233 protein-coding genes, 1 tRNA gene, 3 pseudogenes and 1 riboswitch (2 of these 238 running past the window's edge) are annotated in these 230,686 nt (G+C 37.7%); of the genes and pseudogenes, 160 read left to right on the top strand and 77 right to left on the bottom strand.

Annotated elements, in window-relative coordinates; translation table 11 throughout:
- The 39 genes from NBC122_RS05850 to rplQ all read left to right on the top strand — a co-directional run.
- Nucleotides 1-765 carry the 3' portion of a DMT family transporter gene (locus NBC122_RS05850; RefSeq protein WP_133439481.1) on the top strand. The gene continues 102 nt to the left of window position 1, outside the view, so the window shows 765 of its 867 coding nt (coding positions 103-867); the start codon falls outside the window, past its left edge; its stop codon occupies nt 763-765.
- 116 nt (nt 766-881) lie between these two features.
- Entirely contained in the window at nt 882-2,075 is a 1,194-nt protein-coding gene (gene sucC / locus NBC122_RS05855; RefSeq protein WP_133439482.1) for an ADP-forming succinate--CoA ligase subunit beta, read from the top strand.
- A 412-nt stretch (nt 2,076-2,487) separates the two neighbouring features.
- A complete protein-coding gene (gene rpsL, locus NBC122_RS05860) occupies nt 2,488-2,901 on the top strand; it encodes a 30S ribosomal protein S12 (RefSeq protein WP_034718671.1) in 414 nt (137 codons plus the stop codon).
- A 25-nt stretch (nt 2,902-2,926) separates the two neighbouring features.
- On the top strand, nt 2,927-3,403 hold the full coding sequence (gene rpsG, locus NBC122_RS05865) for a 30S ribosomal protein S7 (RefSeq protein ID WP_133439483.1): 477 nt from the start codon (nt 2,927-2,929) through the stop codon (nt 3,401-3,403).
- 6 nt (nt 3,404-3,409) lie between these two features.
- Nucleotides 3,410-5,527, top strand: coding sequence for an elongation factor G (gene fusA / locus NBC122_RS05870; protein ID WP_133439484.1), 2,118 nt, complete (start codon nt 3,410-3,412; stop codon nt 5,525-5,527).
- 19 nt (nt 5,528-5,546) lie between these two features.
- Nucleotides 5,547-5,852 carry a 30S ribosomal protein S10 gene (gene rpsJ / locus NBC122_RS05875; RefSeq protein WP_056035238.1) on the top strand — a complete coding sequence of 102 codons (306 nt, stop codon included), beginning with the start codon at nt 5,547-5,549 and terminating at the stop codon, nt 5,850-5,852.
- Nucleotides 5,853-6,187: 335 nt separating this feature from the next.
- Nucleotides 6,188-6,499 (top strand): hypothetical protein, encoded by a 312-nt coding sequence (locus tag NBC122_RS05880; RefSeq protein ID WP_133439485.1) that lies wholly within the window; start codon nt 6,188-6,190, stop codon nt 6,497-6,499.
- A 48-nt stretch (nt 6,500-6,547) separates the two neighbouring features.
- On the top strand, nt 6,548-7,300 hold the full coding sequence (locus NBC122_RS05885) for a GLPGLI family protein (RefSeq protein WP_133439486.1): 753 nt from the start codon (nt 6,548-6,550) through the stop codon (nt 7,298-7,300).
- Nucleotides 7,284-8,111, top strand: coding sequence for a GLPGLI family protein (locus tag NBC122_RS05890; RefSeq protein WP_133439487.1), 828 nt, complete (start codon nt 7,284-7,286; stop codon nt 8,109-8,111). Before NBC122_RS05885 ends, NBC122_RS05890 begins: the two co-directional genes overlap by 17 nt.
- Nucleotides 8,112-8,190: 79 nt before the next feature.
- Complete coding sequence (locus tag NBC122_RS05895) at nt 8,191-8,463, top strand: DUF1294 domain-containing protein (RefSeq protein WP_133439488.1); 273 nt, start codon at nt 8,191-8,193, stop codon at nt 8,461-8,463.
- The gene (locus tag NBC122_RS05900) at nt 8,460-9,254 is read left to right on the top strand and encodes a GLPGLI family protein (RefSeq protein ID WP_133439489.1); all 795 of its coding nucleotides are present in this window, start codon (nt 8,460-8,462) and stop codon (nt 9,252-9,254) included. Before NBC122_RS05895 ends, NBC122_RS05900 begins: the two co-directional genes overlap by 4 nt.
- 452 nt (nt 9,255-9,706) lie before the next feature.
- Entirely contained in the window at nt 9,707-10,333 is a 627-nt protein-coding gene (gene rplC / locus NBC122_RS05905; RefSeq protein ID WP_133439491.1) for a 50S ribosomal protein L3, read from the top strand.
- Nucleotides 10,324-10,953, top strand: coding sequence for a 50S ribosomal protein L4 (gene rplD, locus NBC122_RS05910; protein WP_133439492.1), 630 nt, complete (start codon nt 10,324-10,326; stop codon nt 10,951-10,953). Before rplC ends, rplD begins: the two co-directional genes overlap by 10 nt.
- Before the next feature lie 3 nt (nt 10,954-10,956).
- Nucleotides 10,957-11,247, top strand: a complete 291-nt coding sequence (gene rplW / locus NBC122_RS05915) for a 50S ribosomal protein L23 (protein ID WP_133439493.1) — start codon at nt 10,957-10,959, stop codon at nt 11,245-11,247.
- 60 nt (nt 11,248-11,307) lie between these two features.
- Nucleotides 11,308-12,129: a 50S ribosomal protein L2 gene (gene rplB / locus NBC122_RS05920; RefSeq protein ID WP_133439495.1), complete on the top strand. Its 822-nt coding sequence runs from the start codon at nt 11,308-11,310 to the stop codon at nt 12,127-12,129.
- 2 nt (nt 12,130-12,131) lie between these two features.
- Nucleotides 12,132-12,410 carry a 30S ribosomal protein S19 gene (gene rpsS / locus NBC122_RS05925; protein WP_039341565.1) on the top strand — a complete coding sequence of 93 codons (279 nt, stop codon included), beginning with the start codon at nt 12,132-12,134 and terminating at the stop codon, nt 12,408-12,410.
- Between the two features lie 2 nt (nt 12,411-12,412).
- Nucleotides 12,413-12,814 carry a 50S ribosomal protein L22 gene (rplV, locus tag NBC122_RS05930; RefSeq protein ID WP_125024494.1) on the top strand — a complete coding sequence of 134 codons (402 nt, stop codon included), beginning with the start codon at nt 12,413-12,415 and terminating at the stop codon, nt 12,812-12,814.
- A 7-nt stretch (nt 12,815-12,821) separates the two neighbouring features.
- Entirely contained in the window at nt 12,822-13,565 is a 744-nt protein-coding gene (gene rpsC, locus NBC122_RS05935) for a 30S ribosomal protein S3 (protein WP_133439496.1), read from the top strand.
- Nucleotides 13,566-13,648: 83 nt separating this feature from the next.
- A complete protein-coding gene (gene rplP / locus NBC122_RS05940) occupies nt 13,649-14,074 on the top strand; it encodes a 50S ribosomal protein L16 (RefSeq protein ID WP_133439497.1) in 426 nt (141 codons plus the stop codon).
- An 11-nt stretch (nt 14,075-14,085) separates the two neighbouring features.
- The gene (gene rpmC / locus NBC122_RS05945; protein ID WP_133439498.1) at nt 14,086-14,277 is read left to right on the top strand and encodes a 50S ribosomal protein L29; all 192 of its coding nucleotides are present in this window, start codon (nt 14,086-14,088) and stop codon (nt 14,275-14,277) included.
- Between the two features lie 10 nt (nt 14,278-14,287).
- Nucleotides 14,288-14,545 carry a 30S ribosomal protein S17 gene (gene rpsQ, locus NBC122_RS05950; protein WP_088263399.1) on the top strand — a complete coding sequence of 86 codons (258 nt, stop codon included), beginning with the start codon at nt 14,288-14,290 and terminating at the stop codon, nt 14,543-14,545.
- Nucleotides 14,545-14,913 carry a 50S ribosomal protein L14 gene (rplN, locus tag NBC122_RS05955; protein WP_133439499.1) on the top strand — a complete coding sequence of 123 codons (369 nt, stop codon included), beginning with the start codon at nt 14,545-14,547 and terminating at the stop codon, nt 14,911-14,913. Before rpsQ ends, rplN begins: the two co-directional genes overlap by 1 nt.
- A gap of 18 nt (nt 14,914-14,931) precedes the next feature.
- Complete coding sequence (gene rplX, locus NBC122_RS05960) at nt 14,932-15,258, top strand: 50S ribosomal protein L24 (RefSeq protein WP_133439500.1); 327 nt, start codon at nt 14,932-14,934, stop codon at nt 15,256-15,258.
- Between the two features lie 10 nt (nt 15,259-15,268).
- The gene (gene rplE / locus NBC122_RS05965) at nt 15,269-15,820 is read left to right on the top strand and encodes a 50S ribosomal protein L5 (protein ID WP_133439501.1); all 552 of its coding nucleotides are present in this window, start codon (nt 15,269-15,271) and stop codon (nt 15,818-15,820) included.
- A 1-nt stretch (nt 15,821) separates the two neighbouring features.
- Nucleotides 15,822-16,091, top strand: coding sequence for a 30S ribosomal protein S14 (gene rpsN / locus NBC122_RS05970; protein ID WP_133439502.1), 270 nt, complete (start codon nt 15,822-15,824; stop codon nt 16,089-16,091).
- Between the two features lie 149 nt (nt 16,092-16,240).
- The gene (gene rpsH, locus NBC122_RS05975; protein ID WP_133439503.1) at nt 16,241-16,639 is read left to right on the top strand and encodes a 30S ribosomal protein S8; all 399 of its coding nucleotides are present in this window, start codon (nt 16,241-16,243) and stop codon (nt 16,637-16,639) included.
- A 17-nt stretch (nt 16,640-16,656) separates the two neighbouring features.
- Nucleotides 16,657-17,202, top strand: a complete 546-nt coding sequence (rplF, locus tag NBC122_RS05980) for a 50S ribosomal protein L6 (protein WP_133439504.1) — start codon at nt 16,657-16,659, stop codon at nt 17,200-17,202.
- Nucleotides 17,203-17,219: 17 nt separating this feature from the next.
- Complete coding sequence (rplR, locus tag NBC122_RS05985; RefSeq protein WP_133439505.1) at nt 17,220-17,567, top strand: 50S ribosomal protein L18; 348 nt, start codon at nt 17,220-17,222, stop codon at nt 17,565-17,567.
- 18 nt (nt 17,568-17,585) lie between these two features.
- Nucleotides 17,586-18,107: a 30S ribosomal protein S5 gene (rpsE, locus tag NBC122_RS05990; protein ID WP_133439506.1), complete on the top strand. Its 522-nt coding sequence runs from the start codon at nt 17,586-17,588 to the stop codon at nt 18,105-18,107.
- 11 nt (nt 18,108-18,118) lie between these two features.
- On the top strand, nt 18,119-18,295 hold the full coding sequence (gene rpmD / locus NBC122_RS05995; RefSeq protein ID WP_133439507.1) for a 50S ribosomal protein L30: 177 nt from the start codon (nt 18,119-18,121) through the stop codon (nt 18,293-18,295).
- 77 nt (nt 18,296-18,372) lie between these two features.
- A complete protein-coding gene (rplO, locus tag NBC122_RS06000; protein ID WP_133439509.1) occupies nt 18,373-18,819 on the top strand; it encodes a 50S ribosomal protein L15 in 447 nt (148 codons plus the stop codon).
- 8 nt (nt 18,820-18,827) lie between these two features.
- Complete coding sequence (secY, locus tag NBC122_RS06005; RefSeq protein ID WP_133439511.1) at nt 18,828-20,210, top strand: preprotein translocase subunit SecY; 1,383 nt, start codon at nt 18,828-18,830, stop codon at nt 20,208-20,210.
- Between the two features lie 8 nt (nt 20,211-20,218).
- A complete protein-coding gene (infA, locus tag NBC122_RS06010; protein WP_031503426.1) occupies nt 20,219-20,434 on the top strand; it encodes a translation initiation factor IF-1 in 216 nt (71 codons plus the stop codon).
- Between the two features lie 137 nt (nt 20,435-20,571).
- Nucleotides 20,572-20,688 carry a 50S ribosomal protein L36 gene (rpmJ, locus tag NBC122_RS06015; RefSeq protein WP_007839480.1) on the top strand — a complete coding sequence of 39 codons (117 nt, stop codon included), beginning with the start codon at nt 20,572-20,574 and terminating at the stop codon, nt 20,686-20,688.
- 9 nt (nt 20,689-20,697) lie between these two features.
- On the top strand, nt 20,698-21,075 hold the full coding sequence (gene rpsM, locus NBC122_RS06020) for a 30S ribosomal protein S13 (RefSeq protein ID WP_133439512.1): 378 nt from the start codon (nt 20,698-20,700) through the stop codon (nt 21,073-21,075).
- A 12-nt stretch (nt 21,076-21,087) separates the two neighbouring features.
- Nucleotides 21,088-21,477 carry a 30S ribosomal protein S11 gene (gene rpsK, locus NBC122_RS06025; protein ID WP_027376638.1) on the top strand — a complete coding sequence of 130 codons (390 nt, stop codon included), beginning with the start codon at nt 21,088-21,090 and terminating at the stop codon, nt 21,475-21,477.
- An 89-nt stretch (nt 21,478-21,566) separates the two neighbouring features.
- A complete protein-coding gene (gene rpsD / locus NBC122_RS06030; RefSeq protein WP_133439514.1) occupies nt 21,567-22,175 on the top strand; it encodes a 30S ribosomal protein S4 in 609 nt (202 codons plus the stop codon).
- Between the two features lie 34 nt (nt 22,176-22,209).
- Nucleotides 22,210-23,205 (top strand): DNA-directed RNA polymerase subunit alpha, encoded by a 996-nt coding sequence (locus NBC122_RS06035; protein ID WP_133439516.1) that lies wholly within the window; start codon nt 22,210-22,212, stop codon nt 23,203-23,205.
- 6 nt (nt 23,206-23,211) lie between these two features.
- Nucleotides 23,212-23,742: a 50S ribosomal protein L17 gene (gene rplQ / locus NBC122_RS06040; protein WP_133439518.1), complete on the top strand. Its 531-nt coding sequence runs from the start codon at nt 23,212-23,214 to the stop codon at nt 23,740-23,742.
- A gap of 166 nt (nt 23,743-23,908) precedes the next feature.
- On the opposite strand, the gene NBC122_RS06045 is transcribed toward rplQ, so the two are convergent.
- A complete protein-coding gene (locus NBC122_RS06045) occupies nt 23,909-24,331 on the bottom strand; it encodes a hypothetical protein (protein WP_133439520.1) in 423 nt (140 codons plus the stop codon).
- Nucleotides 24,332-24,508: 177 nt separating this feature from the next.
- Here NBC122_RS06045 and eno point away from each other — a divergent pair, with 177 nt between their 5' ends.
- The 7 genes from eno to NBC122_RS06080 all read left to right on the top strand — a co-directional run bounded on the left by eno (nt 24,509) and on the right by NBC122_RS06080 (nt 32,221).
- A complete protein-coding gene (gene eno / locus NBC122_RS06050; RefSeq protein WP_133439522.1) occupies nt 24,509-25,801 on the top strand; it encodes a phosphopyruvate hydratase in 1,293 nt (430 codons plus the stop codon).
- Nucleotides 25,802-25,883: 82 nt separating this feature from the next.
- On the top strand, nt 25,884-27,170 hold the full coding sequence (locus NBC122_RS06055) for a citrate synthase (RefSeq protein WP_133439524.1): 1,287 nt from the start codon (nt 25,884-25,886) through the stop codon (nt 27,168-27,170).
- Nucleotides 27,171-27,524: 354 nt separating this feature from the next.
- Nucleotides 27,525-27,809 (top strand): hypothetical protein, encoded by a 285-nt coding sequence (locus NBC122_RS06060; RefSeq protein ID WP_133439526.1) that lies wholly within the window; start codon nt 27,525-27,527, stop codon nt 27,807-27,809.
- Nucleotides 27,806-30,301 (top strand): phenylacetic acid degradation bifunctional protein PaaZ, encoded by a 2,496-nt coding sequence (gene paaZ / locus NBC122_RS06065; protein WP_133439529.1) that lies wholly within the window; start codon nt 27,806-27,808, stop codon nt 30,299-30,301. The genes NBC122_RS06060 and paaZ overlap by 4 nt, the downstream gene beginning before the upstream one ends.
- Before the next feature lie 115 nt (nt 30,302-30,416).
- A complete protein-coding gene (locus NBC122_RS14540) occupies nt 30,417-30,620 on the top strand; it encodes a DUF6150 family protein (protein WP_246012467.1) in 204 nt (67 codons plus the stop codon).
- 144 nt (nt 30,621-30,764) lie between these two features.
- On the top strand, nt 30,765-31,454 hold the full coding sequence (locus NBC122_RS06075; RefSeq protein ID WP_133439530.1) for an SMUG2 DNA glycosylase family protein: 690 nt from the start codon (nt 30,765-30,767) through the stop codon (nt 31,452-31,454).
- Entirely contained in the window at nt 31,454-32,221 is a 768-nt protein-coding gene (locus NBC122_RS06080) for an enoyl-CoA hydratase/isomerase family protein (protein WP_133439531.1), read from the top strand. Before NBC122_RS06075 ends, NBC122_RS06080 begins: the two co-directional genes overlap by 1 nt.
- A 148-nt stretch (nt 32,222-32,369) precedes the next feature.
- Here NBC122_RS06080 and NBC122_RS14545 read toward each other — a convergent pair whose 3' ends face one another.
- The 3 genes and pseudogenes from NBC122_RS14545 to aspS all read right to left on the bottom strand — a co-directional run bounded on the left by NBC122_RS14545 (nt 32,370) and on the right by aspS (nt 36,448).
- Nucleotides 32,370-32,660: a helix-turn-helix domain-containing protein gene (locus NBC122_RS14545; protein ID WP_246012478.1), complete on the bottom strand. Its 291-nt coding sequence runs from the start codon at nt 32,658-32,660 to the stop codon at nt 32,370-32,372.
- A gap of 180 nt (nt 32,661-32,840) precedes the next feature.
- Nucleotides 32,841-34,568: pseudogene (recQ, locus tag NBC122_RS14550) on the bottom strand (DNA helicase RecQ); the annotation flags it as partial.
- Between the two features lie 125 nt (nt 34,569-34,693).
- Nucleotides 34,694-36,448, bottom strand: coding sequence for an aspartate--tRNA ligase (aspS, locus tag NBC122_RS06090; protein WP_133439532.1), 1,755 nt, complete (start codon nt 36,446-36,448; stop codon nt 34,694-34,696).
- Between the two features lie 298 nt (nt 36,449-36,746).
- Between aspS and NBC122_RS06095 the strand changes: the two genes are divergently transcribed.
- Nucleotides 36,747-36,917 (top strand): 30S ribosomal protein THX, encoded by a 171-nt coding sequence (locus tag NBC122_RS06095; protein WP_133439533.1) that lies wholly within the window; start codon nt 36,747-36,749, stop codon nt 36,915-36,917.
- Nucleotides 36,918-37,007: 90 nt separating this feature from the next.
- On the opposite strand, the gene NBC122_RS06100 is transcribed toward NBC122_RS06095, so the two are convergent.
- Nucleotides 37,008-37,670 (bottom strand): DUF937 domain-containing protein, encoded by a 663-nt coding sequence (locus tag NBC122_RS06100; protein WP_133439534.1) that lies wholly within the window; start codon nt 37,668-37,670, stop codon nt 37,008-37,010.
- Between the two features lie 87 nt (nt 37,671-37,757).
- Nucleotides 37,758-38,258: a DUF2480 family protein gene (locus NBC122_RS06105; RefSeq protein ID WP_133441069.1), complete on the bottom strand. Its 501-nt coding sequence runs from the start codon at nt 38,256-38,258 to the stop codon at nt 37,758-37,760.
- A 155-nt stretch (nt 38,259-38,413) separates the two neighbouring features.
- Here NBC122_RS06105 and NBC122_RS14350 point away from each other — a divergent pair, with 155 nt between their 5' ends.
- The 16 genes from NBC122_RS14350 (at nt 38,414) to NBC122_RS06180 (ending at nt 58,688) form a co-directional block, all read left to right on the top strand.
- Nucleotides 38,414-38,554: a hypothetical protein gene (locus NBC122_RS14350; RefSeq protein ID WP_165983197.1), complete on the top strand. Its 141-nt coding sequence runs from the start codon at nt 38,414-38,416 to the stop codon at nt 38,552-38,554.
- A gap of 305 nt (nt 38,555-38,859) precedes the next feature.
- Nucleotides 38,860-39,966 carry a lipid-A-disaccharide synthase gene (gene lpxB, locus NBC122_RS06110; protein ID WP_133439535.1) on the top strand — a complete coding sequence of 369 codons (1,107 nt, stop codon included), beginning with the start codon at nt 38,860-38,862 and terminating at the stop codon, nt 39,964-39,966.
- Nucleotides 39,967-40,143: 177 nt separating this feature from the next.
- Entirely contained in the window at nt 40,144-41,793 is a 1,650-nt protein-coding gene (locus tag NBC122_RS06115; protein ID WP_246012480.1) for a ComEC/Rec2 family competence protein, read from the top strand.
- A 124-nt stretch (nt 41,794-41,917) separates the two neighbouring features.
- The gene (locus NBC122_RS06120) at nt 41,918-42,580 is read left to right on the top strand and encodes a succinate dehydrogenase cytochrome b subunit (RefSeq protein WP_133439537.1); all 663 of its coding nucleotides are present in this window, start codon (nt 41,918-41,920) and stop codon (nt 42,578-42,580) included.
- 57 nt (nt 42,581-42,637) lie between these two features.
- A complete protein-coding gene (locus NBC122_RS06125) occupies nt 42,638-44,650 on the top strand; it encodes a fumarate reductase/succinate dehydrogenase flavoprotein subunit (protein WP_133439538.1) in 2,013 nt (670 codons plus the stop codon).
- Between the two features lie 20 nt (nt 44,651-44,670).
- The gene (locus NBC122_RS06130; RefSeq protein ID WP_133439539.1) at nt 44,671-45,438 is read left to right on the top strand and encodes a succinate dehydrogenase/fumarate reductase iron-sulfur subunit; all 768 of its coding nucleotides are present in this window, start codon (nt 44,671-44,673) and stop codon (nt 45,436-45,438) included.
- 183 nt (nt 45,439-45,621) lie between these two features.
- Nucleotides 45,622-47,118 (top strand): TlpA family protein disulfide reductase, encoded by a 1,497-nt coding sequence (locus tag NBC122_RS06135; RefSeq protein ID WP_133439540.1) that lies wholly within the window; start codon nt 45,622-45,624, stop codon nt 47,116-47,118.
- Nucleotides 47,119-47,193: 75 nt separating this feature from the next.
- A complete protein-coding gene (locus NBC122_RS06140) occupies nt 47,194-47,499 on the top strand; it encodes a hypothetical protein (protein WP_133439541.1) in 306 nt (101 codons plus the stop codon).
- Nucleotides 47,500-47,598: 99 nt separating this feature from the next.
- Nucleotides 47,599-49,008 (top strand): 23S rRNA (uracil(1939)-C(5))-methyltransferase RlmD, encoded by a 1,410-nt coding sequence (gene rlmD, locus NBC122_RS06145; protein WP_133439542.1) that lies wholly within the window; start codon nt 47,599-47,601, stop codon nt 49,006-49,008.
- Between the two features lie 30 nt (nt 49,009-49,038).
- A complete protein-coding gene (locus tag NBC122_RS06150; RefSeq protein ID WP_133439543.1) occupies nt 49,039-51,543 on the top strand; it encodes a zinc-dependent metalloprotease in 2,505 nt (834 codons plus the stop codon).
- A complete protein-coding gene (locus NBC122_RS06155; protein ID WP_133439544.1) occupies nt 51,543-52,019 on the top strand; it encodes a DUF6452 family protein in 477 nt (158 codons plus the stop codon). Before NBC122_RS06150 ends, NBC122_RS06155 begins: the two co-directional genes overlap by 1 nt.
- Nucleotides 51,985-52,644, top strand: a complete 660-nt coding sequence (locus NBC122_RS06160; RefSeq protein WP_133439545.1) for a DUF6048 family protein — start codon at nt 51,985-51,987, stop codon at nt 52,642-52,644. Before NBC122_RS06155 ends, NBC122_RS06160 begins: the two co-directional genes overlap by 35 nt.
- Before the next feature lie 252 nt (nt 52,645-52,896).
- Nucleotides 52,897-55,812 carry a reprolysin-like metallopeptidase gene (locus NBC122_RS06165; RefSeq protein ID WP_133439546.1) on the top strand — a complete coding sequence of 972 codons (2,916 nt, stop codon included), beginning with the start codon at nt 52,897-52,899 and terminating at the stop codon, nt 55,810-55,812.
- Between the two features lie 254 nt (nt 55,813-56,066).
- Nucleotides 56,067-56,783 carry a hypothetical protein gene (locus tag NBC122_RS06170; protein ID WP_307422798.1) on the top strand — a complete coding sequence of 239 codons (717 nt, stop codon included), beginning with the start codon at nt 56,067-56,069 and terminating at the stop codon, nt 56,781-56,783.
- A 519-nt stretch (nt 56,784-57,302) separates the two neighbouring features.
- Nucleotides 57,303-57,980: a tRNA (guanosine(46)-N7)-methyltransferase TrmB gene (gene trmB / locus NBC122_RS06175; protein ID WP_133439548.1), complete on the top strand. Its 678-nt coding sequence runs from the start codon at nt 57,303-57,305 to the stop codon at nt 57,978-57,980.
- A 15-nt stretch (nt 57,981-57,995) separates the two neighbouring features.
- Nucleotides 57,996-58,688 (top strand): DUF6759 domain-containing protein, encoded by a 693-nt coding sequence (locus NBC122_RS06180; protein WP_133439549.1) that lies wholly within the window; start codon nt 57,996-57,998, stop codon nt 58,686-58,688.
- A gap of 90 nt (nt 58,689-58,778) precedes the next feature.
- On the opposite strand, the gene rpsB is transcribed toward NBC122_RS06180, so the two are convergent.
- From rpsB to rplM, 3 genes are all read right to left on the bottom strand, one after another.
- Nucleotides 58,779-59,549, bottom strand: a complete 771-nt coding sequence (rpsB, locus tag NBC122_RS06185; RefSeq protein ID WP_133439550.1) for a 30S ribosomal protein S2 — start codon at nt 59,547-59,549, stop codon at nt 58,779-58,781.
- Between the two features lie 176 nt (nt 59,550-59,725).
- Nucleotides 59,726-60,112 (bottom strand): 30S ribosomal protein S9, encoded by a 387-nt coding sequence (gene rpsI / locus NBC122_RS06190; RefSeq protein WP_133439551.1) that lies wholly within the window; start codon nt 60,110-60,112, stop codon nt 59,726-59,728.
- Between the two features lie 5 nt (nt 60,113-60,117).
- Nucleotides 60,118-60,573, bottom strand: coding sequence for a 50S ribosomal protein L13 (rplM, locus tag NBC122_RS06195; protein ID WP_034721149.1), 456 nt, complete (start codon nt 60,571-60,573; stop codon nt 60,118-60,120).
- Nucleotides 60,574-60,907: 334 nt separating this feature from the next.
- Here rplM and NBC122_RS06200 point away from each other — a divergent pair, with 334 nt between their 5' ends.
- Entirely contained in the window at nt 60,908-62,359 is a 1,452-nt protein-coding gene (locus tag NBC122_RS06200) for a fibronectin type III domain-containing protein (RefSeq protein WP_133439552.1), read from the top strand.
- A gap of 22 nt (nt 62,360-62,381) precedes the next feature.
- On the opposite strand, the gene NBC122_RS06205 is transcribed toward NBC122_RS06200, so the two are convergent.
- Complete coding sequence (locus NBC122_RS06205) at nt 62,382-62,714, bottom strand: hypothetical protein (RefSeq protein ID WP_133439553.1); 333 nt, start codon at nt 62,712-62,714, stop codon at nt 62,382-62,384.
- 269 nt (nt 62,715-62,983) lie between these two features.
- On the opposite strand from NBC122_RS06205, the gene NBC122_RS06210 reads away from it, so the two are divergent.
- From NBC122_RS06210 to ruvC, 5 genes are all read left to right on the top strand, one after another.
- Nucleotides 62,984-66,364 (top strand): methylmalonyl-CoA mutase family protein, encoded by a 3,381-nt coding sequence (locus NBC122_RS06210; protein ID WP_133441070.1) that lies wholly within the window; start codon nt 62,984-62,986, stop codon nt 66,362-66,364.
- Between the two features lie 515 nt (nt 66,365-66,879).
- Complete coding sequence (locus NBC122_RS06215; RefSeq protein WP_133439554.1) at nt 66,880-68,025, top strand: serine hydrolase domain-containing protein; 1,146 nt, start codon at nt 66,880-66,882, stop codon at nt 68,023-68,025.
- A gap of 97 nt (nt 68,026-68,122) precedes the next feature.
- The gene (locus NBC122_RS06220) at nt 68,123-68,854 is read left to right on the top strand and encodes a pirin family protein (RefSeq protein WP_133439555.1); all 732 of its coding nucleotides are present in this window, start codon (nt 68,123-68,125) and stop codon (nt 68,852-68,854) included.
- A gap of 274 nt (nt 68,855-69,128) precedes the next feature.
- Entirely contained in the window at nt 69,129-70,190 is a 1,062-nt protein-coding gene (locus tag NBC122_RS06225; protein WP_133439556.1) for a fatty acid desaturase, read from the top strand.
- Between the two features lie 33 nt (nt 70,191-70,223).
- Entirely contained in the window at nt 70,224-70,778 is a 555-nt protein-coding gene (ruvC, locus tag NBC122_RS06230; protein ID WP_133439557.1) for a crossover junction endodeoxyribonuclease RuvC, read from the top strand.
- On the opposite strand, the gene NBC122_RS06235 is transcribed toward ruvC, so the two are convergent.
- Both NBC122_RS06235 and NBC122_RS06240 read right to left on the bottom strand, forming a co-directional pair.
- Entirely contained in the window at nt 70,691-71,254 is a 564-nt protein-coding gene (locus tag NBC122_RS06235) for a lipocalin family protein (protein WP_133439558.1), read from the bottom strand. The genes ruvC and NBC122_RS06235 overlap by 88 nt on opposite strands.
- A gap of 56 nt (nt 71,255-71,310) precedes the next feature.
- Nucleotides 71,311-73,134, bottom strand: coding sequence for a GEVED domain-containing protein (locus NBC122_RS06240; RefSeq protein ID WP_133439559.1), 1,824 nt, complete (start codon nt 73,132-73,134; stop codon nt 71,311-71,313).
- A 201-nt stretch (nt 73,135-73,335) separates the two neighbouring features.
- Between NBC122_RS06240 and NBC122_RS06245 the strand changes: the two genes are divergently transcribed.
- Both NBC122_RS06245 and NBC122_RS06250 read left to right on the top strand, forming a co-directional pair.
- Nucleotides 73,336-74,409 carry a DUF4407 domain-containing protein gene (locus NBC122_RS06245; protein WP_133439560.1) on the top strand — a complete coding sequence of 358 codons (1,074 nt, stop codon included), beginning with the start codon at nt 73,336-73,338 and terminating at the stop codon, nt 74,407-74,409.
- A gap of 23 nt (nt 74,410-74,432) precedes the next feature.
- Nucleotides 74,433-75,053, top strand: a complete 621-nt coding sequence (locus NBC122_RS06250; RefSeq protein WP_133439561.1) for a tetratricopeptide repeat protein — start codon at nt 74,433-74,435, stop codon at nt 75,051-75,053.
- A 69-nt stretch (nt 75,054-75,122) separates the two neighbouring features.
- Here NBC122_RS06250 and NBC122_RS06255 read toward each other — a convergent pair whose 3' ends face one another.
- The 8 genes and pseudogenes from NBC122_RS06255 to ruvB form a co-directional block, all read right to left on the bottom strand.
- On the bottom strand, nt 75,123-75,698 hold the full coding sequence (locus NBC122_RS06255; RefSeq protein WP_133439562.1) for an SCO family protein: 576 nt from the start codon (nt 75,696-75,698) through the stop codon (nt 75,123-75,125).
- Nucleotides 75,698-76,546 carry a formylglycine-generating enzyme family protein gene (locus tag NBC122_RS06260; protein WP_133439563.1) on the bottom strand — a complete coding sequence of 283 codons (849 nt, stop codon included), beginning with the start codon at nt 76,544-76,546 and terminating at the stop codon, nt 75,698-75,700. The genes NBC122_RS06255 and NBC122_RS06260 overlap by 1 nt, the downstream gene beginning before the upstream one ends.
- Nucleotides 76,547-76,584: 38 nt before the next feature.
- Nucleotides 76,585-77,616 (bottom strand): annotated as a pseudogene (nirK, locus tag NBC122_RS06265) (copper-containing nitrite reductase); the annotation flags it as partial.
- A 199-nt stretch (nt 77,617-77,815) separates the two neighbouring features.
- Nucleotides 77,816-78,436: a dephospho-CoA kinase gene (coaE, locus tag NBC122_RS06270; RefSeq protein WP_133439565.1), complete on the bottom strand. Its 621-nt coding sequence runs from the start codon at nt 78,434-78,436 to the stop codon at nt 77,816-77,818.
- A gap of 26 nt (nt 78,437-78,462) precedes the next feature.
- Entirely contained in the window at nt 78,463-79,329 is an 867-nt protein-coding gene (locus tag NBC122_RS06275; RefSeq protein WP_133439566.1) for an MBL fold metallo-hydrolase, read from the bottom strand.
- Nucleotides 79,330-79,446: 117 nt separating this feature from the next.
- Nucleotides 79,447-79,512 carry a hypothetical protein gene (locus tag NBC122_RS14685; RefSeq protein ID WP_317127526.1) on the bottom strand — a complete coding sequence of 22 codons (66 nt, stop codon included), beginning with the start codon at nt 79,510-79,512 and terminating at the stop codon, nt 79,447-79,449.
- A 32-nt stretch (nt 79,513-79,544) separates the two neighbouring features.
- Nucleotides 79,545-79,772 carry a GxxExxY protein gene (locus tag NBC122_RS06280; protein WP_317127524.1) on the bottom strand — a complete coding sequence of 76 codons (228 nt, stop codon included), beginning with the start codon at nt 79,770-79,772 and terminating at the stop codon, nt 79,545-79,547.
- Nucleotides 79,773-79,916: 144 nt separating this feature from the next.
- Nucleotides 79,917-80,939 carry a Holliday junction branch migration DNA helicase RuvB gene (gene ruvB / locus NBC122_RS06285; RefSeq protein ID WP_133439567.1) on the bottom strand — a complete coding sequence of 341 codons (1,023 nt, stop codon included), beginning with the start codon at nt 80,937-80,939 and terminating at the stop codon, nt 79,917-79,919.
- A gap of 160 nt (nt 80,940-81,099) precedes the next feature.
- Between ruvB and NBC122_RS06290 the strand changes: the two genes are divergently transcribed.
- From NBC122_RS06290 to guaB, 15 genes are all read left to right on the top strand, one after another.
- The gene (locus NBC122_RS06290) at nt 81,100-82,245 is read left to right on the top strand and encodes an MFS transporter (protein WP_133439568.1); all 1,146 of its coding nucleotides are present in this window, start codon (nt 81,100-81,102) and stop codon (nt 82,243-82,245) included.
- 276 nt (nt 82,246-82,521) lie between these two features.
- Nucleotides 82,522-83,751: an imidazolonepropionase gene (hutI, locus tag NBC122_RS06295; protein ID WP_133439569.1), complete on the top strand. Its 1,230-nt coding sequence runs from the start codon at nt 82,522-82,524 to the stop codon at nt 83,749-83,751.
- Nucleotides 83,748-84,821, top strand: a complete 1,074-nt coding sequence (locus NBC122_RS06300) for a DUF695 domain-containing protein (RefSeq protein WP_133439570.1) — start codon at nt 83,748-83,750, stop codon at nt 84,819-84,821. The genes hutI and NBC122_RS06300 overlap by 4 nt, the downstream gene beginning before the upstream one ends.
- 34 nt (nt 84,822-84,855) lie before the next feature.
- On the top strand, nt 84,856-85,137 hold the full coding sequence (gene paaB / locus NBC122_RS06305; RefSeq protein WP_125024240.1) for a 1,2-phenylacetyl-CoA epoxidase subunit PaaB: 282 nt from the start codon (nt 84,856-84,858) through the stop codon (nt 85,135-85,137).
- 82 nt (nt 85,138-85,219) lie between these two features.
- A complete protein-coding gene (paaC, locus tag NBC122_RS06310) occupies nt 85,220-85,969 on the top strand; it encodes a 1,2-phenylacetyl-CoA epoxidase subunit PaaC (protein WP_133439571.1) in 750 nt (249 codons plus the stop codon).
- Between the two features lie 119 nt (nt 85,970-86,088).
- Nucleotides 86,089-86,562 (top strand): 1,2-phenylacetyl-CoA epoxidase subunit PaaD, encoded by a 474-nt coding sequence (paaD, locus tag NBC122_RS06315; RefSeq protein ID WP_133439572.1) that lies wholly within the window; start codon nt 86,089-86,091, stop codon nt 86,560-86,562.
- A gap of 138 nt (nt 86,563-86,700) precedes the next feature.
- Complete coding sequence (locus NBC122_RS06320) at nt 86,701-87,498, top strand: enoyl-CoA hydratase-related protein (protein WP_133439573.1); 798 nt, start codon at nt 86,701-86,703, stop codon at nt 87,496-87,498.
- Nucleotides 87,499-87,564: 66 nt separating this feature from the next.
- Nucleotides 87,565-88,704: a 3-hydroxyacyl-CoA dehydrogenase NAD-binding domain-containing protein gene (locus tag NBC122_RS06325; RefSeq protein ID WP_133439574.1), complete on the top strand. Its 1,140-nt coding sequence runs from the start codon at nt 87,565-87,567 to the stop codon at nt 88,702-88,704.
- Between the two features lie 74 nt (nt 88,705-88,778).
- Nucleotides 88,779-89,192: a PaaI family thioesterase gene (locus tag NBC122_RS06330; RefSeq protein WP_133439575.1), complete on the top strand. Its 414-nt coding sequence runs from the start codon at nt 88,779-88,781 to the stop codon at nt 89,190-89,192.
- Nucleotides 89,193-89,299: 107 nt separating this feature from the next.
- A complete protein-coding gene (locus tag NBC122_RS06335; RefSeq protein WP_133439576.1) occupies nt 89,300-89,812 on the top strand; it encodes an RNA polymerase sigma factor in 513 nt (170 codons plus the stop codon).
- Between the two features lie 11 nt (nt 89,813-89,823).
- On the top strand, nt 89,824-90,480 hold the full coding sequence (locus NBC122_RS06340; RefSeq protein ID WP_133439577.1) for a hypothetical protein: 657 nt from the start codon (nt 89,824-89,826) through the stop codon (nt 90,478-90,480).
- 12 nt (nt 90,481-90,492) lie between these two features.
- Nucleotides 90,493-91,773, top strand: a complete 1,281-nt coding sequence (locus NBC122_RS14355) for a DUF4252 domain-containing protein (RefSeq protein ID WP_165983199.1) — start codon at nt 90,493-90,495, stop codon at nt 91,771-91,773.
- A gap of 4 nt (nt 91,774-91,777) precedes the next feature.
- On the top strand, nt 91,778-92,302 hold the full coding sequence (locus NBC122_RS06350; protein WP_133439578.1) for a DUF4252 domain-containing protein: 525 nt from the start codon (nt 91,778-91,780) through the stop codon (nt 92,300-92,302).
- Between the two features lie 51 nt (nt 92,303-92,353).
- On the top strand, nt 92,354-94,894 hold the full coding sequence (locus NBC122_RS06355; protein WP_165983200.1) for a T9SS type B sorting domain-containing protein: 2,541 nt from the start codon (nt 92,354-92,356) through the stop codon (nt 94,892-94,894).
- Nucleotides 94,895-94,964: 70 nt separating this feature from the next.
- On the top strand, nt 94,965-96,425 hold the full coding sequence (guaB, locus tag NBC122_RS06360; protein ID WP_133439579.1) for an IMP dehydrogenase: 1,461 nt from the start codon (nt 94,965-94,967) through the stop codon (nt 96,423-96,425).
- Between the two features lie 108 nt (nt 96,426-96,533).
- Here guaB and NBC122_RS06365 read toward each other — a convergent pair whose 3' ends face one another.
- Nucleotides 96,534-99,944, bottom strand: coding sequence for a T9SS type B sorting domain-containing protein (locus NBC122_RS06365; RefSeq protein ID WP_133439580.1), 3,411 nt, complete (start codon nt 99,942-99,944; stop codon nt 96,534-96,536).
- A gap of 189 nt (nt 99,945-100,133) precedes the next feature.
- On the opposite strand from NBC122_RS06365, the gene NBC122_RS06370 reads away from it, so the two are divergent.
- A complete protein-coding gene (locus NBC122_RS06370; protein WP_133439581.1) occupies nt 100,134-101,402 on the top strand; it encodes an alkaline phosphatase family protein in 1,269 nt (422 codons plus the stop codon).
- Nucleotides 101,403-101,453: 51 nt separating this feature from the next.
- Here the strand turns inward: NBC122_RS06370 and NBC122_RS06375 are convergent, their stop codons facing one another.
- The 10 genes from NBC122_RS06375 to dinB all read right to left on the bottom strand — a co-directional run bounded on the left by NBC122_RS06375 (nt 101,454) and on the right by dinB (nt 113,641).
- Nucleotides 101,454-102,515 (bottom strand): NAD(P)-dependent alcohol dehydrogenase, encoded by a 1,062-nt coding sequence (locus NBC122_RS06375; RefSeq protein ID WP_133439582.1) that lies wholly within the window; start codon nt 102,513-102,515, stop codon nt 101,454-101,456.
- 272 nt (nt 102,516-102,787) lie between these two features.
- The gene (locus NBC122_RS06380) at nt 102,788-104,263 is read right to left on the bottom strand and encodes an alpha-amylase (RefSeq protein ID WP_133439583.1); all 1,476 of its coding nucleotides are present in this window, start codon (nt 104,261-104,263) and stop codon (nt 102,788-102,790) included.
- A 335-nt stretch (nt 104,264-104,598) separates the two neighbouring features.
- Nucleotides 104,599-105,273 (bottom strand): YceI family protein, encoded by a 675-nt coding sequence (locus NBC122_RS06385; protein ID WP_133439584.1) that lies wholly within the window; start codon nt 105,271-105,273, stop codon nt 104,599-104,601.
- A 199-nt stretch (nt 105,274-105,472) separates the two neighbouring features.
- Nucleotides 105,473-108,199 (bottom strand): hypothetical protein, encoded by a 2,727-nt coding sequence (locus NBC122_RS06390; protein WP_246012470.1) that lies wholly within the window; start codon nt 108,197-108,199, stop codon nt 105,473-105,475.
- A gap of 78 nt (nt 108,200-108,277) precedes the next feature.
- Complete coding sequence (locus tag NBC122_RS06395; protein ID WP_133439586.1) at nt 108,278-109,294, bottom strand: hypothetical protein; 1,017 nt, start codon at nt 109,292-109,294, stop codon at nt 108,278-108,280.
- Entirely contained in the window at nt 109,287-110,081 is a 795-nt protein-coding gene (locus tag NBC122_RS06400; RefSeq protein WP_133439587.1) for a fimbrial biogenesis chaperone, read from the bottom strand. Before NBC122_RS06400 ends, NBC122_RS06395 begins: the two co-directional genes overlap by 8 nt.
- A 61-nt stretch (nt 110,082-110,142) precedes the next feature.
- Nucleotides 110,143-110,685 (bottom strand): hypothetical protein, encoded by a 543-nt coding sequence (locus NBC122_RS06405; RefSeq protein ID WP_133439588.1) that lies wholly within the window; start codon nt 110,683-110,685, stop codon nt 110,143-110,145.
- Between the two features lie 366 nt (nt 110,686-111,051).
- On the bottom strand, nt 111,052-111,597 hold the full coding sequence (locus tag NBC122_RS06410) for a hypothetical protein (RefSeq protein WP_133439589.1): 546 nt from the start codon (nt 111,595-111,597) through the stop codon (nt 111,052-111,054).
- A 21-nt stretch (nt 111,598-111,618) separates the two neighbouring features.
- Nucleotides 111,619-112,464, bottom strand: coding sequence for a helix-turn-helix domain-containing protein (locus tag NBC122_RS06415; protein ID WP_133439590.1), 846 nt, complete (start codon nt 112,462-112,464; stop codon nt 111,619-111,621).
- A gap of 91 nt (nt 112,465-112,555) precedes the next feature.
- A complete protein-coding gene (dinB, locus tag NBC122_RS06420) occupies nt 112,556-113,641 on the bottom strand; it encodes a DNA polymerase IV (RefSeq protein WP_133439591.1) in 1,086 nt (361 codons plus the stop codon).
- A gap of 119 nt (nt 113,642-113,760) precedes the next feature.
- On the opposite strand from dinB, the gene NBC122_RS06425 reads away from it, so the two are divergent.
- Entirely contained in the window at nt 113,761-114,516 is a 756-nt protein-coding gene (locus NBC122_RS06425; RefSeq protein ID WP_133439592.1) for an NYN domain-containing protein, read from the top strand.
- Nucleotides 114,517-114,932: 416 nt separating this feature from the next.
- Here NBC122_RS06425 and NBC122_RS06430 read toward each other — a convergent pair whose 3' ends face one another.
- Nucleotides 114,933-115,751, bottom strand: a complete 819-nt coding sequence (locus tag NBC122_RS06430) for a purine-nucleoside phosphorylase (RefSeq protein ID WP_133439593.1) — start codon at nt 115,749-115,751, stop codon at nt 114,933-114,935.
- A complete protein-coding gene (lpxK, locus tag NBC122_RS06435; RefSeq protein ID WP_133439594.1) occupies nt 115,735-116,760 on the bottom strand; it encodes a tetraacyldisaccharide 4'-kinase in 1,026 nt (341 codons plus the stop codon). Before lpxK ends, NBC122_RS06430 begins: the two co-directional genes overlap by 17 nt.
- Nucleotides 116,761-116,911: 151 nt before the next feature.
- Between lpxK and NBC122_RS06440 the strand changes: the two genes are divergently transcribed.
- From NBC122_RS06440 to NBC122_RS06450, 3 genes are all read left to right on the top strand, one after another.
- On the top strand, nt 116,912-117,898 hold the full coding sequence (locus NBC122_RS06440) for a D-alanine--D-alanine ligase (RefSeq protein WP_133439595.1): 987 nt from the start codon (nt 116,912-116,914) through the stop codon (nt 117,896-117,898).
- 73 nt (nt 117,899-117,971) lie between these two features.
- Nucleotides 117,972-118,442, top strand: a complete 471-nt coding sequence (gene coaD / locus NBC122_RS06445; RefSeq protein ID WP_133439596.1) for a pantetheine-phosphate adenylyltransferase — start codon at nt 117,972-117,974, stop codon at nt 118,440-118,442.
- A 169-nt stretch (nt 118,443-118,611) separates the two neighbouring features.
- Nucleotides 118,612-119,247 (top strand): trimeric intracellular cation channel family protein, encoded by a 636-nt coding sequence (locus NBC122_RS06450; RefSeq protein WP_133439597.1) that lies wholly within the window; start codon nt 118,612-118,614, stop codon nt 119,245-119,247.
- 298 nt (nt 119,248-119,545) lie between these two features.
- Here NBC122_RS06450 and NBC122_RS06455 read toward each other — a convergent pair whose 3' ends face one another.
- Complete coding sequence (locus NBC122_RS06455) at nt 119,546-120,112, bottom strand: DUF2892 domain-containing protein (protein ID WP_133439598.1); 567 nt, start codon at nt 120,110-120,112, stop codon at nt 119,546-119,548.
- Between the two features lie 70 nt (nt 120,113-120,182).
- Entirely contained in the window at nt 120,183-120,680 is a 498-nt protein-coding gene (locus tag NBC122_RS06460) for a dihydrofolate reductase (RefSeq protein ID WP_133439599.1), read from the bottom strand.
- A gap of 77 nt (nt 120,681-120,757) precedes the next feature.
- On the opposite strand from NBC122_RS06460, the gene NBC122_RS06465 reads away from it, so the two are divergent.
- The 3 genes from NBC122_RS06465 to NBC122_RS06475 are packed head-to-tail and all read left to right on the top strand — an operon-like array spanning nt 120,758 to nt 122,582.
- The gene (locus tag NBC122_RS06465) at nt 120,758-121,366 is read left to right on the top strand and encodes a LemA family protein (protein WP_133439600.1); all 609 of its coding nucleotides are present in this window, start codon (nt 120,758-120,760) and stop codon (nt 121,364-121,366) included.
- Nucleotides 121,367-121,795, top strand: coding sequence for a TPM domain-containing protein (locus NBC122_RS06470; RefSeq protein WP_133439601.1), 429 nt, complete (start codon nt 121,367-121,369; stop codon nt 121,793-121,795). It abuts the gene before it with no gap.
- Nucleotides 121,776-122,582 (top strand): TPM domain-containing protein, encoded by an 807-nt coding sequence (locus NBC122_RS06475; protein ID WP_133439602.1) that lies wholly within the window; start codon nt 121,776-121,778, stop codon nt 122,580-122,582. The genes NBC122_RS06470 and NBC122_RS06475 overlap by 20 nt, the downstream gene beginning before the upstream one ends.
- A 186-nt stretch (nt 122,583-122,768) precedes the next feature.
- Here the strand turns inward: NBC122_RS06475 and NBC122_RS06480 are convergent, their stop codons facing one another.
- Both NBC122_RS06480 and NBC122_RS06485 read right to left on the bottom strand, forming a co-directional pair.
- Nucleotides 122,769-123,617 (bottom strand): pepsin/retropepsin-like aspartic protease family protein, encoded by an 849-nt coding sequence (locus NBC122_RS06480; protein WP_133439603.1) that lies wholly within the window; start codon nt 123,615-123,617, stop codon nt 122,769-122,771.
- 120 nt (nt 123,618-123,737) lie between these two features.
- The gene (locus NBC122_RS06485) at nt 123,738-124,535 is read right to left on the bottom strand and encodes a head GIN domain-containing protein (protein ID WP_133439604.1); all 798 of its coding nucleotides are present in this window, start codon (nt 124,533-124,535) and stop codon (nt 123,738-123,740) included.
- 80 nt (nt 124,536-124,615) lie between these two features.
- On the opposite strand from NBC122_RS06485, the gene NBC122_RS06490 reads away from it, so the two are divergent.
- The 9 genes from NBC122_RS06490 (at nt 124,616) to NBC122_RS06530 (ending at nt 132,215) form a co-directional block, all read left to right on the top strand.
- On the top strand, nt 124,616-126,757 hold the full coding sequence (locus NBC122_RS06490) for a M3 family metallopeptidase (RefSeq protein WP_133439605.1): 2,142 nt from the start codon (nt 124,616-124,618) through the stop codon (nt 126,755-126,757).
- Between the two features lie 270 nt (nt 126,758-127,027).
- On the top strand, nt 127,028-128,233 hold the full coding sequence (locus NBC122_RS06495) for a pyridoxal phosphate-dependent aminotransferase (RefSeq protein WP_133439606.1): 1,206 nt from the start codon (nt 127,028-127,030) through the stop codon (nt 128,231-128,233).
- 221 nt (nt 128,234-128,454) lie between these two features.
- Entirely contained in the window at nt 128,455-128,973 is a 519-nt protein-coding gene (locus NBC122_RS06500; RefSeq protein WP_133439607.1) for a DUF2199 domain-containing protein, read from the top strand.
- 3 nt (nt 128,974-128,976) lie between these two features.
- A complete protein-coding gene (gene murB, locus NBC122_RS06505; protein WP_133439608.1) occupies nt 128,977-129,996 on the top strand; it encodes a UDP-N-acetylmuramate dehydrogenase in 1,020 nt (339 codons plus the stop codon).
- A gap of 147 nt (nt 129,997-130,143) precedes the next feature.
- Nucleotides 130,144-130,383: a 50S ribosomal protein L28 gene (rpmB, locus tag NBC122_RS06510; RefSeq protein ID WP_133439609.1), complete on the top strand. Its 240-nt coding sequence runs from the start codon at nt 130,144-130,146 to the stop codon at nt 130,381-130,383.
- Between the two features lie 6 nt (nt 130,384-130,389).
- A complete protein-coding gene (rpmG, locus tag NBC122_RS06515) occupies nt 130,390-130,572 on the top strand; it encodes a 50S ribosomal protein L33 (protein ID WP_133439610.1) in 183 nt (60 codons plus the stop codon).
- Between the two features lie 19 nt (nt 130,573-130,591).
- Nucleotides 130,592-130,747 (top strand): DUF4295 family protein, encoded by a 156-nt coding sequence (locus tag NBC122_RS06520; RefSeq protein WP_133439611.1) that lies wholly within the window; start codon nt 130,592-130,594, stop codon nt 130,745-130,747.
- A 106-nt stretch (nt 130,748-130,853) separates the two neighbouring features.
- Complete coding sequence (ftsY, locus tag NBC122_RS06525) at nt 130,854-131,807, top strand: signal recognition particle-docking protein FtsY (protein ID WP_133439612.1); 954 nt, start codon at nt 130,854-130,856, stop codon at nt 131,805-131,807.
- 153 nt (nt 131,808-131,960) lie between these two features.
- Nucleotides 131,961-132,215: a GlsB/YeaQ/YmgE family stress response membrane protein gene (locus tag NBC122_RS06530; RefSeq protein ID WP_133439613.1), complete on the top strand. Its 255-nt coding sequence runs from the start codon at nt 131,961-131,963 to the stop codon at nt 132,213-132,215.
- 73 nt (nt 132,216-132,288) lie between these two features.
- Here NBC122_RS06530 and sppA read toward each other — a convergent pair whose 3' ends face one another.
- On the bottom strand, nt 132,289-134,046 hold the full coding sequence (gene sppA, locus NBC122_RS06535; RefSeq protein ID WP_133439614.1) for a signal peptide peptidase SppA: 1,758 nt from the start codon (nt 134,044-134,046) through the stop codon (nt 132,289-132,291).
- A 20-nt stretch (nt 134,047-134,066) separates the two neighbouring features.
- Between sppA and folK the strand changes: the two genes are divergently transcribed.
- The 5 genes from folK (at nt 134,067) to fmt (ending at nt 140,224) form a co-directional block, all read left to right on the top strand.
- On the top strand, nt 134,067-134,489 hold the full coding sequence (gene folK, locus NBC122_RS06540; RefSeq protein WP_133439615.1) for a 2-amino-4-hydroxy-6-hydroxymethyldihydropteridine diphosphokinase: 423 nt from the start codon (nt 134,067-134,069) through the stop codon (nt 134,487-134,489).
- Nucleotides 134,490-134,499: 10 nt separating this feature from the next.
- Nucleotides 134,500-135,600 carry an OmpA family protein gene (locus tag NBC122_RS06545; protein WP_133439616.1) on the top strand — a complete coding sequence of 367 codons (1,101 nt, stop codon included), beginning with the start codon at nt 134,500-134,502 and terminating at the stop codon, nt 135,598-135,600.
- A gap of 203 nt (nt 135,601-135,803) precedes the next feature.
- Nucleotides 135,804-137,237 (top strand): OmpA family protein, encoded by a 1,434-nt coding sequence (locus NBC122_RS06550; protein WP_133439617.1) that lies wholly within the window; start codon nt 135,804-135,806, stop codon nt 137,235-137,237.
- 89 nt (nt 137,238-137,326) lie between these two features.
- Entirely contained in the window at nt 137,327-139,234 is a 1,908-nt protein-coding gene (locus NBC122_RS06555) for a RecQ family ATP-dependent DNA helicase (protein ID WP_133439618.1), read from the top strand.
- Nucleotides 139,235-139,276: 42 nt separating this feature from the next.
- The gene (gene fmt, locus NBC122_RS06560) at nt 139,277-140,224 is read left to right on the top strand and encodes a methionyl-tRNA formyltransferase (protein WP_133439619.1); all 948 of its coding nucleotides are present in this window, start codon (nt 139,277-139,279) and stop codon (nt 140,222-140,224) included.
- Between the two features lies 1 nt (nt 140,225).
- Here fmt and NBC122_RS06565 read toward each other — a convergent pair whose 3' ends face one another.
- Nucleotides 140,226-142,274, bottom strand: coding sequence for a choice-of-anchor L domain-containing protein (locus tag NBC122_RS06565; protein ID WP_133439620.1), 2,049 nt, complete (start codon nt 142,272-142,274; stop codon nt 140,226-140,228).
- Between the two features lie 96 nt (nt 142,275-142,370).
- Nucleotides 142,371-143,195: a translation elongation factor Ts gene (gene tsf, locus NBC122_RS06570; protein ID WP_133439621.1), complete on the bottom strand. Its 825-nt coding sequence runs from the start codon at nt 143,193-143,195 to the stop codon at nt 142,371-142,373.
- A gap of 138 nt (nt 143,196-143,333) precedes the next feature.
- Between tsf and NBC122_RS06575 the strand changes: the two genes are divergently transcribed.
- Nucleotides 143,334-143,912: a DUF6759 domain-containing protein gene (locus NBC122_RS06575; RefSeq protein ID WP_133439622.1), complete on the top strand. Its 579-nt coding sequence runs from the start codon at nt 143,334-143,336 to the stop codon at nt 143,910-143,912.
- 4 nt (nt 143,913-143,916) lie between these two features.
- On the opposite strand, the gene NBC122_RS06580 is transcribed toward NBC122_RS06575, so the two are convergent.
- The 3 genes from NBC122_RS06580 to NBC122_RS06590 all read right to left on the bottom strand — a co-directional run bounded on the left by NBC122_RS06580 (nt 143,917) and on the right by NBC122_RS06590 (nt 146,740).
- Nucleotides 143,917-144,612: a tRNA1(Val) (adenine(37)-N6)-methyltransferase gene (locus NBC122_RS06580; protein ID WP_133439623.1), complete on the bottom strand. Its 696-nt coding sequence runs from the start codon at nt 144,610-144,612 to the stop codon at nt 143,917-143,919.
- 72 nt (nt 144,613-144,684) lie between these two features.
- Nucleotides 144,685-146,157, bottom strand: coding sequence for a sensor histidine kinase (locus tag NBC122_RS06585; RefSeq protein WP_133439624.1), 1,473 nt, complete (start codon nt 146,155-146,157; stop codon nt 144,685-144,687).
- Nucleotides 146,144-146,740 carry a riboflavin synthase gene (locus tag NBC122_RS06590; RefSeq protein WP_133439625.1) on the bottom strand — a complete coding sequence of 199 codons (597 nt, stop codon included), beginning with the start codon at nt 146,738-146,740 and terminating at the stop codon, nt 146,144-146,146. Before NBC122_RS06590 ends, NBC122_RS06585 begins: the two co-directional genes overlap by 14 nt.
- A gap of 131 nt (nt 146,741-146,871) precedes the next feature.
- On the opposite strand from NBC122_RS06590, the gene pdxA reads away from it, so the two are divergent.
- The 16 genes from pdxA to NBC122_RS06670 all read left to right on the top strand — a co-directional run bounded on the left by pdxA (nt 146,872) and on the right by NBC122_RS06670 (nt 160,914).
- Nucleotides 146,872-147,960, top strand: coding sequence for a 4-hydroxythreonine-4-phosphate dehydrogenase PdxA (gene pdxA / locus NBC122_RS06595; protein ID WP_133439626.1), 1,089 nt, complete (start codon nt 146,872-146,874; stop codon nt 147,958-147,960).
- Between the two features lie 88 nt (nt 147,961-148,048).
- On the top strand, nt 148,049-148,564 hold the full coding sequence (locus NBC122_RS06600) for a YceD family protein (RefSeq protein WP_133439627.1): 516 nt from the start codon (nt 148,049-148,051) through the stop codon (nt 148,562-148,564).
- 75 nt (nt 148,565-148,639) lie between these two features.
- A complete protein-coding gene (gene rpmF, locus NBC122_RS06605; RefSeq protein WP_133439628.1) occupies nt 148,640-148,843 on the top strand; it encodes a 50S ribosomal protein L32 in 204 nt (67 codons plus the stop codon).
- A gap of 115 nt (nt 148,844-148,958) precedes the next feature.
- Complete coding sequence (accB, locus tag NBC122_RS06610; protein ID WP_133439629.1) at nt 148,959-149,435, top strand: acetyl-CoA carboxylase biotin carboxyl carrier protein; 477 nt, start codon at nt 148,959-148,961, stop codon at nt 149,433-149,435.
- Between the two features lie 91 nt (nt 149,436-149,526).
- Entirely contained in the window at nt 149,527-150,879 is a 1,353-nt protein-coding gene (gene accC, locus NBC122_RS06615; protein ID WP_133439630.1) for an acetyl-CoA carboxylase biotin carboxylase subunit, read from the top strand.
- A gap of 94 nt (nt 150,880-150,973) precedes the next feature.
- Entirely contained in the window at nt 150,974-152,224 is a 1,251-nt protein-coding gene (gene rocD, locus NBC122_RS06620) for an ornithine--oxo-acid transaminase (RefSeq protein WP_133439631.1), read from the top strand.
- On the top strand, nt 152,224-153,003 hold the full coding sequence (locus NBC122_RS06625; protein ID WP_133439632.1) for a glycosyltransferase family 2 protein: 780 nt from the start codon (nt 152,224-152,226) through the stop codon (nt 153,001-153,003). Before rocD ends, NBC122_RS06625 begins: the two co-directional genes overlap by 1 nt.
- A 98-nt stretch (nt 153,004-153,101) precedes the next feature.
- The gene (locus tag NBC122_RS06630; RefSeq protein WP_165983201.1) at nt 153,102-153,755 is read left to right on the top strand and encodes a polysaccharide deacetylase family protein; all 654 of its coding nucleotides are present in this window, start codon (nt 153,102-153,104) and stop codon (nt 153,753-153,755) included.
- A gap of 37 nt (nt 153,756-153,792) precedes the next feature.
- Nucleotides 153,793-154,557, top strand: coding sequence for a glycosyltransferase family 2 protein (locus NBC122_RS06635; RefSeq protein WP_133439634.1), 765 nt, complete (start codon nt 153,793-153,795; stop codon nt 154,555-154,557).
- A gap of 99 nt (nt 154,558-154,656) precedes the next feature.
- Nucleotides 154,657-155,610: a glycosyltransferase gene (locus NBC122_RS06640; protein ID WP_133439635.1), complete on the top strand. Its 954-nt coding sequence runs from the start codon at nt 154,657-154,659 to the stop codon at nt 155,608-155,610.
- Complete coding sequence (locus tag NBC122_RS06645) at nt 155,611-156,801, top strand: glycosyltransferase family 4 protein (protein WP_133439636.1); 1,191 nt, start codon at nt 155,611-155,613, stop codon at nt 156,799-156,801.
- Nucleotides 156,798-157,202, top strand: coding sequence for a sugar 3,4-ketoisomerase (locus NBC122_RS06650; RefSeq protein WP_133439637.1), 405 nt, complete (start codon nt 156,798-156,800; stop codon nt 157,200-157,202). The genes NBC122_RS06645 and NBC122_RS06650 overlap by 4 nt, the downstream gene beginning before the upstream one ends.
- A complete protein-coding gene (locus NBC122_RS06655; protein WP_133439638.1) occupies nt 157,199-158,395 on the top strand; it encodes a glycosyltransferase family 61 protein in 1,197 nt (398 codons plus the stop codon). Before NBC122_RS06650 ends, NBC122_RS06655 begins: the two co-directional genes overlap by 4 nt.
- Nucleotides 158,392-158,841, top strand: a complete 450-nt coding sequence (locus NBC122_RS06660; RefSeq protein ID WP_133439639.1) for an acyltransferase — start codon at nt 158,392-158,394, stop codon at nt 158,839-158,841. The genes NBC122_RS06655 and NBC122_RS06660 overlap by 4 nt, the downstream gene beginning before the upstream one ends.
- Before the next feature lie 65 nt (nt 158,842-158,906).
- Nucleotides 158,907-160,010, top strand: a complete 1,104-nt coding sequence (locus tag NBC122_RS06665; RefSeq protein ID WP_133439640.1) for a DegT/DnrJ/EryC1/StrS family aminotransferase — start codon at nt 158,907-158,909, stop codon at nt 160,008-160,010.
- A 1-nt stretch (nt 160,011) separates the two neighbouring features.
- Nucleotides 160,012-160,914, top strand: a complete 903-nt coding sequence (locus NBC122_RS06670; RefSeq protein ID WP_133439641.1) for a glycosyltransferase family 2 protein — start codon at nt 160,012-160,014, stop codon at nt 160,912-160,914.
- 13 nt (nt 160,915-160,927) lie between these two features.
- On the opposite strand, the gene NBC122_RS06675 is transcribed toward NBC122_RS06670, so the two are convergent.
- Nucleotides 160,928-161,275 (bottom strand): phosphomannose isomerase type II C-terminal cupin domain, encoded by a 348-nt coding sequence (locus NBC122_RS06675; protein WP_133439642.1) that lies wholly within the window; start codon nt 161,273-161,275, stop codon nt 160,928-160,930.
- Nucleotides 161,276-161,448: 173 nt separating this feature from the next.
- Here NBC122_RS06675 and gltX point away from each other — a divergent pair, with 173 nt between their 5' ends.
- Both gltX and NBC122_RS06685 read left to right on the top strand, forming a co-directional pair.
- Entirely contained in the window at nt 161,449-162,960 is a 1,512-nt protein-coding gene (gltX, locus tag NBC122_RS06680; protein ID WP_133439643.1) for a glutamate--tRNA ligase, read from the top strand.
- Between the two features lie 47 nt (nt 162,961-163,007).
- Entirely contained in the window at nt 163,008-163,964 is a 957-nt protein-coding gene (locus tag NBC122_RS06685) for an acetyl-CoA carboxylase carboxyltransferase subunit alpha (protein WP_133439644.1), read from the top strand.
- Nucleotides 163,965-164,146: 182 nt separating this feature from the next.
- On the opposite strand, the gene NBC122_RS06690 is transcribed toward NBC122_RS06685, so the two are convergent.
- Both NBC122_RS06690 and rpmH read right to left on the bottom strand, forming a co-directional pair.
- Complete coding sequence (locus NBC122_RS06690; protein ID WP_133439645.1) at nt 164,147-164,857, bottom strand: cell division ATP-binding protein FtsE; 711 nt, start codon at nt 164,855-164,857, stop codon at nt 164,147-164,149.
- A 158-nt stretch (nt 164,858-165,015) separates the two neighbouring features.
- Nucleotides 165,016-165,174 (bottom strand): 50S ribosomal protein L34, encoded by a 159-nt coding sequence (gene rpmH, locus NBC122_RS06695; RefSeq protein ID WP_074781389.1) that lies wholly within the window; start codon nt 165,172-165,174, stop codon nt 165,016-165,018.
- Between the two features lie 469 nt (nt 165,175-165,643).
- Here rpmH and NBC122_RS06700 point away from each other — a divergent pair, with 469 nt between their 5' ends.
- A complete protein-coding gene (locus NBC122_RS06700; RefSeq protein WP_133439646.1) occupies nt 165,644-166,651 on the top strand; it encodes a DHH family phosphoesterase in 1,008 nt (335 codons plus the stop codon).
- On the opposite strand, the gene NBC122_RS06705 is transcribed toward NBC122_RS06700, so the two are convergent.
- The 4 genes from NBC122_RS06705 to NBC122_RS06720 form a co-directional block, all read right to left on the bottom strand.
- A complete protein-coding gene (locus tag NBC122_RS06705; protein WP_133439647.1) occupies nt 166,648-167,430 on the bottom strand; it encodes an alpha/beta fold hydrolase in 783 nt (260 codons plus the stop codon). The genes NBC122_RS06700 and NBC122_RS06705 overlap by 4 nt on opposite strands.
- Nucleotides 167,431-167,442: 12 nt before the next feature.
- Nucleotides 167,443-167,949 carry a hypothetical protein gene (locus NBC122_RS06710; RefSeq protein ID WP_133439648.1) on the bottom strand — a complete coding sequence of 169 codons (507 nt, stop codon included), beginning with the start codon at nt 167,947-167,949 and terminating at the stop codon, nt 167,443-167,445.
- A 68-nt stretch (nt 167,950-168,017) separates the two neighbouring features.
- Nucleotides 168,018-168,467, bottom strand: a complete 450-nt coding sequence (gene dtd / locus NBC122_RS06715) for a D-aminoacyl-tRNA deacylase (protein ID WP_133439649.1) — start codon at nt 168,465-168,467, stop codon at nt 168,018-168,020.
- 28 nt (nt 168,468-168,495) lie between these two features.
- On the bottom strand, nt 168,496-168,945 hold the full coding sequence (locus NBC122_RS06720; protein ID WP_133439650.1) for a hypothetical protein: 450 nt from the start codon (nt 168,943-168,945) through the stop codon (nt 168,496-168,498).
- A gap of 96 nt (nt 168,946-169,041) precedes the next feature.
- Here NBC122_RS06720 and greA point away from each other — a divergent pair, with 96 nt between their 5' ends.
- The 7 genes from greA (at nt 169,042) to NBC122_RS06755 (ending at nt 175,097) form a co-directional block, all read left to right on the top strand.
- Nucleotides 169,042-169,515 carry a transcription elongation factor GreA gene (gene greA / locus NBC122_RS06725; protein WP_133439651.1) on the top strand — a complete coding sequence of 158 codons (474 nt, stop codon included), beginning with the start codon at nt 169,042-169,044 and terminating at the stop codon, nt 169,513-169,515.
- A 137-nt stretch (nt 169,516-169,652) separates the two neighbouring features.
- Nucleotides 169,653-170,042 (top strand): HIT family protein, encoded by a 390-nt coding sequence (locus tag NBC122_RS06730; protein ID WP_133439652.1) that lies wholly within the window; start codon nt 169,653-169,655, stop codon nt 170,040-170,042.
- Between the two features lie 72 nt (nt 170,043-170,114).
- Nucleotides 170,115-171,296, top strand: a complete 1,182-nt coding sequence (gene clpX / locus NBC122_RS06735; RefSeq protein WP_133439653.1) for an ATP-dependent Clp protease ATP-binding subunit ClpX — start codon at nt 170,115-170,117, stop codon at nt 171,294-171,296.
- Between the two features lie 126 nt (nt 171,297-171,422).
- On the top strand, nt 171,423-173,390 hold the full coding sequence (locus tag NBC122_RS06740) for a T9SS type A sorting domain-containing protein (RefSeq protein WP_165983202.1): 1,968 nt from the start codon (nt 171,423-171,425) through the stop codon (nt 173,388-173,390).
- A 20-nt stretch (nt 173,391-173,410) separates the two neighbouring features.
- The gene (locus NBC122_RS06745; RefSeq protein WP_246012472.1) at nt 173,411-173,632 is read left to right on the top strand and encodes a signal peptidase; all 222 of its coding nucleotides are present in this window, start codon (nt 173,411-173,413) and stop codon (nt 173,630-173,632) included.
- Between the two features lie 60 nt (nt 173,633-173,692).
- Entirely contained in the window at nt 173,693-174,976 is a 1,284-nt protein-coding gene (locus NBC122_RS06750; protein ID WP_133439655.1) for a TlpA family protein disulfide reductase, read from the top strand.
- Between the two features lie 47 nt (nt 174,977-175,023).
- Nucleotides 175,024-175,097, top strand: a tRNA-Met gene (locus NBC122_RS06755).
- Nucleotides 175,098-175,484: 387 nt separating this feature from the next.
- On the opposite strand, the gene NBC122_RS06760 is transcribed toward NBC122_RS06755, so the two are convergent.
- Genes NBC122_RS06760 through NBC122_RS06775 form a run of 4 tightly spaced genes read right to left on the bottom strand, consistent with a single transcriptional unit; the run spans nt 175,485 to nt 179,266 of the window.
- The gene (locus NBC122_RS06760; protein ID WP_133439656.1) at nt 175,485-176,537 is read right to left on the bottom strand and encodes a DUF3810 domain-containing protein; all 1,053 of its coding nucleotides are present in this window, start codon (nt 176,535-176,537) and stop codon (nt 175,485-175,487) included.
- Nucleotides 176,527-177,981: an MFS transporter gene (locus tag NBC122_RS06765; RefSeq protein ID WP_133439657.1), complete on the bottom strand. Its 1,455-nt coding sequence runs from the start codon at nt 177,979-177,981 to the stop codon at nt 176,527-176,529. Before NBC122_RS06765 ends, NBC122_RS06760 begins: the two co-directional genes overlap by 11 nt.
- Nucleotides 177,982-178,023: 42 nt before the next feature.
- Entirely contained in the window at nt 178,024-178,749 is a 726-nt protein-coding gene (locus tag NBC122_RS06770; protein WP_133439658.1) for a lysophospholipid acyltransferase family protein, read from the bottom strand.
- Nucleotides 178,750-178,807: 58 nt separating this feature from the next.
- A complete protein-coding gene (locus NBC122_RS06775) occupies nt 178,808-179,266 on the bottom strand; it encodes a GtrA family protein (RefSeq protein ID WP_133439659.1) in 459 nt (152 codons plus the stop codon).
- A 201-nt stretch (nt 179,267-179,467) separates the two neighbouring features.
- Between NBC122_RS06775 and NBC122_RS06780 the strand changes: the two genes are divergently transcribed.
- Nucleotides 179,468-179,719, top strand: a complete 252-nt coding sequence (locus NBC122_RS06780; RefSeq protein WP_133439660.1) for a hypothetical protein — start codon at nt 179,468-179,470, stop codon at nt 179,717-179,719.
- Between the two features lie 117 nt (nt 179,720-179,836).
- Nucleotides 179,837-181,258, top strand: coding sequence for a CCA tRNA nucleotidyltransferase (locus NBC122_RS06785; RefSeq protein WP_133439661.1), 1,422 nt, complete (start codon nt 179,837-179,839; stop codon nt 181,256-181,258).
- A gap of 76 nt (nt 181,259-181,334) precedes the next feature.
- Here the strand turns inward: NBC122_RS06785 and NBC122_RS06790 are convergent, their stop codons facing one another.
- Nucleotides 181,335-183,242, bottom strand: coding sequence for a TonB-dependent receptor plug domain-containing protein (locus tag NBC122_RS06790; RefSeq protein ID WP_133439662.1), 1,908 nt, complete (start codon nt 183,240-183,242; stop codon nt 181,335-181,337).
- 99 nt (nt 183,243-183,341) lie between these two features.
- Nucleotides 183,342-183,535: riboswitch (cobalamin riboswitch) on the bottom strand.
- A gap of 15 nt (nt 183,536-183,550) precedes the next feature.
- Nucleotides 183,551-185,623, bottom strand: a complete 2,073-nt coding sequence (ppk1, locus tag NBC122_RS06795; RefSeq protein WP_133439663.1) for a polyphosphate kinase 1 — start codon at nt 185,621-185,623, stop codon at nt 183,551-183,553.
- Nucleotides 185,624-185,754: 131 nt separating this feature from the next.
- Here ppk1 and NBC122_RS06800 point away from each other — a divergent pair, with 131 nt between their 5' ends.
- Together NBC122_RS06800 and NBC122_RS14445 are read left to right on the top strand one after the other, a co-directional pair.
- Complete coding sequence (locus tag NBC122_RS06800) at nt 185,755-186,357, top strand: Crp/Fnr family transcriptional regulator (RefSeq protein ID WP_133439664.1); 603 nt, start codon at nt 185,755-185,757, stop codon at nt 186,355-186,357.
- Between the two features lie 52 nt (nt 186,358-186,409).
- Nucleotides 186,410-187,621, top strand: a complete 1,212-nt coding sequence (locus NBC122_RS14445; RefSeq protein ID WP_185145780.1) for a hypothetical protein — start codon at nt 186,410-186,412, stop codon at nt 187,619-187,621.
- A 72-nt stretch (nt 187,622-187,693) separates the two neighbouring features.
- On the opposite strand, the gene NBC122_RS06810 is transcribed toward NBC122_RS14445, so the two are convergent.
- From NBC122_RS06810 to NBC122_RS06845, 8 genes are all read right to left on the bottom strand, one after another.
- Nucleotides 187,694-188,248, bottom strand: a complete 555-nt coding sequence (locus tag NBC122_RS06810; RefSeq protein ID WP_133439665.1) for a fasciclin domain-containing protein — start codon at nt 188,246-188,248, stop codon at nt 187,694-187,696.
- A 164-nt stretch (nt 188,249-188,412) separates the two neighbouring features.
- Complete coding sequence (locus NBC122_RS06815; protein ID WP_133439666.1) at nt 188,413-189,180, bottom strand: ABC transporter permease subunit; 768 nt, start codon at nt 189,178-189,180, stop codon at nt 188,413-188,415.
- Nucleotides 189,177-189,890 carry an ABC transporter ATP-binding protein gene (locus NBC122_RS06820; protein ID WP_133439667.1) on the bottom strand — a complete coding sequence of 238 codons (714 nt, stop codon included), beginning with the start codon at nt 189,888-189,890 and terminating at the stop codon, nt 189,177-189,179. Before NBC122_RS06820 ends, NBC122_RS06815 begins: the two co-directional genes overlap by 4 nt.
- A 72-nt stretch (nt 189,891-189,962) precedes the next feature.
- A complete protein-coding gene (locus tag NBC122_RS06825; RefSeq protein WP_133439668.1) occupies nt 189,963-191,213 on the bottom strand; it encodes a nitrous oxide reductase family maturation protein NosD in 1,251 nt (416 codons plus the stop codon).
- A gap of 47 nt (nt 191,214-191,260) precedes the next feature.
- The gene (locus tag NBC122_RS06830) at nt 191,261-191,671 is read right to left on the bottom strand and encodes a nitrous oxide reductase accessory protein NosL (RefSeq protein ID WP_133439669.1); all 411 of its coding nucleotides are present in this window, start codon (nt 191,669-191,671) and stop codon (nt 191,261-191,263) included.
- Nucleotides 191,672-191,719: 48 nt separating this feature from the next.
- A complete protein-coding gene (locus NBC122_RS06835) occupies nt 191,720-192,307 on the bottom strand; it encodes a hypothetical protein (protein WP_133439670.1) in 588 nt (195 codons plus the stop codon).
- A 131-nt stretch (nt 192,308-192,438) separates the two neighbouring features.
- A complete protein-coding gene (gene nosZ / locus NBC122_RS06840; RefSeq protein ID WP_133439671.1) occupies nt 192,439-194,433 on the bottom strand; it encodes a Sec-dependent nitrous-oxide reductase in 1,995 nt (664 codons plus the stop codon).
- Nucleotides 194,434-194,520: 87 nt separating this feature from the next.
- On the bottom strand, nt 194,521-195,021 hold the full coding sequence (locus NBC122_RS06845; RefSeq protein ID WP_133439672.1) for a c-type cytochrome: 501 nt from the start codon (nt 195,019-195,021) through the stop codon (nt 194,521-194,523).
- Nucleotides 195,022-195,158: 137 nt separating this feature from the next.
- Between NBC122_RS06845 and NBC122_RS06850 the strand changes: the two genes are divergently transcribed.
- The 4 genes from NBC122_RS06850 (at nt 195,159) to NBC122_RS06865 (ending at nt 201,110) form a co-directional block, all read left to right on the top strand.
- A complete protein-coding gene (locus tag NBC122_RS06850; RefSeq protein ID WP_133439673.1) occupies nt 195,159-195,545 on the top strand; it encodes a c-type cytochrome in 387 nt (128 codons plus the stop codon).
- Nucleotides 195,546-196,153: 608 nt separating this feature from the next.
- On the top strand, nt 196,154-198,052 hold the full coding sequence (gene dnaK / locus NBC122_RS06855; protein WP_133439674.1) for a molecular chaperone DnaK: 1,899 nt from the start codon (nt 196,154-196,156) through the stop codon (nt 198,050-198,052).
- Nucleotides 198,053-199,222: 1,170 nt separating this feature from the next.
- Nucleotides 199,223-200,497 (top strand): RidA family protein, encoded by a 1,275-nt coding sequence (locus tag NBC122_RS06860; protein WP_133439675.1) that lies wholly within the window; start codon nt 199,223-199,225, stop codon nt 200,495-200,497.
- A gap of 175 nt (nt 200,498-200,672) precedes the next feature.
- Nucleotides 200,673-201,110 (top strand): UPF0158 family protein, encoded by a 438-nt coding sequence (locus tag NBC122_RS06865; RefSeq protein WP_133439676.1) that lies wholly within the window; start codon nt 200,673-200,675, stop codon nt 201,108-201,110.
- Nucleotides 201,111-202,074: 964 nt separating this feature from the next.
- Here NBC122_RS06865 and NBC122_RS06870 read toward each other — a convergent pair.
- From NBC122_RS06870 to NBC122_RS06880, 3 genes and pseudogenes are all read right to left on the bottom strand, one after another.
- Nucleotides 202,075-202,347: pseudogene (locus NBC122_RS06870) on the bottom strand (hypothetical protein); the annotation flags it as partial.
- A gap of 405 nt (nt 202,348-202,752) precedes the next feature.
- Nucleotides 202,753-203,847: a transposase gene (locus NBC122_RS06875; RefSeq protein ID WP_133439677.1), complete on the bottom strand. Its 1,095-nt coding sequence runs from the start codon at nt 203,845-203,847 to the stop codon at nt 202,753-202,755.
- A 1-nt stretch (nt 203,848) separates the two neighbouring features.
- Nucleotides 203,849-204,664: an RNA polymerase sigma factor gene (locus tag NBC122_RS06880; RefSeq protein ID WP_133439678.1), complete on the bottom strand. Its 816-nt coding sequence runs from the start codon at nt 204,662-204,664 to the stop codon at nt 203,849-203,851.
- Between the two features lie 376 nt (nt 204,665-205,040).
- Between NBC122_RS06880 and NBC122_RS06885 the strand changes: the two genes are divergently transcribed.
- The 9 genes from NBC122_RS06885 to arsB all read left to right on the top strand — a co-directional run bounded on the left by NBC122_RS06885 (nt 205,041) and on the right by arsB (nt 212,261).
- Nucleotides 205,041-205,274, top strand: a complete 234-nt coding sequence (locus NBC122_RS06885; RefSeq protein ID WP_133439679.1) for a helix-turn-helix domain-containing protein — start codon at nt 205,041-205,043, stop codon at nt 205,272-205,274.
- Nucleotides 205,275-205,990: 716 nt separating this feature from the next.
- Complete coding sequence (locus NBC122_RS06895) at nt 205,991-207,961, top strand: ATP-binding protein (RefSeq protein WP_133439680.1); 1,971 nt, start codon at nt 205,991-205,993, stop codon at nt 207,959-207,961.
- A 69-nt stretch (nt 207,962-208,030) separates the two neighbouring features.
- Nucleotides 208,031-208,297 (top strand): transposase, encoded by a 267-nt coding sequence (locus NBC122_RS06900; RefSeq protein ID WP_133439681.1) that lies wholly within the window; start codon nt 208,031-208,033, stop codon nt 208,295-208,297.
- Nucleotides 208,298-208,320: 23 nt separating this feature from the next.
- Nucleotides 208,321-209,217, top strand: a complete 897-nt coding sequence (locus tag NBC122_RS06905; protein WP_246012368.1) for an IS3 family transposase — start codon at nt 208,321-208,323, stop codon at nt 209,215-209,217.
- 127 nt (nt 209,218-209,344) lie between these two features.
- Nucleotides 209,345-209,677 (top strand): ArsR/SmtB family transcription factor, encoded by a 333-nt coding sequence (locus NBC122_RS06910; RefSeq protein ID WP_133439683.1) that lies wholly within the window; start codon nt 209,345-209,347, stop codon nt 209,675-209,677.
- 28 nt (nt 209,678-209,705) lie between these two features.
- Nucleotides 209,706-210,170 (top strand): DUF6428 family protein, encoded by a 465-nt coding sequence (locus NBC122_RS06915; protein ID WP_133439684.1) that lies wholly within the window; start codon nt 209,706-209,708, stop codon nt 210,168-210,170.
- A 51-nt stretch (nt 210,171-210,221) separates the two neighbouring features.
- Nucleotides 210,222-210,830, top strand: a complete 609-nt coding sequence (locus NBC122_RS06920; RefSeq protein ID WP_133439685.1) for an arsenate-mycothiol transferase ArsC — start codon at nt 210,222-210,224, stop codon at nt 210,828-210,830.
- 15 nt (nt 210,831-210,845) lie between these two features.
- On the top strand, nt 210,846-211,199 hold the full coding sequence (locus NBC122_RS06925) for a hypothetical protein (protein WP_133439686.1): 354 nt from the start codon (nt 210,846-210,848) through the stop codon (nt 211,197-211,199).
- A gap of 3 nt (nt 211,200-211,202) precedes the next feature.
- A complete protein-coding gene (gene arsB / locus NBC122_RS06930) occupies nt 211,203-212,261 on the top strand; it encodes an ACR3 family arsenite efflux transporter (protein WP_133439687.1) in 1,059 nt (352 codons plus the stop codon).
- Between the two features lie 160 nt (nt 212,262-212,421).
- Here the strand turns inward: arsB and ppsA are convergent, their stop codons facing one another.
- Together ppsA and NBC122_RS06940 are read right to left on the bottom strand one after the other, a co-directional pair.
- Nucleotides 212,422-214,887 carry a phosphoenolpyruvate synthase gene (gene ppsA, locus NBC122_RS06935; protein WP_133439688.1) on the bottom strand — a complete coding sequence of 822 codons (2,466 nt, stop codon included), beginning with the start codon at nt 214,885-214,887 and terminating at the stop codon, nt 212,422-212,424.
- Nucleotides 214,888-214,985: 98 nt separating this feature from the next.
- Nucleotides 214,986-215,825, bottom strand: coding sequence for a universal stress protein (locus NBC122_RS06940; protein ID WP_133439689.1), 840 nt, complete (start codon nt 215,823-215,825; stop codon nt 214,986-214,988).
- Between the two features lie 338 nt (nt 215,826-216,163).
- Here NBC122_RS06940 and NBC122_RS06945 point away from each other — a divergent pair, with 338 nt between their 5' ends.
- Together NBC122_RS06945 and NBC122_RS06950 are read left to right on the top strand one after the other, a co-directional pair.
- The gene (locus tag NBC122_RS06945) at nt 216,164-217,177 is read left to right on the top strand and encodes a nucleoid-associated protein (RefSeq protein ID WP_133439690.1); all 1,014 of its coding nucleotides are present in this window, start codon (nt 216,164-216,166) and stop codon (nt 217,175-217,177) included.
- Between the two features lie 39 nt (nt 217,178-217,216).
- Nucleotides 217,217-217,945 carry a hypothetical protein gene (locus NBC122_RS06950; protein WP_133439691.1) on the top strand — a complete coding sequence of 243 codons (729 nt, stop codon included), beginning with the start codon at nt 217,217-217,219 and terminating at the stop codon, nt 217,943-217,945.
- A gap of 285 nt (nt 217,946-218,230) precedes the next feature.
- On the opposite strand, the gene cysK is transcribed toward NBC122_RS06950, so the two are convergent.
- Nucleotides 218,231-219,163, bottom strand: a complete 933-nt coding sequence (gene cysK, locus NBC122_RS06955) for a cysteine synthase A (protein ID WP_133439692.1) — start codon at nt 219,161-219,163, stop codon at nt 218,231-218,233.
- 61 nt (nt 219,164-219,224) lie between these two features.
- Complete coding sequence (gene epsC / locus NBC122_RS06960; RefSeq protein WP_133439693.1) at nt 219,225-220,040, bottom strand: serine O-acetyltransferase EpsC; 816 nt, start codon at nt 220,038-220,040, stop codon at nt 219,225-219,227.
- A gap of 308 nt (nt 220,041-220,348) precedes the next feature.
- On the opposite strand from epsC, the gene NBC122_RS06965 reads away from it, so the two are divergent.
- Together NBC122_RS06965 and pafA are read left to right on the top strand one after the other, a co-directional pair.
- A complete protein-coding gene (locus NBC122_RS06965; protein ID WP_133439694.1) occupies nt 220,349-221,275 on the top strand; it encodes a malate dehydrogenase in 927 nt (308 codons plus the stop codon).
- A 256-nt stretch (nt 221,276-221,531) separates the two neighbouring features.
- On the top strand, nt 221,532-223,175 hold the full coding sequence (gene pafA, locus NBC122_RS06970; protein WP_133439695.1) for an alkaline phosphatase PafA: 1,644 nt from the start codon (nt 221,532-221,534) through the stop codon (nt 223,173-223,175).
- A gap of 379 nt (nt 223,176-223,554) precedes the next feature.
- On the opposite strand, the gene NBC122_RS06975 is transcribed toward pafA, so the two are convergent.
- Both NBC122_RS06975 and NBC122_RS06980 read right to left on the bottom strand, forming a co-directional pair.
- A complete protein-coding gene (locus tag NBC122_RS06975) occupies nt 223,555-224,088 on the bottom strand; it encodes a DUF4136 domain-containing protein (protein ID WP_133439696.1) in 534 nt (177 codons plus the stop codon).
- Between the two features lie 71 nt (nt 224,089-224,159).
- Nucleotides 224,160-224,360 (bottom strand): DUF5522 domain-containing protein, encoded by a 201-nt coding sequence (locus NBC122_RS06980; RefSeq protein ID WP_133439697.1) that lies wholly within the window; start codon nt 224,358-224,360, stop codon nt 224,160-224,162.
- A gap of 39 nt (nt 224,361-224,399) precedes the next feature.
- On the opposite strand from NBC122_RS06980, the gene NBC122_RS06985 reads away from it, so the two are divergent.
- Nucleotides 224,400-224,729, top strand: a complete 330-nt coding sequence (locus tag NBC122_RS06985) for a hypothetical protein (protein WP_133439698.1) — start codon at nt 224,400-224,402, stop codon at nt 224,727-224,729.
- An 82-nt stretch (nt 224,730-224,811) separates the two neighbouring features.
- On the opposite strand, the gene NBC122_RS06990 is transcribed toward NBC122_RS06985, so the two are convergent.
- Both NBC122_RS06990 and NBC122_RS06995 read right to left on the bottom strand, forming a co-directional pair.
- Complete coding sequence (locus NBC122_RS06990) at nt 224,812-225,228, bottom strand: type II toxin-antitoxin system VapC family toxin (RefSeq protein ID WP_133439699.1); 417 nt, start codon at nt 225,226-225,228, stop codon at nt 224,812-224,814.
- 1 nt (nt 225,229) lies between these two features.
- Complete coding sequence (locus NBC122_RS06995) at nt 225,230-225,484, bottom strand: DUF6364 family protein (RefSeq protein ID WP_133439700.1); 255 nt, start codon at nt 225,482-225,484, stop codon at nt 225,230-225,232.
- A gap of 113 nt (nt 225,485-225,597) precedes the next feature.
- On the opposite strand from NBC122_RS06995, the gene NBC122_RS07000 reads away from it, so the two are divergent.
- From NBC122_RS07000 to hemL, 3 genes are all read left to right on the top strand, one after another.
- Nucleotides 225,598-226,503, top strand: a complete 906-nt coding sequence (locus tag NBC122_RS07000) for a 1-aminocyclopropane-1-carboxylate deaminase/D-cysteine desulfhydrase (RefSeq protein WP_133439701.1) — start codon at nt 225,598-225,600, stop codon at nt 226,501-226,503.
- 145 nt (nt 226,504-226,648) lie between these two features.
- The gene (locus NBC122_RS07005) at nt 226,649-227,698 is read left to right on the top strand and encodes a glucosaminidase domain-containing protein (RefSeq protein WP_133439702.1); all 1,050 of its coding nucleotides are present in this window, start codon (nt 226,649-226,651) and stop codon (nt 227,696-227,698) included.
- Nucleotides 227,699-227,810: 112 nt separating this feature from the next.
- Entirely contained in the window at nt 227,811-229,094 is a 1,284-nt protein-coding gene (gene hemL / locus NBC122_RS07010) for a glutamate-1-semialdehyde 2,1-aminomutase (protein WP_133439703.1), read from the top strand.
- A gap of 108 nt (nt 229,095-229,202) precedes the next feature.
- Here the strand turns inward: hemL and namA are convergent, their stop codons facing one another.
- Together namA and NBC122_RS07020 are read right to left on the bottom strand one after the other, a co-directional pair.
- The gene (gene namA / locus NBC122_RS07015; RefSeq protein ID WP_133441073.1) at nt 229,203-230,249 is read right to left on the bottom strand and encodes an NADPH dehydrogenase NamA; all 1,047 of its coding nucleotides are present in this window, start codon (nt 230,247-230,249) and stop codon (nt 229,203-229,205) included.
- 147 nt (nt 230,250-230,396) lie between these two features.
- Nucleotides 230,397-230,686: the 3' portion of a YciE/YciF ferroxidase family protein gene (locus tag NBC122_RS07020; protein WP_133439704.1), read on the bottom strand. 268 nt of this gene lie beyond the right edge of the window; the window shows 290 of its 558 coding nt (coding positions 269-558); its start codon lies off the right edge, out of view; its stop codon occupies nt 230,397-230,399.

A 230,686-nucleotide genomic window follows, 5' to 3' on the forward strand; every position in this document is an offset into this window, starting at 1 on the left:
TATAGAATGGCAATTGCTACGGCGATTCTTTTGCCTTTTGCTCTTTATAAGAACAAACTTAAGTTAGAAAACTTCAAAATGCTTTTACCAATAATGGTTTGCGGCGTTTTGTTTGCTTCAGATATTGCCGTTTGGAATATTTCAATTCAGAATTCATCTGCCACGCAGGCAACTTTGCTGACTAATCTTTCGCCAATTTGGGTCGGCGTTTTTTCCTTTATCTTTTTAAGTTACCGACCGCGAAAAAGTTTTTGGCTCGGAACTTTAATCGCTTTAATAGGAATGACAGTTTTTGTAGGGATTGATGTGATTTTAGAATTGAAATTAGACGTCGCTTTCTTCCTGGGTATTCTTTCCGGATTACTGTATGCTTTGTATATTTTGGTGAGTAAAAGGCTGTTGGAGCAATTAGAAGTCATTACTTTTATCACTTACAGCATGATTTTCAGTACCATTTTTCTTTTCATTATTAATGTTGTTTTTGAGGAACAATTTTTTGGTTTTTCAAATAAGGCGTGGATTTCACTTATTACTCAGGGAGTTGTTTGTCAGTTAATCGCGTGGTTACTCATCAGTTATGCGACCCAGAATATGCGTGCGACCAGAGTTTCCTTAAGTCTTTTGAGTCAGGCGATTTTTGCCACTATTTTAGCGGCAGTTTTTGTGAACGAAAAAATCACGGTGGTTCAAATGGTTGGCAGTATTATTATATTAGCCGGGATTGCAACTACCTTTTATGAAAAGACAAAACCTGCAATCAAGTAATTTTAAGAACATTAAAACCGGTTTTGCCAAAAAATTCAATGGGTTCAACTGTTATCTTCTCAAATTTTCTTAAATTTGTCAATCTTTAAAAAAAATAAATATCTAATTAAAATATTATGAATCTTCACGAGTACCAATCCAAAGAGATTTTGGCAAAATACGGAGTTAACATCCAACGAGGTTTTATTGCAAACACTGTGGAAGAAGCAGAAGCAGCAGCGAAAAAACTGACTGAAATGAACGGTAACGAAGGCTGGGTCGTTAAAGCGCAGGTCCACGCAGGTGGACGTGGAAAAGGCGGCGGCGTAAAGTTTTCACCCAACATGGAAAAACTGAAAGAAAATGCCGGAAACATCATCGGAATGCAGTTGGTTACTCCACAAACTTCTGCCGAAGGGAAAAAAGTAAATTTCGTTTTGGTAGCTGAAGATGTATATTATCCGGGAGAAACAGAAACAAAAGAGTTTTATGTTTCTATCCTTTTGGATCGTGCACAAGGCAAAAACATGATCGTATATTCTACAGAAGGTGGTATGGATATCGAGCACGTTGCCGAAGTGACGCCACATTTAATTCATAATGAAGTCGTAGATCCTTGTGTTGGTTTACAAGGTTTTCAGGCGAGAAAAATCGCATTCAACTTAGGTTTGGAAGGAGCTGCGTTCAAGGATTTTGTTAAATTTATTACGAATTTATACAGTGCTTACGTTGGGATTGATGCTTCTCTTTTTGAAATCAACCCTGTATTGAAAACTTCTGACAATAAAATTATTGCGGTAGATGCAAAAGTTTCTTTGGATGATAATGCATTGTTCCGTCACAAAGATTTGGCTGAATTAAGAGATACAAGAGAAGAAGATCCTACAGATGTTGAAGCCGGTGAAGCTGGTTTGAACTTTGTGAAACTTGATGGTGACGTTGCCTGTATGGTAAACGGAGCTGGTTTGGCGATGGCGACCATGGATATCATTAAATTATCTGGCGGTAACCCGGCAAACTTCTTAGACGTTGGTGGTACAGCCGATGCAGAAAGAGTTCAGAAAGCTTTCGGAATTATTTTGAAAGATCCGAATGTTAAGGCTATTCTGATTAATATTTTTGGTGGAATCGTACGTTGCGACCGTGTTGCCCAAGGTGTTGTAGATGCTTACAAAGCGATGGGAAGCCTTCCGGTTCCGTTGATCGTGAGATTGCAAGGAACCAACGCTGTTGAAGCAAAAGAGTTAATCGATCATTCCGGTTTACCGGTTCATTCAGCAATCACGTTGGAAGAAGCTGCTAATAAAGTAAAAGAAGTTTTAGGTCACTAAAATTATATTTATAATTAATGAAAGCCGTTCAGTAATTGAGCGGCTTTTTTGTGTAATGAATTATTATTTTTAAATATATTTTACATTTACAGACAGGTTATTGCTTTATAGCTTATCGTGACAAAGATTTCGTTCCGCTGCATAATAAGAGGGCGGCAAAGAATTATTGTACAACTCCTTAATATATGTTGAGTGGCGTCGGCTTTATAATTTCTGAGATTTAGGATAGTTTTTCTACTTTAGAAGTAAAGTGCGAAACAGCCGGTGGAATAATTTCGAAGAATTCTCGGTAATGCCTTTGTAATCTCATAAAAAATAATTTCGCTGAAAGTAATTGTAAATTATTGTAATTCAGGGTTTGCTAATTCAAAATAATTTCCTATTTTTGCCCCCTAAAATAAAAAGCAATTTAATGCCTACTATTCAACAATTAGTAAGAAAAGGAAGAGTCTCGCTTGCCAAGAAGAGCAAATCGGCTGCCCTTGAATCTTGTCCACAAAGACGAGGTGTATGTACAAGAGTATATACCACCACTCCTAAGAAACCTAACTCTGCGCTTAGAAAAGTTGCAAGGGTAAGACTTTCAAACGGTAAAGAAGTTAACGCCTATATCCCGGGCGAAGGACATAATCTTCAAGAGCACTCGATAGTATTGGTTAGAGGCGGAAGGGTGAAAGACCTACCGGGAGTACGTTATCACATTGTTCGTGGAGCTTTGGATACCGCAGGAGTAGCTGGAAGAACTCAGAGAAGATCAAAGTACGGAGCGAAAAGACCAAAACCAGGTCAGGCAGCTGCGGCACCTGCAAAAGGTAAGAAAAAGTAATCATTAATTTTTAAGAAACGAAACAATGAGAAAGACAAAAGCGAAAAAAAGACCGTTGTTACCGGATCCAAAATTTAATGATCAACTGGTAACAAGATTTGTAAACAATTTGATGTTTGATGGTAAAAAGTCAATCGCATTCAAAATTTTCTATGACGCATTAGACATCGTAGAAAGTAAAAAAGGAGATAACGAAAAGCCGGCTCTGGAAATCTGGAAAGATGCTTTGACGAACGTTATGCCTCACGTAGAAGTACGATCTAGAAGAATCGGGGGCGCGAACTTCCAGATTCCAATGCCAATCAGAGCTGATAGAAAAATTTCTATGGCGATGAAATGGTTAATTAAATATTCTACAGCTAGAAATGATAAATCAATGGCTCAGAAATTAGCTACTGAAGTTATCGCTGCTGCAAAAGAAGAAGGTGCTGCGTACAAAAAGAAAACAGACACTCATAGAATGGCTGAAGCAAACAAAGCATTTTCACACTTTAAATTCTAATCTGAAATGGCAAGAGATCTTAAGTATACAAGAAACATTGGTATCGCTGCGCACATTGATGCAGGGAAGACCACCACTACAGAAAGGATTTTATTTTACACAGGTAAAGTTCACAAATTAGGGGAAACTCACCAGGGTTCATCACAAATGGACTGGATGGAGCAGGAAGCAGAAAGAGGTATTACCATTACTTCCGCTGCAACAACCTGTAAATGGGTGTTCCCAAGATCAGAGGGAAAGCCTACACCTGATTCTCACGAATACCACTTTAATATTATCGATACACCAGGACACGTAGATTTTACGGTAGAGGTAAATCGTTCTTTAAGAGTATTAGACGGTTTGGTATTTTTATTCTCAGCGGTTGACGGTGTTGAGCCTCAATCCGAAACCAACTGGAGATTGGCTGACAATTACAATGTTGCGAGAATGGGATTCGTAAACAAAATGGACAGACAAGGTGCTGACTTTCTTATGGTTGTAAACCAGGTGAAGGAAATGTTAGGATCCAATGCGGTTCCAATCGTTTTACCGATCGGTGCTGAAGAAACTTTCACAGGAGTAGTAGATTTGATTAAGAACCGTGCTATTATGTGGCATGATGATACTCAGGGAGCTACTTTCGACGTTATTCCAATTCCGGAAGATATGTTGGATGAAGTACACATGTACAGAGAAAAATTAGTTGAAGCAGTTGCTGATTATGATGACACTTTGATGGAGAAATTCTTCGAAGATCCGGATTCAATTTCAGAAGACGAAATCAACGCAGCTTTGAGAAAAGCGACCATCGATATGTCGATTATCCCAATGACTTGTGGTTCTTCATTTAAGAATAAAGGAGTACAGTTTATGTTGGATGCAGTATGTAAGTACTTGCCTTCACCAATGGATAAAGAAGCAATCTATGGTACCAATCCAAAAACTGATGAGGAAGTTGAAAGACATCCTACCGTTCAAGATCCATTTGCAGCATTGGCATTTAAGATTGCTACCGATCCTTTCGTAGGAAGACTGGCATTCTTTAGAGCCTATTCAGGAAGACTTGATGCAGGTTCTTATGTATTAAACACAAGATCTGGTAACAAAGAAAGAATCTCCAGAATCTATCAAATGCACGCGAACAAGCAAAATCCTGTAGAATATATTGAAGCAGGTGATATTGGTGCAGCGGTTGGATTTAAAGATATTAAAACTGGTGATACATTGTGTGATGAGAAATTCCCAATCGTTCTAGAATCGATGGTTTTCCCAGATCCAGTAATCGGTATCGCAGTAGAACCTAAGACAAAAGCAGATCAGGATAAAATGGGGAACGCTTTGGCAAAACTGTCAGAAGAAGATCCTACTTTCCAGGTGAAAACCGACGAAGCTTCCGGTCAGACGATTATTTCAGGAATGGGTGAACTTCACCTTGATATCTTGATCGACCGTATGAGAAGAGAGTTTAAGGTAGAGGTTAACCAAGGTGAACCACAAGTAGAATACAAAGAAAACTTAACACAAGTTGCTGCTCACAGAGAAGTTTACAAAAAACAATCCGGTGGACGTGGTAAATTTGCTGATATTCAGTTCGAATTAGGCCCAACCGATGACGGTAAAGCTGGATTAGTATTCGTAAATGAAATCAAAGGTGGTAACATTCCAAGAGAATTTATCCCATCGGTAGAAAAAGGTTTCAAAGAATCTATGAAAAACGGTCCTTTAGCAGGATTTGAAGTAGAAGGAATCAAAGTAACTTTGAAAGACGGATCTTTCCACGCAGTGGATTCAGATGCATTATCTTTCGAACTTGCAGCAAAAATGGGCTTCAGAGAAGCAGGTAAAAAAGCGAAACCGGTAATCATGGAACCAATCATGAAACTGGAAGTAGTAACTCCGGAAGAATACATGGGAGATATCGTAGGTGACCTTAACAGAAGAAGAGGAACTGTAAACGGTATGGATGACAGAAACAACGCGAAAGTAATCAAAGGATTCGTCCCACTTTCCGAGATGTTCGGTTATGTAACTTCACTGAGAACCCTGTCTTCAGGTAGAGCAACATCTTCTATGGAATTCGAAAAATACGAAGCAGCCCCACAAAGTGTCGCTGAAAAAGTAATCGAAAAAGCAAGAGGTTAATTATTTAAATTAGATCAAAATGTCACAAAGAATCAGAATAAAATTAAAATCTTACGATTACAGTTTAGTAGACAAATCTGCTGAGAAAATCGTAAAAACGGTAAAAGCTACCGGTGCTGTTGTAAACGGCCCGATTCCTTTGCCAACGAATAAGAGAATCTTCACCGTGTTGAGATCTCCTCACGTAAACAAAAAAGCAAGAGAACAGTTCCAACTATCTGCACACAAAAGATTGATGGATATCTATTCTTCTTCTTCTAAAACTGTAGATGCCCTAATGAAATTAGAGTTACCTTCAGGAGTTGACGTAGAAATTAAAGTGTGATAATTTGCACTTTGCTATGATAATAAAATCCCTTTTCGAAAGATTAGGGATTTTTTGTTTGATTAAAGTTTCAGTTGTTGATGAAATTTTTTTTTTTTGGAGCAACAGGAGTTTCGTCTATTACGATTCCTGGCGATCCCATTTTTACCAGCTTTTCAGTCTATGAAAGGTTGAGGATTTTAATTGTAAATCTCATTTTGGCATATAGAATTTTGTAATTTACATTCATTCTAAAATGTCACTTTCGCATTGTTTTAAGAAGAATAGCTTGCACAGGTTCAGTTTTAGTTTTAGCTTTATATTCGTGATACATTAACCAATAAAAAAGATGTATTATGAAAAAAGTATTATTATTATCTACGATGCTTGTCGTATGTGGAGGATTCGCAATTGCTGCCCCTGCTGAATTTAATAAGCCAGAAGTAACGGATTTAAAAGAGATCGTTCATTCTAAAAGTAATGATGGTGCTACTTTTAAAGAGGTTAAAATAGTTTCTGTTGGTGGCGTTGATAGCTGTTATGAAAGATATTGTACCATTACCTCTTCAACAGATTCTAATGGTGTTATAACAGAAAAGAAATCTTGTTCTGATTGGTACCAAGTTCCTTGTACTGATTTAGGTGAAAGTTTGCCAAGAGTGGTTTAGAAACAAAGTTATGGGCGGTACCAAACGCCCATTTTAATTTATATCTATATGATGAAGTTTAAGAAAATTTCTTTTCTCGTACTTTTTATATCTTCTTTATTCTTTTCGCAAAAAAATAAAGAAGGGGTAATTTCTTATGAACAAAATTATAAAGGTAAAACGTTAAATGCCATTTTACTTTTTGATTCAAATTATTCATTATATAAAATTTCAACTGCTAAAGAGCATACTTCAATTTATACTTCATCAGATGGTTCTTTAGTCTATCCTTCTAATACAATAGATAGTATTGCAAATAAAACACGGTTTATTTTATTTGATAATGCTAAAAATTATTTTTACAATAATAACATTAATGGTAATAAAGAACATTTAATCATTGATCAAAAGAAGTTTAACTGGAAGGTTTCTACTGAAGAAAAAAACATTCTAGGATATGAATGTTCAAAAGCAACTACCGTAATAGGTAACGTAGAATACATTGCTTGGTTTACAAACCAAATTCCCTTATCATACGGGCCGGTTAAAATTAATGGTTTAAATGGTATTATTTTGGAAATAAGTGATGTTAATGGAGATTTGAAAATTTTGGCAAAAAATATTACAATACAGAAGTCTAGCGCAGAAATTGAAAATTTTGCTGAAAATTACAATTTCAACTCATCTATTACTGAAGAAGAATACCAAAAGCTATTTAATAATCACCTTATTGATATTGAGAATAAAATTAATAAGCAAAGAGAATTCTATTCAAAAGAAAAAGTTATTTTAAAAAAAGAATGTAATGATTGCAATAAATAATGTTAAGTTTTTACCATATTTTTTTCTAATTCCTTTTTTATTTAATTCACAAACGAAAAGATTTTATTATAATTTAAATTTCAAACCTAGTGATGATTCCTCATTAATACAAAAAGAAATTCTAGTATTAGATATTAATGCAGATAAAAATTTGTTTTATAGTAATGAATATCTTCGAATTGATTCTTTAAATAACACAAACTCTACTTTTAAATTTGCTTATCCAAAATTTAAAAAGATTATTGCATGGGAGAACAAAAAGAATACTTTTAAAGTATATAATAATCTTTCCATGAATTATTATTTCTATTCAACTAGCCAAAAGATAGAGTGGATATTAACGGGTGAAAAGAAAAAAATAGGAGACTATTTAGTGCAAAAAGCAATTGGTTCTTATGGAAAAAGAATGTGGAATGTCTGGTTTACAAATGAAATAGCTTTACCTTATGGTCCATATTTTTTTAATGGTTTACCAGGGTTGGTTTTAGAAGCTTATGATGATGATTATAATTATCACTTTTCATTTATTCAAAATAAAAACTTTTCAACAATAACCGATTCAGAGAAAATTATTGAAAAATATTTAGGTGTTAGAAAATTTGAAATAAAGGAAGATGAATGGCCTAAAGTATTACTTAATTATTATAATAATCCTATTCCTGAATACAAACAAGGAAATGCCATTAGGTTGAAAAATGATGGAACTCAATTTTCAGATCAAGACTACAGAGAACTAGAGAGAAATTTGAAATTTTCTATAAAAAACAATAATAACCCTATTGATTTGAATGAAAGAATAAATTATCCGTAAAGTTGATTTTTAGTTTTAGGGGGCAGTAGTTAGTAATTATTCAGCTCTTTTGTAAATAATTTTTCAGTATTTTCGTAAAATGAATGAATTCTTTATCGCTTTTCTCACTACGGTTAATACCGGAAGTTTCATCTATTTTGGACTCGACAAACGCAAAGCCATAAAACAAGAAAACCGAGTTCCCGAAACCTCATTATTAATCATGACTACCTTTGGAGGAGCAATCGGGTCAGTATTAGGAATGCTCATCTTTAATCACAAAACCAACAAGAAAAGTTTCATATTCAAAATGTTGGCAGTAATTGTGATTCAAATTTTAATTGTATATTCGATTTACAATTATTACAAATGAAGTTGCTGTTATTTTTCTTGTTTTTAAGCATCAATTGTTACTCACAAAACATTAATGTGTATTATCAATACGTCGCATTATATGATATGGAGAACGATAAAAATGTTTTTCAAAGTGAACCGCTTGTTTTATCTATTGAGCCAGGAAATGGCAAATCTGTATTTAGAAGTTTGTATAAATCTCAAAGAGATTCAATTATAAATTCTGTAAAAGACAAAAGCTTTTCTGCGCTATCCGCATTGGCAATACAATTACCGAAGCCTTCCTATCAATTTGTATATTTCAAGAATCCGAACTCTATACTCATTCAAGATGATGTGAATACCAAAATATATATTTATCCGAGAAACTATCCGAAAAATGAATGGAGATTAGGAAAGGAATCTAAAATAATTGGAGGTTACAAATGTCAAAATGCCTTCTTAGATTTTGGAGGTAGAACATGGGAGGCATGGTATGCTTTAGATTTGCCACTAAATGATGGACCAATCAATTTCAGAGGACTTCCTGGTATTATTTTAGAAATGTATGATACTCAAAAACATCATGCATTCAAATTTTTAGGAATAGATTTTAGTAAGCAATTATATGTTGAACAAAATGCAGATGTCGTAAAACTTAATTCTATCGATCAGTTTAGAAAAATCAGGAAAAATGCAAAACATAATATGATTGCAGAATGGGAAGAATTAGGAGTAGTTTACTCTCCAGAAGCCAAAAAGAAAATTAATGATCAACAACGAACAGAAGAGAAAAATAGAAATCCTTTAGAACTTGTTCCAGAAGATTGAAAACTAGGTGATTTTCCATTTTATAAATACTCTTTTGAAGTTAATTTTTAACTAATACCAAAAAAGGAATCATTTCGATTCCTTTTTTGGTTTCCTTGTATGACCAAAAAGCGAATTCAAGATAATATGAAAAAGAACAATAATTATTTAGAGTAGTTTCTGTTGAAAAATTTGTAAATAATAAGATTCTCCACATTTGAGAATCTTTTTTTATTCGTGTCAAGAAAACGACAATGCGAAAAGAAAAAAGAAACGGAATATTTTCAGGTGATAAAATGATAAAAAATTGTAATATGTTAAAAATCAAAATATTTTACGGTCTTATATTGTCATTTAAAATATTCTTCATACATTTGCACACTCAATTTAAGGAAGAAGTGCGCCTATTTCAAAAATAGAAAACACTGCAACCTTGATTGACAAACGAGAACTTAATTAGATATATATAAACAATGTCAGGTATTATTGGTAAAAAGATCGGGATGACATCGCTGTTTGACGAAGCTGGGAAGAATATTCCTTGTACCGTTATTCAAGCAGGTCCATGCTCGGTTTTACAGGTCAGAACCGTTGAAAAGGATGGGTACAAAGCTGCTCAACTTGGTTTCGATGACAAGAGTGAAAAGAACGTTGGTAAAGCGTTAGCCGGCCACTTCAAAAAGGCAGGTTCAACTCCAAAAGCTAAATTGGTAGAATTCTATAATGAATTCGTAGAAAATTTAAGCGTTGGAGATGAAGTGAAAGTGAACTTATTTGCGCAAGGTGAATATGTTGATGTAACAGGAACTTCAAAAGGTAAAGGTTTCCAGGGGGTTGTGAAGAGACACAATTTCCGTGGGGTAATGCAAGCGACTCATGGACAGCACAACCGATTAAGAGCCCCAGGTTCTATTGGTGCAGGTTCTGATCCTTCCAGAGTATTCAAAGGAATGCGTATGGCAGGAAGAATGGGTGGTAAGCAGGTTACCGTACAAAACCTGGAAGTGTTAAGAGTAGATGAAGAACAAAATCTTTTAGTAGTAAAAGGGGCTGTTCCGGGAGCGAAAAATTCTTATGTAATTATCAGAAAATGGAACTAGTAGTATTAAATACATCAGGAAAAGAAACCGGAAGAAGTGTATCTCTTGACGAAGCTATCTTCGGAATTGAGCCAAACCAGCACGCGGTTTACTTAGAGGTTAAGCAATATCTTGCTGCACAAAGACAAGGTACGCACAAATCAAAAGAAAGAAACGAAATCTCAGGATCAACTAAGAAACTTAAGAAACAAAAGGGTTCTGGTTCTGCTAGATACGGTAGCATCAAATCGCCAACTTTCAAAGGTGGAGGTAGAGTTTTTGGTCCAAAACCAAGAGACTACAGATTCAAATTGAATAAGGCCTTGAAAAGATTAGCTAAAAAATCTGTTCTTTCGCAAAAAATGAGAGATAATTCAATCATAGTATTAGAAGCTTTCAATTTTGAAGCTCCTAAAACCAAAGAATTTATCAGCTTGAACAATGCGTTAGGATTTGAAGGTAAAAAAGCGCTTTATATCTTACCGGAAGCGAACAAAAACGTTTATCTGTCATCAAGAAACCTGGCGAAAACCAAAGTTTTGACTTATAACGAAATCAGTTCTTACGACTTAGTAAACGCTGGTGAGATCGTATTCTTAGAAGGTGCAATAGAAAAATTCCAAGAAAATTTAAGAAAATAAATCATGTCTATTATCATTAAACCAATCATCTCAGAAAAAGCAAACTATCTTACAGATTTGAGAGGACATTATTCTTTTTTAGTTAACCCTAAATCGAATAAAATCCAGATCAAAAAGGCGATAGAAGTTGCTTACGGTGTAAAAGTAGCAGACATTAGTACAATGATTTATGCGCCTAAAGTTTCTTCGAAACACACCAAAAAAGGATTACAAGTTGGGAAAACCAGCAAATTGAAAAAAGCAGTCGTTGCCCTTGCAGAAGGAGAAGTGATTGATATTTTTGCAACCAACTAAATTAGCATAAGGGATACCCTTATGACAACAATAAAATTTTATTAATTATAAATAATTGTAATGTCTGTTAGAAAATTAAAACCTATCACCCCGGGACAGAGATTCAGAGTTGTAAACAACTTTGATGAAATTACTACCAACAAACCAGAGAAATCTCTAACCGTTGGTATTAGTAAGTCAGGTGGTCGTAACAATACTGGTAAAATGACCATGCGTTACACCGGAGGTGGACACAAACAAAAATACAGAATTATCGACTTCAAAAGAAACAAGTTTGATGTTGAAGCTACGGTAAAATCTGTTGAGTACGATCCAAACAGAACTGCTTTCATCGCTCTATTGGAATATGCAGACGGAGAGAAGAGATATATCATCGCTCCAACCGGTATTAAAGTAGATCAGAAAGTAATCTCCTCAGAGACTGCAGAGCCAAATGTTGGTAATGCAATGAAATTGAAAAACATTCCTTTGGGAACTGTTATTTCTTGTATCGAATTGAAGCCTGGTCAAGGTGGAATTATGGCAAGAAGTGCGGGATCATCGGCACAGTTAACTTCAAGAGATAAGAAATACGTAATCATTAAATTACCTTCAGGAGAATCCAGAATGGTTCTTGGAGAATGTATGGCAATGATTGGTGCAGTATCTAACCACGATCACATGCTTACCGTTTCCGGTAAAGCAGGTAGAAGCAGATGGTTGGGTAGAAGACCTAGAACAAGACCAGTAGTAATGAACCCTGTAGATCACCCAATGGGAGGTGGTGAAGGTAAGTCTTCTGGAGGTCACCCAAGATCAAGAAATGGTATGCCTTCTAAAGGTTACAAAACCAGAAAGAAAAACAAAGCGTCTAACCGTCATATCATATCTAAACGAAAATAATTATGTCAAGATCACTTAAAAAAGGACCTTTCATTCATCACACTTTAGATAAGAAGGTTCAGACAAATATAGAGTCTGGTAAGAAAACAGTAATCAAAACTTGGTCTAGAGCATCAATGATCTCTCCAGACTTCGTAGGACAAACCATCGCAGTACACAACGGAAAATCTTTTATTCCGGTATATGTAACTGAAAATATGGTAGGTCATAAGTTAGGCGAATTTTCTCCGACAAGATCTTTTAGAGGTCACGGCGGTAACAAAAATAAAGGAGGTAGATAATCATGGGATCAAGAAAAAGAGAAAGTGCATTGGCACGTAAAATAGCAAACCAGGATGTAGCAAAAGCGTTACATAATGACTGCCCGTCTTCTCCTAGAAAAATGAGATTAGTAGCTGATATCATTAGAGGAGTAGAAGTAGATAAGGCATTGAGTATCCTTAAATATTCCAAAAAAGATGCTTCAAATAAATTAGAGAAAGTACTTCTTTCTGCGATGGCTAACTGGCAATCAAAGAACGAAGGTGCTGATATCGAAGAAGCAAACTTAATCGTAAAAGAAATTATGGTTGACAGTGCAAGACAATTGAAGAGACTAAGACCGGCACCACAAGGTAGAGGTCATAGAATCAGAAAAAGATCAAACCACATCACTTTAATTTTAGGAACTAAAGATAATAAATAATCAAGGTATGGGACAGAAGACAAATCCAATTGGTAACAGATTAGGTATCATCAGAGGATGGGATTCAAACTGGTATGGTGGTAAAGATTATGGAGACAGAATCGCAGAAGACTACAAGATCAGAAGATACCTTGAGGCAAGATTATCTAAAGGTGGAATTTCAAAAATCTACATCGAGAGAACATTGAAATTAGTAACCATTACAATTACGACTGCTAGACCGGGATTAATTATCGGTAAAGGAGGACAGGAAGTTGATAAATTGAAAGAAGAATTAAAAAAATTGACGGATAAAGACATCCAGATCAATATCTTCGAAATCAAAAGACCTGAACTTGATGCAGTTTTAGTTGCAGACAGTATCGCAAAGCAAATCGAAAATAGAATTTCTTACAGAAGAGCTGTGAAAATGTCAATTCAAAGCACCATGAGAATGGGAGCCGAAGGAATCAAAGTACAGATCTCTGGAAGATTAAACGGAGCTGAGATGGCAAGAAGCGAATCTTTCAAAGAAGGAAGAATCCCATTGTCAACTTTTAGAGCAGATATCGATTACCATATCGGTGAAGCACTTACTCAGTACGGGAAACTAGGAGTGAAAGTTTGGATTATGAAAGGGGAAGTGTACGGTAAAAGAGACCTTAGCCCATTAGTAGGACAACAGAAAAAAGCACCTGCAGGAAGAGGAGATCGTAACGATCGTAATGACAGAGGAGACAGAGGCGATAGAAGACCAAGAGATAGAAAATAATTAATGAAATTTTGGAGGATACTTTTTAAATGACCGTTACTTTTTTAAAATCTAAAATCTAAAATCTAAAATTCCTAGAAATTATGTTACAACCAAGAAGAACCAAATTCCGTAAAGTTCACAAGATGAAAATGAAGGGGATTGCTCAAAGAGGCAGTCAACTTGCATACGGAACTTTCGGGATCAAAGCTAATGAAGGAGCTTGGATCACTGCAAGACAAATTGAAGCAGCGCGTATTGCTGCAACAAGATATATGAAAAGAGAAGGTCAGTTATGGATCAAAATATTTCCAGACAAGCCTATTACTAAAAAACCAGCCGAAGTAAGGATGGGGAAAGGTAAAGGTGCCGTGGAATATTGGGTATCTGTAGTGAAACCTGGTAAAATTATGTTTGAAGTAGGTGGCGTACCTTATGAAGTTGCAAAAGAAGCACTTCGTCTTGCCGCTCAGAAACTTCCTGTTACTACAAGATTTGTAGTTGCTAACGATTTTGTTCAACCTCAATAATCTTAAAAGAAATGAAAAAAGCTGACATCAAAAATCTAAGCGCAGGAGACATTCAGAACAAACTAGTTGAAGTGAAAGCAGATTTCTATAAAATGAAATTATCGCACAGCATCAGCCCGATTGAAAATCCTATTCAAATCAAAGACTTGAGAAGAACAATCGCAAGACTGGAAACTGAATTAACACTAAAACAACAATCATAATTTTCCTTTTATCATGGATAGAAATTTAAGAAAAGAAAGAATCGGAATCGTTTCTAGCAATAAAATGGAAAAAACCATTGTTGTAAGTGAAACGACGAGAGTAAAACACCCGATGTACGGTAAATTCGTTCTGAAAACGAAAAAATATACCGCTCATGATGAGAACAACGAGTGTACTGAAGGCGATACAGTATTGATTACTGAAACAAGGCCTTTAAGTAAAAGTAAAAGATGGAGATTAGTAAGAATCATTGAAAAAGCTAAGTAATGTTACAAACCGAATCAAGATTAAAAGTTGCTGATAACACAGGTGCAAAAGAAGTACTGGTTATTAGAGTTCTAGGAGGAACTAGAAGAAGATATGCTTCAGTTGGTGATAAGATCGTAGTTACTATCAAAGATTCTACACCACAAGGAACTGCAAAAAAAGGAACTATTTCTAAAGCAGTAGTTGTAAGAACAAAAAAAGCAGTAAGACGAAAAGATGGTTCATACATCAAATTCGACGACAACGCTTGTGTTCTTTTAAATGCTACCGGTGAAATGAGAGGAACCAGAGTTTTCGGACCTGTGGCTCGTGAACTAAGAGACAAAGAATATATGAAAGTCATTTCATTAGCTCCTGAAGTACTTTAATTTTAAAATTTACAGAAAATGACAAAGTTAAAAATCAAAAGAGGAGATAACGTAATCATCACTACCGGAAAGAAAGAAATTAAAGGTAAAAAAGGTGAGGTTATTGAGGTGATCAGAAAAGAAGGCAAAGACGCCAGAGTAATCGTTGCAGGTTTAAATATTGTTAAAAAACATACCAAACCATCAGCAGGTAACCCACAAGGCGGAATTGTAGAAAAAGAAGCATCAATCCATATTTCAAATGTTATGTTGATCGACAAAAACGGTAAACCAACAAAAACAGGAAGTAAGGTAGAAGGTGATAAAAAAGTGAGAGTTGCTAAATCAACCGGTGAAACTTTATAATTAAACGACGATGGAATATATAGCAAGACCAAAACAAATATATAAAGAGAAAATTGTTCCTACAATGATGGAAGAATTTGGGTACAAATCTGTGATGCAGGTTCCTAAATTATTGAAAATCGTTGTGTCACAAGGTTTGGGTGCAGCAACAGCTGACAAGAAAATTGTTGATTACGGAATCGAAGAACTTACAGCAATCACTGGTCAAAAAGCAGTTGGAACTCTTTCTAAGAAAGATGAAGCAGCTTTCAAATTAAGAAAAGGAATGCCTGTAGGTGCTAGAGTTACTTTAAGATCAAATCAAATGTATGAGTTCTTAGACCGGTTAACTTCTTCAGCTTTGCCACGTATCCGTGATTTTAGCGGTATCAAAGCAGATGGTTTCGACGGTAGAGGAAATTACAACTTAGGGATTACTGAGCAAATCATCTTCCCGGAGATTGCAATTGACAAAGTGAAAAAAATCCAGGGGATGGACATTACTTTTGTAACTTCTGCGAAAACTGACAAAGAAGCTAAATCACTATTAACGCATTTCGGTATGCCTTTCAAAAAGAACTAAGATGGCTAAAGAATCAATGAAAGCGCGCGAGCGCAAAAGAGAAGCAACGGTAGCTAAGTATGCAGAGAAAAGAAAAGCTTTGAAAGAAGCTGGAGATTATCTGGGCTTACAAAAATTGCCAAAAGATGCTTCGCCAGTAAGACTACACAACAGATGTAAATTAACTGGAAGACCAAGAGGTTACATGAGAACATTCGGTCTTTCAAGAGTAACTTTCAGAGAAATGGCCAACAACGGTCTTATCCCGGGAGTGAAAAAAGCAAGTTGGTAATAATTTAGAACAATCAAGATGATCAAGTTGATTATTAGATAAAAGAAAAAAGAATAAAGAGAAAGGATTTCGATCTTGGCTCTTTGTTCTTGGCTCTTGGCTCTCTTTTCAAAACTGCTCATCACAAACCAATAATTTAAAATAGAAAAATGGTAACAGATCCAATTTCAGATTTCCTAACCAGAGTAAGGAACGCACAAAGCGCAGGCCACAAAGTGGTGGATATTCCTGCATCGAAAATCAAAAAGGAGATTACAAAAATTTTGTTTGATCAGGGGTATATTTTGAACTACAAGTTCGAAGATAACGCTGTTCAGGGAAACATCAAAATCGCTTTAAAGTACGACAAAACAACCAACAAACCTATCATCAAAAGCATCCAAAGAGCTTCAAGACCAGGTTTGAGACAATACAAAGGTTCAGGTGAACTTCCAAGAGTATTGAACGGTTTGGGAATTGCAATTATCTCAACTTCGAGAGGAGTAATGACCGATAAAAAAGCACGTCAGGAAAAAGTTGGTGGAGAAGTAATCTGCTATGTTTATTAATAAATAATCAAAGGAAAATGTCAAGAATTGGTAAATCAATTATAGAAATTCCCGCTAATGTTACCGTAACCGAAAAAGACGGATTGGTAACTGTGAAAGGACCGAAAGGCGAACTTACACAGCAGTTAGGCGAAGGAATCACTCTAAAGCAAGAAGACGGGATTCTAACTTTAGACCGTCCGTCGGAATCAAAACAACATAAAGCATTACACGGTCTTTACAGAGCGTTAATCAATAATATGGTTCAAGGAACTGCCGAAGGGTGGACCAAAAAACTGGAATTGGTAGGAGTAGGATACAGAGCATCTAATCAAGGAAACAGATTAGATTTAGCTTTAGGATTCTCACACGGGATCGTACTGGATCTTCCTAAAGAAATCGTGGTAGAAACCTTATCTGAAAAAGGTAAAAACCCTATCATTACTTTAACATCATTTGACAAACAATTATTAGGAATGGTTGCTGCAAAGATCAGATCTTTCAGAAAACCAGAACCATATAAAGGAAAAGGTGTTAGATTCGTTGGAGAAATTGTAAGACGTAAAGCTGGTAAATCTGCTTAATTTTAAAACTTAAGAACATGGCACTAAGCAAAGTACAAAAAAGAAATAGAATTAAAAGAAGAGTAAGAGGAAAAATCTCTGGCTCTGCTGAATTACCAAGATTATCAGTTTACAAAAGCAATAAAGAAATTTACGCGCAGTTGATCGACGATAAAGATGGTAAAACTTTAGCCTCAGCTTCATCTAGAACGTTGAATGCAAAAGGTAACAAAACAGAAATCTCTGCAGAAGTAGGTAAAGCAATCGCTGAAAAAGCTAAAGCTGTAGGAATTGAAAAAATAGTGTTCGACAGAAACGGATTCGTATATCATGGTAGAGTGAAAGCTCTGGCTGACGGTGCGAGAGAAGGCGGACTAAAATTCTAATCATTAAATTTCGGAAATATGTTAGGACTAGATAATATAGAAAAAATAAAACCGGGAGGATTAGAACTTAAAGATCGTCTCGTTTCAGTAAACAGAGTAACAAAAGTGACCAAAGGTGGTAGAGCTTTCGGATTTTCTGCAATCGTGGTTGTAGGAGACGAAGCAGGAACTGTTGGTTTCGGTTTAGGAAAATCTAAAGAAGTTGCTTCAGCTATTGCAAAAGCGGTAGAAGATGCAAAGAAAAATTTAGTGAAAGTTCCGGTAGTAAACCATACTATTCCTCACCAAACATCTGCAAGATACGGTGGAGCAGATATTTTCTTGAGACCTGCAACTCACGGTACCGGTGTAATCGCTGGTGGTACAGTTCGTATGGTTATTGAAGCTGCTGGTATTAAAGATATCCTTTCAAAATCTAAAGGTTCATCTAACCCGCATAATGTGGTGAAAGCAACTTTCAAAGCATTATTGGATATCAGAAGACCAGAGGAAATTGCAAGATTGAGAGGTATTTCATTAAATAAAGTGTTTAACGGTTAATAAGTAAAGCAATGGCAAAAATTCAAATCAAACAAGTAAGAAGCGCTATTGGTAGAACCAAAACTCAAAAGAGAACGCTTGAAGCATTAGGATTGAAAAAACTTCACCAAGTGGTAGAACATGACGATACTCCTGCAATTCTAGGAATGGTAGCGGCAGTAGGTCACTTATTAGAAGTACAAAAATAGAAAATTGACAAAGAGACCAAGAGACTTGATAATGATAGTCTCTTATCTCTAATCTTTAAATCTCAAATCTAAAAATAATGAATTTAAATAATATTAGACCTGCAGCAGGTTCTACTCACAGTACGAAAAGAATCGGTAGAGGACAAGGTAGTGGTAAAGGGGGTACAGCTGGGAAAGGTCACAATGGTCAGCAAGCAAGAGCTGGTTATTCTCAGAAAATTGGTTTCGAAGGTGGACAAATGCCTTTGCAAAGAAGATTACCGAAATTCGGTTTTACCAATATCAATAGAAAAGAGTATAGAGGAATTAATGTTGATACCCTTCAACTTTTGGCGGATACCAAAAATATCACCGAAATTACGCAAGAGGTATTAGTAGCAAATGGTTTAGCTAAAAAAAGCGAAATCGTGAAAATTATGGGTAGAGGAGAGTTGAAAGCTGGTATTTCAATTTCTGCACACAAATTCACTAAATCTGCAGAAGAAGCTATTGCTAAAGCTGGAGGTAAAGCAATTACTCTTTAATATTTACAATGAAAGAATTTATACAAACACTAAAAAACATTTGGAGTCTTAAGGAACTGAGAGAAAAGATACTTTTTACTCTTGGAATCGTCCTAGTGTATAGATTCGCATCTTATATTTCCTTACCGGCCATTAACATGGCAGAGGTAGGGAATCTTTTGGATATTTATAAAAACCAGGGAGGCAACAAGCAAGGAGCAGGACTTCTTGGCTTGCTTTCTTCGTTTACAGGTGGGGCATTTAGCCGGGCGTCCATTATGGCACTCGGAATTATGCCTTATATTTCTGCTTCCATTATTGTGCAGTTAATGGGTATGGCAATTCCGTACCTTCAGAAATTGCAGAAAGATGGAGAAAGTGGTAGAAATACCTTAAACCAAATTACAAGATGGTTAACTATTGCAGTTTGTTTGGTACAGGCACCTTCTTACCTTACTTCAATCACTCAGATGTTCTTGCCGCACGCACAGTTTGCTTCTGCTTACTATGTAAATCCGCAGTCCATTATGTTCTGGTTGCCTAGTATCGTAATTTTGGTCGCTGGTTCTGTATTCGCGATGTGGTTAGGAGAGAAGATTACCGATAAAGGAATCGGAAACGGGATATCCATCCTTATTATGGTGGGGATTCTTGCTGATTTTCCAGGTGCTTTCATTCAGGAAGTTGCAACTCAAACAGGTAAAGGTGGTTTTGGTACCATTATGATCCTTATTGAAGTGCTGTTTTGGATGTTGGTTGTTCTTTTGGCAATCGTTCTTTCGGTCGCAGTTCGCAAAATTCCTATTCAATATGTAAGTAGAGCGCAAGCAAGAGGTGGGGTAAATAAAAATTTAATGCAAGGTGCAAGACAATGGATTCCTTTAAAAGTAAATGCTTCTGGAGTTATGCCAATCATCTTCGCGCAGGCTTTAATGTTTGTTCCTGGATTATTAACGAAAGTTGATGAATCAAATACCTTTTTAGCAGGATTCAAAAATGTATTTAGTTGGCAGTACAATGTATTGTTTGCTTTATTAATTATCATCTTCTCATTTTTCTATACCGCAATTACGATTCCGGTGAATCAAATGGCTGATGATTTAAAGAGAAATGGTGGACTGATTCCTAAGGTAAGACCCGGGAAAGAAACCGCTGATTATCTGGATGATATTTTGTCAAAAATTACCTTGCCAGGTTCTATCTTTTTAGCTATCTTTGCAATCCTTCCGGCACTTGTGCATGGAGCGTTTGTTCAGACCGATCGTTTTGCCCTGTTTTTCGGGGGTACATCACTTTTGATTATGGTCGGGGTGATCTTAGATACTGTACAGCAAATCAATACGTATTTGTTGAATCATCATTACGATGGGTTAATGCAATCTAAATTGTCTAGAACAAACAATAATTTGTAATTAGATAAATGGCAAAACAAAAACATATTGAACAAGACGGCGTTATTACGGAAGCACTTTCGAACGCCCAATTCCGTGTCGAGCTAGAAAATGGGCATGTACTTATTGCACACATTTCTGGTAAGATGCGAATGCATTATATTAAACTTTTACCCGGAGACAAGGTAAAATTAGAGTTATCTCCTTATGACTTGTCAAAAGGAAGAATCACATTTAGATATTAATTTCAGAGCAATCTGGGAATTATTATAAACGGAAACAAAATGAAATCGCAGGATTCCATTTGTCATTTAAATATTTAAACAAAAGGGAATGTAATCACAGGATTCCATTTAACCGTTGGAAAATTAAACAAAATCAAATGAAAGTTAGAGCATCTATCAAAAAAAGAAGTGCTGATTGTAAAATCGTTCGCAGGAAAGGCGTTCTGTTTGTAATCAACAAGAAGAACCCAAAATTTAAACAAAGACAAGGCTAAAATTAAATTATGGCGAGAATTTCCGGTATTGATTTACCAAAAAACAAAAGAGGCGTTATCGGTTTAACTTATATCTATGGTGTCGGAAGAAGTACTTCTTCTGAAATCTTGAAAGCAGCCGGCATCAGCGAAGACAAGAAAGTCAACGAATGGAATGACGATGAATTGGCATTGATCAGAAACTACATCACTGAAAACATCAAAGTGGAAGGTGAATTGCGTTCTGAAACACAACTAAACATCAAGCGATTGATGGATATTGGTTGCCAACGAGGAATACGTCACAGACTGGGATTACCTTTAAGAGGACAAAGAACGAAGAATAATTCTAGAACCCGAAAAGGAAAGAGAAAAACTGTTGCTAACAAGAAAAAAGCAAGTAAATAATCGGTAAGAATTATGGCAAAACAGACAAAAGCAGTTAAGAAAAGAAAAGTAAAAGTTGAAGCAATTGGTGAAGCACATATCCAGGCGACTTTCAACAATATCATCATTTCTTTAACAAATAAAAGTGGAGAAGTAATCTCATGGGCATCTGCCGGAAAAATGGGATTCAGAGGTTCAAAGAAGAATACTCCTTTTGCGGCTCAAATGGCTGCGGAAAATTGCTCAACAGTAGCACACGACGCTGGACTACGAAGAGTAAAGGTTTACGTGAAAGGTCCTGGAGCAGGTAGAGAATCTGCAATCAGAACTATTCACAATTCAGGAATTGAAGTTAGTGAAATCGTTGATGTGACTCCAATGCCACACAATGGTTGTAGACCACCAAAAAGAAGAAGAGTATAATCTATTATTTTATGTTTTAGCTTTAAATAATAATGAGCAAACATTATTAATCTAAAATCTAAAATCTAGAATCTAAAATCTTAAAAAATATGGCAAGATATATTGGACCAAAAACAAAGATTGCAAGAAAGTTTGGAGTTGCAATCTACGGAGATGACAAAAACTTCGAGAAAAGAAAAAACCAACCGCCGGGACAACACGGTGTAAATAAAAGAAGAAACCAGAAGAAATCCGAGTATGCTGTTCAGTTGATGGAAAAGCAGAAAGCGAAATATACTTATGGTATTTTAGAAAAGCAATTTGCTAACCTATACCAAAAAGCGGTAAGAGCTAGAGGAGTTACAGGTGAAGTTCTTTTGCAGTTATGTGAATCGAGATTAGACAATGTAGTATACAGATTAGGGTTTGCGAAAACCAGAGCTGGAGCAAGACAATTGGTTTCTCACAGACACATCACAGTAAATGGAGAATTGGTAAACATCGCTTCATATTCAATGAAAGCAGGAGACGTAGTTGCAGTGAGAGAGAAATCAAAATCTCTTGAAGTAATTGCTGATTCATTGGCTTACAGATCTACTTATGAGTGGTTGCAATTTAACGACGAGAAAAAAGAAGGTACTTTCGTAGCTGCTCCGGAGAGAATCCAAATCCCGGAAGATTTGAAAGAACAATTGATCGTCGAACTTTACTCTAAATAATAATTTTTTCAAATTTTTGCTCAACCCAAATTATATGGCAATTTTAACATTTATTAAACCCGATAAAGTAATCCTCCTTAACTCCAATGAATTCAAAGGCCAATTTGAATTCAGACCATTAGAGCAAGGGTTTGGACTTACCATCGGTAATGCTTTGAGAAGAGTTTTACTTTCTTCTCTTGAAGGATATGCTATTTCATCTATCAAAATAGAAGGCGTAGAGCACGAATTTTCAACAATTCCAGGTGTAATTGAAGACGTTACAGAAATTATTCTGAACCTGAAACAATTAAGACTGAGAGCAAAATCTGAGACTGCAACTGCAGAAGAAGTGACTGCCAAAGTATCTGGGCAAACTACTGTAACAGCTGGCGACTTAGGAAAATCAATGCAAGATTTTGAAGTATTGAATCCTGACTTAGTTATCTGTTCAACAAACAAAGACGTGAAATTTGAAATCACGTTCAATATTGAGAAAGGTAGAGGTTATGTTCCTTCCGAACAAAACAAATCAAACAATGCTCCTATCGGAACTATTGCTATTGATTCCATCTATACTCCGATCAAAAAAGTACAGTACAGTGTTGAAAACTATCGTGTCGAGCAAAAAACAGACTACGAAAAACTCGTTTTGGATATTGAAACTGATGGTTCTATCAGTCCTCAAAATGCTTTAACTGAAGCTTCTAAGATATTAATTTATCATTTCATGCTGTTCTCCGATGAGAGAATTACGCTGGAAACTGAAGCGGTAAAAGCGTCGATCCAATACGATGAAGAAACCTTACATACCAGACAACTACTGAAATCGAAATTAGTAGATATGGATTTGTCGGTAAGAGCATTAAACTGCTTGAAAGCTGCTGAAGTGGAAACTTTAGGAGAACTGGTTTCTTACACCAAGTCTGATTTGATGAAATTCAGAAATTTCGGTAAAAAATCTTTAACAGAATTAGAAGAATTAGTGCATGCAAAAGGTCTAAACTTCGGTTTCGACGTTGCTAAATATAAATTAGACGCTGATAAATAACAAACAATGAGACACGGTAAAAAATTCAATCACTTATCTAGAACAGCTTCTCACAGAAGTGCTTTGCTTTCTAATATGGCTTGTTCTCTTATTGAGCATAAAAGAATCAACACAACTGTTGCTAAAGCGAAAGCTTTAAGAGTATATGTTGAGCCGATCCTTACAAAAGCGAAAGAAGATACAACACACAACAGAAGAACAGTTTTCTCTTACCTGCAAAGCAAAGAAGCAGTTACTGAATTATTCAGAACAATTGCTCCTAAAATCGCAGAAAGAAACGGTGGTTACACAAGAATCATCAAAACTGGATTCAGACAGGGCGATGCTGCCGATATGGCAATGATCGAACTTGTAGATTTCAACGAACTTTACAACCCGAACGCTGAAGAGAAAAAAGTAACAAGAAGAAGCAGAAGATCTACTCCTAAAGCAGCAGAAGCTGTTGCGGAAGTAAAAGAAACTCCTGCTAAAGAAGTTAAAACTGACGAGCCAGTTGCAGAAGCTGCTGACGCTACAGAAGAAAAAGCGGGAGAATAATATTCCCCGACTTTTTATACATAAAAATCCGTTCAATTTAATTTGAACGGATTTTTTATTTTAAGAATTAAGGTTTGTTTTTATCTGCCTTAACTTTTTATTTTGATCGTTGTAATTTACTTTTGAAATCAAACGTAAAATCTAAACATTTCTTACTTGGCTCTTCTTATTGTCCTCTCGCTTTCTTCAAATGAATCACATTTTTTTCCTGTGTAATAGTAACAGAGTCGTTTTTAGCCACAATCGTAATATCAAAATTTCCATAAACGCCTCCTTTTGGCCAAGCCTCTTTTTGTGGAGCGGAAATGGTCTTATTATTACTTCGGATGCTGATTGTTTTTTCTTTAGGCGTGTTTTTAAAAGTAACCAAAGCCGATGATCCATCATCTGCTACATAGCGTTCCGTGTATTCAGGTGCATCAGTGTTTACACCGGTTGTAATTGCGGGAGTAGTCATGCTGTCCTTGGGAAGATCTTCAGAATACCCGTTTTCCTGTTTGATAATGCTTTTATTTCCTTCGGTGTTTTTTTTACAGCTGAATGTGAGAAGAAGCAATGAACTTGCTGCGAGGATGAATATTTTTTTCATTGTTAAAGTTTTAGTGGTAAATCAAATTTAATGATAAGTTTTCTAATTATCAATATCCTGTTAAAATTAACTAAAATTTAACTCAAACCTATTTAAAATCATCGCATATAACCCTTACAATCATTCAATTTTCACTAAATTTGTACTTCATATTAAATAATACTAAAAAATCATACAATGAGTTATATTTCTTACATTGAAGCGAGGCAGATTTTAGATTCCAGAGGAAATCCTACCATCGAAGTTGATGTGTTCACAGAGAATGGTGCGATGGGTCGTGCTGCTGTTCCTTCCGGAGCATCTACCGGTGAGCATGAAGCCGTAGAATTACGTGATGGCGGCTCTGATTTCTTAGGAAAAGGTGTTTTAAAAGCAATCGAAAATGTAAGAGAAGTAATCGCGCCGGAATTAGTTGGACTTCCCGTGTGGGACCAAAACTTTATCGATCAGATTATGATCGACTTAGACGGTACCAAAAATAAAAGTAATCTCGGAGCCAATGCTATTTTAGGTGTTTCTTTGGCCGCCGCAAAAGCTGCAGCGACAGAATTGAGAATGCCTTTGTATAAATATGTTGGCGGAGTTAATGCCAATACACTTCCTGTTCCGATGATGAACGTAATTAATGGTGGTTCGCATTCTGATGCACCAATCGCATTTCAGGAATTCATGATCATGCCGGTCAAAGCTGAGTCTTTTTCTGATTCTCTAAGAAAAGGAACCGAAATTTTCCACAGTTTAAAATCAATTTTACACGACAGAGGTTTGTCAACTGCGGTTGGTGATGAAGGTGGTTTTGCACCGAAATTCAAAGGAACTGAAGACGCTTTAGATACGCTTTCACAAGCTGTTGAAAAAGCAGGTTACAAAGTAGGAGATGATATTATGTTTGCCTTAGATTGTGCTGCGTCAGAATTCTATAAAGACGGAATGTACGATTATAGAAAATTTGAGACTCCGGAATCTGCGCATTTTAACAGAAGCGAACAGGTGAATTACTTAGCAGACCTGGCAGCGAAATATCCGATTATTTCGATAGAAGACGGAATGCACGAAGACGATTGGGAAGGTTGGAAAATGTTAACTGAAAAAATCGGTGACCGGGTTCAATTGGTTGGTGACGATTTATTTGTAACTAATGTTGAAAGACTTTCAAGAGGAATCAACGAAGGAATCGCAAATTCAATTCTCGTTAAAGTAAACCAAATCGGAACATTATCAGAAACGATGGATGCTGTTCAAATGGCTCAGCACAACCGTTATACAACCGTGATGTCTCACAGATCTGGTGAAACGGAGGATTATACGATCGCAGATTTAGCCGTTGCAATGAACTGCGGACAGATCAAAACCGGTTCCGCTTCCCGTTCAGACAGAATGGCGAAATACAACCAGTTACTGCGTATTGAAGAAGCTTTGGGAGAAACTGCATATTTCCCGGGACTTGACGCATTCAAAATAACACGATAATAGAAAAAATTCATGGAAAGACTGCCAAAAACACTTGCGGTATTATTCCAATATTTATAAATTAGTAAAAAATTAAATTATAATGTCAGATAACAAAGTTATATTAAACTATGATGGTAAAGCATTTGAATATCCAATCGTAGAAAGCACTATCGGTGATAGAGGAATAGATATATCAAAACTAAGAGACCAAACCGGTTTGATTACTTTAGATTTAGGATATAAGAACACAGGAGCTACTTTAAGCGACATCACTTATCTTGACGGTGACAAGGGTGAACTGTATTACAGAGGATATCCAATCGAGCAAATTGCCGAAAAATCAAACTTTACAGAAGTAATGTATCTTTTGTTAAACGGTAATTTACCAACAACAGATCAGTTCGCAGGTTTCGAAAAAGGAATTAAAAAATACAATTTCGTGGCGGACGAAATGAAAAGACTGATCGATGTTTTCCCTCGTTCTGCCCATCCAATGGGAGTTTTATCTTCATTAACTTCTGCGCTTACTGCATTTAATCCAAAAGCGGTAGACGTACGGTCAAAAGAAGAAATGGACCACGCCGCAGAAATGTTGATCGCCAAATTCTCTCACCTTTGTGCGTGGACGTACCGTAAAAAAATGGGACTTCCGATCAATCACGGAGATGACAGTCTAAACTATGTGGAGAATTTCTACAAAATGTGTTTCCGTCGTCCAAACCAGGAATTTGAACTGGATCCTGTCGTTGTTGGAGCTTTAGATAAATTATTAATGCTTCACGCAGATCACGAACAAAACTGTTCTACATCAACGGTAAGAATGGTTGGTTCAGCTCACACAGGATTATTCGCGTCCGTTTCAGCAGGTATTTCTGCACTTTGGGGACCACTTCACGGTGGGGCAAACCAGGCAGTGATCGAAATGTTGGAAATGATTGAACAGGATGGAGGAAATGTTGCAAAATATGTGGAAAAAGCTAAAAATAAAGACGATGATTTCCGTCTAATGGGCTTCGGACACAGAGTTTACAAAAACTTCGATCCAAGAGCAACCATCATCAAAAAAGCAGCAGATGATATTTTGAATTCATTAGGAATTCAGGACAAAGCTTTAGATATTGCACGTCAGTTAGAAAGAGTAGCTTTGGAAGACGACTATTTCGTAAGCAGAAAATTATATCCAAATGTAGATTTCTATTCAGGAATTATTTACCGCGCTTTAGGAATCCCAACCGAAATGTTCACCGTAATGTTCGCGTTAGGGCGATTACCAGGCTGGATTTCTCAGTGGAAAGAAATGCGTTTGCACAACGATCCAATCGGACGTCCAAGACAGGTTTATCAGGGAGCGCCAAAACGTGATTACGTTGATATGAACGCAAGATAATCTTAAATGATATTACAAATTTCCCTTTCAATTTATTTTGAGAGGGATTTTTTTTGAAGTACTTGGGCGCACATTTCCGGCTGTCACTACTCGCTTTTTTCTTGCCCAAGCTTTATCCATGCCTAAGAAAAAGAGCTCAAACATACCGTTCCATCCGGGGCGCAGATTCGTAACTAAAACAAAATTTTAGCAAAATTGAAAATTTCTGTATCTTAACCCACGGAAAAGCATCTGTTTTTTAATTCAATAGGAACGGGCTTTAGCCCTCTTAATACCTTAATGTTTGAAAAAAATCATATCAAAAATCTTAATTTCGCAACTCCACTTCATCCCAAATAAATAGTAGTACTGATAATGAATCCCAAAAATAAAAAAATAATAATTGCCGCATTTTTAATTCTAATTGCTTTGAATGCGGTTGCATTTTACGTTATTCAGGAAGGAATCGGGATCGCAAAAGCAATCAAAAATACCGAAAATAAAGAAGTCTTAAAGTCATTAGAGCAAAAACAAATTTTCAGTGATGTTTTTCCATCACTTGTTTTTACCATCGATATTGCATTGATATTCTTTGTATGTTATCTCCTAATTAAAATGCTCTTCAAAAGTTTAAAAAAATCCACACCTACTCAAAAATGAAATTAAAAAATTACATCAACGGACAATGGATCGAAGGATCAGGAAATGAAATACCATTATATAACGCCGTAAATGGCGAATTGGTCGCGATTTCAGATACCGAAGGAATCAATTTTGAACAAGCCTTAGATTACGGAAGAACTGTAGGTTACCAAAATCTTTCTTCCATGACCTTCTACGATCGAGGTGAAATGTTGAAGAAAGTGGCTCTTTATTTATTAGAAAGAAAGAAAAAATATTACGATTTATCTTATAAAACTGGTGCAACTCACGCCGATTCCTGGGTGGATATCGAAGGAGGTTTCGGAACATTCTTCACTTATTCAGGACTTGCAAAAAGAATGTTACCCAACACTCCATTTTGGGTTGATGGCGATACGCAGAAACTTTCTGCTAACGGAACTTTTATTGGGACGCATATTTTGACGCCAAGCGAAGGCGTTTCCGTTCAGATTAATGCGTACAACTTCCCTGTTTGGGGAATGTTAGAAAAACTATCAACTTCTCTATTAGCGGGAGTTCCAAGTATTGTAAAACCTGCAACACCAGGTTCCTATTTAACCAACGCGGTTTTTCAGGATATGATCGAAAGCGGTTTCCTTCCCGAAGGTGCAATTCAGTTAGTTTGTGGAGAACCGGGAAACATTCTTGATTATGTTCAGGATGGCGATTCTGTGCTTTTTACAGGTTCAGCTTCGACCGGAAAAAAATTAAAATCTTTACCATCCATTTCTAGAAATGCGGTCCGTTTCAATATGGAAGCAGATTCTTTAAACTGTTCAATCCTCGGTCTCGATGCAAAACCCGGAACACCGGAATTTGATCTGTTCATCAAAGAAGTTCGGACAGAAATGACGACCAAAGCAGGACAGAAATGTACGGCAATCCGAAGAATTATTGTCCCCGAAAATTTAGTGGGTGATGTTCAGAATGCTCTGTCCAAAGCTTTAGATCAAACCAAAATTGGAAATCCTTTAAGCCGTGAAACCAGAATGGGTTCCATCGTTGGTAAAAAAGAAATGGCCGTTTTGGAAGAAAAAATAGAACTGCTTAAAGCCGAAACAGAATTGATTTACGATGGGAAACAGGAATTGATAGATGCAGATTATGAAAAAGGTGCCTTTGTGACTCCTAAAGTATTCTACAATGACAAGCCTTTTCAAAAGAATTCTTCCCACGAAGTAGAAGCTTTCGGTCCGGTTTCAACGATTATGCCGTACAAAGATGCAGAAGAAGCCGCCGCTTTGGCAAAACGGGGAAAAGGAAGTTTGGTAGGTTCCATTATTTCTCACGATGAAAAATTCGTTGCAGAAACCTCCTGGAAAATGGCTTCCTCTCATGGAAGAATTTTCGTGTTAAACAGAGATAATGCCAAAGAATCGACCGGTCACGGTTCGCCTTTGCCAACCTTAATGCACGGCGGTCCCGGAAGAGCAGGCGGTGGAGAAGAAATGGGCGGATTGAACGGCCTTCATTTCTTTCTTCAGAAAACAGCGATTCAGGGTTCTCCGGATATTTTGACGGCAATTACCAAAATTTATCAGCAAGGGGCAACTCAACATTTTTCAGACAAACATCCATTCAGAAAATATTTCGAAGAAGTAGAAGTTGGTGATTCATTGGAAACAGCCGGAAGAACTGTAACGGAAGCCGATATCGTTAATTTTTCCAATGTTTCTTGGGATCATTTCTATGCTCACACCGATTCAACTTCTCTGAACGGAACCATTTTCGATCAAACGGTTGCGCATGGATATTTTATTCTTTCCGCGGCAGCAGGATTATTTGTTTCAGGGAAAAAAGGTCCGGTCATTGCCAATTATGGTTTAGAAAATGCAAATTTCTTTAAACCCGTTTACGCCGGAGACACAATCACAGTTTATTTAACGGCAAAAGAGAAAATCAACAAAGGCGTGAAAGGAAGAAATATTCCGAGTGGCGTTGTAAAGTGGTTGGTGGAAGTGGTTAATCAGCGCGAAGAAACTGTTTGCGTCGCCACAATCTTGACTTTGGTAGCAAAAAAATCTCCTTTCATAAAAATTGACTATAAAGATTTTGCGAAAAGATTAAACAATTTAAATGAGCAATCTGCGCCGATTTGGGGAAAAATGAATGCACAACAAATGTTGGAACATTTAGAAACCACCATGAAATACAGCACTGGAGAATTGGAAACTTCGGAATGTAAAACACCGGAAGAACATTTAGAAAAATATCAGGATTCACTTTATAATTTCAGAAAAATGCCGAAAGATTTTCCCGCCCCTTTTTTAGAAGAGGGAAAACTACCCGAATTAAAATATAAAAACCTGGATGAAGCCAAAACTCATTTTATAGAATCGGTAAAGAATTATCAGATTTATTACCGTGAAAATCCGGAAGCTGAACATTTACATTTTGTTTTCGGAAAATTAAATAAAGAGATGATGGAATTATTTCATCAAAAGCATGTGACCCATCACTTTGAACAATTTGGACTTTTTACCAGTTAATTGCCATAAGAAAATCTTTAGCCTTCTTTTTTGGTGTCTTTTTTGCCTTGCAGTTTTCTGCGCAGAAAGTTTTCTATGTTGAGTATCAAAGTCAAGCCGATGTGAAGTTTTTGTGGTGAAATATGAAAGCCAGGCAGATTTGAATGTTTATAAAGTAGATTATCAAAGTCAAGCAGACGGAAATGAAGGGAAATGGTTCTTTGTTAAATATTCGGGTCAGGCAGATAAGAAGATTTATTTCGTTGATTATGAAAGTCAGGCAGATTTGAAAATATTTTTTGTGAGGCTGGCTGGAATAAGAAAGAAAAGAAGCAGTTGATGTATTGAAGGGATGATTTAAAACACATTTATTAATGGTGTAAATGTTCCAAAGGAATATTATCTCTGTAGCATTGAATTAAAAATAATGAATTTGCGTTCCGGAGGAACGCTATCTAATGACCATTAAACTAAAGGTACTATTTTGAAAAAAACCATCGGAGAACAAGTTGTGGCATTCAACAGGCAGTTGCATTATTCAGGCGATCTTCCTGAAGGCTTCCACGTGCTCAATCCGTTCTTCGATAATCCCGAAACTTTAACGGTGATGACCGAATTTTATCAGAAATTTTACAATGACCATAACCAGAGGAAATTCATAATCGGAATAAATCCCAGCCGCCACGGAGCAGGAGTTACCGGCGTTCCATTTACCGACACCAAAAGATTGGAAACCGTTTGCGGAATCGAAATGAAATCGGCTCATACGCATGAGATTTCCTCTGTTTTCCTATATGACGTGATCGGACAGTTTGGAGGTCCGGAACAGTTTTATAAAGAGTTTTATATCAACTCGCCTTTCCCTTTAGCGATTGTCAGAAATACGGTTAGAGGTAATTTAAACGCCAATTATTACGACGACAAAAATCTATTCAAAGCTGTAAAACCTTTTATGATTCAAAGTTTAAAGGATCATATCAGTCTGGGTTTAGACACTTCAGAGGTCTTTATTTTAGGAAAAAAGAATGCTACTTTTATTGATAAAATCAACAGTCAGGAACATTTTTTTGATAAAATGACGGTGCTGGAACATCCCAGATATATTCAGCAATACAAAAGCAAAGAGAAACAATTATACATCGATAAATATTTAATCGCCTTAAATAAAGCATAATGAACAACGGATTTGTAACCCAGGAAATAAAAAACAACATCGCCGAAATCACCTTCGGTACACCAAAAAGCAATTCTTTGCCGGGAGAGATTTTAGAAAAACTCGCAAAAACGATTTTAGAAAGCGGCAAAGATCAAAATGTAAAAGCAATCCTTTTAAAATCGAAAGGTGAAAAAGCCTTTTGTGCCGGAGCAAGTTTCGATGAATTACTGGAAATTGAAGAACTGGAAAAATCAAAAATATTTTTCGGTGGATTTGCTAAAGTTTTGAATGCCATGCGAAATTGCGGAAAATTAGTCATCGTAAGAGTTCAGGGAAAAACTACCGGAGGCGGCGTGGGAATCGCCTGTGCCGCAGATTATTGTTTCGCTACCAAAGATTCTGCAATGGCTTTAACGGAATTGAATTTGGGAATTGGACCGTTTGTGATCGGGCCTTTCGTAGAAAGAAAAATTGGAAAATCAGCCTATTCAGCGATGTCGGTTGATGCAGATTTCCGAAGCGCCGACTGGTGTGAAAAGCACGATGTTTATCATTCGGTATCAGAAAATATTGAGAAAATGGATGAGAAAATTAATGCGTTCATGGAAAAATTATCTTCAAGAAGTTCAGATGCTTTGGCTTTAATTAAAAAAGTTTCGTGGGAAGGAACCGAACATTTTGACCAATTAATGCCGGAAAGAATATTGATGAGTGCTTCTTTGATTTTAGAAGATTCTGCCAAAGAAAATATTGGGAAAATTAAAGAAAGGCTTCGTGCGAAATAGTGATGAAGACAAATATTTATAGAAAAAGTTCTGATTTTATGCGCTAATTTTGATAGTGCAAAACATATTATCAAAGAAGCAGAAATTAATTTTTCCGCTTCTTTTATTTTCACTAAAATATATTTTCGGTTTCGGTTATTAGACCTGATTACTTTTGATTTGTGCTGTTTTCTTTTTCCTTCCTTTTATAAAAAGCAAGTGCTACATGAATTTCAAAATAAGAAAACTCTTCGCCCAGTTCTTCTTTTATTGCTTTTAAAGATGGAATAGTCTGCGTTTTAGCAAAAGAAATAATCGGATCTATTTTATTGATATCCATCAGTTCGCTAGCTTTAATGGTGCCCACCTCCACAAAATTGGCTAGGTGATTTTGAATCGTATTCAAAGACAAATTTCTGTTTTTTGCAATATCTTCTATACTGTTGGCCGCTTTGTACATCTGAAAAGTTGTGGTATAAGTTCCGGCTTGGTATTGATTTTCTTTTTTCGGCGTACTTTGTTTCTTCGGCTTTTTTTCGGAGATCTTACTGGTCAGATTATTTTTGCTGCAGTATTCTGAGATTAAATCTAAAAATATTTCCCCGTATTTTTCAATTTTAAAGGCTCCGAAACCACTGATCTGGCTAAGTTCTTCTTTGGTATGGGGAAGATAACTTGCTAATTCGAGCAGCGTGGCATCAGAAAAGATAACATAAGGAGGTACATTTTCTTGCTCGGCTTGCTGTCTTCTTAAAACTCTTAATTCATTAAATAATTCCGGATGTTCTTCTACTTCATTTTTCGGATATGAGATTTCTGTTTCTGCTACAGTCACTGCTTTGGCGAACGCTCTTACTTTTTGAAGGTTGACTTTTTTCCGGTTAAATAAAACTTCTTTACTTTTTTCTGTCAGTTTTAAAACAGGGAATTCTTCGTTCGATTCCTGTAAAAAACCATTGAGCAGTAATTGTTTTGTTAATTGTTGCCAATATGTTTTTTCAGTGTTTCTGCCGATTCCATAAGTTGGTAAACCACGCATGTAATCCGTAATTTTCGCTCCTTTTGATCCGCGGAGAAAATCAATAATTAAATTTTTTCCGTAACGTTCTTTCAAACGGAAAATGGCACTCAGTAATTTTTGGGCATCAATAGTGGCGTCCCAATTTTCAAAATCGCTGAGACAATAGTCGCAGGAATTACAGTTTCCGGGATGTGATTCTCCAAAATATTCCATCAGATATTGTCGTCTGCATCTTTGCATCTCGGCAAAGTCGGTCATTTGTTGCAATTTTTTCAACATCAAAGTAGATTGCTCCTCGTTACCTTCGATCATTGCAAATTTCTTCAGCTTCATTACATCCGCATTGGAGTAAAATAAAATCGCTTCACTCGGCAATCCATCTCTTCCGGCTCTTCCCGTTTCCTGGTAGTAACTTTCTATATTTTTGGGAAGATCTGCATGCATTACAAAACGGACATTACTCTTATCGATTCCCATTCCAAACGCAATGGTAGCAACCATTACTCTGATTTTATCCTTGATGAAATCATCCTGAACCTGCGCGCGTTCTGAGGAAGAAATTCCTGCGTGATAAAACGCTGCATTGATGCCATTTTCTTTGAGGTTATTTGCCATGTCTTCCGTTCCTTTCCGGGACAAACAGTAGATAATTCCCGAATCATTCGGATGTTCATTAAGATATTGAACAATGTGATTGAGAACGGACTGTTTCGGCTGCACAAAATATTTAATATTGGCTCTGTCAAAAGATGAAATCAAAACAGCCGGTTCTCAGAGATTAAGCTGTTTAATAATGTCCTGCCTCGTAATTTCATCGGCACTTGCCGTTAATGCAATAATTGGTGTTTGTGGAAACTGCCTTTTTAATCCATTTAAAAATAAATAATCCGGACGGAAATCATGTCCCCAATGTGAAACACAATGCGCTTCATCTACCGCAAATAAGGAAATGTGGAGGTCCGACAGCAAGTTTAAAAACGAACCGTTATCTGCACTCAGTTTTTCGGGCGCAACATACAGAAGTTTGAGTTTTCCTTCTTTTAATTGATGAAAAGTTTGATTCTGCTCCAAAGGATTCATCGAAGAATTGAGGAAAGCTGCAGGGATTCCATTCGTACGCAAAGTATCAACCTGGTCTTTCATCAAAGCGATTAAGGGCGAAATTACAATTGCTGTTCCGTCCAAAACCAGCGCTGGAACTTGGTAGCACAAAGATTTTCCACCGCCAGTCGGCATCAAGACAAATGTATCTTTTTTTGCAATTACGTTTTCAACTGCACTTGCTTGTTCGAGTCGGAAATTGTCGTAGCCAAAATATTGTTGAAGTATTTGTAAAGCTTTTTCCATAAATCAAAATTTGTGTTATGGTAAAAATAGTAAATTAACGGAGAACTTCATAGCGTTGCATTCATTAAAAAAAATCTCACCGTTTATGAAAACAATGAGACTTTTTATATTGATTTTGAGAATCTTTATGCTTTTAAATTCAATTTCAATTCCAACTCATCCAACTGCTCATCCGCAATCGCACTCGGCGCATCAATCATCACATCACGTCCCGAGTTATTTTTCGGGAAGGCGATATAATCCCGGATCACTTCATTTCCGTCGAGAATCGCAACCAAACGGTCGAAACCTAATGCCAGACCAGCATGTGGCGGTGCACCATATTGGAAAGCGTTCATCAGAAACCCGAACTGTGTTTCTGCATCTTCTTTTGTGAAACCTAAAAGATTAAACATTTTCGCCTGTAAATCTTTATCGAAAATTCTCACAGAACCACCGCCGATTTCATTTCCATTAAGAATTAAATCGTAAGCATTCGCTCTGGCTTTTCCCGGATCGGTTTCCAATAAATGTACATCTTCCGGTTTCGGTGAAGTGAAAGGATGGTGCATTGCGTGATATCTTCCGCTTTCTTCGTCCCATTCCAAAAGTGGGAAATCGATCACCCAAAGTGGGGCAAATTCTTTCGGATTTCTTAATCCCAATCTGTTCCCCAATTCCATTCTGAGGGCGGACAGTTGGGTTCTTACTTTATTTTCGTTTCCGGACATCAGGAAAATTAAATCTCCCGCTTTTGCCCCGAATTTTTCTGTGATTTTCTTTAAATCCTCTTCGTTGTAAAATTTATTTACAGAAGAAGTGACAACACCATCATTTTGAAATTTAATCCAAATCATGCCGTTTGCGCCAATTTGCGGGCGTTTTACCCAATCGATCAGTTCATCGATTTGTTTTCTGGTGTAATCTGCGCAACCTTCAACATTGATTCCGACAACCAATTCTGCGTCGTCAAAAATTTTGAAATCTTTTCCTTTTACCAATTCGTGCACTTCGACGAATTCCATTCCGAAACGGATGTCCGGCTTGTCGTTTCCGTATTTTTGCATCGCATCTGCGAAAGTCATTCTCGGGAATTTACCGAATTCTTTTCCGGCGATATCTTTCAGTAAAGTTGCGGTCATTCCTTCGAAAATTTCCAGCACATCTTCCTGTTCTACAAATGCCATTTCACAATCGATTTGGGTGAATTCCGGTTGTCTGTCGGCTCTTAAATCTTCATCGCGGAAACATTTTACAATTTGGAAATAACGGTCCATTCCACCAATCATCAATAATTGTTTGAACGTTTGTGGCGATTGTGGTAATGCATAAAACTGTCCCGGATTCATTCTGCTTGGAACCACGAAATCTCTTGCCCCTTCAGGAGTTGATTTAATGAGAACTGGCGTTTCAACTTCAATAAAATCCTGTTCTGAAAGATAATTTCTTACTTTCTGCGCCATTTTGTGACGGAAAATCAATTTGTCTTTCACCGGATTTCTGCGGATATCCAAATATCTGTATTTCATGCGAAGTTCTTCGCCGCCATCCGTTTGGTCTTCGATAGTGAAAGGTGGCGTTTCTGATTCATTTAAGATCGTTAATCTCTCAACTAAAATTTCGATTTCTCCCGTTGGGATTTTCGGGTTTTTACTGATTCTTTCGATTACTTTTCCTTCGATTTGAATCACGAATTCCCGGCCGAGTTGATGAGCGTTTTCTAATAATTCTGCGGAAGAACGGTCTGCATCAAATACCAACTGCGTAATTCCGTAACGGTCGCGTAAATCAATCCACATCATAAAACCTTTGTCACGAATGGTTTGAACCCATCCGGATAGGGTGACGTTTTGATCAAGATTTTGTAAAGTTAATTCTCCGTTGGTGTGCGTTCGAAACATAGTTTTTCAGATATTAGAAGTTAAAATTGAAATGTAGATTTAGTCTAAAATTTCAGTGGCAAAGATAAGTTTTTTGGACGATTGTAAGAAGTGATTGTTTATTGTTGTTGCTGCAGTAATAATGCTCTTAGGATTTGTACACAGACAATTCGTAATAAAAAGATGACGTCTGTTGCTGAATTCGGTTTAAGCACAGGTAAGAAGTAAACACCGGAAACTTTATGATTTTTTAAGAATTAGTTTATTTAAATATTACTTAACTTTGTGAATATCAACATTAAAAAACAAATTATTTATTATGGGAAAAGGAGATCAAAAATCGAAAAGAGGAAAAATTGTAGCGGGCAGTTATGGTAAAAAAAGACCTCGAAAAGAATCAAAGCCAATGCTCGCAACGGTGGATCAGGTTGAGAAACCGGAAAAGGAAGTGAAGCCAAAAGCTGCAGCAAAACCTAAAGCAGAAAAATAAGAGGTTAAGTTAAAAAGAACAACAAACCAAATTGAATATAAAAAAACCGAAGAACATTCTTCGGTTTTTTATATTGTAATGTTGGTAATATTATTTTCTGTCAAATAAACTTCCTAAAAGTCCACCTAATCCGCCTTCTGATTGTTGATCATCGCCAAGAACACTTCGCAAAATATCACCGAGGCCACCACCGGAACCTTGATTTGCACCGCCAAGAACACTGCCTAGAATTTCAGTTAAAGGACTGGAGTTTCCTTGAGCTTGTTGTTGCTGAACCTGACTGGTCGCGCTGCCTAAAATTCCACCCAGCAGATCTCCTAGACCGCCGCCCGAATTTATGCCGGTTTCTTGCTTTTCTTTGCCGATAAATCCCATAATTACAGGCGCCAGCATTGCTAAAATTGGTCCGATTTTATCCACTGAAATTCCTGTTTTCTGAGAAAGTTGGTTTTCAACATCTGCCTTTTGGCTGCCGAAAACGTGGTCGAGAATTGAATCTCCTTCCTGTTGTCGTGCTGCTGCCTGAGAAGGATCGTTTAAAATACTTCCGTCATGATCTTTGTCCAGTGCATTATTCAGTTCTTCTGCTTCCTGCGGACTGTCCTGAGATTTTTTTCTCAGATAAGAAATTACCAGTGGTGCAGCGACTGCTAATAAAGCGATAATTTGGTTTTTGCTGATTCCAAATTTGTTTTCAGCATCTGCCGCAACCTGATTTCCTGCGTTTCCTGTGATAAGGTCAATTAAACTCATATTCGTGTGGTTTTAGAAATTATTAATAATTAAAGGTATCAAAAATTAGTCCCTATTATTTTTCTAAAACTTAAGAAATATTAAAGTTTAATTTTTAAAAATAGGAACGTTCGAGCAGGCTTCGCCAAACATTAAAGATTTTACAAGAGGTTTTAGTTGTTCAACCAATTCGATATAGGCATTTTCTGGAATCGACTGATCACTGCAACCTTTTACCAAAACTCTTTTACCGGTCAGTTCAGTAAAGTCATAAGTTTGAATGGCATTGTGCATTAATAAAACTTCCAGATCTTCTCTGTTTCCGAAAACGATTTTCTTTGCGGTTTCTGTTAATTTTGCCGTGAGCAGAAAATAAGCCCACAGCGGGACAATCGCATCTGCAGAATTATAAATATAGATGTAGCAATCTTTATATTCTTCGACGTTAATGTTTGCTATTTTTTCACGGAAATCTTTTTCTTTTAAAATCAATTCCTGGAAAAGATAATCCTTCAGATCGATGCCGATCCGTTTGCCTTTGGGTACCAGTTGCGAGAGATCGAAGTTGACCAGTCCGCTTTCTGCAATTTTGTTTTTTATTTCATCCATCATTGATAGGCATAAATTTTATTATCTTTGAAGGAACAAATTTAGGTTAAAAATTTTTAAAACTTAAAAATGATGACAATACTTGAACGCAAAAAAATCATTAAAAAAAGATCGATTTTTCTGATAAAACAACTTTAGAAAAGATTGAAAAACTTTTGGAGGAAGATGTTTATGTTTTTTCTGAAGAGCAGCTATTGAAGATAAAGGGAGCAAGAGAACAATACGAAAGAGGGGAATACTTTACCGCAGAAGAAGCCAGGAAAGAAATGATGAAATGGTTCAAAGAACAAGAGTAGTTATTTGGTCAACAGAATCTTTGGCAGATAAGAAAGCTGTTTTTTCTTATTGGAATAACAGGAATAAATCAACGTTATACACTAAAAAGCTGAATATATTGTTGGATGAAAAAGCGAAACTCAAAATCCTTTTATCGGAAGAAAAACTTCAGTAAAAAATATACGGACTTCTGTGGTGAGATATTGCTTATTAATTTACGAGATTCACCAAGATGTTATTTTGATTTTAGGAGTTTGGGAAGCGCATCAGAATCCTGAAAATCTGATTTTTTAAAATGACATCTATCAACCATCTTTAAACATTTATGAAATATTATATCATCGCTGGCGAAGCATCCGGAGATTTGCATGCTTCCAATTTAATGAAATCGATTCTTAAAAAAGATTCCCAAGCGGAATTTCGTTTTTGGGGCGGCGATTTGATGGCCAACGTCGCAGGGTTTTCGCCCATAAAACACTACAAAGATCTGGCATTTATGGGTTTCTTGGAAGTTGCCAAAAATTTGCGGACGATTCTGAAAAACATTAAAATCTGCAAAGAAGATATTAACCAGTTTCAACCTGATGTTTTGATTTTGGTTGATTATCCTGGTTTTAATTTAAGAATTGCCGAATTCGCAAAAAAATCTGGAATACAAGTTATTTATTATATTTCTCCGCAGCTTTGGGCTTGGAAAGAAGGCCGTGTAGAAAAAATCAAAAAGTTCGTGGACGAAATGTTGGTTATTCTTCCGTTTGAAAAAGAATTCTATAAAAAACATAATATTGATGCACATTTCGTTGGACATCCTTTATTGGATGCGATTTCCGATTTGCCGAAAATCAATGTCAGCCAATTTAAAAAAGACAATCATTTAAACGAAAAAGAAATCATCGCACTTTTGCCAGGTTCACGTGAGCAGGAAGTTACCAAAATGCTTGAATTAATGCTTTCTGTACGGCCGCATTTTAAGGATTATCAGTTTGTAATTGCCGGAGCGCCAAGTTTACCAAAATCATTTTACCAGAAATATGTTGATGAAAATGTTCATTTCGTTTCCAACAAAACTTACGATCTTTTAAGATGTTCAAAAGCGGCTTTGGTGACATCGGGAACGGCAACTTTAGAAACGGCTTTGCTCAATATTCCGGAAGTGGTTTGTTACCGCAGCAGTACTGTTTCTTATGAGATCGGAAAACGCGTGGTTAAAAATATCAAATATATTTCTCTGGTCAATTTAATTATGGATAAGGAAATTGTTACGGAACTTATTCAAAGTGGATTAAACACGAAGAATTTAGTTAAAGAACTATCCGCGATATTGAATGGAGAACAGAGAGAAAAAATCTTAAACAATTACCAGCAGCTTAGGGAAAAGTTGGGAGGGAAAGGTGCAAGTGATGAGGCTGCGGATATTATTGTAAAAGGGTGATTTTACCCGTGATATTATCATCGGAAGTTGATAATTTTACAAAAAAATAAATTGCATAAAGAACCTTTATTTATTCTCTTTGTCTGTTTTGTACTTGGGATCTTTTTTCAGGATTATTTTTTGTTATCTGATGTTTCGATTTATATTTTGCTGATTTCGAGTGCTTTAAGTGTTTCTTTGGTTGCGGTTAAAAATTTCTACTTCTATAAAATTCGTCCCGTACTGTTTGGTTTTTTGGCATTTACAATTGGCATTTTTATGCATTTTCACCATTCCCAAAAGCCTGAACTTCCGGTATTGAAAAGTAAGGAAACCATTACTTTTAAAATCATCAAGAAACTCAATTCCAATGAGAAAAACCGTCGTTACGAAATTGATGCCTGGAAAGATGAAGCTCATTTTAAAAGTGTCCTGTCCTTCCCAAAAACCGAAAAAGATTTAGATTTTAAACATTATTATAAAGGAGAGGTTTACATCAATCAAATCGAAAAACCGTACAATGATTTTCAGTTCGATTATGGGAAATACCTTTCCCGAAAAGGAATTTACTTTCAAAGTTATCTGCCTAATTCCTTCAAGTTTGCACAACGGGAAGATCTTTTGTTTGCTGAGAAAATTAAACAGCGGCGGCTAGAAACTTTAGCAAAAATTGATCAGACAGCTATAAAGAAACGCAGCCGTGAATTTGCCAAAGGAATAATTCTGGCTGACCGTACAGAAATGGATCAGGAAACTGTTCGTGATTTCAGGGATTCGGGAACGATGCATATTCTGGCGATTTCGGGAACGCACATGGCGATTATTTTTGGAGTGATTCTGCTCATTTTGAATTTTATTTTTCCACCGAAATATCGGAGACCTAAAATTTTGCTTGCGCTAATTTTAATTTGGTCGTTTGCCATTTTTATTGATTTCGGGAATTCTGTGGTCAGAAGTTGCGTGATGATTTCTGTTTATTACACCTTTATATTATTGCAACGGAAAACCGATTTGCTGCATTCGATGGCGCTTGCGGGGTTTGTGATTTTATTGCTGAATTCCAATCAACTTTTTGAAGTCGGTTTTCAACTGAGTTTCGCAGCTGTTTTCGGGATTTATTGGTTTAATCAGCCTATTTTGAAATATTTACCGAAGGCCAGAAATAAGTTTCAGAATTTTATGTTAAATATTTTGTCCATCAGTTTGTCTGCCCAGCTTGGGACAGTTCCGCTGGTGATTTATTATTTTCATCAATATTCTGCGGTTTCAATTGTTGCGAACCTGGTAATTATTCCGTTTGCGGAAATTGTGATTGTCTTTTCATTATTAATGGTTATTCTGATTTCCTTATCTATTGATTTCAGTTGGCTCAATTCTATGTATGATGAATTGATTACATTTACTTTAAAGGGGATTCACTTTTTTGGCGATGCGGATTCTTTGATGCACAGGATGATTCCTTTAACTTTGTTGGAAGTGTTGCTTTTATACTTGCTCTTTTATTTCCTGCGCTTTTCTATTCAAAAGTTGACCATTAAAAATGTTTCGATGGTTATTTATTTTGCATTGGTTTTTGTTTCCCTTCGTGCAATGCTGAATTACAAAGCTGAGAAATCAGATGAGGTTTTGGTTCATCAGTTTTTTAAAGAAAAAGTTATATCGGTAAAAGAACGGAATTCAGTGGTTTTTTACAGTTCAGAAAATGCTGATCAGGAAAAAATCAAGCAATATATTATCGAACCTTATTTAACTTCCAGAAGGACAAAGAATTATTCGGTAGTTTTTATACCGAGAAATATTTCATCAGCTGAATTTCAAAAACAAAAGCACGAAGTCGCCCGGCAGTGATTTTAAAGTGCGGATAGATCATCTTATTTAGAAAGATTACAAACTAAAATTTTCTGACATTTCTCACGTGAAATACACTCAGCATTTTTCTAACTTTGTAAGAATTCAAATTTAAACATTAATTATGGCAGGATTAACTAGTTCTTCTATTGGAAGAAAGTACGCAATGGCATTATCTGCAATGTTTTTGCTCATTTTCCTAATTATGCATCTCTCGGTCAATTTACTATCCGTTATTAGTAAAGATGCATTCAATTCCGCATCGGAATTTATGGGTTACAACCCTTTTATTCAGTTTTTGATGCAACCAATTCTTGGTTTCGCAGTAATTTTTCACTTTGCAATGGGCTTTATTCTTGAAATTAAAAACAATAATTCAAGACCAATAAAGTACAGAATGAACAATCGTTCTTCTAATTCTACCTGGATGTCTCGCAACATGCTGCTTTCCGGAGTTGTGGTTTTGGCGTTTTTAGGATTACACATGTATGATTTTTGGTGGCATGAAATGGACTACAAATATGTTGTAGGAAGTGTTAGAGATGAAGCAAGGTATTGGCCGGAACTGCATGCACAGTTTGGGAATGTCGGAAGAGTAATTTTCTATGTTGTTGCTTTTGTATTATTAGGACTGCATTTAGCACACGGATTCCAATCGTCTTTCCAGTCGATCGGTGCAAGACATCCGAAATATACACCGATGATTAAGGCGGTAGGAACCTGGTATTCTATCCTTATTCCTGCTGGTTTTATTTTAGTGGCCGTTTTTCATTACGTAACTCAATAAATTTTAAATTTTATATCGACATTAAAATTTAAAATCTAAAATTTAAAATTTCTAAAAATGAGCAAATTAGATTCAAAAATTCCGGCAGGTCCACTAGCGGACAAATGGAAAAATCATAAAGATCATATGAACTTGGTTTCGCCAAACAACCGTGATAAAATTGATATCATCGTTGTAGGAACAGGTTTGGCAGGTGGTTCGGCCGCAGCTACATTAGCAGAACAGGGATATAACGTAAAAGCATTTTGCTATCAGGATTCGCCAAGAAGAGCACATTCAATTGCTGCGCAAGGAGGTATCAATGCTGCGAAAAATTATCAAGGTGACGGGGACTCTACTTACAGATTGTTTTACGATACTATTAAAGGAGGTGATTACCGTTCAAGAGAAGCAAACGTTTACAGACTTGCAGAAGTTTCTGCAAGCATCATCGACCAGTGTGTTGCACAAGGTGTTCCTTTCGGAAGAGAATATGGCGGTCAGCTAGACAACCGTTCTTTCGGTGGAGTTCAGGTAAAAAGAACGTTTTATGCTAAAGGGCAAACCGGACAGCAGTTATTATTAGGAGCATATTCAGCCGTGAGCCGACAAATCGGTAAAGGAAGAATCAAAATGTATAACCGTCACGAAATGCTTGATTTAGTAATCGTTGATGGAAAAGCAAGAGGAATTATCGCCAGAAATTTAGTGACCGGAGAAATAGAAAGACATTCTGCTCATGCAGTAGTAATCGCTTCCGGTGGTTATGGCAACGTATATTTCCTTTCTACCAACGCGATGGGATCTAATGTTTCTGCCGCCTGGAAAATTCATAAAAAAGGAGCGTATTTCGCCAATCCTTGTTATGTACAGATTCACCCAACCTGTATTCCGGTACATGGAACGGCGCAGTCTAAACTGACTTTAATGTCAGAATCATTAAGAAACTCCGGAAGAATCTGGGTTCCGAAAAATATAGAAGATGCCGTAGCAATCCGTGAGGGTAAACTAAGACCGGAAAATATTGCTCAGGAAAACCGTGATTATTATTTAGAAAGAAGATATCCTGCTTTTGGAAATTTAGTTCCGAGAGATGTTGCATCCAGAGCAGCGAAAGAAAGATGTGACGCCGGTTACGGAATTGAAAATAATGACACGCATGAAGGAGTATATTTAGATTTTTCTACTGAAATTCAGAAGAAAGGTAAAGAAGCTGCTATCGAAAAAAATATTCATAATCCTACCGATCAGCAGATTTATGATTTAGGAAAAGCATGGATTGAAGAGAAATATGGTAACCTTTTCGTGATGTACGAAAAGATTACCGCAGACAATCCTTATGTAACTCCGATGAAGATTTATCCGGCAGTTCACTATACAATGGGTGGTGTTTGGGTAGATTACAATTTACAGTCTACAATCCCGGGATGTTTCGTAATCGGTGAGGCCAACTTCTCTGATCACGGTGCAAACAGACTTGGGGCTTCCGCTTTGATGCAAGGTTTGGCAGACGGTTATTTCGTTCTTCCATATACGATTGCAGATTATCTTTCTGCAGATATCAGAACCGGAGAGATTCCAACAAACAGTCCGGCTTTTGATGCTGCTGAAAAAGAGATTAAAGATAAAGTGAACTTCTTTATGACCAATAACGGTAAACACAGTGTAGATTATTTCCATAAAAAACTAGGCCACATCATGTGGAATAAAGTTGGAATGGGAAGAACTCCTGAAGGTTTACAGGAAGCGATTAAAGAAATCGAGGAAGTAAGAAAGGAATTCTGGGCAGATGTAAGAGTTCCGGGTGATGCAAACGGAATGAACATGGAACTTGAAAAAGCTTTCAGAGTTGCAGATTTCCTGGAGTTGGGTCAGTTAATGGCGAAAGATGCTTTGGCAAGAGAAGAATCTTGTGGCGGACATTTCCGTTGGGATCATGCAACACCGGAAGGTGAGGCCGAGAGAGATGATGAAAACTTCAAATATGTGGCGGCATGGGAATATCAGGGAGACGATATCAATCAGGAAACCATGCATAAGGAGGATCTGATTTATGAAAATATCGAAGTTAAAACAAGAAGTTATAAATAATCTCCAAAAAAGTTAAGAATATGAGTGCACAAAAAGGATTAAACCTGACTCTGAAAATTTGGAGACAGAAAAATAATAAAACAAAAGGACAGTTTGAGACTTATAAGATTTCCGACGTTTCTACGGATTCGTCATTTCTGGAAATGTTGGATATGCTCAACGAAAACCTAATCAACGAAGGGCAAGAGGCAATCGCATTTGACCACGACTGTAGAGAAGGGATCTGCGGAATGTGTTCATTGTACATCAATGGCCGTCCACACGGACCGGATACGGGAATTACCACATGCCAGCTGCACATGAGAATGTTCAAAGACGGCGAAACAATTCATATCGAACCGTGGAGAAGTGCCGCTTTCCCAATTATTAAAGATTTGGTAGTAGACAGAAGTGCTTTTGATAGGGTGATGGCAGCGGGAGGTTTTATTTCTGTAAACACTTCCGGAAACACACTTGATGCAAACGCTATTTTGGTACCGAAAGAAGATGCAGATAATGCGATGGATGCAGCAGCCTGTATCGGTTGTGGAGCTTGTGTTGCAACTTGTAAAAATGGTGCCGCGTCACTGTTTGTGGGAGCTAAGGTTTCTCAGTTCGCTTTACTGCCGCAAGGTAGAGTAGAGGCCAAAAGAAGAGTGCTGAATATGGTGAAAGCCATGGATGAAGAAGGGTTCGGAAACTGTTCAAATACAGGCGCTTGTGAAGTAGAATGTCCGAAAGGAATTTCTTTAGAAGTAATCGCCAGAATGAACAGAGAATATTTTAGCGCAAGTCTAGATCAAGGTTAAAATTATTTTACAATTATAAAAAAACTGCTTTCAGAAATGAAAGCAGTTTTTCTTTGTTAAACTTTCACAAATCTTAAAAATAAATTTTTAATAACTCGGTGAAAACCCTATTTTTGCTCAGATTTAAAAACAAGGGTAGTTTGGTTGAATCAATTTTAATTAAATAAAAGAAAAACAATAAAGATGAGTAAGTATTTTTTAATGCTATTGGTTGCATTCGCTGCAATGTCATGTTCAAAAAAAGTGGAGGTTTCCGGTAATTTTGCCGGTGGATCACCATTAGAAAGAATTGAATTTATAGAAGCATCTGGCGTAGCGACACTTCCGTTGATTAATATTGGAGTAGACAGCAAAGGAAGCTTTTCCGGAAGCTTCGAGGCTCCGAAAGACGGTATGTATATTATGACTTATGCAGGTAAACAGGCGATGGTTTATCTTAAAGGAGGTCAGAAGGTAAATATCTCAGGACAGGCAGACGCTTTCCCCGCGAAATTTACAGTGACCGGCGATGCGAAGAAAAATAATGACTTCATCCAGGAATCATTAGCTTCTATCCAGGAATATGCAGGAAAAATAAATGTTGGTGAATTGGTAACTAAAGACGAAGCTGCATTTTTAAAAGAAGTTGAAAAAATAAGAACCGATTTAGAAAGCAGAATTGATGCTGCCGCTAAAAAAACATCAGCCGACAGTGAAGCTGTTCAGTGGAAAAAAGACGAATTGAATGCAAGTATTCTTGGACTGATGACTCAGTACGAAATGAATCACGCACAGGCAACCGGAAAAGCAGACTATAAAGTTTCCAAAAACTTTACCGATGCTGAAGCGAAGATGAGTACAAACAAAGACAGAATGTTGAAAAATCAACCGATTTACAGAAATTATTTATTGGGGAAATTAAGTAAGGATTTCCAGACGTACGCAGAAGCTCACAATAAATCGGGTCAGGAAACTTCTTCCGTTTTGTTTTCTAATTTTTTAGATACCAAAAAAGATATGCCTCAGTTAGAGAAAGATTATCTGTTGGCATTTGTAATGTCAAACAGTGATATCAATCCTTCTACGACTCCGGAAAATGCTGCAAAAATTACTAAACTGATCCAGGATAAAATTAAAGATGCAACAATCAAAAAAGATTTAAAGCATATTCAGTTCGTTCTTTCGGGGCCTAAAGTGGGTGAGCCGATTTCAGCTGCAAAATTAGTGAAAGAAGATGGCAGCGCTTTCAAATTAGCAGATAACAAAGCAAAACCTGCAATGGTAATGTTTTACGCTTCCTGGAATCCATATATTAGCGAAGCGACCATTCCGGTTCTGAGAGAAATTACCAACTTCTACAAATCAAAAATGGATTTTATCTATGTCAATTTAGATGACACAAAAGATCAGTTTTCTAAAACAAGCAAAGCAATGTTAATGGGATTCCCGGGAACTAATGCATATGGTGAAGCCGGTATGAACTCCCAAATTGCAAAAGATTTAGGAATCTTTGGTTTCAAACTTCCATCATTTATCCTTATCGATAAAGAAGGCAAAGTGGCCAGCAAGTTTTTCTTTAATTTAGGTGATCCGGAATTAGTGACCATGCTTGATAAAATAACGGGATTAAAAGCGCCTGCTGCACCGGAAGCAACATTGCAAAATGATTTGGTTCAGCCTCCTGTGCCTGCAGCTAAATAATATTACGCCTGTTCAAAATATATTCCTGTCATTTTTATGGCAGGAATTTTTTTATCTTTCAGAAAATATTTAAAAATGAAAAAAGAATTACTTCTTTCTAAAAATGTTTTGTATACGCTTATTTTGGTAAATTTTGTATTTAATTTTTTTACAGTTTTTTACAGTATTCCAAGTTTGGATATTCCACTCGCAGCGGGAAAAGTTCTTATTTATATAGGTTTATTTTCCAGTTTTATTGCTTCTGTGGTATTGATTGTCGATGTTTTTACTAATCATATTAATGGAAGATATCTTTGGACTTTAGCCTTTCTGTTCTCTGGTGGTCTTTTGGGCTTTTTCTACTTGAGAGGTCGTGATTATTATTTGAATGCAAGTAATTAAATAGAAGCCCATTATAATTTAATAATTAAAAACTACAAAGCGGGAAAACTTCCGGTTTTTTTATTTTAAAACCTTACTTTTGCCTCCAGATTAATTGTCATGAGAAAGAGAAATAAAAATATTGTTTTAGAGAATATCAAATTGGTTTCTGCCGGTTCAAAAGGCGTTGCTGTAGGAAAAACCGCTGAAGGAAAAACCGTTTTGGTTTCAGGTGCGGTTCCCGGAGATATTGTAAATGCCCGCGTAAAAAAATCAAAATCCAATTACTTCGAAGCAGAAATGATTGAGATTGTCGAAAGATCACCTTTCCGTGTGGAACCGAAATGTATTCACTTCGGGGTTTGTGGCGGTTGCAAATGGCAGAATCTTTCTTATGAAAAACAACTGGAATTTAAACAGGACGAAGTTTTTAATCATATTAAAAGAATCGGAGGAATTGAAGATTTTGAAACTTTGCCAATTCTCGGGAGCGATGAACAGTATTTCTATCGTAATAAAATGGAATTTTCTTTTTCCAATGCACGTTGGCTCACCCAATATGAAATCAGTTCTGAAGAGAATTTCGGAAATCGCGATGCTTTAGGATTTCATATTCCAGGAATGTGGAGCAAGATTTTGGATTTGAAAGAATGTTTCCTTCAGGAAGACCCATCGAATGCCATGCGGCTGGCGATTAAAAAGCATGCGGTAGAAAATGGTTTAGAGTTTTTTGATGTCAAAGGTCAGCAGGGTTTTTTGAGAACCGTCATGTTCCGTCAGAATTCAAAAGGCGAGTGGATGGTTTTATTTCAGTTATTCCGGGAAGAAAAAGAAAATCAGCAGCAATTATTCGACTTTATGTTGGGCGAATTTCCACAGATTAAAACTTTACTTTTCTGTATCAATTCAAAACAAAATGACTCTTTATACGATCAGGACGTTCAAACTTATTTTGGCGATGGTTTTTTAATGGAAGAAATGGAAGGCTTGAAATTTAAAATCGGACCCAAATCTTTCTTCCAGACGAATTATAAACAAGCCTTAAATTTATATGCAAAAACTTTGGAATTTGCTGATTTAAAAGGTGATGAGGTCGTTTACGATTTGTACACAGGAACTGGAACAATTGCTCAGTATGTTGCGAAAAAAGCAAAACAGGTCATCGGAATTGAGTCGGTTCAGGAATCGATTGATGCCGCAAAAGAACACGCAGAACTGAACGGTTTAACCAACTGCACCTTCTATTGTGGTGATATGAAAGAAATCTTTAATGATGAATTTATCGCACAACATCCCAAGGCAGATGTACTGATTACCGATCCGCCAAGAGACGGGATGCACCAGAAAGTAGTAGAGCAAATTCTGAAAATCGCACCGGAAAAAATCGTTTACGTAAGTTGTAATTCTGCCACACAGGCGAGAGATTTAGCTTTGATGAAAGACCATTACAAGCTGGTGAAAATTTTACCGGTAGATATGTTCCCACAAACGCATCATGTTGAAAATATTGCTTTACTAATTAAAATATAAACACTATTTTTATTTTTTTAATAAATAATTATGAAAGGATTAAAGAATTTTTTTGTGCTTACTGTATTGGTAGGCTTTGTGAATGCCGCAACAGCGCAGGTTAAAGACACCGTGGTTGTCAAATCAGATTCTTCTGCAACTGCTAAAGCTAAACCTGGTGCAAAAAAACCAGAGAAGATAAAACCATACAAAGAAGTGATTACTGATAAAGCGATCACAGATTTAGGGGTTCTTTCCGTTCATAAAGTTCAGGACAAATTTTACTTTGAAATTCCACAGACGCTTCTGGGTAAAGAATTTTTATTGGTGAGCCGATTAACCAAAGCGGCTGCTGGAATGCGCTCGGGAACGAGTGGTTATGCAGGAGACCAGATTGGGCAGAATGTAATCACTTTTGAAAAAGGGCCGCAGGATAAAATTTTCATCAAATCGATTTCCTTCGTAGATTACGCAAAAGATTCTACCTCTCAAATGTATAATTCTGTAATGCGGAATAATGTGCACGCCATTATTATGTCTTTTGATATTAAGGCATTCGGAGAAGATAAAAAATCATACGTCATCGATGCCACAGATATGCTTGATGCAGACAACGAACTGGTATCCTTTGATGCCACCGTGAAAATGGGTTACAAAGTCGGCGCCTTCCAAAAAGACAAATCTTACATTAATTTTGTTAAATCTTTTCCCAATAATATTGAAATTAATACCACCAAAACTTTTGCTAAAACATTAGGGCGTCTTACAGTTCCACCTGGACAGGAAAAACCCGTAGTCAGCGGAAACTATACGGTAGAAATAAACTCTTCTCTGGTTTTGCTCCCGGAGAATAAAATGCAGGCAAGATACTTTGATCCTCGGGTGGGTTATTTCGCAGTGGGGTATACCGATTTTGATTTAGATCCTCAAGGAGTAAAAAGAGTTTCTTTGATTAAAAGATGGAGACTCGAACCGAAACCTCAAGATTTGGAAAAATATAAAAGAGGCGAGTTGGTAGAGCCCGCAAAACCGATTGTATTTTATATCGATCCGGCAACTCCTAAAAAATGGGTTCCGTATTTAATGGAAGGTGTTAATGATTGGAAGAAGGCCTTTGAAAAAGCAGGATTTAAAAATGCGATTTATGCTAAAGTTCCCAATACTAAAGATGATCCGGAATGGAGTTTAGAAGATGCCAGATTTTCTGCAATTGTTTACAAACCTTCTGATGTTCCCAATGCATCAGGTCCGTCGATTTCAGATCCCAGAACCGGAGAGATTTTAGAAAGCCATATCAATTGGTACCATAACGTAATGCTTTTGCTGCGGAATTGGTATTTTGTGCAGGCATCACCCAATGATCCGCGCGCAAGAAAGATGGATTTCGACGATAAATTAATGGGTCAGCTTATTCGTTTCGTTTCTTCTCATGAAGTGGGTCATACTTTAGGGTTAAGACATAATTTCGGATCCAGTTCAACCGTTCCGGTAGAGAAACTTCGTGATCGGAACTGGCTGGAAAAAAACGGTCATACACCGTCTATTATGGATTATGCCAGATTTAATTATGTTGCACAGCCAGAAGATAAAGTCACCGAAGCTGGCATAATGCCAAGAATTGGTGATTATGATGATTGGGCAATTGAGTGGGGTTACCGCCGGTTTTACCAATATAATTCTCCGGATAAAGAAAAAGAGCACCTTAATAAATGGGTGATTACCAAGTTGAAAAATAACCGTCTTTGGTTTGGTACGGAAAGTAATCCTTACGATCCACGTTCTCAGAGTGAACAGGTGGGTGATGATGCAATGATTGCAAGTGCCTACGGTATTAAAAATTTAAAACGGATTGTAGATAATCTTCAGGACTGGACGAAAAAACCTAATGAAGATTTCAGCAATCTTTCAATAATGTATGATCAGGTGACAGGACAGTTCTCGAGATATCTGGGACATGTGTCCAAATATATTGGCGGACAGTTAGAAACACCGAAAACAATTGAACAAAGTGGTTCTGTTTATGAAGTAGTTTCTAAAGCAGATCAGAAGCGGGCCTTAGAATTTTTAAATCAAAATATTTTTACAACACCGGAATGGCTTTTAAAGAAAGAAGTTTTTCAGAACACAGAGAAGACACCTGTTAATTTGGTGGAAAATCTTCAGACCACCGTTTTAAATAGAATTTTGGCAGACAATGTTCTTCAAATGATAAATCAGAGCCAAACGGAGGATGCAGATGCGTATGCATTGGTTGATTATATGAACGATTTGAAGGAAAATATTTTCACTAATTCAACCGAAGATATTTACCGGCGAAATCTACAACGCAATTACGTGGAGTCACTGATCGGTTTACTAAATGCGAAACCCTCATCGGCAAACAGATTTTCAAGAACTGCGGAAGTTTCTAAAAATTCCGATGTTGCTGCAGTGGTGCGTGGAACTTTAAATAACATTAAGGAAAATATTGCCGTAAAAAAATTGGCTGATCTTGTGAATAAGTATCATTATGAAGATTTGACGTATAGAATACAAAAAGCCCTGGATCCTAAATAATGAAAAAAAAAATCCTTTTCTTGCTGCTCATTTTCTTGTTTCTCTGTTCCTGTGGTTCAGATGATGATATCTGCATCGGTGGTGAAGCAACCCCGCGGATGAAGATTAAATTCAAGACTAAATCCAGCGGAAAAATGAAAACAATGGATTCCCTTTTTATTGCAGTAGATTATGGTACCGGGCCGATTGGGGTTTTTGGCAGTGTCGTAAAAACCGATTCTGTTTTGATTCCTTTGCGGGTAGATGACCAGCCTTTTACAAAGATGTATGTGGGCGCTTCCAGAGCGGCCGTGAATTCTGAAATTAAAATTAATTATACCTCGACTTCCCAATATGTTTCCCCGGCGTGTGGAATAAAAAAATTGTATCAGAATCTAAATTCTGTACTCGAAGTTCCCAATGCAGTTTTGGGAGTTGAACAAAATCAAAACCAAATCATCGATGAAAGCAAAACGCATCTTTACCTTCTTTTTTAGTTTTCTTTTCATGATGACTTTTGCTCAAAAGGAGCAGGATTCGCTTAAAGTAAAATGGAAATACGAACCTAATTTTTTAGCCGGTTTTGATGTTTTGAATGCAGGAGTTGGCGCTTTTTCAGATCGGAAATTATTTCAGGGTTTCGTCTCTTCACATATAAAAGGAAATTGGTACGCCATCGCAGATGCAGGTTTTGAAAAGAATATTTATCAAAAAAACGGATATGATGCTTCGGTCAGTGGGCCTTTTCTAAAATTAGGGACACTTTACATGTTAGCCCACGACCAGGAAAATCCGATGAATGGTTTTTTTGTTGGTGGAAAAGTAGCGGGCTCCTTTTATAATCAGGAATATAAAGCTGTTCCGATCCGTGGATATGGTGGGAGTGATGCGTCTCAGGCATTCCCTGCATCTAATCAAAGTTCTTATTGGATGGAGGCAAATATTGGCGGAAGAGTACAGTTGTTTGATTCCCCTTTTTATATTGAAGCCACTGTTCAGCCCAAATATTTATTGTTCAGTACTAAACAGGATGAAATTAAACCGATGATCGTTCCGGGATTTGGAAAAAGTTCCGCAAAATTTAATATGGGATTTTCCTGGAATATCGCTTATTCTTTTTAATGATATAGCTTATAGTGCGAATGCCGGATGGGTTGTTTTTGAGCTATTATTTCGACAATTATTTCTTAAATGTTTACCCGGAATTTGATCTTTCATAATTTTGTGATATATAATTTATCTATATATTGATTTTTATGTTGGATAAATACGGATTAATTTATTAATTAAAGGGAATGTTATCAATTTTATTTTGATGGCTAATAAAAAAAAATTACTTTTGATTAATGATATTTAATAAAATAAATTAGTCTTATGAAGAAAATTTTTATTTCCTTACTTTGTGGATTGATGGGCACGGCAGCTTTTGCACAATGGAGTCCAACATCAATGCAAGGCGAGAAAATCCGGCTTTCATCCAACGTAAAAAAATACTATTCCTTAGATCTCAAGATGATGAGATCCAAACTTGCCAATGCGCAGGAAACCGGAAAGAGCGCAAAGCCGGTAGAGATTCAACTGCCAACTCTTGATGGCAAAGTTGAAAGATTTGCAGTGTACAGTGCGCCTGTTGTGGTGAAGTCTTTGCAGGATCGTTACCAATTGGGTTCTTATGTAGGCGTTGGGATTGATGACCCTACAGCGTATGTAAGATTCAGTGTGGCACCGAACGATTTCCAGTCGATGATTCTTAGGAATGGAGCTTATGAATTCATAGAGCCACAAAATACAGGTAAAACCGTTTACGGTGTTCACCCGAAAACCAATAAATCGGAAGCCGATAAAGCATTTGTTTGTTCTACAAGCGAAGAGCCTTTAACAAAACAGCAGATCGACAAGCTTTACATGTCTGGAAAAAATTTCACTAATAATCCCAGCGATTTTAGCAAAGCTTCTGACAAAAAGTACAGAACAATGCGCTTGGTAATGACTACTAATGGGGAATATACTACTTATTTTGGTGGTGTGGCCGGAGCTATGGCTGCCATTAATGCAACATTAACCCGTTGCAATGGTGTTTTTGAAAAAGATTTTGGTCTTCATTTAATTCTTCAGGATTTCCCGAGTTTAATTTATACCGATGCATCTACAGATCCATTTACAACAGCGACAGTAAGCAGCGTTCCTTCTGCTTGGAACTTAGAAACTCAAAAAGCAATTACAGCAGTTGCAGGTGAAGCAAATTACGATATCGGCCATATGTTTGGAGCATATGGTGGTGGTGGTAACGCAGGTTGTATCGGCTGTGTTTGTGAGAGTCCATCAGTAAATGGAAGTGGGATTCCTACCGATACGAAAAAAGGTTCAGGTATTACATCTCCAGCTGATGGAAAGCCGTTTGGCGATAACTTCGATATCGATTATGTAGCGCACGAAATGGGTCACCAATTAGGCGCAAACCATACTTTCTCTCATAATAGTGAGTTTTCAGGACAAAATGTGGAGCCTGGCTCAGGATCTACAATCATGGGGTATGCAGGAATTACTGGTGCAACTGATATTCAGCGCCATTCTGATCCTTATTTTCACATTAACTCTATTATACAGGTTCAAACTAATTTGAACGATAAAACGTGTGATATCGAAACGGCTGTTACCAATAACCCACCTGTTATTACGCCAATGCCGGATGTAACCATTCCCAAAGGAACAGCTTTTGTATTGACCGCTCAGGCGACTGATCCCGAAAATGATGTTCTGAATTATACTTGGGAACAGGTAGATGATACATTTGAGCCTATTTCTAAATCTAATTTAGGAACAACAAGAAATGGTGCAAGTTTTAGATCAATTATGGGAACTGCTAATCCAACAAGATATTTTCCAAAACTGGAAACCGTAATGACAGGCACTCTAAGTAACCCGAATGGTTGGGAAGCGGTGTCAGCGATAGCAAGAGACTCTAACTTTAAAGTTACAGTTAGAGATAATAATCCCGATGTAACAGAACAGCAAACTCAAACTGCTGCTCAGAAAGTAACGGTAAGTGCTAATGGACCATTTAAAATCACCTCTACAAAAGTTTATAACAATGCTCCAGGTCCATTGAACTGGGATGTAGCAGGAACAAACGCCGCTCCGTTCAATGTGACGAATGTGAAAATTGATTATACAACAGATAATGGCACAACATGGACGGTTTTAACAGAATCTACACCAAACGACGGAACTGAAGACTTTATCTTTGCATCGTTTGCAACAAACACGGCTATGAAAATGAGAATTTCTGCGATCGGAAATGTATTTTATGCAGTTGCTCCGGTGGTAGTATCCGTGACCAGTGCATGTGATAACTCAGCGCCGGCAGGACTTGCAGTTTATGGAATTTCAAATACTGCGGCAAATCTGAGCTGGGATCCAATTAGTAATGCTACCTATAAAGTAAGATATAAAAAAGTATCAGACGGTATGTGGACGGAGGTCGCTTCTTCCAAAAGCAGCTATAGCATTACCGAATTAGCTGAAGGTACTGCTTATGAAGTTCAGGTTGCGGCGGTTTGTACTGGGGTTACAGGTTCATTCTCGACATCTGTTAATTTTACTACGACTGTTGCTACATACTGCACAGCGGGAGCGGGTTCTACTAGTTATGAGAAAATTAGTAATGTAACATTTGCTAACATTAATAAAAGTTCAACAAGTAAAGCGGGATATGAAGATTTTACCTCCGTAGTAGGAAATGTAACCAAAGGAATGACTTATGCATTCAACGCTACGGGTACAGGATCATTTGCCACTGACGAAGTAAAGGTTTGGATCGATTTTAATCAGGACAAAAGCTTTGATGACTCCGAACTTGTTGTGGTTTCAGGAATGAAAAAATCTCCTTGGACTGGGTCTGTAGTTATTCCTCAGAATGCAAAATCAGGTCTTACCAGAATGAGAGTGAGATTACATGATACCAGTGAAGGCAGTAATGGAACTCCTTGCGGTTATTCGGGATATGGACAGGTTGAAGATTATACGTTAGATATTGGCAGTCTTGCAGTAGGTGAAAGTGGTACCAAAGCAAATATACAGCTGTACCCTAATCCTGCAGTTGACGTATTGAATGTTACTAAAGTAGGTAATAAAGCAACTTACACCATTTACAATATGACAGGGCAAACTGTCAGTAAAGGCAAAGTAGTCGATAATAAAGTACAGGTTTCTCAATTGCAGAAAGGAGTATATGTTATCGCGATAGATGACAATGGCGAGGCAGCCCAACTGAAATTTATCAAAAAATAGGACTTTGGTCTTTATCATCCTAATCCCCGGAAAACTTCCGGGGATTTTTTGTTTAAATAAAGTAAACCATTAAAATAAAATCCATTAACATTTATTTGGACCATTTAACCAAACTTTAACCATGTTTTGAAATCCAAATTAGAATTATTAGTAAAAAATTCATTTATTTTGCGCACTGTATGAGGAAAGTTTTTTTACTGCTCACTTTTTTTATTTTAATTAAAGTTCAGTCCCAGTTTTTTTCCGGTGAAATTTTGATTAGAGATAAATCGGTGTATTATCTTAATCAGGTATATGTCACCAATATTACCGCTCAAAAGACGGTTTATACCGATTATTTTGGAACGTTCAAAATCCCTGCAAAACCGGGAGATATAATCCGTTTTACTTCTATAGTGACCGATCGTACTGATGTGAAGGTGACTGCCGAGCAACTCCAGACCGATAAAAATTTTGTAGAACTAAAAATCGCCTACTATGACATACAGGAAGTGGTGATTAATAAATTTAAGCCTACCGGAAATCTTAAAAAGGATGTGAGTTCCCTGAAAAATGGAGATAAAACATGGGAACTGCAAAAGATGATTGGCCTTCCGGCACCCGTTGGAGATGGAACTTCCCCTCAGTTACCCGTAGCAGGATTCAGCGGAGGCGGACTTACATTTAGTTTAGAAAGTATTTATGACATTTTATCGGGCGAGCGTAAAAAACAGGAGCGGGCTCAACAATATGAAAAAATGAATGTCGCAGTTACCAATATCAGAAACTATTATGGTGAAGCATACTTTACCAACCTTAAAATACCCGTAAATCTCATCGACAACTTCCTGCAGTTTGTCTATTCTTCAGACAACCTTTATCCTTTTGTAAAGGCTAATAATTATGAAGCAGTCGCGATTTATATCGACAAATATCTGCCTATTTATCAAAGAAGATTAAAAAACTCGCAGTTGATGAACGAGTTTAGGTAAATTACAGTCGTCATTATTGACTTTGCTTATTATTTTTTATCCTTGGAGATATCCTTGCTTTAAAGACAATAATCTGGTTACGGGTTGATACAATAAATACTTCCGTTTATCATTGGCTGAAGCCACCCTTTTTTACTTTTCATTTTCCACTTCTGCTTTTATCAAAATGTTGATGAACACATCTTCTGCGCAAATGAAATAAGACTGTTCCGCAAAGAAAGTATTGTGTTGAGAATACATCTCAGACTGTAATTTAATTGTAAGAATTGAAGGAGTGGGAAATGCGAACTATAGCCTTGCGGTACCCTTAATATGCAGAAGTTTCCATTGTGGTGACAAAGGGTGGTTATGTGTTTTCGGGGAACGTATGGCGCGCCGGATCTTCTTCATAGAAGAACATACAAAAATCAATTGTGGTTTCTCTAAATAATCCCGGTAAATAAATCATGATTTCTTTTTAAACTTTTAAAGCAGTAAGAAATTATTTTTAAGTAATTTTGAACGATTTTTGAAAAAAATATGGGTAAAAATAAAATGGCAAGATTTGCCGAAAACAAGACGCTTCCGAATGTATTTCAACCAACCAGAGCTGAGGCTTTAGCTGATTTTCATCTCAAAGGTAAATGGCGACAGGAGGTATTTAAAAATGACAATCCTATCGTCTTAGAATTGGGATGTGGCAAAGGTGAGTATTCGGTAGGCTTGGGAAGAGCCTTCCCGGAAAAAAACTTTATAGGAGTCGATATCAAAGGAGCCAGATTTTGGTTTGGTGCAAAAGATGCCATCGATAATAATTTGAACAATGTTGCGTTTCTAAGAACGCAGATTGAGTTAATTGATCATTTTTTCGATGAAGGTGAAGTTGACGAAATCTGGATAACCTTCCCAGATCCGCAAATAAAATACCGGCGGACCAAACATAGAATGACCCATCCGGATTTCCTGGAACGGTATAAGAAAATTTTAAAGAAAGATGGAATCATGCATCTTAAAACAGATTCAGAGTTTTTGCACGGATATACACTGGGACTGCTTCAGGGGTTAGGTCATGAAATTATGTTTGCTAACCACGACATTTATGGTGCTCCGGAGTTTGATCCCGAGACCCCTTTATTACGGGAAATAAAAACCTATTATGAAGGATTGTTTTCTGCCAAAGGGAAAACCATCACTTATATTAAATTTAAAATTAAATAACCGCTCATTACATTAATGAAGAAAATATTTTTCACACTTTCGATAGTAAGTTGTATTGCAATTTCTGCTCAGAAAAAATATAATAATATCGTCAACAGCAATAGTATTACCGAGATCGAAAACTTTCTGAAGGAGGCTCATCCTGACGATTCACGACGGTTCATGCTGAAACGCAAACTGGTTTCGCTGAAAAATCAGCAATGGATGAAACAGGAGAAATCGAGTTTTTCAGCGGTGCAGTATTCAAAAGCTAAAGCGGCGGACCAGACTGATCCAACAGGAACTTCTGTGAAGAGTACATCTTCAGGTATGAGTAATTACAGGAGTGAGGAAGAAGAATTCCGACAGTTAATTACCGAAACATCAGCAACGCATAAGGAAAAGACAGTGAAATTATTAAATCAAATGTTTGATAATGATATTTCAAATGAGGAGGCAATTCTTTTAATAAAAAATACGGGAGACTGTAATATCATTGTTAGGATTAAAGGAAAGGAATTTTATAATCTTGCAGTTCCTGCACATGGTGAAAATTTTGTGACCGTAAAAAAAGGAGAGTATTCGCTATATGGTAATATGTGCGAAGCACGATATCATTCGAGCAAGAATATCGCTAAGAATATGTTGGTAACACTCAATAAGATACCCAATAAAAGCTATGCGGAAAGAACTGGTATTGGTAACAATGCCACCGGGATTTCCAATTAGAACGAAATTTATACCATAAGGAATCCGGTTATATATAAAAAAAAGGTTCAGAAAAAATTCTGAACCTTTTTTTATTGGGAAGATAAAATCTTATTCTGCAGCAGCGGAATCGAAATCTGCATCAGCATCGGCTGAAACTTTCTCTCCTTCTTCTTTAGATTTTTCTTTATCTGCTTTTCTTTGAGACAAACCATCTTTGATAGAAGCTGAAACTACGCTCAAAATCATATCGATAGATTTAGATGCATCATCATTTCCAGGAATTACGTATTCCACTTTTCTTGGATCAGAGTTTGTATCTACGATTGCGAAAATTGGAATTCCCAATTTCTTAGCCTCAGTAACAGCGATGTGTTCTTTCATGATATCAACAACAAAAAGTGCTGATGGAAGACGAACCATGTCAGAGATTGAACCTAAGTTTTTCTCCAAGTTTGCTCTTTGACGATCAACTTGTAGTCTTTCTTTTTTAGATAAAGTTTCGAAAGTTCCGTCTTTCTTCATTTTATCAATGTGGTTCATTTTCTTAACCGCTTTACGGATGGTAACAAAATTTGTTAACATTCCTCCTGGCCATCTTTCAGTAATATAAGGCATATTAAGTTCTGCTGCATATTTCGCTACAACTTCTTTTGCTTGCTTTTTTGTAGCAACAAAAAGAACTTTTTTACCTGCAGAAGTGATTTTTTCCAAAGCTGAACAAGCTTCGTCCAATTTCACAGCTGTTTTATGTAAGTCTACGATGTGAATACCGTTTTTCTCCATAAAAATGTATGGAGCCATATTTGGATTCCACTTTCTGGTCATGTGACCAAAGTGTACGCCTGCCTCTAAAAGGTCTTTAACATTTGCTTTTGCCATGTCTCTTTTTTGTTTTTAGTTTACGTGCCGCTTTATGCAATCAACGATTTCTTTGATGGGAGAAATGTTTGGGTGCTAAACTAACGGGGCATTTTTTGATTAGATAATAGATGAATAGATAAAAAACATGAGACAAAAAGTCTCTGGTCTCCAATCTATAAGACTCCAGTCTCGTATTAACGTTTCGAGAATTGGAATTTCTTTCTTGCTTTTTTCTGACCTGGTTTCTTTCTCTCCACCATTCTTGCGTCTCTCGTAAGCAATCCGTGTGGCTTAAGAAGCAAACGGTTTTCTTCGTTGATTTCGCACATCGCTCTAGAAATAGCTAATCTGATAGCTTCAGCCTGACCGGTAATACCTCCACCGAAAACATTCACAGTCACGTCATACTGACCTACTGATTCTGTTAACAAAAATGGCTGATTCACTTTGTAAACTAAAACGTCAGTCCCAAAGTATTCCTTAGAATCCTTTTTGTTTATCGTGATCACACCAGAACCTGGTCTCACATAAACTCTTGCAACAGAAGTTTTTCTTCTTCCGATTTTATGAACTATTGACATATTAATTATTTGAATTCGTTAATATTAATTACTTTTGGCTGCTGAGCTTCATGTTTGTGCTCGGTTCCTTCATATAAATAAAGGTTTTTGAACAATTGATTCCCTAATTTAGTTTTTGGAATCATTCCTTTTACAGATTTTTCCAATACTTTCAAAGAATCTTTCTTTTGAAGTTCGAGCGCAGTCATTGACTTTTGACCACCTGGATAACCAGTATGCCAAATGTAAGTTTTGTCAGCCCACTTGTTTCCGGAAAGGGTAATCTTTCCAGCATTCAAAACGATTACATTGTCTCCGCAATCTGCGTGAGGTGTAAAATTCGTTTTGTGCTTACCTCTCAAAATCTTTGCAACCTTAGAAGCTAATCTTCCTAACGGCTGTCCTTCAGCGTCTACCACAACCCATTCTTTATTTGCAGTAGCTTTGTTAGCTGAGACGGTTTTGTAACTTAATGTATTCACACTTTTTTCGTTTACGATTAAACATAATTTTCCCCAATACGGGTGTGCAAAGGTATAAATTTTTTTTTCTATCTCGAAATATTTGTGAAAATTTATTCCAAACATTTGAAATTGAAAATAATAGGACATTTTATTTTCATTAATATCAAAAGAAATACTGGCTCAAAAGTTCCTAATTTCTCAAAGATTTTCTTTTTCTAAAGTTTGGAAATAAATAATAAGCGATAAAAATTATTGCGAAATTTTTCACAGAAAGCCTTCTTAGCTTTAAGTCCTTTGGTTTTTATATGAATTTTATTATAAAATCTATATATTTATATCGTAAAAATATATTATGAAATTTCTTTATCTATTTGTATTGATTTGCTGTGTATTTTCTTGTTCTGAACGAGAAGATGTGCAAACTAAAGAACCGGAAATTAATCAGCCTCCGTCTCAAGTAAATTTTAACATAGATAGTGTTTCACATAATTTCGCATACATCTCGTGGGAACCAGCCGTAGATCCTGAAAATGACGAGGTGAAATACAGTATTGAGTTAAATGGACAGAAATTAATGGAAAATTCTAAAGAAAGAACTTACAGATTTCAGAATTTAGAAGAATTAAAAAGCTATAATGGAAAGATTATAGCAACGGATATTTATAAGCATTCTAGTTCCACGACATTTGCTTTTCAAACTAAAAAATATTATTTAACTTTTCTTAGAAATTATAAATTTCCGGGTCCTGATTTAACTTCTGGAGCTGCAACAAACATTTTAAAATTATCGGATGGAAACTATCTCATGGGAGGCTATGTATATTTCGATCGGGGATATTCGGTTTTTTTAATGAAAACTGATTACGATGGAAATGTAATTTGGAAGAAAAATTATGATATAGACGGTGAAAGTTCACCATCAACTTTCAAAATGAAAGAAAGTAAAGGTGAAATAATTATTGCTGCAAGTTATACTGTTGCAAAACTTGATTTGAACGGAATGTTGAAATGGAAAAACCGAATCAATACTTATGATAATGGTTATGGAAATTCTACGATCAATTCTTTCGCTATAGATTCTCAAGACAATATTTATGTAGTCGGAACATTAGCTGATGATAGTGATGATATAAATGAAAAAGGGCTTATTTCAAAGTTATCAAAAGATGGCAATAAAATATGGGAAAAAGAATACATTTCGCATATGCTTGAAACTGGCGGAAAATCTAGACATCTCAGATTTATGGATGTCGACATTCAAGATGATCAACTTGTGATTTTTGGCGATGTTAGTATTAACAACTCCTTTTCTACACAGCAAGTTTATTATTTATTTAAAACTAATTTAGACGGTAATGCAATTTCTGAGAAAATATTTGCCAACACAGGAGTGTCGTATCAATTAGTTAAAAGAAAAAATGGGAATTATCTCTTAAGTAGCAGCCAAAATATAATGGAAATTGATAAATCTGGTAAAGAGTTGTGGGCAAAGACATTTTATAATCATTTTACGCCTTACGATATGTTTTTCTCTGTGAAGGAAACTCCTTCTGGCAATCTTTTATTTATTGGTAAAGAAGACAAAGGACTTTATAATGGCACCTATTTTCTTACAGATTCTAAAGGAAATATAATTTGGAAAAAATATTTTAAAGACCCGCCTAATTATACCATGGGATTAGACGTTGTTTTGGAAAATGATGGAGGTTTTAGACTTGCATTTCTTTTTGCACGCTATCACAGTTATAAAAAATGGTACGAAGAAGTAATGATTATAAAAACAAATCCTGAAGGTAATTATTAAACGTACTTTTTTAGAGATAAATTTATTTCCTCAAAGATTTCGTTTTCCTAAAACTGGCAAATACGTAATACGCCACAAACACCATTGAAAATTTGATAATTGATGGAACGGCTAATTCTAAATTAAACAGAATTAAACCTATAATTAGTAAAACTACCATCGATATAAAAGAATAGCCTAGTTTCTTCGGAAGAGTGAACTTTTCATCATCTAAAAAATAGGCAGTTCCCCAAGCCAAACCAAAAGCAAACCCATAATACAAATCCAATTCCCAACCCTGACTTCCCAATAAAAAGTAATTCAGTAAAAAACTGAGGCCGGTTCCGGCGAATAAATAGATAATTGCTTTTTGCATTTGAAATTAATTTCTGCAAAACTAACCATTTTTAAAGTTTTAACAATTCTAAAAAAGTGTTTACTCATTCTAATGATATGTTTTAGAGAATATAAGCAGTAATCCACAAAATACTTATTGGGACCTGAAATTAAACGGCTGGAATTCTTGCACCTGGACTAAAAAAAAGAATAATTCTCCTTGCTGACCTTTTCAAAATAGTTGAAAAGGTTTTCTTTTCCTCAAAATTCCAAAAAGTCTTATCTTTGAAACCAATCGAAAATTCAATTATGGAATCCCAAAAATATACACCGAAAAATAAAGTAAGAGTTGTAACAGCCGCTTCTTTGTTTGATGGACACGACGCTGCGATTAATATTATGAGAAGAATGATTCAGGCTACAGGTGCCGAAGTTATTCATCTCGGTCACGATAAGTCTGCTGAAGAAGTGGTGGATTGTGCGATTCAGGAAGATGCAAATGCAATTGCATTAACTTCTTATCAAGGTGGTCACAACGAATATTTTAAATACATCTACGATCTTTTACGTCAGAAAGGCGCGCCTCAAATCAAAATTTTTGGCGGCGGCGGCGGCGTAATTCTTCCCGAAGAAATCAAAGAATTAATGGACTACGGAATCGACCGCATTTATTCACCAGATGACGGACGAGAAATGGGATTACAAGGCATGATCAATGATCTGGTACAGAAATCTGACTTCGCAACTGGCGAATATATTCAAGTTTCAGATTTAAATAAAATTAAATTTGAGGATTCAAAATCCATTGCTGAAGTTATTTCAGCCGTAGAAAATTTCTCTGATGAAAAACCGGATCTCGTAAAAGCCATCGACGAAAAAGCCAAAGATTCAAAAATTCCAATCATCGGGATTACAGGAACGGGCGGAGCAGGGAAATCTTCTTTAACGGATGAATTGGTTCGGAGATTTTTACGTTCCAATCCTGATCAGAAAATCGCGATTATTTCTGTAGATCCTTCAAAAAAGAAAACAGGCGGAGCGCTTTTGGGTGACAGAATCCGCATGAATTCCATTAATGATCCCCGCGTTTATATGCGTTCGATGGCGACCCGGGAAAATAATGTTTCGGTTTCTCCGTACATTCATTCCGCTTTAAATATTTTAAAATTGGCAAAACCGGATGTTATCATTCTGGAAACTTCCGGGATTGGACAGTCAGGTTCTGAAATTACCGATATCGCCGATGTTTCAATGTACGTAATGACGCCGGAATATGGTGCTTCGACGCAATTGGAGAAAATCGATATGCTGGATTATGCTGATTTAATTGCCTTAAATAAATCCGACAAACGCGGCGCTTTAGACGCGCTTCAGGCCGTTCGGAAAACCTATCAGCGTAATCACACCGCTTTTGATAAAACGTTGGAAGAAATGCCGGTTTTCTCTACAAAAGCCAGTCAGTTCAACGATTACGGAACCACGGAATTGTACAATGCTTTAATTAATAAAGTCAATGAAACTTTAGAAAAATCGGAAGGTGAAAATACGCGTAAATTTAATGAGTTTATAGAACAGAACGTTTCCGATGACACTACGGTAATTCCGCCGAAACGCGTGCGTTATCTTTCAGAAATTGTAGAGTCGAACCGCGAGTACGATAAAGAAGTTGAGCGCCAGGCTTTAATTGCAAAAAGAATGTATCTGTTGGAAGGTGCAAAGGTTTTAATCACCGATGACCAGCATACTCATGATAAATTAGAGAAAGTATTTCTGAAAACTAAAAAAGAACTTTCCGAAGAAAATACCGCTTTTCTAAAAGGTTGGAAACATTTCAAAGAAGAAATGTCCGGAGATTCATTTTCTTATTTCGTTCGTGGAAAAGAAATTAAGGTGGAAACCAAATATGAATCTTTATCTCATTTAAAAATTTCGAAAATATCTTTACCGAAGTTCCAGGATTGGGGAGATTTATTAAGATGGAAAGGTCAGGAAAACGTTCCGGGACAATTTCCCTATACCGCAGGATTATTTCCTTTTAAAAGAACGGGCGAAGATCCAACCAGAATGTTTGCTGGCGAAGGCGGACCCGAAAGAACCAACCGCAGATTCCATTATGTTTCCGCAGATATGGATGCAAAACGTTTGTCAACAGCATTTGACTCGGTAACATTATATGGTCAGGATCCCGCTTTTCCGCCCGATATTTACGGAAAAATCGGAAATGCCGGAGTTTCAATTGCAACTTTAGATGATGCTAAAAAACTCTATTCCGGTTTTGATCTGGTCAATGCCATGACATCGGTTTCCATGACGATTAATGGACCTGCGCCAATGTTACTCGCGTTTTTTATGAATGCCGCTATCGATCAGAATGTAGAGAAATACCTTTCCGAAAATAATCTTTGGGAAGCAGTTGAAGAAAAATTAAAACAAAAGTTCGATGATAAAGGTTTGAAAAGACCTGCTTATGAAGGCGAACTTCCACACGGAAATAACGGTTTAGGTTTAAAATTATTAGGACTTACCGGTGACGAAGTAATTGATGCTGAAACTTATAATAAAATTAAGGCAGAAACCATTGCAACGGTTCGTGGAACGGTTCAGGCAGATATTTTGAAAGAAGATCAGGCGCAGAATACCTGTATTTTCTCTACAGAATTTGCATTGAGATTAATGGGAGATGTACAGCAGTATTTCATTGATCAGAAAGTGAGAAACTTTTATTCGGTTTCTATTTCCGGTTATCACATTGCAGAAGCGGGCGCAAATCCGATCACGCAGTTGGCCTTTACTTTGGCCAACGGTTTCACGTACGTGGAATATTATTTGAGCCGCGGAATGAACATCAATGATTTTGCACCGAATTTATCGTTCTTTTTCTCGAACGGAGTTGATCCCGAATATGCCGTTATCGGCCGCGTCGCCCGTAAAATTTGGTCAAAAGCAATGAAGTTTAAATACCACGCCAACGAAAGAAGCCAGATGCTGAAATACCATATTCAGACTTCGGGAAGATCGCTCCACGCGCAGGAAATTGATTTTAATGATATCAGAACGACTTTGCAGGCTTTGTATGCGATTTATGACAACTGTAACTCTTTGCATACCAATGCTTATGATGAAGCAATCACAACGCCGACGGAAAATTCTGTTCGACGTGCAATGGCGATTCAGTTGATCATTAATAAAGAATTAGGTTTAGCGAAAAATGAAAATCCGCTTCAGGGTTCGTTTATTATTGAAGAATTAACGGATTTGGTGGAAGAAGCAGTTTATACCGAATTCGACCGAATTACGGAAAGAGGAGGCGTTCTCGGTGCGATGGAAACGATGTATCAAAGGTCGAAAATTCAGGAGGAAAGCATGCATTACGAAATGCTGAAACATACGGGAGAATATCCGATCGTCGGTGTGAATACTTTCCTTGGAAAAGACGGCTCGCCAACGGTCCGTCCGGGAGAAGTAATCCGTTCCACCGAAGAAGAAAAACAATTACAGATTCAGAATTTGCAGAATTTCCAGAAGTCGCATGCTGAGAAAAGTGAGCAAATTTTGAAAGATTTACAGACTGCCGCCATCAACCAGGAAAATTTATTTGAAAAAATGATGGAAGCGGTGAAATACTGTTCGCTTGGGCAAATCACCAACGCTTTGTTCGAAGTGGGCGGAATGTACAGAAGGAATATGTAGGCTGCTTTCGAAAACCTAAATATGATTTTATCAACCGTGTCAACGTTTAAATCCTTGACACGGTTTTTTTATATAACAGGAATTTACTTGCCATTATTGAATCAGTATTAAAAATTGGAACTAAGCGAATTTTGGATCATCAGAAAAAATACAGTTGGTCAAAATCTGATTTTTGTGCAGTCGTCCTAAAAAGACATTGGAACCCAGTAAATCATCTCCGATTACGTATTCTCTTAGGTGTTCAAACTGCACCCAACCCCATAGCAACCCCTAGTGTATGCTGACCTTATGCTGACTGTATGCTGACCCCTTTCATTGTTTTCATTGTCCGAACATCGGTCATGGGAAATAATTTGAAGAACTGATTTTTTTTACTGCCCTTTTCAGATCTGCAATAATCAAAGCAGTCCATATTCTTCAAAATTAATTATTTATATCTTTCTCCCCAAATTTTATGGTTTAATCTCCATTTTTTCTTTCAGGTTAATTTCAATATTTTTATAAAAACTTCAAAAGTGATTCAAAAATTCAAACTGCTTTATTTTCTCTTTCTATTGGTTGCAATTTTTTCCTGTAAATCGGAAGAAGATAAGCAGGTTGAGCGAACCGCAGCACGAAATGCGGTCATCGACAGTACACTCACGGTTTTTAAGCAACAGCTTTTGAAGGTTCAAATCGATTCTGTATTTGCGAAAACCCAGTTTAATGGCAACATTTCTGTTCTTCAGGATGGGAAAATTTTATATCAAAAAGAAAACGGTTTTGAAGATTTTAAAGACAAAACAAAACTCAACAGCAGTTCGGTTTTCGCAATTGGTTCAATAAGCAAACAGTTTACGGCAGTTTTAATTTTATTGCAGGAAGAAGAAGGAAAGCTTTCCACAGAGGACAAAGTTTCTAAATATTTAACGGAATTTCAGCCGCGACAATTTGAAAATATTAAGGTTAAAGAGTTACTGAATCACACTTCAGGAATCAGCGATTTCGGAAATGGTTTACTGTCAAAACCGGGGCAGGAATTTAATTATTCCAATAAAGGGTTTTATTATTTGGGAAAGATCATTGAAAAGGTTTCGGGTAAATCGTATGATAAAAACGCCATGGATCTTTTCAGAAAAGCGGAGATGAAAAGTTCTTTCACTGCAAATCTTTTTAAAGGAGCGCATTTTGCGTCCGCTTACATCGGTAATGCAAATAATTATTCTAAAGTTGAAAATATGCCGACGCGACTTTCAGCAAAAGAAATTTCTGTGCCTGCCGGTGGCATTTTGTCAACGGTTAATGATTTGCATCTTTGGAATAATGCTTTGTTTAAGGGGGATATTTTAAAACCATCCTCTTTAAAAAAGTTAAGGGAAAAATCTGCGGACAGGAATCACCAGATTCTAGGGAAAATGAATTATGGTTTTGGTTTGATGATGAATGTCGGAAAACCTGAATCGTATTTTCATACCGGCTATGTAAAAGGGTCGCCTTCTTTGAATATGTATTATCCGGAAACAAATACTTCGGTGGTGATTTTGTCTAATATCGCTGATGAAAGCAAAGGGAAAAATGCCGTTTTTTATCCTCACAAAGAAGTGAAGAAAGCAACTGATTGGGTGGAAAATGCAGTTGTTGAATTTCGAAAAGAGATGTTGAAAACTTCCCTTTCCGAATAAATGCGGAGAGGTTTAAAAGTTGAAATGTCTTCTTGTCCTACATCAATGGTTTGCAAATGAACATGTTGTAAATTTGCGGTGTTAAAATCATTAAAATATGAAAACAATTTATCATAAAGCAGATTCAAGGGGTCATGCAAATCACGGCTGGTTAAACAGTTATCACACTTTTAGCTTTGCAAATTATCAAAATCCCGAACGCGTCCATTTCGGAGTTTTGCGCGTGCTGAACGATGATTCAGTTTCGAAAGGAATGGGGTTTGGGACACATCCTCACCGGGATATGGAAATTATTTCAATTCCGTTATCAGGCGATTTAGAACATAAAGATTCGATGGGAACCACTGCGGTTATCCGGAAAGGCGAAATCCAGGTGATGAGTGCAGGAACCGGAGTTCAACATAGCGAATACAATAAAAACAAAGATGAAGAAGTTAAGTTCTTGCAGATTTGGGTTTTCCCCCGGGAAGCAGGTGTTGAACCAAGATATGATCAAAAGAGTATCGTAGAAAGTGCAAAAATTAATGACTTTCAGCAAATATTATCACCCAATAAGGAGGATGATGGCGTTTGGATCCATCAGGACGCCTGGTTTAATTTGGCAAATTTTGAAAAAGGCCACGCAAAAGATTATACGCTCAACAAAAATGGAAATGGAGTCTATGCTTTTGTTTTGAAAGGCAGTGCAAAAATTGGTGACCAGATTTTAAATGAAAGAGATGGTTTAGGAATTTGGGATACTAAAAGTTTTAATGTGGAAGCTTTAGAAGACACTGAAATTCTTTTAATGGAAGTGCCAATGGAACTCCCAGATTATCTTAAAAAGTAAAAGAATCGGCTTAGAAATAAGTCGGTTTTTTTGTATCAATTTTTCACTCGATGCATTAAGATAAATCAAAATCGAAGTTTTTTTTTAAGGCGAAAAAATCCGGCTCATTTCTGAGCCGGATTGATGTTAAACAATCCATTCCCAAAATGGTTTTTTGAATGTTGGTGGGATTGAGTGAAGTTGACGGCGGATTAACTTTTGGATCAGATATATTTATTCCTTAATGATTTTCACAGTTCCTTTAATTGAATACCTTTGCAACTTAATATAAAATATGACGAAAGAGCACGAAGAAATTATTATTCAAGACTTAAAAGACTGGAAACGACTCATCAAACCTTATGCTTCACCTGAAACAAAACTAGCCTGGAAACAGATTTTCAACACGATTTTACCATTCATCGGCATATTCGTCCTGGCGGCAATTGTCTATGATTATTCATTGATAGCGACTTTATTGATCTCAATTATCGGCGGACTTTTCTTGACCCGCGTATTTATAATTCAGCACGATTGCGGACATCAAGCTTTCTTTCCGGATCGAAAGAAAAATGACAGAACCGGTTTTTTAACCAGCTTTCTCACCTGTATACCTTATAAATACTGGGCTAGATCCCATAACCACCACCACGCACATCAGGGACAGCTTGACACGCGGACTATCGGAGATGTAAATCTTCTAACGGTGCGCGAGTACGAATTGCTTTCCAAATTTGAAAAATTCAAGTACCGCATTTATCGATCTGTTCCGGTGATGTTTATTATTGGGCCTGCTTATTATATTTTCATCCATAACAGGATTCCTTTTATCACCTTAAAAGGATGGGACAAAGAAAGGAAAATGTTGCTTCTTACCAATGTTTATTTGGTGCTTTTCTTCGTGGTGTTGGGCCTCGTATTGTGCCTGCCGCATTTTGATCTGTTATATGGTTTCAAAAAACTGGCATTTATTTATGTGCCAATTTTACTCACTTTTGTTTTTACAGCCATTTGGTTTTTCTACGTGCAGCACCAGCACGACCCCAATTACAAAGCTTGGAAAAAAGATTGGGAATACCTACTGGCTGCGATAAAAGGAAGTTCTTATTATAAGTTGCCCGCCATCTTAAATTTCTTCACTGGAAATATAGGCTACCATCATCTCCATCATTTGGCTCCAAAGATTCCGTTTTATAAGTTGCACAAATGCAGCCATGAAAACCCGGTTTTCCAGAAGCACGTTTCTGAAATTACCTTTTGGAGTAGCCTAAAGTATGCATTTTACACCCTTTGGGATGAAGAGAACAACCGCATGATAAAATTCTCGCAACTGAAGGAAATTCGGGTTAAACCTTAATATTCTATATTTACTTATCTTACCTTTGTGGTGATGAAGAGCGAAAAAATTATTTTAGGAATCGATCCCGGAACCGCAATTATGGGTTTCGGAATCATTTCTGTGAAAGGAAATAAAATGGAATTGGTTTCGATGCATGAACTTATCCTAAAGAAATATCCCAATCACGAAACAAAACTTAAATATATTTTTGAACGGACTTTGGCAATTATCGATGAGTACAATCCCGATGAGGTCGCCCTCGAAGCGCCTTTCTTTGGAAAAAACGTACAGTCGATGTTGAAGTTGGGTCGGGCGCAGGGTGTTGCTATGGCAGCTTCCTTATACCGCGATGTTCCCATTACCGAGTATTCTCCGAAAAAAATTAAAATGGCCATCACCGGAAACGGAAATGCCAGTAAAGAGCAGGTCGCCGGAATGCTGAAAAGTCTTCTCAATCTAAAAGAATTCCCAACCAAATACCTCGATGCATCCGATGGTTTGGCAGTGGCGGTTTGTCATCATTTTAATTCCGGCAATTTATCGATGGAGAAATCATATACCGGTTGGGACAGTTTTTTGAAGCAAAATCCAGATCGGTTAAAATAGCCGCCTTTATTTTTTTCATAAATTTTTTCAATTTTTACCTCTTTTCCACCAATAAAATCATTGGTGATCAGCATGAATTTATGGTCAGAAATCACCTTTATTTTTACAGAATATAAGACATCATCAACGAAGTACTGCATATTGTTATCGGTAAAAATTACCGTACCGCTATTTGTAGATATGAACTCGGAACAGTTTTTTCCTTTTGCAGTGAATTTTGATTGGGTTAGAATTTCATTTTTCTCATTAAATTCCCAATAGGATTTCTGCTGGCAATTGGATTGTGGTTGCAGCTTTTTCTTGTTTCCGATGATATAATATGTTTCGGTATTGACCCATTTACCGACAAAATATTTTTGATTTGGTAACTCGCTGTTGGTTTTTTCTAAAACGGGTTGAGAACTTGGTTCTTTTTTTTGAGAACAGCATTGATAGAAAAACGAAACAATGGCGAAAAACAGGATTGTTCTTTTCATGATTTTTATTTCAGAAAAAAGAGCCATCATGTAAAAATGGCCCTTTCTCGTGGTGTTTAATTATTAATGAATTTTTTAGAAGAGTTTTGGTAGTGAACGATATACGTGCCCATCGGAAGAACTTGATTGATCAGGATTGTACTTGCCGCATTTCCTTTTTGTACGATATTGCCATTCATATCATAGATTTTATAGTCGCCAAAACCCTTACTAAACTTGCTGCTGAGTGACAGTTTGTTTTCCGATTTTGAATAGTAAATTAAATCAGATGAATCTTTAGGGTTTTCAGAAGTTGCCAAATTGGTGGCAATTCTTACGGAATAATCTTCGGTCTGTCCGTAACTCAAATTCTGGCAAGCCGTATCATTGGTATAATCTGCGATGATTCTCATTCTTAAATAGGTGTCTTTCACAGCATTTGCCGGCGGAGTAAATAGGATGACAAATGGGGAACTTTCAGTGGAAACTCTTGTAGCCGAAGCGCCAATTAACTCTGAAGATTCAAATATTCCATTATTGTTATAATCAATCCAAGCTTTAATAAACTGAGGATTGGTACCGAAACTCACATTGAGCTCACTCGGTTTATTGGGTGGAATATCAGTATATACTGCTTTGCTGGTACAGTTTTGTAGGCTGTAATCCACATAATATTGATTATTGATAGGGTTGTAAGGATCAGAAACATTGTTAATATTGGCCAGTAAAACATTGGTCGGTCCCATACCGAAATTACCGGGATTTGTGATTCCTGTTGGGCTGCAGTTTGCCGCAGTTAAAGTTCCTGCGCCAGGATCGGTAGCAAGGTCTGTTCCACCCAGGGAGTTCGTTAAATTTGCTCTGTACTGCATGAAAACTGAAAGCGCGCGATCCCGCTGTCCCGCTGTGAACTTTCTTGGTTGCCGGGTATAGTTCATGATATTGTACTGCACACCGTCATAAAATGTTCCCGTACATGGATTTATAACGGTATTTGTCGGTGTGGGATTTACATTCAAAAGACTTGCGCAGGGAGCGGTGTCACACACTCTGTCATTATCGATAAGGCAGTTGTTGTTAATAGGACAGTCTGCCGCGATTGGCGGATTGTTGGTGGGTGATGACGGTGCTCCTTCAAAAGTGTGGAGAAGTCCGAGCCCGTGACCAAATTCATGAGCCAGGGTGGAATCGTTATTATTGGTGACCACCGTAACTTTCATAAAACTTTCGTAAAAAGCATCAGGGTTAGTCGGGTAGCCACTCCAGCCCAATAAGCCAGATGTCGATTTGTCTCCGTCAAAGCCAATCACAACGTAGATGTTGAAATAGGCGTTTTCCGGCCAATGCGGTGCTAGCGCTTTTACCTGTTCTATCATAGCTCCACTTGTTGTGCTTCTTTGTACGCCATATTGGTCGTACCCGGAAATGATACTGCCGTTATATCTTACAATTCCCGTACTTGGTGTACATTGGGGAGTTCTTTTTGCCAGAACCAATTTTATGGGAATTACATTTCCGTCAAGACTTCCTGTACCTTCCGGAAAAAAACCGTTTCCGTAAGTTGTTGCGTACATTTTATTGCAGTTGTTGATCCAGGTGATAATTTGGTTGTCTGTTAAGGCAAGACCTGAATTACTCGCTGAGGTGGATGTGATAAGATGCACAACAACGGGGATTTCGTAAATCGTCCCGTCATAAAGTCCGTTTCTGGAGGTGGCTCCAATTTTTTTAAGATAGGATTTTACATCGGTACCGAGAAGTTGAGTTTCTGACAATTCTCTTTTATTTTTAATTTCAGGATATTTGAGTTCCAGGTTTTTCTGAACCTCATCGAATCCACATGTTTGAGCAATAATTCCAATTGAAAAAACCATTGCTACAACGATAATAATTTTTTTCATGGTTAAGGTTTTTAGTTATTAAATTAAAAGGCGGACTACTAAGTTACTGCTTTTGAGCAAGTCAGCTCAAAATTTAAGAATGTTTAATACAGATTCATAATATTTTATTAAAATTTTCGTGATTAGAATGTTAAACCTAATACTATCTGTAACATTGTTCCGTTTTTGAATACCAATTGGTCAAAGTTTAATTGAAAAAGAATGAAATCTCAAAAAATAAATCCCGTACAACATGTCAATCATTCCATGAATTGGTTTCAGAAATTTCTGATGGTCTGCTCTGGTGGAAACCTTCATATTCTTCGAAAAACACCAAGCGAGTGGAATAAGTTTTCCGGTATTGGCGGCATCGTTTTATTTACCGCAGTTTTTGCGACCCTTTCCGCGGGATACGCCATGTTTACCGTTTTTGATGATATCTGGATTTCCGTAGGTTTTGCCATTTTATGGGGATTGATGATTTTCAATTTGGACCGCTATATCGTTTCTTCAATCAAAAAAACAGGAACCTGGTGGAACCAGATTTTGATGGCAATTCCGAGATTAATCCTGGCTGCTTTTTTAGGAATCATTATTTCTAAACCTTTAGAGTTAAAAATTTTCGAAAAGGAAGTCAACAAGCAGTTGAATACCATTATTCAAAGAAATAAAACGCAGCTTCAGGCAGAAATGAACGGCAGGATTCTGCAGCAATCCGGACCTTTTGAAACCGAAAAAAAACAAATTCAAACCAAAATTGCTGACTATCAAAAATCCTACGATTCTGCTTCTGTAGAATTAGAAAAAGAAATTCTCGGCAAACAAAGCGGCTTAACAAGTGGAAAGGTAGGATTTGGTTCTAACGCAAAACGTAAGGCTGAACTGAAAGAACAGCGCCGTCTAGATTTAGAAAATTACCAAAAACAGATTGCCCCACGGTTGGAATATCTGGATAAAGAAGTGTCGAAAGTTTACACCAATATCGAAAAAGAAAGAAATAAGACCGAAACTTTCGAAGATCAGTTCAATGGATTTGCCGCCCGGTTGCAGGCGTTGGACGAACTCGGGAAAAACTCTGCGGTTATAGGGCTTGCCGCTGCTTTTATTATGGGTCTTTTTATTACCTTAGAAATTTCTCCCGTCCTGATCAAATTAATTTCATCGGTGGGTCCTTATGATCATCTTTTAGAAAAAACCGAAAATGATTTTAAACTCTATTCCAAAGAGAAAATTGAAAAAGGAAATGCCTTAACCGATTTTAGAATCGATGATTTTAAAGATAAACTCGGAAAATAATTTGTAGATTTATTAAAAAATTAATGAAAACAAATTTTAGTATTCTCTTCATATTCCTCTCGGTTTCGGTTTGTTTTGGACAGTCCAGGAGAGAAATAAAACGGCAGGGTTTAGCTGCTTTTAATAATGAAGATTTTATGACCGCAAAAGTAAATTATCTTAAATTACTGGAGAAAGGCGAGAAGACCTGGGAGACTTATACAATTTTGGGAGATTGCGAATTTCAAACTGGGAATCCCGATGAAGCGTTAAGCTATTACGGAAAAGCCCAGGAAAAAAATCCTGTTTATCTGGGACTTTATTTGCGGATAGGAACGGTTTTGAGGCAACAAAAGAAATTTGACGAAGCGATAATGAGTTTTCGGAAAATGACGGTTACCAATCCGAAGAGTCCGCAAGTTTATAATATAATTGCAAGCACTTATTATGAAAAGGGAGATTATAAGGAAACTTTAGATGAAATCAATACCATGGTGCAAATGGTTGGTGAAAATCTGGATTCCAGTTTTGGACGAAGCATGTCTTATATTAAATTAAATCAAATTCCGGAAGCCTGCGTTGAACTGGAAAAAGCAGACCGGTTTGATACAGAGAATCAAAACAAAGAAATCGATGTTATGAAAGCACAGTTTTGCTCGAAATAATTGATAATTAAGCATAAAAAAACCTGCAAAATTTCTTAAGCAGGCTTTGATGGCTGATTTAGTGTTATTTTAATTCAGGCCATTTACGGTTTGTGCTATTTCTTCGGATTTCACGGTTCCTTCAACCTGACTCACCATTTCGCCATTTTTATTAAAGACCGAAATGATGTTGGAGTGGGAGAAAACGATCGGCGAAATTTTCTTGTATTTTACGGCAAGAACATTTGCTAATTCACGTACAGATTCTTTGTCACTTCTTAAGAAAAGCCAGGGTTCACCATCCATATTTCTTTGTTTGGCATAGGCTTTTAAGACTTCCGGTGTGTCATTTTCCGGATCAATGGAAACTAAAACCATGGTGGTTTCTTTCAGTTTATTCTTGTCGATTTTCGATTCGATCTTCTGCATATCTGCAACCAAAATGGGGCAAGCCGTTGTACAACTTGTAAATATCATGACGACAACTAAGTTTTTACCTTTTAAATCTTTTAGCTGAAGTTCTTTACCGTCCTGGTTTTGCCATTTTGAATCCAACATAAATATGGATCCTGCAGAAGTTTCTTTTTTTGCAGTTTGAGGTTCTTGTTTTTCAGAACAGGAAAAAAGGAATATCGCTGAAAATAAAGCTACAATTAAATTTTTCATTATGGTGTATTTGATGCATCTTTTGCACACCGGAAACCGAGATTCCCGACGGTATAATTTGCTTTTAAACTGGATCGGAATGCGTATCTCATAAAGGAAGCGTAATTTAAAACATCAGTCGCAGTAGTTGCTGCCGAGGCGCAGAACAATCCTTTGTCATCGAATTCGGCCGTACGGGAATCGCTGGTCGTCATGATTGAATTAAAGTCGTCAGTCCATTCCCAAACCAGATCAAACATATTGTAAACGCCCCAATAATTAGGCGCAGAACTTTTTACTTTGTTTTTCTGCCGGTCTTTTTCGTTATAAAGATTGATCAGATGAGCAGAGTAGGTTGGTTTGTTTCTGGCGTTCGGATTTTCTTCATCAGCCATCGCCACATATTCCCATTCATCTAAAGTCGGTAATCTTTTGCCTGCACTTTTTGCGTAAGCTTTCGCTGCAAACCACGAAACGTAAGTTACGGCTGCATTTGGATCTGCATTTTCAGGAAGCGTTTCATCACCCTGCCAATCTTTCAGATAGGTGTCATCAGCAAAAATTGCTTTGATATTGCTGCGTTTCCATTGCGGATTTTTTTTAACAAAATCCAGAAACTCTGCATTCGTGACCGGTCTTTCATCCAATAGGAAATCTGCAACTTTAACCAGAGTGCTGTCTTCCCCGTAAAAAGGCTGATAGTCGCCACCTTTAATCAAAACCATTTTAACATCAGGAGTAATGGCAGTTTCCTTTTGAGTTGAACTTGAAGATCCTTCTGTTGATTTGAGTGTGTTTGCTTTTTCACAGGAAACCATCAGAAAAAAGAAACCACCAAGGAACAAGAATATTTTAATAATTTTGGACATGGCGGTTTCTTTAATTATAATTAATGGTTGTAGGATTATTTTACTTTATTGTAGATTTTCGGATTTTTCTCTCCAGTCACTTTTAGCATTCCGATAGCACCTTTATTAAATGCCCGGAAAATTGAGTGGTCCACGATAATGTAGTTTCCTGGTTCTTCAACCTTAAATTCTACGATAGCTGCTCCGCCTGCGGGGATTACTGTGGTTTGTACGTTTTTGTTAATGGCGCTTCCTCCTTCCATATATACCCTGTCGAAGATTTCACCAATCACGTGGAAAGAAGAAACCAGGTTTGGTCCGCCATTTCCTACGAAAAGTCTTATTGTTTCGCCTACTTTAGCTTCCAGGGCATTTTCACCCATTAAAGCATTCTTCTTGCCATTGAAAACTACATAAGATGGTCTTTCGTCAACTCCTTTATCCTGATCAAATTCCTGAAGGCCTTTTTCATCGGTTTTTCCTTTGGTGTAGAATTCGCCCTGCATGATGTAATATTCCCGGTCAACTTTTGGCAATCCGCCAGCTGGTTCTACTAAAATCAAACCATACATTCCGTTGGCAATATGTAACGGAACCGGTGCTGCTGCACAATGGTAAACATATAAACCTGGATTGAGCGCTTTAAAATTGAAGACCGCCTCTTTTCCCGGAGCCACGTTGGTCGCTTCTGCGCCGCCACCCGGACCGTTCACCGCGTGAAGATCGATATTGTGAGGCATTACACTGTCGCTTCTGTTGGTTACGTGAAGTTCAACTTCATCGCCCACTCTGATTCTGATAAAAGTTCCCGGTACGGTACTGTTGAAAGTCCAGAATTTGTAAGTTACCCCGTCGGCTAATTCACCAACTTCTTCGGTTGCTTCTAAATGAACGACTACTTTTTTGGCAGCGCGGTCACCAATCGGAGCAGGCACCATCGGTGGATTTACAATTGCCTGGGTTTCTGTTTCACCGCTGACTTTGATGTCCATTGCGTTTTCAGATGTTGCCGTGGAATTTTCGGAAGGATTTTGTTTACAAGCCTGCAATGTTAATAGGGCTAATGTAAAACAGGTTACGATTCGTTTCATAATTAATTTTTTATGCTGTTCTTTAATAGGACAAATTTATCTTAATTAGACTGTGTTTGAAAATTTGATGGTATGAGTTTTATCAGATTAAAACACAATAATTTGAAAATCGCATGTAAGGCTTTGCTGTCAGTGCCTGTCATTTCATTTTGCTGCAAAAATCCAATAGAGTATGATTTAACTTTTTGATAAAATTTTACTAGAACGATTTTATTTCCTCCAATACTTTCTTCGTTTCCTGTTGAAGCTCTTCCAATCCATCATTATTAAAAATAACAAAATCGGCAAGTTTCACTTTGTCTTTTTCCGGCATTTGTTTCAGCATAATCGATTCAACTTCACGGTAGGTTTTGTTGTCGCGATCCATGACTCTTTTCAGTCGGCAGTTGTCATCTGCAGTTACGAGAATAGATTTGTAACAACTTTCATTTAATTTTAATTCAAACAAAAGTGCCGTTTCTTTAAAAACAAAATCCGTTGTTTGCTGGGAAATCCAGTTTTCAAAATCGGTTTTTACTGCCGGATGAATCAGTGAATTTAACTTTAATAATAATTCTTCATTATTAAAGACCATTTCAGAAACATATTTTCGGTCGTACAGACCATTTTCGTCATAGGCATTTTCACCCAAAAGTTCTTTGATCTGCTGCTGAAGTTGCGGCTGATCGTTGACAATAGTTTTCGCACGGATATCAGAATAATACACAGGGAATCCTGCTTCTTCGATATATTTCGAGACCGTTGATTTTCCAGAGCCAATTCCTCCGGTTATTCCAATAATCTTTGTGTTGACCCTGGGTTCAGGTTCGTCGTTTATCATTTTTATATAATTTTCTTTTTCTTTAATTAATAACCGAAAACCTCATTCATACTAAAGGTTTGGTCTAAGCGAATTCCCTTTTCGGTCATTTTCAGACTCGCCAGTTCGTGGTGTGCATCGTGTTCAAAAAACAACAGGTAATCGTTATCTACGCACTGTTTCAAAAACTTTCCCTTTTCTTCCATGGTCAAAAGTGGACGCGTATCATAACCCATCACATAAACCTGTGGAATGTGGCCCGCAGTAGGAATTAAATCTGCTGCAAAAACAATCGTTTTTTCCTGATACTGAATCACAGGAAGCATTTGCTTTTCGGTATGTCCATCCACAAAAATAACATCCATCTTCAAATCCGGGGCAAAACCATAATTTCCACTTTTCGGTGTTGGCAGAAAATTCAACTGCCCGCTTTCCTGCATCGGCAGAATGTTTTCCTTCAGAAAACTGGCCTTTTCTCTTGGGTTAGGTTCGGTTGCCCATTTCCAATGGTTTTCATTCGTCCAGAAATGGGCGTTTTTAAAAGCCGGTCTGTAACCGCTGCGGTCGTCATTCCACTCGATGGCGCCGCCGCAATGATCGAAATGAAGGTGCGTCAAGAAAACATCTGTAATGTCTTCTTTTACGAAACCATATTTTTTAAGATTTTTATCCAATGTATCGTCGCCATATAAGGAATAATGTCCAAAGAATTTCTCGTCCTGTTTGTTGCCTAAACCACAATCGATGAGGATCAGTTTTTTACCGTCTTCCACCAAAAGCGAGCGGGTTCCCAGTTCGATCAAATTATTTTCATCGGCCGGATTCGTTCTTTGCCAAAGGGTTTTCGGCACGATACCAAACATCGCACCACCATCTAATTTAAATTTTCCGCACTGTATGGGATAGAGTTTCATAAAATTTTAATTTTTATCTTGATATATTTTTAACGCAAAGATCCGCAAAGACTTTTTTACTTGCACATCACTTTTTAAGAACGCAAAGGCGTTTCACTCAGCAAAGTAGTAAATCTTTTACAAATTATTTGCTATTCTTTTAACGCCGTCTTTAAATAATAAAGAGTGAAAATTCAACAGCATACCTAATTTAAATCCTGTAATTCTTAAATAGTTTAAAGTTGATAGGTATGATAAGTAATAATTTCAGGAACTGCCTTAATCTCTATTATTACTTTATCTTCAATTGAAATATCTTTTTGCTTTTCAACTTTCAAACCGTTCCTCTTTAATTCATAAACTAAACATTCTTCATATACCGCTTCATAAAGACCAATTCCAACCTTACGATGAATTTTCAAACCCGACTCAAATACTACTTTTGAAATTTCATTTTCATTCATATTTTAATCATTTCATTTTACGACATTTATTCAAGCCTTCGCTAAGTGAAACGCCTTTGCGTTCGAATAATAAGTAATACGGTTTCATCTCTTTGCGTCTTTTGCGTTAAAGATATTCTCTCACTTGAAGCGAGATCGTTGACATTAAAAAAGTTCATCAGGTCTTCTCGGCACCGAAATATTCAAATGCTTATACGCTTTTTCCGTTACTTCCCGTCCTCTCGGAGTTCGGATAATAAAACCTTCCTGAATCAAAAACGGTTCATAAACCTCTTCCAAAGTTTCCGGATTTTCGCCAATTGAAGTTGCCAATGCAGAAATCCCCACGGGTTTCCCACGGAAATTTTCAATCATCACGCGCATAATTCTATTGTCCATATCATCGAGTCCGAATTCATCAACATTTAAAGAATTTAATGCAAATTTCGTAATTTCAATTTCGATTTCGCCATTTCCTTTAATTTCTGCAAAATCCCGAACTCTCCGCAAAAGTGCATTTGCAATTCTGGGAGTGCCACGACTTCTTCTCGCAATTTCCAAAGCAGCATCTTCGTAGATTTTAACATCTAAAACCCGTGCACTTCTTTCGATAATCATCGATAAAAGTTCAATCGTATAATATTCTAACCGGGACTGGATTCCGAATCTTGCGAGCATCGGTTTGGTCAGCATTCCGCTTCTGGTGGTTGCTCCAACCAACGTAAAAGGATTCAAACCGATCTGCACACTTCTGGCATTCGGACCGCTTTCCAGCATGATGTCGATTTTATAATCTTCCATCGCCGAATACAAATACTCTTCTACAATCGGGGAAAGCCGGTGGATTTCATCGATGAATAAAACATCATTTTCTTCCAGATTGGTTAAAAGTCCGGCCAAACTTCCTGGCTTATCCAAGACCGGACCCGAAGTGATTTTACAGCCCACTCCCAATTCATTCGCAATAATATGGGCTAAAGTCGTTTTCCCCAATCCCGGCGGACCGTGTAAAAGAACGTGATCCAGCGCACCGCCACGGTTTTTTGCCGCTGCAACAAAAACTTCAAGATTATCCAGAGTCTTGCGCTGTCCGGCAAAATCCCGAAAACTCTGCGGACGGATTTTCTCTTCTAAAATTAATTCATCCTCGGAGAAATTCTCTTGATCGGGATGCAAAAAATCGGGCATTTTTATAAATTTCTTCAAAGATAGAAAATTTTAGAACGGAAATATTCTTATCTTTTTTTAAAATAAAAAAATTAAGTGACTCTCTTTTTATTCGTCAACCATTAATTTAATATCCAAAACACCCGAAATATAAAAGTCTAATGTCTTAATTTTGCGGCATATGTTTTCAACACCTCAAAAGCAAAGAATTGCACTTTCGGCCTATTTCTTTTTATCTGGAATTTGTTTTTCTACCTGGGCTTCCAGAATTCCCACCATCAAAGCTATTTTTAATCTTACAGAAGGAGATTTAGGAAATCTATTAATGATCATGCCGGCAAGTGCCATCATCGGAATTCCTCTTTCTGGCTGGCTTGTCGCAAAATATGACAGCAGAATTCCATTACAAATAGCCAGCGTAACCTTTTTGTTGTCTTTATTTTCTATCGGCTGGGGATTTTCATTGTTTGGACTTGTAATTTCCCTTATATTATTTTCGATATCGCTCAGAATTATTAATGTTGCCATTAATACGCAGTCACTCTCTATTCAGGAAAAATTTGAAAAAAGAATTGTGGGTAAATTTCATGGAGTTTGGAGTATTGGCGGTATTTTAGGCGTGCTGTTTTCAACAATTATGATCAAATATCAGGTTTCAATATTTTGGCATTTTCTGATGATCATGTTGTTTGGGCTCGTCATCATTATTGGGATGTTCCCTTTTCTCATTAAAAATGACAAAGCCAAAACAAGCAATACTTTCAAATTGCAAAAACCCAGTAAATACATTTCCCTGTTAGGATTTATCGTTTTTTTTGCGGCAATTTGTGAGGGAGGAATGTACGACTGGAATGGCGTCTACTTGAAAGAAATTGTAAAACAGGAAGTTTTCACGTACGGTTATTTACTGTTCATGGTTTGTATGACGATTTCCAGATTAACGATCGATAATCTGATGGGACGGTTTGGTATGCAAAAATTGTATATCGCAAGTTCGGTTCTTATCATTTCGGGAGTTCTTATTGCTACTGTTTTTCCGTCCCTTTTTCCCGTTCTTATTGGGTTTTGTATGGTCGGATTTGGCGTTTCCGGACTTTATCCTATGACTTTTATTCTCGCTGGTAAGGCTAAAAAATATTCGGTTCCGATTGTGATTTCCATTATCAGTACCTACTCGACAGTGGGTATGTTTTTAGGTCCGCCGATTATTGGTTATCTTGCAAGTGCATTTGGACTGCAAAAAGCATTTATCACATTTATTGTAGCTGGATTAATGTTTATTCCACTTTCCAAATTCGTTTTCGATCATTTAAAAAAGACCAATTAAGCATAATTTAAATCGTCCTTAAAACCTATTATATTAATACCTTACAAAAAACAACCACCAAGGACACAAAAGTTTTTATCACTGTGAAGATTAAATAATTTTGTGTTAAAGATAAAAAAGGATGATGCAAAAGCGTTCGGCTTATTTTACCTTTAATAGGATTGTTTTTATGCTTTACTCTTTTGTTACTTTTGTGGTTGAAAAAATTGAATTATTTTTTTTGTCAAAACCTAAAGTCTTTTGTTTTATTTTTGAAATATTAAAAAAATCTTCGTCATGAAATTAATCGGTCCTTTCAAACAAATTGTAACGCTTGCCAAACTTCCTTTACGGGGAAAATTATCTGATGACCAACTCGAAATTATTAATGATGGCGGACTTTTAATTAAAGACGGAAAAATAGAAACCGCAGATTCTTTTCAAAATTTAAAAGAACAATTCCCCAATATTGAAATTGAAAATATCGAAGGTGAACAGATTTGTTTGCCGGCTTTTACGGATTCTCACACGCACATTTGTTTCGGAGGAAACCGTGCCAATGATTTTGCGATGAGAAATGCCGGAAAAACCTATTTGGAAATCGCAGAAAATGGAGGCGGAATTTGGAGTTCCGTTCAGCACACGAGACTGGCAAGTGAAGAAGAATTATTAAAAACCACTTTAGAAAGAATCAATTTCCTGGTTTCATTGGGAATTACAACGGTTGAAATAAAATCCGGTTATGGTTTAGATGTTGAAAATGAGCTGAAAATGTTGCGCGTGATAAAAAAAGCACAAGCTTTTACAAAAGCGACTTTGATCACAACTTGTCTTTCCGCCCATTTAAAACCAAGAGATTTCGAAGGAAGTTCAGAGGCATATTTACAATACGTTTTAGATGAAATTTTACCAAAAGTAAAAGAAGAAAACCTCGCAAAAAGAGTTGATATTTTCATTGAAAAATCCGCATTTTTACCGGAAGAAAGCAAAGCGTTTTTATTAAAAGCCAAAGAATTCGGTTTTGAAATAACGGTTCACGCCGATCAGTTTACGTCGGGGAGTTCAAGAATTGCGGTGGAAGTTGGTGCAAAATCAGCCGATCATTTAGAGGCAACTATTGATGAAGACATCGAATTTTTAGCGAAATCTGAAACGGTTGCGACTGCGCTTCCAGGAGCAAGTTTGGGTTTAGGAGAAAAGTTTACGCCGGCCAGGAAAATTTTAGATGCCGGTGGGATTTTAGCGATCGCTTCCGATTGGAATCCCGGTTCTGCTCCAATGGGAAATCTGATTACCCAAGCAAGTATTTTGGCGACTTTCGAAAAATTATCGACCGCAGAAGTTTTGGCGGGAATTACTTTCCGTTCGGCTTTTGCTTTAGGTTTAGAAGACCGCGGAACTTTAGAAAAAGGAAAGAAAGCAGATTTTGTTACTTTTGAAACTGATAATTTCCAGAACGTGCTTTATCAGCAGGGAAGTTTAAGAGCTGAAACGGTTTATATTGACGGAGAAAAACAATCATCATGACTGAATTAAAAAAACTGAACAAATCCACATATCAAGAGTTTTGGAAGTGGTTTGAAACCAAAGAAAAAGATTTTTTCAATGCGGTGAAAGAGCAACAAAACATTGATGAAAATTTTTTAAATATCATTCTACCACAATTGAAGGAATTGAATGAAAATTTCTTCATCCTTGTGGGAATGTCTGATGATCTTACTGCCGAACTCATTATCACCGTTGATGGAAGCATTAAAGATATCGTTTACGCTGAAGAACTTATCGCTGAATCTCCGAATCTTGAAAACTGGAAATTCACCGCGCTCAAACCGGAACTGGATATTGAAAATGTGAGCATCAGAATGGGTGATTACATTTTCGACAAAAACAACATCTATTTCTATTCCAACGACGACGAGGATTATCCGGATGAAATTGACTTAGTTTTTGTTCATGAAGATTTAAATGACCAAAATGAAAATGAACTGATCAATGGAACTTATCTGTTTATCGATAATTATTTAGGAGAATTAAATTTTGTGACTCAGATTGATAATTTTAGCATTGCAGGTAAAAGTGAGGCAGAAAAAGAATTAGTTCCCATCGAAAAATTAAAGGATTTTTTGAGTTGGCGTGAAAGAGAATTTACCGAAAAATACGAAGCCGCCAAAATTGAAACAACCGAAGATTCCTACTCTTTATTAGAAGGAACTTTGGAAAATGGTTTTCCTTTGCTTGCCACGGTGAATGTCGATTTATTGCAATGGGATCAGAAAGCATCACATCCCTGGATTTCGGTTTTGAGAATTGCCTATTCAGGCGATGAAGACAATGGTTTTCCGGATGATAAAGATTATGATTTGTTTAATACAATCGAAGATGATATCATGCTTGAACTCAATTCCGAAGAAGGGAATTTGAATTTGGGCCGGGAAACCGCCGATAATATAAGAGAAATTTATTTTGTCAGCAGAGACTTCCGAAAAATTTCAAAAATTCTCGCCAAAACTGTTGAAAAATACCCGGACTACGAAATGAGCTTTGAAATTTATAAAGATAAGTACTGGCAATCATTTGAACGCTACGGAATTCATTAAAAATCTTTATCTTTAAACCTTAAAATTTACAGCAATGAGCAACTTAGATATGTGGGAAGTTTTCATCCAGACAAAACCGGGACTTTCCCATAAACACGCAGGAACTGTACAGGCTGCAACGGCAGAAATGGCGCTTCAAGCTGCACGCGATGTTTATACCAGAAGAATGGAAGGGACTTCAATTTGGGTCGTTCCGAGTAAATATTTGGTGACTTCTGAAGGCATCGATAAAGAAGCATTTTTCGATCCGGCAGACGATAAACTGTACCGACACCCGACTTTTTACGAAATCCCGAACGATGTGAAAAACATGTAGCAATAGACTTTGAGAAAAAAGAGAATAGAAAAAAGACAATCGTCTTTACTCTTTGTTCTTTCATCTTTAATCTAAAAAATAAATGAATCCACTTTTTAATTATACTTTAAAACTCGCCGATGATACTTTGATTTTTGGTCAGAGACTGGGCGAATTGTGCGGACAGGGACCGTATCTGGAAGAAGATATCGCCTTGACGAATATTGCGCTTGATTATCTCGGACAGTCCAATAATTTTTATAAATATGCAGCACAAATTCAGGATTTGGGAAAAACGGAAGACGATTTGGCTTTCCTGCGTCTGGAAAAAGAATATCTGAATTGCCAGTTATCAGAACTTCCGAACGGTGATTATGCGAACACGCTTTTAAAAGTCTATTTCTTTTCGGTTTATCAAAAAATTCTTTACACGGAATTAATGAAAAGCAGCGACGAACAACTTTCTGCGATTGCCGAAAAATCTCTAAAAGAAGTAAAATACCATTATACGCACACTTCAACCTGGATTAAAATGTTTGCAGGCGGAACCGAAGAAAGTAAAACCCGCCTAAAGAATGCGGTTGAAAATCTTTGGGAATACACTGGCGGAATGTTTGCGGAAACTCCAGGCGAAGAGGATTTAGCAAAATTAGAAATCGTTCCGAACGGAAAACACATTCACGACGTGTGGACGAAAACCGTAACAGAAGATTTCAAAAATTTCGGCATTGAAATCCCGGAAAGTGAATTTATGCAAAAAGGTTCACGAACCGGTTACCACACCGAATATTTTGGTTTTATCTTATGTGAATTGCAATACATGCAGAGAACGTATCCGAATTGCGCCTGGTAAACTTAGTTGATAGTTACAAAATTATTGATTTTCAGTTTTTGTGAACTTTTATGAAGCATAATTTTCACTTTAATAATCATAAAACTTTTGTGCCTTAAAAAAAACAATTTAAAAATCCTGTGGTTAATCAAGCAAACTTACTAGAACTCCTTTCCCAAATTCCCGATCCCGAAATTCCCGTTATCAATATCGTGGAACTCGGCATCGTTCGGGATGCAAAAATGATTTCCGAAAACGAAGCAGAAATCGTGATTACTCCGACGTATTCGGCTTGTCCGGCCATGTTTAATATTGAAGAAGACATTGTAAAACTCTTCAAAGAAAAAGGAATTTCCGCGAAAGTTATCACAAAAATTTCCCCTGTTTGGACCACCGACTGGATTACCGACGAAGCACGTGAAAAACTGCGGGTTTACGGAATTACGCCGCCTGAAAAAGGAAATCACGAAGATCATTTGAATGTTCCGAAAAAATGCCCAAGATGCGGTTCTTACAATACCAGACAAATCAGCCGTTTCGGTTCTACGCTTTGCAAAGCCAGTTATCAGTGCAACGACTGTCTGGAACCTTTTGATTATTTTAAATGTCATTAAAGTAATGTAATGATTTGCAAAGGTGATGATCAAAACAATCATTATTCTGAACATTACAACTTTTACTTTAAATATAATTAAAACTTTATCTTTGTTAAAGTCCACCTTAACACATTATCAAATCATCACATCAATATTATGTACAAACAACTCGAAATAGAATCTCATCTTGATGGGAAACTTCAGATCGCCTATTTAAATGACGAGAAAACGTATAACAGTTTAAACAAAACATTGCTTTCTGAACTCAGAACTTTTGTTCATGACGGAAGTCGTAATGAAAATGTTCGATGCCTCGCTATTTCAGGTCGTGGAAAAGCCTTCTGTTCAGGTCAAAATCTGAAAGACGCCATGTCGTTCAGCGATCCTGATGAGGAAAGAGTCATTCAGCGAATGGTGATTGATTTTTATAATCCTTTGGTGAAGGAAATTGCAAACGCGAGAAAACCGGTTATTTCTTTGGTGAACGGTCCTGCAGTTGGTGCCGGCGCGATGTTGGCCCTTATTTGTGATTTTACTTTGGCGACAGAATCTTCTTATTTCTCCCAGGCTTTCGTAAACATCGGACTGATTCCTGATACTGGCGGAACGTATTGGTTACCAAAGCTTTTGGGTAGACAGCAGGCGAATTATTTGGCTTTTACAGGCAAGAAAATTTCCGCTGCAGAAGCGAAAAATTTAGGATTAATCGCTGATGTTTTTGAAGATGAAAATTTTATGGTTAACGCGATGGCTGTTTTAGAACAAATATCCAATCTACCGACCAAAGCAATTTCTTTAACCAAAAAAGCGTTCAATGAATCTTATGACAATACATTGAGCCAGCAATTGGATGTTGAAGGAATATTGCAACAAACCGCAGCCGAATCGGAAGATTTTATGGAAGGGGTTTCTGCATTTTTAGAAAAAAGAAAACCGGAATATAAAGGAAGATAATTCGATGATGTGATAATTTGACGATTCTCTCATCATCTCATCAACACATTAACATATCAACACATTATGAAAATTGGAATTATCGGGTCCGGAACAATGGGAATAGGAATTGCGCAGGTTGCGGCAACTTCAGGATGTGCGGTTTTTTTGTACGATGCAAATGTTGCGCAAACGGAAAAATCATTAGCAAACCTCCGAAAAGTTCTGGACAGATTGGTAGAAAAACAAAAAATATCTGCAGAAAAAAGTGAAGATATTTTCAATAAAATTAAACCTTGTACCGAACTTCAGGATTTCAAAGACTGTGATTTGGTCATTGAAGCAATTATTGAAAATAAAGAAATTAAAACAAAAGTTTTTCAAAATTTAGAAGAAATAGTTTCTGATGAATGTATTATTTCGAGCAATACTTCTTCGATTTCGATTACTTCGCTCTCCGCTGAATTAAAAAACCCGAAACGTTTCATTGGGATTCATTTTTTCAATCCGGCACCTTTGATGCCTTTGGTTGAGGTAATTCCGGGATTATTGACAGAAAAGAATTTAGCAGAGGAAATTGTTACTTTAATGGAAAGTTGGGGAAAAATTCCCGTGATTGCGAAAGATGTTCCAGGTTTTATTGTGAACAGAATTGCGCGTCCGTTTTATGGCGAAGCTTTAAGAATGGTGGAAGAAAACATCGCGACTCCTGAACAGGTTGATGATGCGATGCGAACTTTGGGGAATTTCAAAATGGGACCCTTTGAATTAATGGATCTCATTGGAATCGACATTAATTTTTCTGTAACAAAAACGGTTTACGCTGATTATTTTTTCGATCCGAAATACAAACCTAGCCTGCTTCAGCAAAGAATGAGCGAAGCCAAATTACATGGTAGAAAAACCGGAAAAGGATTTTATGATTATTCAGAAAATGCTCAAAAACCGGTACCGGAAAAAGACGAAGAACTCTACCACGAAATTTTCATGCGAATTTTATCAATGTTGATCAACGAAGCCGTAGAAGCAAAACGGCTCGGAATTGCGAACGATCAAGCCATCGAATTGGCGATGCAAAAAGGCGTGAATTATCCGAAAGGTTTATTGGCTTGGGGAAAAGAAATCGGTTATTCAACAATTTCTGAGACCTTGCAAAAAATGTACGGCCAATATCAGGAAGAGCGATATCGGCAAAGTCCATTACTTCGTAAAATGAGTAATAAGTAATTGGTAATCAGCAATAGGAAATACTGGACTTATTCAACTCAAACACTCAATACCCAAACACTCAATAACTAAAAATGACGCCAGACGAACTCGCTCAATACCTACTCAATCAGGATCATTTCTCGCAATGGATGGGAATAAAACTAATCGAAGTCCGGGAAAAATACTGCCTGATTGAAATGCCCGTCAAACAGGAAATGATCAATGGTTTACGAACGGTTCACGGCGGAGTCACCTTTTCACTTGCCGATTCGGCGTTGGCTTTTTCGAGCAATAATACCAATGAAGCTTCGGTAGCGCTGCATTGTTCCATGAACTTTACCAAAGCCGTGAGATTGGGCGATACTTTAACCGCAGAAAGCGTTCTGATTTCCGACACCCGAAAAACCGGAGTTTATGATATTTCGATTACCAATCAGCATAAAGTTCTGGTGGCTACTTTTCGGGGAACGGTGTATAAAATTGATAAAAAGGTGACGGATTTGTAATCCGACTTTTGCTTTAAAACTAGAACTTCAAAAACTATTTTGAAGTTTTTTTTATTTTGATGTAATATAATTCGGAAATTAGTTGTCTTACTTATAGAAACAAAACTATGACTCATGCAGTTTTTAAAGATACGGTATTTTGCCTCAAAGATGAGATGTATCGTTTTGCGAAAAGATTCGTGATGAGCAGCGACGAAGCCGAAGATGTTGTACAGGATTTGATGATGAAATTCTGGCAGAAAAAAGAAGAACTCGCCAATTTTGGCAATCTGAAATCCTACGCAATGAAATCGGTGAAAAATGAATGTCTGAACCGGTTAAAACACGAAGATGTGAAAATGGGTTTTGCAGATTTTCAGATGCATCGAAGTGAGCTTTATCAGGTGGAAACCAATAATCTGAAAGAACAGATCATCGGATTCATCAACCAACTGCCAGAAAAACAAAAAGCCGTGATTCACCTGAAAGATGTAGAAGAATATGACGTCTCGGAAATTGCAGAAATGCTGGACATGGAAGAAAATGCAGTTCGTGTAAATCTAATGAGAGCAAGGCAAAAGGTAAAAGACCAGATTCAAAAGCTGATGGATTTTGAAAATAGAATGATTGATAGTTTATAAAAAAAATGAAAATGAAAACTGACCCGTCAAAAGATAAATATACCGAAATCCTGAAAGAAATCAAGGAAGAAAAAATGAATTGGGATTTCGAAGATTTTTTAGCTGAAACAGAAAAAAAAGAGAAAATCATCCCAATTACTTCGAAGACGGAAGGCGGTTCTTTCTCAAAAATTTTCTGGATGGCGGCAAGTGTTGTACTGCTTGTTGCGCTGGGAATCCTCTTTAAATATGAATCCGGCAACACCATGGATGAAAAAAATCAGATGGTACAGAATGAAATCCTCAAACAGAAAGATGTTTTCCAGAAGGACTCACAATTAGCGATTAATCAGATCAATGATTCTTTAAAAATAAAACCGGACAGCATCATTTCTGACTCCACGCGAACAGTTGAACAGAACAGTGATACAGATATCATGGAGCAGCTGATCCCAAAAAGAGGCAGAATCAACAGAGCCTCAAGAGTACGGTATGCGGAAATTTCAGCCCCTAAAAACACAAAAACACCAAAATACGAATCTAATTACGTGATTATCAACGGACAAAAAATAGAAAACGAACAGGAAGCGATTGACTTGACGAAGTACTCCTTCCGGATCCTGTCCGAAAATGTGTCTAAAACGATGGCTCAAACTGAGGTTATCAATTCCTTTAACAATGATTACTAAAAATAAATTATCATGAAAAAATTACTTTTAATATTCGCCCTTTTCTTTTCCCACTTCTTTCAAATCAATGCCCAGAAAGATAAGCTGGATCAGCTTTTTGAAAAATACCAGGAAACCGATGGCGTGACCTCGATTAAGATTGCAAAACCGATGTTCAATATGCTGAACAAGCTGAATATCGCTGATAATGAACTGACCCAAATAAAACCGTTACTGAGTAAAATCAATGGATTGAAAATTCTGATTGTCGAAAAGCCTGACGAACAGAAACTGCAGTCGCAGTTCCAAAAATTACAGTCCGACATTTCTGCTTCCATAAAAAGTATGAAATATGAAGAACTGATGACGGTGAACAGTAAAGACAATAAAATAAAATTTCTGTCTTCTGATGCCACAAATGGGATTCTCGACAATCTTTTACTGAGCATCAATTCCGACGGAAACCAAGTATTAATGATGCTCGACGGCAAAATTTCTATGGATGATGTGAACAACCTCATCAATGAAGCCGAAAAATCCGCGCCCATCAGTTCTGCTATTTCCACCAGTTCCAAAACTACCGTTATCACCAGTAATTCGGACATTACTACCAGCGGAACAAGCCAGGTCCGAAATGTAGGTAAGTTTGCAGGAATCTCGGTTTCCAGCGGTATTAAAGTGAATTTCACGCAGGGAAATAATCAGTCGGTCATTGTAGATACGGACCAAAATATGCAGGAATATGTTTCTACCGAGGTTCAGGACGGAATCCTAGTTATTGCGGTAAACAATAAAAATAAGAAGAACTTAAATTTCAAAAAATTATTAGTAACCATCGAAGCGCCGCGACTTTCTTCGGTAAAGGTTTCATCCGGTTCGCTTTTAACAGCGATTAATACAATTAATGAAAGCGATTTTAAAGCAGATATTTCATCGGGCGCCAATTTGAATGCAGATTTAAATATTAAAAATACGGTAAAAATGGAAATCAGTTCCGGTTCAAGTGCTAGAATTATGGCCCATGCAAAATCCATAGAAGTTGAAGGAAGCAGTGGTTCGATGTCAACAATTGAAGGGAAAGCCGATAAAATAGCGATCGACTTATCGAGTGCTGCCGCTTGTAACGCACAGAATCTGGTAGCTAAAGACGTCATTGCACATGCTTCTTCCGGCGCCAATATTAAAGTTCACGCAACGGAAACCTTAGCAGGAAGCGCAAGTTCCGGAGCATCAATCCGGTACAAAGGAAATCCCAAAATATCGAGTACTGACACCAAATCTACAAGTGGCGGAACTATTAAACCTTTAGACTAAAATCATGAAAAAAATATATTTCTTATCCGCGTTTGCCTTGCTGACGATTTCTTTACAATCCTGTATTGTATCACAGCATCCGAATGTGGGATTCTTTGATAATCCTTACTATGATTATAAAGACGCCAAATTCACGAGCATTAATGTTCCGATGTTTCTCGCAAAACCCATTGTAAAAAAAGCATTGCGGGAAGATGGTGAAAATGAAGAGCTTATCAACCTTATTAAAAAAGTTTCTGATATTAAAGTAATGACCATCGAAAACGGAAATGCAGAAATGGTCGCTGATTTTGCCAAATATTTGAAGAAAGACAATTTCGAAGACTGGATGACCGTGAAGAAAGAAAAAGAGACGATTCATTTTCAGGCAAAACAGAAAGGAGACGAAATCAAGCGGCTAATGATCACGGTTGCCTCGGAAAGCGAACTTGTTCTTTTAGATGTTACCGGCAAGTTTACGGCGGACGATATTTCCAGGCTCATTAATTATTCAGAGAAAAATGAGGTAAATAAGATGGTAACGAAGTAATTTAACATTTTTAAATAAACCATTGCTATTTTTTTTAATTAAATTTAGCCAATGAAATTTTCAAAAGTCCTTTTATTTGTTACGCTCTTTCTGGGTTTAAATGCGAAAGCGCAGTTAGACTTAGAGCACTGGTTTCCCCCTGTATACAGGACCTCTTCTGGTCATGAGATTTCAGAAATATTTTTTTATCTTTCTACTGATAAAGTCGATCCTTTTGCTATAAAGGTTTACAATAATAATGTATTGATTAATACTTATACTCTAAGCAAGTCTTCCCCACTTATTTTTACTGTACCAGAAAGTATGATTTATGTAAAAACAGATAAAAGAGTCATGCAGCCTATTTCCAGCGGGATTCACATAACAGGACAGAAAAGCTTCTATGCAAGTTTGCGGTTGGCATCTGGGCCACCAATAACAAGTTCTAAAATTGCCGATGTTTTTGCTTCTAAAGGAAAGTCTGCGCTAGGCAAAGAATTTTTTACGGTGATGGACCAGGTGATTCTTTATGGTAACAAACCTGATGCTATGAATTATGTTGCCTCGGTGATGGCAACCAAAGATAATACTCATGTGCGGGTTACAGATTATGATAAAGATATTATTTTCTCTAATGGAAGTTCCGATGATGAACTGAATTTTACTTTAAATAAAGGCGAGTCCTATATCATCGCTGCCGATAAGAAACAAAATAATCCCAGTGGGATTTTAGATGATAATGACCCCAATTTAATCGGAGCAAAAATTACATCTGATCAACCTGTCGTAGTTTCCAACGGTAATTTTTTGAGTCAAGATCTTGGGTTGGAGTCTGGAAATATGAATTTTGACCAATCAGTTCCAACGTCTAAGATCGGAAAAGAATATTTCATTGTTAATGGAATGACTAAATCTGATATTATGGAGAAACCTCTTTTTGTTGCAACGAAAGACAATACCAAAATTTACTTTAATGACGAAAAAACTCCTTTTATCACTCTGAACAAAGGCGAACATTATATCGGACCTTATGCTAATCGTAACGATAAATGGATTAAAGGAAATCAACCAGAATTTGTAAATACCGAACCGATCACAATCCCAACTCGGGGAATGTACATTCGTGCCTCCGAACCTATTTATTTATACCAATTAATTGGAGGTTATAATTTTTTAGTCAGAGGACCGGTACCTAATTTTACAGACTTTTCAAGCGGGATGTTATTTTCTTACCCGCTCGATAAAAATTATCTGCCAGATCCACGGCAGAAATTATCCAATACCGTACAAATTCCTAGTATAAATAAATTGGGTGTTGTAACAGTTGATAATAAAATCACCGTAAAAACAGAAGACAACGCTACTATTCTTTTTAATGGAGGCGCAGTTACCAACCTTTCTCCTATTCCAGGAAAACCGGGTTGGTCCTATTTTACAAGGCCTTATAATGTAGGAGACATCAATATCACCTCAAACAAAAGTCTTATTGTTGATGTCGTTGGCGGATTTAGATATGCAGGGTTTGGAAGCAGTTATACTGGCTTTTCCAATGATCCATTCATTATCAGAAATGGAAACTGTATTGAAGAAGGTGTTTACCTTTATGTGAATAATACCGACTTCATTAGTTTTCAATGGCAAAGAAACGGCGTGGATATTCCTGGTGCAACGAGTCCGAATTACACTCCTAATCTTCCCGGAAATTATACTTGCGTTTGTTTTTATACCGGTTTCAGTTCCACAACAGATCCAGTTTTTGTAGATGCATGCCCCTACACGATGACCGAAAAAAAACTCGGAAATTTCTGCAACTCATTTTATATCGGTCCTTCATTTAGTCCACCGAGAATCAAAGAGATAATTAAGTCAATACAAATATTAACCCAGCCATTACATGGAACAGCAACTGTTTCCGATGACGGTATTATGGTTAAAATTGATGATGATTTTTCCGGAGACAACCGAATGGTTTATCAATTAACTTCAGAAAGTGGTTTCTATGAAATATTCAAAGTTAGCTTTACGATTTATGCTTCGCCTACTGCCGAATTAAAAAATGCAATTTTTCCAAAAAGCTTTAACAACAGAAATTATATTTATGATTTAACAGAATCCATTGTCGCCAATCCAGATACGGATGTTCTAAAATATTATCGTTCAATGAGTGATGCAGAAAGTGGCATTAATGAAATTACAGGAAATCAAATCACCAATTTCAATACAAACAATAACGAGGTTTATGCCAGGGTTATTACTAAAAACAATTGTTTTAGAATTAACAAGATAGATTTAATTCAAACTGATATTCCGGACCAACCAGGAAATCCCGACACCCTTCTTCCCAATGTTTTTACCCCAAATGATGACGGTATTAATGATGTTTGGGACTATTCAGCATTAGGGAATATGAGTAATCTACAGTTGGCTATTTTCGACCGATATGGCAGCAAAGTCTATGAACATGGCAAAAATAACAAATCCTTTTGGGACGGAAAATCAAGAAACGGCATGAGCCATCCGACGGGAACGTACTGGGCTTACTATATTGTCACCGATGAAATGGGCAACAGAATTCAGAAAACGCAATGGGTTCTTCTGAAGAATGCCTATTAAATTTCTGTTAATAAAAAGCATAAATTTTCATCTTTGATAAAAATAACTTAATTTCGCGCAGAAAGTAAAGATGTCTATCCACAACAAAATCGTAGAAACGGCCATCACTTTCGATGACGTACTTCTAATCCCTTCTTATTCAGAAGTTTTACCTAATCAGGTTTCTTTAAAATCACGACTTTCCGATAAAATCACCCTCAATGTTCCCATAGTTTCCGCAGCAATGGACACGGTAACGGAAGCAGAAATGTCTATTGCCTTGGCAAGAGTTGGAGGTTTAGGTTTCATTCACAAAAACATGCCTATTGAAGAACAGGCAGCACAAGTTTACCGGGTAAAACGTTCAGAAAACGGAATGATCTCTGATCCCGTGACACTTACAAAAGACCATACTCTGAGATACGCCAAAGATTTAATGGCTGATTATAAAATTTCCGGCTTACCAGTAGTGGACGCTGAAAATACTTTAATTGGAATCATTACCAACCGGGATGTAAAGTATCAGGAAAATCTTGAGGCAAAAGTGGAAGAATTGATGACGAAAGACAAATTGATTACTTCTGATAAATCCACCACCCTGGAACAGGCCAAACAAATCCTGTTGAAAAATCGGGTAGAAAAACTTCCTATCGTTGATAAAGATTTCAAACTTGTTGGTTTAATTACCATTAAAGATATCGATAATCAAATGGAATATCCCAATGCAAACAAAGACAGCAAAGGAAAATTGATCGTAGGAGCCGGCGTAGGAATAGGCGAAGACACCATTGAAAGGGTTACCGCTTTGGTAAAAGCTGGCGTCGATATTATTGCTGTTGATTCAGCACATGGTCATTCAAAAGGAGTTTTAGATAAAATTACAGAAATCCGGAAAAACTTTCCAGATCTTGATATTGTAGGAGGAAACATTGTGACTGCAGATGCTGCAAAAGATTTGATCAATGCCGGTGCGAATATCCTGAAAGTGGGTATCGGTCCCGGATCGATCTGTACAACCAGAGTAGTTGCCGGAGTTGGGGTTCCTCAATTGTCTGCAATTTATAATGTTTTCGAATATGCGAAAAGCCAAAATGTAGCCGTAATTGCCGATGGTGGAATTAAATTATCCGGCGATATTGTAAAAGCTTTGGCTTCTGGCGCAAGTGCCGTAATGCTCGGCTCATTGTTGGCAGGAACGGATGAAGCTCCTGGTGAAGAAATTATTTTTCAGGGTAGAAAATTCAAGGCTTATCAGGGAATGGGTTCACTTTCAGCCATGCGACGTGGCGGAAAAGAAAGATACTTTCAAAGTGAGGCCAAAAAATTCGTTCCCGAAGGAATTGAAGGCCGGGTTCCCCACAAAGGAAAATTAGAAGATGTCGTCTTTCAGTTAACCGGCGGAATCCGCGCCGGCATGGGATATTGCGGCACCAAAGATATCGATACTTTACAAAAAGACGGAAAAATGGTAATGATTACCGGAAGTGGTTTAAAAGAATCGCATCCACATGATGTTATTATTACGCAGGAAGCGCCGAATTATTCGCTGTAAAAAAATCAAACTTAATAGAATATCAGCAAAAATCATTTTGTCACTGATAAAAAAAGAAAAACCTGAATTTATATTGAATTCAGGTTTTTCTTTGAATAGGAAGGATTTTTATTCCCTGATTTTAACCAACACCCAACCGCTGTATTGGGTAAGTGTTTCGTGACCCGGTTCTTTCCAGGACATCACATACCAGTAGGTTCCAGTGTTTACTGCTCTTCCGGCAAACTTTCCGTTCCAGGAAAAACGGTTGTTTTTGTCACCACTAAATATGGTTTGTCCAGAACGGTTGTAAATCTGTAGCGAAGGTTCATTTTTTTTCAGTAAACCGGAATAATTTAAAACATCATTAATTCCGTCATCGTTTGGAGTAATAGCGTTGTAGAGTTGTATAACATTGATATCTACTGAAACCGGAGTGCAATTGTCGGCTGATATGACAGAAATCGTATGATCGCCGCCACGAACATTCAAAAAAACATTGGAAGACTGATAATTAAGGTTGTCTATGGCGTATTGATATGGAGGATTTCCGCCGTTAACATTCACCGATACGATAGATCCCTGAATGTCGATGCGTGTAATTTGGGGCAGGGCGATTGCAGTTATGGAAACATTTTGTCTGTAAATACAACCATTGGAATACAGATCTACCCAATAATCATTAATGGGAACATTTTGTATTACTTGAGTTTTTTCGCCAGTGCTCCAAAGATATCTGTCAAATCCTGAACCGGCATCAAGACTTGTTTTTGCATCAGGACAGATTTTTTTATCCTTTAACACGGCGGATATTTTTGGTTGTCTTAAATTTAGATTTAAAGTTCCGATGGCATCACAGAAGCCCTGTTTTTTTAACCGGAAATAGAAAATTTTGTTGCCTTTAATAATTTGATTTGCATTAATGTTTTCCCCAGCAAAATTGTTTTGTGCTTTCGTAAGGTCATCAAAATATGTTGCCGCAACAGTAGAATCGGTACTGAACAGCGCAATGTAGGAGGCCAGATTAATATTAACTTCATTATCTAGGTCGTTATCACAGGCAAAATCTGAGACTGCATTATTAATATTTAACTTGGTTCCAATATTTAAAACAATCTTCTTGACTGTAGGAGGGCAATCACCTAATGTATCGACTCTGATCCATACTTCATGATACGCTGTAGAAAAAACATAAACTCCTGTAATATTATCACTGCCGCCAGTTATTGCTTTCATTTCATTTTCATAATAGCGAATGGTAAGACCTGTATTGTTCTGGATGACTACAGGTGTTATTGAATTTACATTAACACTGTATTTTCCGTCGATGATCCCATCTACATCTTCATCACAGTGATTTTTGGTGTAAAGGTTTTCATTAATAACAGGAGGGGAATCTATTGCCAGTGTTATCGTGGCAACAGCATCACAACCGAAACTGTTTTTGATATAAACATAAATAAAATCACCCTCTTTACCGGGATAATTTGCAAGTTGATTATTGGGTATTAAATTTTGCAAACCGGCATCGCTGTAATAGGTTTTCTGAGCCGTTGCATCCGGCGTTACAACGGCATCGTTCAAATTAAAGACTGCACTGTTGATACTGCTGCATTTTTTTAAAATCACATTGCTGGTAGCGATTTGATTGAGATTAATGGTTGCCTGCAAGATTTCACAATCGGGAATGTCGCCATTTCCGCAGAATGAGAATTTAAAAGTGTCTGTTCCTGTCGCATTTGGGTTTGCGGTGTAAGTAATGGTTCCGTCTGCATTGATGACAGCGGTTCCTTTCGTAGGTGGCGTATTGATGGTAAGAGTAGGCGTATTTATGGTTTGGGAACTTAAAACAAAAATCGGCGTGATATCCTGTGATGTACAGGTGGTGAAATCATAATTCGTAAAGGTGGTACAGTTGTAAAATTTAAAATCGCGCGTTTGTATTTCATCGCAGGAACCTTGTTTCACTTTTACCGCGTAAATACCTGCTTGTGTAGGAATATATACAAAGGTGTTGTTTACCCCCGGAGCAGGAACATAAATGGTTCCAACTTTTTGGAGCCATTCATATCGGTCAAACCCCTCTGTTACTTCTAATTTTACATCAGGAAGACAGTCGCCCTCCGTTTTTGTAATCAGTGGAATGGACGAGAATCCCGCGAAATAACCGCCGTAACCCACGGCATCATTTCCGGCAGAGATACCTGCCGTAACGGCTTTGGAAGAATATATGGCAATGTTCCCTGTGATATTAGGAATGGAATAGGTAACCCAGGTGTTGTTCCCGGAAACATCGAACGGGCCATTGCTTGCATTCAGAATTAAAGAAACTCCGTTGCTCTTTACATCCAAAGAAGCTCCTGTTTCGGTGATGATGTTGAGTTTTGTAGGGACTGTTAAGCTATAATTTACATTATTTGAGGAGTATTCATTTTCATTGATTTTACCAATCTCATCAATCTTTTTGGGAAGATAACAGTTCAAAGGTGGGATGTAATTAAACCCACCGGTTGCTTCGGAAGCTGTTCTTGCACCAGCCAATAACTGATAAATGTAAACATTTTTAGTGGCTTTAATGTACATGTTGAAATGACCATAAGCTTGCTCAATGTACGCATTGTTATCGGTTGTATAATATTGTCCAGCATTTAATGTTACAACAGGTGCCGCTCCATTATTAATATAAATTTCGGTATTGTTTTCAGTGGCTAATATGATCGCTTTCTCCATATTGGAACTGGTCTCTCCATTTCCTTTCATTAGTACAAATTCCTGACCCAGTTTATCTACAGGAACACCTTGGTCCATCAATATATCCGAAGAGTTGGAGAGGTCGCCGGCATATTGCCCATTGAAATTTCCATTAGCAATAACAATTGGTTTGTCAGACACTATTTTTGCGCCGATATAACCAGTATAGTTGTCTTCATAAGCCCCTGTCCCATCGATGATATATGATTGGCCTTTGTTTAAGGTAAATGTAATTTGAGAACGATTGATGCCATCTGAAAACTTAACGCTCGATTCAAAATCAGTGATTGTTACTTTGGTATTATCCTCCGTCGCCATGATGCTGTTCATGAAATTCAGAATGGCATTTTTTACAGTGATTGGGGCCATGACGGCGCGGAATTCGGTCCCTAAACCAGCGGTTCCTTTTGAGGTTTGTATTTCACCATGATTTGTGACCGAGAATCGTAAAGTGGCAAAAAAGGGCTTGTCGCCTTTCAAATAAAGACCCATTGCTACAGGTGTAAACAAATCGGATTGGTTTGTGGTGATAATCCTGTTTCTTTGTGCATTAGGAATGCTATATTTTACAGGATTATTTTTGCTAATGTTGACTGAAGCTACTACAATATTGTTGTGGTAAATATCAACTTTGAAAGGAGTTGTTTCATTTGTTGAGAGATATATCGACTGATATTGTGATGTATTTCTAACCCGGTCGACCATCGGGGCAAACCAATGTTCCCGGTCGAGTTGTGCAAAAGAAATAAAGAAAATAAAGGAAAATAAAAAGAGTAATAATTTTTTCATTTTAAATACATAGTTCCCTGCAAATGTAATATTTTAAAACAAAATTAATAGGCATTAGCAGATTCGTAATTCATTATGTGGGGTTTCATAATATCTAATAAATTTTTTCTGAAATGATTTTAAATTTTACTTTTTGAATAATTGATGTATTTGTTTTTAAAGGCTAACTTTGTGTTTATTCTGATTATTATGAAAAAATTCCTCTTTTCCTTCCTTTTGATTTTAAGTTTTATTGGTGGTTTTTCGCAAACCGATACCGCTCAGGTGGTCAGTTTAAACCGGAAAAATTCGGTCGAAGCGCTCACACAACCCTATGTAATATTGATATCAAGTGATGGTTTCCGATATGATTATGCTGAAAAATATAAAGCGGACCATCTTTTAAAGTTGGCAAAAACCGGTGTTTCGGCAGCGATGTTGCCCAGTTTTCCGTCGATAACTTTTCCTAATCACTGGAGTTTGATTACCGGTTTGTATCCTGCTCATCATGGTTTGATCGATAATTTTTTCTACGATTATCAAAAGAAAGAGTTCTACAAAATGAGCAGCAAAGAAAATGCAGAAGACGGAAGCTGGTACGGAGGAACGCCGCTTTGGAGTTTGGCGGAAAAACAGGGAATGTTATCTGCATCGATGATGTGGGTCGGTTCGGCAAGCGATGCCGGTGGTGCGCGGCCAACTTATTATTATCATTATCACGAGAAATTCAGTCCCATTGAAAAAGTAGATAAAGTCATCGATTGGTTAAAATTGCCGGCTGACCGGCGTCCTCACTTTATTACGTTGTATTTTCCTGAAGTTGACGGTGCCGGTCATCATTTTGGGCCAGACAGTAAAGAGGCGGTAAACGCAGTTCATCTGACTGATTCTGCCGTCGGAACATTGGTCGAAAAAGTAAATCAGTTGGGACTTAAAAATGTAAATTTCATTTTTGTCGCCGATCATGGAATGATAAAAGTTGATCTTGAAAAACCAATTGCCATTCCTGAAATCCTTTTCGACAAAAGCCGTTTTGACTTTTACAATGCAAATACTTTATTAAGAGTAGTGGTGAAAAATCCGGCAGAAGTAAATGCGGTTTATCGGGAATTAAAGAAAAGCAAAACCGCCGACTATGACGTTTTTCTCGACAAAAAATTTCCGAAAAAATTGAACTTCTCACCGAAAGATGATCGGTATAACCGAATTGGTCAAATTCTACTGGTGCCAAAAGCGCCCAAAGTATTTTTAGAAAAAGGCAAAAAAACATCGTTGGGAAAACACGGCTACAGTCCGTATGAAGTTCCTGAAATGAAGGCTGCTTTTATTGCTTTTGGCCCAGCCTTTAAACAAAATAGAAAAATAGCTGAATTTCAAAACGTAAATATTTACCCGATTGTTACTGATATTTTAAATTTAAAAATTACGGAGCCGATTGATGGAACGCAAAAAACAGCGAAAGAAATCCTCAAAAAATAACAAAAAAATCCGGCTGAGTTCTCAACCGGATTTTTAATTATATAAGGATTCTTAATTTTTAAAAGACTGCATGTCAATGACAAAACGGTACCTCACGTCGCTCTTTAACATTCTTTCGTAAGCCTTGTTGATGTATTGTATATTGATCATTTCAATTTCCGGTAAAATATTGTGTTCGCCGCAGAAATCAAGCATTTCCTGAGTTTCTTTAATTCCACCAATGACAGAACCGGCAACGGATCTTCTTCCTAAAATCATCGGTGGCGTCGATAGCGCATCTTCCAGTTTTCCGATAAATCCTACTAAAACCAAAGTTCCATTGATGTTCAATGTTGCCAGATAGGGATTGATATCGTGATCGTAAGGAACAGTGTCGATGATCAAATCGAATTTTCCGGCTGCCGCTTTCATTTCATTTTCGTAGGTCGAAATGACCACGGCGTGTGCTCCTAAATCCAACGCATCCTGAATTTTATCAGGGCTTCTGGAGATTAAAGTTACTTCGGCGCCCAATGCTCTTGCCAGTTTGATCGCCATGTGGCCTAATCCTCCCAAACCAACGACTGCGACTTTGCTGCCTTCTTTTACGTTCCAGTGTTTCAATGGTGACCAGGTGGTGATTCCCGCACAAAGTAACGGTGCAACCGCTTTTAAGTCTAAGTTTTCTGGAATGTGTAAAACAAAATCTTCGTCAACTATTATCTTTTCGGAATATCCTCCAAAGGTTTGTTGGTTTAAGTATTTATCTCTTCCGTTGTAGGTTCCGGTGGATCCGTTGAGGCAATATTGTTCCAGATCGTGTCTGCAGCTTTCGCATTCTCTGCAGGAATCCACCAGACAGCCAACACCAGCTAAATCGCCGACTTTAAATTTGGTCACTTCATCGCCCACTTTGGTTATTCTTCCGATAATTTCGTGTCCGGGAACGGCGGGATATTTTGTGCCGCCCCAATCGTTTCTGGCCGTATGCAAATCACTGTGACAAACGCCGCAATATAGAATGTCAATTTCGATATCTTTCGGCTGCACCTCTCGCCGGTCGATGGTCATTTCTTTTAAATCATCATCTTTCGAGGGGGTTCCAAATGCTTTTATATGAAGGTTGTTGCTCATGCTTTAAAATTTTAATTCAACAAAGATAGTGGGTTAAGGAAAGATAGACTGTTAATAAAGTCCTAAATAAGTGTTGACGGAATCTTAAATTTTAAATTAAAATCAGTTTGGAAGTCCTTATTTAAACTGTTTTTTAAAAGACCGGCCGCATCAGTTTAAAATCTGAAAATTTAAATAGTGAAATTTTGGTCGGAAAATTTTGCATTCGTTCCTTTGTGTTTAAACGAAATATTTAATACTGTAATTTGTGAATCTATTAATCTACTTTGTGTTTAATTCTCCGGAACCCAAACCGAAACATTTCCCGCCGGAACAGGAAAGTTTGCCCAGCCGTTTTCATCGATGGTAATTTTATCAGCAAACCAACCCAGAAAATCATAGAAAGTCTGTCCGGCATATCGCGTCCCTATTTCCATAGGTTTGCTGTAGGCGTCTTTATTGCTGAGAACTACTGCGCAACCATTATGTTCATCATCGCCTTCACGAACCCAGCCGAGACAGTTGGCATCTTCGAAATAATCACGCTGATCTCCGTAAGCAAATAATTTTCTGGCTTTTAACAGTTCCTCAATCTTCTCGACTTTATCAAGAACTATATCCTGATCATTTCCTTCTTTGTCTTTATCCGTATATTGTGCCCCGAATAAATCGGGATAAAAAACGCAGGGATAACCGTCTTTTCTCAATAAAATTAAAGCATACGCCAACGGCTTAAACCATTTTTCAACCGGCGCTTCCAGTTCCTGCAAAGGCTGCGTGTCGTGATTGTCTACCAGCGTTACCGATAAAAGCGGATTGACCAGCGTTAAAGTTTCATCGAAGATTTTTCTTAAATCATATTCCGCACCGGCCAGAGAAGCATCATGAAAGTTCTGCTGCAATGAAGCATCGAATAAACTCATCGAACCTTCCGTAGCTTCAATATATTCTTCCAAAAGGTTTACTTCTCCAGGCGCCCAATATTCGCCGACCGCGAAAATGTTCTTTCCTGTATTGGCTCTCAAAGTGTATAGCCATTCTTTGTAAAAGTCGGGGGATTGATGTTTTACGGCATCCAAACGGACACCGTCAAAATGAACCTGGTCGTGATACCATTTTCCCCAATTATTTAATTCTTCGCGTACAAAAGGGTTTCTTTGGTCGATGTCGTTGAACATTAAATAATCATAATTTCCTTTTTCATCAGAAATCATTTCTTCCCAACCTTCGCCGTGGTCATTGATGATTTGGTAAATTCCTTCTTCCTGACCTTCGGCAAAATCAACGCCGGAAAAGCATTGGAAATCCCACTTAAAATTCGAATATTTTTCGCCTCTTCCTGGAAAAGTAAATTGAGTGTAGGACTCTATTTCGAAAGGTTCAGACAGGTTTTCCTGGCGGTTTTCGGGATTCACTTTTACCGCATGGAATTTTTCTTTTTCATCGCCACCCGCTTTGTGGTCGAGGACGACATCCACAATTACTGAAATCCCGTTTTTCTGTAAAGTTTTGCAACTATTAAGGTATTGCTCTTTGGTTCCATATTTTGTGGGAACGGTTCCTTTCTGGTCAAATTCTCCCAAATCGTACAAGTCATAAGGATCATAACCTACCGAATAACCACCACCAGCACCTTTGTAAGCAGGTGGGAACCAAACTGCAGATATACCTAATTCCTTTAAATAGGAAGCTGAATTTTTTATCTCATCATACAGTTGCGCATCTCCATCCGAGTACCAATGGAAAAACTGAATCATAGTTGGGTTCATGTGTAAAGATTTTGAAATGGAGGAGCAAAAACCGTCCCGAAATTAATGGAGAAGTCGTTTTTTTGTTTTTAAAGGATTAAAATTTGTTTTAAAAGCTGATTTTTGAATTTCCATGAATGTAAAAATAGAATTAGATAAGCGCTTAATATTGCCATTATTAAAAAAATGAAACCGGGAAAATACAAAAGCATTATAAAGTAAGGTTTAAATGATTTAAAAGCCTTTTGCTCAATATGTTGAAATTAATGATGAATCATCAGAAAGATTTTATTCCCTGTTTATACCGCAAAAAAAAAGCCGCAAGAATTGCGGCTTTAATGGATGTGTTGAAAAAATTATTTATCTGCAACAATATTCAGTTCAAGGTCAACTTCCTGGGAAATCATCCAGTCTTTTGGATCGCCTTCAGCGCCATAAGCTAGGCCCCAATCCTGTCTGTTGATAGTGAATTTAGACACGAAATTTATTTTCCCGTCAGTCACTTCCACTTTTGCCGGGAAAGTTACGTTTACTGTTTTGTCTTTGATGGTAAGGTTTCCGCTTATTTTTTTGTTGGCTCCTTCCACTTTACTTTCTGTACCTGCAGGAAGGTCTTCCACTTTGGTGATGTCGAACTTCACACTTGGGTATTTTGCAACATCGAAGAAATCTGCACTTTTCAAATGCGTGTCGAGGTCAGCGGCAGTTTTTCCTTCACTTAGTTTAGGATCTACGGCGGTGGGATCTGTAGTTAAAGTATTGATGTCTGATATCAGGCTTCCTGAGGTGATGTTTCCGTTTTCTACAGAAAAGGTCCCGGTTGTTTTGGTCGTTCCAAATCTTGGATTCAATCCGCCTTTGTGGTAGGCAGTCCAGTTCACCGTGCTGCTGTCTGTATTTATGGTAAAGATTTCTCCGGCATGTTCAGCAACGGCTTGTTCTGTAGTAGCGGTAACGTTGTCGGTTTTTGATTCTTTACATGATACGGCAACCAAAGCGACTGAAAGTGCCAAAATTGATATTTTTTTCATTGTTAAATATTTAATTGTTATCTGGGTGCAAAAATAAAGCGGATAATCGAAGCAGGTATTGATCTATGATAAGAAGTTCAGGATGATTTAACAAAATTCAGATGAGAAATGAAAATCATTAAAATCCACCAAAAAAGTCGCAGGCCGCGAAACGGTGAAATAAAAAAAACTGAATGGCTGATCCGCCATCCCAAACTGATTAATCTGTGATGCCGAATTTTTTAACTTCTACTTTCTTTTCTTTTACTTTGAGAAGGATATTTTCAAGAATTTTCACAACGCCTTGTTCGGCAACGGCAGACTCAATGTTTTTGTCTACATATACATTCTTCTGTAAAACCTGGCTTTCCAACGAGACGTGATAGGTTCCTAAGGGGATATAAGCCGTATATTCACCTGCTGCGTTGGTATAGAAAGTGAATATCTTGCCCGAGGTGTTTCTGAAAAGAACCGGTATTCCCGCAAGGTGCTCCTGAACCTCATATTGAGTTTTCGAAGTTTTCTCATAGACAATTTTTCCTCTCATGATGGTTGTTTTTTCCAGCGGAAGAGTGAGGAATATTTCTTTCTGCTGCAGGTCTATTTTGCTGGCATCTCCATACCAATCATTCTCGATTGATTTCACCGTATATTCACCGTAAGGTACCTTTCGGTATTTGATGTTGCCGTCATCGCCGGAAATAAAGATGGTATTGTTGATCTTTACTTTTACGCCTCCGGCAGGTTGGTCGGTCTCCGGTTCGTAAATATTATTATTGTTAAGATCATAGTAAGTGAAAACCTTGATGCTTCCGTTTTTGTATTTCACGGTTTCATCACCTATGCTGGGTAAATCCTGAGAAACGCCAAGTTGGTAATATGTATTTCCGGTATCGAAACCATTTCGCGAATACCTGTTATAGTTATAGTTTGCGAAGATCTTGGTGGAGCGGAACAGGCGGTAATCGAAATTGGAGTTGAAGGAAAAACTTTTTCCTGATTGAGTGTCGAGATTAACCATGCTGCTGAGATTAAGATTCATCTTGTAGTTCAGGAGGGTGAGACGGTAGGTGGCTACGGCTGAAAATTGTTCAGTTTCAGAACTTAAAACGCCATTGCGGTTTCCTTCATAAAGCAGGAAATTTCCATGCTGATAGGTGGTGCTGAGCATCAGGTTCCTGTGCTGCAGGTTGGCCTGAAAACTATAAATATGCCGCGGTTCTGTAATGTCCTGATAGTATGAAATGCCCTGTGCGTAAGTAAAGGTGATACGGTTGTTGTGGTCTGCTGTGCTGTAATTAAATGTAGTGGCCAGCGAGGCAGCATTAAATTGTGCAGGCAAGCGCGAAAAATAATCACCAACAAAAACATCTGATTTTTCGGTGGATAATTGTGAAATCATATTCACTCCAATCCTTTTCGCAATGGTAAAATTAGAACCGAGCTCTGCCCGGTGCCTTTGCGCAAGCGAACTGAACTGGTACAGCGATTCAATATTTCTGGGGTCATAAATATTAAGGCTGTAAGCTCCGTAAAGAGAGAATTTCTCAAAAGATCTGCTTAAGCGCTGTTCAGAGACCGTGCTGCCTCGTTTAATCCCCGGATAGTACCCGCTGCTGTGATAATTAGTAGAACTGAACGCATATTTGTCCCAGGTTTTACGGTAGTTGAGGCCTAAGGATACCGAAGATTGTGCATTGTTTTCGTCCGTTACGGATCGTGTATGACCATAACCAAGGTCGATGCCGTATGATTCATTTTTCCTGTTGTTGTATTCATATCCCCCTTTGATGATAAAGCTTTTTTGGAAAGGATCGGTGTCTAAAATCACTTCGCTATCCAGGGTTTTGTCTTCATCCATATGGTAGGCCGTTTTGGCAAATGCAGAATATCCACGCGGTAAATTATTTAACCGGACGGGATCGAAGATATTGTAGCTTTTTTCGACTGCTCCGGCAGTGATCAATGTTTTTCGCTCTGCATCCGGGGTATAGGTAAATTGCGCACCCCTTCCGTTCAGGGTAATCTCTAAATCAGAGCTGTTAAGGTTTCCAAGCTGTACGCCGAACTCTTTATGCTCCAACTTCAGCCAGGAATTCTGAAACATCATTTTTGTGTCAAGACTGGGCCAGTAAGTTCCGTTAAGGTTTATCATGGCTTTGGTATTGCCTATGTTCACTTCTGTGCGGAGGTCAACATTGTGAGACGCTGAAAATTTATCAAAAGGATTACTTGTGCTCCAGGAAATATGATTTACGCTAAGACCGCGGTAATTATTGTTCTGAAGCGGATCAATATACCTTCGGCTTCCTAAAGCATTCTGTACTGTCACCATAGTATTGCCGAAAAATTCTTTATTGCTGTTTGTGCCCGCAACATTCACTGTAAAGATTTCCATTTTTAACAAATCGCGGTCAATAAGTTTTGAAAACACGACTTCCTGACTGGTGAAGGGGTTGAGGGTTACTTTTTTTTTCATAACCGTTTCGCTGCCCAGATATTGAGGAAAGGTCGCATAGATTTCTGCCTGCTCGGTTTGGTTACCTCCGTTGGTCACCTGAGACGATATTTTCAGCGAATCTCCCACGCGGTAGATAAGAATTTGCGGGTCATTTGCAGAGATCCTCAGGAGTCGCTTAGGTTCAACCGTCAGTACTGTTTCCCACGATGCCACTGTTTTTTGTGTGGAATCCTGCAAGTGCAGGGTGATAAGTGAAGAGCCTGCGGGCTGTCTTTTTTCAATAAAAATTTTAAAAGGAACAAAAACTTTTTCTTTGGGCTCAATTTTAATACGGATTTCCGTGTTCAGTACCCGTACGCCTTCGTCGGTTTTGGTTACAAGATGTACATCCTGAAGATTTTCGCTTTTGTTTTCAATTCTGACCATTAAATTCCGTATCTCTCCATTTGCAACTACAATGGCTTTGTCGGTTTCAATGGATAGCACATCACTCTGGGAATAACCGAGTGTTGTTCCGAGTATGAAAAAGAAGCTAAGTATGGTCCTGAATGAGCCCACAGTGATTTATTGAGGAATCATGGTATAGACCAGGGTTCCTGAGTATTGTTCGGATGATTTGTTGAAAAATGTAGGATCCCCAGCCTGTGTGGAGTAAATCGTGTCAAAGAATTTGGCTGTGCTGTGTAAGCCGCTGGTTAGTACATTCTGCTGCGAACTGGAAAGATTTACTGTTCCGGTAACAGTCTGGGTTTGACTGTCGCGTACACTTAATTTGACGGCATTTACCGGCAGGGTTTTGTTGGTGCTGCTGATCAGGTTGGTGTTGAGCGTATTTACCCGTACTACGTACGGCGTATTTGAGAATGTAGAAAATGCTTTGATTAAGGTTTTGGAAACGCCATTTGCATAATCATTCGCTGTTTTAAATTCCAGCAGAACATTTTTTGCGGTTTGGTCAAACTGAATGCCGTAAGTGGGAGAGTTTGGAGGGGGGCCACTAGGCATAATCTGCATCTCAAATCTAAGCGGTGCCGACGCCTGCAATTCTCCCTTCGCATTCTTAAGTTCTATCATTAGATTAATTACATAATTTTGCGCAGAGTAGTACTCCTGCAGGTAGGCGCCACCATCGATAATAAGATGATAATTCAGGTTTGTCGAAAAATATTTATTATTGACCTGGAAACTGTACTTTGAGTTCTTCACCAGATCTGTAGTATTTAAAGCCGGAAATGGAACTGGGCTTGTTATAAGACCCATATTTCCTGGAGTGGGATAGACCCCATCTGAATTGGGTCCGTTACTGGTGAGGTAACTGAACTGAAACTTCAAGCTGGAAGGAGGGAAATTCTTGGAGCCATTGGTAATATTCCCATTTACACGGAAAGACAGGGTCCATTCCTTCATTTGATTTCCCTGAGAATCCTGCAATTCCAGAAAAATTACAGAATGGTTATTAACCTGCAGTCCATTATAATTTTGTACGCCGGCCCAGCCAGGTGCCCACGAGGTGACTTTTACTGGCTGTGCGCTATAAATAGCGGTCCATAGTATACTGATAAAAAGCAAAGTCTTATTCATATGCAAAAGCCAGTTCGGCCATTTTTATCGTATCATCGTCGCCATAAGACAGGGTGGATGAAGCAGTGTATTTTCCGGGTTTTAAATTTTTCGGTAGCGGAACCGTTACGTTTCTTCGGTCACCGGGAAGGGTGTAGATAATCTGATCGGCGAGTTCGTATTTGGTGCCGTCGTTCACATTCACCATTTCTGTAATTACCGTACCGTCGGTCCAGGTATTTCCTGTATTCTGCAAAGAAAGATCCAGATTTCTGGCTTTCTTTTCGAACCGGTAATCATTAAATTCGATATTGGGATTTGCTGGCGTGTTGTAGCGGTGGTAAATCTTGACCCCCGATCTTAAACTTACCTTTACAAGAGCGCCCTGTTCGAATGAATCTACAGGATTGGTCTGCGTAATGAAAAGCAGAGCGGTATGTACTTCCACCGAATCGGTTTGGGCCGGGGCGGTAAGTGTAACTTCAAGCTCATGGGTTTCCCCTGGCGGAAGTGTAAAATAAGATTGCGGCTTTACCGTAATCCATGAGGTTGCAGAATTTGGCAGTGTCCCGGGTTCGGCCATGATGTTATTCCCACTTTCTTCGTATTGCCAGTCGCTTAGTGAAACGGTCAGATTTAAAGAAGTGCTTTTGCTCGTATTAGTCACCAGAATCCTGTTCACCGTGGATTCCCCGGCGACAGAAGTTACATACGTTCTTGGTGGGCTTACACTCAATCCTGTCTGGCCCTGAACGGTAGCAAAGGGAACCAGCAACAGGAAAAAAAGAGATTGGAATGGATTCTTCATATAATTGAAAAAAGACAATTTAAGAGCGTCTTAAATTGTCTTTAGAGATATTGAAAATAGATTACTTTGCGATAATAGAGTACACTAGATTCGCTGTGTATGTTGTATTTGCACCAGCCACAACACGCGATAAATAGTCATTATTACCTGCTGCTTTGTAATTAACACTGATGTTTCCACTTCCCGCGGCAGTACTTCCGCCAATGATCTGCTCAGTCGCTGAAAGAGTTACTTCTGAAGTCGGTGTAAATATTAAAGGAGTTGTTCCAGTAGTGGTTCCTTGAGAAGCGATAATTTTAATGTCTGATAATGGAATTGCAGTTCCTGCTCCTGTTAACTCAGTACTAGTTGACTTTACTTTTACATCGAATGCTCCGGTACTGAATACGTTTAAATGATCAACTTCCGTCTTGTTAACACCATTTAAGTAATCTGCTGAAGTTTTGTAGTCTAAGTCTACTACTTTTGATGGGTTCACCACGATAGACTGCAAAGGGTAAAGGTTAACGTTAAGTGTTACATCTCCAGTTGCAGGTCCTGCGGTTTGTGCATTAGCTGCAAATAATCCTCCTAAGAACATTGCGAATAAAATTCCTTTTTTCATAATTTTTTTTTGTTGTTGTTGTTTCAAATGTTGTTGGTAAGCTAGGTGCTTTTTTGATGGTGCAAATGTAATGTGCTACTAATTAAAGTACTTTATGAAAAAAAACAAATAACTTATGCATTTGTTCATTCAGCCGTCTATTGCGGTTTTTGCTTTTATCAATGATTTTTTTTGCGTTATTCTCTATTTTAATACCATTCGGTTTGTTCCTTTTCAGGCGACTGCATTTTCAGCCTGAAATTTTTACGAGGTATAAATATGAAACAGCACCGCTTTTCCCGCTGATTTGGTCAGAAGGAAATAAAAGGAAATGGAAAATAAACGGAAAGTGCGAATGCTCCCTAGCAACTGCCTGCTACCCGAAATTTATTGGGGTTCAATACTATAGACTACCTGAGTGGTATATACCGTTGGATTCTGGTTCTTGGTAAAGAGATTGAGGTATTTGTTATCTCCTTTTGCAGTGTAATTAATATTAAATGCTTTACTTGCTCCCGCAGGGCTTGAAATAAGTTCCCCAAAAGAAGCCGACAGCTGTACCGGGGCAGAGATAAATGATTCGTAGCCAGTGGTGGTGCCTTTACTTGCTGTAACTGTGATATCACCTGCGTCAATTCCGGCAGCACTGTTTGCGGCTGACTGCAGCCTAGGGTCCGCAGTCTTTACGCGGATTACGTAGCCTCCCGTGCTGTAGATCTGTAAATGGTTTTCTTTGTTGAGGCTGACGCCCTTGCTGTAATCCTCTCTGGTTCTGTATTCCAGATTTACGGTTTGATCAGCAGTATTGATCGTCAGGGTTTGAACGGGATGCAAAACAATATTCAGGACTGCAGCACCGTCACTCTGAGCAGTTAAATTTTTCGCAAACAGTGCGGTAAGCAGCATGAAACTGAAAGTTATAATGTTTTTCATGGCACAAAATATTGATTGTAACTAAGAAAGTTTTGTCCGAAGATTTGGGATCTGGCTTACAGCACGGTCACGGAACTCACTGGGTGAACAGTCTGTGTGCTTACGGAAGAAATTACTGAAATTGCTCTCTTCTGAAAATCCTAATTCCTGACTAATAATCTTGATGGGAGTTTCTGTCCCCCGAAGTAGTCTTTTGGCTTTTTCCAACGCCTTGGCGGTAATGAACCGTTTCGCGGTACATCCGTACATTGTTTGCACCGCGTTATCCAGTGTCCGTTTGGAAATATTGAGTTTCTCTGCGTAATATTCCATAGTAAAGCTAAATGTTGTTTCTTTCTGCAAGAGATAAATAAAGTCATTTGTTATCTCTTTCTCATAGCTTTCTTTTCGGTATTCCTCCAACTTGGGATCGTAGTCCATCAATGAGCGGATCAGGATGAATTCCAAAAAGTTGAGAAACAGATTTTTGGTAAACAGTTTATTGATGAACTTTTCCTGAGTGGGTTGGTAATAATATTTCAAGATTGATTCATAGGGCATAAAGTTATTTGGTACAGCCCAGCCCAGTGGATCTCTGAAAAATATTCCCTTCTTGATGTGTTGCAGAAACTCCAGCCTGTCTATGAAAAGATCGACTTTAAACCATATCAGTATAGCGTGTTTGGTTTCACCCATAAACTGAACCGTACTTTCCGGAGGAATAAAATAGAAGGTTTCGGGAGTTATGTTTACTACATTATCGAAAATAAGCAGGTGTACATTTTCTGTTGCAGAATACAAGATGGAATATCCTGAAAAATTAATCATCTTATCTTCGTCCTGTATATCTGTAAGGGCGCTAAGTCCCCAATCTCTTAAAGTTATCATTAACTGTGTTTATAATTGTCTTTATCTCCGTGTTGAAGAATAATATTATAAATATAGTGAAAATTTACTAATAAAACTAAGCTAAAGTGATTTATCTCATAAATTCCTCAAAAGGAATTTTAAGCTGCACAGAAATCTGCTTCTTTTCCTGGGTGTTCAGATTGGAAAGTGATAATCCCAGCAGACGCACGGGTTTGTCAAAAGGTCGGAGTCCCCAAAGGTTTTGAGCAGTTTCGTAGAAGTCCTGAGCATTGTCAAAATATACTTCCTGTGTTTTGCTGCGGGTATAAACGGTGAAATCTTTATATTTAATCTTGAGTGTTAAAGACTTTCCTTTGATTTCTTTTTTAGAAAGCCGCGCTTCCAGTTCATCGCTGATGATTTGCAACTGCTTAAAAACAGCATCTTCATCCAAAAGATTTTCCCAGAAAGTTTCTTCCACCGCGACACTTTTCTGGATTCGGTGAGGTTTTACTTCGCTTTTGTGAATTCCGCGAACCACGTTGTAATAGTAGTTCCCTGCCTTTCCGAAAAGCCGAATCAGTTCTTCCAGTGATTTTTCCTTTAATTCCTTACCGGTGAAAATATGAAGTTCGTGCATTTTGTTGGCCGTCACTTTTCCGATTCCGTAGAATTTCTCAATCGGAAGCTTTTCCATGAACTCAAGAATCTGGGTCGGATGAATGGTTTTCTGTCCGTTGGGTTTGCGGTAATCGGAAGCGACTTTTGCCAGAAATTTATTCACCGAAATCCCCGCAGAAGCTGTAAGACCGGTTTCTTCGAAAATACGGGTTCTTATTTGTCGCGCGATTTCCTGTGCAGATCCGATGCCTTTTTTATTTTCTGTAACGTCCAGATAAGCTTCATCCAAAGAAAGCGGTTCTACCAAATCGGTGAATTCATAAAATATCTTTCTGATCTGTTGTGAAATTTCTTTGTAGCGATGAAAACGGGGTTTTACCACAATCAGATGCGGGCATTTTTCTAAAGCAATTTTCCCTGGCATCGCAGAACGGATTCCGTATTTTCGGGCTTCATAACTTGCTGCAGCCACCACGCCATATTGTCCACCACCGACCACCAAAGGTTTTCCTTTCAGTTCAGGAAAATCATGCTGTTCTACAGAAGCGTAAAACGCATCCATATCTACATGAATAATTTTTCGGTCGGTTTGCATGGTGTAAAATTATAAAATGAGATTGGCATCCCCATTAATTATTATGGCTTTAAGAAAAAATGGTGTAAATTTGGATATAGGCAGCAACAAATTATAGACTTAAAAAAAATAAAACTAATATGACAGACGATAAATTAGCAGTACTCATCGATGCGGACAATGTTCCGTACAAGAATGTAAAGGAAATGCTGGAGGAAATTTCCAAAAATGGAACGCCAACCATCAAAAGAATTTATGCCGACTGGACCAAGCCCACTGTTTCGGGATGGAAAAATGTTTTGCTTGAAAATGCAATTACTCCAATCCAGCAATACAGTTATACGACCGGAAAAAATTCCAGCGACAGTGCCTTGATTATCGATGCGATGGATATTTTGTATTCCGAAAAGGTCAATGGTTTTTGCATCGTTTCCAGCGACAGCGATTTTACGAGACTGGCGACAAGACTTCGGGAAGCCGGAATGAATGTGATCGGATTTGGCGAAAAAAAGACACCGAAACCATTTATATCAGCCTGCGATAAATTTATTTATCTCGAGATTTTAAACGATACAGAGGAGTCCGAAAAAGAGTCTGAAAATACAGTCACTAAAAAAACGGAAAAACCAAAACGAAAAAAAGAACCGCTCAGTAAAGTTGACGGCAGAACCATTAAATTAATTACGGAAAGTATTAACGATCTGGGAGACGAAGACGGCTGGACTTTCCTCGGGAATCTCGGCAGTTTCATCATCAAAAAGAAACCGGACTTTGATCCGCGGAATTTCGGTTTTCCAAAACTTTTACCTTTGATTAAAAGTATCGGCAAGATTGAAATTGATGAACGCGAAACCGGCGTGAATAATATTCGGCATATTTATGTGAAGGTGAAATAGATTTAGGTGATTTTTTTTAACCGCAAAAGGAACAAAAGTTTTATTCTTTTTTTAAGTTTTTCAAAAGACTAAAAAAGTTGCATGTTTTCTATTATCGAAGAGAATCTTAATGTTCTGCATTTCTTAATCCAAAACTTAATGGTTTGATATTCTTAATTATAGAACTCAAATCATTAAAAAAGTCAATCATTTAGGATTAATTGGTCATACAGAAATCATCCTGCCTTAAGAGTCAGCATACAGTCAGTATACAGTCAGCATACAGTGCAGGTTGGTATCGGGGAGAGTGCAGTAAAAGTAAAATGTGCACCGATTTATTTTGATGTATCTTTCCGCATTTTGTGCTTGATTCTACTGATTTTGAAACAAAAAACGCATCCCGAAAAGATGCGTTTCTCTATTTGTATGCTGAAAAATTAAGCGTTGTAATTTTTCACCAAACCTTTTACAATTTTAATGACATTTGGCATTGCTTTATCGGCGGCCTGCAGAACTTCTTCGTGCGAAACCGTGAAAGCGATATCCGGTCCGCCCACATCAGTGATAATGGAAATCCCGAAACAATCCATACCCTGATGCTTAGCGACGATTACTTCCGGAACGGTGCTCATTCCAACAGCGTCACCGCCGATGGCTTTTATCATTCCGTATTCTGCCGGTGTTTCAAAAGTTGGCCCCTGCAACGCGACATAGCAACCTTGATGCGCTTTAATGCCTAAGTCTTTGGCAACATTTAAAGCGACTTCAATCATCTTTTTGTTGTACGGCTCGCTCATGTCCACAAACCGTGGGCCGAGTTCGTCTAAGTTTTTTCCACGCAGCGGATGTTCCGGCATCATGTTGATATGATCGTTAATAATCATTACATCGGCAACATTGAATGCGGGATTTACGCCACCGGCAGCATTCGATAAAATCAGATTTTTAATTCCCAATAAATGAAAAACCCGGAAAGGGAAAACGATGGTTTGAATATTGTGCCCTTCATAATAATGAAATCTGCCGCTCATCATCAGCACTTTTTTACCCTCAAGTTTTCCGTAAATTAATTGTCCGCCATGTCCGGCGACGGTCGTTTGGGGGAAATTCGGGATTTCAGGATATTCTAAAATATGAATCGGTTCCACTTCGTCTTTCAGTTTTCCTAAACCGGAACCTAAAACGATTGCAAAATCGGGGGTGTCCTGAATGATGTTTTTAATGAAACCAGCAGTCTCTTTAATTTTTTCTAACATAATCTAAAATGATTTGATTAAAATCTTCCTTTCGGTCAATATTCACATTGATGGGCCAATAGTAAACAAGATCTCTAAGATAATCAAAAGTTTTCAGTCTTACGTAGTCTTTTTCGGTGGTGAGAATGAGTTTATATTCGCCGAGTTTTTTATATTCTGCAATAATATTTTTAATGTCCTGATCGGTAAAATTATGATGATCCCGGAATTTTAAATGCTTTACCTTTTTTGAAAAACGAGATAAATGTTTCAGCAAAGGTTTTGGATTGGCGATTCCGGTAATTAATAAAATGTCATAGTAATCCAGATTATTATCAGGAAGCATTTTGTCCCTGGAATACACATTTTCATCATAACCAATACTCGAAAAGAAAACGTTCTGGTCATGTTGAGGTTTGATTCTCGAAATGTAATATTGTTTTTTTTCGTCAGTCAAATCTTCCGGGCATTTGGAAACCATAATGATTTGGGCACGTTTTGCGCCGCTTCTGCTTTCCCGCAAATCTCCTGCAGGTAAAAGAAAGTCTTTAAAATAAGGATCATTATAATCCGTCATCAAAATATTAAAGCCAGGTTTTATGGCGCGGTGTTGATAAGCGTCGTCCAGTAATAAGACATTTAAATCCATGTCGGCGATCATCTTTTTTGCACCGGGAACTCTTTCTTCAGAAACGCCGATAACAAAACGGTTTTTAAATCTTTCAAAAAGCTGCATTGCTTCATCACCTACCGTTTTGTAATTGCTGTCGTAGTTGGTAATTCCGTATCCTTTCGTTACTCTTCCGTAACCGCGCGACAGTACGCCTGTCCGGTAATGTCTGGAAAGTAAGTCGGCGATATACATGACCATCGGCGATTTTCCGCTGCCACCCACGGAAAGATTTCCGACATTGATGATCGGAGTTTTAAATGTGGTCGATTTATAGATTCCCCAGTTATACATTGTATTTCTAATGGCAGTTGCCAAATGATAACCCAGGGAAAAAGGGTAGAGGTACCATCTTTTCATAGGGTTCAAAATTACGACTTTTTAACAGTACAGGAAACAGTTAAAACCTCATTTTTGTCAGTTCCTTAATTTTAATGAATGATATAAATTTTGTAATTATGACCGTGGTGTTTAAACAATTTGCTTAATTTTGCTTCCTTAGTTTTACCTCATGAGCAAAAAAAATGTGGCCGTCGTGATGGGCGGATATTCTGATGAATATAAAGTATCCCTGAAAAGTGGTCAGTTGATTTTCGATTCTCTGGACCGCGACCTTTATAATGTATATAAAGTAGTCATTTTAAAAGATGAATGGTACTTTCTGGACGACCGTGGGGAAAAAGCCCCCATTAATAAAGAAGATTTTTCGGTAAGTTTAAGCATTGGATTTCAGGTGAAGTTTGATGCCTGTTTTAATATTATCCACGGAAGACCTGGCGAGAACGGCGAACTTCAGGCGTATTGGAATACCATCGGTCAAAAATATACGGGTTGTGATTTTTATCAGAGTGCCTTAACCTTTAATAAAAAAGATACCTTAGCCGTTCTTTCAAAATACGGAATTCCATCGGCGAAAAGTATTTATTTAAGGCATGGTGAAGAAATTAAGGAGGATGAAATCCTCAAAGAATTAGGCTTGCCGCTTTTTGTAAAACCGAATCAGTCGGGTTCCTCTCTGGGAATTTCGAAAGTGAAAGAACAATCAGAATTAAAGAAAGCACTGGAATTTGCTTTTGCTGAAGACGAAGAAATTTTAATTGAAAGTTTCCTCGATGGAATGGAGGTTTCAGTGGGCGTTGTTGATTTCAATAATGAAACCATTGTTTTAGGAATTACCGAAATTGTTCCTCACAAAGAGTTTTTCGATTATGAAGCGAAATATGAAGGCGCTTCCGAAGAAATTACTCCCGCCAGAATTGATGATGAAACCCGTTTAAAAGTAGAAGAGATTTCGAAACGCGCGTATGAAGCCTTAGGAATGAGTGGATTCTCAAGAAGTGAATTCATCATTATGAAGGGAATTCCTTATATGCTCGAAATGAATACCAATCCTGGATTTTCACCGGCATCCATTTTGCCGCAACAGGCTGCTATTTATGGGATTTCCATTAAAGATCTGTGTGGGAATGAAGTAGAAAAAGCATTAGCGAAAAATTAAATAAAACCTTTTTATTTTAGATTTAAAATTATTTTTCATCTAAAATTTTATCATTCAAAATCTAAATTCATCTATGAGAGTCGCTGTTTTCCCAGGTTCATTCGATCCTATCACGCTTGGTCATTATGATATTGTCGAAAGGGCTTATCCTTTATTTGATAAAATAATTATCGCGATCGGACAAAATTCACAGAAAAAATACATGTTCTCTCTGGAGCAGAGAATGGAGTTTATCCGCAAATCATTTGAGAAATTTCCCAATATCGAAGTTGATCATTTTGAGGGTTTAACCATCAATTACTGTCGGAGCAAAAATGTAAATTTCATCTTGCGCGGACTAAGAAACCCAGCAGATTTCGAGTTCGAGAAAGCCATTGCCCAAACCAACCGGGAATTGACCAAAGACAATATGATTGAAACGATATTCTTATTGACTTCTTCCGGCAAATCATTTATCAGCAGCAGCATCGTCCGTGAAATCATCACCTTTGAAGGCAATTATGAAATCCTGGTTCCGGAAGCGGTGCGTGTTCATAAGAAGTAATTAGGGTCAAGTTGAGACCTTTCCAAAAGCCAAATGAAGATTAAATTATTTAAAAATAGAAGATGATAAAATTGTAATGCTATAAGCCGTCACAAAAAGAAACTTTCAAATAATTGGCTTTAATAATCGAGTTTTTTCATTACCTTTTACCCATTCTCATTAAAAAAACATGGTTCAGGAAAACTTTACATTAGCCATTGAAATATTGGGCACTATTGCATTTGCGATGTCGGGCAGTTTTGCTGCGATGCAGAAGCGGTTGGATCCTTTCGGTGTGCTCATCATTGCCTTTGTCACTTCTGTCGGCGGCGGAACGATCCGTGATTTGTTGCTCGGCGTTCCCATTTTTTGGATGCACGATATGGTGATATGCTCGGTAATTTTCGTTACCTGTATTGTTTCTATGATTTTCAAGTCACTAGAAAAAAAGTTCAAGGTCACCCTTTTTATTTTCGACAGTTTTGGGCTGGGGCTTTTCACCATTGTTGGAATTCAGAAAGGGATGAATGCCGATCTGCATCCTTTGATCTGTATTACTTTAGGGACGATTACAGGATGTTTTGGGGGAATTACCCGCGATATTTTACTGAACAGAATTCCACTGATTTTCCGGAAAGAAATTTACGCAACAGCCTGTATTGTCGGCGGCGGTATATTTTTGATGTTGGTGAAGTACACGGCACTTTCTTACGCTTTTGTACAGATTTCCACCATATTTCTGATTGTTGCCATCCGAACATTATCGATTAAATACCAGTGGCAGATACCGAAATTTTACGGGGTAGATAATAATTCGGAAATGTAAGTGTTATTGTGTTTTTTAGGAGCAACAAGAGCAGGTTTTCTCAGAAATACCGGTCCCGCTCTCCGTTCTATCTTTTCCTTTTTTTTCCAAAAAAGAAAAAGGATGCCACTGCGATCGGGGCTAAAATACCATTCAGTTTGTTTTTCAAAAAGCAGCAACTGTTCTTTCCGTCATAAAGAGTTTCATGAAATTCAGTCAAACGGATTATAAACAGCCCTTTCCTGCGCTCACAATTCCCCATAAAAAAAGTCTGAAATAACTCAGACTTTCTTACTTTACCTTAAATAATTATTTTCTATTAAGAGAATTTTCCTCTGTTCCGCATATTTGGATTATGCATGTGTTTCTGCATTGACGGCATTTTCAGCTGATCTTTCATCATTTTAATCTGGTCGGTCATCATTCCTGCAGTATCTAATTTTTTTGCTTCTTCCAGTAGGTTTTTCGCTTCCTGGCGTCTTCCTTTCTGCATCGCTCCTGCTGCAATATTCAAGGTGGCCATGGCGCGGTCATGTTTCATATTCAAACCATATTCCAGGGCTTTTCTCATAAATGGTTCTACCTTCGACGGATTGTCCTGTGCCAAAGTAAGTCCCTGTAAATAATGAAAATAACCATACTGAGTCCTGTGCAACTGCGACTTATAATTGGTGATTTTATCAAGCCAACTTGAGGCTTTTACCATATTCTGTTTTCTTAAAAACCAAAATGCCAATAAAATATATTCGTTTTTAAAGAAAAGCAAAACAGGAATGGCAGATAAAATAACCACTACGATTCCCCAGCCGATATTTCTGTTCATCATCAGATAAACTCCGCAGGCAATCATTATGGCTGTGATGACGAATTTTATGTATTTATTCATTGTTAAAATTTAGTGGTGCAAAGATAATAATTTGTGTCGAGAATTGAAGTCTATGTAGAATTCCTGAATTTTAAGTTAATTTTACTTTTCGCTCATAGGTCTGAAAACAGAAATCAAACTCATTTTTGTCGTCTTTTCCATGACAAACCTCTTCTGTTTTATTCCAGATTTTAGGACTTATTTTGGGGAAAAAAGTATCCGCTTTGATATTGGTTTTTACCAGAGTTACCTCGATTTTATCTGTTAATTCAAGGGTTTGTTCATAAATATTTCCGCCGCCGATAATGAAAACCTCCTCGTCAATTTTCTTGGCAAATTTCACGGCTTCTTTGATACTGCCGACAATCAAAATCCCTTCTTCGAACCAGTCTTTTTTTCTGCTGACTACAATATTCGTGCGGTTGGGAAGCGGTTTGCCAATACTTTCATAAGTTTTGCGGCCCATGATAATGGGATGCCCGGAAGTAATTTCTTTAAAATGGTTCAAGTCTTTTGGAAGATGCCAAAGCAATTGATTGTCAGCACCAATTTCATTGTCTAAGCCCATTGCCACAACAATTGTAATCATTTTATTTTAATTTTTACAAATTTAGCACATAATTTGTATATTTGGGTATCACTTTAAATTAAAAAAAATAATAAACTATGAGAAATAAAGGATGCATGAGCGCCGGAACAATCGGTATTGCTCTTCTTGTAATTGCCGTACTGGTTTTTTTCTGGGGCAAAAATGGCTACAATAATTTTGTTGCCAAAGAACAGACAGTCAATACAAAATGGTCAAATGTTGAAACCGTTTATCAGAAACGTGCAAACTTGATTCCCAATTTGGAACGTACGGTAAAATCCTATTCGCAATTCGAACAGGGTACTTTGACCAAAGTAATAGAAGCGCGCTCAAAAGCGACCTCAATAACCATAGATCCTACCAATATGACCGAAGGAGATATGGCGAAGTTTCAAGCTGCTCAAGGGGAACTTACAGGTTCTTTAAGCCGATTGATGGCCGTGGTAGAAAGTTATCCCAATCTGAAGGCAGATCAGCAGTATATTAATTTCCAAAGAGAATATACGGCGATTGAAAACAGCATCCGAAGCGAAACAGTCTATTATAACGAAGCTGCGCAGGATTATAATACGGCGATTAAAACGTTCCCAAATAATATTTTGGCCAATTTTACGAACTTTAAAGAGAAACCTTATTTTAAAGCTGAAGTTGGCGCAGAAAAAGCACCAGAAGTTTTTACAAATTAGATGAATACTTTCCTCACAGATTATCAAATGGCTTCTCTGGTAGAAGCCATTCAGACAGCAGAAAACCAATCCACCGGAGAAATCAGGATTCATATCGATTCCACCACCGAAGGAAATAATGCAGAGATTGCTTTTGAAGTTTTCAAAAGACTTTGTAAGGATCAGACTGCTGAAAAAAATGCTGTACTTTTTCATGTGAATTTTGAACAGCAATATCTTACCATCATCGGTGACGAAGGAATTCATAAAAAAGTTCACCAAAAATTCTGGGATCAGATGCATGATGAATTAACAACTGCATTTTCCAAAGGCCGGTATTTCGAAAGTTTGAAAAAAGCCATTGTAGAAACCGGTACCGAACTGAAAAAATATTTCCCGATTGTGGGAGAAAATCCAAATGAACTTCCCAATGAGATTACGTTCTCGTAACTATTTTTTAGCTTTTCTTTTATTAGGTTTAAACATTTTTGTTTTTGCCCAGAAAGTTCCGGAAAAACCAGCGATACTTTATCCGGTTTATGATCAGGTTGGCCTTTTGACTCAGGCACAAAAAGACGAGATCAACCAGAAATTGATCAAATTTTCAGATTCAACTTCTACTGAAATTGAAGTCATTATCATCCCCACAACCGGTGGCGAAGATGTGAATTATTTGGCGACCATGTATGGTGAAAAATGGGGAATCGGCCAAAAAGGAATTGATAATGGAATTGTTTTCCTTATCGCGACCGAGGATCATACCATGTCGATCCAGCAGGGACGCGCCGTTGAACAGTATTTAACTGCGTCGGTTGCCGGCCAGATTATGGATTATATCGTTACCCCAAATTTTAAGAAAGGGTTGTGGTACGAAGGAATCAACCGCGGAACAACCGCGTTGATGGAAGCTGTTCAGGGAAAATTTAAACCTATTGTTAAAGATACTTCCAGTGAAAAAGGTTTGAGCCCGGGCCAACTCGTAATGATTGCTTTTTTTGTATTCATCATCCTTAGCTTTTTATTTAAAAATGGCGGCCGCGGTGGTGGCGGTAATAGCGATGACGAGGATGTGATTCTCTCCCGAAGAGGACGAAGTATTTATCCCGGTGGATTTTTCCCATTCCCAGGCAGTTTTGGTGGCGGCGGATTTGGCGGCGGTTCCCGCGGTGGTGGCGGATTTGGCGGCTTCGGCGGTGGCGGAAGTTTCGGCGGTGGCGGCGCTTCTGGCGGTTGGTAAGTAGAATGTTCTGTTTGTGGAAGGCAACTTTTGTCCAAGAAAAATAAAGTTTTATAAGTAGTATGCTCAATTTTGCGCAATAAATTAAACAACAAAGCCAACTTTTCCAGTTGGCTTTTTATTTTTTCAGCGTTTTTAAAACGCTGCTTTTTGTAACTCATCAAGATTTTAAAAACAAAGTAACTTTTAATTAATTTTATAATAAGGCTCATAAAAATATTTACCCGGTTTAATATAAACTGTATTTCTATCGGCCTCAAAAATCCAGTTAAACCTCTTTAATAAATCTGCTCCGAAATAATTTCGCTTTTGCGTTTTAATATCTCCGACAAAAAATCCTGCAGTCACATCTTTTAATACAAAATTCCCAACTCTCATAAATGGTAAAATTCCCTGTTTTGTTGTTACACTCTGTCCGGCAGAATTTTTCATGATTTTTTCACCCGTTATTTTCAGTTTTGTATCTAATGTTTTTCCGTCTGCAAATTCATTGCTATAAACCACTCCGCCGGAATATCCTGATTGTAAAAGGAAATAAACCTCTTTTTGCTCACCGTCAATCATGTTATCAGCAACGATATAAAACTGTCCGTTTTCTGAAAATAACGGAATTGATTGATAATCTTTCAGATCCGGCATTTTGTCGTAAATCACAAATCGATTGTTGTCATAATCAATCTTAAAAGCTTTTCCTTTAAAAATTCCCGTTCCGATTTTTCCGTCGGCCTCATGACCTGTCAGTTCATTGTCGAAAAAACGTATATTTTCGTACTTTTTATTTCCGATTTTTATAATGTTGCCGTCACTTATTTCATCTTTAAATAGAATATGATCTGCTCTTCTTGTTCTTTCCGGAGAGATTGAAGCGTCTTCCATCGCAATTTGGAACATGAGATCCAGAGAATCTTTGTCATTCACCAAAACTTTTACAATAATATTATTGTGTTTTGTAATTCTGAAAGGAATGGTTTCCTGTGCTTTTACAATGAAAAAAGTTGCACATAAAAGAAATAGGAAACGTGTTTTTTTAAGCATTGTTGATGGAGTATTTATTGCTGTTTTAATTTGAGGAAAAATCACCTGTTATTTTTGAAACTCAAAAATTCAGCTCCGGTATTTCAGAGCTGAATTTTTATTTGGAGTAAACCGAAACTTTTATCGGATCGAAATACTTCCACCACTGCTTTCTTTCTGGCTGACGATGTTTAGATTCCCTTTTCGGATAATTTCAATTCCTCCTGACGAACTTGCCGAAGCGTTCAGCTGATTGGAAACAGAAAGGCTTACGTCGCCACTGCTCGATGCGCTGATTTCAGCATTTTCAGCGATGACGTTTTTGGCGTTTAAGGTACCGGATGAGGAGGCTTTCAAAGTAGCGTTCTTTGTTTTGCCGGCAATAATGATATCACCGGAAGAAGTCGCTTCAGATTCCAGATTTACTGCCCAAACCGTTCCGGAATAGGTTCCCGAACTCGATACGTCAATCGATAAATCATTGGCTTCCAGATTTCCTTTAATCGTCCCTGAGCTGGAAACTCCAATATCGGTTTTATCCTGGGTGAATTTATCTTTAATGATTATCGTTGCGGATGAGCTGGCTTTAATGGTATTAAAATCTTTAGCAAAAATTTTCACCGTGATATTCCGTGCTGAAATATTAAGATTTGGTTTAAAGTGGATGTACAGTTTACCGCCGTTATTTTCCACTAAAATATCATCTAAAATATCAGATGGAGCTGTAATCACGACTTTTTCTTCGTTCGCTTTTAGTACTTCTGCATTAATGGACTGCGCAACTTTAATTTCGTCAAAAGACATTTTATATTCCTGCGTTTTGAGGATGCCGGTTCCTTCTTTTGGGGTCAGATTAAAAGGAAATCCATTCTCAGATTTGATGTTGCAGGAACACAGGGTTAGCAATGCGGCGAGTGCAGAAATAGAAATTGTTTTCATAGTTTGGGGGTATTAGTGATTTGTTATGTTAAAGATATATCTAAAAATTAATACCTTTATCCTTTAATAACAATTTACGAATGAAAAATATTACATCTGTTTTTTTAATTTCATCTTTGGCGATGACAACCGCCTGTACAACTATGAAAACCACCAATGCTTCCCCTGCCGAAATTCCAGTTCCGGATGCCACTCTGGCAGCAAATCCTTTTATGAAAAAAAGTCCGTTGCAATATCAGGCTCCCGAATTTGATAAAATTAAGGACGAACATTTCAAACCCGCATTTGATTATGGGATGAAAGTGCAAATCGTGGAAGTAGATAATATCGCCAATAATCCTGCAGCTCCAACTTTTGAAAATACCATCGTCGCTTTAGAAAACAGCGGTGAAGTGTTGAAAAGAGCACAGCTTGTATTTTATAATTTGACGGGATCCAATACCAACCCCACCTTACAGAAACTGGAAGAAGTGTATGCTCCCGTTTTTTCGGCATTGAGCGATAAAATTATGCTGAATGAGAAATTGTATAACAGAATCAAAGGCATTAAAAAAGAAAATTTAGGTTCCGAAGAAAAAAGACTTTTGGAATTGTATACCACCAATTTCGAAATCGCCGGAGCCAATCTTTCTCCTGAAAACAAAGCGAAGGTTAAGAAAGTTAATGAAGAATTAGCCACGCTTTCTACGCAGTATACCAGCAAACTGTTAAATGCAAGAAAAGATGGTGCCCTGTTGATTACCGATGTGAAAGAACTGGATGGACTTTCTGCTGATGAAATCGCCGCCGCTGCTGCCGATGCGAAAAGTGCCGGAAAAACTGGGTATTTACTCGCCTTACAAAATACCACGCAACAGCCATTGCTTCAGAATTTGAAAAACAGAGCAACCAGAGAAAAACTCTTCAAGGCCTCCTGGTACAGAGCTGAAAAAGGAGATGCGGACGACACCAGAAGCATCCTGGAAAGAGAAGCAAAACTGAGAATGGAAAAAGGACATCTGATGGGTAAAAAATCTTTTGCAGAATGGAAACTTCAGGATCAGATGGCGAAAACTCCCGAAAATGCAATGAACCTTTTGGCACGTTTGGCAACTCCTGCCGTAGAAACTGCGAAAAAAGAAAGCGACGAAATTCAGAAACTGATCGACCAGCAAAAAGGAGGTTTCACCGTAGAACCCTGGGATTGGAATTTCTACGCAGAACAGGTAAGAAAAGCAAAATATGATTTGGATGAAAATCAAATCAAGCCTTATTTTGAAGTGAAAACCGTTTTAGAAAAAGGAGTGTTCTACGCTGCAGAAAAATTCTACGGAATTACTTTTAAGAAAAGAAATGACCTTCCTGTTTATCACCCCGATGTTGTGGCTTATGAAGTTTTCGACCGTGACGGGAAATCTCTCGCGATTTACTATCTGGATTTCTACACCAGAAATAACAAAAACGGCGGAGCCTGGATGAGCAACTTCGTCGAGCAATCACATTTATTAGGTCAAAAACCAGTGATCGTAAATGTCTTTAATTATCAGAAACCGGCGGAAGGAAAACCTTCGTTGATTTCGTATGATGATGTTACCACGATGTTCCACGAGTTCGGACATACGCTGCACGGATTGTTTGCAGACCAAAAATACATTTCAATTTCGGGAACCAACGTGCCGCGTGATTTCGTGGAATTTCCTTCTCAAATTAATGAGTTTTTTGCGTTGGAACCATCTGTACTGAAAAATTACGCTTTGCATTATCAAACCAAACAGCCGATGCCACAGGCTTTAGTTGATAAAATTAAAAAAGCAGGAACTTTCAATCAGGGATATTCTACAACAGAACTGGTTTCTGCGGCAACCATCGATATGAACTGGCATTCTGTAACCGACGCTTCCCAGTTTAAACCGACTTTGGAATTTGAAAAAGCCGTTCTGGCAAAATATGGTTTTAATTTGAAAGAAGTTCCGCCAAGATACCATTCTCCTTATTTTGCACACATTTGGGGCGGTGGTTATTCTGCGGGATATTACGCTTATATGTGGAGCGACATGCTGAATGCTGATGCGTGGGACTGGATCACAACGCATGGTGGAATGACGCGTGAAAACGGCGACCGTTTCCGTAAATACATTTTATCTGTTGGGAATTCAATGGATCTAAATGAAGCGTTTAAAAACTTTACCGGCAGAACTCCTGATTTGAAACCACTGTTGAAAAGCAAAGGATTTATTAAATAGACTTTTATAAAATTTATCAATATGAACCGCAGATTTTTTCTGCGGTTTTTTTGTTTTGAAAATTGTTGGTGTGTCATTCGTGTTTAAAAAAAATGTGAAAAACAAACCGCCTGAACTTCTAGCCCGGATCGCAGAGGAAATCCTTTTTTTTTTAACATTGGCCGGGGCGTGGAAAAAAAAGATTGTAACGGAGAGCCGGACCGAAACCTCACAGAAGTAAAAATCGTCCTGCTCCAAAAAAATTCTTAATTTTGTAAAAAATATATCATAATGCCAAAAATATCTCACAGAGCGCAGCATATGCCTGCATCGCCGGTAAGAAAACTGGTTCCTTACGCGTTGCAAGCAAAACAGAAAGGAATAAAAGTGTATCATTTGAATATTGGTCAGCCCGATATCGAAACACCGCAATCTGCTTTGGATGCTGTGAAAAACAATGATTTAAAGATTTTTGAATATGCACTTTCCGAAGGCAATCTGGATTACAGAACAGCGCTGAAGGATTATTATCATTCTTTAGGATTTACCGATTTGACGACCGATAATTTCATCGTGACCAACGGTGGTTCTGAAGCGTTGAATTTTGCGATTTCTACGTTGTGTGATGATGGTGATGAAATTATTATTCCTGAGCCTTATTATGCGAATTATAATGGGTTTACCAATACTTTCAATGTAAATGTTGTCGCGGTTTCTTCTACCATCGACAGTGGATTTTCCTTGCCGCCGATTGAAGATTTTGAGAAAAAAATCACACCGAAAACAAGAGCGATTTTAATTTGTAATCCCGGGAATCCAACAGGGTATCTTTATACCAGAGAAGAGTTGCAGAAGTTGGCAGATATTGCTTTGAAACACGATATTGTGATTATTTCCGATGAGGTTTACAGAGAATATGTGTACGATGGAAAACAGCAGGTTTCAATGTTTGATTTCCCCGAAATTGCAGAAAACTGTGTGATCATCGATTCTGAGTCCAAAAGATATTCAATGTGTGGTGCAAGAATCGGTTTTATGGTGACCCGTTCGAAAGAAATTCATGATGCTGCGATGCTTTTTGCGCAGGCGAGATTAAGTCCGGTTCTTTTGGGACAGATTGCAGCGGCTGCGGCTCACGTCAATGATACAGAATATATTTTGAAAGTCCGTGCAGAATATACGCACCGCAGAAATGTTTTGGTTGATTTACTCAACGGAATTCCGGGCGTGATTTGTCCGAAGCCGAAAGGAGCATTTTACTGTGCGGTGGAACTTCCGGTAGATGATACCGATAAATTTGCGCAATGGTTGCTGGAAAGCTATTCTCATAACAACGAAACTATTATGGTCGCGCCGATGAGCGGTTTTTACAGCAATCCGGAATTGGGTAAAAAACAGGTGAGAATTGCATATGTTTTGAAAGAAGCTGACTTGCGCAGAAGTGTGGAATTGTTGAATGACGCGCTTCAAAAATATAAGATTGAATTCGGTCTGTAATGTTTTTAAAATAAATAAAAGCCACGAATATTTATTGTATTCGTGGCTTTTTTGATTAATCTTAAAATCAAGATAGTTGCTTTATAAGTAAATTGCGTCGAATGTGTTGACTAAATTAATATAAATTTCGTCGATTAAAATTAACATTGAAAAAATAAAGCGTTTTAAATTTTAGTAAATTTGCAGAACGTTTTTATTTAATAATGATATTAACTTAAATAATGAATTCAAAATATAAATGTTCAGTTTGTGGTGAGATTCATCACGACTATCCGGCGCTCACTTTTGCTTATCCCAATTCTTATCATTGGCTTACGGAGGAACAAAAAAACAGTTATCCTGTTCATATCGATTCAGATTTCTGTACGATTGAATATCCGGACCGAACTGACCGGTTTATTCGGGTGGTGCTGAAACAGAAGATTGCAAAATCGGCTCTTTATTTGGAATATGGTCTTTGGGTTTCTTTAAGCGAAGAAAGTTATGAGGATTATGCCGCAAATTTCAATAATGAAAATCACGAAACCCTCTATTTTGGATGGTTGAGCAATGCCCTTCCGGATTACAAATTTGAAAAAAGCATTCCAATGGATGTAAAAACCAAAAGTGGAAATCAAAGGCCGGAAATTTATCCACATTTAGATTTTGATCATCCTTTTGTGCACGATTTTTACCATGGAATTACCAAAGAAGAGGCCGAAAAAAGAATTCATAATATGCTCTCCAACAGTCCGAAATAAAATATGAAGATTCAACAAAATTTTTCTTTAAAAAATCACAACACTTTCGGCGTTGATGTGTCCGCCAGATTTTTCGCAGAAGTTACTTCTTCAGGCGAACTTTTGGAGGCAATCAATCACTCAAAAACCCAATCACTCCCCATGCTTTTCCTCGGTGGTGGAAGCAATATTTTATTTACCCAAAATTTTGATGGAGTTGTCATTCAATTAGATTTGAAAGGTGTTTCAGAAGAAATTATCAATGAGAATGAGGTTCTGGTAACTTCAAAAGCGGGGGAGAACTGGCATGAGTTTGTTCAGTACAGTTTGGGCAAAAATTACGGGGGTTTAGAAAATTTATCATTGATTCCCGGTAATGTTGGGACGTCACCGATGCAGAATATCGGAGCTTACGGGACGGAGATTAAGGATACTTTCGTGAGTTGTAAAGTATTGAATTTGGGGACTTTGGAAGTAGAAGAATTCAATCATGAAAAATGCCGTTTCGGTTACAGGGAATCTATTTTTAAAAGAGAAGGAAAAGGGAAATATGTTATTCTGGAAGTGACTTTTAAACTGACCCGAAAAGACCATTTCATCAAAACAGAATACGGCGCAATACAATCTGAGTTAAAAAAATCGGGAATTGAAAATCCAACGATTCAGGATGTTTCTAAAGCTGTTATTAATATCAGACAAAGTAAATTACCGGATCCGAAACTGATCGGAAATGCGGGTAGTTTTTTTAAAAATCCTTCGGTTCCGATGGTGCAGTTTTTAGAAGTTCAGAAAAGATATCCGGAAATACCGAATTATCCAAATGGGGATTTGGTGAAGATTCCGGCGGGCTGGCTGATCGAACAGTGCGGCTGGAAAGGGAAGCAAATAGGGAATGTGGCTTCACATCAATTGCAGGCTCTGGTGATTGTGAATGCAACAGGAAATGCGACTGGAAAAGAAATTTATGATTTTTCTACGAAGATCATTGATTCGGTAAAAGAAAAATTCGGGATTGAGTTGGAAAGAGAGGTAAATATTGTTTAATACTAAAAGGAATTTCCCGTTACCGATAATAGCAGTGCAGAAGATTGAATTTTCTTTGAAATAATTTACAATATTATTTGTCTAACTAAAATATTCTTCGTTATTTTGCACTCTCAAATATTTATTCAGAAATAAGAACGTCGAGATATGTCAAGAATTTGCCAAATAACAGGAAAGCGTGCCATGGTAGGAAACAATGTTTCTCACGCTAATAACAAAACGAAGCGTCGTTTTGAAATTAACTTATTGGAAAAGAAATTTTACCTTCCGGAGCAAGAGAAATCTGTAACTTTAAAAGTTTCAGCTCACGGATTGAGAATTATCAATAGAATAGGGATTGAAGAAGCAATTGTAAGAGGGACCAGAAGTGGTTTCATTAAAAAATAAGAAATCATGGCAAAAAAAGGGAATAGAGTACAGGTGATTTTGGAGTGCACAGAGCATAAAGAAACCGGAGTAGCAGGAATGTCAAGATACATCACTACTAAAAACAAGAAGAACACTACTGAGAGATTAGAGTTGAGAAAATTCAACCCTGTACTGAAGAAATATACTGTTCACAAAGAAATTAAGTAATTTTTTAAAGGAATAAAAAATGGCAAAAAAAGTAGTAGCAACACTTCAAGGTGGTGCAGGTTCAAAAAAAATGACCAAAGTTGTGAAAATGGTAAAGTCTGCTAAAAGTGGAGCTTACGTTTTCGATGAGAAAGTAATGAACGCTGATGAAGTTGATGCTTATTTGAAAAAATAATTTTCACTCACACGAGAATATATAAAACTATCCTAAATGGATAGTTTTTTTATTTTATCTTTGTTTGCCAGTGGCAAATGTTTAATTCAAATTTGTAATTTTTATAATGAGTTGGTATAAAAAAATATTCAAAAAGGAGGAGAAGGAATCTTTAGATAAAGGTTTAGAAAAATCCAGTCAAGGTTTTTTCGAGAAAATTTCTAAAGCAGTTGTTGGGAAAAGTACCGTTGATGAAGATGTTTTGGATCATCTCGAAGAAATTCTTATCGCCTCGGATGTTGGTGCATCTACCACCATTAAAATCATTGAAAGAATTGAGCAGCGTGTTGCAAGAGATAAATTTGTAGGAACCGATGAACTCGATCAGATTCTTCGTGAAGAAATTACCGGTTTACTTCTGGAAAACCCGCACGCCGGAACCGGAAATATTGATGAAACGAAAAAACCTTATGTCATAATGGTTGTCGGCGTTAATGGAGTGGGAAAAACCACGACAATCGGGAAATTGGCGCACCAGTTTAAATCGGAAGGGAAAAAAGTAGTACTGGGTGCTGCAGATACTTTCCGGGCAGCGGCAACAGAACAATTAACGATTTGGAGCGAAAGAGTTGGTGTGCCGATTGTGAAACAGAATATGGGCAGCGATCCTGCATCTGTGGCTTTTGATACGGTGCAAAGTGCGGTGGCCAATCAGGCAGATGTCGTTATTATAGATACTGCCGGTCGTTTGCATAACAAAGTGAATCTGATGAACGAACTGACGAAGATCAAAAGAGTGATGCAGAAAGTAATTCCTGATGCTCCTCACGAGATTCTTTTGGTTTTGGACGGTTCTACCGGACAAAATGCTTTTGAGCAGGCAAAGCAGTTTACAGCCGCAACGGAAGTTAATGCCTTAGCCGTAACAAAACTCGATGGTACTGCGAAAGGAGGAGTGGTGATCGGGATTTCTGATCAGTTTCAAATTCCTGTAAAATATATCGGCGTTGGTGAAAAGATGACTGATTTACAGTTCTTTAACGGAGCTGAATTTGTAGATTCTTTCTTTAAAAAAAGGTAAAGTATAGGTGATGTAGTTTGAATCCAATGTGTTTTAATTAGTAAATTTTTATTTTTAGAGCCAATTTATATGATTTATATCATTTTGGTCTTATGTTTGATATTTAGTCAACAATAATAATTACTTAATATTAACATTAAAAATTTTAAAACTATGGGAATTTTAACTTGGATCATTTTTGGTCTTATCGCAGGAGCTATTGCAAAATTCATTATGCCGGGGAATCAGGGAATGGGTTGGTTACTCACCATTGTACTAGGAATCATAGGTGCTTATGTCGGTGCATTTGTCGGCCAGCTCTTAGGTTTGGGTGATGTAACAGGATTCAACATCGGAAGTATGTTTTTGGCTGTTGCAGGTGCCTTAATTGTTTTGTGGATTTACGGAATGGCCACCAAACGAGGTTAACCAAATAACTAAAAATTTAAAATCCCGCTCTGATTTTCAGAGCGGGATTTTTTGTTAGATTTCCCTAAAGGATTTAATCAATTTTAATTTCAAAAGGCATTTTCATCATTACGCCCTGCTGTAATTTCGGATTGGTTATTTGTTCAAATAGTCTGTAATTTTCTGTGCCGATTTTATTTTTAATCACTCTTGCAGAAATTTCATCTTCATCCAGATTTTTAAATAGTTGCTCGAACTGGCTCATTTTCTTTGGGTAAGCAGTTACGCTATAATCTTTCAGCTTTGCTTTTTGTGCTGCGAAATTGATCGCATCCTGTAATGTGCCCAATTCATCAACCAGACCGATTTCCTTCGCACGGCTTCCGCTCCAGACTCTTCCGCCACCGATTTCATCAATTTGGGCAAATGACTTTTTGCGGTTTTCTGTTACAAAATGTACAAATCGTTTATACGTTTTTTCTACGCTTTTGGTTAAAATGGTTACGCCACCTGGAGTAACCCCGTTTACGAAGGAGTACATATTAGAATTCGCATTGGTAGTGACCGGGTGAGATGTTAGGCCGTTTTTGTTTGCAGCTTCTTTAAAGTAAGGAATCATCCCGAATACTCCGATAGACCCAGTCAAGGTATTTGGTTCGGAGTAGATTTTATCTGCGGCCATCGCAATGTAGTATCCACCTGAGGCAGCGTAATCACCGAAAGAGACTGTAATGGGTTTTTTCTTTTTCATCTGTTCCAGTTCGAACAGGATTTCATCAGACGCGTTTGCGCTTCCGCCGGGAGAGTTTATTCTGAGGACGACTGCTTTTACTTTGTCATTATCTGCTATTTTTTTTATTTCTTTTACGAAATTATCTGCATAGATATTTTGGTATCCTTCGCCGTTATAGATTGCTCCGGATGCGTAAAGTACTGCAATCTGGTCCTCTTTTTTAGAAGAGTCGTCACTGAAAGAGTGGATGTATTTTTTAAATGATACTTTGGTGAGTTTGTCTTTTTTTGCCAGATTCAGTTTTGTTTTAATCATTTGATCGTACTCGCTTTTCTGCATTAACTTATCTGCTAATTTATAAGTTAAACTAAGATCAGGAATTGCTCCATAAAGACTGTCAACAACTGTTTTGAACTGTGCAGGATCAATTTTCCGTGAACTGGCGATTTTCTGTGAATTGACGGACCAGATATCATTTAATAAAGTTGAAAGCTGTTCTTTGTTTTCCGGCGACATATCATCTCTCATAAATGGTTCTACAGCGGATTTGTATTTTCCGTGTCTGATGATTTCTATTCCGATTCCGTATTTATCGGCGAAGCTTTTCATGTATAAAACTTCGGTTGATAATCCTTTTAAATCGATTCCGCCAGCCGGATTTAGAATGTATTGGTCAGCAACGGAACCAAGATAATAAGCGGCCTGGGAAACCACATTGCCGTAAGCATAGACGAATTTTCCACTTTTCTTAAAATCTTGCAGAGCGCCGCGAATGTCATCCAACTGAGTAAGGCCAGCATGGATTCCATCAGTCTCGATACTTATCCCTTTGATTTTATCATCAGATTTTGCTTTTTTAATGGCCTCAAGCATATCGAATATTAAAATATTTTTCGGCTTATCACCAAAGGCAAACATCTCATTCTGATCTTCCGTAGGGCTATCGATGATGTTGGTTTTAAAATCAAGGGTGAGTATAGTATTGTCTTTAATGTTAGGTTTTTGTTCACCGCTTAATGCGCTTGCTGCAATCATCATTATTAAAAACAGTGAAAACACGGCGGCTATAATAATAATAGCCACTATATTTGCCATAACATTTTTAAAAAAACTCTTCATAATTTAAATATTTCTACGATATGTCGCAACATGAGGTCACTTTGTTACTCGGAAGCAATTTAGGAAATCCTGAACATAATATTGGGGTAGCCCTCCTTAGAATAGAGGAAGAGATTGGTGAGGTTTTAAGGAAAAGTGAGGTCTTGATTACCGACCCTGTAGAGTTTGTTAGTAATAATATTTTTTGTAATATTGCATTAGTAATAAAAACACAATTTTCTCCTATAAAACTCTTAAATTATGTGAAATTAATTGAGAGACAGATGGGAAGGTGCGATGATACATTGATTTCAGGAGAGTACCAAGACAGAGTAATCGATATAGATGTAGTGTTTTTCGGTAATCTCAATTTCTGTTGTAAGGAATTAAAAATTCCGCATCACAAGCATTTATATCAACGTGAATTTTCTAGGAAATTGTTAGGTGAGCTATCGAAACACTAAAAACAACAATATGAAATTAAATTTATTATTAGCACTAGCAATACCCATTGCTTTTTGCGCGCAGAAGAATTCTGTTGCCGACACTCTTGGGAATTATCCCAACGCTTATTCCTCCGGATCCGCAAACATCAAACCTTTTGATAATTCATCAAGGATGTTTCGTGACTGGTCTGTTTCAGTAGGGGGTGGAGGTGCATTTATGCATAGTGCAGACGTTAATTCCTTTTACGATGGCAAAGTTGATTTTGGTTGGAATGCTTACGGAAGTTTAGATAAACAGATTTCTCATACCTTCGGATTGAGTTTGCTTTATCAAACGGGTAAGACCAATCAAAAAGCCCTGTTACCAGGAGCTGCAGGAGTAGCCGCAGGCGTGGCCACTGCTTACACAAAATATCATCAGGTTTCTGTCTTAGGTGATATTAATTTTTCTAATTTAATGCGTCGTACCGATAATCATTCGCCTTATAGATGGGCTTTGCATGGTTACGGCGGAGTTGGTCTTCAAGCGTATAACACCTTGTTATTAGATAATGATATGTCGAGATGGAGTACGACCCCAAACAGAATCCCTATCGAAATCGATCAAAAATTAGGCTTCGACAGTTTTTTTTTCCAAGTTGGAACGGGCGTGAAATACAATGCTTCTAAACTGATTGATATTGAAGCCAGAGCAATGTATATTTTTTCCGGTGACGACTCTTTCGATGGCGGTGGTTACGCAAGAAATTCCCGCCCGCCCTATAATGCGATAAAATCTGGTTCCTCTGATAATATGTTCAGCGTTAACCTGGGATTATCTTTTAAATTAGGAAAATATGATACTCATCTCGCATGGTTTGATCCTTTGCAGAATATTAATAACAGAATATATGTTTTAGATCATGCTGCAACGGATTTTGTAGTATGTGAAAAAGGTGATTTAGACAATGATGGGGTTTGTGACGATTGGGACAGACAGCTTGGTACTCCTGCAGGAGCGAGAGTGGATGGAGCTGGTGTTGCTTTGGATATGGATCTGGACGGCGTCATCGATCTGTATGATAAATGTGTCACTGTGCCGGGGCCGGTTGAGAATAACGGCTGCCCAATTAATGTGAATCCAAAATAAAAAGAATTAAATGTTGTATCTGACAACAATGAAGCTACCTTATTAATTGAGTATCCAATATTAATATGTAAAAAGGCTTGGAGAGCTTAAAAATAATGTGAAAAAATTGTGTTTACAAATAACATTTTTGTAAAATCTCCGCGTTAAATTTTTGCATCATTACTAAAAACGGATATTTATAAACTTAAAAAAAAACAAACGATATGAAACTAAATTTAACAAGTATTGCATTAGCGCTCGTATTGCCTACAGCGGTTTTTGCGCAGGATTCCATTACCAGTTCCACTGGTAATTATCCTAATCCTTATACTTCAGGATCGGCAACAGTATCACCTTTTACGCAAGAGTCAAAAAGATTTAATGACTGGGCTGTGTCGGCTGGTGCTGGGGTTCCACTGATGCAATCGTCTGACCTTACTTCCATCAAAAGTTACGGAGCGGGAAAAAATCTTTTTGGTTGGTCTGCTTACTTAAGTGTTGACAAAGCAATTACCCATGCTTTTGGTCTTAAACTTCAGTATGATAAAGGGGAATCAAGACAGGGATTTGTAAATACAAAAGATCATGTTGCTTCACCAAGTGGTGATGGAGCAAGAACACAATATGATGCGCTTTCTATTATCGGGGATGTTAACTTTTCAAATCTTTTGAGAAGAATAGATAATAAATCTCCTTTTAGATGGGCGCTTCACGGATATGCAGGCGCGGGTACGCTGGCTTATAGAGCGTACAGACAAGATGCCGGGCCTGTTTATAATCAGAGTTTAGTTACAGAAGTTAAACCATTTAAGTTTGGAAGTTTGTTTGGTCAAGCCGGTGCCGGTTTAAAATACCGGGCTACAAAATCCCTAGATCTTGAAGCAAGAGGGATGTATGTGGTGACCGGAGATGATGCTTTTGATGGCGCACGTACCAATACGATAAATGATAATGTTTCCGATAACTTAATTAATATTACCTTAGGAGCAACATTGAATTTAGGAAGACACGAATCTCACCTTTTCTGGCATGATCCATTGCAGGAAATTTATTATAAATTAGATGTATTGGCTGATAAAAACCAGGATGTTGAAGTTTGTAAAAAAGGAGATGCTGATAATGACGGAGTTTGTGATGACTGGGACAGACAGCTTAATACACCTTTAGGGGCAAGAGTTGATGGTGCAGGTGTTGCTCTCGATGCAGATTTAGACGGCGTAATCGACTTGTATGATAAGTGCGTAACTGTTCCGGGACCTGTTGAAAATAACGGTTGTCCATGGGATTTAAAATCTACTGTTTCTGATGAGACCAGAACATTGGAAGGGATTGAGTTTGATTTTGATTCAGACCGGATTCTTCCATCTAATACTCCAATCTTGAACAATGCAGTTAATTATATTAATTCATCTGAAGGTTCTTACTATGTAATCGGAGGTGCAGATGCCAGAGGCACCAATGCTTACAACCAGAAATTGTCTGAGCGAAGAGCGAATAATGTTAAAAATTATTTGATCAAAAACGGCGTGAATTCAGGTAAATTAGATGCGATAGGCAGAGGTGAAACCAACCTTAAATATCCAGAATGTGATCCTGCAACCAAATGTCCGGAATGGAAAAATAGAGCGAACAGAAGAGTTTACTTTGAAGCAAAGTAATTCTCTAAGCGCTTCTAAATACTAAAGAAAAAGCCACGTTAGCCGTGGCTTTTCTTGTTTTATGCCATCTATTTCAGTAATTTTACTCAATGATTTCTAGCCAGGATTTTGAAAAATTAAAACAGCAGACCTTAAAGCATTTTTGGGGTTACGATACCTTTCGGGATTCGCAGGAAACAATCATTAATTCAATTATTTCCGGCAAAGATACCTTGGCCCTGCTCCCAACAGGTGGCGGGAAATCACTTTGTTATCAACTTCCGGCTTTGGTTTTAGAAGGAACCTGTCTGGTGATATCTCCGCTTTTGGCTTTGATGAAGGATCAGGTTTATCAAATGAAAAATATCGGCATTGAAGCTGAATATCTCTCGTCGGAACTGGATGAATACGATGCCGAAATTATTTTTAACCGTTGCAAAGACGGCTTGACCAAATTACTGTACATTTCTCCCGAACGACTAACCAACAGGTTATTTCTTCAAAATTTAGAAGAAATTCAGATTTCATTTATTGCCGTAGACGAAGCGCACTGTATTTCGGAATGGGGGCAGGATTTCCGGCCGAGTTATCAGCATATCAAAGCCTTTAGAAATCAGTTAAAAAATATTCCCTGCATTGCATTAACTGCAACCGCGACTCCAAAAGTTTTACAGGAAATACAGTTGAAACTCAATCTGAAAAACCCGGCAATCTTTCAGAAAAGTTTTAGAAGAAGTAATCTTAAAATTGTCTCCGATGAAATTGCTGACAAATATGAAAGAATTCGAAATCTCCTGAAATATAATAATTCATCAGGAATTATCTATGTCAGAACCCGGAAAGAAGCCGAAGAACTTACCGCTTTTCTTCACCGAAATCAGATCACGAATGTCGATTTCTTTCACGCCGGGATTCCGGTAAAAGAAAAAAATGCGAAACAAAACCGTTGGCTTCAAAGTCAAAACCAGGTTTTGATCTCTACCAATGCATTCGGGATGGGAATCGATAAAGATAATGTGCGGTTCATTATCCATTTTTCTCCCGCGGCATCCATAGAAAATTATTATCAGGAAATCGGCCGAGCTGGTCGGGATGGCTCAGTTTCCTATGCTTTTCTACTTTGGAATGAACAGGAATTAAAGAATTTTGATCAAATTTTAATCAATCAAATTCCGTCGAAAGCAGAATTTCAGAATATTGTATCTTACTTGTATTCAACCTTTCAAATTGCTGAGAATGATTTGCCGGAAAATGTATTTCAGCTTCATATTCAAAGGATTCAGAAATTTACAAAAGTGTCTTTAGCAAAGATTAGAAATGTTCTTCAGTTTTTGCACCATCAGGAAATTATTTTTTATAATTATCAAAATTCTCTTTCATCACTTGAGCTAAAAATTGCGCCTGATGAAATCGATTTATTGCCAAAAAAAGACGCCTATTTTATCGAACTCTTATTGAGGGCTCTTTCGGGACTCACCACGCACAAAGTAATGTTCAGCGAAAAATCACTGAGTACCAAAATCGAGTCGGATCCTCATTTGATTAAAGAGCGACTTCGGGAACTGCAGCATCAGGGACATCTGGATTATATCGATGGCGCTTTGTCGAGTGTTAAGTTTTTGAAACACCGAGATCAGCGGGCAATAGAAGGAAAGTACTGGAATCTTTTTGCCCAGATCCAGAAAAACAAAATTCAGAAATGGGAGGAAATGAAATTTTTTGTCCAGAATAGTGAGTTTTGTAAAATGAAATTGATTTTATCTTATTTCGGTGAGAAAAATGTGAAAAACTGCGGACATTGCTCGGTTTGTGAACAACAGAAAGAAACGGTTTTCGGACGGGATGTTTCGAGAGAAATTTTAGAAATTTTGAAAAATGGTCCTGCAAATGTAGAAGAGATTTCCATTAAACTGAATTATTTTGTCAAAGAAAATATTTTAGAAAATCTGATTCACCTGCTCGATTCAGGTAAAGTAAAAATGCTCAATTTTAGAACATACTGTTACAATCACGATTAAAAGTGAATTGTTATTTATTAAATATCCTCAATTATATATTCAATGAAATCATTAAAAGTTATATTTTTCGGAACTCCGGAATTTGCAAAAACTTCCTTAGAAGCGATTCACCAATCCTCTCACGAAGTTGTGGGTGTGGTAACTGTTGCAGATAAAGCGAGCGGACGCGGACAGAAAATTCATCAGTCTGCAGTAAAAGAATTCGCCGTTGAAAATAACTTACCGGTTTTTCAACCCGAGAAATTAAGAGATCCTGAATTTTTAGAAGCGCTAGAGAAACTCAATGCCGACGTTTTTGTCGTGGTAGCATTTCGGATGATGCCCAAGATTTTATTTGAAATGCCGGAAATGGGAACATTTAATCTGCACGCCTCATTGCTTCCGGATTATCGTGGTGCGGCTCCGATTAATTATGCCGTTATTAATGGTGAGAAAAAAACGGGAGCGACTACTTTCTTTATTAATGAAAAAATTGATGAGGGAAATATTCTTCTGCAACAGGAACTCGAAATTTCACCTGAAGAAAATGCCGGCGAACTGCACGACCGTTTAATGGAAATGGGTGCGGAACTCGTCGTAAAAACCCTCGATGGACTGTCTGAAAACTCAATTCAGGAGAAGCCGCAACCGATTGTGGAACATCCAAAAAATGCTTTTAAAATTTTCAAAGAAGACACCCGAATTCAATGGAATCAAAACGCAGAAACCGTTCATAATTTCATCCGTGGAATGTCGCCTTATCCTGCTTCTTTTACGACCATTAAAATTGGAGAAGACGAAAAATTTTTAAAAATATTTAAAGGAAAATTTGAAAAGACGGAACATGATAAAACTCCGGGAACTTTAGAAATAGATAAACATCAATTCAAAATTTTCACAAAAGACGGTTTTTATTTCCCGCAAGAAGTTCAGCTGGAAGGGAAAAAAAGAATGTCTTTGAAGGATTTCTTAAATGGTTTTCAGCATTTCGATCATATTTCGATGGCTTAATTTAATTTCTGTTTTTTAATAAAATCCAGCCTTTATAGGAAACCGGTAAATTGGTGTCAGGCTCGGTCCAGTTTAGGATGTACCAATATGTTCCGGTCGGAAGAACGCTGCCGTTCATTTTTCCGTCCCAGATATAAGGAGTTTTCTGCGAGATAAAAACTTGATTTCCGTAGCGGTCGAAGATTTCAATTTTTACGTCTTTTTTAATGCTTAAATCAGAATAGTCCAAAACGTCATTTTTGCCGTCTGCGTTGGGCGTAATGACATTAATTAAATTGAGAATTAAAAATTCTTTTTGAACAGTTTCGCAATTCTGTGCGTCTTTCACATAAACTTTACGGAGTCCGCGTGGAATATTTGTCAAAGTATTGTAACTCTGGAAAGTAATATTATCCAAAGAATATTGATAAGGTGGGTTTCCGCCATTTACAAAAACGGTGGCGGTATTTCCGGTGACTTCTACATTGGTAATTTGCGGAAGTTCAGAATGTAATACATTAACTTCTTGTTGTAAGAAACAGCCATTTAAAGATTTTAATTGCACAAAATATTTACCAATACCAACATTATTAATGGAATTAACAGAATCACCTTCAGCAATAATTTCACCATTTTCGCGCATCCATTTGTAATAAGCAAAGATGTCTTCTACTTCTAATCTTGTTGTCGAATTTGGACAAATTATTTGATCTATAAGAAACGCAGATTTCTTTGGAGTTTTAAAATTAATGGTTTCAACTGGTGTGTCGCATTCGCTACTTTCAGTACGAACATAAATGGTTGTATCTTCGCTATATTGAATGGTGTCGATTGTATTATCGTTTCCTTCAATTGCATCTGTTTCATATCGATAGTATTTTACCTTAAAGTAGGATTTGTAATTTGAAATGATTTGGCTATTTAATTGTTGAAGGTAAATTGCGATAGGTTTTCCTTCATTATAGTTGCAAAAAGAATTGTTCGGATTGTAGATCGGTTTTTCCGCATATTCAATTTTGATAGACCCCTTTAATTTACAACCTCGGTCATCGATCAACACCTCGTAAGTGCCTGCGTCACGAACAGTGTACAATGGATTGGTAGCACCAGTAATGATGCCTTGGGCATTATACCACTGATATGTTGCCCCGGGAGCGGTGATCGAAGCATCTAATTGTGTCGTAGATCCTTCACAAAGTGCCGTTTGGGAAGAGATAACAAGGTCTGCTCCTAGATCTTTTATTCCCACAAAACTGCCGGCTTTTAGAAAAACTGCCGAGTCATAGAGTCCATTTCCTTCATCGGCAATAACGAGTTTAAGATGGTACTTAACCCCTGGAATAATATCGGTAATTGCATTTAAAATTTTGGTCTGGCCATTAAAATTTGTTGGACTTTCATATGGGTTGTATTGTGCGAAATATTGTTCATTAATTGCGGCGCATAACCCTCCAGGACCTCTTACAGTGCTAGATTTTATAGGAATGTTAGTGCCCGGAATTACGGCTAGATTTCTGTACGAATCTGAACTCCCAGCCTCTTTAATTAAAAAAGCAAATCCATCGGTAAAATTACATTGAGATCCTTTACCATCTACCAAATATTGCTCTGAGGCAAAGAGATATTCAAAGCTAATTCTATTGGTATTAGTCGCCGTAAAATCAAATTCTAGTATCGTTGCATTATAGGTACTGCTAACATTCAAGGCATCTTCTAAATCTCTGTCTCCGATCCAACGAGAGTCATTTCCGCTTTGGATGTAATCGTTCGGTCCTGGTGCGGTTAATGCATCACCTGTAGAAAGAAGAATTCCTTTCTCCATCTCAAAGGCACTGCCCGTTCGATCAAAATATCCGTAGCTCTTTTTTCCATTGCCAAAATCCCATCCCGAAATACTTACATTTTCAACGGAGATACAACTGGAACTTTGATTTCCAAAAAATACCTCTTTAACCAATTGTTCCGGAGTGTAAGTTTGGGTGTCAACCGAAATATATTGAGCGTTTAATGAAATGATCGATATTGTAAGGACAAACGTTAAAAAATATTTTAAAAGATAATTATTTCTCATACATAAAAATGGTTACAAAATTACTGCTTATAACCCGAAAAAAAAATCTCTTTCTAAAAATAGAAAGAGATTTTAATTATAATGAAGTTCGGGAAATTAAGTAAGGCTCGCTCTGATATATCCTACAACTTTCAAATCGCTGTTGATTGATTTTACATAATCAGCAACTGATACGCTTGAATCTTTGATGAAAGACTGGTGTACCAAAGTGTTGTCTTTGTAGAACCTCTGCATTTTTCCTTTAAGGATATTGTCGATAATGTTAGCAGGTTTTCCTTCTTTAGTCAATAATTCTCTTTCGATTTCTAATTCTTTATCAATCGTTTCCTGGGAAACCATCGTTTCATCCAAAGCGATTGGGTTCATTGCAGCAACCTGCATAGAAACAGATTTTGCAACTTCTGCAGCTCCATCTACATTTGCAGATAAAGAAGTAATAGCAGCAATTTTATTTCCAGCATGAATATAAGCTCCTAAGAAAGGTCCTTCGATTCTTTCGAAAGCACCGATTTCGATTTTTTCACCGATAATTCCTGTTTGCTCGATTAATTTTTCAGCAACAGTCATTCCGTGGAAATCAGAAGCTAAAAATTCTTCTTTGTTTGCATAGAAAATAGCCTGTTCAGCCAGTTCGTGAGCTAACTCTACGAAGCTGTCATTTTTTCCAACGAAATCTGTTTCACAATTCAAAGCGATAATTGCTCCCATGGTGTTGTCCTGGTTTACTTTCGCAATTACTGCACCTTCATGAGAATCTCTGTCTGCTCTGTTTGCTGCAACTTTCTGTCCCTTTTTTCTTAGGTTTTCGATGGCTTTATCGAAATCTCCATCAGCTTCAACCAACGCTTTTTTGCAGTCCATCATTCCTGCGCCTGTAATGTTTCTTAATTTAGCTACATCTGCAGCAACTGGTGTATACATATTCTTGTTTTTTTTATTAAAAATTGATTAAGTTAGCTAATGTTTTTAAGCGTTGCAAAGATAATAAATTTCGCACAAACTAAAAAGTACAATTTTCCGTTATTCCTAAAATGTAGAATTCTAAAAATTAATTCATTGATGAGAAAATCTATCTGTTTCTTATTGCTATTTATTTCATTTTTCTCTTACGCCCAGTCGAAATATACTGTCGGTCAGGTCGAGAAAAGTACCGATGTACAGGTCATTGCCAATTTTATTAAATTCAATCCTGATCATCCCAGAACTCCAGAGTTTAAAAGGAAGCTTTTCGCGGTGATGAACAACGACAAAACACCGGTTCAGCAGGCTAAAGTTGCGAAACCTACAATTACACCGGTCAATAAAACGACCCTTAAAAATGAAGTAAAAAAAGAGGTTGCGAAAAATGGTTCGAATGCCAACCATAAGGGAACTGAAGATTTATTGAATCATCTTTTCAATAATGATCCCAGCAGCAAAACCGCTTATGTGCTGATCAAAAATAAGTCGAAATGTAATTTGATTGTGAAACTCAGCGGAAAGAAATTTTATAACCTCAATATTCCGGCAAATAACGAAAACTTCATTATGGTAGAAAAAGGCAGTTATTCTATTACCACCATGGTTTGCGATGCAAAATATTCTTCGGCTAAAAATATTGCAAAAGATATTGTGATCACGCTGAATGCTCCGAAATAAAAATTTATTTTGAGAATTGATGGAATTCTTCTGTAAGTTTCAGATACTCGTCTGTATATTTTCTCGGAGATTTCTCAATGACGAAATCTGAATGATTGGCTTCTTTTTTCTGCAGTCCAAATTCTAAAATCAGTCGTTTAGGTTTAGCATCTCTGATGCCGTAAATCTGTATTCTTTTGTTTAAATACAGCGATTTTTGGGAACAATATTCTTCAAACAATACTCCGGAGTCAAAAGGGATAATGACCGAAAGCAACCCTTTTTCAGATAATAAATCCGATGATTTTTCAACTAAAAACCCGAAGGAAAGTTCAGTTTGCTGTCTCGCGGTAATGTCTTTTTGGGACGCGTTTTCTTCAAAATAAGGAGGATTCGATACAATTAAATCGTATTTTTCTTTTGAATTAAACTTTTTATAATCCTGCAGAAAAACCTTTACTCTGTTTTGGAATGGTGAGTTTTCGAAGTTTTCTGCGGCGAGCGCTACTGCATTTTCATTAATGTCGATGGCATGGATTTCTGCCTGAAGATTTCTTTGGGCCAGCATCAGTGAGATCAAGCCTGTTCCTGTACCCACTTCCAGAATGTTTTTCGCGTTGTTTACCGTAGAAGCGGCACCGAGCAAAACACCGTCTGTTCCAACACGAAATACCTTTTTCGATTGCTGAATGCTGAATTGTTTAAAATGAAAAGGTTTCACTGAAAGTAGTAGATTTTGGTATTTTTCACAAAAATAGCGGCTCGGAATTGTACTGCGTCCCGCGCTGATGATTTAGTTATTTTGAACGGATTTCATGTTGTTTGGAAGTGAAATGGTAAAAGTCGATCCTTTTCCAAGTTCAGATTTCACTGAGATTTCACCTTTATAATCTTCCACCATTTTACGGACCATCGTTAATCCCAATCCCATTCCGCTCGACTTTGAAGTGAAATTAGGTTCGAAAATCCGGTTGTAGTGATCTTCGGAAATACCGACACCATTGTCTTCTACGGTGATGATAATCCTTTTTTGCCGTTGTTCTACATCTACATTAATAATATTTTCACGTTCATCATCGGTTGCCTGTCTCGCATTAGAAACCAGATTGGTGATGATTCTGGACAAATATATTTTATCCATTTCGATCATTATTTTTTCTTTATTGGTGTGGAAATATATTTTTTCGTCGCTGAAAATATTAATAATGTTTTTTATTTCCTTATTAAGGTTAAAAACCTCGTTATTCTTTTCGGGCAACTGGGCAAACTGAGAAAAAGCATTTGCAACTGTGGCAACCAAATCAATTTGATCTACCATTGTTTTGCTCAGATGTTTTACTTTATCATATATTTTCGGGTCATTCGGGTCAAATTTTCTTTCAAAATTCTGAATGGTCAGTTTCATCGGTGTTAAAGGATTCTTTACTTCATGAGCAACCTGTTTCGCCATTTCGCGCCAGGCTTCCTCTTTATCTTTAAAACTAAGCCGTTCTTTCTGTTCCTTAATCTGCAGAATCATTTTATTATAGGCTTTTACCAGTTGATTCAATTCATCATTCTGGTAATAGCGGATGGGTTGCGGATCATTTTCGAAAAGAGTGATTCTATTGATAAGGTCAGAAAATTTGGTGACCGCTCTGGTTAAGTGATTCGAGATAATCCAGCTCAGCCAGACTCCAAATCCAATCACAAAAAGATTAACAATGAAAATGTAATTGAGGTATTTGTTGAAGACGCTTACATACGAGGCATCGTTGTGATGATAAGGGAAATATACAATAGCAATCGGCTCCAGCATATTGTTTTTCAGAATCATATAGGAAGAGGTTACGTTGGAACCCGTTTTCGGATCGTAGTTTTGAAAATCAACTCTTTTGTCACTTTTCAAAACCTGATTGATCACTTCTAAGGAAAGTTTTTTGTTGGGAATAAGATTAATGTCTTTATTAGAAATTACAAAATTCCCGTTCAAGTCATAAATGATAATGTCCTGATTGTTGATATCTGCGATTTCGAAAATTGCGTTGGACAAGATTTTCGGTAAATCGTTGGTTTGCACCTGGGTGTGACTTACCGCGTAATCGAGGGCAGACATGAGCGATTCGGCTCTTTTCTGCAAATCGGTTCTGCTTTGTTCGGTCGCATTGTTCTTTAAAATAAAATAGGATAAAGTTGAAGAGCCTGTGATGCTGAGAAAGCAAATCAGCAGAAAACCCCAGAAGACTCTATTTCTTAAACTAAAACCTTTGTATTTAGAGAACGGCATTTTTTTTCATCAATTTATTAACATATTTTCCGATGATATCGAATTCCAGATTTACGGTGTCGCCCACTTTCAGCGTTTTCATATTGGTGAATTCCCAAGTGTAGGGAATGATCGCAACTGAAAAATCATCGGAGCCACTCTCGGCAACAGTTAAACTAATGCCGTTTACCGTAATGGAACCTTGCGGAACAGTTGTGTATTCATCGGTGTTTTCGTAGGAGATAGTGATGAGAAAACTTCCGTCTTTGTCTTGTATTTTCTCTACAATACCCGTTTTGTCAACATGACCCTGAACCAGGTGACCATCTAGCCGTCCATCGAACTTCAAACACCGTTCCAAATTCACTTCAGTGCCGATCTTCCACTTGCCGAGATTCGTTTTTTCTAAAGTTTCATCAATGGCGGTGACCCGATAGTGGGTTTCTGTAATTTCGACAACAGTTAAACAGCAGCCGTTGTGCGCGAGACTTTGGTCAATTTTTAATTCCTGGGTGAAAGGACAGTTTAAAATAAAATCGATATTGCTTTCGTTATGATTGATCGCTTCTACAATCCCGGTTGCTTCTACAATTCCTGTGAACATGTTTTTGATATTTTTTAAGAGAAAAGATGAACTGAAAATCAATTAATTCCTTAGAATTAAAATAAAGTAATAGTAGTTAATCCTAATTTGTTAAATTTGTAAAATTCTATTAATTTTCAAAGATAATAAAAATGAGTCCGAAACAATATAAAATAAAAGTGGGAATTTCTATCGGTGATTACAATGGAATCGGTCCGGAAATTATCATGAAATCTCTGAAAGATAAATCTATTACCGATTTTTTTACGCCCATTATATTTGGTTCGGGAAAACTGTTTACCTATCAGAAAAACATTTTCAAACTTCAGCATAATTTTAATTATATCACAGAAGTTGCACAGGCGCAGGACGATAAAATAAACATGGTGAATCTCTGGAAAGACAATGTGAATGTAAATCTAGGCACTCCAACTGAAGAATCTACCCGAATGGCAATCGATTCTTTGGAAGCCGCGACCAATGCTTTGATAAATGGTGAAATTGATGTTTTGGTTACCGCTCCCATTAACAAAGAGGAGATGATGAAACACGGTTTTCAGCATGCAGGACACACCGGTTATCTGGAAGAGAAATTTGGCAAAAAAGGCCTGATGTTTTTAGTGACAAATGATTTAAAAGTTGCGGTCTCTACACATCATATTCCGCTTGCCAGCGTTGCGGAAAATATTTCTAAGGAGAAGATCAAAAAACAAATCAAACTTTTGAATCAGTGTTTAATTGAGGATTTCTGCATCGAAAGACCAAAAATCGCAGTGTTGGGTTTGAATCCGCATGCGGGCGATGGCGGAACGATCGGCAGAGAAGAAATCGAAATCATAGAGCCGGCAATCCGAGAATTGTTTGATAATGGCGTTTTGGCCTTTGGACCTTATCCTGCAGACAGCTATTTTCAACCTGGTAAATATAAAAATTTCGATGCAGTTTTGGCCATGTATCATGATCAGGGTTTAGCGCCGTTTAAAACACTGGCTTACGAAGAAGGGGTAAATTACACCGCCGGCTTGCCTTATGTCAGAACTTCTCCCGATCATGGCGTTGCTTATGATATTGCCGGTAAAAATATTGCGGATGAACAGAGTTTTACCGAGGCAATTTTCATGGCCATCAAAATCTTCAATAACAGAAAAGAATATAATGACTTAATAACCAATCGGATGCAGCCGCGTAGAAGCTCTTCTGCTAACAGCCCCGATGAGGATCTGCCGGTTGATCGAGCCTAGTAAATACGCCCGGAAAATATTTACTACAGATTTGTTTAAGATTAATTTGTAATATTAAAAAAAATGCATATTTTTGCACACTCATTTTATGGACAAGTTTAGAAACTACGATATTGAGTTTTCGGGACTAAAAAACGGAAAACACCAGTTCAGGTTTGAGATAGATAAGAAGTTCTTTCAACTTTTCGATACTGAACAAGAATTTACAGAGCCTAGAATAGTTGCTGATGTCCTTATGGATAAGCATACTACTTTTTTAGAGCTTTGGATTAAAACTTCAGGGACGGTTAATTTAGTTTGTGATATTTCAAACGAACATTTTGACTATCCGATAGCACATGAAATTGAAGTTTTGGTAAATTTTGGGGAAGAATATGATGACAGCGATATTGATGTGATTACCATTCCAAGAACGGATCACGCTTTCAATGTTTCGCAGCTGATTTATGAAGATGTGATGCTGTCGATCCCAATGAAGAAAGTTTCGCCTAATCTTTCAGAGGAAGATTTAGAAATTCTGGAAAAGTTCAGTCCAAAAGATATTATTGAAGAAGAACCGGAAATTGACCCACGGTGGGAAGCATTGAAAAAATTAAAAGATTAAAAATTAAATAGTTTAAAATGATGAGAATTGAGAAATCAAATACTCATCGCTCATCAAATTAAAAAATTATAAGAAATGGCACATCCAAAGAGAAGACAATCGTCAACAAGAAGAGATAAAAGAAGAACACACTACAAAGCAGTAGTTCCTCAATTGGCAAAAGATGCAACATCAGGTGAAATGCACTTGTATCACAGAGCACACTGGCATGAAGGTAAATTATACTACAGAGGGAAAGTAGTAATAGAAAAAGAAGTAGAAACTGCAGAAGAGAATTAGGCTTAAAATCTAATGAAAACTCTGTTTTTATACAAAAACCACTCAATTTTTTCAATTTTGAGTGGTTTTTTATTGTTTTTTAGTATCTTTGACATAATAAACAAATACCAATTATATGGACATTAAAGACATCCAAAATCTTATAAAATTTGTTTCTAAAGCTGAGGTTTCAGAAGTAAAATACAAAACTAAAGATTTCGAAATCACCATTAAAACTCCGCTTGCAGGAAGCGAAATGAATTATATGGGTTCACCTGCAGTTTATCACACTGCGCCGCAGCAAGCGCCTGCTTCAGCACCAGTTGCTGCAGTTGTTGCTGCACCATCTGCACCGTTGGAAGACGACAGTAAATTTATTACCATCAAATCGCCAATGATTGGCACGTTCTACAGAAAGCCAGCTCCAGACAAGGATCTATTTGTAAATGTGGGGGACGAAGTTACTGAAGGAAAAGTAGTTTGTGTCATTGAAGCAATGAAATTATTCAACCAAATCGAATCTGAAGTTTCCGGGAAAATAGTGAAAGTTCTGGTAGACGATGCAACTCCTGTAGAATACGATCAACCGCTATTTTTAGTTGATCCTTCTTAAGTAATTTTAAATGATAAATTATATATTTTAGATGAGAATTCATTTGAAATAATTTAAAATTTAAGATTCAAAATTTAAAATTCTTAACAAGATGTTCAAAAAAATACTAATCGCCAACCGCGGCGAAATTGCAATGCGAATTCTTCGTACCTGCAAAGAAATGGGAATTAAAACCGTTGCCGTGTATTCTACTGCAGATAAGGACAGTCTCCATGTGAGGTTTGCTGATGAAGCAGTTTGTATCGGACCGCCGATGAGCAAAGATTCTTATCTTAAAATACCCAATATTATTTCAGCAGCGGAAATTACCAATGCTGATGCAATTCATCCCGGTTACGGATTTTTGTCAGAAAATGCAAATTTCTCCAGAATCTGTCAGAAAAACGGGATCAAATTTATTGGTGCATCTCCTGAACAGATCGACAGAATGGGTGACAAAGCGAATGCTAAAGCAACGATGAAAGAAGCTGGGGTGCCATGCGTTCCAGGTTCAGAGGGTCTTATTGATTCTTACGAACATGCTGTCGAACTCGCCAAAGAAGTCGGATACCCCGTAATGATTAAAGCGACTGCCGGTGGTGGTGGAAAAGGAATGCGCGCCGTTTGGAAAGAAGCGGATATGAAGCAGCTCTGGGAATCTGCAGTCCAGGAAGCGGTCGGCGCTTTCGGAAATGGCGGAATGTACATGGAAAAACTCATTGAAGAACCACGTCATATTGAGATCCAGATTGCTGGTGACCAGTATGGAAGGGCATGTCATTTATCAGAAAGAGATTGTTCCGTACAAAGAAGAAATCAGAAGTTAACTGAAGAAACTCCGTCGCCGTTCATGACCGATGAACTTCGTCAGAAAATGGGTGATGCTGCTGTAAAAGCTGCAGAATATATCGGATATGAAGGAGTAGGAACCATCGAGTTTTTGGTTGATAAAAACCGTGATTTCTATTTTATGGAAATGAATACCAGAATTCAGGTAGAGCACCCAATTACAGAACAGGTTGTAGATTTTGATTTAATTAGGGAACAAATTCTTTTAGCGTCCGGAACTGCTATTTCAGGGATTAATTATTTCCCGAAGCTGCATTCCATTGAATGTAGAATCAATGCTGAAGATCCTTTTAATGACTTCCGGCCGTCACCGGGAAAAATCACAGGACTGAATATTCCGGGAGGACACGGTATTCGTGTAGATACCCATGTTTATTCAGGGTATTCGATTCCGTCCAATTACGATTCGATGATTGCAAAGTTAATTACCACCGCACAGACACGGGAAGAAGCGATTGCGAAAATGAAACGTGCCTTAGAGGAATTTTATATTGAGGGCGTGAAAACGACTATTCCTTTCCATAGACAGTTAATGGAAAACGAAGATTATCTCGCAGGAAATTATACCACGAAATTCATGGAAGATTTCAAAATGGATAAAAAATTTGATAACTAATATCATTTATATTTAACAAAAGCTGCCTCTTTTTGAGGCAGTTTTTGTTTCAATACTTTTCAATTATTATCGTTAAATTTGTAAAAAGAAAAAAATGTCAGAAGCTACTCAACAAAAGAATTCTCAGTATTATATTGATTTAGAAAACGAATATGGCGCCCACAACTATCATCCGCTTCCTGTGGTTTTAGACAGGGGAGAAGGGGTTTTTGTCTGGGATGTTGAAGGTAAAAAATACTATGATTTTCTTTCTGCATATTCCGCGGTGAATCAGGGGCATTCTCATCCGAAAATTGTCGGTGCTTTGGTAAATCAGGCGAAGAAGTTGGCTTTGACATCGCGCGCTTTCCATAACTCAAGTTTGGGAGAATATGAGAAGAAAATAACTTTACTTTTCGGATTTGATAAAGTTTTACCGATGAACTCAGGTGCAGAAGCAGTGGAAACAGCAGTAAAATTAGCCCGGAAATGGAGTTATGAAGTGAAAGGTATTTCTGAAAATGCGGCCAAAATTATCGTATGTGAAAATAATTTTCATGGAAGAACTACGACTATTGTTTCTTTTTCAAACGATCCTGATGCCAGCAAAAACTACGGTCCTTTTACACCGGGATTTATAAAAATTCCATATAATGATATCGGTGCTTTAGAAGAAACTCTGAAAAATGATGCGGAAAATATCGCGGCATTTTTAGTGGAACCTATCCAGGGTGAAGCCGGCGTTTACGTTCCGGATGCAGGTTATTTAAAAGCTGCTTCGGAATTATGTAAAAAATACAATGTTCTTTTCATTGCAGATGAAGTACAAACCGGAATCGCAAGAACCGGAAAACTGATCGCCTGTTATCACGAAGAGGTACAACCCGATATTTTGGTTTTAGGAAAAGCCATTTCCGGCGGAATGTATCCCGTTTCTGCAGTTTTGGCCAACAACGAAATTATGAAGGTGATAAAACCGGGTCAACATGGTTCAACTTTCGGTGGAAACCCGATTGCCTGTGCGGTTGCGATGGCTGCACTGGATGTGGTAGAGGACGAGAAGCTTTCTCAAAGAGCCGAATCTTTAGGGAATCTTTTCCGTTCAGAAATTGAAAAAGTGATTGCGAAAACTTCACTCATTACCAAAGTCCGTGGGAAGGGTTTATTAAATGCAATTCTCATTAATGATACTCCGGAAAGTTCTACGGCCTGGAATCTTTGTTTGAAATTAAAAGAAAACGGCTTACTGGCAAAACCGACTCATGGCAATATTATCAGATTGGCGCCGCCTTTGGTGATTACCGAAGAGCAACTTTTGGACTGCGTTTCGATTATCGAAAAAACCGTTTTGGAGTATATAAAATAATGGGAGTCTCGGTCGCTGTTATCACCTATAACGAAGAAGAAAATATCAAAAGATTTCTGGATTCAGTAAATGATATTGCCGATGAAATTATTGTTGTTGACAGTTATTCTAAAGATAAAACCAAAGAGCGCTGTTCGGAATATTCCCAAGTGAAATTTTACGAAAAAAAATTCAATGGTTACGGGGAACAGAAAAATTATGCCTTAGATTTATGTACCAATGAATGGGTGCTTTTTCTCGATGCCGATGAAATTCCAGATGAGGAGTTGAAAAAGTCCATCAGAAAAATTGTGGATTCCGGCAATTCTAAATTTGAGGTGTACGATATTAAATTTAACAATTATCTCGGCACGCATCTCATTGAACATGGAGGCTGGGGAAGAGTTTTCCGTGAAAGATTTTTTAAAAGAAATGCGGCAAAGTATTCTCCCGACAGAATTCACGAGTATCTGATGACCGATAACGACAAAGGATCTATAAAAGGAAGTATTAATCACTACACCTACCGAAACATCCATCATTATCTGTCGAAAATGAATAATTATTCTGATATGATGGCCGAAAAAATGTTTGAAAGTGGTAGAAAAGTGAACCAGTTGAAAATAATCGTAAATCCTCCTTTTCAATTTTTCAAAACTTACTTCCTTAAGCTTGGATTTCTGGATGGTTTTGCGGGTTTCTATATTGCAAGAACAATGGCTTTTTATAATTTTATGAAATACATTAAACTATACAGCATAATAAAACGCAGCAAACTGGAAAAAAAATCAGCACGATGATATTTTTTGCTATTCTTTTGGGCTTGTTTTTCAGCTATTTTCGAATTTATCTTTATTTTTTTCCGCGAAAAAGACTAACTATCCTGATGTACCATAAAGTGGAAAAGGAAGGAGATACAGAACTTACGGTGAGTGCAGAAAATCTAGAAAAACAGTTTAAATATATAAAGGAAAAAGCTTACCGGTCGGTTTTTTTTAAAGAAATCCATTCCGAATTCAGGAAAAAAATTATCATTACCTTTGACGACGGTTACTATAACAATTACGAATTTTTACCGTCGCTGCTTCAAAAATATGATCTTAAAGCGACCATTTTTATTTCCACTTCCTTTATTGAAAACGGATATGATGAAAATAAAATGATGGGTTTTGAAGATCTTAAAAAGCTCAGTTCAAATTTTTTCGAAATTGCACTCCACAGTCATTCGCATCAAAATTTCAGAACTTTAAGCAACAGTGAAATTGAAAACGATTTAAAATTGAATATGCAGATTCTGGAATCTCATCAAATTCAGTATTCAAAAGTTTTGGCTTACCCGTACGGAAAATATCCTAAAAATGGTGCAGAGCAGGAAAAGCTTTTTCATACTTTAAAGAAATTAGGCATTGACTTTGCCGTAAGGATTGGCAATAAAATAAATTATTTCCCAAATGCGAAACCTTACGAACTTTGCAGAATCGACATCAAAGGTGAGGACTCGCTGCAACGCTTTAAACTTAAATTAATATTGGGAAAACTGAAACTTTTTTGATTTTTTATACGTAAATTACTCAAATACGAATAAAGAAATGATGCTTAAGGAGAGAATAAGTGGTTTAATAATCACTTTTAATGAAGAGAAAAATATTCAGGAAATTCTGGATTGTTTTACATTTTGTGACGAAATTATTGTGGTGGATTCATTCAGCACGGATAAAACGGTAGAAATTGCCTCGCGGAATCCGAAGGTAAAAATCATCCAGAATCCATTCGAAGATTTTACAAAACAACGCAATCTCGCCCTGGAATCTGCAAAAAATGATTGGGTTATTTTTCTGGATGGCGACGAAAGAATAACCCCGCAACTTCGCGCAGAAATCTTCAAAGAACTTAATAAGTCCGATAAAAAAGACGCCTACTATTTTTACCGCCAATTCTTTTTCGCAGGAAAACCCTTACACTATTCCGGGACGCAGACCGATAAAAACTTTCGTCTTTTCAGGAAAAGTAAATGCAGATATACCGCGGGGAAAAAAGTGCATGAAACGCTGGAGGTCAATGGCAGTATTGGTGAACTCAGAAACAAACTTTTGCATTATTCCGTGGCCGATTATGAGTCGTATCAAGAAAAAATGATCCATTATGGCGAACTGAAAGGGAAAGAGCTTTTCGCTAAAGGTAAGAAGTTCAGTAGCTTAATTATGTATATTAAAATGGCAGCAAAGTTTATTAAAACTTATTTTTTACGGCTGGGATTTCTTGATGGTAAAGAAGGATATCAACTTTCGGTATTGCAGACCCTGAGTGTCTATAAAACGTACGAATCCCTTAAGAATAGTGAAAAAAATGACTAAATTCGTAGCTGGAAATTATACTCAAAAATAACAAGCCTCAAACGTAATTTTTTTAATGATTCAACGTTAATTTTGGTCAAACTGAACTGTAAATAATCTATGAAAATCTGTGTAATCAGTTTTGATTTTTGGAATTACGACGCTCATATTGTTGAAGAGCTTCGAAGAAAAGGTGTGGATGCCCATCATATTAATATTGGCGCCTATCGTCACGGAAGTTTTTCGGCGAGAATAAAAAATTCCATTTCTAAAATCCTGCTGAAGCGCAATTTGAAAAATAAACTGCGGCAGGAAATGATTCTGGAAAAGCTCAATAAACTGGGGCCGCAAGATCAGATTTTGGTCATCAATCCGGAATTGATAGACCGCGAATTTCATGTTCAGATAAAGAAGTTTACTAAAAGATATATCGCCTATTTATATGACAGTTTAGCGCGTTGTCCCGCACAGCATTTGTTCGATTTGTTTGATAATGTTTTCAGTTTTGACAAAGCAGATGCAGCAAAAAACAGTTTTCAGTTGATTACCAACTATAATTATCTGCCAGAACTCAAACAAACTCAACCTGCGGAATATGATTTGATTTATTTGGGTTCATTTGATAACCGAATCGGCCCGCTGGCAAAGATCATCGCTAAGATTGAAGAACTGAACTTAAGTTACAGCTGTGTGGTGGTCGGTAAAAAAACATGGACGAAAAAACTGGTGCAGAATGCCGGTGAAATCACTTTTACGCGGAAAAGGATCAAGCATAACGATATACCGCGCTATTACAGTGAAGGGAAAGTTTTGGTGGATTTAATGCGGGACAACCAAACCGGATTGAGTTTTAGATTTTTCGAAGCAATGGCTTTAAAGAAGAAAATAATCACCAATAATCCGACTGTAAAAGAGTACGATTTCTACCGGCCTGAAAACATTTTGGTTTTAAATGATGATCTTTCTAATCTGGACCGGTCATTTTTTGAAAGTGACTATCAGGAGCTTCCGGTCGATGTGTACGAAAAATACCGGATTAAGCATTGGGTGGAAACGGTTTTTGAATTAAAATAAATGAGCAGTTTACAACATGTTTTGATATTGACCCGGGAATATTATCATCCTAAATTACAAAGGGTGGGCGGAACCGGTGTTTTTAACAGTGTGTTGGCCAAAGAGCTCGTGAAAAATGGAATTAAAGTAAGTGTTTTTGCGGTCAATAAAAACACTGTTTCTTTTGATGACCAAGGAGTTGAAGTTTATTCCATAAAAGGTATTTTTGAAAGGAACTTTCTTTTAGAATTTCTAAGATCGGTTACTGGAAAAATCGGTTTTTTGAAACCGTTGCATTTTAAAATTTATGAACACGAAAAAAAAGCAATTCAGAAGCAACTTAATAATTGGATCAGAACGAATAATTATAAAATTAATTTAATTGAGACCCATGATTTCGAAGGAATGGCACTCTGCATTGATGAGAGAATTCCCTATGTAATCAGATGCCATGGCTCCTGGACTGTTTTGGAAAAGTACTTTAATTATAAAAATGTTTCTCAGGGGAGAACACATTGCGAGAAATTAGCCTTTGAAAAGTCCAGAAATAATATTGTGATCTCGAATTTTTCTAAAAGAATTAATGAACGTTTTTTCAATATAAAAAATGCAAGACTTATTTATAACGGTATTGATACGGATTTTTTTAAACCCAACGCAACAAATTCTATTCTTGCAAAATCAATTTTTTATCTAGGTAATGTATCGTCTGAAAAAGGAGCAGAGTTGGCGATCGGGTCATTTTTGAAAGTGAAAAAAAGTTTCCCGGAAAGCACTTTGCATTTCATTGGTAAGGTTAATCTCAGTGATCTGTATATTCAGGAAAATATTATGAAAAATAATATTCAGGAATCTGTTTTTTTTTATGGTGAGAAAAAGAAAGAAGAGATTGTTGAGTTGATCAGCAGAGCAGAAATCGTGTACTTTCCTTCAAAAGGAGAAAATTTCAGTTTATCTTTGCTGGAAGTGATGGCGATGGGAAAACCTGTAATCTGTTCCGATATAGATTCTTTCAGAGAAATAATTGTAAATAACGAGAATGGATTAATTGCAAGTGGCGTTTCTGAATTTTATATGCATACCAAAAAATTGTTTAATGATTCTGAATTAAGAACCAGACTTTCTGAAAATGCAAGAGAAACGGTTGTGAAACAATTTGATTTAAAAAAAATGATTCAGGCAACCATCAGTTATTATAAAGAAATAATATGAAAGATTATAGCAGACCCTTTTTACTTGAATTTCCCAAAGTTGGGAATCCTTCTTTAGGTTTCATTTCTATAGCAGAAAAAGAAGATTTACCGTTTGTGCCCAAAAGAATATACTGGACTTATTATACGCCAGAAGATGTGGAAAGAGGAGGGCATTCTCATTTTGATCTTCAGCAGATACTTTTAGCCGTTGCCGGGAAAATAGAAGTAACCACCGAACTGTTAAATGGTGAAAAACTTCATTTCGTACTGGATCGTCCAAATATGGGACTTTTCATTCCGAAAATGTGTTGGCGGACAATGAAATACACGCACAATGCAGTGCAAATTTGTATTGCAAGCAATGAATATGATGAAAAGGATTATATCAGAGATTACCAAATTTTTTTAGGTGAAAAGTGAAATTAGATAAACTGTTATCCTTACAAAGGAAGAAATATTTTCTGAAATCTTTTTTTAAGAAAGCGAATAGATTGATTGTGGATTTCGTGCCTCTGGATGAAATTACCCCGACCTATTGCAGCGAAAGTATTTTGGTTGAGGATACTAAAACCACAACCGCTTTTACTCCAAAAGAATTTGATAAAGACGAAAAAAAAGTTGAAACGGGTATTTTTCCTGTAAAAATATACGCCTTAAAAAATGGGTATGTTACCCCAAACTCTGCCTGTTTTCTGACAAAAAATTTAAAAGCAATTTATTTCGAAAAATGGCATGAAGATCAAAGGGATATTTATGTATATAACAGTCCAAATCTCTTATCCCATGGTCAAAGTTTAGCTAAGGTCAATAATTTACCAAAGGCTCTTTATGACATTGATGCTGTCTTTTTTGGGGGAACTTTCACCGGGAATTATTATCATTTTCTGTTAGAAATCATTTCCAAAGCGGAGTTCCTTGCCAATATTCCGGGAAGTGCAGATTTAGCGGTTATTTTAGATATTTCTGTCCAGCAAAATGATAATTTAAAAACTATTGCGGAGTTTTTTTTGAAAGGTTATCGATTGCAGTATTTGAATCATGATCAGTATCACGGTTTCAAAACCTTATGGTTTATAACATCTCCAAATACAACAATTCCAAATATTTCTGAAGGATCAAAGTATGAAGCACAATTCACTAAGATTTCCGAAAAATCCGTTCGCTTTATAAGAGAAAAGGTTCTTGAGAATTATGATGTAAATAAAGTTAGAATCGAAAACGCAGAAAAAGTATTTATTGCGAGAAAATCTGAATTCAGAAAGTATAACGAAACTGAACTGCTTGCTGTTGCTGAGAAATATGGTTTTAAAGCGGTCTGTTTTGAGGAGTTAAATATTCATGAGCAAATTTTCCTCCTTCAAAATGCGGATTATATTATAGGGCCTAGCGGCGCTGCATTTACCAATCTTATATTTGCGAAAGAAAACAGCAAAGGTTTAATTTGGTTAGGTTCAGTTTGGAGTGATTTTTCTGTATTTTCTACCCTTGCCAAGTTTGTGAATTTTGATTTGTATTATTACAGGTACAAGAGTGAAAGTTCAGATTTTCATGAAAATTATAAGATAGATATTAATATATTTGAACGGCAGATTATTCAATTACTTTCCAGATGAAAACAATACACCCTACCTCAGATGTGCAGTCTCAAAATATTGGTGATGGTACCGTAATATGGCAATTTTGTGTTATTCTGAAAAATGCTGTTATTGGAAAAAATTGTAATATCAACTTTAATGTTTTCATTGAGAATAATGTGAATATTGGTAACAATGTGACCATAAAGCCTGGCGTGCAGATTTGGGATGGTATTACCATTGAAGACAATGTTTTTATAGGACCCAATGTTACCTTTACCAATGACAAGCATCCTGTTTCCCAGAATAAAAATTTCCAGCTTTTGGAAACAATAGTGAAATCGGGAGCGTCAATTGGTGCCAATTCTACAATTCTTCCGGGGCTCATCATTAATGAAAATGCAATTATTGGCGCGGGGAGTGTAGTGACAAAGGATGTCCCGGCTAATGAAAACTGGTTAGGAAATCCCGCGAGGAAAAAATAAATCCGTCTTGTCACTATCAAGATGGTAATATAAAATTAAAATTAAGTCAAAGTACTTTACAGTTTATGGACATTAAATTCTTAGATCTACAAAAAATAAATCTTCAATATCAGGAAGAAATCGAAGCCAAACTTTTAGAGACTTTCCGCAGTGGATGGTATCTTTTAGGAAATGAAGTGAAAAATTTTGAAAAGAATTTAGCGCACTATATTGGTTCACCAAATGCAATAGGCGTTGCCAATGGTTTAGATGCTTTGCGCTTAATATTCAAAGCTTATTTAGAACTTGGTCAAATGAAAGCCGGTGACGAAATTATTGTTCCGGCGAATACTTATATCGCTTCTGTTCTGGCTATTACAGACAACCGGTTAAAGCCCGTTTTTGCAGAACCTAATATCGAAAATTATAATATAGACATTGCCGAAATAGAAGCGCTGATCACTCCCAAAACGAAAGCTATAATGGTCGTCCATCTTTATGGGCAGGTTTGTTGGTCGGAAGAATTGGATGATTTGGCAAAAAAATACAATTTAAAAATAATCGAAGATAATGCGCAGGCAATCGGTGCAGCGTGGAACGGTATAAAATCCGGAAATCTTGGTGACGCGGCCGGCTTTAGTTTCTATCCGGGTAAAAATTTAGGTGCATTAGGAGATGGTGGTGCAGTTACGTGTAAAGATTCGCTTTTAGCAAAAACCATAAGAACTTTAGCTAACTATGGTTCCGAAGAAAAATACATCAATAAATACCAGGGTTTAAACAGTCGGTTAGACGAAATTCAGGCAGCGGTTTTAGACGTGAAATTAAAATACATTGATCAGGATAATGAGAAGCGGAGGAGCATTGCTGAAAAATTCTGTTCCGAAATAAAAAATCCAAAAATAATTCTACCCATTTTTCCAGAGGAAAAGAAAGAACATGTCTGGCATCTTTTTGTGGTCAGAACTGATCATAGAGAAAAACTGCAAAATTTTCTCCAGGAAAACGGCATCCAAACTTTGATTCATTATCCTGTTCCGCCACATAAACAGAGAGCGTATAGATATTACAATCATCTTTCTTTTCCGGTTACAGAGAAAATTCATCATGAGGTTTTAAGTTTGCCTGTCAGCCCGGTAATGACAGAAGAGGAAGTAGAGAAAATAATAGAGATTTTGAACAAATATTAAGATGGAGCAACCTTTGGTAAGTATCGTCATTATAACAATGAATCATGAGAAATTCATTGAACAGGCGTGTCGGTCTGCAATTTCCCAAACCTACGATAATTTTGAAATTGTTTTTTTAGATAATTGTTCTGATGATAATACCTATGAAAAAGGGAAGAAAATTTTAGAAGATTCGGGTATTTCATGCACATTCATAAAAAATACGGAGAAATTTAAAGTATCGAAGAACTTAAATATTCTAGTTTCTAAAGCCTCCGGAGATTATATTTCCATTTTATCTGGAGACGATTGGTGGGCAGAAAATATCATTGAAGAGAAAGTTAATTATATAAAAAATCATCCCTCTGATTTCGTGCTTTCCGATGGTTATAAATATATCCAGGAGACTGGCGAAACAATTGAAGCTTATCAAAATACAGATAAAACAAAGGTCATAAAGTCGCTGAATTCTTTTTTCCACGAAAATGTAGTTCAGAATAAAACAATTAATGTTGGGACTTTCGTTAAAAAGGAACTTTTGGATCAATATCCGTTTGATGAAAATCTACATACTGAAGACTGGGATATGAATTTGCAGCTGAGTTCCCGTGGTTATAAAATCGGTTTTATTGATAAAAAGTTGTTCTACTATAGAATCCTGTCTACGAGTTTGTCCAGAAATTGGACGCTCATGAGTGATTCCTATAATAAAGTCACCTCAAAGTATTTGGATTATATAAATGCTGACCAAAAGTTGAGAACCAAATATCTTTTAACTTTATTGCAGTTCAAGTATGAAATTATGCTTTCAGAGGCAATATCTGAAGAGGAAAAAAAAGAATTTCAAAAAAGATGGACCAGAGAAAAATATGAACTTAAATACAAGAATCCTGTTTTATTTTTCAAACTTTTATTTTTAAAGTAGCCGGGTATTTCATTTATTCCCCGCGGGCATAATCATCCTGCAATCTCACGATATCATCTTCCCCGAAATAAGTTCCGGTCTGTACTTCTACAAAAACAACCAGTTCTGATGTCCTGTTTTCAATTCTATGTTTTGCTCCCAAAGGAATATGAATACTCTCGCCATATTTCACCGTGATTTCTTCACCGTCTAAGATAACAACTGCTTCGCCTTCTACAACCGTCCAGAATTCCTGCCGGTGATGATGAAACTGGTAAGATAATCGCTGACCCGGATTTACTTCAATTCTCTTTAATTTATAATGAGGCTCATCTGCCAAAACATAATATTTCCCCCACGGTCTGTCACCAATTTCTAACATATACAGTATATTTATAGTGCAAAAATAAGTAATTTTATGAAACACGCCTGTCAGAATATGATCTGCAGGAAAATAATTGAGCAAGTGTCCCGTCTGACCAATCAAAGCCATAAAAATAAAGAGATGAAACACCGTTTTTTTCTTTAAATTTGCAACTTAAAATTTCAAGGAAAATGAGCAAAGTAAGAGTGCGTTTTGCACCAAGTCCAACCGGACCTTTACATTTAGGAGGAGTAAGAACCGCATTGTACGATTATCTTTTTGCCAAAAACAAAGGTGGTGATTTCGTATTGAGAATAGAAGATACCGATACCGCCCGATATGTAGAAGGTGCGGAAGAATATATTATGGAAGCCCTGGAATGGTGCGGAATCATTCCTGATGAAAGTCCTAAACATGGTGGCCCATTTGCACCTTACAGACAATCGGAAAGACGGGATATTTACGATAAACATTTAGCAGAACTTCTAAAAACAGATTACGCCTATTTGGCCTTCGATACGCCGGAAGAGCTGGATGAAGTGAGAAACGAGTTCGAAAAAAACGGAGAAGTTTTCGCTTATAATAATATGACCAGAAACCGACTGAAAAATTCTTTGACGCTTTCTAAAGAAGAAGTTCAGAAATTAACAGATGAAAAGGTTCCATACGTTGTGCGTTTCAAAATGCCGGTAGACAGAGTCCTGAATCTGGAAGATATCATCCGCGGTAAATCATCTGTGAATACCAATACTTTAGATGATAAAGTTTTGGTGAAGAACGACGGAATGCCCACTTACCATTTTGCCAATATTGTCGATGACCATGAAATGGAAATCTCACACGTCATTCGTGGCGAAGAATGGTTACCTTCCCTGGGACTGCATTATTTATTATATGAAGCGATGGGTTGGGAAAAACCGGAATTTGCGCACTTGTCATTAATTCTAAAACCGGAAGGGAAAGGAAAATTAAGCAAAAGAGATGGTGATAAATTCGGTTTCCCGGTATTTCCATTAAATTTTAAAGATCCCGAAACCGGAAATATTTCAAAAGGGTACCGCGAAGAAGGGTATTTGCCGCAGGCATTTATCAATATGGTCGCCCTTCTTGGCTGGAGTCCTGCCAATGACAGAGAGGTGCTGACTTTAGAAGAAATGATTACCGAGTTCGATTTGCATAAAGTACATAAAGCGGGTGCAAGATTCAATAAAGAAAAGGCAGAATGGTTTAACAGCGAATATTTAAGATCAAAATCCGACGAAGAGGTTTTAGAATTGCTAAAAAATGTGGAGGGAATAAATCTTACAAATTCAAGTGATGTCCATTTATTGAAAATCATTTCATTAATGAAAGAAAGAGCCGTTTTTGCAAAAGATATTTATAACGATGGCAAATTTTTCTTTGAAGCACCAACTCAGTATGATGAGAAAGCAGTAAAGAAAGCCTGGAACGAAACGGTAGCAGAAGTGATGATTGAATTTTCACTAAAGTTACAGGATTCCATCTTTGAACCTGAAGCTCTAAAACAGGATATTCATGATTTTGCAGAAAGCAAAGGACTTGGAATGGGAAAAGTAATGATGCCGCTTCGGTTAACTTTAGTGGGAGAATTGAAAGGACCCGATGTTCCCGATATTATGCAAATCCTTGGAAAAGAAGAAACTATCGCCAGAATAAAAAATGCAGTGAATAATATTCAATAACTTTCTTTAATTTTTACTAAATTTGAAGGATATTTTTAATAATTAAAATGGAATACTTAAGCTTTGAACTTCCGATTAAAGAACTGATGGATCAGTATCAAACCTGTTCATTGGTGGGCGAAGAAAGTGGGGTAGATGTAAAACTCGCCTGCTCGCAAATCGAAGATAAAATTATAGAAAAGAAAAAAGAAATCTATCATCATCTTACGCCGTGGCAGAGAGTGCAGCTTTCCCGCCATCCAGATCGTCCATATACTTTGGACTTTATTAAAGGTATCACAGATAAGGACAGTTTTCTTGAACTTCACGGTGACAGGAATTTCGCAGATGATCCTGCAATGATCGGTGGTTTGGCTACGATCGACGGACAGAGAGTAATGATCATCGGAACCCAAAAGGGCCGTACCACCAAAGAAAGACAGTACCGAAGATTCGGGATGAGCAATCCCGAAGGATACCGAAAAGCTTTGAGATTAATGAAACTTGCAGAAAAATTTCATATTCCTGTAATTTCTTTAATTGATACACCAGGTGCATATCCCGGTTTAGAAGCTGAAGAACGTGGGCAGGGGGAAGCGATTGCCAGAAATATTTTTGAAATGACCATGCTCAAAACTCCCATTTTCGTGTATATCATTGGTGAAGGAGCGAGTGGAGGAGCTTTGGGAATCGGCGTTGGAAATAAAGTATATATGCTCGAAAATACTTGGTACACAGTGATCGCACCGGAAAGTTGTTCCTCAATCCTCTGGAGAAACTGGGATCATAAAGAAGATGCTGCCAATGCTTTGAAACTGACACCGCAAGATGCCTTAAAAGAAAAATTCATTGATGGAATTGTAGAAGAACCACTTGGTGGAGCGCATTATGAACCACAGGTTGCTTATGATCATTTGAAGGCTTCTATTCTTCAGAACATCAAAGCGTTTTCTAAATTTACCGGTAAAGAATTAGAAATCCAAAGACAGGAGAAATTCATCGCAATGGGTCAGTTCAAAGGGTAAGTTTACAGATTTTTTATTTAAGGAAACTAGATATATCAATAGGAACGGGCTTTAGCCCGTTTTTTTATGAGAAAAATTATAGGCTTTAGCCTAAACTTAATTTTAGTGTACTGTTTTAGCCTTTACAAAAAAACTCTGCAATTGCTTACAGAGTTTTTTATATTTTAAATGGAATTTGAAAATTATTCAAAAAGTTCAGCAGTATCTAAAACCGAAACTTTTCCGTCTTCACATCTGATCGCTTCTCCCGGGAAGTTTTGGATCATGTGGTAATCGTGAGTTGCCATTACGACTGCAGAATTGTTTTCAAAAGCTACCTGCTTCAGAAGGGTCATGATTTCGTTCGAAGTCTCTGGGTCAAGATTTCCGGTCGGTTCATCAGCCAGAATCAATTCTGGGTGGTTCAGGAGTGCTCTGGCGATAGCGATACGCTGTTGCTCGCCTCCTGAAAGTTCGTGCGGCATTTTGTGTTTCTTGGATTTCATTCCCACGCTTGCCAAAACTTCATTGATTCGGTCATCTATTTTGGTTTTATCATTCCAGCCTGTTGCTTCGAGAACGAATTTTAAATTCTTTTCCACAGTTCTGTCCGGTAACAACTGAAAGTCCTGAAAGACAATGCCTAGCTTTCTTCTTAAATTCGGTATGTCTGAGGGTTTCAACTTAGCCAAATCAAATCCGGCAATATGTCCTTGTCCTGCACTCAGTGGGATATGTCCGTAGAGTGTTTTGAGCAGTGAGCTTTTTCCGGAACCTGTTTTCCCGATAAGGTAGCAGAATCTTCCTTTTTTTATGTTGAGGTTGACTTCATTGAGTACAGTAAAATTCTTCTGCGCAATTTTCGCATTTTTCAGATGAATTACATCCTGGCCTTCCTGATAAGTATGTGGCATATCGTGTTTGATTGTTATTGATGAAATGGGTGCGCTGCAATAGCTGCTCAAAAGTAAAAAAAATCTTTCTTTTGAGCCTACACTTTAGCAAATTTTAACAACGAAAAATGCTTGAAAAATAACTTTTCAAGCATAATCTGTTATGATAATTCCTGAGATTATCTCTTAGCGCGCTGTGCACTTACAGTTAAACTCTTTCTGCCTTTTGCTCTTCTAGCAGCCAAAATTCTTCTACCGTTAGGTGTTGACATTCTTAAACGGAAACCGTGTTTGTTTCTCTTCTTTCTTTCAGATGGCTGGAATGTTCTCTTGCTCATTGCTTATATTTTTAAGTAAAAAACTATATCTTATTTTTCAGATTGCAAATATAGGAAACTTTTTATTTACTACAAGCAATATTTTAAATAAATTAAAAAGAAAAATAGGAGCGGACGAACAGAAGCGTTGCAGGTATCTTTCCCCCGTTTTATTTAATACTTATCACAAGATACATTTTAGGTTTGTATAAAACCCTTTGGTGTGTTTCCGGAAATATTTCCGCTTATGTTTGTTTAGCCTGATCATTAACTGTTGGCCGATATTTTTCAGAAACAAAAAGAAGTTGGAAATGATTTTATAAATAAATTTTTGATAGAGATGAACGGATGTTATTCTATATTTAATCAGCGTTTTATATGTTTTTTTGTATGTGGCAATACTCAAAATTGCTGTTTGGTGAACAAGTTTTTATGGAAATAAAATAAAAACAAACCCTATCTTTGCTCTTCTTAAAAAATATCCCAATACATGTTTACTTCATCCGAAATTTCAGAGATTCAAAAGCTTTTAACACCCCGTCATAAAATCGTTATTATTACCCATTATAATCCTGATGGTGATGCAGTTGGATCCAGTTTGGGATTGAAACATTTTTTAAAACAAATGGGTTTAGAGGCCGATGTAATTGTTCCCAATGATTTTCCTAAATTTCTGAAATGGATGCCGGAAGCGAAACAGATCATTATTGCTGATTACAAAAGGAAGCAAGCCGGAGAAGCGATTTACAATGCAGATGTCATTTTTGTCTTGGATTTTAATGCGTCTCACCGAAGTGGAAATTTGGTTGGGCCCTGGCTCGAAAAAGCCAGAGCTAAAAAAATATTGATCGATCATCATCAGCAGCCTGATGCTTTCGATTATGTATATTCGGATGTTACGGTTCCGGCAACGTCGCAAATGATTTATCATTTTATACAGGAACTGAATGAAGAAAATTTGGTCAACAAAGATATTGCAGAATGTCTTTATACAGGAATTATGACCGATACCGGTGGGTTCCGGTTCCGCTCGACCAGTGCCACAACACACAGAATCGTCGCCAATTTAATTGAAAAAGGAGCCGATCCTGCGATGATTACGTCAAATACCTGGGATACGAATACCGTTTCCCGACTGCACCTTCTGGCTTTGATTTTAAGCAGAATAGAAGTCGTGAAAGATGGAAAAGTGGCAATACTCTGGCTAAAACGTGAAGAATTAAAAGAATTCGGTTTTCAAAAAGGAGATACCGAAGGTTTCGTCAATTATGGCTTGAGTATTATGGGAACTCAGGTTGCAGCGTTTTTTATGGAAGATTTATACGATGATTTTATCAAAATATCTTTCCGTTCCAAAGAAGATGTTGATGTCAATCAGTTTTCTAGAAAATATTTCAATGGAGGTGGCCACATCAACGCTGCCGGTGGAAAGTACATGAAAACCATCGAAGAAACAATCGTAGATTTCAAAGAGAAAATCGAGCAGGAAGATTTCTAAAACAGTAGATTTTTTGGAAGATGGTGTAGCAATTCTGTATTGATTATTTCTGCACAGATACTTGGTTTTTCCCAATGGCCGTTATGACCGCAATCCAGCAGGTAGGATTTAATGTTGGTTTGATCCGGCAGATGCTTGAGAATCAAATCTGTTTGTACCGCGCCGTCGTGTTTTCCGGCGATGACCAAAATTTTACCGTCGAAATTTTCGAGAACAGTCATTTTATTTGTTCTTTCAATCATTCCTTTCACCGCGGCCAAAACGCCATCATTTTTAGTAGAAAGTGCGATTTTTTTGGCGTGGTCTATTTTAGCTTCCAGAAAATCTTTTTCATTGGGATTAAATAAATTCGGAACGCCGGCATTTACGTAAGCGGGAAATGCTTCTTTGATAATTCTTAAGCTTTTCTGTCTTTGTTCTTTTTTCTCGGCATCATCAGCGAAATAGGAAGAGAAAAATAAAGTGAGGCTTTTCAGAAGCCCGGGGAATTTCTCGGCAAAAGCCAGCGACACATAGCCACCCATCGAATGACCAAGCAAATGAAAATTGCCGATGTTTAGATAATCTGTCACTTTTTTTACTTCTTTCGCCATAAGTTCCATGGTGTGCACGTGGTCATAGACTTTAGACAAGCCATGTCCCGGCAGATCAATTTTAATTAAAATGAATTTCTCCGAAAGGTAAGTGTCCATATCATCCCAAATAGACAGGTTTTCCATAAAACCATGAAGTAAAACGAGAGGTTCTTTTCCGCTGCCGGATATTTCGTAATTTAACATAATAGCTTATTTTTAAAAATAGATATCAATATAATCAACAAATCCCGAACCATTTATTTTATTCTGTAAACGCCAGAATTTCCCTTTTCCTTCGTCCAGAAAAGTGGTCTTTGAAGTTCTTTTAAAAACAGTTCCATTGATTTTTTGAGTAATCACCCCTTCAAAATTAAGGTGTTTTTCTGAAACTCTTTTTACCGTTCCTTTTATTTCTAATGTGTTTTTTCCTGATTGGGCATTTCCGGATACGGTATATAAATCCCTGCCCGTTTTTTTGAAATCTGCCGTTCCGAAAAGAGCTGAGGTTTCATCTGACGTAAATTTCAGCTTATGCATGCCGCTCAAATCCCTGAAAATATTTTGTTGATTTCGAATCGCAATACGGTCATTCAGTTTTTGCCGTTCAATATTAATGGATTCTATTTTTTTGGCTTCCGGAGAAATGACAGCCGTGTTTTCATTCCCTTTTTTTGAGCAGGATAAAAGGGTTGCCGCGGAAATAATCAGGATGGTTTTCTTCATTTTTAATAATAAGATGCTCAAATTTAATTAAAAATAAGAGTTGTTTTTAAAGTTGAAGAAATTTTATTTTAAAGTTTGGTTTTAGAATCCATCACAATCGTTACGGGGCCGTCGTTTAATAAAGAGACTTTCATGTCTGCACCGAAAATTCCGCTTTCGATTTTTAAATTTGATTTTGCAATCTCCGTTTTAAAATAGTCAAATAAAGGAATCGCTTTTTCGGGTTTTGCTGCTTTGATGAAAGACGGCCGGTTTCCTTTTTTATAGTCGGCGATTAAAGTAAACTGGCTGATGCAAAGGATTTCACCGGAAATATTCAAAATAGATAAATTGAGTTTTCCTTCTTCGTCACCGAAAATTCTTAAATTTAATATTTTCTGAATGAGCCAGTCTGCATCGGTTTGTTCATCTTCTTCGTCAACTCCTATTAATAAAAGTAAGCCAGCAGAAATTTCGCCGACTATTTTACCATCAACTTTTACATTCGCTTCAGAAACTCTTTGGATTACTGCTTTCATATTTAAAAAGATAGAGTTGAAATTTTGATTAATAATAAACAGATAAAGTTTTGGTGTAGGTATCGAAACTGTAAGGATAAGTTTTGGGTGGAACCTGTGATATTTTCGTTGGTTCACCGGTAATTGTAATCCATTCTGCACCATCTTTTGGACAAACAATTTTGATTTCATTCTCCACACTCAAAGTGGTGTTGGAATCGGGGCAGATATGCGGAGCATTCCGGTCGAATACTTTGAATCCGTTGGTTGTTCTTACGACAATCAGACCACGGGTTCCGGATTGCTGTTCATTGATGTACATCCATCCGCCAACATTTTGCAGCGTAAAATAGGTGGGAAGGTTCAGGTTGAGTACTACATTGATCGGGGTCTTCGGGAAACAGCTTACCGTTTCTTCGCGGTTGCTGCAGGAGGTGAAATTTAAAATGACAAAAATTAAAATTACAGAAAAAAAGACGTTGAAGATATTTCTTTTCATTTAAAATATATTTATATCTTTGTGAAACAAACACACAAAAACTTGTCCGACAAATGTCGGATTATTTTTTTATACTAACGTTAAATATTAGATATTATGGCAAGTTACGTCACCAAAGTAGGATTGGATAAAATGAAAGCTGAACTGGAGCAACTGGAAACCATTGAAAGACCAAAAATCACCGCACAAATTGCTGAGGCCAGAGATAAGGGCGATCTTTCTGAAAATGCAGAATACGATGCTGCGAAAGAAGCGCAGGGAATGTTGGAGATGAAAATTTCTAAACTCAAGAACCTTATTGTAAACGGAAAGGTAATCGATGAAACACAACTGGATACTTCAAAAGTTTCGATTCTGACGACCGTACGTCTTAAAAATAATACCACCAAAGGAGAGCAGAAATTCACTTTGGTTCCCGATAATGAAAGCGATTTGAAATTGGGGAAAATTTCAGTGAATACTCCTATTGCGAAAGGTTTATTAGGGAAAGTAGTAGGCGATAATGCTGAAATTCTTTTGCCAAACGGTAATAAACTATCTTTTGAAGTATTAGAAATCTATTTGGGATAATTAATAACAAGGAGTTGTAAAATATGATGTTACCGGGATGTTTTAAAAAATTACCAAATTTTTAACATCTTCTTTATTAACATTTTGTAATTTTGTACCCTCGCATATGCGTGGGTTTTTAATTAAATACAATCATCATGGCTTCTATTTTTACAAAAATTGTACAGGGCGAAATTCCGTCTTACACGATTGCAGAAGATGAAAAGCATCTGGCTTTTCTTGATTCGATGCCTTTGGTTAAAGGCCATTGTCTGGTCATTCCCAAGCAGGAGATAGATCTTATTTTTGATATGGAAAATGACGATTTCAAAAACCTGTGGAGTTTTGCACAGCATGTTGCGAAAAAAATGGCGAAAGCATACCCCGAGCGCCGAGTCGCCGTTGCGGTGGTCGGATTAGAAGTTCCCCACGCCCACATTCATCTGATTCCGATTACTAAAATGGAAGATATGAACTTCAAAAATGTAAGATTGAAATTTTCTGATGAAGAGTATCGGGAAGCCCAACAGCATATCATTAATTCTTAAACACCAACTTTTGTCAGAGTATTGAACTTTGACAAAGTTTTTTTTAAACTTATTCTTAATTATAAAATTTATATGAATTCAAACCAATGTTCTTTTTGTGGAAAAAAACGAAATGAAGTGCAAATGCTAATTTCTGGAAATAATGGTTTTATTTGTGAAGAATGCATCGAACAGGCACACGGCATCGTAAAGGAAACCAGCACAGCAGCTGGTTCTGTTTCTACAGAAAAGATAGAGGATTTAAAAAAGCCGAAAGAAATAAAAGAATTTCTGGATCAATATGTGATTGGACAGGATCAGGCAAAAAAGCAGTTGTCGGTCGCAGTCTATAATCATTATAAAAGGTTATTGCATGCAAAAGATGAAAACCGCGAGGTGGAAATCGAAAAATCAAATGTCATCATGATCGGTGAAACAGGTACGGGAAAAACGCTTTTGGCAAAGTCGATTGCAAGAGAATTGAATGTGCCTTTCTGTATTGTAGATGCAACTATTCTTACAGAGGCCGGTTATGTAGGAGAAGATGTTGAAAGTATTTTATCACGACTTTTAATGGTAGCTGATTATGACGTAGAAAAAGCAGAGAAAGGAATCGTTTTTATTGATGAGATCGATAAAATTGCTCGTAAATCTGATAATCCAAGTATTACCAGAGATGTTTCCGGTGAAGGAGTGCAACAGGGTTTACTAAAATTATTAGAAGGAAGCATCGTCAATGTTCCCCCGCAGGGAGGTAGAAAACATCCTGATCAAAAATACATCCAGGTTAATACCCAGAATATTCTGTTTATTGCCGGGGGTGCTTTTGATGGGATCAAAGAAATTATCGAGCGCAGGTTGAATAAACAGGCTATCGGTTTCAGTGCAGAAAAGCTAAATAAAATAGAGGAGGAAGAATATATCTTAAGCCAACTGAATGCCATTGATCTACGGAAGTTCGGTCTGATTCCTGAACTTTTAGGAAGATTTCCGATCATTACCTATTTGGATAAATTAACCAAAGAAACGATGATTCGGATTATGAAAGAGCCTAAGAACTCAATTGTGAATCAGTTTGTAGAACTGTTTAAAATGGATGGAGTCCAGTTGGAATTCACAGATGAGGGCCTTGAAAGTATTGTAGAAGAAACAATGGAAAAAGGTCTGGGAGCACGAGGACTTCGTGGGACTACTGAAAAAGTGCTGGAAGATTACATGTTCAATATTGCTGCTCAGAAAAAAGTGGTAATAGACCGTGAAAACACCCTTTTTTAGCTTTTTGAGAACATTCTGATGATGCCTTACAAAAATTAATTATCTTTGTAAGGCATTCTTTTTTAAGAAAGTACAAAACACAAACACAAACACAAAACACAAATTGAAATGAAAAAAAATCTATTTATGATAGGCTTTTTGGCGTTGAGCGTAACTCTCGGAGCCCAAATTGTTTGCCATGTAGACACTGACGGGGTTCTCTACGTCGGTAAAGGTTCGTTGTTTTATAATGGCGGTGGTCTTCAGATGAAAGGAAATGCTGTTTTCGAAAACCACGGAAACGTTATGGTAGTTGGAAACGGTACGACAGATGTTTTTAAAACAATCGATGCTGCTGGGGCGGATAAAGTTGAAACGAATGGAGGAGGTAACTTTATTAATAAATTGAATGAGCCAACTGCCTATGCATCAACTAATTCTATTAATCCCACTACGCCGCCCGTTTACACCTATGGGCAGTTATTTATTTCTGGTATCATTCAAAGTAATATTAAAGGTATTGTTGATCAGGAATATCGGCAGGTAAGTCATGGTGCTTACCAGCAGATAGGTATGCCATTTTACAGTAAATCAGCGTCAACTTTAAATTCCGAATTAGGAAAATTTTTTAATACGGTAAGAAGATCAGAAAATGAAATTTTACGTTGGAACAACAGTAGAGTTGTATTTGATAACCTGCCCAATTTGAGTTTTAAACTTGGTGAAGATACAAAAGCGTTTACCTATTTTAGTTTAGGAGGAAAAGCATTGGATGTTTCTTCACTCACAAGAACTTTAAAAGGTAGACCGGTTGCAGATGTTCTTGATGCCGATAAAAAAATAACACTCGAAAACGCAGGAGAAGGTATGTTCTTCGGTGTTGGTGGAAGCGGAATCAACGAATACGGTGGAAGATATAATACCTATTTACAGGATGGGTTCCATATTGCCAGTGGCGGTACAGCATGGAATGGTGATTTTGGTAAAAACATTTATCAGTTTGGCAATCCTTATCTGACTAATTTAGATTTGTCTCAGATCGCTATCGCCGAAGCGAATGGTGACGGTAACAATCTCAGCAATATTTACGGAGTGCGATTAGAGGTTTCAGGAGTGCAATTTAAGCCCAATGAAGTTGGTGGATCAACTTCATATAAAGCAATAACCTTTAATACAGGAGTTGCAACTGGTGATGTAGATTACCAGGTTATCCGCCCAATGGGTACTTTTGTTATAAAATTAAATGACAATATAGCTAAGCCCATTCTCGATTTTTCTACCTTGAGAAGGTTTAAATATCATCCAAGATCAGCAACTACACCATACACTGTTACGGCGGCAAAAGGAGCAGGTAATACCTCTACGGTTAAGCAACTTGGTATTATTGGTCTAGATGCAAATGGTAATGAAGTTGAAAGAACTTATTATGTTGTAGGAGAGACTACTGTATCAGGTAATTCCACCCAGGTGAAAGCTCAGATTGGAGCGCAGGGCGATCAACTTTTTGGCACTTTTGAAGAGGATCCAATCAATGGTGGATATGATAACAATAATGTTTCCTACTGGTTGTATCTTAACGAAGCAAACGAAAATGATTTCAAAGGGAAAAATATTAAAATGGTGAATTACAATTCAAATATTGTAAGTTTCAAATTTGAAATTAGAGAAAATGCTGAGTTGGTTAATGACGCAACTCATTTATTATCGCAGGGAGAGGGCTTTTATTATAGAAAAGAAACCGAATCCACAGCGCACCCCATCATACAGAATGCAATCGTAAACAGCGTTCCGGGAAATTATCAAAATGGGGTAGAATATAATATTTATTATGGTAAGCCCCAAAGCATTGCGTTGGGTACGGATACCAGTTTGAAAAAAAGCAGCACCATTGTAGTCTTCAGTCCAGAGAATGACAACTATTTTGTAATCTTTGATAAAACATGGAAAAATGCAGATATTCAAGTGTATGATATGAGTGGAAAACTTGTACATGATGCTTCTAAAGTTTCAGCGGCAGGTCGTTATGAATTGCCTCTTCAAAGAACTTCTGCGGGTTATATAGTACAGATCACTTCAGAGAAAGGTGAGAAAGTAGTAACCAAAATCCTAAGATAATACAACACAAATTACACAAGATGATGAAAAATATAGTTAAGACATTCGTAACCGCTTTTATTTTGCTTGGCAGTTTTTTATTAAATGCCCAGACACCACCTCCACCAGGTGGCGGTACTGGAGGAACAACCCCCGAAACAGCGGCAGCACCAATCGATATGTACATTTTTATTTTAGCAGCAGCAGCGATTTTATTTATTGTTCTTTATGCTAAAAGAGTACACAGAAAACAAATAGTATAACCTTTTAACAATACAAAGAACTCATTGAATTTACAATGAGTTTTTTTTTATATTTACATTATGAAAAAAGTAATATTTATCTTGAGTTTGTTGGCTGTAAATTCTTATGAAGCGCAGTTTAAAATCAATGTAGAAGTCCCATCTTCCTTTACTCCCAAAGAAGTGTATCTCTATACGCTGAATGGTTCCAAAGATGTCCTGAACAGCAAGGAGATAAAGAAAGGCAATTCATGGCAGATCAATGTCAGTAAACCCTATTCCGGGATGATGAAGCTGTATTTCCCGGAGACGAACGCATCCATTAATTTTATCTCAGAAAATAAGGATGTTAAAATGAAATTTGAAACTGAGAAAGATAAAATCGTGAATATTGATTATATAGACGAAGCAAATTATGTGATGGATCAAATGCAGGATATTCAGAAAAAGAAAGAATATATTTTGCCGGCCTTATATCAAATTAAAGAGTATTACAAAACTAAGAGTGATTTTGCCACGGCCCTCAACAATGAAGTTCTCCGTCTCTCCAATGCTGCGCCAGATCTTAGCAAGTTCCCGTTTGTAGCATATTACGGAAGCAACTATAATAAGTTTTTGGAAAAAAATGCCAATAAGAGCGCTGTTACTCATGACCAAATTATCGATTTTTTGACAAAATCAAATGAATTGCTGGAGAGTTCATCTTTATTGAGGCCTATTCTGGTTGCTTATTTAAATGCCGGTTCCAGTGCCAGCCTATCTGCAGATGTAGATAAGATGTTAAAGGCCGTAAATGTAGAAACTCCCCGCGGACAAACAGTTCTTTCTGAACTTATTGAGATTTTTGATACTTATGCAATGCAGGATTTAAAAGACAAATACCTTACCGAAGCGAAGAATTTGAAATGTACAATTAACGAAAGATTAAAGAATACTATTGAAACAAATATTAATACAGAAATTGGAGCAACATTTCCCAATTATGTTTTCAATAGAGCATCGAATACCAAAGCCAAATCCATTTATGATGTAAAGGCGGATAAGAAAATTATTGTTTTCTGGGCTTCAACATGCTCCCATTGCGAAGCAGAATTACCCAAGATTATCGAGAAATATAGCGCAATTAAAGGGTTGAAGGGTGAAGTTATCGCTTTTTCTTTGGACAGTGATGCCCTGGCGTACGAAAATAAAGCTAAAATGCTTCCCTGGATTAATGATTCTGAATTGAAAGGTTGGAATAGTTCATTCTCAGACACTTATAATGTCCACGCAACTCCTAGCTATTATATATTGGATGGTCACAATAAAATTATTGCCAAGCCGGATCATGCTGCAGATGTAATTTCTTATTTAAAGTTAAATTAATTTTTGCTACCTCGTAAAATATTTTTATATTTGCACCACTCAAAAACGGCGAGGTAGCTCAGTTGGTTAGAGCGCAGGATTCATAACCCTGAGGTCACGGGTTCAATTCCCGTCTTCGCTACAAAAAAGGTCCAGTATTTTTACTGGACTTTTATTTTTGTGTAAATTCTGCTGAGTTCCGTGTTAAAAATGAAATTTAAAATACGGAATCTCCGTTACCATCTTCATTTTTTTATTGCCGTTAGGCTTTCTCGATACTTCAATAAAAGTTCATTTTAACTGTCATAATCAGGACGGTCAAAAAGGAGTGGTACCGAAAGAATAACTTCAGGTTTTGTAAGTTAATTTTAACTAATTATCCTCAGAAATAACTTTGTTATTACAAAATTTATTTCTACATTTACATCGCTTTAAAGATGGCGTCAGCCAGATTGAAAGCATAAATTTTTTTTCATCATTTGTGTTTTTAGAATCGCATCGTAAGGTGCGATTCTTTTTTTGTTGTCACTTACTGATACCGGATAAGCAGATCGATGAAATAGGAATAGGTTATGCTGCCTTCCTGTTGGTTGCTTTTCAGAAATAGATCATTGGTGAATCTGAAAAACACATTAAAAAGTCCTTCGTGCTTTTTAACGAAAAGTTTTTCTGCAATCCGGTCACGTTTCATTCCAATAGAATAGTTTTCTAATATGGTTTCAGCAAATTTCCGGTCATGTTCTGCCAGATAATTAAGCAAAGATTTCAAAACAAAATATTCGGTACTGTATTTTAGATCTGCATTTTTCGAATCCCTGCCAATTAAAAAACCGATGAAATTGGCCTCCTGTTCTCTTGCGTAGCCCAATTGATGGGCGCTCTCATGTGACAGCGTGAAAGGAATATAAGTAGAGGGCAGGGCAGCGTTATACTGCGCTTCAGCTGTAAACGGATTGTAGTATCCTAAGATCCCGGTATAGCTCATGACCGGTTTAAATAAACTCGATTTGAAAGCCCGGGTCCGTGTCCCTTTCTTGTTATTTAAATAAGCGGGGAGTTGAGTCTGATTCTTCAGTATTTCCTCTTTAACAGGCAAATTGTTTGAAACAATGAAAACTCCATTCTGATCTTCTTGTACCAGCGTTCTTGTTTTTTTGCAGCGTTCAAGATATTCTAAGCTGAGGGTTTTTACGTCCTCGATATTGATCTCTTTTTCCGGTAATTTTTCTAAGAGCGGTTTCTGGAAGTAAAGCATTCCCCAAAAAATCTGATAGGTGAAATACAGAATGTTAAGAAGAATTAATAATTTTAAAGAATATCTTTTCCGGCTTCTTTTTTTTATAATTTTAAAAATGAAAAAAAGAAAAATCGCCAATAAGAAAATATAGAATATATCACCGACAGAAAAAGGGATTATAGAAAAGATGTGTTGATGAATTCTTTTCTGAAATTCAAAAATTCTTTCAAAAATACCGACGGCAAAATCGATTTTTGAAAGAATTAAAAACAAAACAAATTGGGCAAGTAATACACCTGCCCAAAATCTTTTTTTATTGTAGATATGACCCTCTTTAATGAGCATTTTCTTTTTGAACTTGATCCAGACTGATTCCCTGCTCTTTCAGTATTTTCGTTACCCGCAAAGCATAGAATACAAGATAGGCAAAGCAAATAACACCTACGATATAACTGAAGTGAATATTCGTGTAATCAGCAAGCATTCCTTGCAGCCAGGAAACGATACCGCCACCCATAATCATCATAATTAAAAAACCAGAACCTTGGTTGGTGTGTTTTCCCAATCCATTAATTGCCAAAGCAAAGATGCATGGCCAAAGGGTGGAGCAAAATAATCCAACACTGGTGAAGGCATATACAGAGATCATTCCCGTGGTCATCATTCCGGTGATTAAGGACAGTATTCCCATTGATGAAAAGATCAGCAGCATTCTTGCAGGATTTCCTTTGCTTAAGATATCGCACGCAATCATTACCAGAATAATCACACCATAAATATAGAAATGGGATAAATCATGCTGTGCAATTGCATTGACCAAAAGGAAAACACCAAATGCTAAATAGGGAGCTAAAAATCTTAAGATCTTTTTTGAACCTGATGTGATGTCAAACGCTTCAACTGCACCGGTCCATCGGCCAATCATTAAAGATGCCCAGTATAAGGAAACGTACGGAGCAATATCTTTGGTTGAAAAACCTAGTGAGTTTTCCATGTAGGCCGGCAAATTACTTGCCGTAGATACTTCTACGCCGACATAGACGAAAATGGCAATCATTCCTAATACCAGTTGCGGATATTTCAAAGCAGAATCTCTGTGCTCACCAGGAACAACATCGTCTGTATCTTCTGTAATCGTTGGTGTAATTTGTGGAAGTGATGAGAATTTCAATAAAATTGCGACCAGAATGAACGCGCCTCCCAGAACCATATAAGGGATTTTTACAGATTCTATACTCGCTTCCGTATTAGAAGCGGTCGCCGAACCGAAAATAGCAAATGCGACGATTAATGGTCCAATCGTTGTTCCCAAATTATTAATTCCTCCCGCCATGGTAAGGCGTTGTGATCCCGTTTCAGTCGGTCCAATTTCAATTGCCAGCGGGTTGGCCACAATCTGTTGTAGCGAAAAGCCCAGTCCCAAAATAAATAACCCTGTAATCATTAAAGGAAAAGAACCCAGATTTGCTGCCGGATAAAACAGTAAGGTTCCCGATGCTGAGATGAGAAGTCCTAAGATCAAACCGTTTTTATATCCGATTTTATTAACTACATCCTGTTTTATGGCTTTAGAAATAAACATATAAATCAGTGATCCCACTGTATATGCGACATAAAATGCCACCGAAACCAACTGACTTTGACCTTGGGAAAGATTAAATGCTTTTTTAAATACCGGGATCAAAATATCGTTGCTCGCCGCAACGAATCCCCAAAAGAAAAATACAGTTACCAAAGGTACAAATTGCCCCCAATTGGTTTGTTTAGAATAATTAGAATTTGTCGACATATTTATTTATTTCTTAAAAACAAATATAGCTATTTTAATTTCTCAAACTGAGCTTTTCAAAATGTTTTTGATCTTTTGGTGTGCTTCTGCTTTTAGCAATTCCGCAGACTGATTGGGTTCCAATACATCATTGAAATAAACTTTCACTTTTCCCGGATGCCCTTTTCCATAATTGAAAGGAAACATCTCCTTTAAACCAACAAATGTGAATACGGCAATCGGGGACTGATGTTTCGATGAAAGTGTAAAAGCACCATCTTTAAAAGAATCCAGCAGTACCGAAGTGTCATCGGGAACCCCGCCCTCCGGAAAGATGACAATGCTTTGTCCTTCTTCCATTCTTTCTGCGCAACGGCGGTACACATCTGCACGGCTGCGGGCAGAAGACCGGTCGACCATCACACAAATCCTTTTATAAATCGTTCCAAAAATCGGAATCTTCACCAATTCCTTTTTCCCGACATAACACAGCGGATGGTGCGGCATCAGAATACACGGCAGCATCACATCCATAATAGAGGTGTGGTTGGAGACAAAAACATACGGTCGATTTTTATCCATCTTTTTATCGGTGAGGTTGATCAGCTCATAGCGGAATCCCATTCCGTAAAACATCCCGAAGCACCATAAACGGATGAAAAAATAGGCATACGGATAATGTTCTTTTTTAATGGAGAACAGCAACACAGGAATGCCCAGAATCGGGGTCAGGACGGCTCCTAAAATCACCATCCAGCCTCGCCAGATATAATTCAAAACTTTTGTCATGTACTTTGAAAATTACTTTTTAGGTAAATTACAGAAGGGCTATTCATTACTCTAATGATTAACCATTGAAAATCACTTTTTTCTTCACCGAGTAATTCAAGACAGAAACCAACAGAATCGCTGCTGTTTTACTTATAACCGCCTGGCTGATAACGAAGAATCCTACATCGATATTCTCTTTGAACGCAAATCTAAAGAAAAGCTGGAAGAAAGTTAAACTCAGCAAAGTTGAGAAAAAAGAAACAAACATAAAGTAAGCAAATTCCTTGCGTTTTGAATGTTTGCCGCGCTCAAAAACAAACCAGATGCTCAGGAAATAATTAGTGATAATTCCGCAACTCGTTGAAAATATATTGCTTAGTGGGAAATGGATCCCGTAATAATTATTTTCTCCGGAAAAAATCAACGGCAGATATACGCTGAATATTTTAAATGAACCGATTTCTATGACAGCACTGAGCCCTCCCGCGATCACGAAAAGTAATACTTGTTTTTGTTTGAGTAAAAGTTCCTTCATATTAATTGTTGCAAATTTAAAACTATATGTTAAACAATCAGAAAAACTTGTTAAAATATTTTTTCGCTTTGATATATTGTTTACTTTTATTTTGTGAAAGAGAGATGTGTGAATGTAACTTTTTCATTTTTAATGAGTTAATGGAGTCTGAGACCAGAAGTAAGTTTTATAAACCAGTCAAAAATTTAATCACGAAAAAACATGACCACACAAAGACCTTACCGAAAATTTACGCCTCAACAAAAGAAAATTGAGGAATTAGAGAAAAACAGCCCCCGATTCAAAAGAATATATTCCGAGTACGAACTGATGTCTGACGAATTATGGAATCTGGAAAATACCGACACAGCCAACATACCCGATGATTTTATGGAAGCGATAAAATTACAGACCGAATATTTAGAAGAAGAAATTGATGACTGGCTTTTAAATAATTCCCCAACGGTAGATTAACCCCTCAATACTGCGGTTTTTTACCGGTGATCACTTTTTTTGAATCTGCCGTAGTTCTTCAATACCGGCTGATTAAATCAGAAGCTTTATCTTTGCAGAAATTGTCGAAGAATAGCTATGAACATCAATCTCAATCAAAATAAAAATCTGAAACTCTTTAAAATTATTTCAGAAGTTGCCGGGAAAAACAACCAAACGGTTTTTATTGTTGGCGGTTATGTGCGGGATTTATTGATGAAAAGAAAAACACCCACTGACATTGATTTTGTTACAGAAAGCAACGGAATCGATTTAGCAAAAGCTGTTGCACACGAAATTAATCCCAAACTGAAAGTTTCTGTATTCAAAAATTACGGCACTGCAATGTTCAAACATGAAGGACTGGATTTGGAATTCGTAGGTGCCCGCAAAGAAAGTTATGCTGAGCATTCCCGAAAGCCTTCTGTAGAAACCGGGACTTTGGAAGACGACCAGAAACGCAGGGATTTTACCATTAATGCCTTGGCGATTTCTTTAAATAAAGAAAACTTCGGTGACCTGATCGATCCTTTTGACGGAATTAATGATATTAAGAAAAAAATCCTCCGTACTCCCCTTGAACCCAGCCAAACGTACTCAGACGATCCTTTGCGGATGATGCGCGCGATTCGGTTTGCATCCACCTTAAATTTCAAAATTGAAGAAAATTCTCTGAAAGCCATTCAGCAGGAAGCAGAAAGAATAAGAATTGTTTCGCTGGAACGCATCATGGTGGAATTCAATAAAATTATGCTTTCCGAAAAACCTTCTCTGGGGTTGAAATTAATGGAACAAACCGGTCTAATGCAACTCATCATTCCTGAACTTACCGCATTGAAAGGAATTGAAGAAGTAGAAGGACAAACGCACAAAGACAATTTCTGGCATACGCTGGAAGTCGTTGACAACATTTGCCAGAATACAGGAAATCTTTGGCTTCGCTGGGCAGCATTGCTCCACGATATCGGAAAAGCGCCAACCAAAAAATTTGTTGACGGAACGGGCTGGACTTTTCACGGCCACGAATTCTTAGGATCAAAAATGGTGAAAAATATTTTTTACCGGTTAAAACTTCCGCTCGGAGCCGACATGAAATATGTTCAGAAATTAGTGAAGTTATCCTCGAGACCTATTGCGCTGGTTGATGATGGAACTTCTGATTCGGCGCTGCGTAGACTTTTGTTTGATGCCGGCGAAGATCTGGAAGATTTGTTTATTCTGAACAAAGCCGATATTACCACCAAGAATTCTTCAAAACAGGCAAAGTTTAAAAAGAATTTCGAATATGTTGCTTTGAAAATTAAAGAAGTTGAAGAAAAAGATCAGGTTCGGAATTTTCAGCCACCCATTTCAGGTGAAGAAATTATGGAAATGTTTAATATTCAGCCCGGCAGAGAAATTGGGATTTTAAAAGAGAAAGTAAAAGAAGCCATTCTGGAAGGCGAAATCGGAAACGATAAAGAAGAAGCGAAAAGTTTCGTGATTCGCGAAGGGGAATTATTAGGATTAATTCTGCAATAAATTCTCTTTGTAAAAACAAAAAAAACTTTGCCAAAGTTCGAAACTTTGGCAAAGTTGATTGAGGTCTTTTATCTGTTTAAAATTGATATTGAGCACCAACGGTATAATTTCTTCCCTTGGTATTAAAGCCAATTACATCAACATAAGAAGTATTAAAAAGATTGCCGATATTTACAAAAGCATCGACGTTTTTAATGATATTCTGATTGATATTGAGGTTAAATAAATTGAAACTTTCTAACTCCACATTTTTGTTGGAAAAAGTAGTAGCGTCGTAATAAGCATCAGTTCTTTTCGATACAAATTGATGAGCGAAATTAATTTTTGTTGTCGAAAAAGGCGAAACTTCAAGATAAGAATTTACCCTTTGTTTCGGTTGACGGAGCATGGTTTCTTCTTTTTCTTTTTCCACAAAAGTGAAATTTCCGCCCAGTTTAAACATTTCGCTGAAACGATAATCTGCGGCGATTTCAAAACCTTTTACTTTATTGTCTCCTACATTTTTAAATTGCCCTGCATAGGTAACAAAATCAACTGTTTGATAAGCAAAAGCTTCTTTTTCCTGTCTTTGGAAAAGGCTTGCGGTAACATTCAGACTTCTGTCTTTTTTTCCGAAACTCAGATCGATTTCGTGTGAAGAGTTGAGTTCAGGTTTCAGGTCGGAATTCGGTAAAGTGTAAGGAAGCGAACCGTAATTTTGGTAAAGAGTTGGGGCAATAAAAGCGGTCGCAAAGGAATATCCTACTTTGAAATAGGTGCTTTCCATTTCATGCAGATAAAACGGATTGATGTTGTACACGAAATGATTTCCAAATTTGGAATGATCGGTCATTCTGCTTCCAAGATCAAGATTTAAACCTTCATAATTGATGTTTGCCGTTGCGAAAACATCAAAATTATTGAGTTTGGTATCGTTCATAATCAAATCATCCTGCATCGAATTTCCACCCCATGGAAGAGATTTTGCGCCCAATTTTTGTGTCTCATACTGTAGTCCTACAATAAAACTGAAGTGATCAGAAAAGGTATAATGATTAAAAAGTTCTGAGAAAAAAGTTCTTCCAGAATAACTGAATTGGTCCTGGTAACCGTTTGAAACAAAGTTCTGGCCTAATCTTTCATTTCCGGAAAACCTTGTATTGAAGGTGATTTCACCTTTGTTGTATTTAAAATTTGCATTTGCTCCGGCATAACTCTGCTCATCATTTCCCCGGTATTTTCCGTCGGTGAAAGCGCCTTCATCGTAATCGAATAAATGATGCTTCCATCCTCCATTCAAATTAACCGTGAAATTATCAGTTTTAAAGCCAAAATTGGCATTAATATTTTGTTTTTCGAAACCGTCTTTATCGAAATTTTCGCCGGTAGCAGAAGAAAAACCTTCGGATTTTTCATTGAATCCGGAAATCTGATAATTGAACTGACTGAGTTTTCCGCGCAGTCCCAAGTTTTGCGCAAACGTATCATAAGAACCGGCTCTTGCGCCTAAAGTTCCCTGAATTTTGTCCACCGAAGAAAATTTAGTTTTAATATTGATGACCGAAACCGTAGCATTTGAACCGTACAACACAGAAGATGCTCCATTTAAAACCTCGATGCTTTCTACATTTTCTAAAGACAAAAGCCGAAGGTCAGCCGCGTTGTAATCATTTCCTGTAACGTCTTTCAAAGGGATTCCATCAATTAAAATTAAAACATTGGCGCTTTTCCCACCGCGGATTTTCATTGATTTTGGCTCCTGAGCGTTGTTGAAATTTCCTGTAATTTGAATTCCGGCTACCTGGTCGAGGACATCGTTTACATTTTGACCTTTGTATTTCTGAAGATCCTCCTGGGAAATCAGTTTTACATTTTTTCCGGTTTTGTAAAGTTGTTGTGGTGTTTTTGAAGCGATTGTTACTTCATCGATCGTGGTTTCCTGTTGGGCAATAATGTTTGAACTTACGACAAGCATTGCTCCAACCAGGATTAATTTTTTGTTCATAAAAAATAATTAGGTTAAAGATGACTTATCGGAAAAAAATGCAGGTAAAAAAACAGAACTGAAAGTTCAGTAATTCACGACTCTTCCTCCGAAAGCGTTTAATAATAATACTTTCAGTAAGGTCTCCTGACTTTCACAAAACTGCACCTTCCCGATTGCTCAGTGGTTGTATCGCAGTTTCACTAATGGTGATTTACAGTTGCGGGGACAGTTTGTGATTCGCACACAATTCCCTTTTCTAAAAGCAGGGCAAAGGTATTGTTTATTTTTTATACCACGAAAACTTCTGAACATTCAGATTCTTATCCTTACTTTTCCTGCGCTGTTTTATTTTTCAGATAATGGTAAGTTTCAATCTGCGACCGTATTTCTTTAGTGTCGGCTTTTACATATTCGTTCGCCATTTTCTTGTCGAGGATTCTGGCTTTTACATTGTCGCTCAGCTGAATTTCCAGTTGGTCTTTGATTTCTTTTTTCAGATTTTTCTGAGTGATTTTTGCGGCGGCTTCAATCCGGTAATCCAGATTACGGGTCATCCAGTCGGCAGAGGAAATATAGACATCTTCATGACCTTTATTGTAAAAATACATGATGCGGGAATGTTCCAGATATTCATCAACAATGCTGATGGCCTGGATTTTCTGTTTGAAATCCTTCTGATTAATCGCGCAGTAAATCCCACGTACAATCATTTTGATCACGACTCCTACTTTTGCAGCCTCATAAAGTTTGGTAATTAAATCCCGGTCGCTCAGGGAATTGACTTTAATGATAATTAAAGTTTTTCTGCCGGATTTGGCTTCTTCAACTTCTTTCTCAATATGGTCAATGATTTTCTCGCGCATGAATTCCGGACAAACCACCAGATTTTTGCAGGATTTCAAAGCGGGAATCACGTCCTGTTTTGGTTTTTTCAGAACGGTAAATATTTTGTTGATGTCGGCCATAATTCCCCGGTCAGAAGTCATTATCAAATGGTCACCATAAATTTTTGCCGTTTTTTCATTGAAGTTTCCGGTACTTACAAAACCATACTGAAGGGTTTTATTGTTGGCTCTTTTTTTAATGACGCAAAGTTTCGCATGAACCTTTTTATTCGGAATCCCCGTTAAAACCTTCACGCCTTCCTGCTCCAGAATCTCTTTCCATTTCAGATTGTTTTCTTCATCGAATCTTGCGCGAAGTTCCAGCATCACCGTCACTTCCTTACCGTTTCTCACCGCATTAATTAAGGCATTGATGATTTTGGAATTGCTCGCTAACCGGTACGCCGTAATCTGAATTGACTTCACGTCGGGATCCATCGCAGATTCCCGCAACAGATCGATGACTGGAGTGTATTTGTGGTAGGGAAAAGTGAGCAGAATGTCGGTTTTCTGAATCACATCGGTAATTCTTTTTCCTACCAGTTCAGGATGGTCAAAAGAGGTCCTTTCAACCGGTTTTTTATAGGTTTCAAACACATCGGGAAACTCCATGAAATGCCGGAAATTATGAATTTTTCCGCCCGGAATAATGCTGTCTTTTTTTGTTAAATGAAGTTTTCTGATCAGGAATTCCAGCAGCGCTTTGTCCATCAGTTTATCAAAAGTGAAACGGGTGGGTTTGCCTTTGCGCCGGGATTTTACTCCTTTTTCTATTTTCTCGGCGAGCGTGGTTTTGATGTCATTATCCAAATCGAATTCGGCATCTTTCGTTACTTTAAAACAGTGCGCTTCAAACTCTTCATAGCCGAAGTAAGAGAAAATGTGCGGCAGATTGTAAATGATAACGTCTTCTAACAACATGACATTTTTTTCGTTGGGGACGGCCGAAGGCAGTAAAACAAACCGTCCGACGATTCGCGACGGAATTTCGATAATCGCAAATTTGCTTTCGTACTGAAATTCTTTTTTCCGCATCGCCACTCCTAAGTAAAGAGATTTGTCCCTTAAATAGGGCATGGGTGAATTGTCATGCAATAAAATCGGGATGACATTGCTTTCTACCACTTCATCAAAATAGGAAGTGACAAACTGTTTCTGAGCGGAGGTTAAATTCCTGGCGGTTTTAATGAAGACTTTCTGGTCGGCCATTTCAACCTGAATTTTCTTCCAGGTTTTCGCGAAATTCTGCTGTTGCCGGATTACAATTTCATTTATTTTCTGCAGAATCTTGGTCGGCGGCTGATAAAAGGATTCCGTGATGAATTTATCTTTGAAATCCATCGCCCGTTTTAAACCGGCCACGCGAACCCGGAAAAACTCATCCAGATTATTGGAAAAAATTCCCAAAAAACGAATCCGCAAATGCAACGGAACATACTCATCCATAGCTTCTTGTAAAACTCTCTCGTTAAAAGAAAGCCAGGTAATATCTCTTGGATTGAACTGATTCGACATTTTTTTAATTATGAATTCAAAAATAGAGATTCCTAATGGGTTTTCAGCGGTTTTTTGATTAAATTGTAGTAATATTATCCTAAAAGTTTGTTAAAACTTTGGTATATTTGAAGGAATTACAAAGATATAACATGAAGTTTTTATTGGACGATGATTTAATAAGCACCACAAAAGCAGAATCTAAAAGATATTACAAAGGGGATATTATTTTACACGAGGGCGACCGTTCCCAATGCTTTTTTTATTTAAAACATGGCGAACTTTCTGTTTTTAATTTAACGGAAAAAGGAAAAGAACTTTTGCAGCACAAAGTGAAAGAAGGTCATTTTTTTGCAGAACCTGCCATTTTGTTAAATGAGCCTGTGCCGGGAAACATAGAAGTGTGTTCTGATAAAGTGGAAATCATCAAAATTGAACGCGAGCGCCTGATTGCTTATTTAAAAGAACACCCGGAAAAACTCTTTGAATTTACGGTTTCTATCGCTAAAAAATCCATTAAAAAAAGTCACTTACTCAAGCAGATTGTTTTGTTTAATCCGGAAGACCGCATTCTGCTGCAGCTGCGTGATTTTAAAAGTGAGAATGGCTGCGACGGCGAAAAAATAATGATTAATTATACCAGGAAAGAACTTTCCCACATGACCGGACTGAGAATTGAAACCGTTATCCGGACCATTAAAAAAATGGAAAAAGAGGGAAAACTTGAGATTGTTAACGGTAAAATTTTCATTTAAATCATGACGGGAGTCATATCCGTAATCTGTTTTTTCAGCATAATTTTGTAGGATGAAGAATATTATTTTTTGGCTTCGGTTTTCAGTTCTTAACTTTTTAATCGTTGCGGTACTGGGTGTTTTGATGAGATATAAAATCGCCTATTCACTGCCGATAGTTGATCAGAAACATGTGCAGGAAGCGCATTCTCATTTCGCTTTCTACGGTTGGATTACACAGATTATTTATGTGCTGATGATCCGGTATTTGCACGGGATTCTTTCTGAACAGCAGTTGAAAAAATACCATGCTTTACTGATTGTCAATGCGGTGTCGGCGTACGCGATGATTCCGAGTTTTATTTATAATGGCTATTACTGGGCATCTATTGCCGCCTCAACTGCCGCTTTGCTGACTGGTTTCGTCTTCTTCTTTTTCTTAGTGAGAGATTTGCGGAATAATCACGATTTGGCAAAACCGTGGTTTTTGGGAGGATTGTTTTTCTCTGTTATTTCCTCGGTCGGCGTTTTTGGACTCAGTTATATGATGGCTTCAGGAAATATGCCCCAAAATTTATATCTGGCTTCCACTTATTATTACCTGCATTTTCAGTATAACGGATTTTTTATTTTCAGCTGTATAGGATTACTTATTCATTCACTAAAGGAAATCGGAGCTGAAATTTCTGATCAGGAAAACAAAATGATTTTTTGGCTGATGTTTACAGGCTGTTTAGTTGGTTTTGGACTTTCGGTACTTTGGATGAAAATCCCCCTTTGGATTTTTATCGCCATTGTACTGGCGACGGTCGCTCAGACTTTTGGAGCGGGCAAACTATATCTATTGGTCAAAAGAAACTGGGCGAAACTGGTTCTTCATTTTTCTGCGTTACAAAGGTTGGTCTTAATGTATGTCGGTTTTGCATTCTTCGCGAAAACGCTTCTGCAGTTGGGATCTACCATACCGGCATTAAGTCAGTTTGCCTTTGGATTCCGGAATGTAGTGATTGCCTATCTGCACTTAATTCTATTAATGTGTGTTTCGGTGTTCCTGATCAACCAGATTTTGGCAACCAACGTTTTCAAAATGACCAAACCTGTGATTACCGGACTTAAACTTCTGCTTCTCGGGATTTTCTTAAATGAAGCTGTCCTTGGATTGATGGGGATTTTCTCGATTAAATATATTTCAATTCCTTTTACCCCGGAAATACTGTTGGCGGTTTCTTTATTAATGTTGATTTCGCTGGGAATCATCCTATTCAATTTAAAAAAGAAGGCCTAAAAAAGCTTCCTGAAACTGAATTCCGGGAAGCTGAACAAAACATTAATTAAATTTAAACAACTTATTCGATCCTTAATTGGGTAAGATGACGCTGTCAACAACGTGAACAATTCCATTGGACGCGGGAACAGATGCGATAATATTTACGGTACCGTTCACCACCGGTTTTCCATTGACGATTTTAATGCTGATGGGCGTTCCGTCGACCATTCCCAGACTTTGACCATCTGTAAGCTGATCGGTTTTTATCACTCCGACATAAGTGTGGTGGCCCAGAATGTCATTTAATTTTTCAACGTTTTCAGGTTTCATTAAATCATCTAGAGTTCCTGCCGGAAGTTTGGCAAACGCTTCATTGGTAGGTGCGAAAACGGTGAAAGGTCCGGCGTTGCTTAAAGAGGTCGCTAAACCTGCCGCCTGTACTGCTTTTACCAAAGTCGATAAATCCGGATTGCTCACCGCCAGTTTCACAATGTCGGGAGCGCTGTCATTATCCACAACTGCTTCCTGGCCACCGCCGACCGCTTCTGTGCCTGTGGTTTCAGTCGCAGCTGCTATTGTCTCATTCTTCGAGCAGGAAGAAAAAGTGAGGGCAATCAGTGCGAGCATCATCATTGATTTTTTCATAGCTTTTATTTTATGGGTTAATTTTTAAAAATTGAAATTGAATCAGTTTTTTTAATCTGAGATAAAATTAAGCTGAAAAATCCGTAAGCTGCTATGACTGTAATCACATATCAAACAATTAATTAGGTGAGTTTTATCAGTTTTTATAAAGCGTTCTAAAATACTTACAGATCTTTTTTATTGAACATAATCAGTGACCATAAGAACGGAACCAAAGTCCAGATTCCTAAGATGATGATGGATATCACCATGCCGCCGCCTGAACCAAAAACCTGTCTGAAAATCGCACCGGCCTGTCCCAGCATCGCGGCCACATCTAACTGAAGCAGCACAAAAATTCTGGAAAGTCCAATCGGATTAACTGCCGCCAAAGTGGCCATGATGCCTTCAATCGGATAATCGGTGAACTGAAACATTAAGACCAATAAAATCCCGTCGTAGATAATGGCGAAAAACATCCAGATGAAAATGGAGATCCCGATTCCTTTGGCGCGGTCTCTGCTGAAAATGGCGGCTAACATCGCTAAAGAAGTAAAAATAACCGACAGAAAAACGCCCGTTATCAACAAAGAAATCCCGGTCGCAATCGAAGAATATAACAGGATCGGAATCCCGCATCCGATTAAAAATGCTAAAATAAGAGCCGTAGCAAGTCCCAGAAAAAGATTGAACCAAACCTTGCCGCGCGGAACGGGTTGGCTCAAAAGCAATTCGATAAACTGACTGCTGTTATAAACGTAAATCGTCGAGAAAATAATACTGACTAACGGAACCACCAGCAAGACCACATTCAGTAAACTCAGCGTGGCTTTGGTGTAATTGTTATCCAGTCCTAAAACGGACCAGGAAATAATGAAAAGTAAAACCGTATAAAGAATCACGATCTTATTTTTTAAAATGTCAAATAAAATAAAGCGGGCTATTTTGTTCATTTTTTCATTGCTTTTAAGATGGAAATAATCCCGTCGGAAATTTTTTCGGTATTGGTTTCCTTTTTCAAATCTTCTACGGATTGGTGCACGACCACTTTGCCTTCGTTCATGAAAACGATTTCGGTGATGATATCGTCCAGTTCGCTCAGCAGGTGAGAAGTGATGATGATGAGTTTTCCTTTGTTTTTCTCCTTGATGATTTTGTTTTTCAGGATTTCTGTCGCCAGTGGATCCAGGCCGGCGGTAGGTTCATCCAGAATAATTACTTTAGGATTAAAAAGAAAAGCGAGTACGGCGCTTACTTTCTGCGTGGTTCCGCCGGAAAGCGTCCGCATTTTTTTACCGTAGATATTTTCAAGTTCGAATGCTTCCAGAAGTTCAGTGTCAAGATAATCGCTGCTGTTTTTGCGCGTATCTTTGATCATCTTAATGGTTTCCTCGATGGTCATGTTTTCGGGATATCGTCCTATCTGTGGCATATAGCCGATGTTTTCCCGGTATTTGTAATCGTCTTTTACACTTTTGCCATCGACCAAAATATCGCCCTCTTCAACTACATTTAAACCTAAAATGCATTTAATCATGGTGGTTTTTCCACAGCCGTTTGGGCCTATTAGTGCGATAGAATGGCCGTTTTCAAAGGATAAATCAATCCCGTTCAGGGCGGTGAACTTTTGGAATTTCTTCGTTAAATTTTTAATTTCAATCATATCATTGAGATGTTAATTTTCAACATCAACTTTCATTAAATTTTTCTTTTGCCAAAGTTTTAAATAAAAATCCTACAGATTATTTTTAAAGCGGAGAGGTTTCATCAGCGGTTGATCATCAACAAAACTTTCAGGCGTCAAGCTCGGAATTATTTTTTCCGTCCGGTCCAGCATGTCTACCATAAAACTTCTGAAGAGCAGCATCACCGATGGATTCTGTTCCACCAAAACCGAGTATAAACTCAACGGATGAAAGGGCACATCGCCGATCTTATCTTTATTCAGATCATAGCCTTCATATTTGTCCCAGTAATTAAACCGGAAATCGTTCATCACGGTAGAACCGTTGGTGCTGACATCGAAAGTATTATTGATGAAATTATTTCTGATGACTTTATTTTCCATACAGTTTGAGTTGATTTTTATCGCCCACCCGTTGTTTTCGAACTGGTTATTGTAAAAATCGATTTTAGTGGCGCCGTCGGCAAATATGGCGGTGGTGTTGTTGGTGAAGGTATTTCCTTTGATCTTGCTGAATGAAATTTCTTTTAATAAAAGTCCGAAAACACTGTCGCCCCAGTTGTTGATGAATTTGTTGTGGTACATGCTCACATTCATGGCGTACATTACGGCCACACCGGCTTCATTATTATCAAAGACATTTCCTGTGTAAACACTGTCATTGGAAAACATAAAGTGCAGCCCGTACCGGAGATTGTGTCGGGAAAGGTTGCGATAGACGAAGCATTTTGCATTTTTTTCGAGGTAAATTCCGTCTTTGTGCCCGCTGATGTAATTGTTTTTCACCCAAATTTCACGGCTTCCCAAAAGATGGATTCCGTCGCCGATGCTTTCCTCAGAAGTGCCGCGGTTGCTGGTGATTTTGTTATTGCTGATCATACAGCGCAATCCTCTCTGAACATAAATTCCGAAATGGTTGTTTTCAAAAATATTATTATCGATGACCGAATCGGCGCTGGTGTAAATATGCACGGCGGCCACACTTTTGATTTCGTCTCTGCCGCTGTTGATCAGTTTAAATCCTTTCAAAGTAATACGGTCAGCCTTAAAGGTGATGATTTCTCCGTCGAGGTTTCCGTCAATTACCGGTCGGTCTATTCCGATCAGGGTTAATGATTTTTCGATATCGATGGTTCCTTCCCGATAATGGCCCTTCTGCACGAAAATAGTGTCGCCGTTTTTTGCGGCGGCAATGGCTTGTCTGATGGTTTTGTACTGCCCGTTTTTACCGACTTTTAAAACTGCGGAAAACGCAAAAACCGGTAAAAGTATAAACAGTAAACAGGATATTTTATTTTTCATATTTCATACCAACTGCGATCCTTGGGGGATTACAAGTTTGCAGATTGTTATTGGAGTAGGGTTGCGTGTAATTCGGTCGCTGCTTTTTCTGCAGAGGCTTTGTCTTTGTAAGCCTGTGTGTTTCCGCCCATTGGACTTTTAATGTCGCCTCCTTTAATAAAAGTGGCCGTATTGCTTTCTATAAACGCTCCACTTGGGAAATCGGCCACATATGCTTTTGCATTACCGGTGGTTTCGGGATTAGAAGTTTGGTAATCCTCCATGCAGTGGATATCATCAAATTTATAAAGTCTGCCTTTTTCGGTAATTAATTCGGTAGCGTATTTCGGCTCGGTAATGGTCATTTTGCAGTTGTCGCACTGGTCTTTGCCCACCGCAATTTCCTGAGGTCCGGTTTTCGTACATGCGGTCAAAGCAATCATGCTGCCTGCTAAAAATAATCTTCCTAATAATTTCATAATTTTTAATTTTTTTAAATAGATAATAAGTTGAAATAATGGAAGGTCTCAAACTGCTTTTTTAGCAATTCTGTTTTCCATCAATGCTAAGATAATCAAAATAACACCAGCGCCAATCATGATGCCGCCTCCAATATTGGGATAAGACCATACTTCAAAATTAAGCAATTGTTTATAGCCGAAAAGTGGAGGTTGGTAAGACATTCCGGGAACGATAATCGCTGCATGAGGATTCAGGTTGTGGCCGTAATCGTAGAGCCACCGCCAGAAATCAAATACGAATCCTACACCGAAGAGTAAATAGATGCCGGTTAGGGTATAAAGAAGTTTCCGGCTGTTCAAGAAAGCGGCCAAAAAACAGAGAAGTGCAAAAATTCCTAATGCGTAAGGCAGGATTTTGAATTCCCAAAATTCGTCGGCGTGTATTTCTTTCATCCCGATATAATGATTCAGACCGTTAATGATTGCGTATTCTCCGGATATTTTATCGGCGTGGATGAACATCGCTAGGCCTTCCGGATATTGTGGCGCGTTGAGATAGATGGACCAGATGGGCACAAAAATCGCAACAATTAATCCGATGCCCAAAAGGATAAGAAGTATTTTACTCCATTTTTGGATTGCGTTTGTTTTCATTTTGTTTTTTTTAAGGTATTTAAGTTTTTGCTGATGGATTCAGTAAAGTGACGGTTTACTGTTTTTCAGTAAATGACCTCAATTATTTAAATTAAAAAGGGCAGTAAAAAACTGCCCTTTATTCCTGATTTTTACTTGGTTTCACCTTGTTTTACAGGGCTTTGAGCATTGTCCTTTTTATTATTCAGTGAATAGATAAGCGGGGTATTGCTGCCAGCCGGTGATACTCTTACGTATCCCTGCATTTCCTGGTGTAGGGCAGAACAGAAGTCGGTACAGTACATCGGATACATTCCCGGTTTTAGGGGAACCCATTTCAGGGTACAGGTTTCACCCGGCATGATGAGGAGTTCTGCATTTTGTGCGCCTTTGACTGCGAATCCGTGCGGCACGTCCCAATCCTGTTCCAGATTCGTCACGTGGAAGTAAACTTCGTCACCTACTTTTACGCCCTCGATATTATCCGGTGCAAAGTGAGAGCGGATAGAAGTCATATAAACATGAACTTTATTTCCTTCTCTGACGACTTTGCTTTCGGCTTCACCTTTGGTCGCATACGGGTGTTTGTTGTCTTCCAGTTTATAGAATTTTATCTGGTTTTTCGTAAACAAAGCTGCCGGACCGGCCTGTGCATAATGCGGCTCACCAATGGTTGGGAAGTCCAGGAGCAGTTTCATTTTGTCTCCACTGATGTCAAACAGCTGGGCAGACTGCGTTAATTCCGGACCCGTTGGTAAATACCGGTCTTTCGTAATTTTGTTATAAGCAACCAGATATTTTCCGTAAGGATTTTTAGTATCTCCACCTGGAATCATTAAGTGACCTACAGAGTAGAACGTTGGAGTTCTGTCTAAAACCTTACAGGTTGCGATATCCCATTTCACGACTTCAGAAGAAACGAACATCGAGGTATAGGCATTTCCCTTTCCGTCAAATTCGGTGTGGAGTGGCCCTAAACCCGGTTTCTGAACTTCACCGTGTAAAACGGCATCATATTTAACGATTGGAATACCGTCAAATTCGCCTGAGAAATTTTTGTCTGCAATTGCTTTCATTAATTTATCAAAACTGAATACAGGGATCAAAGCAGCCAGTTTTCCAGATCCGATAATGTACTCCCCCGTTGGATCAATATCGCAACCGTGCGGAGATTTTGGACAGGGAATTAAATAGCAGATGTCTTTTAATTCTTTAGCAGAAAGAACAGAAACTTCTTTTAAGATTTCAGATTTCGCCATTTGGGTAGATTCGTCAAAGGTGTTGTGCGCGTATTCTACCGCCATTTTTTTGGCTTTTCCTGCTTTCAGATATTCTTCAGCTTTTTTCCAGTTGACGGCCATGATGAAATCTTTCTCGTTTTGAGAAGCATTTACTTCCAGAAGCGTGTTGGCCTGTTCGGAGTTATAACAGGAGAAGAAGAACCAGCCGTGGGATTTCCCTTTACCGGCGTGCGACAGGTCAAAGTTGAATCCCGGAGCTTCAATTTGGAACGTGATGTCCATTTTTCCATCTTCTTTTCCAATTCCAATGAAAGAAAGGTAACCTTTAAAATTTTCTTTGAAAGACTCAATTGGCACGTCGCCCTGTCCGTCAACAGGTACGGCGAAACGGGTTCCGGCAACGACATATTCGGTGTTTTCCGTTAAGAAAGGAGAGGAGTGGTTCCCTGCAGAGTTAGGGATTTCAATAATCTCTGTTGTTTTAAAAGTGGTCAGGTCAATCTTAGCAACACGCGGAGTGTTATTGGCGTTGGCAAATAAATACCTGCCGTCAATTTCTCCGTTGGTCTGTGACAGGGCAAGGTGGTGCTGGTCATCCCAAGGCACGAACCCGTGGGAAGTTTCGAGCATCGGTTTTGTTTCTTCGCTGAATCCATAACCATTTTCCGGATGTACAGAGAATACGGGAACGATTTTCAAAGTTCTGCCACTTGGCAGCCCGACAACGCTGATTTGCCCATTAAAACCACCGCTGACGAAGTTGTAAACCTCATCATGTTTTCCCGGAGCAACATACACTTTCTCCGCAGCATCGCCTGATACAGCAGTCTGCGTACCCTTAGGTTTACATGCGACAATACTCACCGCAGCAAAAGCTGCGAGTCCAATTTTCTTGTAAGTTTTCATATATTATTGATTAATTCTTTCGGAATAGAAAGGAAAAGAAGATGAATGGTAAATAAGAATCTGTTTACCATTCATCATCAGGAGGTATTATTTGGCGCCGTCGATCTGTCTCATGTATTCGAGAACTTCTCTGGCGTCGGTATCTGTAAGGGCTTGATTTGGCATTCTCACCAAACAGAGTTCCAGTTGTTTCTGTAATTCAGGATCTACGTCGATCATCGGGTCAGGATTAGAGATAAAGTTCATAATCCACTCCGGAGTCTGTCTTTTTGTAACGCCCAGCCAGCCCGGACCCACTAATTTTTCGTCGGTTGGTTTGTGGCAGGAAGTACATTTTACTTCAGCTATTTTTTTACCTGCAGCAGCCATTGCCGGATCAAACTTACTTACATCAACGTTTTCATGTTTACCCAGACCTCTGTTTGGGTCGTACTTCGCAGCACTAGCCTCCATTTCAGCGCTAGTTTCATTTGCAGTTGTAGCAGCGTCAGATGATGCTGTAGGAACTGAATCGGTTTTTTTGTCTCCTCCGCAAGAGAATAAGGCGAAGGTAAGCGTTGCCAGGGCAATTGTTTTTACTAATTTCATTGTTTTGATTTTTTTGTATGTTCAAAAGTACTACCGTTTGCTTGATTCTCGTTATGACTGTAATCATATATACCGTATGATAATTATCGTCAAATTTGTGATACAAAATTTTAACTGATATTTAAAATAAGAAAAGAATGAAAAAGTATCTCGTAATCTGCGGCGTTTTAGCACTGATAGCATGTAACAAGAAAGAAAGCAATCCCAATATGGACAGCAATGTAATGAAGGAGGAACCTGTAGTGAAAGTTGTAGATTCTGCGGCAGCAGGTAAAAATGAAGGGCTGGCTCTGATCGAAGGAGCAGATTGTTTAACCTGTCATAAAGTTGATGCCAGACTTGTTGGGCCCTCTTACCAGGAAGTAGCAGATAAATATACAGAAGGCGATCTTGATATGCTTGCCAACAAGATTATTGAAGGCGGAAAAGGCAACTGGGGAGAAATCCCGATGACACCACATACGGGCATGAGTAAAGAAAATGCTAAGAAAATGGTGGAATATATCATGACGCTTAAAAAATAACAGACCACTTCATTAAAAATTAAAGACATCTTACCGGGTAAGGTGTCTTTTTTGTTTCTGAGTCAGAAGCAAATCTAATGAATGAAGCGCTGTGACATTTTGCATGGAAATAGAGTTTGAACTTAAATCTGTTTTTGAAAAAAAACGTTTTACGAAAAGTCGTGTTATTTGTGGAAAAATCAGGGGTATTTGTGTTTTGCTGAAAACGCAATATGCATATCCGTAATGAGGATTAAGAACCTGTTTAAAAATGATTAAAATAGTTAAACCGCAAAATGAGCAAAAAAAATCTAAAAAGAAAACACTCCATAGAGCAAAAAACACAACTTTTTAGGACAGTTTCCTTATTTGCTCTTTGAAAAGCTTAAAAGAATATCCCTTTTGTGCCTTTTGTGGTTTTTACACAAATTTAAACAGGCTCTAAAAATATATTTCTTCTCAACGACTATCTGTGCACTCCTGAGGTGGATGGAGCAATATAAATATTCCGTTTCATTTCTGGGACGGCACCCAATCTGTCAATTTGTCATAAATTTTCCCTTGGTATAAAATTGGAGAAGTACAGATTGTAAAAATTAACATTAATAACAACTAAAAATATAAATAAAATGAGCAAAATAATTGGAATCGACTTAGGAACAACCAATTCTTGTGTCGCTGTAATGGAAGGTAAAGATCCGGTAGTAATTCCTAATGCAGAAGGCAAAAGAACAACTCCTTCCATCGTTGCATTTACAGAAGACGGTGAAAGAAAAGTAGGTGATCCTGCAAAAAGACAGGCGGTAACCAATCCGACCAAGACCGTATATTCTATTAAAAGATTTATCGGAACCCACTTTAAAGATGATGCATCTGAAGTTTCCAGAGTACCTTATACAGTAGTACCTGGTCCTAACGATACCGCAAAAGTAAAGATCGACGACAGAGAATATACCCCTCAGGAAATCTCTGCAATGATTCTTCAGAAAATGAAGAAAACTGCCGAAGATTATTTGGGACAGGAAGTAACAAGAGCCGTAATTACCGTTCCTGCTTATTTTAATGACGCACAGAGACAGGCTACCAAAGAAGCGGGTGAAATCGCCGGTTTAAAAGTAGAAAGAATTATCAATGAGCCTACCGCAGCAGCATTGGCTTATGGTTTAGATAAAAATCACAAAGACCAGAAAATCGCAGTTTACGATTTGGGTGGAGGAACTTTTGACGTTTCTATCCTTGATTTGGGCGACGGTGTTTTCGAAGTATTATCCACCAATGGTGACACTCACCTTGGAGGTGATGATTTTGATGATGTGATCATCAACTGGTTAGCAGACGAATTCAAAACCGAAGAAGGGGTAGATTTGAAAGCTGATCCAATCGCGCTTCAAAGATTAAAAGAAGCCGCAGAGAAAGCAAAAATCGAATTGTCTTCTTCTTCACAAACTGAAATTAACCTTCCTTATATTACCGCAACTGCAACAGGTCCGAAACACTTGGTTAAAACTTTGACCAAATCAAAATTCGAACAGTTGGCGGCTGACTTGGTAAGACGTTCTATGGAGCCTTGTAAAAAAGCCCTTTCAGATGCTGGTCTTTCTGTTTCAGATATTGATGAGGTAATTTTAGTGGGTGGTTCTACAAGAATCCCGATCATTCAGGAACAGGTAGAGAAATTCTTCGGAAAAACCCCTTCAAAAGGAGTGAATCCTGATGAGGTTGTTGCTTTAGGAGCAGCGATTCAGGGTGGAGTTTTAACTGGTGATGTGAAAGACGTACTTTTATTAGACGTTACGCCACTTTCATTAGGTATTGAAACCATGGGTTCTGTATTTACAAAACTGATTGACGCAAATACCACAATCCCGACTAAAAAATCAGAGGTTTTCTCAACAGCAAGTGACAACCAGCCTGCAGTTTCTATCAGAGTAGGACAGGGAGAAAGACCAATGTTTAATGACAATAAAGAAATCGGACGTTTTGATTTATCAGACATTCCACCGGCTCAGAGAGGAGTTCCTCAGATCGAAGTAACTTTCGATATCGATGCCAACGGAATCCTGAGTGTTTCTGCCAAAGATAAAGGAACCGGAAAAGAACAGTCAATTAAAATTCAGGCAAGTTCAGGACTTTCAGATGATGAAATCCAAAGAATGAAGCGTGAAGCTGAAGAAAATGCTTCTGCGGATGCGAAGAAAAAAGAAGAAGTTGAAGTATTCAATAAAGCAGACGGATTGATCTTCCAGACTGAAAAACAACTGAAAGAATTTGGCGACAAATTATCTGCTGATAAAAAAGCGGCAGTTGAAGCTGCGCATACAGAATTGAAAGCCGCTTTCGAAGCGAAAGACATGGAGAGTGTAAAAGCGAAAACTGAAGCTTTGGATGCTGCTTGGATGGCAGCTTCTGAAGAAATGTACGCTGCAGGCAACCAGGGACAGCCAGGTGCTGACCAGGCACAGGGAAATCCTGCTGGAAATGCAGGAGGCGAAGATGTTCAGGATGCTGACTTCGAAGAAGTGAAATAATCCCCACAAAAAAAGTCTCTCTCCTCTGGAGAAGGATTTAGGGTGAGGAAAAATAATTGGAATTCCCCAGGTGAAAACTTGGGGAATTTTTTATATCTTTATAAAAATGAATTGGCATGTTCCTCAGTTATCGTGGCAATCGTCCGGCATTTTGAACTGCTTTTCAGTCATCGCAGGTTAATTTCTCCATTACCGATCCACAACAACTCCATAGCAACTCCATAACGAATCCATAACCAGTCCATTAATATTATAGTTAAGCGGTTGACTTGCAGTATATTTCTTTACCTCTTGGGTGCCGCCTGGCTAAAAGCTTCCTTAGCACTGCTATACTTAGGCGCTGTGAGAAGATCACCTCTTCCGCCTTTCACCCTCCAACTGACGATAATGTCATAATGCATAGATGCTTCATAGATGCTTCATGGATGCTTCATGGATACTTCATGGATAGTTCATGAGGAGTTCATGACAATACTTTCGCAAAAAAGAACAAAAAGACCCGGTTCGATCACCTAAAAAGTTTCCCCGATAACGGCACTGAACTTTAGAGCCCTGTTTACATTTGCTTACAAAAAACATTTTCTTTTTCCCCAACCCTAAAAGGTGGAAAAGTTCTCTGAAAATTTCATCAAATTATTCCCTTTTTTATGCTGAGCAAAGCCTAAGTAAGGGTTGGGGAAATTAATTTTGATGAAATTTAAACAGACTTTTAAACAGACTTTTAAACAGTATTTTTAAAACAAATTCCCGGATGAAAAAAGGGAGAGCGAACTGCTCTGTTTGCTGCTCCGGTTTCTGCCGAAAACGACTCCATATGGCGATCTCCTATTTAATGCTTTCTCATGCTTTCTCGTGAATTTGTCTTACTCCAATAAGCTTTAGCGTCTTGGATCATCTTAAAAGTATAAAGAAATCTTTGTTTGTCGTTGCATTACTGCAGACAAAAATTGGACTTTTATTTTGTCTGCAAAGACAAGACATGCAGTATGTTAACGTCTACTTAAAATATCATAAAGTTTTGCTTCGACGGTAAAATTTATGGTTTTCAGACATTTCTTTAAAAAGATTTTACAGTAATTTTGTACGATGGAGCGCAGCGCTTAATTTCCGCCATTGAAGCTAAATTAAAGCGTAACTCACATTATTTATTAACCGACTAAATTGATAAAGATGAGTTCAAAAGTAAATTCCTTATTGGCAAGAAATACGGAAAATGCTGCAAAAGCAATCGGTTCCTACTCGCAAACGGTAGCCTTCTCCCATTACAATAACCTGTCGGCCCAATTGCCGGTGGATCCGAAATCAGGTGCATTGGTATCCGGCGGTATCAGGGAGCAGGCAGAACAGTGCTTCAAAAACATCAAGGCCGTTGTAGACAGTATCGGCCATGTGATGAGCGATGTTATAAGAATCACTGTATTCGTAACCGCCATCAAAGATGCTGATGCTGTAGACGAAGTTTATAAAACATTCTTCCCAACCTATGTTCCGACAAGGACGACAGTGGCCGTGGCAGCCTTACCGATGAATGCGCTGGTCCAGATTGAAGCTCTTATTTCGAACGGCGAAGGTACCATTCCAGACGCACCACAATCCGGCGATCTTATAAAACTGACCAATAATACGCCCAATGCGCCCGTAAGTACTTTATCTGCGCAGGCGGTCGCTTTCTCTCACTACAATAACCTTTCAGCTCAGTTACCAGTCGATCCGAAATCGGGCAGATTGGTGGCTGGCGGTGTAAAAGAGCAGACGACCCAGTGCCTGAAAAATATCAAGGCGATTTTAGAAAGTATCGATGTCCCTTTTGACGATATTGTCAAAATTAATATCTTCCTTAAAAACCTCGCAGATATTGATGCCGTAAACGAAGTGTACTCCACATTTTTCCCAGACTCTGCGATTGCCAGAACTGTAGGGTATGTTCCTGCACGCACAACAGTTGCCGCTTCAGCCTTACCGATGGATGCCCTGATCCAGATTGAAGCAGTGGTGTCACACGGAGACGGTACACCTCCGCAAGCCGTAGAGCACAGGCATGGAATCGTTATTTGGGCAAATAACACTCAAAATGCACCTGAATGTTCTCTGTGTACACAAACCGTAGCTTTTTCTCATTACAATCATCTTTCAGCGCAACTGCCTTTGGATGCGAAAACGGGTGAACTGGTTGCCGGTGGTATAAGAGAACAGACGGAACAGTGCTTGAAAAACATCAAGGCCATTGTCGAAAGCATCAGCCACGTTATGGAAGATGTCGTTAAAGTCAATATCTTTGTTAAAAATATTGCAGATATGGATGCCGTAGACGAAGTTTACAAAAAATTCTTCCCTGGCGGTATTCCTGCAAGAAGAACAGTGGGTGTCTCCGCTTTACAGAAAGATGCTTTGATCCAGATTGATGCAGTTGTTGCCAACGCAGAAGGAACCCCTCCAAAAGCATAACTGGAATTTTCCGTCAAATACAGCACGGAGCGAAGTTATTTGTGAATGCCGGCCGCAGAGGCGAAATCATTCTCCTCGGTGATTGAACGGAACCGAAATCACCTGCACGAAAGGATCCGTAGGATCTCCACTGAATATGGTAATGGTAAAATAAACTTATTGAATTTTAAAAAAAATGGAAAATTCCATGTTAAAAGCAATTGCAGAAATTGCACAGGAATTGGATTGCGGAAATGACTGCTATTATCATCCCACAAGTCATGAAATAATTTCAATTCCGAACTTTTCAAACTTTTTTGATGAAGAGGAATTTCAGGAATGCTTTAAAGATGAGCTACAGGCGGTTGAGAAAAACAGGCCGGATTTCATTAAAATAGAAGTTGTAGAAAGCAAGGAATCCTTTAAAATAATGAAACTATTCGTTGACCAGCTAAATGACACCCGTTATCAAGCAGAACTGGAAAGTATTTTAGAAAACAAAAAGCCCTTTCAGAATTTTAAGAATTCAATCGACAACTCTGATTTTAGAGAAGAATGGTTTGCTTTTAAAAAATTGCAACTGGAAAAAATAGTGGCAATGCAATTAAACGAAGCAAAAGGCATTGTGAAATAGATGAACGGGCCTTGAAGTGTACCTTGAGTTCGGGGTTTTCACCTAAAGACCACTCACTATCTAAGATTTCACGGTGCAAAGGTTTTTTAACAAAAAGTCCATGGCCACCGCAGATTTTCATCGTGCCCGTGACGGGATTCAGCCGTTTCCTGAGTGTCCTGTACTGTTCTGTTTCTATTGAAATCCAGGCCGCGCAATTGCCGTGGTTCCTCCCACTACTGTACGATTGCACCTTCAACGTTTTTAAATTGTTAATCTGATGGCTGTTTGATAATAGTATCCATGCGCAAGGTTGCTCACGGTTTACCGCACGACTCCATCGTGGGATCAAATCCGAACCTGGTAAGGGAACTCAGTTATAGATTGTTTCGCTTGACGCGCACTTTTTATCACAAAACAGTATTTTAAAAAAAATCCCGGCTGAAAAGCGAATAACGGACTGTTCTATTTCCTACACCAATTTCTTTCCGCCGGAAACGGCCGGATTTGCCGAAAACGACCAAATCTGCCGATCTCTTTTTTAATGCTTTCTCATGCTTTATCGTGGGGGATTCCTGGGGGATGCCAAGGGGATGACTTTGGGAGGCACTTCGGGTATGCTCAGTGTGACCCGTCCTAAAATAAGGATACAGATTACTCAATAAATTCTGATATAACTATACCCTTATAAATGATCATCCTGAATGAACTATACCGTTGTATTTCTATAGTTAAAGTTGTTATTATAGTTTTCCCATCTCCTGTTTAATTTTCCAGATTTTAGATGTGCCTGCATTGGGGTTGCATCATCACGACTGGCATTGGGTCGCAACTCGTTATAGAACTTAGTACTCTGACTTATTTATTGAAATCCAAGTTTTGAGACAAAAAAAAGAGCCCACGCCGTTGTATATACTCTTCAGTATTTAGTGAGTGTTCATGACCTCACCCTACGGGTTTACAAGCACCCTCGTTATTTGTTCAGCTATCCAATGATCCATTCGATCCCAGCTTTTTCGGTTTTGTATTTTATTTTGGTCTGCAATTCATAATAACTCCAGTTGCGCAGCACCAATTCCTGTTCTTTTGCGATGCCAATTTTGTCTTCCTGATTTTTAAGAATAAGGGTGCCCGCTTGGTGCTGGATGCAGTAATCGATCAATTTTCTGCTATACAAATGAAGCCGGTGACTCGCATATCGGCTTTCCAGGTTATCTGTTGTATACAGCGCCTTTTGTTTCCGTTTCGCGCCATTTCCCCGCTCTCCGAAGTCTCCGACTTCGGAGCAGATCAAACAAAGCCGAGCCATCTTTTTGGCACCGGTTATCTTGATCCAAAAGATCTGATTCCTGCCCACAACGGTGTAAACTAAGAAAGACACCCCAGATTCCTACCGATGGAAGTAGATTCCTGCCTTTGTTGCATAAAAAAGAAAACCGCTCAGTTGTATATACTATTCAGTATTTAGTGAGTGTTCAAGACCTCACCCTGCGGGTGTACAGGCACCCTCGTTATTTTTTTCCGCTATCCGATGATCAGTTCGATACCTGCCTTTGTTGCATAAAAATGTGAGGAGCTCTGTTGTATATACTCTTGAGTATTTAGTGAGTGTTCATGACCTCACCCTGCGGATGTACAAGCACCCTCGTTATTTTTTTTTCAGCTATCCAATGATCAATTCGATACCTGCCTTTTCTGCTTTGTATTTTATTTTGGTCTGCAATTCATAATAACTCCAGTTGCGAAGCACAAATTCCTGTTCTTTTGCAATTCCTATCTTGTCTTCCTGATCTTTCAGAATAAGGGTGCCCGCTTGCTGTTGAACGCAGAAATCGATCAACTTCCTGCTGTAGAGATGAAGCCGATGACTTACATACCGACTTTCCCTATTTTCTGTTTTGTGCAGCGCCTTTTGTTTCCGTTTGGCACCATTTCCCGAATGGCAGAAAGCAATACCGCTTTGAATTCTTTTCTGACTGGCTTGAATCGCCAACCTGCGGTATAAAAACTCCTCTTTTGAGCCAATATTCATCCGCACCTTATTGGCTTGTACCACGATCGGATGTTCCAAAGACAGGGAAGCTTCAGCAATAATTTCGGGTTTTAAAAGATGCTCCTCTTTTTCAAATTCAAATACGGCGAGCCAAAAGATTTTCCCTGCCTTCAACTGAATCTGTGAGGTACGAAGCGCGATGTCTTTTCTTAAGAGGCGTTCCAGGATCTCCCGCTTATCAGAAAAGTCTCTTCCTAAATACGTTTTTACCGGAATCGCAAGCATATTGAAGCAAAACGCTTTTTTATCCGGATCATACCTCATTTTGGTGGTGTATTTTACCGGAACAGGAATGGGAATGTCCTTTTTAAAGTTTCTCAATGATTTTAAGCCTTTCCAGTAATCCACTTTGTCTTTAGAAAAGTTAGACTGTATCGTATTGTTCAGGCTTCCCAGAATATCGACGGGAATCTCCCCTTTGAAGCGGTCGAAAACCATGCGTGCGGTGGTGTGCGTTTTCGAACGGGTAAATATTCCCATTTCATCTTTTTTTTCATCAGCCAGCTTGTATTGGATTTCTTCTGTGAGGTAAAAGAAATCTTTGATCATTTCCTGCACATAGAGATGGGAAACAATTAAATTAGCCGCCCGGAAACAGCGGTTCTGATAGCGGTAGAGTTTTTCCCACATCTCTCTTTTTTCATCTGCAGGAACGTCGATCAGCAGCTGAATTTTTCGGGTCAATGTCATTGTGGATTTTTCCATGTCAAAGTTTTATTTCAGAAGTTTTTTGATTTTGTAGATATTGATAGGCATACAGAAATTCCCGATGGACTTCATTTTCAGGTAATTTAAGTTCTTTGGCAATCACCGCAAAAGAAGATTTCTGTTCAAACCTTCTTTTCATGATCTCCAATTGTTGACTGCTTAGTTTATCTAGTTGCTTTTCATTATCGAAAGCTTTACTCTGTGACTGTTCAAAAGAACTTCTATTCAAAATTTTCCGAAGATCATCGATGGCTCTGCTCACCTCATTGCTGATGCCTGTCACGCTGCTTCCCATTGCTTCTGCGATGGGCTTGTACTGAAAGCCATATTCAAGGCAAAGTTCAATCAGGTGTTTCCTTTTGGGGTTCAGTACGTTTAAAACCTTTTGTACTTCATCAAAATTTCTTTGATCAGCTTCCTGACTGAGAAGATGCTCTTTATCCTGCTGGGGATCGTAACCTGCGAGGTAATCTTGGTAATTCTCATACCGTTCAAGGGAATTGATTAAACGGGAAAATTTATTCCTGGGCGCGTTAAAATAAGTTATACAGTCCCTCTTCAAAACAAACCGTAAAAAGCCAATGATATGATTCGGAGTTTCAATAGAGTCGCGGTGTAACCACAATTTAAGGAAGGTATCCTGAACAAGCGTTTCCACGACAAAATCATCATCAAGCATTTGTTTTCCGATCCAGAAAAGCAATCTTTTGTAGCGTAAATGAATATGTTCCAGCGAGGCAGGATCGCCTTTTTTCAGCAGTTCGTACAACTGAAGATCGGTTAATTTCCGGGGCAATGAGTCTGTTGTTTTCATAAGCAGCGTTTTTTAGCAAAATTATTGCTGGAAGGAACTGCTTAAATCAATAAATGAATTCTACTTTTAATGTGTAGCCTTATTTTTACTTTGACACAAAAGAAAAGCGTGGAACTCAACTTACAGCATTAGAGGCACTGGTATACCCGTGTACGATAAGTGAGCCCACGCCGTAGTCGTGGGCACATTTACTTATCTTCTCGTACACATAAAAATTACCAGTTTTCTAATGCGAGATTCTAAGCAATAGCTTCTATATTTTTTTGAACTATCGCAAAATTACCTTTAAAAGTAATTTGTTCCAAATATAATAAAAATAATTTAATTACGGTCGAACGACCGTAATATTTTAACAACTATATCTTTCTTTTGTTGTATGATTGAGATCAACGAGAAAATATGTTCATACATAACTAAAAATTGGTTAATTCCTTGGCTTAAAGAAAATAAGTCACAGAACTCGTTTGCTAAAAATCATGATATTGAAGAAAGTACTGTAAGAAAAATTAAGAGCGACAATACTTATAGAATTCCTGTTGAAACACTTTACAGAATTTGCAAAGCAAGAAAACTCACTCTTGAACAATTTTTTAAACTTATAAATGAATAAAATACCGACGAGAGTTGGTATTTTTTGTTTTGTAAAAATGATTAGAATCTCAAAAAACTATCATTAAAACTTTTCATAAATTAATTTTATTTTAATCTGCAGCTAATTTTGGCTTGTAAAATAAAAAAAGTTTAAAAAAACATTGATTATAAGGTTTCCCGTTTTTTCCTTTATCTTCCTTTAGTTATATTTAACGATTAATTAATGCAACAGTAATCTCCCAGTTGAGATTAAATGAATATGGCTAAAAAATTACAATCAAAAAGTACCGAAGAAATCCTCTGGGATTCTGCCAATAAATTAAGAGGTTCCGTAGAGTTGTAAGAATACAAACACTTTGTTCTTGGGCTAATTTGCAAGTGACAAATTTGAATTTCGAAAAAAGAACATGTTGCATTTGGCAAAGAGAAATATGTAAGAATGAAGGATTTCTATGCAATGAAAAATGTATTTTTCCTTGATGAAATTTCGAGATGGCGTTTTATAATTAGAAATGCTAAGCAAAACGACATTTCTTTGAAAATTGATACTGCTATAAATACAATTGAAAAAAATAATCCTGCGTTAAAATTGCATTGCGGGATAACTATTTCTCTAGATTAGCTTTAGATTAATAAACAACTAACAACTAAAATATAGCCTCAAGCCATTTTGTCCTGTATTGATGAAAGGGGTTGTGTAGGAAAAGGAATACAAACAAACGAAAATAGAAAATTATGAGTACTCAATCGGTAGAAATTACAAGCTCCGGGATAAAAAAAATACTTCAAAAATATACAGCAGAGAGAGCAATATCAGAATACATTTGGAATGGGTTTGATGCGAAAGCAACGGTAATAAAAGTAGATTTTGAGATCGGAACTGCAGAATTTGATACTTACAGCTCTATCCGTATAAGTGATAATGGAGAAGGAATAATTTATGAAGATTTATCAGAAAGATTTAGAAAATTTCACGAATCAAATAAAGCTGGATTAAGTAGTGATAGTTCTGATTTAACTAGAGGTAAAAACGGATATGGACGCTTTACCTTTCATAAGTTTGCAAGATTTGCCAAATGGTGTACAAAATATTCCAGAAATGAACATGCACTATATTCTTATGATATATTAATCAATAGCGATAATTTAAAAGAATATGATCCAAGTACTCCTATTGTAGCTCAGGGTACAAGAGGAACGGTTGTGCAATTCACTGACATCAACTCTGAAATTTCTAGTGCTTTCATTACTGAAATATTAACACCATACTTACGAGCAGAATTTGCGTGGTACTTGGAACTTAAAGAAGAAAATAAGATTTTTATAAACGGAAGAGAACTAGACTATTCTTCAATAATTGCTGAAAACGATAGTTTTCCACTTACTGTAAATTTAAAGAAAAGAAATATTCGATTTGAATGCAGATACATTCGTTGGACAAAAAAATTAAATGATGAATATTCTAGATTTTATTTTTTAAACGAAAATCTTGAGTTAAAAAAAACAAAAACTACTTCATTAAACAAGAAAGGGGATGATTTCTGGCATAGTCTGTTGATTGTGAGTGACTTCTTTAACGATGAAAATATTGATGAAGAAGAAGTGAATGAAAGCACTCCACAACTTTTTACTCAAAGCGAAGAAAATAAAATTTTAAAAGAATTAATCAAGGATTTAGATAATTACTTAAAAACAAGAAGACGACCTTTTCTTAAAAAACAAGCTGAGAAACTTATTGACAAATATGAAGAGGAAAAGGTTTTCCCCGATTTTGGCAATAATGAATGGGACATTGCCCGTAAGGAGGGTCTTGAGAATTTAGTTAGAGAGATTTACGAAGTCGAACCTGCTATTTTTATGAAACTAAATAAAGAGCAAAAAAGAATATTTCTTGAATTGCTTAATCTCGTGATGGACAGTTCTGAAAGCGAAAATTTATTAAAAATTATAGGTGCGGTTGTTGACCTTGACACGAATGATCGTGAGGAATTTGCTAAACTTTTAGAGGATACAAAATTAAAATATGTCATTACTACAATTAATATAATTAAAAACAGACTTCTTATTCTCGAAAATCTTAAACAGCTTGTATTTAATGATGAGTTAAAAGCAAATGAAAGAGACCATCTACAAAAATATATTGAAAAACACTACTGGATTTTTGGTGAAGAATATAAAATGGTATGTGCAGAAGAAGTAAAATTTGAGGAAGCACTAAAAAGATATATTTATCTATTAAGAGGGGTTTCAGAAAAACAATTTATTAGTCATCCTCATAAGTACAAAGAAATGGATTTGTTTTTAGCAGGAACAGATTTTAGAGATGGAAAACCGCATAATGTTATTGTTGAAATAAAAAATCCTACAACAATAAAAAAACTTGGAGACAAGGAAGTAGGACAAATTAAAAGATATATTGATGTTATTTTGGAACAGGACGAATTTAACGACCATAACGAGTTTTGGTCTTTTTATTTAATTGGGCAAGACTATGATAGTATTGTGCAAAGGGACATCAGAAATATCGAAACAGGACTAATTAGAGAATCAAACAATCATTGTGTTTATGTCAAAAAATGGAGTGAAATAATTAATGAAGTGGAACGAAGACTTAAGTATTTACTTGAAAAACTCAAAATTGAAAGAAAATATTTGGCAAAAGAAAATACTTTACAAAATATTCTTGAAGTTGAACGAACTGTATAATTAATATCAATTGTAATCTTCCCCAAAAATAGGATCATTTAAAAATATAGTTTTTAAATTTGAAAGACTATGAAAAACAGTAAATTTTCAGAAGTTCAGATCATCAAGATATTATCTGAACAAAATCAGGGAAAAACGGTAAATGAGATTTGCCGGGAGCATGGAATTAGCCAGCCAACCTTTTACAAGTGGAAGAGCAAATATGGTGGATTGGATGTTCAGCAACTTTCAAAAATGAAAGAGATGGAAAAGCAACTTTCGCAATATAAAAAGATCGTAGCTGAGCAAACTTTGGAGATTGTCGTCTTAAAAGATGTGATCGAAAAAAAGCTCTAACGCCTTGTGAGAAGCGTGAGTTGGTGGATTATTCGAAAGAAATCCATAACATGAGTTTGCGCAAGGCGTGCAAAGTGTTCAGTTTAAGAAGTTCAGTTTATTATTATCGTCAGGTATTTAAAAGTTCAGATGATGAAATCCGTGCAGAACTTATTTTACTTGCAGATTCTAATCAAACGTGGGGCTTTTGGATGATGCACAATCGGTTGAAAAACTTAGGCTTTGGATGGAATCACAAAAGGGTTTATCGGATTTATAAGTCGATGAGATTAAATTTGCGAAGTAAAAGGAAAAAGCGGCTTCCAGCACGGATAAAACAACCACTGGTTCGCCCCATCTATCCGAACGTTACTTGGAGCATGGATTTTATGCACGACAGTTTGGAAAATGGCAAAAGCGTGAGAACCCTTAATATCATTGACGATTTTAACAGAGAGATTTTAAACATCACTATTGACAGCAGCTTGCCCTCTGCAAAAGTAATCTCGCAATTGGAACAATTAATTGAATGGCGGGGAAAACCTGAAAAAATAAGAGTGGACAACGGACCGGAATTTATTGCAGAAAAAATGAAAGATTATTGCAACAAAGAGAATATCGAACTAGCCTTCATTCAACTAGGGAAACCTACACAAAACTCATTGATTGAGAGATTTAACAGAACATTCCGGACAGAGTTTTTAAGTGTTTACCTCTTTGAGAACATCAAACAAATGAGAAATTATGCAGAAATATGGATGTGGATGTACAATAATGAGAGACCGCATAGTGCGTTACAATACCTTACACCACGGGATTTTTTATTGAAATATGGAAAACTCAATCAAAATAGCGCAAATGAGTTTCCCACATTCCAACAAAATTTCAACAACGACAACAATAAAATATTATCAAAAAACTCTACTTTTGAGTGTGCCTAAACAAGGGAAGATTACACTACGATGATGTAAGAAAGAACCAAATAGAAAATCAGCATTTTTACGAAAAAAACATTTCGCTCTGAAAAACATATCGTAATATTGCAATAGAATAATACAGCAAAGAATTATGGGGCTTACAAAAACAGAACATTTTACCGACGAACAGAATGAAATGGCGGTACTGTTAAAGGCGATGGCGCACCCCGCCAGAATTGCGATTATCGATTACCTGCTTTCCACCGATACCTGCATCTGCAATGATATTGTGGACGTACTTCCATTGGCGCAGGCCACCGTATCGCAACATTTAAAGGAACTGAAAAATGCCGGAATCATTCAGGGAACCATCGAGGGAGCCTCAATAAAATATTGCATCAACAAAGAAACCATCCATCAATTCCAAACCTTTATCGACCATATTTTTCACAAAATCGAAAAACAGGAAAGCGGCTGCTGTTAAACTTTAACCTCATTAAAATCAACCAAATATGAAACTTTCAGAAATTAAAAACATCCTCACCAATCTTCAGGAACTTCACTTTGTTCTTGAAAACGGTGAGCAGGTCCCCCAATATTTTCACGTCACCGAAGTCGGCCAGATCAACAAAAAATTTATCGACTGTGGCGGGGTGATGCGCGACGAAAAAGCCATCAACTTCCAGCTGTGGTTTTCCACAGACAATGACCACCGGCTGGAAGCGGAAAAACTAAAAAAAATCATCGCTCTTTCCGAAGAAAAACTGGGTCTTGAAGATGCAGAAATTGAAGTGGAATACCAACAGGCTACCATCGGTAAATTTGGGCTGGATTTCAACGGAAGCGAATTTGTGCTTACTGCAAAAACCACCGCGTGCCTTGCAGAGGATGCCTGTGGAATTCCGCAGGGAAAACCGAAACTTAAAATGGCTGATCTTCAGGGCAGCACCTGCGCTCCGGGATCCGGCTGCTGCTAAAAAAGAAAACGGAATCATTCAATTCTTCTTTAATCAAAACACCATAACAGCATGTTCAAAAACGTAATGGAAAGCATTGAGGTCATTGCCATGATGACGATATCAGATAAAAGAATGGAAATCTTGAAGCCGCTGGCGGAATTCATCCAGAAAAAGGCAGACGCCGGTGAAAGAATCAACCTCAACTTTATCTGCACTCATAATTCGCGCAGAAGCCACCTTTCCCAGATTTGGGCGCAGGTGATGGCAGAACATTTCGGTATCAAAAATGTGTACTGTTACTCCGGCGGAACCGAAGCCACGGCAATGTTTCCTAAAGTGGCAGAAACACTGGAATGGCAGGGACTGCAGATTCAGAAACTTTCAGAAACAGAAAATCCGGTGTATGCTGTAAAATATGCGGAAAATGCGCATCCGGTCATCTGTTTTTCCAAGAAATATGATGATGCCTTCAATCCGGTTTCAGGCTTTGCCGCCATCATGACCTGTTCTAATGCTGATGCGGGCTGTCCTTTCATAGCGGGAGCTGAGAAGCGAATTCCCGTACAGTTTGAAGATCCCAAATCCAGCGACGGTACGCATGAAATGGACCGCACTTACTTCAACCGCAGTCTGGAAATCGCAGCGGAAATGCATTATGTGATGAGCCGGATTAAATGATCAGACCAGGTTCTAATGAACTGGAAAATCCGCACGCCGTATATGGCACTTCAGGATATCTCACATTCGAAAGTGCTGCTGATCTCATTGCCTGAAACCACCCCCATGCAGGAAGCTGCTTCGCTGCAGCAAGATTTGAAAAGAGCCGGCATCAGTCCCTATGCGTGGATGATCAACCAAAGTTTATCCATGGTTCCGGGAATCACCGATCCATTGCTGAAAAGCCGTGCCCACGCAGAGGAAGAAATCATCAGTAACATTAAGGAAAATCTAACTGAAAGAATTTTCGGCATTCCATATATGCCTGTCAAAGATTTACTTCCGGAATTATTGGAAAATGTAAAAACAAACTCCTCTCTTAAAAAATAAACAATGTCAGCAAACAACTGTGCACCCCATGAAAGAAAAGAGCTTTCCTTCCTGGATAAAAATCTTACGCTCTGGATCTTCCTGGCGATGTTCCTCGGAGTGGGTATCGGGTATTTTTATCCGGGTTCTTCCACCGTGATCAATAGGTTTTCTTATGGCACCACCAATATTCCTTTGGCCATCGGTCTGATTCTGATGATGTATCCGCCTTTTGCAAAAGTGCGGTACAAAGAACTGCCGAAGGTTTTCAAAAACACAAAGATCCTCGGAGTCTCCCTTCTTCTGAACTGGGTGATCGGGCCCCTTCTGATGTTTCTTCTGGCTGTTATTTTCCTGCATGACCAACCCGAATACATGACCGGACTGATCCTCATCGGTTTGGCAAGATGTATTGCGATGGTCATGGTCTGGAATGAACTCGCCGATGGAAACCGCGAATACGCAGCCGGACTCGTTGCAATCAACAGCATCTTTCAGGTGATTTTCTACAGTTTTTACGCGTATCTTTTTATCACCGTTTTGCCACCGCTTTTTGGAATTTCGGGCTCCGAAGTCGATATTACGGTTGTGCAGATTGCTGAAAGTGTGGCCATTTATCTGGGAATTCCTTTTGTTCTGGGTTTCTTGACGCGGTATTTCCTGCTGAAAGCAAAAGGGGAGGAGTGGTATGACCGTGTTTTCATTCCGAAGGTTTCACCCGTTACCTTAATCGCGCTGTTATTCACGATCGTGCTCATGTTCAGTCTGAAAGGGGACATGATCGTGCAGATCCCTTTTGATGTGTTGCGCATTGCCCTTCCTTTGTTCATTTATTTCGCGCTGATGTTTTTGGTGAGTTTCTTTCTCGGCAAAAAGCTCGGTGCAGATTATTCTCAGAATGCGGCGGTTTCCTTTACTGCCGCCGGCAATAATTTCGAGCTTGCGATCGCAGTGGCGATAGGGGTTTACGGGATTAATTCCGGGCAGGCTTTTGCGGGAGTAATAGGTCCTCTGGTAGAAGTTCCCGCGCTGATTGCCCTGGTAAATGTAGCCTTTTGGTTGAAAAGGAAATGGTATCCGTAAGAAAACTGAAAGACTCGTTATTTTAAAATAGAGACAGTACAGGACCTACTGCACTCCCGGAAACGTACAGTTTCCTGAACAGACTTATTGAATGTCAGGAATATTGAATAATAGATGGAAGAATGATAACAGATTTTTTTTACGCTAAATAACAACTGCATTAATCCGTACCCTCGTTTTTCGCTGCTGCTGTTAATAAATTATTACCTTCCCATTGTTCCTGTTTGACCAGACCATTATTGGATTCCCTCCTCTTCCATTCTGCTTTTGATATATTTTCAATCCCTTTTATCAAGGAGTCGGGTGTAAAAGAAATGGAATCGATCCCCTGCTCTACGAGGAACTGGGAAAACTCCGGAAAGTCGCTGGGTGCCTGGCCGCATAAACCGATTTTAATGCCTGCTTTTTTTGCTGCAGCAATGGCCTGCGCAATCAGGATGGTGACCGCTTCATTGTTTTCATCAAATAAATGGCTTACGATATCCGAATCCCTGTCAAGACCCAAGGTCAGCTGAGTAAGGTCGTTGGAGCCGATCGAAAAACCATCGAACAGTTGTGCAAACTGATCTGCCAGGATTACATTGCTTGGGATCTCGACCATTACATATACTTCCAACCCATTTTCGCCGCGTTTTAATCCGAATGATTCCATGGTCTGCAATACTTTCTTCGCTTCCTCAACTGTTCTGCAGAAAGGGATCATCACTTTTACATTCGTGAGGCCCATTTCATTTCTCACTTTCAGCACTGCTTCACATTCCAGTCCAAAACCTGGTAAATAACGCCGGTCGTAATACCGGGATGCACCCCGGAAACCAATCATCGGGTTTTCTTCTTTCGGCTCATAATACTGTCCGCCAACGAGTGAGGCATATTCATTGGTTTTAAAATCACTCATCCGCAAAATCACCTGATTGGGATGAAAGGCTGCTGCCACTTTTGCTATCGCTTCCGCCAGCTGCTGTACAAAATATTCGGTTTTACTGTTGTAGCCCGCTGTCATCTGAGCAATGGTGTTTTTCACCGGACCTTCCGGTAACTGGTCAAACTGTACCAGTGCCATTGGGTGAATAAGGATACTGTTGTTGATGATAAACTCCATCCGAAGCAACCCTACGCCTTTCGCGGGATAATGTGAAAGCTCAAATGCCCGGTCCGGGTCAGCCAATATAAAGAGTGGGGTGGTTTCCGTTTCCGGTACTTTCGATAAGTCAGTCGTCACCATTTCAAACGGGATATTGCCCTCCAATACATGGCCTTCATCGCCTTCGGTATTGGCGACTGTTATGATCTGCCCATCACTGATCACCTGTGTGGCGTTGCCTGTTCCTACAATTGCGGCAATACCCAGTTCACGGGCAACAATGGAAGCGTGACTGGTGCGTCCGCCTTTGTTGGTTACAATACTTACGGCTTTTCGTAAAAGGGAATTCCAGTCGGGGTTCGTAATGTCTGCAACCAATATGTCGCCCTGCTGCAATTTGTGTGCTTCGCTTAAAGAATGAATGATGCAGGCACGGCCACTGATGATTTTTTTGCCTACTGCTTTTCCCGTGCAGATCACCCTGCCTTTTTCTTTTAATTTATAAGTGTAAACTTCCCCATGGGTTTTCTGTGAATGAACCGTTTCGGGTCTTGCCTGTAAGATGTATATTTTATTACTGATACCATCCTTTCCCCATTCGATATCCATCGGAACCCGATAGTGTTTTTCGATTTCACAGCTCCATTTGGCCAACTGTAAAACTTCGGGGTCCGATAAAATCCAGGCGGTGCTTTTATTCAGGGGAGTCTCAACAGTTTTAACGGGTCTGCCTGATTCACCTGTTTCATCATACACCATCCTGTGTTTTTTTTCGCCTTTTTTACGGCTGATCAGTCCGTTTTTACCCTGAGCCAGCGTGGGCTTGAACACCCAGAACTCATCAGGGTTTACAGCGCCCTGTACCACATTTTCACCCAGACCCCATGCTCCTGTGATATAAATGACATTTTCAAATCCGCTTTCGGGGTCGATGGTAAAGATTACACCCGCACAGCCTTCATCTGACCGTACCATGTACTGCACGCCTACCGATAAGCCCACCTGCATGTGATCAAACCCATTATCAATCCTGTATTTTATGGCCCGGTCATTGAATAGAGAGACATAACATTGTTGTACAGCATTCAGTAAATTTTCCTCACCCCTAACATTTAAAAACGAATCGTGCTGTCCTGCAAAACTCGCGGTAGGAAGATCTTCAGCGGTAGCACTGCTCCTGACCGCTACCGGTAAATTATTTTTATCGGCTGCCAACAGGCGGTACGCGTTGATTATTTCAGTCTTCACCTCTTCCGGCAGATGGGCATTTGTTATCAGTGTGCGGCACTGTGCGGCCACTTTTGGAAGATTGGAAAGCGATTCGCGGTCGATGGTATCCAGTAATTGTTGGAGGGTTTCCTTCAGCTGGTTCTGCAGCAGAAACGACCGGTAGCTTTCAACGGTCACCGCAAATCCGTCCGGCACTTCAATACCGAGTGGAGACAGTTTATTGAACATTTCACCCAGAGATGCATTCTTGCCTCCTACCTGCGGAAGGGCACTAAGTTCGATCCTGTTAAAGGGAATGGTATATGCGTTCATTGGTTTGTATTTTTAAACTTTATCGGCAGGCTTTAAGAGCCTTCGTTTTGTCTGGCAAGCAGGCAGAACCGCAATTTCCGAAGGGCTGGAAGATGTTGCTAAAGATGTGCGATAAACAAGGGCGTATCCAGTTCTGTCATCAGTATATCTGCCAGACTGGTCTTCAGCCAGCGGCTAAATTCACTGCGCCGGTAGGCGCCGAGCACGACCAGTTCATTTTCCTTATGATGGCGTAAATGGCCGGTGATCTGATTTTTAACGGTACCTTTAATAACAGTGAAACTGGCTTTCGGGAAATGTCTTTTGATAAACTCTCTCATCAGTTTATTATCAGGCAACCTTGAGGTAGCCATCGCATCCTCTTTTACGGTAACCACCTCCACCGGCACCTCCATAAAACTGTCAAAAAGGTAGCTGAACATTTTTACCGCATATAAAGACGAAGCCCCTCCATCATACAACAGGACTATTTTGTCAACCTTTTTAAAATTATTGGGCACCACCAGTACCGGGCACTGCACATCGCGAAGCAGATCTTTGATAAACCATGTCGGCGATTCCTGTTTGTTTCTTGTAAATGCTTCAAACTCATTGATCACCACCAGATCGGCAAACATGCTTTCCTGTTTCAGGTCGTTGATGGCAAAGCCCTTATCTCGGTGGATGGAAAAGTGGATACCGGCTTTGTTACATGCTTTCTGAAATTTCTGGGCAGCCGCATCTCTTTTCTTTTGATCTTTTGCGTCCAGTTCTTTCATTTTTTCTCCGTAATTCTCGTACGTCTTGATCACTTTTACCAGATTATAGCTTCGGTAAATAAATTCATCGAGAAATACACCCACCAGATGGGCATCTGCAACTTTTGTAAGTTGTACCGCATAATCCAATGTGCTTTTTGACATATTAAATCCATCAAAAACTGCCAGAAATTTTTTCATATGATATTGTTTTGAATAAGGAGTTCTCCCTGTATTTGCTGTTGTGATTGGTGTAAAAGTAGCAGAGAAATCCGTTTCAGGCAATGATGCTGGTCATGATATAGAATGACAGTTGTCATTGGCTGTCATCGGTAGAAAAAAAACAGTCAGTACAGGCGTTCTGTATTATTTACTGAAAAAATTGCGGTTGTTGATGTCAACAATAATTTCACGCTTCTGCATTTTTCTAAAGTTTAATGGTTTTATAAAAACTTAACTTTTAACGGCTTTATTTTTCTTTAAAAATTTCCTGCTTCAATCTTTTAAAAATATCTTTGCAGTCTTAATTTGTCTAAACCATGATCTCCAAAATAATCATCCATAAAGTCGGAAACAAAATCAATCAGGAATCGCTGGTTCTTTCACAGGAGGAATATCAACCTGAGGAAGGCATGCTGGAATTACTCGAAGATTTTTTCCTCAAAGCCTTTAAATCCGAAGAACAGTTTCAGTTTTACAGTGATACCTATTTGGTTAATAATCCGGTGTTCAGTTCGGTTTCAGAAATTTTTGAAGATCCTGCCAAGTTCAGATATGAGTCCGAAAACATAGCTGAACATCTTTATGATATTACCGAGAATCCCCGTGTGCAGCCTGGTGAACTTTTTATATGTTATTTCGAAGGGGAAGAAACCGATGGCATAAAGATCGATTCTATAGGGATTTTTAAAACAGAAAGTAAAAACCCTTTCCTGAAAATCTCCCCCCAAGGCGAAACTTTTGAGATCGAAAAAGATTACGGAATCGGACTTACAAAACTGGATAAAGGCTGTATCATTTACAACAATTTCAAAGAATCCGGTTATGCGGTTTCGGTCGTAGACAATAATAAGAACGGCGATATGTATTACTGGTTCGAAGATTTTCTGAAGGTAAAACAACGCGACGACGAATATTTCCATACTCAGGAAACATTGTCCGTTTACAAAGAATTCATCACCAAACAATTGCCGCAGGAATTTGAAACTACAAAAGCGGATCAAGCGGAATTTCTTAATAAATCAATTGAGTTCTTCAAAGAGAAAGAACAGTTTGACTACGATGAATTTACCAAAGAAGTTTTGCGGGATGAGAATGTGATCGAAAGTTTCGGAAACTTTAAATCCGATTACGAACAGGAAATGCAGGTGTCGATTTCAGAAGATTTTGCCATCAACGAATCTGCCGTGAAAAAACAGAGCCGCGGTTTCAAAAGCATTATCAAGCTCGACAAGAACTTCAGTATTTATGTCCACGGTGATCGAAAAATGATTGAACAGGGCCAGGATGAAAATGGAAAATATTACCGGCTGTATTTCGAGAAAGAACAATAAGCTGTTCGACTGATTTACTCAACTTTTAAGAATTAAAAAATGCCGGAAGGACCATTCCTACTTTTTCTGAAAAACAAATTGCAACGTTACAAAGGGAAAACCGTTTCTGAAGTTTCGGGTGATGCCGCAATCGATCACACTTTATTTAATAAGGTAAATCTAATCGATATTCAGACTTTCGGTACACATTTCCTTTTTCTTTTTAAAGAATTCTTCGTGGCAATCGAAGTCAATTCGGTTGGAAATGTTTTGGTCAACAAACGCAAGAAAATCAACGCTGGTTTTTCATTCCATTTTGAGGAAAATGAAATCAATTTCTATAATTCCGAGCCTACAGTTTATCAGGGAAAACCGACCGATTATTTTAATTTCAAAACCGATATCTCCAAACCGGAGTTCGATGCTGAATTTGTTTTAAATGAATTGCAAACCAGGCACGCGGAAGAAAGTATTGGCGACGCTTTATTGAACCAAAATATTCTTGCAGGTGTTGGACCAATTATCAGAACTGAAACTTTATACCATGCCAAAATTCATCCAGATAGTTTGATTAAAGCTATTCCTGAGAAAAAGTTAATATTTCTGCTGAAGGTAACAGTTGATTACGCGGAAGAGATTTTGACTTTATTAAAAACAGACAGCGTAGAAAAAAACGCTTTAATCTTTGAAAAGAAAATCTGTCCGAAAGATAAATCTGCAATTATTATTGAAGAGACCGGAAATAGTAAAACGTACGTTTGTCCAAAGTGTCAGAAGTTATTCAAATAAAAAAATCCTGCTTTGTGCAGGATTTTATGTTAAGCCTTTTTTCTCTTTAAGAAGAAATTCTTTAAACTTTATGATCCAAAACTTTTGTGGTTAAAACTTTCTGGTTAAAAAAACAGAACCCTTATTTTTCACCATTAAGAAATTGAGGAAAATTAAGATTTCACTCGCAGATTTTATCGAAAGCCTTTTTTTCTCTTTAAGAAGAAATTCTTTAAACTTTATGATCCAAAACTTTTGTGACTGTTGTGGTTAAAAACTTCTTGTTAAACTTGTAGTATCACGACATTACGCCTTGAAAAGATTCTCTTCAAAAAGACCTTCCACAGACCAATATCTTTCACCGGTATCGTAATTAAAGGTTAAAATCTTAGAGCCTTCCGGAATTTCTGCCAGTTTTTTATTTATCGCTGCCAAAGAAGCGCCGGTAGAGATTCCACCTAAAATGCCTTCTTCGCTGGCCAATCTTTTTGTGAAGGCAAAAGCTTCGTCTTTTTCGATCTGAACTGTTCCATCCAAAATTTCTGTATTCAAAACTTTTGGTACAAAGCCGGCGCCAATTCCCTGCAAAGGATGCGGTCCGGGCGCTCCTCCGGAAATTACGGCTGAATCTTTCGGTTCTACCGCGAAGCTTTTCATATTGGGGAATTTCTGTTTCAAAACTTCGGTGACACCGGTGATGTGTCCGCCGGTTCCAACACCGGTGATGAGGTAATCAAAACCTTGTGGGAAATCATTTAAAATTTCCTCTGCCGTCGTTTTTGCATGGATTTGTGGATTTGCAGGATTTTCAAACTGCTGCGGAATCCAGGAGTTTTCAATCTCAGCGGCCATTTCCGTCGCTTTGGCAATCGCGCCTGAAGTTCCTTTTTCTTTCGGGGTCAGAACAAACTGAGCGCCGTAGGAACTCATCAGTTTCCGGCGTTCAATACTCATGCTTTCCGGCATTACCAAAACGAGTCTGTAACCTTTCACCGCGCAGACCATGGCCAGACCAACCCCCGTATTTCCTGAAGTGGGTTCGATAATTAAAGTATCCTTATTGATTTTTCCTTCCTGCTCCGCTCTTTCAATCATCGCCAAAGCAATTCGGTCTTTTAAACTTCCGCCGGGATTTTGTCTTTCTAATTTCATCCAAACTTCTACGTTGGAGGGAAATATTTTATTGATTTTCACGACCGGTGTATTTCCGATGGCTTCTAATATGGTATTCAGTTTCATAAATGTCTTTTTTGGGTTAGTATTTGTGTTGGTAATTATTGATATGGAAAAATGATTTTATTTAAATGCTGAAAATGATCGGTTCATTACCCGGGAATTTATTTTTCACCGTGACTTGTCCTTTATGGAAAACCACCGAATTCGGGGCAATGCTTTGTGTAATCCAGACGTTTCCGCCAATCAATGCATTTTCTCCGATGACCGTGTCGCCACCGAGAATAGTGGCGTTGGCATAAATGACCACATGATCTTCAATCGTCGGATGGCGCTTGGTATTCTGCAAATTCTTAGTCACCGAATGGGCACCCAAAGTTACGCCCTGATAGATTTTCACATGATTTCCAATAACGGTGGTTTCACCGATGACGATTCCCGTGCCGTGGTCGATAACGAAATTATTACCGATTTCTGCTCCCGGATTGATGTCGATTCCGGTTTTACTGTGGGCAAATTCTGTCCATATTCTTGGGATTAACGGAACATTGCTTTTGTAGAGTTCGTGGGCGAAGCGATAAACGGCAATGGCAAAAAAACCTGGATATGAAAACATGACCTCTTCCATACTTTTTGCGGCAGGGTCGTTATCGAAGATTGCCTGGGCATCTTTTTCCAGAGATTCGTAGATTTTGGGGAAGCTTTCAAAGAAAAGCTCTGTTTCAGGACTTTCTTTATCATCTGTAACCGAATACAGGATTTCTTTAAACTCATTTTTAAAATGATTCAAACGCATCTGGATGTCGCTAAGTTCTGAACACCGCTGATATTCCAGAAAAAATATAAAGCGGAAAAACCGGTCGATAAAGTGTTCGATCTTCTTTTTATCAAGGTCATATTTCCGGTGGGCATAACCCTGATGTAAACGTTTAGAAAAATCCATTCGGCATTTATATTTTGAGCAAAGTTACAGCATAAGCTTTGCCAAACAGGTTGATCTAGGGTAATAAATAAAAATAATAACCATCATTGGCCTCAGCAGGAATTCTGAAAACCAGAACAGAACTTTAATAAGTGCAAAAATTGGTCAAAACTTTAACATTTCGTAAATTTGAATGCTGATATTTAATAAGGTTCAGGAGTGTAAATGAAAACCCAGGTTTTGATGATCATTTAAAAAAAACAATAAATTAATAAATAGGAAAACGCAGGTTTCCAAATTTCCATTAAAAAATAAATAAATAAATTAATATGAAAGTTACCGTAGTTGGAGCAGGAGCCGTTGGTGCAAGTTGTGCAGAATACATCGCGATGAAAAATTTCGCAGCAGAAGTTGTTTTGGTTGACATTAAAGAAGGTTTTGCCGAAGGGAAAGCCATGGATTTGATGCAAACTGCTTCTCTGAATGGATTCGATACTAAAATTACCGGAACAACCGGAGATTACAGCAAAACCGCTGGGTCAAAAGTTGCCGTAATTACTTCCGGAATCCCAAGAAAACCGGGAATGACCCGTGAGGAACTGATCGGGATCAATGCAGGAATCGTGAAAGAAGTGACTGCAAACCTGGTAAAACATTCACCAAACGTAATCATCATCGTGGTTTCTAATCCAATGGATACGATGGCGTATTTGGTTCACAAAACTTCTGGTTTACCAAAAAATCAAATCATTGGAATGGGTGGAGCTTTAGATTCTGCACGTTTCAAATACAGATTGGCGGAAGCATTGGAATGTCCAATTTCAGATGTTGACGGAATGGTCATCGCTGCTCACAGTGATACAGGAATGCTTCCTTTGATGACTAAAGCAACAAGAAACGGAGTTCCGGTGACTGAATTCTTAAGTGAAGAACAACAGACTTACGTTGCCGAAGAAACCAAAGTTGGTGGTGCAACATTGACGAAATTATTAGGAACTTCCGCTTGGTATGCACCGGGAGCAGCAGTTTCTGTAATGGTACAGGCCATTCTTTGCGACCATAAAAAAATGATTCCGTGTTCATTAATGTTGGACGGAGAATATGGTGAAAGCGACATCTGCTTAGGCGTTCCGGCAATTATCGGCGCAAACGGTGTTGAGAAAATCGTTGAAATCAGTTTAACTGACGCTGAAAAAGAAAAATTCGCAACCGCTGCAAAAGCAGTAAGAGAAGTAAACGGCGACTTAAAATTCTAAGAATTTTCTGTAATGATATTGAAAACGCATCTTGAAAAAGGTGCGTTTTTTTTAGTTTAAAACAGCAATAATTCTTCGTTATTAAATTGAAAATACGGCTTTTAAAAAAAGCTGAACACCGAGAAAATGAAGCCCGCAGATCTGGTAAATAACTCAGATTTGCTTGTGACCTAAAATCCCAAAACCTTTCAGATCATGAAAGGTTTTTAAAATCTGATAAGAAACATTACCTTTACAAAAGCTAAAAATTTATTAAATGTTCAGAAAAATTCAGATTATTGGGATTCTTGCGCTTTCCACTTTTTCGTTGAATGCACAGAAAAATAGATCAACACAACTCGAAAGACCCAAACTTGTGGTTGGATTAGTCGTCGATCAGATGCGTTGGGATTACCTCTACCGCTATTATGAAAAATATGGGAATGACGGTTTCAAAAGATTGTTGAGTCAGGGTTATTCTCTCAATAATGTTCACATTAATTATATTCCGACCTATACGGCAATTGGTCACACTACCATTTATACTGGTTCTGTGCCTGCAATTCACGGGATTTCAGGCAATGACTGGTTTGATAAAACGACCGGAAAAAATGTGTACTGTACGGCAGATGATTCGGTAAAGCCGGTTGGGACCACCGATGCTAAAGTCGGCAGTCATTCACCAAGAAATTTGTGGTCAACGACCATTACAGACGAACTTCTGTTGGCAACCAATTTTAAAGCAAAAGTGGTAGGCGTTTCTTTAAAGGACCGCGCGTCGATTCTTCCTGCCGGTCATAATCCTACGGGAGCTTATTGGTTCGATGATACCACCGGAAATTTTGTAACAAGTTCTTATTACAGGAATGAATTGCCAAAATGGGTGAATGATTTTAACAGCCAGAAAATGGGAGATCAACTGGTGAAAAACGGCTGGAGCACTTTGCTTCCTATTGCCGAATATACCGAGAGTTCACCTGATAATTCTCCGTGGGAAGGACTTTTGGGAAGTGCGAAAACGCCGACTTTTCCTTACAGTAATTTGGCCGCAGATTATCAGGCCAAGAAAGACAATATCCGTTCTACACCTTTCGGAAATACTTTAACATTGAAAGCAGCAGAAGCAGCCATCAGAGGAGAGCAGCTGGGCGCTGATGCCATTACCGATTTTCTCGCCGTCAACCTGGCCTCTACCGATTATGCGGGACATAAATTCGGCCCGAATTCTATTGAAGTTGAAGATGTTTATCTGAGATTAGACCGGGATTTGGCAGATTTCTTTAAATATTTAGATCAAACAGTTGGTAAGGATCAGTACACCGTTTTCCTTTCTGCGGATCATGGCGGCGCCCATTCCGAGGGTTTTATGGAAGAACATAAAATGCCGACCGGTTTTTATGGCGAAGACAATAAGGAATTTAATAAACAGTTAAAAGATAAATTTAACGTCGATAAATTAATTACTAAAATAACCAATAATCAGGTTTATTTAGACGATAAATTAATCGCTGATAATAAATTGGATGCAGAACAGGTGAAGCAATATCTGATCGATATTCTGAACAAAGACAAATCGGTCTTATTCGCGGTCGATATGAAAAAAGCAGGTTCGTCCTCCGTTCCGGAACCGATTAAAACGCGGATTGTGAATGGTTACAATTGGCAGAGAAGTGGTGATATTCAGGTGATTTACCACGATTCCTGGTTGCCAAGTTATTCGAAACTGGGCACCACGCACGGCTCGTGGAATTCTTACGATTCCCATATTCCTTTAATTTTTATGGGTTGGGGAATTAAAAGCGGCGAGAGCAATAAAGATTACAACATGACCGACATCGCACCCACTTTGTCTGCATTATTAAGAATCCAGTTTCCAAGTGGAAATATCGGAAACCCGATTGTCGAAGCGATTGGGAAATAAGTTTTTTATTCTTAAATTCAGTATCAATACAAAACCGCCTTTGGGCGGTTTTTTTTGGTCTAAAAAACAACTTTTATAGTATTAATGAATTAGCATTCTTTCTGCTTTTTCAGAATCTGAAAGCGAATAATTAAATATCTTCCAACTATTTCTGCTCTTTAATTATCGTGTAATTATTGAAAATGTTTGTGACTTTAGTGTTGAAAAATTTTATTTAATTTAAACATTACAAAATGAATATTTATGAATATTTTTTTCAGAAACTCATAGTGAAAAGCGCTGAAAGTTCATGTCTTAAAAAACACACAAAAAAATATGACTCTTTGTGGCTAAAAAAAAGACTGATTACAAAATCAGTCTTCTCTCTATTTAAATAAAATTATTTGTTTCTGTTCGGCGGATAATTCGCCATGATTTCCGAAACAATTTCCGGAATCTGTTTTTGTTTCGCTTTTGGTGAATCTACAGCAATTCCGCTTCCTATTCCCTGCCAAACCAGTTTTTGGGTTCTGGCATCTATTAAATCTACAATCAGGGTGCCTTGAGAGTAATTCTGTGTCCAGGTTCTGTTCATTCCCATTCCCCAACCGAAAGGTCCGCCCCAACCGTAGATTCCGTAAGGGTTTGAAGACTGGATGTCCTGAATTTTTTTATGGTTGGCTTTCACGTTCACGATCAAATCCGGAGTTTCTGAAACACTTAAGCCTTTTGTTTGCAATTGTTTCGAAACTTCATTCAGTACCCGGTCTTTATCGATATCGTTCAGTTTCAGATCGTCGATCCGTAATTTATACGTTTTGTAAGAATTGAAATTGGCGGTTGCGGCATAATCAGATTTTATCTGAAAAGGGCTGCAAGAAGAAAGTCCCAATGTGGCAGAAGCCAGCAGCAGTAAGATATATTTTTTGCTCATGACGTTTATATTTTCTTGTTTATTTAAATTTTTAAAAAAGTTCAGTTTATATCACAATCACCCGAATACTCTCAATCTTCCCCAAATTTCTTCGTCTCAGGTCTAACAATCTTTTTAAACGTATCCGTTTTTTTATCATAACCATACGGACAATGTTTGCAGCCGCTTTTGCAGCAATAACCGCGTTTTAAATGGTATGCTTCTGTAAAAACCTTATAACCCTGTTCGTTATAATAAAAGTCCTCGTGCTCTTTGATGATTTTCTGGTACATAAGTTAAATCAGATTTCCCGAAATGAATATCTTTGTTTCATGATTGTGATTTGCCAAAGACTTCTCAAAAATACAAAAATTTCAGGGATTACTCTTTTCCCGTTCATCATTCTGAGAAAGCCGGAATATAGGCACGATCCCATTCTCATCAATCACGAAAAAATCCATCTGAGACAGCAATTGGAACTTTTAATTATTTTCTTTTATCTCTGGTATGTGATGGAGTATTATTACCGGTTGTTCAAACTTAAGAATCGCGATCTCGCCTACAGGTCCATTTCCTTCGAACGCGAAGCCTACGCCATGGAAGCCAATCCGGATTATTTGGAAAACAGGAACCACTGGAGTTTCTGGAAGTATATCAAGTAGTTTTTATTTGAGAGCTTTTTTAGTTTTCTCAACCTGCTTGTTTGTGGACGGAAAAAAGCTGTTAGAAAAAGTTTTCCAGTGACTACTTCTTCAGCGTTTGCAAAAAACTCTCGGCATTCATCACGGGAATTAAAGCATTTTTAAAATCTTTTTCATTTCGGGTGACGATTAAATCACAATGCGAAGCAACAGCACTATAATATTGCATCGCATCTTCAAAATCTTTGAAATCAGAATTAGTTGCTTTTTCAATAACTTCATCATCCATTATCGAAATGGAGCAGAGTACTTTAAACTTTCTGATCTTTTCCAACGCCATTTTTGTGTTTTCAAATTTTGACAGCAAATAAAAAGTGGTAGAAATGCTTATTGGCGAAACGAAAACTTTAATTTTCTTTTGATCTGCTAAAGTCATCATTTTTGCAGCAGGAAGATAAAATTCTTCACGTTCGCCCAAAAAATCGATAACAATATTTGTATCTAAAAATACCTTTTGCATTTTATTGGTATTTTTGGCTTAAATATTCGGTGTAGTCTTTGCGCAAAGTTTTCTCGTCCAGATCTGCAGGAATACTTTTTCCGCTCGAAATGCTCTTGACAAATGGAGAGATTTCAAAATCGTCATTTTGTTCATTAGTCAAAGAGTCGAGATAGTTTTCTATCAGTCTTGATAAGCTTAGGTGTTTATTTGAAGCGTATTTTTTAGCACGTTTAATAACACTTTCGTTGAGCTTAAGAGTGAGTTTAGAATCCATAATGCTGTTTTATACGAACAAAGATAATAATTTTATACGTACAATTGTAGGTTAGTTGTACAACTTTTTGCATCTAAGAAGATTTTTTCAATTATTTCTCCGAAATTTGCTCCATGAAAATCCCTGCAATTTCAATTCCCATCGTTGAAATCCCTTTAGAAAAAAACATCCGGCTTTTTCTGAAAAGAGAAGACCTCATTCATCTACAGATTTCAGGGAATAAATACTGGAAATTATTTTATAATATCAATTCCTATCTAGACCGGAATCCGGCAGATCCTTTCCTGATTACTTTTGGTGGCGCTTTTTCCAATCATATTGCTGCAGTTGCCGCTTTGGGAAAAGAAGGTCATTTAAAAACTTTAGGAATTATCCGGGGGGAGGAAATTCAGGATAAATGGCAGGAAAATCCAACCTTGAAACTCGCACAGGAAAACGGTATGGATTTTCGGTTTGTGACGCGCGAAATGTACAGAGACAAAGAAACTTTAACCCAAATTTTAGAAAAAGAATTTCCTCAGGCTTTGATTATCCCTGAGGGCGGAACCAATGAACACGCTGTGGAAGGCATAAAATATATGCTCACAGAGGAAACAAAAAGTTTTGATTATCTTTGCACCGCAGTCGGAACGGGCGGAACAATCGCCGGAATTTCGAAGTTTGCAGAAGAGAAACAGCAGGTTTTGGGTTTCAAAGCAGTAGATGACCCGTCCTTATATAATAAGGTGTCGGACCTTTCAACCAGAAATAACTTTCAACTGATTGAAGCACACGATGGAAAGTACGGTAAAATAACCGACGAAAATATTCGTTTTATCAATGACTTTAAACAAAAGTTCGGTATTCAGCTCGACCCGGTTTATACCGGAAAGATGATGAAGACGCTTTTCGAAATGATTGAAAAAAAGGAGTTTCCGGAGGAGAGCAGGATTCTGGCTTTTCATACCGGTGGTTTGCAGGGGATATTTGGAGCTAATGAATTGCTGAAAAAACAAAACCGAGAACTGATTAGGTTTTAAACCACATAGATTTAACCACAAGTGATGTGAAGATGTTCAGAAATATAAGTTCATAAAGATGATCTTATTGAATAAAAATTAAAACCAAACTTGGTGACTTTATGGTTCATCACTCAATCAGTTTAAAAGTCATTAAATATAATATATGAAGAAAATATTTTTTGCTCTTGCATTAATATTATTTGCAAAATTCAACGCCCAGGGTTGGAAGACGGATGAGCAATACATTCAGAAATTTGCGACCTACGCCGTCGAAGAAATGGAAAAATATAAAATTCCGGCTTCAATTACTTTAGCACAGGGACTTCTGGAAACCGGTGGCGGGCAAAGCCGGCTCGCACAACAAGGAAATAATCATTTCGGCATCAAATGTAAAGAAGATTGGAACGGAAAAACCATGACCCATACTGATGATGCGCCGAATGAATGTTTCCGGGTTTATGATGATCCCCGGGATTCGTACGAAGATCATTCGAAGTTTTTGGCGTACAGACCGTATTACGTGAATCTTTTCAAACTCGACATGATGGATTATAAAGCGTGGGCGCATGGTTTGAAAAAAGCCGGCTATGCGACGAATCCAAGATACGCCTATATTCTGATCGATAAAATTGAAAAAAACAAACTCTACGAATTTGATAAAACCAATTCCAGGGAAGTGTTGTATGCGGTTTTGAAAATGTATCCCGACTTAAAGAACGACCGTATTTTTATGGCCAGGTTGGATCAGAGCGGGAGTTCGGGTAACCCTGTCACCGTAAAGGTTCCTTACGAACAAACCTCTTATGCAAAACAGCAGAAAAATGTAGAGAAAATAGTCTCAAAGGCAGAAACCTTGCAGTCTATTTTAATTAAAAGTCATCCGAATGGCGGCAAGAAATTCGTAATTGTTCCTGAGGATATTGATTTGGCAGCAATTTCAAAAAAATTCCAGATTACAGAAACTACGCTGATGAAATGGAACGAGCTCGATGGAACTCAATTAAAAAGAAATGACATTCTGTTTCTGGAACACAAATCTTCCACCGGAAACGTAGCGACTTATAAAGCCCAGGTTGGAGAATCGATGCACGATATCGCCCAGAAATTCGGAATCAAACTCAAGAAGCTTTATTCCAAAAACCGGATGGATTACGGCCAGCAACCAACAAGCGGCCAGTTAATTTACCTTCAAAGCAAAAAACCAAAAAAGTAATCTAAGACCGAAAACTTGATAAATGGAAATCGAAAATAAACTCTTTGATCTGCCTGTCATCTATTCGTCTATTATCTATTCGTCTATTATCTAATATCTCATATCTGAAAAAATGTTATACCAAAGAAGTTCAGCTTTATTTGATGAAGCCTATCACTATATTCCGGGCGGCGTAAATTCACCGGTTCGTGCTTTTAAATCCGTGGGAGGCGTTCCCATTTTTATGAAATCTGCCAAAGGCGCTTATATGACCGATGCAGATGATAATCAATATATCGATTACATTAATTCCTGGGGTCCTGCGATTCTCGGACATACGCATCCCGAAGTTTTAGAAGCCATTACAAAGCAGGCAGAAAAGGGGTTTTCTTATGGAACTCCTACAGAACTCGAAACTGAAATTGCAAAGTTTATCGTAGAAAACGTTCCCAATATCGATCAGATCAGAATGGTTTCTTCCGGAACGGAAGCGTGTATGAGTGCCATCCGTTTGGCCAGAGGTTTTACCGGAAGAGATAAATTCATCAAGTTCGAAGGTTGCTACCACGGACATTCTGATTCTTTTTTAATTAAAGCGGGAAGTGGAATGGCAACTTTCGGAAATCCAAATTCTCCGGGAGTCACTGCAGGAACGGCAAAAGACACTTTGCTCGCGACATACAATGATATCGGGCAGGTCGAAGATTTGTTCAGACACCATCAAGGTGAAATTGCCGCCATCATCATCGAACCGGTTGCCGGAAATATGGGGTGTGTCTTGCCTGAAAATGATTTCCTGCAAAAACTGAGAAAACTCTGCGACGAAAACGGAACTCTTCTTATTTTTGATGAAGTAATGACGGGATTCCGTCTCGCTTTTGGCGGCGCGCAGGAATTATACGGCGTGAAAGCTGATTTAGTCACTTTCGGAAAAGTAATCGGTGGAGGACTCCCCGTTGGTGCATTTGCCGGAAGAAATGAAATCATGGACCATCTGGCTCCAAAAGGTGCGGTTTACCAAGCCGGAACTTTGAGCGGAAATCCTCTGGCCATGCGGGCGGGTTTAACCACTTTGCAACTCATTAAAAATGATGAAAATTTTTATCAAAATATCAATAAAACAACAGAGACTTTAGATTTTGAAATCGGGAAAATTCTTAACCACAAATCAATTCCGCACCGGATCAATAGAAAAGGGTCGATGATGAGTGTCTTTTTCCACGTGAATGCCGTTTCTAATTTTGAAGAAGCCGCCAATGCCAATCATGCTTTGTTCAATAATTTCTTCCACCAGCTTTTAGAAAAAGGAATATATTTACCACCAAGTGGTTATGAAACCTGGTTTATTTCAAATTCCATTAAGGAAAAGGAAATCGACAGAACTCTGGAAGTTATCAGAAATTTTGAATATTCATAAAGAAAAAAATCCGCTTCAAATTTTATTGGAGCGGATTTTTTTTTGCGATAATTTTTGCCGTGAAGTCACCAATAAAAACTCATTCGTGCATTCACGGCAATTTTAATATTAAATTCTTGCTCTTTCGTATTGGTGCGGAAAATCGCAGTCTCCTTTTCCCTCAAAAGATCCCTGAATTGCCAGATATGGATTTCTTAAAATTTCACGGGCAACAAGAATTAAATCTGCTTCCTTTTTCTGTAGAATTTCTTCCGCTAGTTCCGCTGTTTTGATCAAACCGACAGCGCCCGTTTTCATTCCTGCTTTGTTTTTAATTTCTGCGGCAAGCGGAACCTGATAACCATCAAACAAAGTGATTTTCGCTCCATGAATATTTCCACCGCTTGAAATATCCATTAAATCGACCTTTTTATCTTTCAGGATTTTGGCAAGCTGTACGCTTTCTTCAATATCCCAACCATTTTCAGCATATTCAGTGGCGGAAATCCGGACCAGTAACGGATGGTTTTCGTCCAGTACTTCATTCACAGATTCCACGATTTCTACCAAAAAACGAATTCTGTTTTCGAAACTTCCACCGTATTCATCGGTTCTTACATTGGATAATGGAGATAAAAATTCATGAATGAGATAACCGTGTGCAGCGTGAATTTCAATCAAATCAAAACCTGCATCGATTGATCTTTGGGCAGCCGCTTTAAAGTCCTGAACCAGCTGTTTGATTTCTTCAACCGTTAATTCATGGGGGATTCTTTCCCCTTCAGCATACGGTATTTTTGAAGGCGCAACCGTTTCCCAGCCTTCTTCCAGAGAAAGCTGTTGGCCATTCCAGGTGGACGCTTTTCGGCCGGCGTGACCTAATTGGATTCCAATTTTGCTTTCAGAATTTTGGTGCACGAAATCCACGATTTTTTTCAGACTTTGCGCCTGCTCATCATTCCAAAGTCCCATGCATTTGTGCGTAATCCGGCCTTCGGGAACTACGCCGGTTGCTTCTACAATGAGCAAACCTGTTCCGCCTTGTGCACGGCTGCCGTAATGAACAAAATGAAAATCATTGGCAACGCCGTTTTCGCAGGAGTACATACACATCGGCGACATCACCCAACGGTTCCTGAGTTCGAGGTTTCTAAGTTTTAGCGGAGAATATAAAATCATATTTCTTATTATTTTATTAAAGTGCCAAATTTACGAAAAGTGAAGAGGACAATGTAGATTACATTATTTATAATGCCTATGATAAAACAAAAAAGCATCCACAAGAAAAATTTTAAATGTGTAAATGAAGCTGAAAAAACTGCTTTAATTTTTATAGCCCTCTACATGAGACGCCAGAAAAGTACTGATGATGTCATCCAAATTTTTGGAAACATACTCTTCTTCCTCCTGAACGCTGATTGCCAGTAGGGTTGCCGCTTTATAATAGTTCAGATTGATGGCTAGATGAGCCAGGCCACCGTAAGAAGCAATTTTATAATGAGCCAGTTTTTGCGAAAGAAGAATAAGCGCGATTTCCCAGTTGACGATATCATCTGAAAAAACGGAAAGGTGATTTTTCCCCTCAGTAAGCAAAGCGTTAAAGGTTGGGCAGG

This window comes from Chryseobacterium salivictor, from assembly GCF_004359195.1.
Lineage (GTDB): Bacteria > Bacteroidota > Bacteroidia > Flavobacteriales > Weeksellaceae > Kaistella > Kaistella salivictor.

Bases quoted from the DNA above. Each gene is read 5' to 3' on its own strand.
- lpxB (WP_133439535.1), top strand. From the start codon at position 38,860: ATGAAATATTATATCATCGCTGGCGAAGCATCCGGAGATTTGCATGCT.
- NBC122_RS06810 (WP_133439665.1), bottom strand. From the start codon at position 188,248: ATGAAAAAATCAATGATGATGCTCGCACTGATTGCCCTCACTTTTTCT.
- NBC122_RS06600 (WP_133439627.1), top strand. From the start codon at position 148,049: ATGGACAAGTTTAGAAACTACGATATTGAGTTTTCGGGACTAAAAAAC.
- NBC122_RS06405 (WP_133439588.1), bottom strand. From the start codon at position 110,685: ATGAAAAAAGGAATTTTATTCGCAATGTTCTTAGGAGGATTATTTGCA.
- rpsJ (WP_056035238.1), top strand. From the start codon at position 5,547: ATGTCACAAAGAATCAGAATAAAATTAAAATCTTACGATTACAGTTTA.
- fusA (WP_133439484.1), top strand. From the start codon at position 3,410: ATGGCAAGAGATCTTAAGTATACAAGAAACATTGGTATCGCTGCGCAC.
- NBC122_RS06475 (WP_133439602.1), top strand. From the start codon at position 121,776: ATGAGATTACGTTCTCGTAACTATTTTTTAGCTTTTCTTTTATTAGGT.
- NBC122_RS06495 (WP_133439606.1), top strand. From the start codon at position 127,028: ATGCCAAAAATATCTCACAGAGCGCAGCATATGCCTGCATCGCCGGTA.
- nosZ (WP_133439671.1), bottom strand. From the start codon at position 194,433: ATGAAAACTTACAAGAAAATTGGACTCGCAGCTTTTGCTGCGGTGAGT.
- rplP (WP_133439497.1), top strand. From the start codon at position 13,649: ATGTTACAACCAAGAAGAACCAAATTCCGTAAAGTTCACAAGATGAAA.
- NBC122_RS06095 (WP_133439533.1), top strand. From the start codon at position 36,747: ATGGGAAAAGGAGATCAAAAATCGAAAAGAGGAAAAATTGTAGCGGGC.
- rpsC (WP_133439496.1), top strand. From the start codon at position 12,822: ATGGGACAGAAGACAAATCCAATTGGTAACAGATTAGGTATCATCAGA.
- NBC122_RS06880 (WP_133439678.1), bottom strand. From the start codon at position 204,664: ATGAAAACAACAGACTCATTGCCCCGGAAATTAACCGATCTTCAGTTG.
- NBC122_RS06220 (WP_133439555.1), top strand. From the start codon at position 68,123: ATGAAAACAATTTATCATAAAGCAGATTCAAGGGGTCATGCAAATCAC.
- hutI (WP_133439569.1), top strand. From the start codon at position 82,522: ATGAAATTAATCGGTCCTTTCAAACAAATTGTAACGCTTGCCAAACTT.
- NBC122_RS05880 (WP_133439485.1), top strand. From the start codon at position 6,188: ATGAAAAAAGTATTATTATTATCTACGATGCTTGTCGTATGTGGAGGA.
- NBC122_RS06415 (WP_133439590.1), bottom strand. From the start codon at position 112,464: ATGATAACTTTAAGAGATTGGGGACTTAGCGCCCTTACAGATATACAG.
- sucC (WP_133439482.1), top strand. From the start codon at position 882: ATGAATCTTCACGAGTACCAATCCAAAGAGATTTTGGCAAAATACGGA.
- NBC122_RS05900 (WP_133439489.1), top strand. From the start codon at position 8,460: ATGAAGTTGCTGTTATTTTTCTTGTTTTTAAGCATCAATTGTTACTCA.
- rpmJ (WP_007839480.1), top strand. From the start codon at position 20,572: ATGAAAGTTAGAGCATCTATCAAAAAAAGAAGTGCTGATTGTAAAATC.
- rpmB (WP_133439609.1), top strand. From the start codon at position 130,144: ATGTCAAGAATTTGCCAAATAACAGGAAAGCGTGCCATGGTAGGAAAC.
- NBC122_RS06975 (WP_133439696.1), bottom strand. From the start codon at position 224,088: ATGAGCAAAAAATATATCTTACTGCTGCTGGCTTCTGCCACATTGGGA.
- paaZ (WP_133439529.1), top strand. From the start codon at position 27,806: ATGAAATTAAAAAATTACATCAACGGACAATGGATCGAAGGATCAGGA.
- NBC122_RS06490 (WP_133439605.1), top strand. From the start codon at position 124,616: ATGAAAAATATTACATCTGTTTTTTTAATTTCATCTTTGGCGATGACA.
- NBC122_RS06910 (WP_133439683.1), top strand. From the start codon at position 209,345: ATGGGGCTTACAAAAACAGAACATTTTACCGACGAACAGAATGAAATG.
- NBC122_RS06730 (WP_133439652.1), top strand. From the start codon at position 169,653: ATGGCTTCTATTTTTACAAAAATTGTACAGGGCGAAATTCCGTCTTAC.
- rpmH (WP_074781389.1), bottom strand. From the start codon at position 165,174: ATGAGCAAGAGAACATTCCAGCCATCTGAAAGAAAGAAGAGAAACAAA.
- NBC122_RS06455 (WP_133439598.1), bottom strand. From the start codon at position 120,112: ATGAATAAATACATAAAATTCGTCATCACAGCCATAATGATTGCCTGC.
- sppA (WP_133439614.1), bottom strand. From the start codon at position 134,046: ATGAAGAGTTTTTTTAAAAATGTTATGGCAAATATAGTGGCTATTATT.
- dinB (WP_133439591.1), bottom strand. From the start codon at position 113,641: ATGCAAACCGACCGAAAAATTATTCATGTAGATATGGATGCGTTTTAC.
- NBC122_RS06770 (WP_133439658.1), bottom strand. From the start codon at position 178,749: ATGACAAAAGTTTTGAATTATATCTGGCGAGGCTGGATGGTGATTTTA.
- NBC122_RS06335 (WP_133439576.1), top strand. From the start codon at position 89,300: ATGACTCATGCAGTTTTTAAAGATACGGTATTTTGCCTCAAAGATGAG.
- NBC122_RS06365 (WP_133439580.1), bottom strand. From the start codon at position 99,944: ATGAAAAAATTATTACTCTTTTTATTTTCCTTTATTTTCTTTATTTCT.
- NBC122_RS06055 (WP_133439524.1), top strand. From the start codon at position 25,884: ATGTCAGATAACAAAGTTATATTAAACTATGATGGTAAAGCATTTGAA.
- NBC122_RS06590 (WP_133439625.1), bottom strand. From the start codon at position 146,740: ATGTTCACAGGAATTGTAGAAGCAACCGGGATTGTAGAAGCGATCAAT.
- NBC122_RS06635 (WP_133439634.1), top strand. From the start codon at position 153,793: ATGATGCTTAAGGAGAGAATAAGTGGTTTAATAATCACTTTTAATGAA.
- NBC122_RS06585 (WP_133439624.1), bottom strand. From the start codon at position 146,157: ATGCCGTTCTCTAAATACAAAGGTTTTAGTTTAAGAAATAGAGTCTTC.
- NBC122_RS06200 (WP_133439552.1), top strand. From the start codon at position 60,908: ATGAAATTTCTTTATCTATTTGTATTGATTTGCTGTGTATTTTCTTGT.
- rplW (WP_133439493.1), top strand. From the start codon at position 10,957: ATGTCTATTATCATTAAACCAATCATCTCAGAAAAAGCAAACTATCTT.
- NBC122_RS06785 (WP_133439661.1), top strand. From the start codon at position 179,837: ATGAACATCAATCTCAATCAAAATAAAAATCTGAAACTCTTTAAAATT.
- NBC122_RS06815 (WP_133439666.1), bottom strand. From the start codon at position 189,180: ATGAACAAAATAGCCCGCTTTATTTTATTTGACATTTTAAAAAATAAG.
- NBC122_RS06250 (WP_133439561.1), top strand. From the start codon at position 74,433: ATGAAAACAAATTTTAGTATTCTCTTCATATTCCTCTCGGTTTCGGTT.
- greA (WP_133439651.1), top strand. From the start codon at position 169,042: ATGGCAAGTTACGTCACCAAAGTAGGATTGGATAAAATGAAAGCTGAA.
- NBC122_RS06995 (WP_133439700.1), bottom strand. From the start codon at position 225,484: ATGGATTCTAAACTCACTCTTAAGCTCAACGAAAGTGTTATTAAACGT.
- clpX (WP_133439653.1), top strand. From the start codon at position 170,115: ATGAATTCAAACCAATGTTCTTTTTGTGGAAAAAAACGAAATGAAGTG.
- NBC122_RS06140 (WP_133439541.1), top strand. From the start codon at position 47,194: ATGAAAAAAGAATTACTTCTTTCTAAAAATGTTTTGTATACGCTTATT.
- NBC122_RS14445 (WP_185145780.1), top strand. From the start codon at position 186,410: ATGAAGAATATTATTTTTTGGCTTCGGTTTTCAGTTCTTAACTTTTTA.
- lpxK (WP_133439594.1), bottom strand. From the start codon at position 116,760: ATGAAAAGATGGTACCTCTACCCTTTTTCCCTGGGTTATCATTTGGCA.
- NBC122_RS06555 (WP_133439618.1), top strand. From the start codon at position 137,327: ATGATTTCTAGCCAGGATTTTGAAAAATTAAAACAGCAGACCTTAAAG.
- NBC122_RS06165 (WP_133439546.1), top strand. From the start codon at position 52,897: ATGAAGAAAATTTTTATTTCCTTACTTTGTGGATTGATGGGCACGGCA.
- paaB (WP_125024240.1), top strand. From the start codon at position 84,856: ATGAGCAACTTAGATATGTGGGAAGTTTTCATCCAGACAAAACCGGGA.
- rpsH (WP_133439503.1), top strand. From the start codon at position 16,241: ATGGTAACAGATCCAATTTCAGATTTCCTAACCAGAGTAAGGAACGCA.
- NBC122_RS06135 (WP_133439540.1), top strand. From the start codon at position 45,622: ATGAGTAAGTATTTTTTAATGCTATTGGTTGCATTCGCTGCAATGTCA.
- rplR (WP_133439505.1), top strand. From the start codon at position 17,220: ATGGCACTAAGCAAAGTACAAAAAAGAAATAGAATTAAAAGAAGAGTA.
- rplF (WP_133439504.1), top strand. From the start codon at position 16,657: ATGTCAAGAATTGGTAAATCAATTATAGAAATTCCCGCTAATGTTACC.
- NBC122_RS06965 (WP_133439694.1), top strand. From the start codon at position 220,349: ATGAAAGTTACCGTAGTTGGAGCAGGAGCCGTTGGTGCAAGTTGTGCA.
- NBC122_RS06155 (WP_133439544.1), top strand. From the start codon at position 51,543: ATGAAAAAAAAAATCCTTTTCTTGCTGCTCATTTTCTTGTTTCTCTGT.
- NBC122_RS06550 (WP_133439617.1), top strand. From the start codon at position 135,804: ATGAAACTAAATTTAACAAGTATTGCATTAGCGCTCGTATTGCCTACA.
- NBC122_RS06225 (WP_133439556.1), top strand. From the start codon at position 69,129: ATGACGAAAGAGCACGAAGAAATTATTATTCAAGACTTAAAAGACTGG.
- coaE (WP_133439565.1), bottom strand. From the start codon at position 78,436: ATGATAAACGACGAACCTGAACCCAGGGTCAACACAAAGATTATTGGA.
- rpsN (WP_133439502.1), top strand. From the start codon at position 15,822: ATGGCTAAAGAATCAATGAAAGCGCGCGAGCGCAAAAGAGAAGCAACG.
- NBC122_RS06105 (WP_133441069.1), bottom strand. From the start codon at position 38,258: ATGGATGAAATAAAAAACAAAATTGCAGAAAGCGGACTGGTCAACTTC.
- murB (WP_133439608.1), top strand. From the start codon at position 128,977: ATGAAGATTCAACAAAATTTTTCTTTAAAAAATCACAACACTTTCGGC.
- NBC122_RS06460 (WP_133439599.1), bottom strand. From the start codon at position 120,680: ATGATTACAATTGTTGTGGCAATGGGCTTAGACAATGAAATTGGTGCT.
- NBC122_RS06060 (WP_133439526.1), top strand. From the start codon at position 27,525: ATGAATCCCAAAAATAAAAAAATAATAATTGCCGCATTTTTAATTCTA.
- rpsD (WP_133439514.1), top strand. From the start codon at position 21,567: ATGGCAAGATATATTGGACCAAAAACAAAGATTGCAAGAAAGTTTGGA.
- ruvC (WP_133439557.1), top strand. From the start codon at position 70,224: ATGAAGAGCGAAAAAATTATTTTAGGAATCGATCCCGGAACCGCAATT.
- NBC122_RS06080 (WP_133439531.1), top strand. From the start codon at position 31,454: ATGAACAACGGATTTGTAACCCAGGAAATAAAAAACAACATCGCCGAA.
- NBC122_RS06950 (WP_133439691.1), top strand. From the start codon at position 217,217: ATGCCGGAAGGACCATTCCTACTTTTTCTGAAAAACAAATTGCAACGT.
- rplB (WP_133439495.1), top strand. From the start codon at position 11,308: ATGTCTGTTAGAAAATTAAAACCTATCACCCCGGGACAGAGATTCAGA.
- NBC122_RS06705 (WP_133439647.1), bottom strand. From the start codon at position 167,430: ATGTTAAATTACGAAATATCCGGCAGCGGAAAAGAACCTCTCGTTTTA.
- NBC122_RS06885 (WP_133439679.1), top strand. From the start codon at position 205,041: ATGATTGAGATCAACGAGAAAATATGTTCATACATAACTAAAAATTGG.
- rpmD (WP_133439507.1), top strand. From the start codon at position 18,119: ATGGCAAAAATTCAAATCAAACAAGTAAGAAGCGCTATTGGTAGAACC.
- NBC122_RS06925 (WP_133439686.1), top strand. From the start codon at position 210,846: ATGAACTGGAAAATCCGCACGCCGTATATGGCACTTCAGGATATCTCA.
- coaD (WP_133439596.1), top strand. From the start codon at position 117,972: ATGAGAGTCGCTGTTTTCCCAGGTTCATTCGATCCTATCACGCTTGGT.
- NBC122_RS06035 (WP_133439516.1), top strand. From the start codon at position 22,210: ATGGCAATTTTAACATTTATTAAACCCGATAAAGTAATCCTCCTTAAC.
- NBC122_RS06430 (WP_133439593.1), bottom strand. From the start codon at position 115,751: ATGTTAGAAAAAATTAAAGAGACTGCTGGTTTCATTAAAAACATCATT.
- trmB (WP_133439548.1), top strand. From the start codon at position 57,303: ATGGGTAAAAATAAAATGGCAAGATTTGCCGAAAACAAGACGCTTCCG.
- NBC122_RS06565 (WP_133439620.1), bottom strand. From the start codon at position 142,274: ATGAGAAATAATTATCTTTTAAAATATTTTTTAACGTTTGTCCTTACA.
- aspS (WP_133439532.1), bottom strand. From the start codon at position 36,448: ATGTTTCGAACGCACACCAACGGAGAATTAACTTTACAAAATCTTGAT.
- NBC122_RS06575 (WP_133439622.1), top strand. From the start codon at position 143,334: ATGAGAAAATCTATCTGTTTCTTATTGCTATTTATTTCATTTTTCTCT.
- gltX (WP_133439643.1), top strand. From the start codon at position 161,449: ATGAGCAAAGTAAGAGTGCGTTTTGCACCAAGTCCAACCGGACCTTTA.
- NBC122_RS06320 (WP_133439573.1), top strand. From the start codon at position 86,701: ATGTACAAACAACTCGAAATAGAATCTCATCTTGATGGGAAACTTCAG.
- NBC122_RS06275 (WP_133439566.1), bottom strand. From the start codon at position 79,329: ATGAAACTCTATCCCATACAGTGCGGAAAATTTAAATTAGATGGTGGT.
- rplC (WP_133439491.1), top strand. From the start codon at position 9,707: ATGTCAGGTATTATTGGTAAAAAGATCGGGATGACATCGCTGTTTGAC.
- NBC122_RS06160 (WP_133439545.1), top strand. From the start codon at position 51,985: ATGAAAGCAAAACGCATCTTTACCTTCTTTTTTAGTTTTCTTTTCATG.
- NBC122_RS06920 (WP_133439685.1), top strand. From the start codon at position 210,222: ATGTTCAAAAACGTAATGGAAAGCATTGAGGTCATTGCCATGATGACG.
- NBC122_RS06800 (WP_133439664.1), top strand. From the start codon at position 185,755: ATGAAGTTTTTATTGGACGATGATTTAATAAGCACCACAAAAGCAGAA.
- NBC122_RS06900 (WP_133439681.1), top strand. From the start codon at position 208,031: ATGAAAAACAGTAAATTTTCAGAAGTTCAGATCATCAAGATATTATCT.
- NBC122_RS06370 (WP_133439581.1), top strand. From the start codon at position 100,134: ATGAAAAAATTCCTCTTTTCCTTCCTTTTGATTTTAAGTTTTATTGGT.
- NBC122_RS06045 (WP_133439520.1), bottom strand. From the start codon at position 24,331: ATGAAAAAAATATTCATCCTCGCAGCAAGTTCATTGCTTCTTCTCACA.
- pdxA (WP_133439626.1), top strand. From the start codon at position 146,872: ATGAGTCCGAAACAATATAAAATAAAAGTGGGAATTTCTATCGGTGAT.
- folK (WP_133439615.1), top strand. From the start codon at position 134,067: ATGTCGCAACATGAGGTCACTTTGTTACTCGGAAGCAATTTAGGAAAT.
- NBC122_RS06380 (WP_133439583.1), bottom strand. From the start codon at position 104,263: ATGAACCCAACTATGATTCAGTTTTTCCATTGGTACTCGGATGGAGAT.
- NBC122_RS06685 (WP_133439644.1), top strand. From the start codon at position 163,008: ATGGAATACTTAAGCTTTGAACTTCCGATTAAAGAACTGATGGATCAG.
- NBC122_RS06240 (WP_133439559.1), bottom strand. From the start codon at position 73,134: ATGAAAAAAATTATTATCGTTGTAGCAATGGTTTTTTCAATTGGAATT.
- NBC122_RS06765 (WP_133439657.1), bottom strand. From the start codon at position 177,981: ATGTCGACAAATTCTAATTATTCTAAACAAACCAATTGGGGGCAATTT.
- NBC122_RS06330 (WP_133439575.1), top strand. From the start codon at position 88,779: ATGACGCCAGACGAACTCGCTCAATACCTACTCAATCAGGATCATTTC.
- rplX (WP_133439500.1), top strand. From the start codon at position 14,932: ATGACAAAGTTAAAAATCAAAAGAGGAGATAACGTAATCATCACTACC.
- rplE (WP_133439501.1), top strand. From the start codon at position 15,269: ATGGAATATATAGCAAGACCAAAACAAATATATAAAGAGAAAATTGTT.
- NBC122_RS06260 (WP_133439563.1), bottom strand. From the start codon at position 76,546: ATGTCCAAAATTATTAAAATATTCTTGTTCCTTGGTGGTTTCTTTTTT.
- NBC122_RS06375 (WP_133439582.1), bottom strand. From the start codon at position 102,515: ATGAGCAACAACCTTCATATAAAAGCATTTGGAACCCCCTCGAAAGAT.
- NBC122_RS06520 (WP_133439611.1), top strand. From the start codon at position 130,592: ATGGCAAAAAAAGTAGTAGCAACACTTCAAGGTGGTGCAGGTTCAAAA.
- NBC122_RS06395 (WP_133439586.1), bottom strand. From the start codon at position 109,294: ATGAATAAGACTTTGCTTTTTATCAGTATACTATGGACCGCTATTTAT.
- NBC122_RS06440 (WP_133439595.1), top strand. From the start codon at position 116,912: ATGAGCAAAAAAAATGTGGCCGTCGTGATGGGCGGATATTCTGATGAA.
- NBC122_RS06340 (WP_133439577.1), top strand. From the start codon at position 89,824: ATGAAAACTGACCCGTCAAAAGATAAATATACCGAAATCCTGAAAGAA.
- NBC122_RS06480 (WP_133439603.1), bottom strand. From the start codon at position 123,617: ATGCTTAAAAAAACACGTTTCCTATTTCTTTTATGTGCAACTTTTTTC.
- cysK (WP_133439692.1), bottom strand. From the start codon at position 219,163: ATGAAACTGAATACCATATTAGAAGCCATCGGAAATACACCGGTCGTG.
- NBC122_RS06820 (WP_133439667.1), bottom strand. From the start codon at position 189,890: ATGATTGAAATTAAAAATTTAACGAAGAAATTCCAAAAGTTCACCGCC.
- ruvB (WP_133439567.1), bottom strand. From the start codon at position 80,939: ATGCCCGATTTTTTGCATCCCGATCAAGAGAATTTCTCCGAGGATGAA.
- rplV (WP_125024494.1), top strand. From the start codon at position 12,413: ATGGGATCAAGAAAAAGAGAAAGTGCATTGGCACGTAAAATAGCAAAC.
- NBC122_RS06470 (WP_133439601.1), top strand. From the start codon at position 121,367: ATGAATACTTTCCTCACAGATTATCAAATGGCTTCTCTGGTAGAAGCC.
- NBC122_RS06985 (WP_133439698.1), top strand. From the start codon at position 224,400: ATGATTGTGATTTGCCAAAGACTTCTCAAAAATACAAAAATTTCAGGG.
- rlmD (WP_133439542.1), top strand. From the start codon at position 47,599: ATGAGAAAGAGAAATAAAAATATTGTTTTAGAGAATATCAAATTGGTT.
- NBC122_RS05895 (WP_133439488.1), top strand. From the start codon at position 8,191: ATGAATGAATTCTTTATCGCTTTTCTCACTACGGTTAATACCGGAAGT.
- NBC122_RS06425 (WP_133439592.1), top strand. From the start codon at position 113,761: ATGACAGACGATAAATTAGCAGTACTCATCGATGCGGACAATGTTCCG.
- rpsL (WP_034718671.1), top strand. From the start codon at position 2,488: ATGCCTACTATTCAACAATTAGTAAGAAAAGGAAGAGTCTCGCTTGCC.
- NBC122_RS05890 (WP_133439487.1), top strand. From the start codon at position 7,284: ATGATTGCAATAAATAATGTTAAGTTTTTACCATATTTTTTTCTAATT.
- NBC122_RS06205 (WP_133439553.1), bottom strand. From the start codon at position 62,714: ATGCAAAAAGCAATTATCTATTTATTCGCCGGAACCGGCCTCAGTTTT.
- rpsB (WP_133439550.1), bottom strand. From the start codon at position 59,549: ATGGCAAAAGCAAATGTTAAAGACCTTTTAGAGGCAGGCGTACACTTT.
- NBC122_RS06660 (WP_133439639.1), top strand. From the start codon at position 158,392: ATGAAAACAATACACCCTACCTCAGATGTGCAGTCTCAAAATATTGGT.
- rpmF (WP_133439628.1), top strand. From the start codon at position 148,640: ATGGCACATCCAAAGAGAAGACAATCGTCAACAAGAAGAGATAAAAGA.
- NBC122_RS06130 (WP_133439539.1), top strand. From the start codon at position 44,671: ATGAGTGCACAAAAAGGATTAAACCTGACTCTGAAAATTTGGAGACAG.
- NBC122_RS06180 (WP_133439549.1), top strand. From the start codon at position 57,996: ATGAAGAAAATATTTTTCACACTTTCGATAGTAAGTTGTATTGCAATT.
- NBC122_RS06895 (WP_133439680.1), top strand. From the start codon at position 205,991: ATGAGTACTCAATCGGTAGAAATTACAAGCTCCGGGATAAAAAAAATA.
- rplD (WP_133439492.1), top strand. From the start codon at position 10,324: ATGGAACTAGTAGTATTAAATACATCAGGAAAAGAAACCGGAAGAAGT.
- NBC122_RS06760 (WP_133439656.1), bottom strand. From the start codon at position 176,537: ATGCTCATTAAAGAGGGTCATATCTACAATAAAAAAAGATTTTGGGCA.
- NBC122_RS06860 (WP_133439675.1), top strand. From the start codon at position 199,223: ATGAGTTCAAAAGTAAATTCCTTATTGGCAAGAAATACGGAAAATGCT.
- rplQ (WP_133439518.1), top strand. From the start codon at position 23,212: ATGAGACACGGTAAAAAATTCAATCACTTATCTAGAACAGCTTCTCAC.
- infA (WP_031503426.1), top strand. From the start codon at position 20,219: ATGGCAAAACAAAAACATATTGAACAAGACGGCGTTATTACGGAAGCA.
- NBC122_RS07000 (WP_133439701.1), top strand. From the start codon at position 225,598: ATGAAAATCCCTGCAATTTCAATTCCCATCGTTGAAATCCCTTTAGAA.
- NBC122_RS06980 (WP_133439697.1), bottom strand. From the start codon at position 224,360: ATGTACCAGAAAATCATCAAAGAGCACGAGGACTTTTATTATAACGAA.
- NBC122_RS06385 (WP_133439584.1), bottom strand. From the start codon at position 105,273: ATGAAAAAAATATCAATTTTGGCACTTTCAGTCGCTTTGGTTGCCGTA.
- tsf (WP_133439621.1), bottom strand. From the start codon at position 143,195: ATGTATACACCAGTTGCTGCAGATGTAGCTAAATTAAGAAACATTACA.
- dnaK (WP_133439674.1), top strand. From the start codon at position 196,154: ATGAGCAAAATAATTGGAATCGACTTAGGAACAACCAATTCTTGTGTC.
- dtd (WP_133439649.1), bottom strand. From the start codon at position 168,467: ATGAAAGCAGTAATCCAAAGAGTTTCTGAAGCGAATGTAAAAGTTGAT.
- NBC122_RS06640 (WP_133439635.1), top strand. From the start codon at position 154,657: ATGAAAATCTGTGTAATCAGTTTTGATTTTTGGAATTACGACGCTCAT.
- NBC122_RS06150 (WP_133439543.1), top strand. From the start codon at position 49,039: ATGAAAGGATTAAAGAATTTTTTTGTGCTTACTGTATTGGTAGGCTTT.
- NBC122_RS06945 (WP_133439690.1), top strand. From the start codon at position 216,164: ATGATCTCCAAAATAATCATCCATAAAGTCGGAAACAAAATCAATCAG.
- NBC122_RS06740 (WP_165983202.1), top strand. From the start codon at position 171,423: ATGATAGGCTTTTTGGCGTTGAGCGTAACTCTCGGAGCCCAAATTGTT.
- NBC122_RS06700 (WP_133439646.1), top strand. From the start codon at position 165,644: ATGTTTACTTCATCCGAAATTTCAGAGATTCAAAAGCTTTTAACACCC.
- NBC122_RS06125 (WP_133439538.1), top strand. From the start codon at position 42,638: ATGAGCAAATTAGATTCAAAAATTCCGGCAGGTCCACTAGCGGACAAA.
- rpsM (WP_133439512.1), top strand. From the start codon at position 20,698: ATGGCGAGAATTTCCGGTATTGATTTACCAAAAAACAAAAGAGGCGTT.
- NBC122_RS06120 (WP_133439537.1), top strand. From the start codon at position 41,918: ATGGCAGGATTAACTAGTTCTTCTATTGGAAGAAAGTACGCAATGGCA.
- NBC122_RS06915 (WP_133439684.1), top strand. From the start codon at position 209,706: ATGAAACTTTCAGAAATTAAAAACATCCTCACCAATCTTCAGGAACTT.
- NBC122_RS06710 (WP_133439648.1), bottom strand. From the start codon at position 167,949: ATGAAGAAAACCATCCTGATTATTTCCGCGGCAACCCTTTTATCCTGC.
- NBC122_RS06865 (WP_133439676.1), top strand. From the start codon at position 200,673: ATGGAAAATTCCATGTTAAAAGCAATTGCAGAAATTGCACAGGAATTG.
- rpsI (WP_133439551.1), bottom strand. From the start codon at position 60,112: ATGTCAATAGTTCATAAAATCGGAAGAAGAAAAACTTCTGTTGCAAGA.
- NBC122_RS14545 (WP_246012478.1), bottom strand. From the start codon at position 32,660: ATGTACAAAGCGGCCAACAGTATAGAAGATATTGCAAAAAACAGAAAT.
- accB (WP_133439629.1), top strand. From the start codon at position 148,959: ATGGACATTAAAGACATCCAAAATCTTATAAAATTTGTTTCTAAAGCT.
- NBC122_RS06940 (WP_133439689.1), bottom strand. From the start codon at position 215,825: ATGAAAAAATTTCTGGCAGTTTTTGATGGATTTAATATGTCAAAAAGC.
- pafA (WP_133439695.1), top strand. From the start codon at position 221,532: ATGTTCAGAAAAATTCAGATTATTGGGATTCTTGCGCTTTCCACTTTT.
- NBC122_RS06825 (WP_133439668.1), bottom strand. From the start codon at position 191,213: ATGAAAAATAAAATATCCTGTTTACTGTTTATACTTTTACCGGTTTTT.
- NBC122_RS06675 (WP_133439642.1), bottom strand. From the start codon at position 161,275: ATGTTAGAAATTGGTGACAGACCGTGGGGGAAATATTATGTTTTGGCA.
- NBC122_RS06665 (WP_133439640.1), top strand. From the start codon at position 158,907: ATGGACATTAAATTCTTAGATCTACAAAAAATAAATCTTCAATATCAG.
- arsB (WP_133439687.1), top strand. From the start codon at position 211,203: ATGTCAGCAAACAACTGTGCACCCCATGAAAGAAAAGAGCTTTCCTTC.
- NBC122_RS06875 (WP_133439677.1), bottom strand. From the start codon at position 203,847: ATGGAAAAATCCACAATGACATTGACCCGAAAAATTCAGCTGCTGATC.
- NBC122_RS06650 (WP_133439637.1), top strand. From the start codon at position 156,798: ATGAAAGATTATAGCAGACCCTTTTTACTTGAATTTCCCAAAGTTGGG.
- rpmG (WP_133439610.1), top strand. From the start codon at position 130,390: ATGGCAAAAAAAGGGAATAGAGTACAGGTGATTTTGGAGTGCACAGAG.
- rpsE (WP_133439506.1), top strand. From the start codon at position 17,586: ATGTTAGGACTAGATAATATAGAAAAAATAAAACCGGGAGGATTAGAA.
- NBC122_RS06745 (WP_246012472.1), top strand. From the start codon at position 173,411: ATGATGAAAAATATAGTTAAGACATTCGTAACCGCTTTTATTTTGCTT.
- NBC122_RS06645 (WP_133439636.1), top strand. From the start codon at position 155,611: ATGAGCAGTTTACAACATGTTTTGATATTGACCCGGGAATATTATCAT.
- NBC122_RS06100 (WP_133439534.1), bottom strand. From the start codon at position 37,670: ATGAGTTTAATTGACCTTATCACAGGAAACGCAGGAAATCAGGTTGCG.
- NBC122_RS06350 (WP_133439578.1), top strand. From the start codon at position 91,778: ATGAAAAAAATATATTTCTTATCCGCGTTTGCCTTGCTGACGATTTCT.
- secY (WP_133439511.1), top strand. From the start codon at position 18,828: ATGAAAGAATTTATACAAACACTAAAAAACATTTGGAGTCTTAAGGAA.
- NBC122_RS06255 (WP_133439562.1), bottom strand. From the start codon at position 75,698: ATGAAAAATTTAATTGTAGCTTTATTTTCAGCGATATTCCTTTTTTCC.
- NBC122_RS07005 (WP_133439702.1), top strand. From the start codon at position 226,649: ATGAAGAAAATATTTTTTGCTCTTGCATTAATATTATTTGCAAAATTC.
- guaB (WP_133439579.1), top strand. From the start codon at position 94,965: ATGTCTATCCACAACAAAATCGTAGAAACGGCCATCACTTTCGATGAC.
- NBC122_RS06465 (WP_133439600.1), top strand. From the start codon at position 120,758: ATGAGAAATAAAGGATGCATGAGCGCCGGAACAATCGGTATTGCTCTT.
- rpmC (WP_133439498.1), top strand. From the start codon at position 14,086: ATGAAAAAAGCTGACATCAAAAATCTAAGCGCAGGAGACATTCAGAAC.
- NBC122_RS06400 (WP_133439587.1), bottom strand. From the start codon at position 110,081: ATGAAGAATCCATTCCAATCTCTTTTTTTCCTGTTGCTGGTTCCCTTT.
- NBC122_RS06720 (WP_133439650.1), bottom strand. From the start codon at position 168,945: ATGAAAAGAAATATCTTCAACGTCTTTTTTTCTGTAATTTTAATTTTT.
- NBC122_RS06780 (WP_133439660.1), top strand. From the start codon at position 179,468: ATGACCACACAAAGACCTTACCGAAAATTTACGCCTCAACAAAAGAAA.
- rpsG (WP_133439483.1), top strand. From the start codon at position 2,927: ATGAGAAAGACAAAAGCGAAAAAAAGACCGTTGTTACCGGATCCAAAA.
- NBC122_RS14355 (WP_165983199.1), top strand. From the start codon at position 90,493: ATGAAAAAATTACTTTTAATATTCGCCCTTTTCTTTTCCCACTTCTTT.
- NBC122_RS06750 (WP_133439655.1), top strand. From the start codon at position 173,693: ATGAAAAAAGTAATATTTATCTTGAGTTTGTTGGCTGTAAATTCTTAT.
- NBC122_RS06485 (WP_133439604.1), bottom strand. From the start codon at position 124,535: ATGAAAACAATTTCTATTTCTGCACTCGCCGCATTGCTAACCCTGTGT.
- hemL (WP_133439703.1), top strand. From the start codon at position 227,811: ATGTTATACCAAAGAAGTTCAGCTTTATTTGATGAAGCCTATCACTAT.
- NBC122_RS06245 (WP_133439560.1), top strand. From the start codon at position 73,336: ATGAAATCTCAAAAAATAAATCCCGTACAACATGTCAATCATTCCATG.
- rplO (WP_133439509.1), top strand. From the start codon at position 18,373: ATGAATTTAAATAATATTAGACCTGCAGCAGGTTCTACTCACAGTACG.
- NBC122_RS06990 (WP_133439699.1), bottom strand. From the start codon at position 225,228: ATGCAAAAGGTATTTTTAGATACAAATATTGTTATCGATTTTTTGGGC.
- NBC122_RS06670 (WP_133439641.1), top strand. From the start codon at position 160,012: ATGGAGCAACCTTTGGTAAGTATCGTCATTATAACAATGAATCATGAG.
- NBC122_RS05885 (WP_133439486.1), top strand. From the start codon at position 6,548: ATGATGAAGTTTAAGAAAATTTCTTTTCTCGTACTTTTTATATCTTCT.
- NBC122_RS06690 (WP_133439645.1), bottom strand. From the start codon at position 164,857: ATGCCACATACTTATCAGGAAGGCCAGGATGTAATTCATCTGAAAAAT.
- rpsK (WP_027376638.1), top strand. From the start codon at position 21,088: ATGGCAAAACAGACAAAAGCAGTTAAGAAAAGAAAAGTAAAAGTTGAA.
- NBC122_RS06530 (WP_133439613.1), top strand. From the start codon at position 131,961: ATGGGAATTTTAACTTGGATCATTTTTGGTCTTATCGCAGGAGCTATT.
- ppk1 (WP_133439663.1), bottom strand. From the start codon at position 185,623: ATGTCGAATCAGTTCAATCCAAGAGATATTACCTGGCTTTCTTTTAAC.
- NBC122_RS06325 (WP_133439574.1), top strand. From the start codon at position 87,565: ATGAAAATTGGAATTATCGGGTCCGGAACAATGGGAATAGGAATTGCG.
- NBC122_RS06790 (WP_133439662.1), bottom strand. From the start codon at position 183,242: ATGAACAAAAAATTAATCCTGGTTGGAGCAATGCTTGTCGTAAGTTCA.
- NBC122_RS06355 (WP_165983200.1), top strand. From the start codon at position 92,354: ATGAAATTTTCAAAAGTCCTTTTATTTGTTACGCTCTTTCTGGGTTTA.
- NBC122_RS06775 (WP_133439659.1), bottom strand. From the start codon at position 179,266: ATGAAGGAACTTTTACTCAAACAAAAACAAGTATTACTTTTCGTGATC.
- NBC122_RS06850 (WP_133439673.1), top strand. From the start codon at position 195,159: ATGAAAAAGTATCTCGTAATCTGCGGCGTTTTAGCACTGATAGCATGT.
- NBC122_RS06845 (WP_133439672.1), bottom strand. From the start codon at position 195,021: ATGAAATTAGTAAAAACAATTGCCCTGGCAACGCTTACCTTCGCCTTA.
- NBC122_RS06290 (WP_133439568.1), top strand. From the start codon at position 81,100: ATGTTTTCAACACCTCAAAAGCAAAGAATTGCACTTTCGGCCTATTTC.
- NBC122_RS06410 (WP_133439589.1), bottom strand. From the start codon at position 111,597: ATGAAAAACATTATAACTTTCAGTTTCATGCTGCTTACCGCACTGTTT.
- rpsS (WP_039341565.1), top strand. From the start codon at position 12,132: ATGTCAAGATCACTTAAAAAAGGACCTTTCATTCATCACACTTTAGAT.
- accC (WP_133439630.1), top strand. From the start codon at position 149,527: ATGTTCAAAAAAATACTAATCGCCAACCGCGGCGAAATTGCAATGCGA.
- ppsA (WP_133439688.1), bottom strand. From the start codon at position 214,887: ATGAACGCATATACCATTCCCTTTAACAGGATCGAACTTAGTGCCCTT.
- NBC122_RS06450 (WP_133439597.1), top strand. From the start codon at position 118,612: ATGGTTCAGGAAAACTTTACATTAGCCATTGAAATATTGGGCACTATT.
- NBC122_RS06280 (WP_317127524.1), bottom strand. From the start codon at position 79,772: ATGAATGAAAATGAAATTTCAAAAGTAGTATTTGAGTCGGGTTTGAAA.
- eno (WP_133439522.1), top strand. From the start codon at position 24,509: ATGAGTTATATTTCTTACATTGAAGCGAGGCAGATTTTAGATTCCAGA.
- fmt (WP_133439619.1), top strand. From the start codon at position 139,277: ATGAAATCATTAAAAGTTATATTTTTCGGAACTCCGGAATTTGCAAAA.
- paaC (WP_133439571.1), top strand. From the start codon at position 85,220: ATGAATCCACTTTTTAATTATACTTTAAAACTCGCCGATGATACTTTG.
- NBC122_RS06545 (WP_133439616.1), top strand. From the start codon at position 134,500: ATGAAATTAAATTTATTATTAGCACTAGCAATACCCATTGCTTTTTGC.
- NBC122_RS06210 (WP_133441070.1), top strand. From the start codon at position 62,984: ATGGAATCCCAAAAATATACACCGAAAAATAAAGTAAGAGTTGTAACA.
- NBC122_RS06300 (WP_133439570.1), top strand. From the start codon at position 83,748: ATGACTGAATTAAAAAAACTGAACAAATCCACATATCAAGAGTTTTGG.
- ftsY (WP_133439612.1), top strand. From the start codon at position 130,854: ATGAGTTGGTATAAAAAAATATTCAAAAAGGAGGAGAAGGAATCTTTA.
- NBC122_RS06835 (WP_133439670.1), bottom strand. From the start codon at position 192,307: ATGAAAACAAACGCAATCCAAAAATGGAGTAAAATACTTCTTATCCTT.
- NBC122_RS06830 (WP_133439669.1), bottom strand. From the start codon at position 191,671: ATGAAATTATTAGGAAGATTATTTTTAGCAGGCAGCATGATTGCTTTG.
- epsC (WP_133439693.1), bottom strand. From the start codon at position 220,040: ATGGATTTTTCTAAACGTTTACATCAGGGTTATGCCCACCGGAAATAT.
- NBC122_RS06625 (WP_133439632.1), top strand. From the start codon at position 152,224: ATGGGAGTCTCGGTCGCTGTTATCACCTATAACGAAGAAGAAAATATC.
- NBC122_RS06500 (WP_133439607.1), top strand. From the start codon at position 128,455: ATGAATTCAAAATATAAATGTTCAGTTTGTGGTGAGATTCATCACGAC.
- rplN (WP_133439499.1), top strand. From the start codon at position 14,545: ATGTTACAAACCGAATCAAGATTAAAAGTTGCTGATAACACAGGTGCA.
- rocD (WP_133439631.1), top strand. From the start codon at position 150,974: ATGTCAGAAGCTACTCAACAAAAGAATTCTCAGTATTATATTGATTTA.
- NBC122_RS06235 (WP_133439558.1), bottom strand. From the start codon at position 71,254: ATGAAAAGAACAATCCTGTTTTTCGCCATTGTTTCGTTTTTCTATCAA.